Raw genomic sequence first — 178,788 nt, forward strand, 5'->3', positions numbered from 1 at the left:
GGAATAGCTCAGTTGGTAGAGCACAACCTTGCCAAGGTTGGGGTCGCGAGTTCGAGTCTCGTTTCCCGCTCCAATCTTTCTTAGACAGTTATGAGTAGTGTTATGCGACGCGGGAATAGCTCAGTTGGTAGAGCACAACCTTGCCAAGGTTGGGGTCGCGAGTTCGAGTCTCGTTTCCCGCTCCAAGTTTTTTCTCTTCTGCTTTATCAAATCTCATTTTTTAATCCTCATAAAGAAAATTTTAAGTTTTTTCTCTCGCTTTTTTAAATATCGACTACACTGTTTTAGGGTGCAAGTTAAGGGATTTTACTTAATACACGCAAAGAGAGTGTGTGGGATTTTTGCTCAAAAAAGAAAATGTCATTACTGCATGTAAGATCAAGCTATTTTTTTGTGATCTATCTTTGATCTTTGCTTGCATTTCTATTTTGACAGCACTAGAATGTGCGCCTTTCCTCATTTAGAGGGGAAACGAGAGGCAAGATCATTTTTTAGGTTTTAGGCCTTTATTCTGTTAAACATGCATTGAATAGTATTTTAGAAAAAGAAAAGGGTTTTTCAGGCTTTTCTTTAAAAAAACGTGATATATATTCTACTATTCTTAAAATCTTCCCAAATCGATTTATCCACAGTGAGATGCTAATAACCACCGCATCTAAGCACTATTTATTTTTTTACTGCACAGAGTTATCCACAAGCACGTATCATTAAGTGATAAGGATATTATTCTCTTCAATAAATTGATTGGATTTTATATCTAATTGATAACTAAGTTTATTTTAATTTTTTTAAATTTTGGGTCTTAGTTCGCTTGAATTTTTTGTTCATGTTGATAGGCAAGGGATTTTTATTTTATTCACAGAGGAAATTAATGGTTACTCGTAATGCGTTTATTCTGTTAAAAATTAAGCGTCGCGAGGTAAGCCTTTAGTTATCGCCCTTACTAAGCGTTTTTGTTGTGAAGTCTGTATTTTTACTTCTTTTTCATTTCTCTTCGCTGTCTGTTGTGCAATCGCCCAGTTTAAATGTTCATCTAAAACATCACTCAATCCAAAGCGTTCTTGCAAGGCAAGTATAATTTTATCTTGATAAGGTGCATTTCCTAACGCCACGCTAATATTTCTAAGCCAACGTAAATAGCCAATACGACGGATCGGTGATCCCTCTGTAATACGCAGAAATTTATCTTCATTCCATTGAAAAAGATCGAGTAATTCTGGGGTATGAAGTGCTCTTCTCGGAGAGAAATCTTCTTCGTCAGTCAGTGATGAAAAACGATTCCAAGGGCAGATAAGCTGGCAATCATCACAGCCATAAATGCGATTACCCATTAGAGGGCGAAATTCTTCAGGAATAGCACCATCGAGCTCGATAGTGAGATAAGAAATGCAGCGACGGGCATCAATAGTATAAGGTTCAACAATGGCACCTGTCGGGCAGGTTGTCATACAGGCGACACATTTACCACATTGCTCTTCAACTGGGCTATCCGTAGGTAATGGCAAATCAATCAGAAGTTCACCAAGGAAAAACCAAGAGCCAGCTTGATTATTAATAACAAGTGAGTGTTTACCAACCCAACCAAGTCCTGCCTTAACGGCTAATGGTCTCTCCATAATAGGTGCTGAATCAACGAAAGGACGAAAGTTGACTACCCCTTGATATTCGAATTGCTGACAATATTGTGAAATTCTTTCGCCGAGTTTTTTAAGACGTTGTCTTAATACTTTGTGATAATCCCGACCAAGCGCATAACGGCTGATATAGCCTTGCTCTGGATTATTTAAAGTTCGTGCAAAAGCTGCATCCGTAGGGAGATAATTCATTCTCACACTGATAACACGTAATGTACCCGGAACCAGTTCATGAGGTCTGGCTCGTGTCATTCCATACTTTTCCATCCATGCCATTTCACCGTGATATTGCTTATCTAGCCACGCTTGCAGGCGAGGTTCTTCAAGTGATAAGTCAGTATCACATATTCCTGTTTGTTGAAAACCTAGCTCAGAACCCCATAATTTAATGTTTTGAGCGAGAAGATTAAGATCGAGTGATGACATGAATAAACCGAATCAATAGGTAAGAGGTGAGTCCTAAGAGCGCGCAGTGTATCATAGTGAGGCAGTAGGAAAAATCCTCGCAATAAATAGATTTATGGTATGGTTATTTGATAGTGATTTCGATAACTATTTGCCTTAAGAAAACATATAAAGCTTAGTATTGGATGTTCTCCGACGATCTCTCTTTATTAAGCCGTTATAACTTAACAATAGATTATATTAAATATGAAAGAATGGGTTGTTACATTAGAAGATGAAGCGGCGACAGTTAAACTCGGGCGTACTGTTGCAATGGCGACTAATCATAGCGGATTGATCATTTATTTATATGGCGATCTTGGTGCTGGAAAAACAACCTTTAGCCGAGGCTTTTTGCAAGCGCTTGGTCATCAAGGGCATGTCAAAAGCCCAACATATACATTAGTTGAGCCCTATATGCTTTCGCCAAATCCTGTTTATCATTTTGATCTTTATCGTTTAGCTTCTGCTGAAGAGCTAGAATTTATGGGAATACGCGACTATTTTGAGCAAGACGCGTTATGCCTTATTGAATGGCCATCGCAAGGCGAAGGTTTTTTACCTAACGCGGATTTAGAACTTCATTTAAGCTACGAAGATGAAGGTCGAAAAGCGCGTTTTGTTGCCCTTTCACAAAGAGGGAATACTGTTTTATCCCGTATTCAGTCTGCATAAAGGAATATTGATTATGTCGAGTCTCATCACTATTGTGAGTCAAAGTCAGCGCTATGTTGTTGCCTTTCTGTTGGTTGTTTTGTCTTTATTTTTTGTGCAAATAGCACAAGCCGCTACTGTGACAGAAGTAAAAGCAGAAAACGGTATTTCAGCAACAACTCTCACATTCACTTTTAGTGATGGGAAGCCAAGTTATCGATATTACTCATTAAAAAGTCCTGATCGTTTAGTGATGGATTTTAAACAGAGCACAAAAATCACGGGATTACCGGCAACATTAGGCAATGGGCAGTTAGTTCATAAAATTCGCTCAACACAATCAAAAGATAGCCAATACCAAAGTATGGTTGTTGAGCTTGCTCAGCCTGTTGTGGTAACTGAAAGTTTGATGAATGTGAGTGGTGGCTATAAGTTAGTGCTTACTATCAAAGCTATGAATAGCCGACAAAATAGTAATGCTCAATCGACAGTAAGTGTCGTTGCGTTATCACCAGCAGCAACCACGACTACATCAACTGCAAATACAAATTCAAACACAAATAGGGAAATGGCACCTTTAATTACCAAGCCGACACCTGAGGTTGCGCCCGTTATTCCTATTGTAAAACCACGCACCACACCTTCAAAACCACAAGCGGGTTCTCGCCAAATTATAATTGCGATAGACGCGGGTCATGGTGGACAAGATCCGGGCGCGATTGGTCAGAAAGGTAATCGTGAAAAAGACGTAACGCTAAGTGTGGCAAGGAAGTTGGAAGCACGCTTACGTAATGATCCTATGTTTAAACCTGTTCTAACACGTAGTGGCGATTATTTTATCTCAGTTGCTGGGCGCTCTGAAGTTGCCCGTAAGCAAAGTGCGAATATGTTAGTGTCTATTCATGCAGACTCAGCACCAAATCGTAGTGCTAGAGGCGCATCTGTGTGGGTGCTTTCTAATCGTCGTGCAAACAGTGAATTAGGTAAGTGGCTTGAACAAAGCGAGAAGCAATCTGAATTACTTGGTGGTGCAGGTGATGCTTTATCTGATGGCGCTGATCCTTATTTAAGTCAAACAGTACTTGATTTGCAGTTTGGCAACTCACAGCGAGTAGGTTATGACGTTGCTGTTGCCGTATTGTCTGAACTAAGAAAAGTGGGCTCACTACATAAGAAAACACCAGAGCATGCGAGTTTAGGTGTTTTACGTTCACCTGATATCCCTTCAATTTTAGTTGAAACAGGCTTTATCAGCCACGCGTCAGAAGAGCAATTACTGATTTCTGATGCTTATCAAGAGAAACTTGCGGCGTCAATTCACGCGGGTTTAAGAAATTATTTTCTGGCTCATCCTTTACAAAACGCGCCTAATTGATTGAGTAAAATGGAATAAAGGTAATGGCGATAAATTTATTACCTCCTCAGCTTGCAAACCAAATTGCCGCAGGGGAAGTTGTTGAAAGACCAGCCTCTGTCGTTAAAGAGTTGCTGGAAAATAGTTTAGACGCAGGCGCGACCTCAATTGATATTGATATCGATAAAGGTGGTGCCAAGCTTATTCGCATTCGTGATAATGGGTGTGGTATTAATCGTGATGATTTGAAGTTAGCACTTGCTCGCCATGCAACTAGCAAAATATCAAGTCTTGACGATCTCGAAGCCATAATGAGTATGGGGTTTCGTGGTGAAGCCTTAGCGAGTATTAGCTCAGTTTCCCGTTTAACACTGACATCGCGTACTCAAGATCAAGAAGAAGCATGGCAAGCTTACGCTGAAGGTAGAGATATGGCAGTGACTGTTAAACCTGCCGCTCATCCTGTCGGAAGTACAGTTGAAGTACTCGATCTCTTTTATAACACGCCAGCAAGACGTAAATTCTTACGTACTGAAAAAACAGAATTTGCACATATTGATGAAGTGGTACGTCGCATTGCGTTATCACGTTTTGATATCTCTATAAATCTTACCCATAACGGTAAACGAGTTCGACAATATCGTGCTGTGAAAGATGAAAGTCAGCAAAATCGCCGTTTGAGTGCGATTTGTGGTAATAATTTTGTCAATCAATCAATGCATTTATCGTGGGAACATGGTGATTTAGCAATAAAAGGTTGGGTAGAACATCCTTTATCACCAGTGCAAAGTAGTGAACTTCAGTATTGCTATGTGAATGGACGAATGATGCGTGATAGGTTGATTAATCATGCTATTCGCCAAGCTTATGAAGGATATTTGCAAGGAGAGCAGCAACCTTCTTATATCTTGTATTTAAGCGTTGATCCTCACCAAGTCGATGTAAACGTGCATCCTGCGAAACATGAAGTTCGTTTTCATGAATCTCGTTTGGTTCACGATTTTATTTATCAAGGCGTGTTGAGTGTTTTACGACAAGCAACGCAAGAGCCTTTATCATTGACTTCAGATGACGAAGAAGAACACGAAATAGCGTTAAATTTTCCTGAAAATCGTCAAGTTGCAGGTGAAAACGTATTTTCTCAGCCTTATCAAGCACCAGCGGCTCAAACCCCGCAAAATACATCATCACACCACTCTAATGAACGAGAGCACAATAATAACTCTCATCAAAAACAGGCCTCTCAATTTGGAGGTAGTCGCCAGTTTGGTGAAAGTTATCAACGGACACAAGGTGCGCTTTATCAAAAAATGATGGAAGAAAGTGTATCTACATCAAAAGATAAAGAAAAAATACCCCTATTTCCTGACCGTGCCCCATTGAATTTAGGTGAAATCGTTCATACAACTAATAATATCGAAGAAGATGTTATTTCGGTGATGCCTCGTTCCGTCAATGCGAAAGATGGGCAAACTGATTATACTTTTGGGCGAGTATTGGCAATTTATCAGCAGAAATATGCGTTAATAGAATCTTCACAAGGTCTTGGGCTGTTATCATTGGAAGAAGCTGATTTTCTGTTAAAATGTGCGCAATTACTGCCTAAAGATGAAACATTGAAGCCACAACCTTTGTTAGTGCCTTTAAAATTGGCATTGAGCAAAGAAGAAATTAGTGTATTTAATCAGTTTCAAACGCTAATCAGTCATTTCGGGATCGTTATCGAAATTTCTCACGGTAAAGCAACAATACATGCGGTGTCGTTACCTTTGCGTCAGCAAAATTTACCTGTGTTACTGACCGCATTATTAGCCTATTTGTCAGCAGAACAATCTTGTACCGAGCAACAACTTGGACAATGGCTTGCAAGACAATTAGGGGCAGAGCCGGCGCAATGGTCGCAAGCTCAAGCAGTAGGATTATTGGCTGATATTGAAAGACTTTGCCCTCAATATGTCAGACAGCCAGCAAAAAACTTATTACAATTAATTGATTTACAACCGGTGGTAGTGGCATTAAATAATGAGCGATGTGAACACGCAAATAAAACCTAAAGCAATTTTTCTAATGGGACCTACAGCGTCAGGTAAAACAGCATTAGCAATTGCACTGAGACAAAAACTGCCTGTAGATATTATTAGCGTGGATTCAGCTCTTATCTATCGTGGTATGGATATCGGTACAGCGAAGCCGGATGCGAATGAGCAATCGCTTGCTCCACATCGATTAATTGATATTCTAGATCCCGCATTTCCCTATTCCGCTGCGGATTTTCGACGTGATGCATTAAATGCAATGGAAGAAATTACTGCGGCTGGGCGAATTCCACTATTAGTGGGTGGGACTATGCTATATTTTAAAGCGTTACTTGAAGGTCTATCGCCTTTACCCAGTGCCAATTCGGATGTTCGTGCTGAAATAGAAAAAAAAGCAGCAGAGCAAGGGTGGGAGGCAATACATAAAGAGTTAGCATTGGTTGATCCCGTTGCCGCACAACGGATCCACCCTAATGATCCTCAACGACTTTCTCGTGCGCTAGAAGTTTACCTGATTTCAGGTAAGACAATGACGGAATTGACAAAAATATCAGGCGAGTCTTTGCCCTATGATGTTTATCAGTTTGCGATTGCTCCGAAAGATAGAAATGTTCTTCACCAACGCATTGAAGCCCGTTTTAAACAGATGTTAACGTGTGGATTTGAAGATGAAGTAAAATCATTATATGAACGGGGCGATCTGCATGAAGATTTACCTTCTGTACGTTGTGTCGGTTATCGCCAGATGTGGTCATATTTATCAGGCGAAATAGATTATGATGAGATGGTTTATCGAGGGATCTGCGCTACCCGGCAATTAGCGAAGCGACAAATCACCTGGTTAAGAGGTTGGAATGACATTCACTGGCTTGATAGTGAAGATCCAAAACAATCTCTTGACACTGTTTTGCAGGTAGTTAGTGCATAGATGGTAGGTTTGTGTAAAATTGATAGTTGCCAAAGCGCAATTTTTGAGTAGTTCATTTTTCGAACCAATTGGGTTCTAATATAAAACAACAAAATAAGGAAAACATAGAATGGCTAAGGGGCAATCTTTGCAAGATCCTTTCCTGAACGCATTACGTCGTGAAAGGGTTCCCGTTTCTATCTATTTGGTAAACGGCATTAAATTGCAGGGTCAGATCGAATCTTTTGACCAATTTGTTATTTTGCTGAAAAACACAGTAAGTCAGATGGTATACAAACATGCTATCTCTACCGTGGTACCTTCGCGTCCTGTTTCTCATCATAGCAACACAGGCACGAACCAAACTGGTACAGGCTACAATGGTGGCGCTGCTCAGCAGGATGATGTTGCAGAATAATAATCCAATATTATTCTTGATATAAGAAAAACATAGGTAGGGAGACTTTACCTATGTTTTTTCCTGTTTTTATAAAGTCCAAGAGGTTTCGCCTTTGTTTGATCGTTATGAAGGTGGCGAATTAGCCGTTTTAGTGCACGTCTTCTTTTCTCAAGAAAAGGACGTTGATGATTTGCAAGAATTTGAATCTTTGGTGACATCTGCGGGTGTTAAACCAGTTCAGATTATTACAGGAAATCGTAAAGCGCCTCATCCTAAATATTATGTGGGTGAAGGTAAGGCAGAAGAAATTGCCGAAGCTGTAAAAGCAAGTGGTGCAGATGTTGTTTTATTTAATCATGCACTGACACCTGCACAAGAACGAAATCTGGAAAGACTTTGTGAATGCCGTGTGGTTGATCGCACGGGAGTTATCCTTGATATTTTTGCTCAAAGAGCAAGAACCCATGAAGGAAAGCTACAGGTAGAACTCGCCCAGTTACGTCACTTATCAACTCGTTTAGTCAGAGGGTGGACTCACCTTGAAAGACAAAAAGGGGGGATCGGGTTACGAGGACCAGGTGAAACTCAGCTAGAAACAGACCGCCGCTTACTCCGAGGTAAAATTAGTCAAATTCTAATGCGATTGGGTAGGGTTGAGCGTCAGCGTGAACAAGGACGGCAAGCGCGGAGTAAAGCTGATATTCCAACATTATCCCTTGTTGGTTACACAAATGCAGGGAAATCGAGTTTATTTAATCATATTACCTGTTCTGATGTGTATGCAGCAGATCAGCTCTTTGCAACATTAGATCCGACATTAAGACGTATTCAAGTCGATGATGTGGGAACCGTTGTATTAGCCGATACTGTTGGATTTATTCGACATTTACCTCATGATCTTGTTGCTGCTTTTAAAGCCACTTTGCAAGAAACACGAGAAGCTACCTTACTTCTTCATGTGATTGATGCAGCAGATAGCCGTTTTGAGGAAAATATTCATGCAGTTGAAAGCGTATTAGAAGAGATTGATGCTCAAGAAATACCAACACTGCATGTCATGAACAAAATTGATCTTCTTGAAGACTTCACTCCAAGAATTGATCGAAATGAAGAAAACTTACCCGTTAGGGTTTGGGTTTCTGCACAAACAGGCGAAGGTATTCCTCTGTTGTATCAGGCGTTGACAGAACGTCTTTCAGGTGAGATCGCACACTTTGAATTACGTTTACCGCCAGAGAATACAGGGCGCTTACGTAGTCGTTTTTATCAATTACAGTCAATAGAACGTGAATGGATTGAAAAAGACGGTAAAGTTGGGCTAATCATACGTATGCCTATGGTAGACTGGCGTCGCCTTTGCAAGCAGGAACCAAATTTATTGGATTACGTGGTCTGATATTCGGCCATAATAATGAACATTAACTGAGAGCTGGCGACGAAATCGGCTCTTAAGCCTGATAAATCTAATCATAATAATGGAGCTAGAACATGGCGTGGAATCAGCCCGGTAACAACGGACAAGACCGCGACCCGTGGGGTAACCGAAACAGCGGCAATAATAATGGCGATGGCAACGGTAACTCCAACGGTAATCAAGGAGGTCGGAATCGTGGAGCATCAGATCTCGATGATATGTTCCGTAAACTGAGTGAAAAACTTGGTGGTTTCGGCGGTAAAAAAGGTGGAAACTCCTCTTCTGGGCAAAATGGCGGTCCTCGTAGTAATGCTGGAAATCTTTTGATTTCTCTTGCATTAGGTGCGGTTGTCGTAGTTTGGGCTGCAAGTGGTTTTTATACCATCAAAGAGGCAGAACAAGGCGTTGTGACTCGTTTTGGTAAATTTTACCAAATCGTTGAACCTGGTCTGAACTGGAAACCGACTTTCATTGATGAAGTTCAGCCTGTTAACGTAAAAACTATCCGTGATTTAACTACGGGTGGCATGATGTTAACGTCAGATGAAAATATGGTTCAAGTCGAGATAAACGTGCAGTATGTTGTCTCTGATCCAGAAACATTCCTATTTAACCTGACAACACCAATTAACAGCTTAGGTCAGGCAACTGACAGTGCAGTGCGTGGCGTTATTGGTCGTTCAGAAATGGAAAAAATTCTGACTTCTAACCGTTCAGAAATTCGTGACCAAACACGTCAAGAATTAGAAGAGACTATCCGTCCTTATAACATGGGTATCTCGATTGTGGACGTCAACTTCCAAGTGGCTCGCCCACCAGAAGCGGTAAAAGCGGCATTCGATGACGTAATTGCTGCACGTGAAGAAGAACAAAAAACAATCCGTCAAGCTGAAGCTTATAAAAACGAAGTGCTACCGTTAGCAAAAGGTAACGCACAACGTATGATTGAAGAAGCAACTGCTTATAAAACCAGTGTGGTGATGAAAGCAGAAGGTGAGGTAGCAAGCTTTGCTAAAATCTTACCTGAATATCGTGCTGCTCCTGAAATTACTCGCGAGCGTCTTTATATTGAAACGATGGAAAAAGTGCTATCAAAAACACGTAAAATCATCGCTAATGATAAAGGTAATAGCATGTTAGTGCTGCCTTTAGAGCAAATGTTACGTCAGCAATCTCAATCTGCACCATCAAATACATTTGAGGCACCTGCTCGTATCAACACACCCGCTCCAACTGTAAATCCAGCACCGGCACAAAAACCAGCAACAACGACTTATGGTAATGGTGGATATGGTAGTAATAATGGCGGTTATGGTCAGCCTTACGGCAATAATCAAGGAGGACAATAATCATGCGTAAAGTTATCGCTGTTGTTGCAGTTATTATTTTAGCGTTGTTGTACTCTTCTGTGTTTGTCGTTCAACAATATGAGCGTGGCATTATTTTACGCTTTGCGAAAGTTGTACGTGATGCTGAAAATAAGCCCGTTGTTTATGAACCAGGTCTTCACTTTAAAATTCCATTTATTGAGAATGTGAAAAAACTGGATGCACGTATTCAAACTATGAATATCCAGCAAGACCGTTTCTTATCAGGTGAGAATAAAGACTTATTAGTCGATTCTTATCTGAAATGGCGTATCAGTGATTTCAGCACCTACTATCTGGCAACAGGTGGTGGTAACACAACGCAAGCTGAAACTTTACTGCGTCGTAAGTTCAGTGACCGTTTACGTTCTGAGATTGGTCGTATGAGCGTTAACCAAATTATTACGGATTCTCGTGGTCGTTTAACCATTGATGTTCGTAATGCACTGAATGAAGGTACTCCTTCTCGTGATTCAAGCGCTGCTGATGATGCAATTGCTATTGCAGCTAAAAAAGTGGCTGAAGAAACTAAAGGCCAAGCTCCAGCTATCAACATGAACAGTATGGCGGCTTTAGGTATTGAAGTGATTGACGTTCGAATCAAACAAATCAACTTACCTATGGAAGTTTCTGAAGCGATTTACCAGCGTATGCGTGCAGAGCGTGAAGCCGTTGCTCGTCGTCACCGTTCACAAGGTCAAGAGCAAGCGGTGAAAATTCGTGCTGCTGCTGATAAGACTGTAACAGAGACACTGGCTGAATCTGAGCGTGAATCATTACGTCTTCGCGGTGAAGGTGATGCACAAGCAACTAAACTGTTTGCTGATGCATTCAACCAAGATCCAGACTTCTATGCGTTCATTCGTAGCTTACGTGCTTATGAGAAGAGCTTTAACCAAGACGGCAATGACGTCATGGTGTTAAGCCCAGATAGCGATTTCTTACGCTATATGAAAGCACCGACAAAAGCGCGAGCGATTGAAGAGTAATTTCTAAACGCGTTAAACCGTTTGAGTAAATAATAAAATCCTTCACCTTAAAAAGTGGGGGATTTTTTTTGATATCAATAAGATAAAGCGAGTGATCAAGTTAAGAAATAAATAATTGTGCATAAAAAGATGAAAATTTACGCTTAATGGTTTCCAAAATGGTTTTAGCTGGGATAGTATAAAGTGAAAATTGCATTTCAAGATAAACCTTCGGCAATTCCGAAGCGTCTTCTTCGCCGTTTTCACTTTTATGTCACTCTGCTTCCTGTTTTTGCGATCAAAGCTGTTGATAAAAGTCACAATACGTTTGTGATGCGGATTTTTCGGGCAAAAATATTGACAATGGCAAGATAATCTATTGCTTAAAAGCGGGGATGACATAATTAGATAAAATCTACTGTAACTCTTGAATTGAGATGGTAGAATCCTTTTTTAAGCAACCGAGTGTATTTTGAAATGAGTAATAACGTTGTCGTATTGGGCACCCAGTGGGGTGACGAAGGCAAAGGCAAGATAGTCGATTTGCTGACAGAACGCGCTAAATATGTTGTTCGCTACCAAGGTGGCCATAACGCGGGTCACACTCTAGTCATCGACGGTGAAAAAACCGTTCTTCATTTAATCCCATCAGGCATTCTCCGTGAAAATGTTGTTAGCATCATAGCAAACGGTGTCGTTTTATCACCGGAAGCGCTGATGAAGGAAATGACCCAACTTGAAGATCGTGGTATTCCTGTTCGTTCTCGCTTACTTCTGTCTGAAGCTTGCCCATTAATCCTTCCTTATCACATCGCATTAGACAATGCGCGTGAGAAAGCTCGTGGCGAAAAAGCTATCGGTACAACAGGCCGTGGTATCGGTCCTGCTTACGAAGATAAAGTTGCTCGTCGCGGTTTACGTGTTGGCGATCTGTTTGATAAAAAAGCGTTTGCACAAAAACTCAAAGAAATCATCGAATACCATAACTTCCAACTGGTGAACTACTACAAAGTTGAACCTGTTGATTACCAAAAAACCTTAGACGATATCATGGCAATCGCTGATATTCTGACTGGTATGGTTGTTGATGTTTCTGACTTACTGTACAAAGCAACACAAAACGGTGAGTTAGTGATGTTTGAAGGTGCACAAGGTACTTTATTAGACATCGACCACGGTACTTATCCGTATGTAACCTCTTCAAACACAACCGCTGGTGGTGTGGCAACAGGCTCAGGTTTAGGCCCTCGCTATGTTGGTTACGTATTAGGGATCATCAAAGCTTACTCTACTCGTGTAGGTGCAGGTCCATTCCCAACTGAATTGTTTGATGAAGTGGGTGACTTCTTACGTGAGAAAGGCCAAGAATTTGGTGCAACTACAGGCCGTAGTCGTCGTACTGGCTGGTTAGATATCATCGCTATTCGTCGCGCTGTTCAAATCAACTCACTGTCTGGTTTCTGCATGACTAAACTGGATGTGTTAGATGGTCTGAAAGAAGTGAAACTGTGTGTAGGCTATCGTTTACCAAACGGTGAAGTGATTGATACAACACCTTTAGCTGCTGATGATTGGGAAGGTATCGAGCCTATCTATGAATCAATGCCAGGCTGGAACGAAACGACGTTTGGTGTGAAAGATCACGCTCAACTGCCACAAGCAGCACTGAACTACATCAAGCGCGTAGAAGAGTTAACAGGCGTTCCTGTTGATATCGTTTCTACTGGCCCAGACCGTTCAGAAACCATCATTCTCCGTCATCCATTTGATGCATAATCTGCATTAAATTGGTTTGATGTGAAAATCGTCCCTGAAAATGACAGGGGCGATTTTTTCGTATCTGTTTGTTGGTTAAGTTGAGATGGAAATACGCGTTACACACATAAGATAAGACAGCTTTACACTCGGTTTTGCTTCTGTTTTATCAGTAACGCGTAAAAAATAATAAGACAATGTTATTGTTGTAGAGTCAGAAATAAAGAAAGCGATCTGTTGAAAATCGACAGTATCGCTTTTTCTTTGCCTGTGATGTCGCTATTATTTTGTTAATAGTCAAGTGAGAGACGGAAATAACTCACTTTTGAGCATATCTTTGCTAAATGTCCAAAAATTAAACATAATATTGCTTAATAAAATGATATTCTCATTAATAATTACTTATCCCTTAACGGCTTTAGTAGGGAAAACCACTTTTCAGAGGTCATTGTGCAATTAACCAGTTTTACAGATTATGGATTGCGGGCATTGATATATATGGCTTCATTGCCAGAAGGCAAAATGACAAGTATCACTGAAGTGACACAAGTCTATGGCGTTTCGCGTAACCATATGGTGAAAATTATTAATCAACTTAGCCATTTAGGTTTTGTTGAGGCTATTCGCGGTAAAAATGGAGGGATCCGTTTAGGCAAGCCTGCAACAAATATCATTGTGGGTGAGGTTGTTCGTGCTTTAGAGCCACTTTCATTAGTAAACTGTAGTGCTGAGTTTTGCCACATTACCCCAGCTTGTCGACTGAAACTGGTGTTGAATCAGGCAATTGAGCAGTTTTTGAAAGAGTTAGACCGTCACACACTCGCAGAGCTAGTTGAAAATAATAGCTCCTTATATAAATTGTTATTAGAAGATGTTTGAGTCTACTATTTCATCAAATCTGATAGCTTGGAGGTCATAATGTCAAAAGATCCTTTTCAGGATAGAGAAGCAGAAAAATACGCCTCTCCAATTGCTAGTCGCGAATATATTTTAGAAGAAATGAAAAGGCGCACGGCACCAATGAGCCGTGAAGATTTAGCACAGGCGTTAAAAATTTCAGGTGAAGAAGACTTAGAAGCGTTACGTCGCCGTTTAAGAGCGATGGAGCGTGATGGTCAATTAGTTTTTACCCGTCGCCAATGCTACGCATTACCTGAGCGCCTTGATTTATGGAAAGGCAAGGTAATCGGTCACCGCGATGGATATGGTTTTTTACGTGCAGAAGGTCAAAAAGATGACCTCTATCTTTCACAAGATGAAATGAAAAAAACCATGCATGGCGATGTTATCCTTGCCCAACCTTTAGGTATGGATAGAAAAGGTCGTCGTGAAGGTCGTGTTGTTCGTGTTGTTGAACCAAGAAATAACCAAATTGTAGGTCGCTATTTTATTGAGTCAGGTATGGGATTTGTTGTACCTGATGATAGCCGTTTAAGCTTTGATATTCTTATTCCTAAAGAAGATATCATGGGCGCGCGTATGGGAAATGTGGTGGTGGTTGAGATCACGACAAGACCAACCCGACGCACGCAAGCAGTAGGTCGTATTGTTGAGATCTTAGGTGAAACAATGGGAACAGGTATTGCGGTAGAAATCGCATTACGTACTCATGAAATCCCTTATACATGGCCTGCAAAAGTGACAAAAGAAGTCGCTGATTTAAAAGAGGAAGTGCCTGAGTCCGCTAAAGAAGGACGAGTTGATTTACGTGACTTACCTTTAATTACTATTGACGGTGAAGATGCGCGAGACTTTGATGACGCTGTTTATTGTCAACGTAAAAAAGGTGGCGGCTGGCGTTTATGGGTTGCGATTGCTGATGTTAGCTATTATGTACGCCCACAAACAGCGCTAGATACAGAAGCACGTAGCCGAGGAAACTCTGTTTATTTCCCTTCCCAAGTCGTGCCGATGTTACCAGAAGTCCTATCTAATGGATTGTGTTCATTAAACCCACAAGTTGACCGTTTATGCATGGTCTGTGAGATGACCGTTTCTGAGCAAGGGCGTCTTTCTTCTTATCGATTCTATGAAGCGGTGATGAGTTCTCATGCTCGAATGACCTACACCAAAGTGTGGAAAATCATTCAAGGTGATGAAGAACTGCGTGAGCACTATAAGCTTATCGTTAAAGATATTGAGCATCTGTATGAGTTATACCAAGCATTAGATAAAGCGCGCGAACAGCGCGGTGCAATTGGTTTTGAATCAGAAGAAGCGAAGTTTATCTTTAATGCCGAGCGTCGTATTGAGCGTATCGAGCCAGTTGTTCGTAATGATGCACACAAATTGATTGAAGAGTGCATGATCCTTGCTAATATCGCAGCCGCTCGCTTTGTTGAGAAAAACGAAGAACCTGCACTTTACCGTATTCATGATAAACCAAAAGAAGACAGCGTCCTGAATTTACGCTCTGTCTTTAATGAATTAGGTTTAACGTTGCCAGGAGGCTTAACACCTGAGCCAGCAGATTATGCGCGTGTCATGAAAGAGGTTGAAGACAGACCTGATCGCGAAATGCTACAAACCATGATTTTGCGCTCTATGAAACAGGCAATTTACGATCCTGAAAATCGTGGGCACTTTGGTTTAGCATTAAAATCTTACGCACACTTTACCTCACCAATTCGTCGTTATCCTGATTTAGCCTTGCATCGTGCAATTAAATATCAGATTGCGAAGGAAGAAGGTCACGGTTCTCAACGTTGGACACCAACAGGTGGTTACCATAGTGATATGGACACCATGTTGCAATTAGGTGAGCACTGCTCTTTAACCGAGCGCCGCGCTGATGAAGCAACACGAGATGTTGCCGATTGGCTGAAATGTGACTTTATGTTGGATCAAATTGGTCAACAGTTTACCGGTATTATCACCAGCGTAACGGGCTTTGGTTTCTTTGTTCGCTTAAATGATCTGTTTATTGATGGTCTGGTGCATGTTTCTACATTAAATAATGATTACTATCAGTATGATAATGTAGGGCAACGCTTAATTGGTGAGTCTTCAGGACAAGTCTATCGCCTTGGTGACGAAGTAGAAGTAAAAGTTGAAGCAGTTAGTATGGATGAACGTACTATCGACTTCTCTTTAATTTCAACAACACGCACCGCGCGTAATCCGGGTAAAACAGCCCGTGTTCGTGGTTTAAAAGGTGAAAAAGACAAGAAAAACGCAAGTTCTAGTAAGTCTCGTCGTCGTGATTCAAGCAAAGATAAAAACTTTGAGCCAGATAGTGCCTTCAAAAAAGGTAAATCATCAGGTCGAAGTAATGCAAGCAAAGATAAAGCTGTAAAAGACCAAGTTGCGAAAGATAAAGCAAGTAGCAAACGTAAGAAAGCATCATCACAAACCAAAAAGATAGAAGCAAAACTTAAAGCTAAACGTGCAGCCAAACGCGATAACGCATAATCTTTTGTTCTTCTAGTTCTTTTTTAAAAGGCGGAGACCCCGCCTTTTATCTGTTTTGTGCCTTTTATTTTTTAATGAGTAAGCACCGCTATGAGCGAAGAAATTATTTATGGTATTCACGCAGTAACCGCATTACTTGAGCGTGATCCTGCACGTTTTAAAGAAGTTTATGTATTAAAAGGGCGTGAAGATCGCCGTTTAACACCTGTTATTCATGAATTAGAAGCACAAGGCATTCTGGTTCAGGTCGCTAATCGTCAATGGTTAGATAGTCAAACTGAAGGTGCTGTTCACCAAGGTATTATTGCTAAAGTAAAACCAGGTCGTCAGTATCAAGAACAAGATTTACCAGACTTGTTAGCTAAAGTCGGTACACCTTTCTTATTAGTGCTAGATGGCGTGACTGATCCCCACAATTTAGGGGCTTGTTTACGTAGCGCAGATGCTGCCGGTGTACATGCTGTTATCGTTCCGAAAGATCGCTCTGCACAATTAAATGCAACAGCCAAAAAAGTGGCTTGTGGTGCAGCAGAAAGTGTTCCTTTAATTAAAGTGACTAACCTTGCTCGTACACTGCGTTTCTTGCAAGAAGAGAACGTTTGGATTGTTGGCACAGCAGGTGAAGCAGACCACACTTTATATCAAAGTAAACTCACAGGCCCAATGGCATTAGTGATGGGCGCTGAAGGTGAAGGTATGCGTCGTTTAACACGTGAGCATTGTGATGAACTGATTAGTATCCCAATGGCGGGTACAGTCTCATCACTTAACGTCTCTGTGGCAACGGGTGTTTGCTTATTTGAAGCGATGCGCCAGCGTATTAATGTAAAATAATCGCTTAGTTTATTTTATTCTCTATACTCCCTTGAGTTTTATTGACCGCGGGGGTATAGTTACGCGTCAATTTTTTCAGTCACAACTTAAACAAGTTCCTTGCCTCCATGGGTGGTGACTGACCCTGACAGGAGGCTGATAAATCCGTAAGGAGCAATATCAAATGCGTCATTACGAAATCGTTTTTATGGTTCATCCTGACCAGAGCGAACAAGTTCCGGGCATGATCGAGCGTTATAAAACCGCTATCACTAATGCAAATGGTCAGATCCACCGTCTAGAAGACTGGGGTCGTCGTCAATTAGCTTATCCAATCAACAAACTGCACAAAGCACACTACGTTCTGATGAACGTTGAAGCTCCGCAGGAAGTGATTGATGAACTGGAAACTACTTTCCGTTTCAACGATGCCGTTCTCCGCAACATGATTATGCGTACTAAACACGCAGTAACTGAAGCTTCTCCAATGGTTAAAGCAAAAGACGAACGCCGTCGTGATATCGCTGATGACCTAGATGATGAAGATGAAGTTGATGATGTAGCAGAGGATTCTGAAGAGTAATTAGTGCTGTGACGGCTAATAATCATTTGGTGCTAACTGGCACAGTGTGCAAAGCATTAATTCGAAAAGTTAGCCCCGCTGGGATCCCGCACTGTCAATTTGTTATTGAACATCGTTCAATACAAGAAGAGGCGGGATTAAAAAGACAATCATGGTGCCGAATGCCCATTATTGCTAGCGGGAAAGCGTTACAAGCAGTTACTCACAGTATAACGGTCGGCAGCCAAATCACCGTTTCTGGATTCATTAGTAGCCATCAGGCGCGAAATGGATTGTTTAAATTGGTGCTTCATGCCGAGCAGATTGAATTGATAGATTCTGGAGACTAGCCATATGGCACGTTATTTCCGTCGTCGTAAGTTCTGCCGTTTCACAGCAGAAGGCGTACAAGAGATCGATTATAAAGATATCGCTACGCTGAAAAACTATATCACTGAAAGTGGTAAAATTGTACCAAGTCGTATCACCGGTACTCGTGCAAAATACCAGCGTCAGCTGGCTCGTGCTATCAAGCGCGCACGCTACCTGTCTTTATTACCTTATACTGATCGTCATCAGTAATAGGTATATAGTCCATTAATGACTTGTAGAGGATAAGGTAATGCAAATTATTCTGCTTGATAAAGTAGCGAATCTGGGTAGCCTGGGTGATCAGGTTAACGTAAAATCGGGCTATGCTCGTAACTATTTAATCCCACAGGGTAAAGCTGTTTCTGCGACTAAGAAAAACATTGAGTTTTTCGAAGCGCGTCGTGCTGAGTTAGAAGCTAAATTAGCTGAAACTTTAGCAGCAGCTGAAGCTCGTGCAGCGAAGATCAATGCACTGGGTTCTGTCACTATCAGCTCTAAAGCGGGTGACGAAGGTAAACTGTTTGGTTCAATCGGTACTCGTGACATCGCTGATGCAGTAACTGCAGCTGGCGTTGAAATGTGTAAGAGCGAAGTTCGCCTGCCAAATGGCGTTCTGCGTACTACTGGTGACCACGAAGTTCACTTCCAAGTTCACAGTGACGTATTCGCTGAACTGAATGTTATCATCGTTGCTGAATAATCTCTGATTAAACAGTTAATGTTGATAAAGAAAAACGCCAGCTTAGCTGGCGTTTTTTTTGGATAAATTAAATTGCTTCTTACTATGGTGTGCGGTAATAACTTCCATCACTCAAACGCGTGTAAGTGATAACCGTACCTGCGCTATTTGTTACTTCCAGCATACTGATATCACCTTGTGGATTACGCTGTAAACGAATAGCTTGCCCTGAGCGTAATTGACTTAATGATTTCTGTTGATCTTCTGATTTCGCCATAGAGAATGCATCATTGACAGGAAGTTGATTGTCTCTAAACAGTTGCGCTAAGGTTTGCCCCTCTTTAATGGTATAAGTTTGCCATGTTTGCGCTGGTGTTGATTGAGTGTCTTGTTGTGGTGTTGTTTGAGTCATATTTCCCGCAGGATCATTTGCCGTTGGAGCCTCTATTGATGGAGAAGCTGCGGGATCTGCATTTAAGCTATCTTGCGCTTGAGGGATCGAGGTTTGATAAGTCGGATCATTAGTTGATACTGATGGTGAAATAGGCACAGGAAGATCATGTGTCGATGATGACGGTTGAGGTGGCTCACCATTATTTTCACTTGTTGGCCAAAAAAATACGACCAATAAAACAACAGCAATAACTAGTATTGCCCGACGATGTAAGCCAGGGAATTTGCCCATATTCACCTCATTATTGATCTGTGAATCAGTATTATGAATTGCTGTAACATCTTTTTTATTCCTTGTAGCCATACTAGCACGAACCATGATCCTAACCTGCTCCCTGAATTCTTTTCAGAATTATCTATTCGCTCTAACCGTTAATGTTCTTTATTTCCTTGATGGTTAACTAAAAATAGTTTCATGCGTTGATACACATTTTTATCCGTTTCTATGGTTAAAGCCTGTGTTAATTCACCATAAAGATCATGAGGCAATAATGTGTCAGACCATGTTGAAAGAACATTCAGCGCCATATTTCTATCACGCAATGTCGGACTACGTAATTGCCTTTTGATAAGTGACCAACCGATACCGGGAAAACCACCAAGATCTTGCATAATATATTCAACGGCATGATGGGGCTGATATTCAGAGTAGGTAGTTATTAATGGATCATCTGTGCTATCTAATGCTGTTAATTCAATTTGTTGTTCTGCAAGTTTAACTACTCTTTCTATTTTGTGAGAAGCATCAGTTTGCATTAATTGGTGCCACCAATCCGCATTGGGATTATCTTTTTGTAGTGAAAAGAGTAATTCCCAGATATCAAGGCGAAGAGATTTAGCGACAAGGCTTGCTTGGTAATTTTTTGAGCGAGATGGATTTTGTAATGCTTCAATAATGAGAGTTGACCATTCAGGTTTTTGGATAATATTTTGTGAAGCAGAGATAATTTGTTGTTGGCAATGATCGTTCCAGCCGAGAGACTCAAGTAATAACCAGTCTTCACCACTGTTTTGCACAAAGTCTGCGATTTCACAGACACAATAAAGGAGCTTTAATTCTTTTGGAGGCAAAGTATCGACTTGTGAAATAAAAGCGTTGCATGCTTGGGCACCTTCCACATAATCGTAAATATCTTTTGCGGGACCGCCATTAAGCAGTGCACGTAAAAGATCACTAGAACCAAGCAATAGCTCGTTATCTAAAGGATGCGTATTTAGCATCTCTAATAGTGCCCCTTTTGTGACACAGTCATAGGCGACATACTCTGTCATTACATTGTTTTTATACCCTTCAGTCAGCAGCCAATAGCGATTATTAACAGATAATGTTGAAGGTAGATGTTCGATAAACTGGATACGTCCCCAGCCCTTAGTTCGTTGACCTAGAGAGTGTAAAAAAGGCTCAAATTCTTCACAAGAAAGGCGCTGTTTTAGTGAACGAATAGCATAAAGTGTAAATTCAGGGTGTAGGGAAAACAATAAAAGTAAACGCTGAGAGGCGCTATCATTAAACGATCCTAATAGTCCTAAAGCTATTTTGATAGGATTCTTGTCAGGACTTAACTTTAAGATCCACAAGATCAATTGAAAATAGATCTCATGATTAATCAGTGCTTCATCTTGTTCTATTTTGTCTATCAGATGCGAAAGATAGGTAATAGGGGCGAGTTTATCTTGGCAGGCAATTGAATAAAAAGAAGCAACATGCTCTTTATCAGGTAAAAGAACGACATGCTTTATTGCATGATAAAGTGACAGCGAAAATTCTTCACATGCCTTTTGAGAAGGCTGTTGTTCAATTGCTCGGCCTATTCGTTGATGCAAAATAATACCTTCCCGAGCGCCGGCTGACCAACTAAAAGGTATCGAATCATCATCAGGTTTTGTTTTTAAGTGAGCGTCTGACAATAGATTTAATTCATCAAGCAAAGGTGTATCACCTATTTCATAAGGTGCTAACAGCGAAAGAATTGAAGGAACAGAAGAAGGATAAACGTTAGGAAAGTCTATTGTGAGGTCGATAGACAGAGGTGACTTACTGAAAAGCTTATCGCGCCAATTAGTCATAATAAATCCTATTTGTTTTGCCGTCTTAGTATAACTTTAGCGGAAAATAGGAAGGCTGGACAAAAAAAGCCAGAAAATCCACCTATATCACTTAAAAGAGACTTACCTCAAACACACTTCCTTTCTTGAGATAGAAAAACAAATCAAAAAAAACTGGTCAATAAAATTAAAAAGCGGTACATTAGCGTAATTCAATATTGTTATATTATAACATCACAAACAAGGTGGGGTTTATTATGAAACTGGGTATTCATCCTCAATATCGAACAGTGATTTTCCATGACACTAGTGCAGATGCTTATTTTAAAGTGGGTTCGACCATCCAAACGGAAAAAACAATAGAGTATGAAGGGCAAACATATCCTTATGTAACACTAGATGTTTCCTCTCAATCACACCCATTTTATACCGGTAAACAAAAGACGCATTCTCAAGAAGGTAATGTGGCACGCTTTAATAAACGTTTTGGTCAATTTATTAAGTAAGGAAGAAAAAATGCAGGTATTAAGTTCGTTGAAAAGCGCTAAACAACGCCATCCAGATTGCAAAGTGGTGCGTCGCCGTGGTCGTCTTTATGTAATTTGTAAGTCAAATCCACGTTTTAAAGCCGTTCAGGGGTAAGATTATGCAAAAACCAGTCCTTTCTTGTGTTTTAATTATGGGGCTATTGGGTAGTGCAATGTCAGTTTTAGCACATGGGCACCATCATGAAAAAGTACAAACACAAGCTCAACGAGATGCCGCTAATGGAATTTTTGAAGGTAAGGATGTTCTTGATCGCCAACTCAGTGATTGGGATGGTGTATGGCAATCTGTAGAGCCTTATCTTCTCAGCGGTGAATTAGATGAGGTGTTGCAAAAGAAAGCGGAAACAAAAAAAGATAAAACGGTTGAAGAGTACCGAGCTTACTATACACAAGGCTATAAAACTGATGTGGATATGATTGGTATTGAAAACAATATCATTGAGTTCCACCGTGGAGAGAAAGTCGATAGCTGTGAATATCACTATGATGGTTATCGTATTCTGTATTATGAGTCGGGTAAAAAAGGGGTACGTTATCTTTTCCGCTGTGATGATGCCAAAAGCCAAGCGCCCAAATTTATTCAATTTAGCGACCACATTATTGCACCAGAGAAAGCAGGGCACTTCCATTTATATATGGGCAATACATCGCAAGATGAATTACTTAAAGAATTAAGTAATTGGCCAACATATTACCCTTATTCGATGAAAGCAGATGATATTGTTCACGAAATGCTTTATCACTGATTTAAGTGGAATAAATAGAAAATAAAGTAATAAAAATCTTTAGCAAAGGAGTGCTAGATTTTTTTTAATTAATTATTTGATATAAAAAGAACAATAAAATAATTCATGTGAAAGCCATTTGATTAGTAACTATACTTATGCTTATTTGGTGATAAAATAAATTATATCAAATTAAGTTTCTTCATTTTTATTATCTAATATATGTAATTAATTATTGATTAATTTTTTTAAAAGGAATTTTTATGGCATATCCTATTTATCTAACTTTAAAAGGAAAAGTCCAAGGGTTAATTTCTGTAGGTTGTTCATCTCTTGATTCGATAGGAAACCGTTACCAACTTAATCATGAGGATGAAATTCAAGTTATTAGTTTAAATAATAGTTCTGTTCGTGCACAAAATGCGTCTTATCAACCAGTTATATTTACTAAGCCTATAGATAAATCATCACCATTACTTTCAACAGCTTTAGATAATAACGAAGTCTTAGAAGCAATATTCACTTTTTATAGAACAAGCCAACATGGGCAACTTGAAAAATATTATGAAATTAAATTGACTGAAGTTTCTCTAATTGAGGTTTCTGATATTTTTCCTGATTCAATAAATGATAATGAATCAATGCCATATCAACGTATTCAAATGAAATACACCTCAATATCCAGGGTTCATTTGGTTGCTAATACATCAAGTTATAGTATTAACAGTGATATGATTAAATAAGCTTTGGTACATTATTAAAAGATATGTGCTATTTACACATATCTTTTGATATAACATATTCACTTGGTGCAAAAATTGATTGTTTATAACAAATATAATACCCCTTAGAGACTAAATCATATCTGACATAAAATGAAAAAAAGAAACTGAAAATAATACCTGCTATTGCCATAATTGCGAGGTAACCAGCTATTTTATTATTCATTTTTTGTATATTTTTCTTATATGCACAAAGAAAACCATAATAGGAAAAATAAAAAGTTAAAGGAACTCCAAAGCAGAGTAATCCAGTTTGAAACGAGAATATTATTTTGTCTTTCATTAAGAAGTAATCTATGTAATAAATTATTGAGTAATAAAATCCAAAAATTGATAGAAGTAAGATACAGATAGAAGATAGTATTAAATTAACCGGTTTTATCTCTATTTTTTTTATTTTATCCACGGCTAAGTCTTCCCCATTGTGTGAAAAATTGATCAGGGTGATAAGGTGTTTCAGGTTTATTTTCTCGATAAGATTTTAGATTTTTAATTATGGTTTCACTGATCTTAAATTCATCATCTAATTTATATAGGGCAACTGCTATCACTAACCCCACAACAAATACACCTAAAGCAACGACTATAACACTTGTTCCTGCCGTTAATGCCGCTGTTACGATACTACCAGTTAGTAAAGTTGTCATTTGCATACTAATAGCCAATTTTGCCATATCCATAGTGATATTTACGAAAAAATTAGTGAGATCATATTCATCTCTAAATATGAGTTCTACAATTCTATAAGCTGCTGAAAATACAATTGCAAAACGTACACCTCCTGCTGAAACGGAATTCATTCCTTGGGTTCCTACTCCCATATATATAATACGAGGATTATTTGCTAGGTATCGAGTTGCATTTAAATAAGCTCTAACGCCTGCATGACCTGAAATTCTTATATAAACATTTCCATTTTTACCTACATACTCAGTCGCTGTGATATTGATATTTCTAAACTCATTAACAATTCTTTCGACTCTATATGATTCATAGATATTTCCAGAATATGATGAAGCGATATCACCAATACTAAATAAAGTATCTTTCGATGATTTGTAAGGTGTTGGGGTGGATAAGTTTTTTAGAACATAATCAGCTTCTTCAAGGGTGATCAGTGCCGCAACATTTTCATCATCTTCGGTATCATTAAGGATCCGCTCAATTCTTTTCTTATTGTTGTATTGTTCTTCTCTGTCCCAATCAATAACGGTGGTATCGTATATATAGCCCATATAAAAAGATCCTTTTTTTATAAATTTAAATTAGATTAATAAAATTTATGATTTTATGCAATTAAATATATCTGCTGTTAGATTAATTAATTAAAAGTTAGCTTAACAACAAGTGTGCTTTTATTTTTTATTATGTAAAATTCTATTTTGATTGTTTTTATTATTTCTTTTAAGTGGATAGTATCCTTCACTATAAAAGAAGTTATTTTTATATTTTTTATATAAGTAATAAATAAACTGAGGGGATATATAAATCTAATTTTATATCTTTATGTTAAAAATATAATTTTTAATATTTTTTGATAATAGGAGAAAATAGTAAGGGAAAAAGCAGTAGCATCCATGCTGACTTACTTTTATAAGTTGGGTTAAAGGTTATTTATAATCCTTGGCAGAGATATTTCATCTCCATATAATCTTCAATACCGTGTTCAGAGCCCTCACGACCTAAACCTGATTGTTTAATACCACCAAATGGTGCAACTTCATTGGAAATTAAACCGGTGTTAATACCCACCATGCCGTATTCTAAATTTTCAGCAACACGCCAAATACGTTGTGGATTTTCACTATAAAAATAAGCGGCTAAGCCATAAATGGTATTATTAGCTAAATGCACCACTTCATCTTCATTTTCAAAAATAACTAAAGGTGCAACAGGGCCAAATATTTCTTCTTCAAGGATATGGCTATCAGCAGGAACATTGCCAACAACGGTAGGTTGGAAGAAGTTCTCACCCGCTTTGTCATTATCTCCGCCACAAAGCAGTGTTGCACCGCGTTTTAATGTATCAGCAAGCAATGATTGTGATTTTTCAACAGCTTTACGGTTAATGAGAGGCCCAATAGTGACACCTTCTTCAAAACCATTCCCCACTTTGAGTTTTTTAACGGCGGCAACAAAGCGTTCGCTAAATTGTTGATAAACATCTTTATGAATATAAAAACGGTTAGCACAAACACAGGTTTGTCCTGCATTACGGAATTTTGCTCCCATAGCACCTTCAACCGCTTTATCAATATCGGCATCGTTAAACACGATAAATGGTGCATTGCCACCTAATTCCAAAGAGACTTTTTTTACACTATCTGAACACTGGCGCATTAATAAACGTCCAACACCCGTAGAGCCAGTGAAACTTAATTTGCGAACACGGTTATCAGAGGTAAAGACTTCGCCAATTTTAATGGCATCTCCGGTTACAATATTAATAACACCAGCGGGAATGCCTGCTTGAGCCGCTAATTCTGCTAAAGCCAGTGCAGTATAAGGTGTTTCATTGGCAGGTTTAATTACCATAGTACAACCCGCTGCTAATGCAGGAGCCGCTTTGCGGGTGATCATAGCAGCCGGGAAGTTCCAAGGTGTAATAGCAGCACAGACACCAATACCTTGTTTGATCACCATTAAGCGTTTATCAGCAGAAGGGGAGGGAATAATTTCACCGTTGGTTCTCTTACCTTGCTCTGCAAACCACTCAATAAAAGAAGCTGCATAAGTAATTTCACCTTCAGCTTCAGCAACGGGTTTACCTTGCTCAAATGTCATTAACTCAGCAAGTTTTCTTTTATTTTCAGTAATTAATCTAAACCAATTTTGCAATAATGCTCCACGCTGATGTGCTGTGAGTGCACGCCATTTTGGTAAGGCTTTTTGTGCTGCATCAACAGCCATTATTGCTTCTTGTGTTGCCATATTGGGGACTGTACCCAGTAAAGTACCCGTTGCAGGATCGACAACATCAACAGTTTCGTTATTTTTAGCATTACACCAAAGACCATCAATATAGCCTTGTTCGCGGAAATAGGGATTTGTCGTTATCTTCACTTAATACCTCTCTGAACACATATATATTGATATTTATAAGGCTAGGCAGTTTTGTGCCTGTTTATAATTATATGCCTGTGTTGCGATGTTGTGAAAATAAGTATGACAAATACCAATAAAAAAACGTCAAAAACACGATGAATAGCGTCAATTACTCCTGTTTTTAATGAATAATTCCCATTACTCAAGACAGAAGGTTTACGCTGTACCTTACCACTGTTATTCTTGGATCTAACTTTCATAAAAAACAGGTATTTTTCATGTCAAAACCATCATTTGATTCTATCGAATCACAGGCAAGTTACGGTATTGGTCTGCAAGTCGGTCAACAACTGACTGAATCAGGTCTTCAAGGATTAGAGCCCGCAGCACTGTTAGCTGGCCTGACCGATGCATTAGAAGGTAATGCACCTTCTGTACCTGTTGAAACATTACACAATGCCTTACGTACTATGCACGAGCGTGCTGAAGCTGTTCGTCAAGAACGCCAAGCAGAGTTAGCTGATGCTGGTAAAATTTTCTTAGAAGAAAATGTGAAAAATGAAGGCGTTCAAGTTACAGAATCAGGCTTACAGTACAAAGTACTGACTGCGGGTGAAGGTGCAATTCCAGCGCGTACTGATCATGTTCGTGTTCACTACACTGGTCGTTTAATTGATGGCACTGTGTTTGATAGCTCAGTTCAACGTGGTCAACCTGCTGAATTCCCAGTAAATGGCGTTATCGCAGGCTGGATTGAAGCATTAACATTAATGCCAGTAGGTTCAAAATGGGAATTATATATTCCTTACCAATTAGCTTATGGCGAACGTGGAGCAGGTGCGGCTATTCCTCCATTCGCTACATTAGTATTTGAAGTAGAATTATTAGAAATTTTATAATTTCTTATTCTGCGGTAAATCAGAGTAAAAAATAGCCGGTTTTTGCCGGCTATTTTTGTCTCTGAACTAAAATAAAGAGACAGTAGGGTAATTAATTTTTATAAGAGAAGTTATCTGCTTATAGAAATAAGAGAGGTGCATTATGTTAGAACAAGTCAGCAAATTAGCTCGCCAAGCAGGTATGGCGATAATGCAAATCTATCAGCAATCAGAGCCTATCCAAGTACAGGAAAAAAGTGATAATTCACCTGTCACAGAAGCTGATTTGGCCGCTCACCAAGTTATCAAACAAGGACTTGCTTCTATTGCTCCAGATATACCTCAATTATCTGAAGAAGATCCCCCTGAATGGGAAGTACGTCGTCATTGGGATCGTTATTGGCTGATTGACCCTCTAGATGGAACTAAAGAATTTATCAGTAAGAATGGTGAGTTTACGGTAAATATTGCCTTAATTGAAAAGGGTATTCCTGTTTTGGGGGTTGTCTATGCCCCGGTTCAAAATGTGTTATATGCAGCGGCAAATAAACAGGCATGGAAAGAAGTGTGTGGACAGCGATTACCTATCCATGCAAGTCGTGCAGAGCCGCCAGTAATTGTGATTAGCCGTTCTCATCAAGATGATGAATTAAAAGAATACCTCTCACAACTTGGCGCACATCAAACCGTTGCTGTTGGTTCATCTTTGAAGTTTTGTTTAGTTGCTGAAGGTAAAGCACAGCTTTATCCTCGCTTTGGACCTACACATACTTGGGATACCGCGGCAGGTCATGCTGTTGCGATTGCTGCGGGCGCACACGTCACAGATTGGAAAGGGGTAACGCTAGATTATTCCCCAAAAGAGTCGCTGATAAATCCAGGATTTAGAGTTTCTATCTTTTAGTGACACTTTATGAAATCGGAGCCCTTTATTTAATAAGGGCTCTGACACAGAAATTATTCTTTAATTAAATCGTTGATAAGATTGATTGCAGTTGTGATTTCTGCACCACTTAATACACCTTCTTTGACGAAACGGACTTTGCCTTGTTTATCTAAAATAACAATAGCTGAACTCTCTTTTTCTAATCCCCAGCCTTTTAATGCTACACCATCAGCATCAACAATAAACTGTGACCAAGGAAACTCTTTTTTACTGTCTTCAACACTGCCGCGAACAAATGGGCCTGTACCAAACACAGCATCATCAGTATTAATAATTGTTGTAGTCTGATAACTGTTATGTGGGAATTTAGCCAGTTTTACGGCATCGATAAACGGTGCATTCATCTCCTTAGCTTTGCTACGTCCTGCTATATGCTGAACAGTACGTACTTTTCCACTAAGCAGACCACTATTCCAATTTTGGTAGCTAAACTTATCTTTGGTTGTGTCATAAAGTAGCTCACCTTTGTCATTGACTGTGACAGCGGGAAGTACTGTATTTTCAGTGATGTTATGTGCAAATGCCCATGTGGATGTGCTGAGTAAAAGCGCAGCTAAGGTTATTTTGTGCATAGCCATGATCCTATTATTGAAATCGACGTTAGATTCTATCTAAGCATAGAAGCTAGTGGAGAATAATACCTCATCGCTGATACATTTATTTAACATTGAGTGGGTAAAATAACGCACACGCTATCTTTATTTATATTCTTTACTGTCAATAAATGTAAAAACAGATAAGAAAATCAAATAAGTTGAACCTAGTACTTATAATTAGGTCTTTAAATTTGATATATAAAGATAAGTCTTTATGACTTATTAAACTCAACAACGAGCATGGGAGACTAACTGAAAGATGAAAATCTTCAATCGCTATAACCCTGAAAAAATTGCTCTCTACGTTAAGACATTATTTCGTGGACGGTTTTACATCAAAGGAATGGGTGCATTTGAATTCGATTACGGTAAAATTTTATTACCTAAAATAAGAGATAAGCTACATTTTAATGTCATGAGTGAAGTGAACCAGCAGGTCATTTTACTGAAAGCAGAAATGGGCTAACTTTTATCTGATAGATAACTGAGTCTTTCTCATGAATATCTTCGATAAGACTCAGTTATTAATTTCGGCTTGTTACTTGTTAGCTTACCGTTTTATTTTCATCTGTCTTGATATCGACTTCTGTTGTTGTCTGTATAACAGGAACATGTTCTTGTAAAATCGGCTTCACAGGTGGAATATCATCAACCTTTGTCACAAGTAATTGATCTATTTTGTAATTATCAATATCGACAACTTCAAATTTGTATCCTGAAAACTTCACATAATCAGTGCGTTTTGGAATTTTACGTAAGCGATACATCATAAAACCTGCGATGGTTTCATAGTTACTTGAATCTGGGAAATCGTCGATATCAAGTACACGCATTACATCATCAATTGGCGTACCGCCTTCAACTAACCATGAGTGCTCATCACGACTCACAATTTGCTCTTCTTGCCCCGGTCCAATTAAATCGCCCATTAAGGTTGTCATCACATCATTTAGTGTAATAACACCCATCACCATCGCGTATTCATTAAGGATAATAGCAAAGTCTTCACCGGACGTTTTAAAGCTTTCCAACATATCTGAAAGCGTTAATGTATCAGGAATAATCAGAGCCTTACGGATATGAACACCATCATTGAGATTTAAGCTTTGCCCGTTAATAACGCGATTAAGCAGCTCTTTAGAATCAACATAACCAATAATATGGTCGATATCACCTTCACAAACGAGGAACTTAGAGTGAGGTTGAGTGGCAATTTTTTCTTTGATATCGCCTTCAGTTTCTTCACGATCAAAATAGACCACATCTTCTCGAGGTGTCATTGCCGACGGTACGGTACGTGACTCTAATTCAAAAACATTTTCTATCAGCTCATGCTCTTGTTTACGTAAAACCCCAGCAACAGCACCAGCTTCTACAATGGCAAAAATATCATCAGAAGTAATATCTTCATTTCTTACCATTGGGATTTTAAATAATTTGAAGATGAGATCTGCCATGCCATTAAATAACCAAACCAGAGGGCGGAAAAAGGCAAGGCAGAAACGCATTGGGTTCACAATTCTTAATGCGATAGCTTCTGGTTTTATCATACCAATGCGTTTTGGCGTTAAGTCAGCCAATAAAATAAACATGGATGTGACAATAATAAAGGAACAAATAGATCCAAGCTGTTGCGCTAATGGCTCTTCAAAAAATTGTAGGTAAAAGCTTTTTAACGAAGGGGAGAAAGCAGATTCGCCAACAATACCTGCTAGGATAGCGACGGCATTTAATCCAATTTGCACAACGGTAAAAAACATGCCTGGCATTTCTTGCATTTTTAATACACGCGCGGCGTTAATATTGCCCTCATCAACAAGTTGTTTGAGTTTAATTCGACGAGAAGCAGCAAGAGAGATTTCAGACAGCGAAAAAAAGGCGCTGATAGCACAAAGCAAAAGCACAATGAGTAAACTATTAAGCATATAAGGCTCACACCACCCCAAGTATTTAATCCAAAGGGTAATACTAGAGTGTTAAAAATAGAAGATAAATCAATATATTGTGATGAATTTATTCACAAAGATAGATAAGAGGGCGTAATTATATCATCGCCCTGCTATTTTCTGCTAGTTTTACTTTTCAGGGGGATAGCAGATGCCTATTCCACCTAATCCACAATAACCTTGTGGGTTTTTATGTAAATATTGCTGGTGGTAATCTTCAGCAAAATAGAAAGGGCCCACAGGCTGAATTTCAGTGGTGATTGCATCAGTAGTGCCTTGAGTATTCATTGCTTGTTGATAACGTTTTTTTGACTCAATAGCTTGAGCATATTGCTCTTCATTAACAGTGTAAATGGCAGAACGATATTGGCTGCCAATATCATTACCTTGGCGCATACCTTGTGATGGATTGTGATTTTCCCAAAAAAGAGCCAAAAGTTGTGAATAGCTAATTACTGAGGGATCAAAAACAACTCTCACCACTTCACTATGACCTGTTAAACCTTGGCAAACTTGTTGGTAAGTTGGATTTTCTGTTACACCACCGCTATAGCCCGCACTTGTTGAGTAAACGCCCTGTTGTTGCCAAAATAGACGTTCAACACCCCAAAAACAGCCCATTGCAAAATAAGCAATGTTCATATTGGCTGGAATATCGTTAATAGAATGCCCATTTACAGCATGATTAGCAGATATTTCTAATGGTGTCGAAGTACCCCTTAAGGCATTCTCTGGTTGGTAAGCTTTATGTTGCAAGGTAGACTCCAATTTTTATATTTGTAAACGCTTTACTATGGTAAAGGCTTAATATTGTTATAAACTAAATCTACAATAAAGCTTAAAACAGTTTGTCGTCAATTCATCACATGGATTAAATAATATTGAGGAGAAAACGTGCCGAGATACTCCGTTATCTACGTTCTCTGTCTGTCTTTTATCGCGCCTGTTGCCTATGGGGCAAATTTGCGTTTAAAAGTAGAAGGTTTAGAAGGGCAGCTCGAAAAAAATGCGCGAGTCCAGCTATCAAACATTACAACAGAAGAAGTTGCACCTGACGGGCGTTTTCGTGCGCGTGTTGAAAAGGCAATTCAAGAAGGACTTCGCCCTTTAGGTTACTATCAGCCCAAAGTGACATTTTCTTATGAAGAAAATACACCACCTGCGCGATCCGTATTAACCGCTAAAGTTGAACCGGGTATTCCGATTTTACTGAAAGGCGTTGATGTGGTTCTTGAAGGTGGCGCTAAAACAGATAGCCAATATGCAAAAGTCATTAAAGAAAATACACCTCCTCTTGATAGTGTTTTAAACCATGCAGATTATGAGAAACTCAAAGGTTCGTTAACTGGGCTTGCCATTCGCCGTGGCTATTTTGATGCGGAAATGCAAAAAAGCCAGTTAGGCGTCTCTTTAGATAATCATGCCTCATATTGGGATTTTGTTTTCGATAGTGGAGAACGCTATCGTTTTGGAAAAGTGAATTATACGGGCTCCCAAATCCGTGAAGACTATCTACAAAATATTGTCCCTTTTAAAGAGGGAGAATATTACGCCTCAGAAGATCTGGCTGAATTTAATCGCCGTTTAGCGGCAACAGGCTGGTTTAACTCTGCGGTTGTGACGCCTGATATTGCTAAAGCACGCGCTGATAACTCTCACCTGTTACCGATGAGTGCAGTTGTAACACCTCGCTCTCGTAACTATGTTGAGCTTGGTGGTGGTTATGCTACCGATGTAGGTCCTCGCCTTAATATGCAGTGGGATAAGCCTTGGATGAACTCACGAGGTCATAGTTTAACCTCTAATATCAGTGTTTCTCAGCCTGAACAGTCTATTGGTGCCAATTATAAAATTCCACTTAAGGTCAATCCATTAGAACAATACTATGGTGTTCAGGGTGGTTTTAAACGTACCGATTTAAATGACACCCGCTCTGATACTACAACGCTAAACGTGTCTCGTAACTGGGATATGTCGACAGGCTGGCAATACAGTGTGAATACACGTTGGAGCCTCAGCCACTTTACCCAAGGTGAAGTTACAAATACCACTATGCTGCTTTATCCGGGCGTTACCGCAAGTCGTGTACGTCAACGGGGCGGTATGATGCCTTCTTGGGGGGATAGCCAACGTTATACATTAGACTACTCCAATAAAATATGGGGCTCTGATGTCGAATTTGCTGCATTCCAAGCGCAACACGTTTGGATACGTACTCCATGGGATGGACATCGCTTTGTGGTAAGAGGCAACTTTGGTTGGATTGAAACCAACGCGTTTGAGCAAGTACCGCCTGAATTACGTTTCTTTGCTGGTGGTGATAGAAGTGTTCGTGGTTTTAAATATCAAAGTATCTCACCTGAAGATGGAAAAGGTAATTTAACGGGGGCATCAAGAATGCTCGTGGGATCGTTAGAATATCAATATAACATTACGGGTAACTGGTGGAGTGCTGTCTTTATTGATAGCGGTGAAGCGGTTAATGATTTTACTCGTAGTGATTTTAAAACAGGTGCGGGTGCAGGCGTTCGTTGGGCATCACCAGTTGGTCCAATTAAATTTGATTTAGCTTTACCTGTGAGTGACGTTGATAAACGTAGACTCCAGTTCTACATCGGGTTAGGGGCAGAGTTATGATGAAAAAGTGGTTGAAATGGATTGCACTAACACTCCTTATCATTATTTTGCTTACATTCGGTGCTGTTGCTTGGATTTTGGGAACGCAATCGGGTTTGCATTTCGCTATTAATAGCGCAGCTCGTTGGGTTCCTGGCTTAGTTATCAAAGATGTTAATGGTGGTTGGCAAGATCTGCGTTTAACAGGTGTTGAATATCAAATGCCTGGGGTTGATGTGAACATGGGGGAGTTATCTCTAGGATTACGTTTAGCGTGCCTGATGGATAAACAAGTTTGTGTCGATACATTAGGCACACGAGATGTTGTTGTAAATGTTGATACTAGCGCTTTCCCTCCTTCCGAAGAAACACCTCCATCAGAGCCTCTAACAGAGCTTAATGCGCCATTACCTATCTATTTAAATTCACTCTCATTAGAAAATACGCATGTGAAGATTGACGATATGGCAATCTCGCTAGGCGAATTTAAAACGGGTGCGCAGTGGGAAGGCCGTCAAGTTACATTAAATCCAACACTCATTAATGATTTGCTGGTGGCATTACCAAAGACACCGGAAGAAGGGAGTGTTGAAGCAACAGCTCAAGATGTAAAAGAAATCGCAACTGCAAAACCTCAAACTGAGCCTACAACACAAGAAGAAAAAGAGCAGGCTTTAGCGGAGACAATTAAAGCGATTTTTGCGAAGCCATTATTAGCCGAATTACCTGAAATTATTATTCCTGTTGATATCAATATCGAAGGAATTGAAGGTAAGCAATTACAGATTAGTGGTGATGCGCCTATTACGATTAATCAATTATCGTTTGAAGCCAAGACGCAAGGTAAGCAGGTTAATCTCACTAAATTAAATATTGATGCCCCAGAAGGTGAAGTAAGTTTAAATGGGGGAATTACCCTAGATAAACAGTGGCCTGTTAATTTAGATGTGAATGCGACTATTCGTGATATTGCTGGGCTTGAAGATTTTAAAGATCAAAAAGCGACACTTTCTTTACAAGGCGCATTACTTGAAGAGCTTAAATTAGGACTCTCTTTAACAGGAGCAGTGACAGCAACTTTAGATGCTCAAGCTGAGCTGGCAAAACCACACCTTCCATTAAAACTGACGCTTGAAAGCCAGAAAGTTCGCTGGCCATTAACGGGCGATGTGCAGTATCAACTTAACGGTACTCGATTACGCTTAAATGGTCAGACAGATAACTATGATCTCTCATTACGCTCTGATATTGAAGGTCAAGAGATCCCTCCAGCCAAATTAATGCTGGATGCAAAAGGGAATGAAGAGAAAATAGAGCTGACGCGTTTACGTTTAGCCGCTTTGCAGGGTCATGCTGATATCACAGGTGTCGCTGATTGGAGTAAAGCAATTAGCTGGAATGCATTGCTCACGATTTCAGGAATTAATACGGCAAAACAGTACCCTGATATGCCAGCAAAATTAGATGGGCGCATTGCAACAACAGGTAGTCTATATGGCGGAAGTTGGCAATTACGTGTGCCTGAAATCACCTTAGATGGCAATATCAAAAATAATCTTATCAAGGCGAGAGGTAATGCTTACGGTAATGATTCAGGGCAATGGAATATTCCTCAGTTAAAACTGATCCTAGGTAAAAATAACCTCGATATTGAAGGGCATTTAGGTGATAAATGGGCATTAGATGCCAATATTAATGCTCCGGGATTAAATGGTTTAGTACCTGGATTAGCGGGTGTTATTAAAGGCAAAGTTAATATTCGTGGCGATATTAATACACCTAAGATTATTGCTGATATCAACGCTCATGGTATTAAATGGCAAGATCAAGTCAGTGTTGAATCCATCACTATTAAAGGTGATGTTCAAGCGGATAAAGAAATTGGTGGCAAACTTGCGATTACTGCTCGTCAGTTAAAACAAGCCGATTTAGTTATTCGCAATTTAACGTTGGATGCTGCTGGTACAGAAAAACAGCATAAACTGACGCTAAAAATGGATGGTGAACCTGTTTCTGGTGGACTGACATTAGCTGGTTCATTCGATAAAGAGAAACAGCAATGGAAAGGAACGCTAAATAATACGGCATTTGATACCCCTGTGGGCGAATGGCGTTTAAATAAAGCCATGGCGTTGAATTTGTTGGCAGAGAAACAAGAAGTCACCATTGGCTCTCATTGTTGGGTAAACCCAAATGCACAAGTTTGTGTTCCTAAAGCGATAACTGTGGGTGAAAGCGGATCTGCGGCAATTACATTGACGCGTTTTGATCTCGCTATGATCAAACCTTTCTTACCGCCAGAGACTTCCGTTCAAGGTGTATTTACTGGCGATGCCACCGCAACATGGAACTCAAAAGGTGGATTACCTAAAGCATCGGTAAATCTAAAAGGGCAAGGTGTTGCAGTAAAACAGAATATTGAAGGCACTATTTTACCGATTGATTTTGATGCTATTACCTTAAATGCGGGCGTTAACAACGGCAAAGCGACATTACAATGGCTGATTAGTATTGCAGGAAATGGTGATATTAAAGGTAATGTGCATGTTGCTGATCTTGAGAAGAAACGCCAGCTATCAGGTACGGTGGATATTGATAATCTGACATTAGATTTAATCAAACCATTCTTAGGTAAAGGTGAAATAGCTGAAGGTCGTGTTGGTGCGCAATTACGTTTAGGCGGAAATGCTCAATCGCCACTGCTATTTGGTCAATTTGGTATTAATCAATTAAAAGTGGTTGGGCATTGGATCCCGTTTGATATTACGAAAGGGAATGTTGATGTTCAATTCAATGGTGCGACGTCTGATTTAAGCGGTCGAATCGAAACCCCAGAAGGTTACTTAAATCTTACTGGTAACGCTGATTGGCGTAAATTAGACGCATGGCACGCAGTAATAGCCGCAAATGGCAATAAGCTACGTGTTGCATTGCCTCCGATGGTACGTATTGATGTTAATCCTGATTTAGTGTTTGAGGCTCGCCCTCATTTACTGAAACTAGATGGACGCATTGATATTCCTTGGGCACGCATCGTTGTTCAAGACTTACCAGAGTCAGCGGTATCCGCTTCTTCTGATGAAGTGATGCTGGATAAAAACTTACAGCCAATTGCACCAAAAGAGACATCGATTCCAATTCAAAGTAATTTAGCTATTAATATTGGCGATGATGTGACACTGGACGCATTTGGGCTTAAAGCTAGATTGACGGGAGCGCTTAAAGTCAATCAGAATAAACAAGGACTGGGTTTAAACGGTCAGATAGATATTCCAAAAGGCGAATTCAAAGCTTATGGGCAAGACCTGCAAGTTCGTAAGGGACAAATCTTGTTCTCAGGGCCAGTTGATCAACCTTACTTAAATATTGAAGCTATTCGTAATCCTGAGAATACGGCAAATAATGTGATTGCTGGTGTTAGGGTGACAGGGCTTGCAGATAAACCGAAAGTTGAAATTTTCTCTGAACCCGCTTTTACACAGCAAGAAGCGTTATCCTACTTGCTAAGAGGTGAAGGGTTAGATAAAAGTGGTGATGCGGATTCATCACAAATGACGGCAATGCTGATAGGATTAGGCGTTGGTCAAAGTGGTCAGCTTGTAGGGCGCATTGGTGAAACCTTTGGTGTTTCTGATTTAGCGCTTGATACACAGGGTGTGGGGGATAACTCACAAGTTGTGGTCAGTGGTAAGATCACAAACGATCTACAAGTGAAGTATGGAGTGGGTATATTTGATTCGCTAGCGACGTTAACCTTACGTTATCGCTTGATGCCCAGGTTGTATTTACAAGCAGTGTCTGGTATGAATCAGGCAATAGATCTGCTTTATCAATTTGAGTTTTAAATTATATGCGAATTATTGTTTATGGTAGTTTACGGCAAAACCAAGGTAACCATCACTGGATGACCTATGCGCAACTTTTAGGTGAGCATAAATTAGTGGGATATAAACTCTATGATTTAGGGTTTTATCCTGCGGTTATTGAAGGTGAAGGGGAAATAGAATGCGAAGTCTATCGGATAACGCCTTCTATCTTGACAGAGCTTGATGAATTGAAAAAGAACGATCAGGATTACAAGCGCCAACTGATTTCAACGCCTTATGGCAGTGCTTGGATCTACCTTTATCAAAAGCCTGTTGATGGTTTACGTGAAATCAAATGCGGTGACTGGCTAAAACGTCACGAAGAAGAGTAATCAGTAGCATCCTACTTTTGCTCCATGTTATATAAAAATGGCTCGATAGAAATATTGGGCCGTTTTTATTGCTATTAGAATAACCTTGATAAGTGGCATCTTGCTTGTCATGTGTTTGAGGAGAAGAGCCGTACCATCATAAAAAAAGCCCTTCAATAAAATGAAGAGCTTATTTATCAGTAAATTATTAAATAATAACTTACCTAGCTATTCTGAGAGCGTCAGAATTATTTTTTAGCGCGTTCGAAAGAAGACAGAATTTCAGCTTTAGCTGATTCTACGCCTTCCCAACCGTCAACTTTAACCCATTTGCCAGCTTCTAAATCTTTGTAGTGTTCAAAGAAATGTTTGATCTGTGCTTTTAACAGTTCTGGTAGATCGTTCACATCTTTGATGTGATCGTATTCTTTGCTCAGTTTAGTGTGTGGAACTGCAACCAGTTTCGCATCTTCACCTGATTCGTCGGTCATTTTCAATACGCCAACAGGACGGCAACGAATAACAGAACCTGGTTGTAATGGGTATGGAGTTGGAACCAGAACGTCTACTGGGTCACCATCTAAAGATAACGTGTTGTTGATGTAACCGTAGTTGCATGGGTAGAACATTGCTGTTGACATAAAACGGTCAACGAACAGTGCGCCACTTTCTTTATCAACTTCGTATTTGATAGGATCAGCATTTGCTGGGATTTCAATAACAACATAGATATCTTCTGGTAGTTCTTTACCAGCAGGAACATGATTCAGGCTCATAAAAAATTTCCTATAAAAAAATTAATTTTACGTGGCCTGTAGTATAGCGAAAAGTTTTTAACAATACCCGTTTTTTGCCGAACATGTTGCGTTCTGACGTAAAAATAAGCAGCAAATAAAAGAAAGTACTATTTTCAAAGATGAAAAAACCGGACGAATAAGAAGTCCGGTTTATCTATGTTAGTGCTAAACGAATGGATTATTCTTCGTCTGGATATTGCGCCATAAAGCTTTCAGCTTGTTCAACCATCGATTTAGTCCCTACGAAGAAAGGCATACGTTGGTGAAGTTCTTTTGGTTCGATATCGAGAATACGCTCTTTACCGTTACTTGCTTTACCGCCAGCTTGTTCGGCTAAGAACGCCATTGGATTGCATTCATAGAGTAAACGTAATTTACCAGTAGGGTGACTTGCAGTACTTGGATAAATATAAATACCACCTTTCAGTAAGTTACGGTGGAAATCAGCAACTAAAGAACCAATATAACGTGTGGTATAAGGGCGATTTGTTGCTGCGTCTTGTTCTTGGCAATACTTAATGTATTTTTTTACACCTAATGGGAATTTGATGTAGTTACCTTCGTTGATTGAGTACATATTTCCTGTTGGTGGGAAATGTACGCTTTCATGAGATAAACAGAATACGCCTAAAGATGGATCGTAAGTAAAGGCATGAACACCACAACCTGTTGTGTAAACTAACATAGTTGATGAACCATAAACGACATAGCCTGCTGCGACTTGACGATGACCTGGTTGTAAGAAGTCATCTAAAGTGACAGATTGACCAATTGGCGTAATACGGTGGTAAATAGAGAAAATTGTCCCGACGGAAACGTTTACATCAATATTCGACGAACCGTCTAAAGGGTCCATTAGTACAACATACTTAGCATTTTCAGCACGATCACCTTCAAAGATAACAATATCATCTTCTTCTTCTGATCCGATACCCGCAACTTCACCACGCGCTTTTAATGCAGCTTTTAGTTTCTCATTCGCGTAAAGATCCAGTTTCATCTGGGCTTCACCTTGAACATTAGAAACACCGTTAGTACCCAGAATATCGACTAACCCTGCTTTATTAATATCACGGTGGATAATTTTAGCCCCAAGCTTAATTGCTGAAAGTAATGCAGTAAGTTCACCAGTTGCATGGGGAAAATCTTGTTGTTTCTCGACGATAAATTCGCCTAATGTTTTCATGACGCAGGTCCTGAATGTGAGTGGGTAAAGTAAAAAAGGAGGAAAATCTCCTTGGTGGTGGCAAGTTTAGCCAAAGAATCGAATGATTCAAAGGTTAATCCGTTCCTTATCTGCTTTTTGATCGTTAGAATAGTGACCAACTTCATGCTATTGGACAGAAATTCATGCACATTCATATTCTTGGTATTTGTGGCACCTTTATGGGAAGTCTTGCCATTCTCGCTAGAGCAAAGGGACATAAAGTCACAGGCTCGGACGCTAATGTCTATCCACCCATGAGTACTTTATTAGAAAATCAGGGAATTGAACTGATTGAGGGATATGACCCAAAACAATTAGAACCTGCCCCTGACATGGTGATTATTGGTAATGCGATGACACGAGGAAATCCTTGTGTTGAAGCAGTACTTGAAAAAGGTTTGCCTTATACCTCAGGCCCTCAGTGGCTACATGATTATATTTTACCTGAACGTTGGGTGTTAGCCGTTGCTGGAACTCATGGTAAAACAACAACAGCGGGTATGCTGGCTTGGGTTTTAGAAGACTGTGGTTATAAACCGGGATTTTTAATTGGCGGTGTACCGGGTAACTTCCAAGTATCCGCACAGTTAGGCGAAAGCCCTTTCTTTGTGATTGAAGCAGATGAATATGACAGTGCTTTCTTTGATAAGCGCTCTAAATTTGTTCATTACTCTCCACGCACACTGATTTTAAATAACCTTGAATTCGATCATGCCGATATTTTTGATGATTTAGCGGCAATTCAAAAACAATTCCATCATTTAGTTCGTATCGTCCCAGGCACCGGAAAAATCATCATGCCTGATAACGATATGAATTTAAAACAGACCATTGGAATGGGATGTTGGAGTGAACAAGAATTCACAGGTGAAACTGGAGATTGGCAAGCCAAAAAACTCAGTAATGACAGTAGCCATTTTGAGGTATTCCACAAAGGTGAGCGAGTCGGAGAGGTGTGTTGGGGACTTTCTGGTGAACACAACATGCAAAATGGCCTAATGGCGATTGTTGCAGCGCACCACGTTGGTGTTTTACCAGCGGATGCTTGTGAAGCATTAGATAAGTTTATTAATGCTCGTCGTCGCTTAGAGTTACGTGGTGAGGTTAATCAAGTCAGTGTTTATGATGACTTTGCACATCATCCCACAGCGATTTTAGCAACGCTTGAAGCGTTACGCAGTAAAGTCGGTGGAACGGCTCGTATTATTGCTGTGCTAGAGCCTCGTTCAAATACCATGAAAATGGGAATCAGTAAGGATGATATCGCGCCTGCATTGGGTCGTGCTGATGAAGTCTTTTTATTCCAGCCACCTAATATTCAATGGTTAGTGAGTGATATTGCAGAGCATTGTGTACAACCTGCTCGTTGGAGTACAGATCTCGATACATTAGTCGATATGATTGCGAAAGAAGCTCAAGCGGGCGATCATATTTTGATTATGAGTAATGGCGGTTTTGGTGGTATTCATGAAAAACTACTCGCAAAATTAGCGCAACCTAAAGATCCTGATAGCCAATATTAAAAATAAATAAGCCACTGAAAACTCAGTGGCTTATTTTTTGAAGCTGTAGAAAGGCTAATTATAATTCTTGATCAAAAAGATTCAGAATAGCGTCTCGTAATTCTTCTGTAGAAAATCCCGGAGCCGGTGTTGAAAAAATAGTGTCATCACCCGCAATACTGCCAAGGATACCTTCTGCTTTGCCTAATGAGTCTAATAAACGTGCAATAAGTTGTGCCGCACCCGGACTTGTTCTTATCACCACAACAGAATGGTTATGATCGATATCGAGTACCAGATTTTTTAATGGGCTGCTTGCTGTTGGTACGCCAAGCTCAGTAGGAAGGCAATAGACCATTTCCATTTTGGCGTTACGGGTTCTTACCGCACCAAATTTTGTTAGCATACGAGAGATTTTGGACTGATTAATATTATCAAATCCAGCCTCTTGTAATGCAGTCACAATCTCGCCTTGTGAACTGAATTTTTCTTCTTTCAGCAGGGCTTTAAACGCTTTAACCAAGTCTTCTTGCTTAGAAGGAACGCGCATAGTTCACCTTTAGTGAGTTATCAATAACCCGTGTATTATGCAGAGAAGTGAATTTTTATGCAACATAAGACGAAGAAAGGCGAGTGATAGCCTCCTCAAAATTGTAAAGTAGAATGTACTGCAAAAAAAATTTATTTACAGCGTGCGAATGTGATAATTTAAAGAAAGTAAAATATTTGTTAAATAAATGATAAGCTTAAATGATTATCATAAGGATGATGGTGTACTTAACACTTTGCCATATTTATTGAAATTATTTATCAAAAGGGTGTCCACTATCTCATTAACAGATAAGCAATTTGTTTAGAATAACCAAAGTATTATTTTTCACTGAAAATGCCTTATTATGCAATATTGCTGTTAAATAATTGTTTTTTAAAAGGTGAATTGCGTAATAGTGAGTATCTCGAAGGCGTTCCACTATCTCGTAAACTAAGGAGTATCAGAATGAAAGTAGCAGTTCTCGGTGCAGCAGGTGGTATTGGTCAGGCACTGGCACTTCTTCTTAAAAATCAGCTTCCAGCTGGTAGTGAACTCTCTTTATATGATATCGCTCCCGTCACACCGGGTGTCGCAGCTGACTTAAGCCATATCCCGACTCAAGTTACTGTAAAAGGTTTTGCGGGTGAAGATCCTTCTCCTGCGCTAAAAGGCGCTGATGTTGTTCTGATTTCTGCGGGCGTTGCTCGTAAACCAGGCATGGATCGTTCAGATCTTTTCAATGTTAACGCAGGTATCGTGCGTAACTTAATTGAAAAGGTTGCACAAAATTGCCCGAAAGCACTTATCGGTATCATTACTAACCCAGTGAATACAACTGTTGCTATTGCAGCAGAAGTGCTTAAGAAAGCAGGCGTTTACGATAAAAAACGTCTTTTCGGTATCACCACTCTCGATATTATTCGCGCGAATACCTTTGTTGCAGAACTAAAAGGTAAAGATCCACAAAAAACCAATGTTCCGGTGATTGGTGGACATTCTGGTGTGACTATTCTTCCTCTATTATCTCAAGTTGATGGCGTTTCATTTACTGATGACGAAGTTGCAGCATTGACTAAACGTATTCAAAACGCAGGTACTGAGGTTGTTGAAGCAAAAGCAGGTGGTGGATCAGCGACATTATCTATGGGTCAAGCAGCCGCTCGTTTTGGTCTTTCATTAATTCGCGCTCTAAATGGCGAGAAAAATGTTATTGAATGCACTTATACTGAAGGCGACGGAGAATATGCCCGTTTCTTTGCACAACCTATTCTTTTAGGTAAAAACGGTGTAGAGGAATATTTATCTATCGGTAAATTAAGTGATTTTGAAAAGCAATCTCTTAATGGCATGTTAGATGTATTGAAAAAAGATATAATTCTTGGTGAAGAATTTATTAATAAATAAAGAAATACTTTTTTTGCTATAAAAATAATGCAAATTTAAATAAAAACCGCTGATACTATATCAGCGGTTTTTTTTATTAATTATAATGTCTGTAATTATTAGTTAATTATTAGTTTTGGTACGAATCTTTCGTTCAAGTAATTCTCCTGTTTCAGGATGAAAATAACGGCTAGGCCAAATTTCACTAGGAGCTACACCAAGATAATCAGCAATGATTTTCTCTCCTTTAGGCCAAGGGCGAGACAGCGCATTAGCGAGTGTTGAAGAGCTTAACCCTGCTTGGCGAGAGATGGCAGCAAGTGTTGTTCCTCGTTTTCTAAGTGCGGCAATAATATCGGCAGGATGCCAATCAGATTTCCTTGAAATCATTTTTAATCCTTTTTCTATAAAATTGATTGCTGTGTTAGTGGTATAAATAACAGTTTATTAGAAATGTCCTAAAGCATTTAAACTGATTATTTAGAAAATAAAATAACATTATTTTTCTAAAAAGATTTCTGATTTTTTTCTTAATAATTTCTTTTTTGAAGTTGATAACAATTTTAGAGAAACATAATGAAAAAAGAGTGGTATACGGCAAAGGAATTGACGGGTATAGGTGGATTACCTAAATCACCACAAGGTGTAAATTCAAAAGCGAGACGCGAGTCTTGGCAAAAACAGAATGTAAAAAATAAGCAAGGTAATGGTGTTGAATATCATTATTCTTGTTTACCAGAAAAAACTTTAATTGCTCTAGAACTTTATGAGCCATTAGCACATTACAAATTAAATAAAAAAGAGGAGCCACTCGTTATCTGGGTGAAAGCATTCCAACAACTAAATGATGGTGAACAAAAAACATTAACAGAGCTGATATTGCGGGATGGTATTAGAAGTTTTTTAGAAAAAGTCGTCAATGATTAAGCGATTTTAAAGAATCTATTATTGCGTTATCCGCAACAGATATCTATCTGACTAACCTCTTAGTTGAATGTGAGATGAGATCATGAAAAAAGAATGGTATACAGCGAAAGAATTAGTGGGGCTTGCGGGGTTACCTAACTCACCGCAGGGAGTTAACTTGATGGCGCGTCGTGAAGGATGGGAAAACCGTCGTAAACGTGGCGTGCAGGGAAAAGCTGTCGAGTATTCCATAAAAAGTCTACCTGATGAGGTGATTGGTGTGCTCGCTGCACATGAACCTCCGGCTGAGTATTTATCAAAACGTCAGGATGCCTTTTTAATTTGGGTTGAAGCTTATTATCAACTGACCAAATCAGAACGAGAAAAGATTGTGAAATTCGTGCTTCGCGAAGGGCTGGCAAAGCTCATTAGCTATATTGATGCGGATAATCAAGATGCTATTGAACGAGAAAACGAAGAAGTGCTCAATAAATTAAAAAGCCCACCAGAATCGACGTAGTCGCTCTGGCGGGCTTCTTTACATAACTAAGAGGATTTATACATCAAAGTTATGATTGACGTTGTACAGCGACGTGAGCAAGCCCAATAAGCGCATCTTTATACGGTGAGTCAGGTATAATTGATAAAGCTTCAATCGCTTTGTCTGCTTCTTCTTCTGCTTTTTGGCGGGTATATTCCAAAGAGCCACACTGTTTCATAGTATTTAAAACAGTATCCAATAAATGGCGACCATTACCTTGTTCAATGGCTTGGCGAATTAATTGGGATTCTTCTTCATTGCCATTATGCATAGCATGAAGTAATGGCAACGTTGGTTTACCTTCATCAAGATCATCACCAGTGTTTTTACCCAACTGGTTGTTATCTGCATCATAATCAAGCAAATCGTCAATGAGCTGGAAAGCAGTCCCAAGATAACGACCATAATCTTGGAATGCTTTTTCTTGCTCAGGCGTCGCACCAGAAAGAATGGCTGACGCATGAGAAGCCGCTTCAAACAGACGAGCTGTTTTGCTGTAGATAACTTGCATATAGTCATCTTCAGAAATGTCAGGATCGTTACAATTCATTAATTGTAAAACTTCACCTTCAGCGATCACATTGGTGGCGCTAGACATTAATTTTAATACACGCATCGAATCAAGATCCGTCATCATCTGAAAGGATCGTGTATAAATAAAGTCGCCAACAAGTACACTGGCAGCATTTCCAAAGACAGCATTTGCCGTTTGTTTTCCTCTGCGCATATCAGATTCATCAACAACATCATCATGTAACAACGTTGCAGTATGAATAAATTCGATAAGCGCTGCGACCGAGATATGTTTGTCACCTTGATAGTCCAATGCTCGTCCAGTGAGCACTGCGATCATTGGTCGGATCCTTTTACCACCACCACTAATGATGTAGTAACCAAGTTGGTTTATCAAAGAAACATCTGAATTAAGCTGGTAAAGGATTGCCTCATTTACCGCAGTCATATCAGCGGATGTTAGTTTTATAATAGATTCTAAATTCATGTTTTTTCGACTTTGGCTCGCCAATGAGCGCGTTATTATTAATAAAAAATGATCATGCCATAGATTTTACTCTCTTATAATTTAGATTGTACTTTAAAAATGGCTGAAATAAATATCGTGTAAAAAACTCTTTTTTTTAACGCTAGTTTGCGATCTGTACTTGTCATCGGCACTAAATTTGCGTAGAATTCGCGCCCTATGTGAATATTTTAATTGTGCACTCAAATTATACATATTGGGAGTGTGCGGAAAGCGGAGTTTATATGTACGCGGTTTTCCAAAGTGGTGGTAAACAACACCGAGTCAGCGAAGGTCAAACTATTCGTTTAGAGAAGCTGGAAGTAGCTACTGGCGAAACAATCGAGTTTGATACTGTAATGATGGTCGCTAATGGCGATGACATTCAAATTGGCGCTCCAATCCTTGCGGGCGTTAAAGTTAAAGCGGAAGTGGTTGCTCACGGTCGCGGCGATAAAGTTAAGATTGTTAAGTTCCGTCGTCGTAAACACAGCCGTAAACAACAGGGCCACCGTCAGTGGTTTACTGATGTTAAAATCACTGGTATCGCTTAAGGTTTAGGAGAGTAGTTCAATGGCACATAAAAAGGCTGGCGGCTCGACTCGTAACGGTCGTGATTCCGAAGCAAAACGTCTGGGTGTTAAACGTTTCGGTGGTGAAGCTGTATTAGCAGGTAGCATCATCGTTCGTCAACGTGGTACTAAGTTCCATGCAGGTACTAACGTTGGTTGTGGTCGTGACCACACCCTGTTTGCATTAGCTGACGGAAAAATTAAGTTCGAAGTTAAAGGTCCAAACAACCGTAAATTTATCAGCATCGAAGCTGAATAATTACTGGTCCTTTAAGCACCGAGTCAAAAGCCCTGCAAATATGTTGCGGGGCTTTTTATATTTAAAAAAGGCCATCTCTGGGTAATTTCGGCCATCCAGCACGTTAATGGCTACTATACGGAGTAAAATCATGAAATTTGTTGATGAGGCCAAGATCCTAATCGTCGCGGGCGATGGTGGTAACGGCTGTGTAAGCTTTCGTCGCGAAAAATATATCCCTAACGGGGGACCAGACGGTGGTGATGGTGGTGATGGTGGTGATGTCTACATGATTGCAGACGAAAACCTTAACACCTTAATTGATTACCGTTTTACAAAATCTTATCGCGCAGAACGTGGTGAAAATGGCCACAGCCGTGACTGTACTGGCAAGCGTGGTCAAGATATTACTATTAGTGTTCCTGTCGGAACACGTGTCCGTGATTTAGCAACAAATGAAGTCATTGCTGACTTAACTGCTCACGGCCAAAAGCAAATGGTTGCTAAAGGTGGCTTCCACGGTTTAGGTAATACTCGCTTTAAATCATCGGTTAACCGTGCTCCACGTCAACGTACAATGGGAACGCCGGGTGAATCTCGCGAAGTCCTATTAGAGCTAATGTTATTAGCTGATGTGGGTATGCTTGGTATGCCAAATGCGGGTAAATCCACATTTATTCGTGCAGTATCAGCAGCAAAACCTAAAGTTGCTGATTATCCATTTACAACGTTAGTACCAAGCTTAGGCGTGGTGCGTATGGATAATCACCAAAGCTTTGTGGTTGCAGATATTCCCGGATTAATCGAAGGCGCTGCTGATGGTGCAGGTCTTGGGATCCAATTCTTAAAACACTTAGAACGCTGCCGTGTGTTATTACACTTGATCGATATTGATCCTATTGATGGATCGGACCCAGTGGAAAATGCAAAAATCATTATCTCTGAACTAGAGAAATACAGCGAAAAATTAGCACAAAAACCACGTTGGTTAGTGTTCAATAAAGTTGATCTTCTCGATGCTGAAGAAGCAAAAGAGAAGGCAAAAGCAATTGTTGAAGCGCTGGGTTGGGATGAAGACTATTACATGATAGCGGCCATCAACCAAGAAGGTGTGAAAAAACTTTGTTGGAATATCATGGAATTCCTGAATGTTACTCCGCGTGAGCAAGATATTGTTGCAACAAAAGCAGAGCCAGGAAAAGTTGACTTTATGTGGGATGATTACCACAAAGAGCAGCTTGAAAACCCTGATTTCGAAGAAGATGACGATGATGATTGGGATGAAGAAGATGATGATGGGATAGAATTTATCTACCAACGTTAATTATCATTCTTATCATAAAAAAATAAAAAACGCCTGATTAATCAGGCGTTTTTCATATCTATTACTTGTAATTATCTAGTGTAAATCTAGCGGTTGTTATACATATCTTTATACAGATTTGTTTCAAAACGCACTAAATAAGCGCGTCCAGCATTGCGATTCTGTGTAGGGGGTGAATATGCGGAAACGTACTGTACAAATGCCACTTTTTGTCCGTTTGCCGTAGTCATAAAGCCCGCAAGATTATAAACCCCTTTTAATGAACCGGTTTTGGCAGAAACTTTGCCATCAACACCTGCTTCATGAAAACCGCCTCGATACTGCAATGTACCGTCATGTCCTGCAAGAGGAAGCATGGTAATAAAGTTTAATTCACTTTCATGTTGTCCAATATATTGAAGGATTTGCATCATGGTTGCAGGTGAAATGAGGTTATGACGAGAAAGACCTGAGCCATCAACCATAACGGTATTTCCTAAATCAATGCCGGCTTTTTGTTTTAAAATAGCACGGGTTGCTTCTGCGCCAGAGCGCCAAGTCCCTGCAACACCATAATACTCACGACCAATAGTTCTAAATACGGTGTCTGCAATCATATTGTCTGACTCTTTTAGCATGGTAGTCAGTAAGTTATGCAACGGTTTTGATTGTGTCTGTGCCAGTACAGTCACTGGCGTTTTTAGTTGAGAGCGGCGTTTGATATATCCATCAAGCTCAATATTCGCGCGTTGTAACTCTTCTTTTAAAATGGTACCCGCCCAATGAGCACCATCTTGAATAGAGAACATTAAAGGGACTGCATCGTCACGTTTAGGAATACAACCTGTTATTACGTAGGTATTTAAGTCACGAACAGTGACATCTAATTCACAAAAACGGGTACGAGTTGATCCTTTTTCATAAGTTTCAACTTCACTTAAAACGGTTACAGGATAGAAAGAAGCTTTACGTATTGTGGCAATATCACCTTCTTTGTTGCCACTTTGCAGTAAAACAGAAAAACAGTTCTTATCAACAATTGCGGCACTAGGAGGGGCGCTAAAGCATTGAGTTAGATCATTCCAAACCCAACCGGGTGCTTTGTCATGGCTTGAAAAAGCCGAAGTATCAATAAGCAAATCGCCGTGCACTTTTGTAACACCTGATTGTTTTAATACGGCAACCATTGCTCTTAATTGTTGGCGGGTTAATGTAGGATCGCCTGTAAAACGAAAGATCAAATCACCCATAAGCTGATTGTCTTTTATCTTACCTTCTGTTTCCATTGTTGTGGTGAATTGATAGTTTCCACCTAATTGAAGTAATGCCGCGAGTGCAGTCACCACTTTTTGAGTACTTGCTGGAAGTGCTAATTGATCGGCATGATAATTAAGATTAGGAGAAGCAGCGCCAACGGGTTGAGTTATTAAACCTACTTGAGTTCCTTCGGGAAGAAGGGATGTGTAGTTTTCAACAGGTATCGCTTGAGTTGAAAAACTGATGATACTTAATGTGTAGAGTATCCGTCGAAATGTTGATAGTAAGCGCATAATTTCTCTATCCGTGACTATAGCGTGTAACGTTACAGTATTGATTGCCAGAGGCTAATACTAAAGGGCAATGAGGGCAAAAGTAAACGGTAACAAGCAGGATTAGCTTATTATCGGAAAAAGTCTGTTTATCTCTTTATAAAGAGAGATAAGGCGTGAAGCAATGCGTCTGTTGTGTTAGATTTAGTTTTAAGTCTGGAAGGGTTAGTTTTCGTCCCAACAGCATGAGTTGGGAATATAATAGTGTCCCCTCATTCACCGAATATCCGTAGAGACAGGCCCAATTTAAGGCTGCCTGTGTCTTTTTTTGTCTTGAGAAGAGTAAATAGATCCTTTTCTCTGTGTTGTTAGTATAAAAAATCAGGATGATACCTATTTTTTATTAGGAATAGTATTGAGGTATTAACACATGAATCAGATCCCTATGACAGTTCTAGGTGCAGAAAAATTACGCGAAGAGCTGGAATATTTAAAAGGTGTTCGTCGTCCCGAGATTATTGCCGCTATCGCTGAAGCTCGTGAACACGGAGACTTAAAAGAAAACGCGGAATATCATGCTGCAAGAGAGCAACAAGGTTTCTGTGAAGGTCGTATACAAGAAATTGAAGCAAAGTTATCAAATGCTCAAGTCATTGATATTACAAAGATGAATAACAATGGCCGTATTATTTTTGGTTCAACAGTGACATTGTTAAATGTTGAAACTGAAGAAGAGCAAACTTACCGCATTGTTGGTGATGATGAAGCGAACATTAAAGAAAACTTAATTTCGGTTAACTCACCGATTGCGCGTGGATTGATTGGTAAAGAGTTAGATGATGTCGTTGTTATCACAACACCGGGCGGACAAGTCGAGTACGAAGTTTTAAACGTAGAATATATTTAATTTATAATTTTACGTTTCTATAGAAAACTAGACTGCTATCCTGTGGTAATATAAAAAAGGCCTTAAAAGGCCTTTTTTGCCATAGAGTTAGTTATGGCATTTTTATATAAAGATACAAGTTTTATTTCGGTAAAATAATCTTACGTGCTTCTGAAGGACGATAAAGAACAAGAATTTTTCCGATAACTTGTACATTCTGTGCACCGCTTTCGCGTACAATCGCTGCCACGATCAAGTTTTTAACATCTCGATCTTCGCCTGCGATTTTGACTTTGATAAGCTCATGGTGCGCCAGAGCGAGTTCAATTTCTGCAAGAACGCCTTCAGTCAACCCGTTGTTACCAATCATAACGACTGGATTCAGGTGATGAGCGAGCCCTTTCAGGTGTTGAATTTGTTTTTTGTTAAGAGTCATCATTAATTTTTGCTTTGTTGGGATTGAAAACGATCTATTCTAACGCCATCTCTCACTTATCACCATAAAATGTCGTTAATACGGGGTTAAATGAGTGAAAGAGTAAAAATTTTGATAGCTAAGTGTATGATAGTTGGAAAACGCAATGGCCAATAAGAAACGTTCGGCAAGCTCTAGCCGCTGGTTACAAGAACATTTTAGTGATAAATATGTTCAGCAAGCACAGAAAAAAGGGTTTCGCTCTCGTGCTTGGTTTAAACTGGAAGAAATTCAGCAAAGTGACAATATCTTTAAACCAGGTATGACCGTTGTCGATTTAGGAGCAGCCCCTGGTGGGTGGTCTCAATACGTTGTACAGCAGTTAGGAAGTAAAGGTCGAATCATCGCATGTGACCTTTTACCTATGGATCCTATAGTCGGAGTCGATTTCCTTCAAGGCGATTTTCGTGATGAACTTGTGTTGAAGGCATTGCTTGATAGAGTAGGTGAAAACAAAGTCCAGGTTGTCATGTCTGACATGGCTCCAAACATGAGCGGTACACCCGCGGTCGATATCCCTCGATCCATGTATTTAGTAGAGTTAGCGCTTGATATGTGTCGTGATGTACTGGCTCCCGGGGGAAGTTTTATTGTCAAAGTGTTTCAGGGAGAAGGCTTTGATGAATACCTGGGGCAAATACGCTCCCTGTTTACGAAAGTGAAAGTTCGTAAACCAGACGCTTCGCGGTCTCGTTCTCGTGAGGTATATATTGTAGCCACAGGGCGTAAACTTTAGTACCCTAAAGCTATTTGTTAACACAGTTGTAATATGAGGTTAATCCCTTGAGTGACATGGCGAAAAACCTGATCCTCTGGCTAGTTATTGCAGTCGTTTTGATGTCATTATTCCAGAGCTTCGGACCCAGCGATTCGAATAGTCGTAAGGTGGATTACTCTACCTTTATCAATGAGTTAACTAATAACCAATTACGCGAGGTCAGCATAAGTGGTTATGATATTAATGTAACTAAAACAGATAACTCAAAGTACAGCACGTATATGCCTATGCGTGATGACAACCTGCTGACCACTTTAATGAACCGTAATGTAAAAGTAACGGGCGAACCACTTGAAGGCCAAAGTCTTCTGACTCAAATTTTTGTGTCTTGGTTCCCAATGCTATTACTGATTGGTCTTTGGATTTTCTTTATGCGCCAAATGCAAGGTGGTGGCGGTAAAGGTGCGATGTCTTTCGGTAAAAGCAAGGCACGCATGTTGACAGAAGACCAAATCAAAACAACCTTCGCTGATGTCGCGGGTTGTGATGAAGCGAAAGAAGAAGTAAGCGAATTAGTTGAGTATTTACGTGATCCAGGTCGTTTCCAGAAATTAGGGGGTAAAATCCCTAAAGGTATTCTGATGGTAGGACCTCCAGGTACAGGTAAAACATTATTAGCAAAAGCCATCGCGGGTGAAGCTAAAGTTCCATTCTTTACCATTTCAGGTTCTGATTTCGTTGAAATGTTCGTGGGTGTGGGTGCTTCTCGTGTTCGTGATATGTTTGAACAAGCTAAAAAAGCAGCACCTTGTATCATCTTTATCGATGAAATCGATGCGGTCGGTCGTCAACGTGGTGCAGGTTTAGGTGGTGGTCATGATGAACGTGAACAAACACTGAACCAAATGCTAGTTGAGATGGATGGTTTCGAAGGTAATGAAGGTATTATCGTTATCGCGGCGACTAACCGCCCTGACGTATTAGACCCAGCATTACTTCGCCCAGGTCGTTTTGACCGTCAAGTTGTTGTTGGTTTACCTGATGTACGTGGACGTGAGCAAATTCTTAAAGTCCATATGCGTCGTGTACCTTTATCACCAGATGTTGATCCCGCGATTTTAGCGCGTGGTACACCAGGTTTCTCTGGTGCTGACTTAGCTAACTTAGTTAACGAAGCGGCTTTATTCGCTGCACGCGGTAATAAACGTGTTGTCTCAATGGTCGAATTTGAGAAAGCGAAAGATAAGATAATGATGGGCGCAGAGCGCCGTTCAATGGTGATGACTGAAGAACAAAAAGCATCAACCGCTTATCATGAAGCTGGTCACGCAATTATTGGTCGTTTAGTACCTGAACATGATCCTGTGCATAAAGTGACGATTATTCCTCGTGGACGTGCATTAGGTGTGACTTTCTTCTTACCTGAAGGCGACCAAATCAGTGCAAGCCGTCAGAAATTAGAGAGCCAGATTTCAACACTTTACGGTGGTCGTTTAGCTGAAGAAATTATCTATGGTGTAGAGCATGTTTCTACAGGTGCTTCTAATGACATCAAAGTTGCAACCAATATTGCACGTAACATGGTGACACAGTGGGGCTTCTCTGAAAAATTAGGGCCATTACTGTACGCAGAAGAAGAAGGTGAAGTGTTCTTAGGTCGTTCTGTTGCTAAAGCGCAGCATATGTCTGATGAAACAGCTCGTACAATTGACGAAGAAATTAAAGCTATCGTTGATCGTAACTATGTTCGTGCTCGTCAGATCTTAATGGACAACCTTGATATTCTGCACTCAATGAAAGATGCACTGATGACTTATGAAACTATCGATGCGCCTCAAATTGATGATTTAATGAATCGTCGTGATGTTCGTCCACCTGCGGGTTGGGAAGGCAATAATGGCAATAGTGGTACAACGACTACTGCCCAGCCAGCACAAACGCATGTAGCGAGTGAGCCAAAAGATAAGCCTGAGTCAGAAAGTGATACACCTTCTGATAAAAATACTCACTAATCCTTATCGGGTTATGCATATTGAGTAAGCTATAAATATAAACCCCAGGCTTCTGGGGTTTTTTTATGAAGGTATCAATGAAATGAAATTAATGGCTAGAGGAACAGAACTTAATTTATCAACACCCCAAGTTATGGGGATTTTGAATGTCACTCCAGACTCTTTCTCAGATGGTGGCACTCATAATTCACTTAACGATGCGGTTAACCACGCAGCAAAATTAATCGCTGAAGGGGCTTCTATCATCGATATTGGTGGAGAGTCTACCAGACCCGGCGCAAGTGATGTCTCTATTGATGAAGAGTTGCAGCGTGTTGTTCCTGTTGTTGAGGCTATTCGTCAGCGTTTTGATGTTTGGATCTCTGTTGATACGTCCAAAGCTCAAGTCATTACTGAATCTGCAAATGCAGGTGCTTCAATTATCAATGATATTCGCTCTTTACAAGAGCCGGGAGCACTTGAAGCAGCGGCTAAAACAGGTTTGCCAGTGTGTATTATGCATATGCAAGGCGACCCTAAAACTATGCAACAATCACCACATTATGAGAATGTGTTGATGGATGTTGATCGTTTTTTACAAGAAAATATTCAACGTTGTGTTGATGCCGGGATCGAAAAAAATCAAATTATTCTTGATCCAGGATTCGGCTTTGGTAAAAATTTAGCGCATAATTACCAATTATTAGCACACTTAAGTGAACTTCATCACTTTGGTCTACCCATACTTGCCGGAATGTCACGCAAATCAATGGTTGGACAACTATTGAATGTCCCACCGCAAGAGCGTGTTGCTGGTAGCGTGGCATGTGCTGTCATTGCAGCGATGCAAGGCGCACAAATTATTCGTGTACACGATGTTAAAGAGACTGTTGATGCGATGAAAGTCGTACAAGCGACTCTTTCTGCAAAGGAAAATAATGAATGAGCGAACGTAAATACTTTGGAACAGATGGTATCCGTGGAAAAGTAGGTGATAGTCCAATTACACCTGATTTTGTATTAAAACTAGGTTGGGCTGCGGGCAAAGTATTAGCACGTCATGGCTCTCGTAAAATCATTATTGGTAAAGATACACGTATTTCAGGCTATATGCTGGAATCTGCATTAGAAGCTGGTTTAGCTGCGGCTGGTTTATCTGCTTCATTTACAGGACCAATGCCAACACCTGCTGTTGCTTATTTAACGCGTACATTCCGCGCTGAAGCCGGGATTGTGATTTCAGCTTCTCATAACCCTTATTACGATAACGGGATCAAATTCTTCTCTATTGATGGCACAAAATTACCAGACGAAGTAGAAGAAGCGATTGAAGCTGAAATGGAAAAACCAATTACCTGTGTTGAATCAGCAGAGCTTGGTCGTGCAAATCGTATCGTGGATGCTGCGGGTCGTTACATTGAATTCTGTAAAGGGACTTTCCCAAATGAAAACAATCTTAACGGTCTAAAAGTCGTTGTCGATTGTGCTCATGGCGCAACATATCATATTGCACCAAATGTATTTCGTGAATTAGGTGCTGAAGTGATCACTATTGGTTGTGATCCTACTGGTATCAATATCAACGAAGAGTGTGGCGCAACAGATGTTCGTATGTTGCAAAAACGCGTATTAGAAGAAGGCGCTGATGTTGGTCTAGCTTTTGATGGTGACGGTGACCGTATCATCATGGTTGACCATCAAGGTCTAAAGGTTGATGGCGACCAAATTCTCTACATTATTGCGAGAGAAGCATTACGCCAAGGCCAATTACGCGGCGGTGCAGTGGGTACTCTAATGAGTAATATGGGATTAGAGATAGCACTGAAACAACTGGGTATTCCTTTTGTAAGAGCAAAAGTGGGTGACCGCTATGTACTTGAAAAATTACAAGAGAAAGGCTGGCGCTTAGGTGCTGAAAACTCAGGTCACATTATTTTATTAGATAAAACGACTACAGGTGACGGTATTGTTGCGGGCTTACAAGTTTTAAGTGCAATGGTACGTAACCACATGAGTCTGCATGATTTATGCAGTGGCATGAAACTATTACCACAAATTTTAGTGAATGTTCGTTTTACAGGTAGCCACGATCCGCTACAAACACCTGAAGTTCAGAAAGTCGCTAAAGCGGTTGAAGAAGAACTGGCTGGTAAAGGTCGTGTATTACTGCGTAAATCAGGAACAGAACCCTTAATTCGTGTCATGGTTGAAGGTGAAAATGAAGAGCAAGTCACTGCGATGGCAAATCGTATTGCCGACGCTGTGAAGCACGTTGGTTAATTGATGCTTTTTTCTTCAATCAATCACTTTGTAGAAAAATAACCTTGCTTGTCAGTTCAGCTTTGGTTAGTATTCACACCCGCTTAGTAAGGTCTTGAACTAAAGCGGGTGAAGCAATCGAAGGTTATCGTTAAGACGATAAGTTCCATAGAAAAGGTAACGCAAATGTATACGGCACTCATTGTTATTCTTATCATTGTAGCAACAGGGCTAGTTGGTCTGATCCTGTTACAGCAGGGTAAAGGTGCTGATATGGGCGCTTCTTTTGGTGCAGGTGCTTCCGGTACAGTATTTGGTTCAAGCGGTTCAGCTAACTTTATGACCCGTATGACCGCTGTTTTAGCGACAGCTTTTATTGTACTTGCCCTTATTTTAGGTAATCTAAGTGCCAATAAAACTGTGCGTGAAGACAGCAAATGGATGTCTATCGAGCAGACTACAGAAGAAGCTAAAAAAGCTGAGCAATTAGCAGCGCCTGTAGCGCCAGCAAATACAGATATTCCGCAGTAAACTAAGTAAAGATTTAAATGAGATTGTTAATTTTTACGCAGTAACAGTCTCATTAAGTGCCGAGGTGGTGAAATTGGTATACACGCTACCTTGAGGTGGTAGTGCCTATAAAACGGGCGTACGGGTTCAAGTCCCGTTCTCGGCACCATTATTCCAGATAGCTTGCGTTTTGCTTGTTATCAGCGTAAAATTTGCCACGTTTTTCGAACGCGGGGTGGAGCAGCTTGGTAGCTCGTCGGGCTCATAACCCGAAGGTCGTCGGTTCAAATCCGGCCCCCGCAACCACTTCTAACAATACAGCACTTTTCTCATTAATCATCTTGTTGAACCGATTATGATCCTGAGTGGAATGTGCCGTAAGAAGAGGTTATTCTCGAATGGCAAGTTACAGGGTCCAGTTGCATAAAGCCCCGAATTTCGGGGTTTTTTGTTATCAGAGAATAGAATACTGGGCTATAGGCCCTTTTTTTATGCCTTGGGGGTGGGTTTGTCCACATTAGAGCAAAAATTAACAGCGATGGTTTCAGCACCAGTAGAAGCATTAGGCTTTGAATTTGTCGGTCTTGAGTTTATTCGTGGCCGAGAATCAACATTGCGCATCTATATTGATAGTGAAGACGGTATCACTGTTGATGATTGTGCTGATGTTAGCCACCAGGTCAGTGCTGTGCTGGATGTTGAAGATCCAATTCAAACAGTTTATAACCTTGAGATCTCTTCTCCTGGTTTAGAACGACCTTTATTCACTGCAACGCATTATGAGCAATTTATCGGCGAAGAAGCCGCTATCGTATTACGAATTGCAATGCAAAACCGCCGTAAATGGCAGGGCATTATTAAGTCTGTCGCTGGCGAAATGATCACGGTTACTGTGGATGGTAAAGACGAAGTGTTCGCACTGAGCAACATCCAGAAAGCTAACCTGGTACCCCACTTTTAAGTTTTGAAGAGGCAACTAGGATGAACAAAGAGATTCTGGCTGTTGTGGAAGCGGTCTCTAACGAAAAATCTCTTCCTCGTGAAAAGATTTTTGAAGCACTGGAAACCGCACTAGCGACAGCAACTAAGAAAAAATACGAGCAAGAAATTGACGTTCGTGTATGTATCGACCGTAAAACCGGTGACTTTGATACATTCCGTCGTTGGGTTGCCGTTGATGAAGTGACTCAACCAACTCGTGAAATCACACTTGAAGCTGCTCAATATGAAGATCCTAGTATCGAACTAGGTGGTTATATTGAAGATCAGATTGAATCTGTTACTTTCGACCGTATTACAACACAAACCGCTAAACAAGTTATCGTACAAAAAGTACGTGAAGCTGAAAGAGCAATGGTTGTTGATCAATTCCGCGAACAATTAGGCGAAATTATCACGGGTGTTGTGAAGAAAGTGAACCGTGAGAATATCACTTTAGATTTAGGCAATAACGCTGAAGCGGTTATTTTACGCGAAGATATGTTACCGCGTGAAAACTTCCGCCCAGGTGACCGTTTACGTGGTGTTTTATACGACGTACGTACAGAAACTCGTGGTGCACAACTTTTCGTGACGCGCTCTCGCCCTGAAATGCTGGTTGAACTTTTCCGTATTGAAGTACCAGAAATTGGCGAAGAAATCATTGAAATTAAAGCTGCAGCGCGTGATCCAGGTTCTCGTGCCAAAATCGCAGTAAAAACTAACGACAAGCGTATTGACCCAGTGGGTGCTTGTGTTGGTATGCGTGGTGCGCGTGTACAAGCCGTTTCCAGTGAATTGGGCGGCGAGCGAATTGATATTGTTCTGTGGGATGATAATCCTGCACAATTCGTCATTAATGCAATGGCTCCGGCAGATGTTGCTTCTATTGTTGTCGATGAAGACAAATGTACAATGGATGTTGCAGTTGAAAGCAGTAACCTTGCACAGGCGATCGGCCGTAATGGTCAAAACGTTCGTCTGGCAGCACAGTTACTGAAAAAACATCGTGGTGATGACAAGTGGGAATTAAACGTCATGACTGCTGATGAACTGAATGCAAAACATCAGGCAGAAGCAAACGCAGCCATTGAAATATTTACTAAGCATCTCGACATTGATGAAGACTTCGCAACTGTTTTAGTTGAAGAAGGTTTCTCTACCCTTGAAGAGTTAGTTTATGTGCCAATCAGTGAATTGCTGGCTATTGACGGACTAGATGAAGATACCGTTGAAGCTCTACGTGAAAGAGCTAAAGCTGCATTAACAACGATTGAATTGGCTCAAAAAGAAAGCCTAGGCGATAACCAACCAGCCGAGGACTTATTAGCTCTCGAAGGATTGGAGCGCTCTTTAGCATTTGATCTAGCTGCCCGTGGTATCTGCACACTGGAAGATCTTGCCGAACAGGGTATCGACGACCTAACTGATATTGAAGGTTTAAATAGTGAGCGCGCAGGCGAACTCATTATGGCCGCACGTAATATCTGCTGGTTTGGGAATGATGCGTAACAACTGAGCAGGAAGGAACAGAATGACAGATGAAACAGTAAAATCACTGGCAGAAGAGATTCAGACACCGGTTGAACGTTTGGTACAGCAATTTGCTGATGCCGGTATTAAGAAGACCGTCTCTGATTCTGTCTCCCAAAAAGAGAAAGAAACCTTACTGGCTTGGTTGAACCGTGATAAAGACGTATCAACCAACCAACCAGAAAAATTAACGTTGCAACGCAAAGTGCGTAGTACGTTAAGTGTTCCTGGTACAGGTGGCAAAAGTAAATCAGTAGCCATCGAAGTCCGCAAAAAACGCACTTATGTGAACCGTGACGCCGTTGAAAAAGCGCAAGCGGATGAGCAAGCTCAGCGTGAAGCGGAAGAAAAGGCGCATCGCGAAGCCGAAGAAAAAGCCCAGCGCGAAGCACAAGAGAAAGCACAGCGCGAAGCTGAAGAAAAAGCAAAACGTGAAGCTGAAAAGGCAAAGAAAGACGCCGAAGAAAAAGTGAAACGTGAAGCTGAAGAAGCAAAACGTGAAGCAGCGGAATTAGCTAAGCGCGAAGCAGCGGAAAAAGATAAAGTGAAACAAAACGATAAACCAAAAGCTGATAAAGCAGCAGATCAGGAAAAAGCACGTCGCAATGCTGAACAGGCTGAACTGAAGCGTAAAACGGAAGAAGCACAGCGCCGTAAAGCAGAAGATGAAGCAAAAGTTGCAGCAGAAAAAGCACGTCGCTTAGCTGAAGAAAATGCTGAAAAATGGACTGCTGAACCTAAAGCGCCAGAAACTGAAGGCTCAGACTATCATGTAACCACATCACGTTATGCTCGTGATGCAGAAGATGAAAGTGATGCTGAAGTTGAAGGTGGCCGCGGTCGTGGTCGCAACGCTAAGGCTCCTCGTCCTAAGAAAAACAACCGCCATTCTGAAAAAGCAGATCGTGAAGAAGCACGTGCTGCTGGTCGTACTAACAAGAAAGGTAAACGTAAAGGTAGCTCATTACAGCAAGGCTTCAATAAGCCAGCGGTTGTTGTAAACCGTGATGTTATTATCGGTGAGACTATTTCTGTTGCTGAACTTGCTAACAAAATGGCAGTAAAAGGGTCTGAAGTTATCAAAACTATGATGAAGATGGGTGCTATGGCGACCATTAATCAGGTTTTAGACCAAGAAACTGCACAGCTTGTTGCTGAAGAAATGGGTCACAAAGTTATCTTACGTCGTGAAAACGAGTTAGAAGAACAAGTCATGAGCGATCGTGATACTGGCGAAGAAAGCGCAGTATCTCGTGCACCAGTTGTAACTATCATGGGTCACGTTGACCACGGTAAAACATCATTACTGGACTACATTCGTTCAACGAAAGTAGCATCAGGTGAAGCGGGTGGTATCACCCAGCATATCGGTGCTTACCACGTTAAAACTGACAAAGGTGAAATCACCTTCCTGGATACTCCAGGTCACGCCGCGTTTACTTCAATGCGTGCTCGTGGTGCTCAGGTAACGGATATCGTTGTTCTGGTTGTTGCGGCAGATGATGGTGTAATGCCACAAACTATCGAAGCAATCCAACACGCAAAAGCAGCAAACGTACCTGTTGTTGTTGCAGTGAACAAAATTGATAAACACGAAGCTGATCCAGATCGCGTTAAAACTGAACTGTCTCAATATGGCATCCTGCCAGAAGAGTGGGGCGGTGAAACTCAGTTTATGCACGTATCTGCAAAACAAGGTTTAGGTATTGACGAACTGCTGGATGCTATTCTTTTACAAGCCGAAGTTCTTGAACTGAAAGCAGTTAAAGAAGGCATGGCAAGTGGTGTTGTTATCGAATCTTACCTTGATAAAGGTCGTGGTCCAGTTGCAACTATTCTTGTCCGTGAAGGTACACTGAATAAAGGTGACATCGTTCTGTGTGGTTTCGAATACGGTCGTATTCGTGCAATGCGTAACGAATTAGGTCAAGACGTTCAATCTGCTGGCCCATCAATGCCTGTTGAGATTTTAGGTCTGTCTAACGTTCCTTCTGCAGGTGATGAAGCAACAGTTGTTCGTGACGAGAAGAAAGCGCGTGAAGTTGCATTATACCGTCAAGGTAAATTCCGCGATGTTAAACTGGCTCGTCAGCAGAAGTCTAAACTGGAAAACATGTTTGCTAACATGGAAGAAGGTAAAACTTCTGAACTGAACATCGTTCTGAAAACAGACGTTCAAGGTACTTGTGAAGCGATTACTGATGCATTAGTTAAACTGTCTACTGATGAAGTTAAACTGAAAATCATCGGTTCTGGCGTAGGTGGTATCACCGAAACTGACGCAACATTAGCCGCGGCTTCTAACGCAATCATTCTTGGTTTCAACGTTCGTGCTGATGCATCTGCTCGCCGTATCATTGAACAAGAAAGCGTTGATTTACGTTACTACTCCGTTATCTATAGCCTAATTGATGAAATCAAGCTGGCAATGAGCGGTATGTTGGCACCTGAATATAAACAAGAAATCATGGGTCTTGCAGAAGTCCGTGATGTGTTTAAATCACCTAAATTCGGCGCAATTGCGGGCTGTATGGTGGTTGAAGGTAACATCAAACGTAATAACCCAATTCGTGTTCTGCGTGATAACGTGGTTATCTATGAAGGCGAACTTGAGTCACTGCGTCGCTTTAAAGATGACGTCAACGAAGTGCGTAACGGCATGGAATGTGGTATCGGTGTGAAAAACTACAACGATGTCCGTGTTGGCGACATGATTGAAGTCTTCCAAGTTATCGAAATCAAACGTTCTATTGATTAATTTAGTCCGTCTTGTTTTAAAAGGGAGCTCAAGGGCTCCCTTCTTATTCCTTTCTTTGCTGTATTCCCCTTTTATTTCCTCTCCATTTTTCAACATAACCGAAATAGATTGCCTTTCAGTAATTTATGAAAGTGAAATAACAGGGTAAAATAGCACCAAAGAAACATTTTATTTCTAAAGAAAGAAATCAGAGAAAGCGGTTGTTAAATACCACTTCATGTATACTCTTTAGATATCATTGATTTTAGATTTTAATTAACAATGACAATTAGGGCGATACCCTATTGTCAGGGAGAGATAAAATGGCAAGAGATTTTAGCCGCAGTCAGCGTGTTTCTCAGGAAATGCAAAAAGAAATCGCCATCATTTTACAACGTGAAGTCAAAGATCCACGTATTGGAATGGCGACGGTATCTGGCGTTGAGATTTCTCGTGATTTGGCTTATGCCAAAGTATTTGTCACCTTTTTGAACTTATCAGGTGGTGAAAAAAGCGAAGAAGAGATGGTTGCAGAGGGTTTAACTGCACTTAATGAAGCCGCTGGTTTTATTCGTTCTTTATTAGGCAAAGCGATGCGCTTACGTATTGTGCCTGAACTGACATTTGCTTATGACAACTCATTAGTTGAAGGTATGCGTATGTCTAATTTAGTTTCTAACGTCGTTAAAAGCGATGAAGAGCGTCGTCATAAAGAGGACAAATAATGGGGCGTCGTCGTAAGGGGCGTGAGATTAACGGCGTATTGCTACTCGATAAACCCCAAGATATTTCCTCTAACGATGCACTCCAAAAAGTCCGCCGTATGTTTAATGCCAGCAAGGCAGGGCATACAGGGGCGTTGGATCCTTTAGCAACAGGTATGCTCCCTATTTGTTTAGGTGAAGCAACGAAATTTTCACAGTTTCTATTGGATTCAGATAAGCGTTATCGCGTTATTGCACGTTTAGGGCAACGAACAGATACCTCTGATGCACATGGTGAGGTTATTCAAGAGCGCCCAGTACAATTTACACAGCAAGCTTTAGATGATGCCTTGGATAGCTTTCGCGGTGAAACATTGCAAGTCCCTTCAATGTACTCCGCTTTAAAACATCAAGGTAAACCGCTTTACGAATATGCTCGACAAGGTATTGAAGTAGAGCGTGAAGCAAGACCTATCACCGTTTATGAACTCCAGTTTATTCGCTGGGAAGGTGATGAGTTAGAGCTGGAAATTCATTGTTCTAAAGGCACTTACATTCGAACAATTATTGATGATCTTGGTGAGAAATTACAATGTGGTGCTCACGTTATTTTCTTACGTCGATTAGAAGTCGCAGATTATCCTAAAGAGCGAATGGTAACGTTAGAGCAATTAAGAGCGATGATAGAAAATGCACAAACTGCGCAAGAAGATCCTTTCTTGGCACTTGATGCACTGTTATTGCCTATGGATACCGCTGTTGCACATTTTCCGGTTGTGAATTTAACCACGATTATTGCGGGTTATCTCAAGCTGGGACAGCCTGTTCGGGTTAATCATGACATTAATGAAGGCGAATGGGTGAGAGTAACTGAAGGCGATGAAAAAAAATTCATCGGCCTTGCTATCATTAAAGATGGCCTCGTTGCTCCGAAAAGAGTTGTTGTAGACTATAGCGCACAAGATAACACTTAATAGCAATCTTGCGCTAAAAGTGTTTGAAGCGTAGAATAATGCGGCTATCTGTTTGGGTGGCTGAGTTGGATAGCTGAATTAGAGATTGGCTATCTGAAAATTTTACTTAATTTGGAGTTTATTATGTCTCTAAGTACTGAAGCGAAAGCACAAATCGTTGCTGAATTTGGTCGTTGCGCTAACGATACTGGCTCAAGCGAAGTTCAGATTGCACTGCTGACTGCAGAAATCAACCACCTGCAAGGTCACTTTTCAGAGCACAAAAAAGATCACCACAGCCGTCGTGGTCTGCTGCGTAAAGTTTCCAGCCGTCGTAATCTGCTGGACTACCTGAAGCGTAAAGATGTTGCTCGTTACTCTGCACTGATTGAACGCTTAGGTCTGCGTCGCTAATCAAACGAGTTTCAGTGGAAAGGGGCCTGTTGGCCCCTTTTCTACTAGAAAGTGCTATTTTTAATACTAGTCGTTATGTTTTAATGTGGTGATTGTTATTTAGTCTCTCTAGTTACGACAATTCGCGCGGCTAATGAAAGTATTTATCGCCAAATGGTTAATATTTTCATTAGTCGCGAGGGGACGTAGCGGAGAAAAGATCATTCATCGTCGCTAAACATCTGGCGACAATAAGATAAAGGATATTATTTTGCTGAATCCTACAGTTCGTAAATTTCAATACGGTCAACATACTGTTTCATTAGAAACTGGTATGATGGCTCGTCAAGCAACAGCCGCTGTTATGGTTGACATGGACGGCACCGCTGTTTTTGTTACCGTTGTTGCAAAGAAAAAAGTTAAAGCTGGACAAGATTTCTTCCCATTAACTGTTAACTACCAAGAGCGTTCATACGCTGCTGGTCGTATCCCTGGTAGCTTCTTCCGTCGTGAAGGCCGCCCTGGTGAAGGCGAAACGTTAATTGCACGTTTAATTGACCGCCCTTTACGTCCATTATTCCCAGAAGGTTTCTTAAACGAAATTCAAATCGTTGCTACCGTTGTTTCTGTTAACCCACAAGTTAACCCAGATATCGTTGCAATGATTGGTGCTTCTGCGGTATTAGCGCTGTCAGGTGTTCCATTCAATGGCCCTATCGGTGGTGCTCGTGTTGGTTTTATCGATGGACAATATGTTCTAAACCCAACAGTTGATGAGCTGAAAGTTAGTAAATTAGACTTAGTGGTTGCAGGTACTGCAGGCGCGGTACTGATGGTAGAATCAGAAGCTGATTTATTATCAGAAGAAGAAATGTTAGGTGCAGTTGTATTTGGTCATGATCAACAACAAGTTGTGATCGAAAACATCAATGCATTAGTGGCAGAAGTTGGTAAAGAGAAATGGGATTGGGCGCCAGAAGCTATCAACCAAACTTTACACGACCGTATTGCACAATTAGCGCAAGCTCGTATTGGTGATGCTTACCGTATCACTGAAAAACAAGAGCGTTATGAACAAATTGAAGCTATCCGCGATGAAGTTATCGCGACATTAGTTGCTGAAGATGAAACTTTAGATGAAGCTGAAATCAGCGAAATCTTCTCAGGTCTTGAGAAAAATATCGTTCGTGCTCGCGTATTAGCTGGCGAACCACGTATCGATGGCCGTGAAAAAGACATGGTACGTGCATTAGATATTCGCACTGGCTTATTACCACGTACTCACGGTTCAGCACTGTTTACTCGTGGTGAAACTCAGGCACTGGTTACTGCAACATTAGGTACTGCACGTGATGCTCAAACTATTGATGACATCATGGGTGAGCACACTGATACTTTCTTACTGCACTATAACTTCCCTCCATACTCTGTTGGTGAAACAGGTATGATGGGTTCACCAAAACGTCGCGAAATCGGTCATGGCCGTTTAGCAAAACGTGGTGTGTTAGCAGTAATGCCAACAATTGAAGAATTCCCATATACCGTTCGTGTGGTTTCTGAAATCACTGAATCAAATGGTTCATCTTCAATGGCGTCTGTTTGTGGTGCTTCTTTAGCACTGATGGATGCTGGTGTACCAATTAAAGAATCTGTTGCAGGTATTGCAATGGGTCTAGTGAAAGAAGGCGACAACTTTGTTGTTCTTTCCGATATTCTGGGTGATGAAGACCATTTAGGCGATATGGACTTTAAAGTTGCGGGTAGCCGTAACGGTGTCAGCGCATTACAAATGGATATCAAAATCGAAGGTATCACTCGCGAAATCATGCAAGTTGCATTAAACCAAGCGAAAAGCGCACGTCTACATATTTTAGGCGTAATGGAAGATGCAATTAGCCAACCTCGTGCTGATATTTCTGAATTCGCACCGCGCATTCATACTATCAAAATTAATCCAGACAAGATCAAAGACGTTATCGGTAAAGGTGGCTCAGTTATCCGTGCATTAACGGAAGAAACAGGCACAACTATCGAAATCGAAGATGATGGTACAGTGAAGATTGCTGCAACAAGTGGCGACCAAGCAAAACAAGCTATCGCTCGTATCGAAGAAATCACGGCTGAAGTTGAAGTGGGTCGTATCTACAACGGTAAAGTAACTCGTATTGTAGATTTCGGTGCATTCGTTGCTATCGGTGGCGGCAAAGAAGGTCTGGTTCATATTTCTCAAATCGCAGACAAACGCGTTGAGAAAGTGAGTGACTACTTGGAAATGGGTCAAGAAGTTCCAGTTAAAGTACTGGAAATTGACCGTCAAGGCCGTATTCGCTTAAGCATGAAAGAAGCTCAAGCTAATCAGCAGGAAGCAACAGAAACTTCTTCTGAAGATTCTGCGAATTAATGATATTCTACTACCGATATCTAGACATAGGTATCGGTAGAGACTTATTATGATTGACAAGTAGGACGTCTAGAACGCTTTTTGTTGAAAGGTCTGACTTTGGGAGTGAGAAATGAAAACATTTCTGCGCAGTTGTTCTATTGCTGTTTTCATCTTTATTTCCGGATGCAGCACTAGTCCAGAATGGCGTCAGAATGCGATTTTTGCCACACCATTGCAGCCTTCTTTACAACAAGAAGTGATATTGGCTCGTATAGAACAAATCCTAGCGAGCCGCTCATTAACCGAAGATGAATACGCACAGCTTTTATATGAGCGTGGTGTGCTGTATGATAGCCTCGGTTTACGAGCTTTAGCGCGTAATGATTTTTCAATGGCGCTATCAATACGACCAGATATGCTAGAAATTTTTAATTTTCTAGGTATCTATTTTACGCAGGCAGCAAATTACGATGCTGCTTATGAAGCGTTTGATTCTGTTTTAGAGCTTGATCCAACTTACAATAATGCGCGTTTTAATCGTGGTATCGCTTCGTACTACGGTGGCCGATTGAAATTGGCGCAGGATGATCTGCAGGCGTTTTATCAGGTCGATCCAAATGATCCCATTCGTTCGCTTTGGTTATATCTTGTAGAAAAAGAGATAAACACTGATTTGGCTAAACAACAGCTAAAACAGCGATACCAGCAGGCGGATAAAACGGGGCAATGGGGATGGAATATAGTTGAGTTTTATTTAGGCAACATTAATGAGAAAACATTAATGTTGAAATTAAATGAGGCTTCAACCGATAACACTTCGCTCGCTGAGCATCTTAGTGAAACTAACTTCTATTTAGGTAAGTATTACCTAAGTCTGGGGGACATGGATAGCGCAGAAGCGTTATTCAAGCTGACGGTTGCCAACAACGCACATAACTTTGTTGAGCACCGCTACGCATTGTTGGAATTAGCACTGTTAGGCCAACAAGAAGACCTAGCGGAATCGGACCAGCAATAGCTGACGAACATTTCTCTGATCAGTTTGAAAGCCATCATCTACATAGGATGAGGGCTTGTTTGTTCGTTTAATAATATAATTTGAGCCAGTTCACATTTTAGATGATAAAGACCGACAAACCATGCGGTATGTTATGTCAACTGGCTGCCATAATGAATGAGGCACAGTGACATGACTACTGAAACCGATATGACTTTTGCTGATCTAGGTTTATCAGCACCTATTTTGACTGCACTGAATGACTTAGGCTACGAGAAGCCTTCTCCAATTCAGCAACAATGTATTCCTTTCCTTTTAAACGGCAATGATGTTTTAGGTATGGCACAGACAGGTAGTGGTAAAACTGCCGCATTTAGCCTGCCATTATTACACAATCTTGATGAATCATTAAAAGCACCACAAATTTTAGTTTTAGCACCGACTCGTGAACTTGCGGTTCAGGTTGCTGAAGCAATTGAAGATTTCTCTAAGCATTTACCAAAAGTAAATGTTGTTGCACTGTATGGTGGTCAGCGTTACGACGTTCAATTACGTGCGTTACGCCAAGGACCACAAGTTGTTGTGGGTACACCGGGTCGTTTATTAGACCATTTAAACCGTGGCACATTAGATTTATCTAAACTGAAAGGTTTAGTATTAGATGAAGCTGATGAAATGTTACGTATGGGCTTTATTGAAGATGTTGAAAACATTTTAAGTAAGATCCCAGCAGAACACCAAACTGCACTGTTCTCTGCAACAATGCCAGAAGCTATTCGTCGTATTACTCGTCGTTTCATGAATGATCCGAAAGAAGTACGCATTCAAAGTAGCGTAACAACACGTCCAGACATTAGCCAAAGCTATTGGATGACATTCGGCGCACGTAAAAACGAAGCATTAATTCGTTTCTTAGAAGCTGAAGATTTTGATGCTGCGATTATTTTCGTTCGTACTAAAAACGCAACATTAGAAGTTGCTGAAGCTTTAGAGCGTAATGGTTATAACAGTGCGGCGTTAAATGGTGATATGAACCAATCACTGCGTGAGCAAACACTAGAGCGTCTGAAAAATGGTCGTTTAGACATTTTAATCGCGACTGACGTTGCTGCTCGTGGTCTTGACGTTGACCGCATCAGCCTTGTTGTGAACTATGATATCCCAATGGATTCAGAGTCTTATGTTCACCGTATTGGTCGTACAGGTCGTGCGGGTCGTGCGGGTCGTGCAATTTTATTCGTTGATAACCGTGAGCGTCGTTTACTGCGCAATATCGAACGTACAATGAAGATGACTATTCCTGAAGTAGAACTGCCAAATGCAGAACTTATCAGCCAACGTCGTCAGGAAAAATTTGCACAGCAAATCGCGCAACAATTAGAAACTAGCAACCTTGATCAGTATCGTGCTCTGTTACCTAAATTAGCTCCACAAGGTGAAGAAGCACTAGATATGGAAACACTGGCTGCGGTATTACTGAAAATGGCTCAAGGTGAGCGTGCGCTTATCCTGCCACCAGATCCAGTTCGTCGTCCTCGTCGTGAATTTAACGATCGTGACGATCGTCGTGGTGATGATCGCCGTCGAGGTGATAATGATCGTGAGCGTTCTCCTCGTCGTGAACGTCGTGATGCTGGCGAAATGGATTTATACCGTATCGAAGTGGGTCGTGATGATGGTGTTGAAGTTCGTCATATCGTTGGTGCGATTGCTAACGAAGGCGATATCAGCAGCCGTTACATTGGTAATATCAAACTGTATGGTTCTCACTCAACCATCGAATTACCAAAAGGTATGCCAACAGACTTATTAAGCCATTTCACACGTACACGTATTATGAACAAACCACTGAATATGCAATTAGTGGGTGATGCTCAATCTCAGCCTTTCCGTGAGCGTCGTAATAACAGCCGTCGTGATGGTCAGCCACAAGGTGGTCGTCGTTTTAACAATGGTGATCAACCACAACGTCGTGGTAATAATGACCGCGGTGGTGAGCGTAGTAACGATCGTGGTGGCGAGCGCGGTAACTTCCGTAGCCGTAACAACGAAGGTACTCCTCGTCGTCGTAGCAGCTCTCATAACCAATAAGAGCTTGCATTCACTCAATATTAAATTGAGTTGATGATAAAAAATTGAAACCAGTCAACGAAAGTTGGCTGGTTTTTTTTATGCTTATTTTAATGATATAAAATCTATCACGACTCATTTCTATCAATAATAGGAAAGCTTATGCAAGCCAATCAATTAGCATTACGTTGTATTCAGCAAGATATTGATACGCAACGTACAGACTTTAATTTTTATATTGATGGTAAAGCATTGGATGAGTGGTTAGGATTTGATAAACAAACGGATTTACGCTTTTCAGATTTTGACTTAGATCTCTTTGCTGTTGATAAAGCTCGCTTCCCTAATTACGATCGTCATAAAATTATTCATAGTAAAATAGAACAATATTTAGGAAATAAACCTGTTTATACTCAATTAGATAATAATCGATTGGTACTGTATCGCTGTCATTGTGGTTGTGATTATTGCTCTGTGATCTCTTGTGATTTAGAAATTACAGAAAATCAGGTGAAGTGGAATAATATTGCTTATGAAGATGGGTTAGATAAAGAAGACGCACTAGAGCTTGATGAACATGGTATTACACTTATTGAACAGCTTATTTTTGATCGTAAGCAGTATCAGCAAGTTTTTAATGAGTATTTAGAACAATATTTATAAAAAGCTATATATTTTCAATATAGGATATTAGAGAACTGTATACACAATTTATATCATTAACTAAAACCACTTCATTTAAACTATGCATAAATGAAGTTGGGTAAGAAAAAATAATATATGGTATATTTTTATTTCTAATATCATTGCTGATAATATCTATTTCAGTACCTGTTTTATTATTAACAAGGCTTAGTTGATATGAAATTTCTTCTTTATTTAATTCATTTATAAATCTCTGACTTTTAGATAGGGAATAGTTTGGAGAAAAGCTTATTACTGAACCTCTGCCACTATTACAGTCATCTTCTATTGTTGAAAATGCATCAATACATATTAAGTTTTTACTATCAAATAAGAAATCAGGGTATTTACAGTTTCTGATTTCTTCTTGAGTTGTAAATAATAAAGTAATATTTAAATTACTTTTTATTATTGTTGGCAATATTTCTAATGCTAGATATATACCGACTTTATTATCTAATCCTTTACCTATTACTACTTCATCGTTTACATTAAATTGATTTTTAAAATATAATGGTTTTTTATTTAATTCTTTTGATTTACAAGATGTTTTAAAATATAAATTTAAAGGGACAAGGTCATTTCCATATAAATCAACTTCTGATTTCATTGAAACCAAACCTACAATATCTTCAACTACAGCTATAGCACCTAAGTAGGTTATATTGACAGGGGAGCCAATAGGATTTAGTAGATATTGATGATCTTTTTCTTCAATTAATTGAAATCCAACTTCATCAACATGAATGACAAAAATAATATCTTTAGAATTATTAGTACTATTACTAATCTCTAACCACTCATTTTCTCTTTTTATTTTTAATTTTTCATTAATTTTTAGAGCATAATCTTGAATGTAAGATAACATAATAAACTCATATCCAGAGTATGAATTTATTGATAATAGTTCTGATAATAGTTTTATGTTCATTTTAATAATTCAATATAGTCTTTAAGATTGAATGAATTATCAGTAAATGATTCAGTTATCTTTCTTTTGTATTTTAATAATTCTAAAATTTTCTCCTCAATAGAGTCTTCATATATAGGTATATATACATTAACAGTTTTATTTTGCCCCATACGATGAACTCTAGAGATAGCTTGATTTTCTATGGCAGGGTTCCACCAAGAATTATATATAATGACTGTATTAGCCTCAACCAAATTTAAACCAACCCCACCAACATGTAAAGAACTAAGTAATATTTTGCATTCTTTTCTTTTTGTGAATCTCTCAATTTCATCTTTTCTTTTTAGTGTTGATACATTTCCATCAATTCTTGCAATATTTATTCCTTTTTTTTCTAATCTTTTTTCAAACTCATCTAAGACACCAACGAATACGCTAAATAAGACAATTTTATTATTAGTATTTATTGAGTCATAAATAATTTTCTCAACTTTATCAGCTTTAGGTGAATATGTACTAATGTTTAAATCTGGAAAATTATCAATAATTAATTGCGGAAGAGAACAAAGTTGTCTTAATCTTAATAGTGCATCTAAAGCCATAAAACTGTGTGCACCTTTATTTTTTGAAAGATTATATATGAATTGTTTTCTGATAATATCATAGGTATATCTCATATTATCATCCATTTTTATTTTTATATATTCTACATTACAATCCGGTAGATTAATAACTTCTTCTTTTTTTCTTACTAATATATAATTTTCAAAAAATGATTTTATAATTAAAACTTTATTTTCACTAATTTCTGATTTATATGTATCATTATTCTGAATAGAGTTCCATGTAGCTAATTCACTATGCATAGATATAATTTCAATTATATTTAATAGATCATTTTCTGAATTTTCAACAGGACTTCCTGTTAATAATATTTTGAACGGTATATCCAATTCATTAATTCGTTCCCATAATTTAGTATGATTATTTTTTATTCTTTGTGCTTCATCAAATATTAATAAATTATAACACTTATCTAATATATCATTTTTTATTTTTGATAATTCACAAGATATTATATTTATTCCCGTGGTTAATTCGGAATCCTTATTTTCAATAAGGTGTGTTTTTTTTAATAATGAAGGGTAAAATTTTTTAATCTCATTAAGCCAATTATACTTTAATGATGATGGACATATAATAATACAATTAAAATTGTCATCATTTAAATAGGCTAAAACAGATAGAGATTGAATTGTTTTACCTAATCCCATTTCATCAGCTAATAAAACTCCTTTTTGTTTTTTTTGATATTTATCTAAAATCCATTGTATTCCATATTTTTGATGATCTTTTAAATCGCCAGAGAATCCTAAATTTTTTAATTCTATTTCTAAATCGTAACTATTTTTTGGTAATAAAATATCTTTAAAAGCTGAGTGAGTGTTTTTATTTACTCTTGAAATTATTTGATCTTTATTTTTTTTATTATTTTCAGTTTCATTATTATTAAAATCGGTAAATGATGAGTATTGTTTATTACTAATATAGTTGGTAATAATTCTATCATTAATTATTTCATCTGTATTTATAGATGTTGAATCTAACCAATCTATATTATAATCATTATTTGATTTAAATGAGTTCTTTCCACTTTTTGATGCACTGCTTTTTATTAATAAGATCAATTTGTTATTTCTTATATATTTTGTTGATAATTGATTGAATATATCAAAATCAATAATATTCATTATCCATATATACTCATTAATATATTTTGATATATATTCACTTAAATCTGGATATTTATTTATAACATTGTCTTTTAATTCTTTATATATCGGTATAACTTGACTTTCATCAACTCTAATGAAAGGGTTTAATATAATGAAATCTTTTTTAAATTCTATATAAAATACTAAACTTGTAATTTCAATATAATTGTTAAGTTTTTCTTTATATTTTTTTATTATTTTATACTCTGTTCTCTTTAATGATTTTCCTCTAGTAAATTCATATTTTTTAATTCCTTTTCTTTCTGCTTCTTTGTATATCCTTATATAATTATTCTCTTTTTTTTCAATGGTTATTGGAAATTCTAAAAATATAGAGAAGAATTTTAATTCTAATAATATATCATTGTATTTCTTTGAAAATATAGAATTGGCACTATCTTGAAGAATTGTTTTTTTTCTAATGAATGGCCCTATAGTATTGTTATTCCTATTTTTTTGGAGTTCAAAACGTAGGTTATCATTATCTTCTATTAGTATTATTTCAATATCTTCAATCATTATTTCTCCTTATTTATAAATCATAGATATATTTGCTAGCGTTTATCATATTTTTATAAATATTGTTTAATTTTTGCTCGCTACATAAGCGTTTTGGAGTAGGAGATATTTCAATGAAATCATCAATTCTGCATCCACCATTGCATAGATACCGAACAGCACAATATTTACAGGGTTCAATGCTATCTACTGAAGTTATTTCTCTATTTTTTTGCCCTTGTTCTACTAAATAAGACATATCATCAGTCATTGCATTCCCTATTTTTATAGCTGCATCTAATCGATTACATGTATACACATCACCTGTTGATGAAATGGCCAAATTCCCCCATCCACAGTTATTCTCTTTTGGTGTATCACTAAAATAATGTGAAACCCATCTTTTTAATTTTCCATTAGGATATATTTTATCTTCCATATTACTTATAAATTCGAAGTATTCTTTTTCTTCATTCTCTGTTAATAAAATACTATTGTTATCAATGATTTTATGTGTCAAGCGAATAGTCATTTTTTCACTTAGCTTAATAATAAATTTATCTAATTTTTCTTTTTCTTCTTCTGATTTTAAAAATATTGGTGATGGTGTGATAGCTATACTTAAATTTAGATCTAATGAAAGTAACCAGTTTAAGTTACTTCTTGTTATTTCAAAGTTATTATTTCCTCTCATTATTTGGTTGCTAGATTCATCATATCCATCTATGCTTAATTGAATTTCATCAATATTTTTAATTACATTAATACAATCATCTTTATTTTTATATTTTTGCCAAAGAGTTCCATTTGATAATACTGTCAAAGAAAGATGTAATGATTTTATGTATCTACATAATTCAATAAAATCTTTATATAATAGCGGTTCGCCTCCAGATATTGTAACTTCTTTTCCCCCGCAAGATTTAAAATTATCTAAAATTTTTATCCAATTTTCTAATGATAAAGTTTCTTTGCTAAGTTCAGTGGAGTTTCTATAACAATGAGGACAAGATAAGTTGCAAAGGTCAGTTAGATATATAAAAAGGCTATCGTTTACAGTGGGTAGTTCTAATTTACTTCCTGCTATATTAAATAAATCAGTATTCATTATTGCCATAATAACATACTGAAGATTCATGTTTTCTTCCGTATATTTTTTAGTTAGCTCTAATATTGAATAACTATTTTCTATTAGGTTAAATATATTTTCTTGCTCATTGTTAAATAGAGTTATATAAACTGATCTACTTGAATCAATAACAATGGTTTTATTATCGAAATGAATTTTTTTTATATTACTCGGTATAGTGAAGACATAGTCAGGAGGTAATTCTATTATTTCTTCAACTGTATTATCTTCAAATGCAGTAGACATTTTCTTTCCTATAAATAATAAAGCCGATCTTGGATCGGCTTTATTATTAAGTTATTAGTTTTGATTTGCTTGGCAACTTTTAAAACAATACATTGCACCACATCTTTTACCAATGTTAACTTTTTTTACTGTCCATTTTATTTTCATATTCTACCTATTAAACTAATTAAATTAATATGATTTATCATGGTATATAAAATAATCTAATTTGCAATGTATTATTGTCTATAATAATAGGTTTGAATTTGATTTAAATCATTAAATTCTTATATCATAGTATTTAAATATTTCTAGTAAGTTAATTTCAATGATAAACAATATACAATGTAAACAATTATATTAATGGTTTTTACTTAATATTTTACGTTTTTAATCCTAATGAGATAATCTTATTTAGTTGCTTTGTTGAAATTTTATTTTTTTAATTATAATTCGAGATTTTAATATAGTAGGTTACTTTTAAATGATTTTAATTTCCTCTGGAACCATAGGTGGTGTCTGCTTTACACTAATTACTATTTTCTTATGTTTACGATTAAATCCGCTTATCATCGCTTGATTAAATAAACGAACTTCGGCTCTTGATAATCTACCTTCTATTTTTCTAAAAGATGAATAACCACATTTCTTTTTTACAAAAAAAGTGAGGGATTAATATCATGCTTGCCAAGCGCGATATAAATAGCTTCAATAGTGGGATAAAAATCATCAATTAACATACTACTATGAAAAAATCACGCTGTATGGGAGACTCTTTTTGAGTGTGAAGAGCACGAACTTCAACACCGTTTTTATAAACCTTAATATAAATAGGTTCCATTCGACTCTTATCCTTATTAACTTAAGCCAATCGCTTCTTTTAACGGTTTAAGATAGCGGCGGCTAACAGGAATTTGGCTGTTATTATGTAATATCAATTCGGCTTGCCCATTATCACCAAAAATAATCTCATTAACATAATCCATATTCACTAAATATTGACGATGGCAACGTACTAATTGTGTTCGTGTTTCTAACGTCCGTAACGTCAATTCTGTAAAGCCTTCTTGGCCTTGATTATTTGTCACATAGACACCACTGAGCCTTGATGTTGCAAATACAGCCTCATCAATTGGCATTAACCAAATACGGCTATGCCCTGTACATGGAATACACTTTAAACGCTCTTCAGGAGGTGTTAAGAGATCGATATTTTGCTTATTACCTTGGCGTAGACGATTTAATGTTTTTGTTAAACGCTCTTGCTCTAATGGCTTAAGTAAATAATCAAAAGCATGTTCTTCAAAAGCTTGGATCGCATACTCTTCAAATGCGGTTAAAAAGACGATATAAGGGCGATGTTCAGGATCAAGCATTGTGACCATTTCAAGGCCAGTAATGCGAGGCATCTGAATATCAAGAAATACAACATCAGGCTTTTTGCGATGTATTTCCCCTATTGCTTCAATCGCATTACTACATTCACCAACAATATGAATATCCTTTTCAACTTCAAGTAAACAACGTAAGTTTTCACGAGCCAGTGGCTCATCATCAACGATTAATATATTCATTGTTATGTAACGTTATCCATACTTTTTTCTAGAGGTAAGCAAATCTTCACCTTTGTATATTCATCGGCTTGGCATTCAACTAAAACACCATAAAGCTCGCCATAGCGTAATTTTAATCGCTTATCCACCAGCCTCATGCCTAAACCTAATTGATGCGACGGGCACTGAGGTTGGTAAAGTCCGGCATTATCACAAATTTCGATAATGATTAAATGATGCTCTTGATGTGCTCTAATTGTAATCTTTCCTGTGTCTAATAACTGTGACGTTCCATGTTTAATTGCATTCTCGACCATCGGTTGAAGAGAAAAAGCCGGTAAGCGTGCATTCGCTAAGCTTTCAGGAATTTGAATATCAATCTGCAAGCGTTCCTGAAAACGCGCTTTCTCGATTTGTAGATAGGCGTTTACATGTTCGATTTCGTCACTTAATGTCACCACCGCTTCTGGTCTTTTTAAATTCTTACGAAAGAAAGCAGAAAGAAATTGCACGAGTTGCTTTGCTTGCTCGCTATCACGTCGAATAACTGCTTGCAGTGTATTTAGTGCATTAAAAAGAAAGTGAGGATTAACCTGAGCATGTAAGAGTTTAATCTCTGATTCTAAAAGCGATTGCTTATTTCGTTCATATTGCCCAGCTAGAATTTGTGCAGATAATAGACTTGCGATACCTTCACCTAAGGTACGATTAATCGAACTAAATAGGCGATTTTTAGCCTCATAAAGTTTTATTGTTCCAATAACTTGATTATTTTCACCTCTTAACGGAATAACTAAGGTTGAACCTAGTTTGCAGTGAGGGGAAAGCGTGCAACGATAGGGCGTTTCATTACCATCAGCATAGACAACTTCATTATTATTAATGGCTTGTTTAGATTGATCTGATGAAATAGGTGTACCCGGTAAATGGTGATCCGCGCCAATGCCAATAAAGGCGAGTAGCTTTTCTCTATCTGTAATGGCTACCGCACTGACTCTTAATTCCTGATAAATCACTTTTGCTACACGGGTGCTATTATCTTGGTTAAATCCTTTACGTAAAATACCTTCAGTACAGACAGCGATTTTTAATGCTTGTGTCGAGAATGCACTGGTATATTTTTCAAATATAGCGCGTCTATCTTGTAATATTCGAATAAACATCGCAGCACCAACAGTATTTGCTACGATCATAGGAGCGGCAATATCTTTAACTAAAGCAAGTGCTTCATTAAACGGACGTGCCAATAATAAGATGATGCTCATCTGTATTATTTCAGCAAAGAAAGTCACCGCAGCGGCTGTCCATGGGTTAAATATTCGATGCATCTGCCCATGTTTTACGTAATAACGGTGAACTAATCCACCAATTAGTCCCTCTGCGATAGTGGAAACCATACAACTTAGTGCTGTCATGCCTCCGAGAGAATAACGATGTAATCCCCCTGTAAAGCCAACAAGAAAGCCGACATAAGGGCCTCCTAACAATCCGCCTAAAACAGAGCCAATGGCACGTGTATTGGCAATAGAATCATTAATATGTAGCCCAAAATAGGTGCCCATAATGCAGAAAATAGAGAATATGACGTAGCACATCAACTTATGTGGTAGTTTTATCGTGACCTGTAAAAGTGGCGTAAATAGCGGTGTTTTGCTTAAAAACCAAGCAATAATTAAATAAACGCACATTTGCTGTAATAACAGCAAAATAAGATCAAATTCATACATAAGTATTGAGTACCGTTCTCTTTTCTATCTGATAAACATAAAAAGTTCAGATAAAACGGGGATATTAATTAGGCGATAAAGTTTGATATAAGAATAACTTAATCGCACTATCAAAGAAAATATTCCTTTGCATCAGTGATCTGGCGCACAAAATTCTTAAAGAAATTCTGAGTTATTGTGTAATATAACTCTGTCAGTGAGTGTTCTACTTCACTATTAAGGTCTAATCGTTATATGAAAAAAAGAGCCATTTATCTTATTTTATTAATGCTAATACTAATTGCATTAGCCGTACTTTTCCGCGCGCATAATCAATATTTATTATTGCAAGGAGAAGTCGATGCTCCAGAAGTCATTGTCGCCTCTAAAGCCAAAGGCCGTGTTATTGAACGCCATATAGAGCGAGGTGATGATGTCAAAAAAGGGCAATTAATGATCACATTAGAAAGCCCTGAACTCAATGCGCAAGTTGCTGCACTTGAGGCAGCCAAAGCACAAGCTCAAGCTCAATTAGATTTGTCATTACATGGCACAAGAGAAGAGAGCATTCGTAATCTAGAAGCGGTGTTATCTCAAGCTAAAGTAGAAGCTGCAAATGCGGCAAGAGATTATCAGCGTATCAGCGCGGTAGCTAATCAAGGCTATGTATCAGCAACAGAGTTGGATAATGCGCGCCGTAGTCGTGATGTTGCGTCACAACGTGTCAGAGGCGCTCAAGCAGAATTGGATGAAGCCAAAAATGGCGATCGCATTGAATTACGTCATAAATACACCGCAGCGGTGCAACAGGCAGAACAACAACTTATTGAGTTGAAGATCCAACAAAACGACTTACAAGTTAAAGCACCAGTAGATGGAGAAGTGGGACCTATTCCTGCGGAGATAGGTGAGCTCTTTAATGCCAATAGTCCACTTGCTACCCTTATTCGTATTCCTGATGCTTATTTTGTTTATAACCTTCGTGAAGACATCTTAGCGGATATTCGCAAAGGTGATCGTATTACTATCATGGTTCCTGCATTAGGTAATAAAGAGGTAGAAGCTGAAATTCGCTATATCGCTCCAATGGGTGACTACGCAACAAAAAGAGCGACAAGAGCAACGGGTGATTTCGATTTAAAAACGTTTGAGATCCGATTGTATCCTGTGACGCCAATTGAAGGGCTTCGCCCCGGTATGAGTGCATTATGGCGTTGGGATAAATAAGGACAAACAATGAGAGTAAAGGCAGCTTGGCGTGGCTTTAGTAGCGCATTCTCACGAGAAACTCATATGGCAGTTCGTAGCCCCGTTTTTCACTGGCTAAGCTGGCTATTTCCATTGATGTTGTTCACGTTAATTAGTGCTAACTTTTCTGAAGGTACACTGCTGAATTTGCCAGTTTCGGTGATTAATAACGATAATAGCCCATTATCGAGAACACTGATCAGAGACTTAAATGCAGGCTCTCATGCGCAATTAAATACGCTAGATGGTAATCCTCGTACAGCAATGGAACGGCTTGGTAGCGCAAAAGATTACGCGATACTCACCATTCCTCGACACTTTGAAAGTAAGGTCTTAGCGGGAAAACAACCCACTACACGTATGTATTACAACGGGTTGTATTATGCGGCTGGGAGCTACGCAATACAGGATTTTAGTGGATTAATTGCAGAGCTTAATGCGCAATACCGTACTGTTTTAGCTCAAGAGATGAATAAACCAGTTCCTCCATTGGCAAAAGTGACGCTCTCTTATGACAGCTTATTTAATGCCAGTGGCAGTTATATCTATTATCAGCAATTTGCAGCTACTATTCATATGCTCCAACTCTTTGTCGTGACTTGTACGATTTATTCGTTATCACGCGGTAATATGCTATTGAATATTAAGCCTTTCACATTTGCCCTTATTGGTAAACTCACGCCTTATACACTGTTTTTCTTAACCTTGTTAATTGTTGAATTGGCGGCATTAGTGCATTTTTCGGGAGCGAAGGTAAACGGTAATCCGCTATATATGGTGCTCGTGGGATTCTTCTATATTATTGCGGCTCAAAGTGTGGGGTTGCTGCTCTTTGCGTTTACCAATAGTGCGATAACGGCATACAGTATGATAGGTATGTTGGTGAGTATTGCATTGGCATTTTCAGGTATGGCTGTACCTGAGCTTTCGATGATCTTACCTGCACAGATTATTTCTAATTTAGAGCCATTAACTCACGCCTTAAATGCCATGTTTGATATCTTCTTAAGAGAAGTATCACTACAAGGTATTTTATATGTTTGTTCGCTCTTGCTGATTTATCCTTTTGCTATCGCCTTCTTAGTTCGCAAACGTATTTTTAAACGATTGGAATTACAGGTAGGTGTTGCATGATGCAGATGTATTTCCAAACTTTTAAGCGCGTTCTACTGGGTATGTTAGAAAAACCGATGTGGATGCTACTTATTGTTTCCCTATGTATTATGAGTTTGGTATATGCCAAACCTGTATTATGGGATTTACCTGTGGCAGTGATTAATCAAGATCATAGCCCCGCAAGCTATTCACTTATTCGGGCATTAAACTCGACACCTAAATTAAGTATTAATAATTACGATAATTTAGATGAAGCTCGTCACGATATGATTATGCGTGAGCTCTTTGCCATCATTATTATTCCAACTGATTTTGAGAAGAAATTACTGAATGGTAAAGATGTCACTGTTCCGGTTTTTGGTGATGCTACAAACCGTCTTGCCAGTGGACAAATTCAGCAAGAATTGATGTTGGCTTATCAACAGTTATTAGATTCTTATAATGGGCGTATTTTACAAAATGCGGGCTTTAGTGTTGAGCAATCGAGAATTCTATTAAAGCCTATTCAAGGTGAAACTATAGCGATGTATAACCCAGGAGTAAGCTTTGCTGCAATTATTTTCCCTGGCTTGTTAGTCATGTTATTACAACACTCGCTCTTAATTGCTTGTGTCCGTGTCAGTATTGCAGTGAGAAGTACACCAAAAGGAAAGCCACCGTTAGCGGTTTATTTAGGGGCATTATCTGCACTTATTCCTATTTGGTTATTTTTATCTACCGTATTCTTTGCATTGTGGCCTTGGGTATTAGGTTATCGCCAAGAAGCTCCTCTTTACCAAGTATGGATGCTCACTTTCCCATTCCTATTGGCTGTATTAGGTCTTGGCAAGCTTATTACAGAGTGCTTACGTAGTGTTGAGATGATTTATCTGACATTGGCGTTTGTAACAACACCCGTATTCTATATTTCCGGCACGATTTGGCCATTACAAGCGATGCCTGACTGGGTATTTGCAATCTCATCCGCACTACCTTCTACATGGGCAGTAAACGCCATGGCTGGTATTAACCAAATGGGATTATCATTCCAAAGCATATTGGGTGATATTGTGATGATGCTGGTTTTAGGCGTGATTTACACTGTGTTAGGTGTGCTGGTGGGTATGTTACGTAATGGCGAGTTAAGGCATATTACGCACCAATTTAAGCATTGGTTACATCATCGCGGTTCTAAATAGTGATTAGAGCACTGAAATGCAAATCCCTTTAGGAAGAATAAATCCACTCTACGATTAGATTGAAATAGAGTGGATAACGAAACTTATTCTACCAACTCCAAGCCTGCCAACTTACGCCAATAGCCATTACAGTCATGGTGATGAATTGTTGTCAGTGGTTGTTGACCTTGTTCATTTTGGCGAAATTGTCGCAAGGTATCAAAAATAGCATCAGATTCGGGAGATAAACGGATAATATCCACTAAGCCTGTCATTGATGTTTGATCGTTACCCAAGTTATAACAATAGCCGCTTTGTGTTTGGATACCATTAAGAACAAATACTTGCTGATTTTCTTGTGAGCGTACTTCACGACCTTGAGGGTATTTTTGACAGCAGGTTTCACAATCATCTTTAGAGCGATTTTCAGAACGAGCAGTAAAACAGCGCGCTGAATAAGCCAAAGGAAGGTGCCCATAAGCCAGTACTTCAACCTCAAACTTATCTCTAATACCTAATGTTTCACATTGGGTTAGAAGGTTACTCAACCATTCGCGAGAAAGCTCAACAGGCATACACCAACGCATCATTCCTTGTTTATGTAACAAACGTAACGCATAAGCGTTGTAGCAATTAAGCCCGTGACCAGCCACAAAAGGAAGATGTCGTTCGTAAAGCATATTGATCACACCAAAATCATGCGCTTCAACTAAAAACTCACCGTTATCAACTAACTTAGCAATTTCTTTTAATTCCGAAGGTGCTTGTAATAATGCTAAGGTAGAAAGCACCACTTGCTTACCGCTTTTAGCGATTTCTTTGGCGAGATTTATCCAATCTTGAGGCTTGGTTTCTCGGCGTTTACTACAAACCGTTTCACCTAAATAAATAATATCAGCATCACTATGTTTTGCTTTTTCATAGAAGGCTTCAAGTGCTTCTTTTTGCCAATAATAAAGTACAGAGCCTAATGCATATTTCATTTTCTTATCCTTATTATTGCCATTTTCGGTGATAAGCACCCAATGTCGTTTGTGTTCCTTCTGAAATTTTTCCTAATGCGTTCATCCAACGAGGGTTAGTACTAAAGCCTTGAGGATCTTTTTTGCATTGATCGATAGCTGCACGCCAAACTCTTGCGACTTCAGTAACATAAGCAGGACTACGTTGACGACCTTCAATTTTGACGGATGCGATATTCATCGCCATTAACTCTGGTAATAGTGAAAGCGTATTGAGGCTCGTAGGCTCTTCTAATGCGTGATAACAGTGATCATCAACAAAATAACGCCCTTTGCATAATGTTGGATAACCAGCATTCTCGTCGGGTGAATAGCGGTCGATAAGTACGTCATTAAGGCGAGATTCCATTCCTTGTGGTGTCTGTTGCCAACGTACAAAACGAGCCGGAGAGCAAGCACCTACGGTATTAGGGGATTCACCAGTTAAATAAGAAGAGAGATAGCATCGACCTTCAGCCATAATACATAAGCTACCAAAGGCAAAAACTTCTAAAGGTACTGGGCTAGTTTGTGCTAACTGTTTTACTTGATGAATAGATAGAACTCGAGGAAGAACAATACGAGCCACATCGAAGTTACGCTGATAAAATTCAATCGCCTGTGTATTGGTTGCTGAAGCTTGCACTGAAACATGGCGCTCAATATGAGGATAACGCTCTGCGGCGTACTCTAACATGGCAATATCCGCCAAAATAAGCGCATCAGCACCTAAAGATGCTGCCATATCAACCGCTTTTTGCCAGCGTTCAAATCCATCAGGGTGAGCAAAGGTATTTATTGCAATATGCAATTTTCGCTGGTGGCGATGAACATAATTAACCGCTTCTTGTAACTTTTTTTCTGTGAAATTTAAACCCGCAAAATGTCTTGCATTCGTATCATCTTTTAAACCGATATAAACGGCATCCGCACCATTATCTATGGCCGCTTTTAAGGCAGGTAAATTACCTGCAGGGCACAGCAATTCCATCTTCACTTCCCTTTAGAAATTAAGAATGATCAGAAATTGTAATGAGCAAGATAAAAAAAGGTTTTGATTTAGGGCAGAGAACTCTGTTTTTTGCTTAAGTAAAATCAAAGAACTCAAAATGTGAACAACGGATTAACCGAATATTGATATAGGATCGCAGAATATCTGTCTATATCTGGCACAATAGCCCGTAATTTTATTTATAGGAGTCCGAACGTGTTTAACAAAATTCGTACCCATTTGGTTAAAGAGGGTCCTCGTTTTTTACGTTACCCTTTACAGGTTACCCCATTTGCTCTGCAACGCGATATCTTAGAACAGTTTTTAAGTTGGCAGTTTCGTGAGTCGTTAGCTGAAGGTGATTTACACTTTTTAGAAGATAAGTGGCTAAAAGTTGAGATAAGAGACTTACATTTACAGTGGTTTATCAGTGTTCGTGATGATAAATTAGTGGTCAGTCGCTTAGAAAAAGAAGATGTCAGCTTTAGCGGAAATGCTAATGATCTTATTTTAATTGCTGCTCGCAAAGAAGATCCTGACACCTTATTTTTCCAACGTCGTCTACAAATTGAGGGTGATACAGAACTCGGGTTATATGTTAAGAACCTGATGGATGCAATTGAATTAGACTCAATGCCATCTGTGTTGCGTTTTGGTTTATTACAACTGGCTGAGTTTGTAAAAAGTGGGCTTCAAGAAGAAAAAGAAGACACTCTGCACAGCCATGAACTGAGCTCAACTTCATGCTAATACGTGTTGAAATTCCCGTTGATATTCCTGCAATTGATAACCTTTTACGCCAAGCGTTTCCGACAGGTAGTGAAGCTGATTTAGTCGGGCATTTACGAGAAGAAGGGTTATTAACATTAGGCATGGTGGCAATTAACGATGAAGGCCAATTAATTGGCTATATCGGTTTTACACCTGTTGATATTGATGGAAAAGATTGCCAGTGGGTAGGACTTGCACCACTTGCTGTTGCGCCTGATTTCCAAAACCAAGGTATTGGACGTCAACTGATTAATGAAGGGCTAGATAGCCTAAATGAATTTGGTTACGGTGCAGTTGTGGTGTTGGGGGAGCCTGAGTACTATCAAAAATCAGGTTTTATTCCAGCTAAGTCACAAGGCTTACATTGCAAATGGCCTGATACAGAAGAGGCTTTTCAGCTTTATGCGTTAGAAAATGGTAATGTTGATGATATCCATGGTTTAGTCAACTATTCACCATTGTTCGATCAATTTAGCTAAGTTTATGTATCCTGTATTAAATACAATGCAATGTCTGAAGGCTGGTCAATGATCAGCTTTTCTTTTTGCGTCTTTTTCAACTGTTTTAATTGGTATTCAAGTTGAGAAGCACGCTGTCTATCGCCAACCTGACAATGAAACTCAAGTAATAAAGGGCCTTTACCTTTCAGCGCCTTAGCACCAGTTCCATTTTGATGTTGTTGAAAACGCCTCTCAACATTTGTCGTGATCCCTGTATAAAGAGAACCAAGACGATTTCTAACAATATAGAGTGACCACATTGTCTCCGTCATCATTTTTTCCTTTTCGTGCTACTTTCTCTTTTGATAAATAATACTTCTTAATTTTTTAAGTGAGTAATTTATCGTTTTATCAAAATGAAATCTATTAGATATATCAATATGTTGTGAAATATTTGTGACAGTAAGTTCCATCATTTAAAAAATAACATTCAATTTTTTTGAAAATGAACAGCAATTATTGCTAATTTTAAAGTTAAACTAAAGCGCATAATATGATCCACATCACAGAGAGACACTCCGCGATACCTAACAAAATTAGAATTTATTTGGAGTTTATTATGAAAAAATCTACATTAATCGCTGCTACATTAGCTTTAAGTGCTATTTCATTCGGTTCAATCGCATCAGATAGCGTATCAAAAAGTCCTTCAGTGAATGGTGAGTATATCACAATCACAGGTAGCGATACTTTAGATGGTTTAACAACTAAAATCGCCCAAATCGCAAAAGATGAAGGTGCAAAAGGCTTTAAAGTTGTAGGCGCAACAGGTGATGATTACCTCACTGTAAATGCTGAAATTTATCGTTAATTTTAACTATTCCCGATAAATAACCTGTAATAAGAGACACGCGGTAAGACGCTCGTTTTGGTGATATAATTATCAACTAAACAGCGTCTCTTTTTGTATCTATACAGGTATATTATGTCTTCTCTAGACTCGATCAAAATAATTAAACAATATATTCGTGATAACCATGTGTTTACCTTATGTACAACACGTTCATTGGGGGATATTTGGTGTGCTAATTGTTTTTATTGGTTTGATGAAAGTCAGATGAGGCTTGTTTTTCTTTCTGAAAAGAAAACACGCCATGCTCAAATGATGCAGGAAAACTTATTAGTTGCTGGAAGTATCTGCACACAAGAAATTGCTGTCTCAGGTTTACAGGGAATTCAATTCACGGGGGCTGTTTCTTTACTAACTGGTAAGGACGACATCAACGCAAGAAAACATTATTGTTTACGCTTTCCTGTCGCATTAGCCGCCATCCATGTGCCTTTATGGGAGCTACAATTGCAAGAAATTAAGATGGTGAATAATCAATTAGGTTTTGGTACTAAGCTCTATTGGCAACGTGATTAAACTTCTTTCTTAACTTTCTGTTATTCCCAAAAATAATGATTTTTTTGTTCCCATCCTTTTAAAGACATACAAGAGGTATAGAAGGTTTTTCTGTCTTCTTGGTTAATGTCTTCAACATAGCTTTCTGTCATTGGTACACGTTCAGTGTAGGTTTTTTTATCACCGCAGTGATCTTTGTCATCTTTACGACACGTCTTTTGCACATCACGATAAACAGTACGTTGTAGCACTTCTTTGCGAATAGGGTAACGAGTATTGGCATCAAATTCACAAAGCATTTTAGCTTCTTGTAATGTGTAATCTGATGAGCCTTTTGGCTCCCAAGTACTGCTACAACCAGAAAGTAAGATTATTGAAAATAAAGAAAAAAGTGCTAATTTCATATCGAATATCATCATAAAAAGAATAGTTAAGAGTGTTAATAATAAAACAAAACTAATCACTTTGACTATCATTTTTGAAAATGATTCGCATTTGATAACGGAGGTGATTAAATGAGAATGATGAAATAAAAAAGCCCACTATAAAAATGGGCTTCTAGATATTATCTCAATTTATGTATTACCTGATTACTGCTACCACGCCACAGTAATGCGGGATCATAAAGTTCTTGTACAAACTTTCCATCAATTAACACGTTAATATAGCTAGCAACTTCTTGTTGCTCTGGGGTCAAGTCTGCCAGTAAATAGCCTGTCCAAACCCAAATATCTTTTTCAGGGCATTCGGTTTTGACTCGTTTTACCAAGTGCAAAATTGTAGATAAATTTTGCGGATGTAAAGGATCACCCCCTGAAAGCGATAATCCTTGTCGTTTAATTCGACTGTCTTGAAGATCCGCAATAATCTGATCTTCCATCTCTTGTGTAAATGGCTTGCCTGACGTTAATGACCACGTTGATTTGTTATAACAGCCTCGGCATTGGTGTATGCACCCTGCAACAAACAGGGTGCAACGAGTGCCAGGACCATTGACAACATCAACAGGGTAATATTGATGGTAATTCACACTCTTAACCTAATTGACCATTTGCCAGATGTTTCACACGACGCTTAACTTCTTCTTGCTTACCCGCATTAAATGGGCGTGAATCTGGGCTACCTAAATATCCACATACACGGCGGATCACTGAAACTCTTGCAGGGTTGTGATTACCACAACGTGGGCAAGTAAAGCCTTTGCTAGTGCAAGAGAACTCACCGGTATAACCACAGTCATAACATTCATCAATCGGAGTATTCGTTCCGTAATAAGGAACGCGGGTATAGCTGTAATCCCACACATCCTCTAATGCTTTAAGGTTATGCTGTAAGTTTGGATATTCGCCGTAACAAATGAAACCGCCATTTGCTAATGGAGGATAAGGCGCTTCAAAATCCAGTTTGTCGTATGGATTTACTTTTTTCTCAACATCTAAGTGGAAGCTATTGGTGTAATAACCTTTATCTGTCACACCCGGTAAAATACCGAATTCAGCTGCATCTAAGCGGCAGAAGCGATCACATAAGTTTTCACTTGGTGTGCTGTAAAGGCTAAAGCCATAACCTGTTTCTGCTTTCCACTGATCTGTTGCTTCACGCAGACGATTAATAATCGCCACTGCTTTTTCTCTTAAGGTTTCATCATCAAAAACGTGTTTTTCAGTACCAAACAGTGCATTAATGGTTTCATGAACACCGATATAACCTAATGAGATTGATGCTCTGCCATTTTTAAAGATTTCAGAGACATTATCATCTGCTTTTAAGCGAACACCACAAGCACCTTCCATATAAAGGATAGGGGCAACACGCGCTTTGACGTTTTCTAAACGAGCAATACGAGTCATCAGTGCTTTTTTCGCTAGTTCGAGGCGATCATCAAGTAGTGACCAGAACGTTGCTTCATCACCTTGAGCTTCAATCGCAATACGCGGTAAGTTCAGGCTGATAACACCGAGGTTATTACGGCCTTCATGGATCATCTCGCCATTTTCTTCGTAAACACCTAAGAAGCTACGGCAACCCATTGGCGTTTTAAATGAACCTGTTACTTTAACGACTTGATCGTAATTTAAGATATCGGGATACATGCGTTTACTTGCACATTCGAGAGCAAGTTGTTTGATATCGTAATTAGGATCACCAAATTTATGGTTTAAGCCATCTTTAATGGCAAAAACAAGTTTAGGGAAAACAGCTGTTTTACGGTTTTTGCCTAAACCAGCCATACGATTTTCAAGAATAGATCGTTGAATTAAACGCGCTTCTTTCGACGTACCAAGGCCAAAACCAAAAGTGACAAATGGGGTTTGTCCATTAGCAGTATGTAGTGTATTAACTTCATACTCTAAAGATTGGAATGCGTCGTAACACTCTTTTTCAGTACGCGCATTAGCATAAGCTTCTTTATCAGCAATCTGCCACTCTTGCGCTACTTTATAGTGTTTGTCATAGCTTGATTTTACAAACGGCGCTAATACTTCATCGATACGATTTATCGTTGTACCACCATAAATATGGCTTGCTACTTGTGCGATAATTTGTGCAGTTACGGCTGTTGCTGTTGAAATAGATTTAGGGGGTTCTATTTCCGCATTTCCCATTTTAAAACCGTTGTTTAACATGCCTTTAAGGTCAATTAGCATACAGTTAAACATTGGGAAAAACGGTGAGTAATCGAGATCATGATAATGAATTTCACCACGCTCATGAGCGAGTACCACATCTCTTGGCAGGATATGCAATTTTGCGTAATGTTTAGCCACAATACCCGCAAGTAAATCACGCTGGGTAGGGATAACCTTACTGTCTTTATTCGCATTTTCATGAAGAATAGAGACATCACTTTGTTCGATAAGACCTCGGATTTCCTGAGTTAGTCTTCCACGTTGCTCACGAGCAACATCTCGGTCATGACGGTATTCAATATAGGCTCTGGCAACATCTTTATGTTCGCCAGCCATCAGCTGATTTTCTACGGCGTCTTGGATCTCACGGATATCGACATTCGAACGTCCTGCGAGAGATTGTGAAACGGATTGCGCGACAGAATCGCAATAATCATCATCAGTGATCTCACAAGCTACGGCGGCTCTTTTGATAGCATCGCTGATGCGGGTTTGGTCAAAAGAGACTTTACATCCGTCTCGTTTTATCACAATGGTTTTCACAATCTTGCTCCTTAACTATTTATCCACAGGCTCAAATCCCATAAAAACAGGTGATGGCACAGCATTCAGGCTTATTGTGGATAAGATGTGTATAATTACTATATGTTGTAGGTCGGTATGTATTAAAGCACAATATATAGTAATTGAAAGAGAAATAATCTTCATTAAAACTGATCTGCATCAAGGTATTTTTGCTACATCAGGCATCAAGAGGGATTGGCAGAATTGTAAATATGTGCCAAAAACAGAAGTGATAAATTATTCATCGAAAAGTGAGAACATAAAAAAAGCAAAGTGCTCATAAAGAGACCTTTGCTTTTTTATGGCTTGCTGTTGAGACGAAATTAACGGATAGCGATAACTTCGATTTCTACTTTTGCATCTTTTGGTAAACGTGCAACTTCAACACAAGAGCGAGCAGGGAATGCAGCGTTATGCTCTTTGAAGAATGCTTCATAAGCAGCATTGATCGTACCGAAATCATTTAAATCTTTTACGAAAACAGTTGTTTTGATGATATTAGCAACAGTTAAACCCGCTTTTTCAATGATTGCTTTTACGTTTTCTAAAGATTGACGAGCTTGTTCTGCTGCATTATCAGAAACAAATTCACCGGTTGCAGGATCAACAGGTAATTGACCTGAAGTGATCACTAAATTACCTAAATCAACGCCTTGTACATAAGGGCCAATCGCAGCTGGGGCTTTATCGGTATTAATTTCGTAAGACATGTAGAACTCCTGTTTTTATAAGATTAACGCTAACATTCGATTAGTGCGACGCTATTATAGCCAGCGCTTCAGGTTAGCAATATGACAGATGTCAGGCTTTATCATAAAGTCTGCAATTATAAAAAGAAAATGAACTCATGTAATTACTTCATTTTGATGTGTATTTTTCCCTGAATAAAGGGGCCTTTTATAGAAAAATTTTTTATAAAAATAATTTTTTATATAAGTTTATTTTTCAAAAATATCCCATTTATGCTTTTAGAGTGGAATTATTCTATAATGAAGAAACATCGTGCTTTTTATAACAACTTTTATCGAAGTATTGTTTGATGCAAGATTTAGAATAATAGTAGGTGGCTATGACGCAATTCAATTCACTTTCTGGTATCACCGCTTTTGTTGCAACGGCTCAAACAGGTAGCTTTACTGAAGCTGCATCTCGTTTAGGAATAACTAAATCAGCCGTTGGGAAAAGTGTGACTCGGTTAGAAGAGCATTTAGGTATTAATCTACTATTAAGAACAACACGACGTTTAACGTTGACCTCTGAAGGTGCGTATTATTTACAGCAGTGCCAAATAGCACTTTCTATTCTTGAACAAGCTAATAATCAAGTTCAAGAAAACCAGTCGGTATTAACAGGAAAAATTCGTCTGGATTTACCGTCTGCTTTTGGTCGTAAATGTATTATGCCTGTTTTAATGACATTAATGGATAAGCAGCCCCAGCTTAAAATGAGTGTTTCATTTAGTGAGCGCTATATTGATATGCATGAGGAGAGCGTAGATTTAGTCGTTCGTATCGGGCATTTACCTGATAGTAGCAATGTTGTTGCACGACAATTGACAACACAAAAACTGGTTCTCTGTGCTTCACCGATTTATTTGCAAAAATATGGCATACCTAAAGAAATCGAAGCGTTATCAGACCATCGTTGTATTGTGGGATTTCGGCAAAATGCCCCTTTTTATTGGATGCTAAAAGAGGAAGGAACCTTCCACCAATATATTCCAACTCCTTTCTATGAACTTGCTGATGGTGATGCAATGCTTGACGCAGTGATCCATGGTTATGGTATTGCTCAACTTCCGTTATGGATGATTGGGGATAAGCTTAAAGAAGGGCAATTACAGCGCATCTTGATCAAAACAGAAGGATATCAATCTCCTATCAATATGATGTGGCATAAAGGGCGAAAAATACCACCTAAAACACGTTATATAGCAGATGCATTGCTTCAGGTGGCAAAAGAAGGCGGATTTGATGAGTAAATATTTATTGCTGGTAAGCCATTTCACAATTTGGTGATTGCAATCGTACTCGTAACCAAATGGTACCCAATGCGAGTAGTGAAAAAATTATACCTACCCAAATTATCATTTGTAATTCAATGTGTTGAATAACCCACGCGCCAACCATAGAACCCACCGTTATCCCTAAATTAGAAAAAGCGATATAAAGGCTATTTGCAAATTCAGGTGCTGCTTTTGCATCTCTCATTAACCATGTTTGAGAAATAATTAATCCTGATGTGTGTAACATGCCCCAAAGAATGATCAGTGGGATCATGGCAAGCGTCTGAGAACCGCTTAACCAGATAAATAAGTAGATAAAACAAAACAATATTGGATAAGTTATTGTTGTTTTAACGACATTTCGCTGTAAATAGTGACTAAAAATAAAATTACCAAAATAACCACTCACACCAAATACAATCAGTAATGTGCTGGTCATATTGTTTGAAAACCCTGTGATATTCACTAAAAAATCAGCAATATAGCTAAATCCAGCAAACATGGCTGAAAAGATAAGTGTCACGGTAGCAATACTTAACCAAACTGTTGGTTTTGTTAATACTTTTAATTGATCACTAATTTTAAGCGGTGCAGTGACTTTAATTGAAGGCACAAAAAACACAATGCCAATAAAAGCGATAACACTGGTGATAGCGCCAAACCAAAATGCCATACTTAATGACCAAGTTTCAGCAATAAAAGCACTAAGTGGCATACCTAAAACCATTCCCACCGCAACACCAGAAAAAACAATAGCAACGCCATGAGTGGATTTTTCTACTGGTACTGAATTTGCTGCCACCATTAGCGCTATTGCGAAAAATAGCGCATGGGTAAATGCTGGTAGAATACGAAATAGTAAAATAACGTGATATTGATGTGTTAATGCATAAACAGTATTGGAAATAATAAATAGGGCCATTATGACCAACAGTACCGTTTTGCGATTAAATCGCCCAAATAAAAGTGTAATAGTTGGACCTGTTATTGCGACAACAATAGCGTAGATACTGACCAAAAAGCCCACTTGTGGCGCAGTGATATTCATTTGTTCGACAAGTTGTGGTAGCAATCCAATCACCGCAACTTCGGTTGTGATCACACCAAAAACAGCCAGTGACAGTGTTAAAAGTAATAAGCGAGTTTTTGTTTGCATAAGTCTATCCGCAGAAGGCGAAAATTCGTCTCTGTTAAAGTAATTAAGTAAGTGATTTAGCGGATATATCCAGACTTTATGATGACAAAAAGTGAGAGAAAACAGAAGATCTACTTTGGTGATTCTAAGTAGAGAAAATATCTACAATGAAGAGTATTGTTGCTTTAATAGATAGTTATGACAAAAAAACTATCTGCCCTTGCGAGCAGATAGTTAAAAGAATTAACGAATAACCGCGTGGCGTTCGAACTCTTTTTCACAGTACTTGCAGGTTAATACAACATCTGAGGCCAGTTTTTTGACACGGAAACTGCTTTGTACTGGCTCGTTATGGCTAATACAGTTGCTATTAGGACAAGGCACCACATCTTCAAGCAATTCTGGCAAGCTTAATGCCATTTTATTAACGACTTGATAATCATCGATGATATTTACAGTTGCTTGAGGCGCATACATCGCTAAACGGTTTGCTTGCTCAGAGGTTAAAAAGACATTTTCGATTTTAATTAAGTCTTTTTTACCTAAATTTTCTGAAGGTAAATTAAAACCTACTGTTATTCTTTCATCCGTTTCTGTTAAGCGAAATAGTGACAGAATTTTAAAGCCCACCTGCGCTGGAATATGATCAATAACAGTCCCACGTTTGATAGCTTCAACTTTTAGTTTGTGATCATGTGTCATGGTGTGCTCCTTATTAAAGAACTAAGTTTTTATTCAGAACTAAGGCAAGTAATGCCTGACGTGCGTAGATACCGTTGCCTGCTTGTTGGAAATAATAAGCGTAAGGTGTTTTATCTACATCTGTCGTGATTTCATCGATACGTGGCAGGGGGTGTAGGATCTTAAGGTTATCTTTCACATTCACAAGATCTGCACTGGTTAAGATAAATTGTGCTTTAACATTCGCGTATTCAGATGGGTCTAAACGCTCTTTTTGTACGCGAGTCATATACAGAATATCTAGCTCTGGCATCACTTCATCTACTGTTTCATGTTGGCTGTATTCAACACCATTTTCTTCCAGCAAGTGAAGAATATGCTCTGGCATGGCGAGTACTTTAGGGGCGATAAAATAGAGATGATTACCTTTAAATTTCGCCAATGCTTGTGCCAGTGAATGTACTGTTCTGCCATATTTTAAGTCACCGACCATCGCGATATTGAGGTTATCTAAACGGCCTTGCGTTTCTTGGATGGTAAACAAATCCAGCAAAGTCTGTGTTGGATGCTGATTTGCACCATCACCTGCATTGAGTACTGGAATATCGCCCGCAAACTCAGAGGCTAAACGTGCTGCACCTTCTTGAGGATGGCGAATAACAATGGCGTCAGCATAAGTGCGAAGAACCGAAATGGTATCCGCTAATGTTTCACCTTTTTTACCCAGTGAAGTGTTGCTTCCATCAGAAAAACCGACAACTGATGCACCTAGGCGGTGGATAGCTGTCTCAAATGATAAGCGAGTACGTGTTGATGCTTCAAAAAAGCAGCTCGCAATCACTTTGTCTTTCAACAATTCGTTATTAGGTTGCTGTTTGAGTTTATTAGCAACGTGAAGAACAGACTCCAAATCTTCCCTGTCCAGATCATTGATGGAGATAATATGCTTTTGGTAGAGCGGATTAGTCATTAGAGTTCTCCTTTGGCGATGAATTGTGCGATAGATGGTTTTTTATAGGCCAAAAAAAACCCCTCAATAAGAGGGGCTTTAAAAAATTGGGCTATTGGAAAAAAGAGAATGCGCTTGCGACCAGTTAAGGTGCTTGTTTTTGTTACGAATTGGAATAGGCGCTGTTTCATCTTTCCTCCTGACAAATTGTGGCGCATTATACGCATCTTAGAGTTGCACGCAAGCGTTTGCTTTTATTTTTTGCAAAAAAATTTTTTTAATTTAAAAATCAATAAGCTTGAGATAAAACAAAGAAAACACCTATTTTTTCATAAATAAAAAATAGGTGTTTTGCATGATTATGTATTTTAGAAAGGATTTGCAAGGGTAGCGACCATCACTGCTTTTATGGTGTGAAGACGGTTCTCTGCTTCATCAAACACAATGCTGTGTTTTGATTCAAAAACCTCATCAGTAACTTCAAAGCCACCATAGAGATTAAATTCTTCAGCTAATGCTTTACCCATCGTTGTTTCTTCGTCATGAAAAGCGGGTAAACAGTGAAGGAATTTGACGTCTGGATTTCCGGTTAATTTTATAACATCCATATTGACCTGATAAGGCTTCAGTAACGCAATACGCTCTTTCCAAACCTCTTTTGGTTCGCCCATAGAAACCCACACATCAGTGTAAAGAAAATCAGCGTTTTTAACACCTTCAGCTACATTTTCAGTTAGCGTGATATTTCCGCCATTTTTCTTGGCAATTTCTTGGCATTGAGCAACTAAACTCGCTTCAGGCCAACATGCTTTAGGCGCAACTAAACGTAAATCCATACCTGTTAATGCAGCCGCTTCCAGCATAGTATTACCCATGTTGTTACGAGCATCACCAAGGTAAGCAAATACCGTTTCTGATAATGGTTTAGCTTGATGTTCAGTGATAGTCAGTAAATCGGCTAATAACTGTGTTGGGTGGAATTCATTGGTTAAACCATTCCAAACAGGTACACCTGAATATTGTGCAAGTGCACCTACTGTTTTTTGTCCGTAACCCCGGTACTGAATTCCATCATACATACGGCCTAATACACGAGCAGTATCTTTTATCGATTCTTTATGTCCAATTTGGCTTCCTCCCCCCAGATAAGTCACTCTTGCACCTTGATCAAATGCAGCGACTTCAAACGCACAACGGGTACGTGTTGAATCTTTTTCAAAAATCAGTGCGATATTTTTTCCAGTAAGATACTGAGTTTCTTGACCGGATTTTTTGGCTTTTTTCAGTTGTGCTGACAATGTAAGCAGTTGTTGAATTTCAGCAGGTGAAAAATCAAGTAAACGTAAGAATGATTTCTGATAAAAAGGGTTCATAGAGTGATATCCTGTCATTGAATTTATATTCAATTTATATCAATAAATATTCATCATCAACCCCTAAAGGAAAACTTTTAATTTAAACAGTATGCGATAAGGAGATCATATTAAGTATGGAGTGTTGATCCTGCCTGTGGGACAATGAACGAGATACCTTTTCAGACTATTGCGGAGCATGATTATGGCGGACAGCAAAGAGTTAGCAGAACAACGTGAAGAAACACGTCTTATTATTGAAGAATTACTGGAAGATGGCAGTGATCCAGATGCACTGTATGCCATTGAGCACCATATTTCTTGTGAAAATTTTGAAACACTAGAAAAAGCAGCCGTTGAAGTTTTTAAATTAGGTTACGAAGTGACTGAGCCTGAAGAAATTGAAGTCGAATCAGGTGAGATTTTAGTTTGCTTTGATGCAGTCAGTGAAAGTGGTTTGAATGCTGAACTTATTGATGCTCAAGTTGAGCAATTAATGAATTTAGCTGAAAAAATGGGTGTCTATTACGATGGTTGGGGGACTTATTTTGAAGATCCTGACGCAGAGTATGATGATGAAGAGGGTGAAGACGAAGACGACGAAGAAGAAGAGTCTGATAAGTCATCACGTTTACATTAATTTTTGCTAAATGTTGTCCTTTTGTACCTGATTTTTCAGTGCAATATAGCACCAGCCACAAAATTGTTGCTTTGTGACTGGTGTTATTGTTTTTAAGCTAATGTCATTAATCCATTACGCCAAATTTACCATTGTCATAATCATCAAAAGCTTGTTGTAGCTCTTCTTGCGTGTTCATCACAAAAGGTCCTTGCCCTGCAATAGGCTCATTAATTGGCTCACCGGTTAAAATTAAAACAATGGTGTCACCCATTGATTCTAATGTGAGCGTATCGCCATGATTATCTAACATCACCATATCGTGTTGACGTGCAATTTCACTATCATTGATATGTACGGCGCCTTTTACTACAAACAGCATTGCATTATGACCTTCAGGAATACTGTAATGTGAAACACCTGCGCGATTTAAACGTAGATCCCACACATTCAGCGGCGAGTAGGTCATTGCCACACCTTGTGTGTTGGCATAATTACCTGCAATCACTCTGACATAACCTTGGTTATTTGATAATTCAACATGAGGGATATCCTCTGCTTTCAGCGCCTGATAACGAGGCTGTGTCATTTTGTACGCTGTTGGCAGATTCACCCAAAGTTGCACCATTTCCAATACACCGCCTTCTTTGGTCATTTTTTCAGAGTGATACTCTTTATGCAAAATACCAGAAGCCGCGGTCATCCATTGCACATCACCTGCGGTAATCGTTCCTGCGTGACCTTTAGAGTCATGATGAGAAACTTCACCTTGATAGGCGATTGTTACGGTTTCAAATCCACGATGAGGATGCGCTCCTACACCACGGGCATTAGTAACAGGTTTAAACAGTGTTGGCTCAGCATAATCCATCAGCAGAAACGGGCTATGTTTCTCACCATTTTCCTGATAGGAAAATAAGGTGCTGACTGGAAAGCCATTACCTACCCAGTGTGAATTTGGCGCCGAATAAATATGATTAATCTGTCTGATAGTCATGATTGTTCTCCGAGTTAAGGAAAGAAACCGCAATAACCAAGACACAGAAGGAGGTAATACAGATTATTGCGATTTCTTAATGAGGCTGATCATAAAGTGTTCTCATGATGAACAAAATAGGGGGAATTTGTTGATGGTGTTCAAAAAAAATGAATGAATTTGAACAGTGAAAATGAAAGAACAAGAATGTAATAAAGAGAGTAGGAATAATAAAAGGGTTATATTTAAATAATTAATTAAATAGTTTTTGGTGTAATGGTTTTTATTTGATTCTATTTTTAAAAATGAAAACAAAAAACTACATCCTTTCTTAGCAACAATAAGTCAGAATGTAGTTTATTAATATATTTATTTCTTAAATCTTATTTGCTTGTGTCGCCACAACCGCCAATGATTTTAGAAATAGAAACTGCTGGGTGCAGTAAGTAGTCGTAGTTACAGTCTTTTTCTTTATTGTATACGCTACCAGTACAACCGGTCATTACGGTAATTACAGAAGCAATAAGTGCAATTTTAACAAAGTTTTTCATGAAAAAATTCCTTTTAAATTTTAGAGTTATAAAAGCCAATGCATGACTTTATCTGCATAAAGATATTAAATTAGCTATAAATAGCAATATAAAAAAATCTCTTTTTTAAAATATAAAATAAGATAAATAATATTTTATTTAAGAGGGATAATGTGATTATCTAGAGTGGAATGAAAAATAATTTAAACTTGTGGGTTTTAATAAAATTTGAGATAAGAATTTCATTAATAATATTTTGATAATAATTAATTAAGAAATTAATCATGAAAATAAGCACATAAACATACTGTATTTATATCATTTTGATAAATTGGATTTGTGTTAATAGATGCTATTTATTGCTAATAAAAACCCGCATAAGAAATGCGGGTCAAGTAGAGCTTATTTTATTTATTGTATTACGTAGGGAACAGCAAGAACGCTTAAAGTGGCTTCACCATACGGATCTCACAATCACTATGTCCAGTGTTGCCTAAAGCTTCATCAATAAATTCGAATCCTAGTTTTTCGTATAAACCGACAGCCGCTTTTAAGATATCTGTGGTTTCTAAATAGCAACGGCTAAAGCCTTGCTCTTTACCAAACTCAAGAGATTGCAGAACGATTTTTTTCGCAATACCTTTGCCACGCAGTTTGGATGAAAGGTACATTTTTTGTAGTTCACATGTATTGCCATCACCACCAGCTAGTGGTGCGACACCACCCCCACCAACAACTTCTCCATCCATTTCAACAACCCAGTAAGCACTGCGTGGCTGATGATAAACTTCATAGAGGGTATCTAAAATTGGATCGGCAACCGCAAAGCCTTTATCGGCAGTTAAACCGTGCTCTGCTGAGACTTCACGAATAACGCGTGCAATACCTGCGTTGTCTTTTTCTTCAATGGCTCGAATAACAATATTTGAGGTTATAGCTTGGGTTGCAGTCATAGTTGCACTCATCGTTTTCACTTATTAGTAGAATATTTTTTGATTATTTATTGAGAGAGCACCGGAAAGGAACTTCTTCATTGAAAGTAGCACTGATGGCTACAAAAACTATCTTAATTGATTAAGCGTGTTTGTAAACCGTTAACCCTTTCTCTTTGCTTAACTTCTCCATTTATTTCTAGCGTTATATTTTAGTGAGTGATTAAATTTAAGTGAAAATAGAGGATGAAACGACGTATTGACGAGAATAGAACCGTGAATAATAAGAAATGAAGTGAAAAATGGTTTTATTTTTTGGCTGAAAGAGACTAAGTAAAAACCCGCGATAAACGCGGGTTTTCATTATCAATCTCGGCGTCTTTAAAGCGATAGTGCTTATAAAGAGGCGATAGAGACTTTCTGTGCAATTAGCTTCTCTTTTGCACTTAAGCATGTCGCTAAGCGTTCACGCTCTTTAGCAACAACCGCTTCTGGCGCACGGCTAACAAAGCCATCGTTAGATAATTTGCTGTCTAAAGTTGTGATATCTTTTTCTACTTTTTCAAGCTCTTTATCTAAACGTGCAAGCTCTGCATCTTTATCGATAAAGCCTGCCATTGGGATCAGCAATTCTGCACCGTTAACCAGTTTGTTTACTGATAATGGCGCTTCTTCACCTTCTGCTAATGGACGGATATCGGCTAAACGACCCATTGCTTTTAAGAAACCAATATTGTCACTAACGCGACGTTTCGCATTGTCATCGGCACCACGTAAGATAACTTCAAGTGGTTTACCCGGAGCAATATTCATTTCAGCACGGATATTACGAACCGCAACGATAACTTCTTTGATCCACTCCAGATCGTTCAGTGCTTGTTCATCCACCAGTGAAGCATCGAATTCAGGGAAAGCTTGTAGCATGATGGTTTCACCTTCAATGCCTTTAACTTCCTTCACACGTTGCCAGATTGTCTCTGTGATAAATGGAATAATTGGATGAGCAAGACGCAGTAAGCCTTCTAACACTTCAATCAGTGTATGACGTGCTGCGCGTTTTTGTGCATCATTACCTTTGTGTACCGCAGGTTTTGATAGCTCAAGATACCAGTCACAGAATTGGTTCCAAGTGAACTCATATAAAATACCGGCAGCGATATCGAAACGATAGTTATCTAACGCTTCACGATAGGCTTTAACGGTATTGTTAAATTCAGCTAAGATCCAGCGGTCAGCCAGTGAGAATGTCATCTCACCACCTTGGTAGCCACAATCTTGATCTTCAGTATTCATCAGAACAAAGCGGCTTGCGTTCCACAGCTTGTTACAAAAGTTACGGTAACCAGACAGGCGTTTCATATCCCAGTTAATATCGCGACCTGTTGAAGCTAATGCCGCTAAGGTAAAGCGCAGAGCATCTGTACCGTGTGCTTCAATACCTTCTGGGAACTCTTTGCTAGTACGTTTAGCAATTTTTTCAGCCATTTGTGGCTGCATCATATTACCAGTACGTTTTTCTAACAGGTTCTCTAATGAAATACCGTCAATCATATCCAGAGGATCAAGTACGTTACCTTTGGATTTTGACATTTTCTGGCCTTCTTCATCACGAATAAGACCTGTCATATAAACCGTATTAAATGGAACTTGCGGTTTACCGTCTTCATCTTTGATGAAGTGCATGGTCATCATGATCATGCGAGCGATCCAGAAGAAAATGATATCGAATCCACTGACTAATACATTCGTTGGATGGAATGTTTTTAGTGCTTCAGTGTTTTCAGGCCAGCCTAATGTTGAGAATGTCCACAGTGCAGATGAGAACCACGTATCCAGTACGTCATCATCTTGGCGTAATGCGACATCAGCGGCGATATTGTTTTCACGACGAACTTCTTCTTCATCACGACCAACATAAACGTTGCCTTGGTTGTCATACCAAGCAGGGATACGGTGACCCCACCACAGTTGACGAGAAATACACCAATCTTGGATATCATTCATCCATGAGAAGTACATGTTTTCGTACTGTTTTGGTACAAATTGGATCTCACCATTTTTAACAGCTTCAACGGCTGGTTTCGCTAAAGGTGCTGCACGAACATACCATTGGTCTGTTAATAAAGGTTCGATAACCACGCCACCACGGTCGCCATAAGGTACGGTTAAATCGTGAGGCTTGATCTCTTCTAATAAACCTAGACGTTCGAATTCAGCGACCATTGCTTTACGAGCAGCAAAGCGTTCCATACCTTGGTAGGCTTCTGGAATTTCAGTGCTGTAAACGTCAGATTCAACACCATTGGTGTCTAATACTTCTGCGCTAACACGGATATTGCCATCAAAATCCATGATATTAATCATTGGTAATTGATGACGACGTCCAACTTCATAGTCATTAAAGTCGTGAGCAGGGGTGATTTTTACGCAACCCGTCCCTTTTTCCATATCTGCGTGTTCGTCCGCTAAAATAGGAATACGACGGTTAACGATTGGTAGAATAATTTCTTTACCAATTAAATCTTTATAGCGAGGATCTTCAGGGTTAACAGCAACACCAGTATCACCTAACATGGTTTCAGGACGTGTTGTTGCAACAATCAGGTAATCTTTACCTTCTGCTGTTTTTGCCCCATCCGCTAAAGGATAACGCAGATGCCACATAGATCCTTTAACTTCACGGTTTTCAACTTCAAGATCAGAAATCGCCGTGTGTAATTTAGGGTCCCAGTTAACAAGGCGTTTACCGCGGTAGATGAGATCTTCTTTATGTAAGCGAACAAAAGCTTCTTTAACGGCTTTAGATAAACCCTCGTCCATGGTGAAACGTTCACGTTCCCAATCAACAGAGTTACCTAAACGACGCATTTGGTTAGAAATGTTACCGCCTGATTCCGCTTTCCATTCCCAAATTTTGTCGATAAACGCATCACGACCATAGTCATGACGGTTTTTACCTTCTTCAGCAGCAATTTTACGCTCAACGACCATTTGAGTCGCGATGCCCGCATGGTCAGTCCCTGACTGCCATAAGGTGTTTTTACCTTGCATGCGCTGGTAACGGATCATGGTATCCATAATGGTCTGCTGGAAAGCATGGCCCATATGTAGGCTACCTGTGACGTTTGGTGGTGGGATCACGATACAGAAGCTTTCTTTCGTTGTATCGCCATTGGCTTTAAAGTAGCCGTTTTTTTCCCAATGCTGATACAGAGGTTGTTCAATCTCTGCTGGATTATATGTTGTGTCGAGCGATGGCTCTTTCGGTGCGGATTTATTTTCCATATTCTTTACGTATTCAATAGGTTGGCGGCGTAGCCATTGTCAAAGTAAAGCCGACGCTACGATAAATTTTATATCGTTCACGCGCCAACTGTTTCAATTGTTCATCAATAGGTACAAAGTCTATCACTTCATGGAAAGCTGTGGCAAAGTCTACGAATTGCGATTGCAAATTAATCAAGAGATCACGAGGTGCATTACCACGTTTTCCAGGCCAACATAATTCAACAGGAGAGCCATAACGAGGGCCTTCACCTGCTAGATTATGAGGAACAAACTGATGAGGTTCTCTTGCCCATAATGCCTCATCAAGCAATTCAGCTTGAGCCTGAGACTCACAAACCAACAAAATGCGTTTGCCTAATCGCCAATGTTCAGCGGTAAGTTGACAGGCAAGCCACTCATGAGCCTGTAAATCATCGTGTATTGATGGGTGTTCCATTAAATAAAACGTGGCGTTTTTCATGATATCCCGATAACAGAAGGGTATTGCGTTGCAATACCCTTCTTGGAGTCTGCTCTATTTACCATAATAATAGGGTAATACCTTAACCCTGATAATTATGCGGTATTAATCGTCGCTATTCAAACCCGCGCGATTAAGTAAGAACTGAGACAATAAAGAAACAGGACGGCCTGTTGCGCCTTTTGCTTTGCCAGAACGCCATGCGGTACCTGCAATATCCAAGTGAGCCCAGTTATATTTAGTCGCAAAACGCGCTAAGAAACAACCGGCAGTAATTGCGCCACCTAAACGGCCACCTGTATTTGCTAAGTCAGCAAAATTAGATTCGATTTGTTCATAGAACTCATCGCCTAATGGTAAACGCCAAGCGCGATCACCTGCTTGCTCTGATGCATTCATTAATTCATGTGCTAACGGGTTATGATTAGACATTAATCCGCTGTAGTGATGCCCTAAAGCCACCATACAAGCACCTGTTAATGTGGCGATATCGACAACTAATTCAGGCTCAAAGCGCTCAACATAAGTTAACGTATCACACAGCACTAAACGACCTTCAGCATCAGTATTTAATACTTCAACAGTTTGGCCTGACATGGTTGTTAAAATATCACCAGGGCGATACGCTTTTCCACCCGGCATGTTTTCACAACCTGCAAGTACGCCAATAACGTTGATTGGCAACTGGAGTTCAGCCACAACACGCATCACACCATAAACGGTTGCTGCACCACACATGTCGTATTTCATCTCATCCATGCCATCAGCAGGTTTGATAGAAATACCGCCCGAGTCAAATGTCAGCCCTTTACCCACTAATACGATTGGGCGAGCTTCAGGATCTTTATTGCCTTTATATTCGATAATCGACATTAACGATTCATTTTGAGAGCCCTGACCTACCGCAAGGTAAGCATTCATATTGAGCTCTTTCATTTGCTCTTCGCCAATAACACGCGTAGAAACATTTGAAGATGAGTCAGCCAATTGACGAGCTTGAGACGCCAAATAAGCAGCATTACAGATATTTGGTGGCATGTTAGCTAAATCTTTACATGCTTTAATACCTGATGCGATAGCTAAGCCGTGTGCAATTGCGCGCTCACCACTTGGTAGTTCACGACGAGTAGGTACATTAAAGACCATCTTACGTAATGGACGACGTAATTCTGTCTTATTGCTTTTCAGTTGATCAAAGGTATAGAGGCAGTCTTTTGCAGTCTCAACCGCTTGACGCACTTTCCAGTAATTATTACGACCTTTAACATGTAACTCAGTCAGAAAGCAGACGGCTTCCATCGAGCCAGTTTCGTTGAGTGTGTTAATGGTTTTTTGAATGATCTGTTTATACTGGCGTTCATCCAATTCACGCTCTTTACCGCAACCAATCAGTAAAACGCGCTCAGAGAGAACATTTGGTACATGATGTAACAGCAATGATTGTCCGACTTTGCCTTCCAGTTCACCTCTGCGTAACAGGGCGCTGATATAGCCATCACTGATTTTATCAAGTTGCTCCGCGATCGGAGATAAACGACGAGGCTCAAACACCCCCACGATAATACAAGCGCTGCGTTGTTTCTCTGGGCTGCCGCTTTTTACATTAAACTCCATGCGTTCTCCTGAATATTAAAGACAAAAACGGAAAGTATCGTTTAGAATAGTGATCCGCATTAATCTACCCCATAGAAAGTTTACTTTTTATGTTAAGCTAAATGCATTAATTGAACACAACTAATTTAGCTAACTTATAAGCTTGTTCTTATTGGGAACCTGTTTATAGCATGTTTTGATATCATTTGGGCTGCAAGAATGTCTAACTGAGATGCACAAATGATAGATATACAACGAAGTTAGCGATTTTCCTGCAAAAAGACAAGTTTTCACAGGCATAACTAGCGTGATTATAATTCGATATTTAGCTCGGGAAACCCTTAAAAGTCAGATAGCCATCTTATTTATTCTGATGCTTATCTTCTTTAGCCAGAAACTGGTTGAAATTTTAGGGGCTGCTGTTGAAGGTAACATTCCTACAAACCTCGTGATTTCTCTGCTGTGGCTGGGAATTCCTGAGATGGCACAGCTTATTCTTCCATTAAGCCTTTTTCTTGGGCTTCTGATGACTTACAGCAAACTTTATGTTGAAAGTGAGATAACCGTCATGAATGCGTGCGGAATAGGTAAGAAAGCATTAGTGCAAGCTGCACTGTTGCTCTCATTACTGACCAGCGCATTAGCCGCAGGAAATGTCATTTGGCTTATTCCTTGGTCTTCGGTGCATCAAGAGCAAGTCCTTGAGGATGCTAAAGCAAATCCAAGTTTAGCGGCATTGATGGAAGGGCAATTTAAAATGTCCAGTGACCGCAATATGGTGCTCTATCTTGGTAGTGTAAAAGGAAACCAATTCCAAGATGTGTTCCTTGCACAGTTGCGTCCAACACAAGATCAGCGTCCTTCTGTCGTGGTGGCAGATAAAGGTTATACCAAAGAATTACCTAACGGGAATCAAATAGTCGTATTAAGTGAGGGAACTCGCTATGAAGGTACGGCGGTATTGCGTGATTTTCGTATTACTGATTTTAATGACTACCAAGCCGTTATTGGGCACCGTGAATCTACCATTAGCAGTAATCGTGTAGAGCAAAAAACGATGACTGAGCTTTGGCATTCTAATGAAACAGAATCTATCGCTGAATTCCATTGGCGCTTAACCTTGATTTTTTCTGTCGTCATTATGGCTGTGATGGTCGTACCTTTAAGTGAGGTAAACCCACGCCAAGGTCGCGTATTAAGTATGCTGCCTGCCATGCTGCTTTATCTGGTGTTCTTCTTATTACAAAGTTCATTGCACTCTAATGGTGAAAAAGGAAAATTGGACCCTCTCATTGCAATGTGGAGTGTTAATGGTGTTTATCTTGCCTTGGCTATCTTATTGAATGTTTGGGATACCTTGCCTATGCGTAAATTCCGTGCTCGCTTTAAGAAAGGAGTTGCCTGATGTTTGGTGTATTAGATAGATATATCGGGCGTACTATTTTACAGTCAATTTTGATGACACTATTTTTGCTGGTTTCACTATCCGGCATTATCAAATTTGTCGATCAACTCCGTAAAGTAGGGCAAGGGGATTTCACCACACTGGATGCGGGTATTTATGCCATTTTAAATATCCTTAAAGATGTGCAGATTTTCTTCCCTATGGCGGCATTATTGGGGGCGTTATTAGGATTAGGCGCATTAGCAACACGCAGTGAGCTGGTGGTGATGCAAGCGTCAGGATTCACCCGTTTGCAAATTGCAGGCTCAGTGATGAAAACCGCTATTCCATTAGTATTGTTAACAGTACTCATTGGTGAATGGGGCGCACCACAAGGTGAGCAATACGCACGTAACTATCGCGCTGAAAAAATCATGGGTAACTCTTTAGTTTCTACTAACCGTGGTATGTGGGCTAAAGATGGCAACCAATTTATTCATATCAACCGAATAAAGAGCCAAAATGAGATGCAAGGCATCACACTCTATGATTTTAATAATGATAGAAAACTAGAAACGGTACGCTATGCATCAAGTGCAACCTACGATGTGAATAAAAAAACGTGGATGTTAAAGCAAGTTGAGCAGTCAGATTTAACTAATCCACAAAAAATCACAGGTAAAAAACAGGTATCACTGGAGTGGCCAACACGACTAACGCCAGAAAAACTAAGTGTTGTGGCGTTAGATCCGGATGCATTATCAATCAGTGGACTCTATCAATACGTTAAATATCTAAAACAGAGTGGGCAAGAATCAGCCAACTATGAGCTGAATTTCTGGAAAAAAATCTTTGCTCCAATCTCTGTTGCAGTAATGATGTTGATGGCGTTGTCATTTATTTTTGGCCCATTACGTACAGTACCAATGGGATTAAGAGTCTTAACGGGTATCTCTTTTGGCTTCTTATTCTATATCGTCAATGAGGTTTCAGGACGATTAAGCTTGGTTTATGGCATACCCGCAGTGATTGCAGCATTAGTGCCGGGAATACTCTTCCTAACATTAAGTTTATGGTTATTGATGAAGCGTAATCGCTAAGTAATATCAGCCAAGAAAAACAAAAGCGCCTTACAAGGCGCTTTTTTATCGCTATTGGATATGCCATCACTGATAAAAATCTTTTGCTAAAGCACGAACAAGCGCATTAGTACCCTGAGTCACTTCACTAAATTTAGTGCCGTTAGGTTTACGGGTGATCACCACAAATACACCGATATTTAATTCAGGAATGGTTGCCATATAAGTATTAAAGCCACCACCGCCCCCAGTTTTTTGGTAAATCGCTGGAATACCATTAGCGGGAGCCATATAAACCCATCCTAAACCTACGCCATCAGCACGACCTGCAACGTCCATTCCTTCTATTGAAGAGAGTCGATTACGAGGAAAGTAGACAGATTGCTCTTTACTTGCGGTTGCTTTTCGCATGGCATTATGAGAAGTCAAAAAGCCTTGCATCCAGCGTTGCATATCTGCTGGTGTTGAGTACACACCGCCACTTCCAGCTGCTGCAATAGTGTCAGAGCATGGACTTGGTTTATATCCTACTAATAGCCGCTGGCATTGTTCTGGGGTCGGCGTCAATGTGGTATTAGTCATACCCGCAGGTCGAGTAACATATTGTTGTAAAAGTTGAGGATAACTTTTACCCGATGCTTTCACTAAGGCATCCGCTAATAGATCGTAAGCTAGATTTGAATAAGCGGCTTGATCCCCTGCGGTTGATGTCAGGGTTGCTTTTTTCAACCAGTTCCAACGGTCGCCATGTGTTGGCCATATAAAAACAGGTCTTCCCCATTTTCCGCCGGGTTGTTCTCGTGGAAAGCCACTAGTATGGCTTGCTAAATGATAAAGACGGATAGGGGATTGAGAGCTGACTAATGGGATATTTACGCCATAGTAACTGTATTTTTGCAGTGGATCGGTGACTAATAATTTTCCATCATCTTGTAACTTTAACATTACTTCACTGGTCATCAGCTTTGTGATAGAAGCGATACGGATCAGTGAGTTCATTGATGGTGCATTGCGACTTTCAGGTGTTGTCGTCCCAAAAGAACGATTTAAGGTTTGAGAGTTATTGATCATGACAATAACCATACCTTGAGGATTACTCTTTTGATAAATCTGTGAAGCGTATTTATCAAACAACGCACTTGCATTGCTTACATTGGGGCTTAATGCCGTAGGCCATTGCGTCAGTTCAGGCACATTGTTCTGTTGATTTAACATAGACGGTTGTGTCGCTGGTGGTAATGACGAACGTTGGCTACACGCATTCAATGTCAGTAAAGCGACGGGGATCATAAGATACTTTAGAAAATGTTTTTTCATTTTTACTTTCAACAGAAGTCAGTGAAGTGAAAGGAGTGCGATCAACATAAAATTGTTTATGTTTTAATTTGGTGCCTTTCTTATCGCGCTATTTTTTCTTTATCATTTTTAATACGGCACCTAAGATAATACCAACAAATATGCCCGTTATAATCCAGCCAACAATGCCCATAACACCGCCTTCTAATCAGTTTTAAACCAAATTTTGATTATATTATCAGAAATAAGAATGTCTATCAGTGCAAGAGCCAGTTATCAAAAAGTTGGCATTAAATGTGTCAAATTGTCTCTAAGAAAAAGATAGTGAAGAAAAACTGCATCATAAAAAGACATTTCTCTCATATTTCTCCTCTAAAAATGAGGTAAGTATTACCGTTAAGTTACAATCTCCCTCGGTTTATCTTAGTTTTTAACCCTATTATTAGCTTTTCTTTATTATTAAGTTAGGATATGTATATCAAGAAAATGTTAATGAATAGTATTATATCTTTCATAAATTAACATTATCAGTGTTTTAATTTAATAGGTGCCGCTTTTGGATGGTGCATTTAGTGTTTTATAAAGATAATATAAGAGTGTGTCATATTTTGTAATAATTTAGTGATTGTGGGATTGTGAAATTAAATTTATTATAGCTTCATCAAGTCGAGAGACTGAGAATATAAGCGTTACAGAGCAAAGATAACACAGCAATAATAGAGTGAAGTAATAAGAAGGCATATTATAAAATAGCCTCTTTAATAATAAATAAGTTATATATTAGTAGTAATATTTCAACACCATTATATTAAATAGTAGTACCTTCGTTAAAGCAGTAAATAAATACCTTTATATTAGATAGCAGTACCTTCGTTAAAGCAGTAAATAAGTACCTTTATATTAGATAGCAGTACCTTCGTTAAAGTAGTAAATAAGTACCTTTATATTAGATAGTTGTTCCTTTGTTAAAATAGTAAATAAGTACCTTTGTGTTAAATAGTAATTTCCTATGTAGTAGTAAGAAGTACCTTGTTAAAGTAGTAAATCCTTATATCAATAATATGTAGTATAGATAAAGAAGTACATTATATTAATAAAACATAACTACCTTCTTCCTCACACCAGGGAAGAAAAGGGCAGTGACACTACAAAAATAACTTATAGTCATTAAAATAAAATTAAGCCCTCTATTAGCAGTACTGTCGGATCAAAACACTAACCCAAGTTTTGATCCTTTTTTTATTTATCGTTATGTAATTTAAAATATATCGGTTGGTTAAATTAGTTTTAATAAATTTATATAATGACGATGTAATATTTAAAAGAAAAAATAAGAGGTAAGAAAGTATAAATAAAATAATGGCTAAACTTAGATACAAGAACGACGAGATAATTGATTTATCGATACAATATGATTAAAGCATTAACGATAGATACCTTGATGTCACCTATAAATCGTGTTTTATGATAGTAACAAACCTTAAATGCACTTTTTTTCGCCAATCAAACTGAAAACTAACAATAATTGTTGCGAGGGCTGTTCACGCAAGTATAATGGGCAGGTTTTCCAGACACACTTCAGTGCCGGAGTGGCGAAATTGGTAGACGCAGTTGATTCAAAATCAACCGCCTTCGGGTGTGCCGGTTCGAGTCCGGCCTTCGGCACCAAAAATCAGACGCTAAAAGCGTCTTTTTTTATGCCTAAAATTTATGGTTTGTGGGGTGTTACCCTTCCACTTAGTCTTCCTCGCTATACTAAAACCAATTCACATCAAGTATCTGCTGTTGCATGTTGTGGGTATAAGCGTTTTGGTATTTCTCGATTCGATAATAGTTTGTACCAACGGCTCAAAATGTTGGCGCTGGGTGTTTACCCTGATATTTCACTTGCAGATGCCGGTGGAGCTTCAACCCGACCTTTTGTTTATTGGGCGGTAAACCAGTGTTCGGTTGGCTAAATCCAGTTTAAAATGACTGACCAAGTCAGTGAGATTAAACTATGTAGCGAGAATTGATTGGGGATTTTTCCGGCTTTTTCATGGTGATATAGCTTCTATACCAACTACTGTTTTAATACCATTGGATTAAAAACGACTGTTTTTTATCCTTAGTAACACCACATGGCATAAAACCTTTTTTAAATATGGAGAATATTTCTTCTAATTTAGAATTCTCATTAAAAGAAAATAAATATCGATAAATACTAACCATATTTAGCATATGATGACACTCATCACTAATTTTTTCTAAAAATAAATCATATTCGACATTATCAACTAATCCTTTTTTCTTTCTCATGAGATATAATTTTCTTTTCCTAATATTTTCCTTTACATAATCTTCAGTTGACAGCTTTGTTCTTTTAAGAATATTTTTATCTGCCTTTTTATAGTCTTTATGAAGGTAAAATTCAGATATAAGATCAGAAAAAAAATCGCTCCAAATTGCATATGGATTTGGAACATCCTGATCAAAAAGAAGTTTTATAGTATTTTCTTTATCTTCTATAATTTCATATCCTTCTAATTTATCAGAAGACCCAGAAAGAAAATTAGAGCTTTTAAAAAAAAGTATTGGCTCCATATAAAAATCTATTGTTTCATGCATTGATATCACCCTAATATTTCACTCCAACGATCAAACACTCTTTATTTTCCTATTTGGCTAATATCCTTACCAAATATTTTTGTGTTATACATATCTTTAGATCTAACTATATTCTCATCCATCATGCTTTTTTAGCTATATCTTTTATGTTAGCTACTTGTCTCGATACAATTTATTTAGATTAATTAAGATCTATTTGATCGGTCCTAAATAAGGTTGACACTTTTTCAATCTCAAATTGGAGTATTTACTGATAAAACCGAGTAATCAGGAACAAGCAAGAAAATTAATAGAAGAATCAATCTAGCTCTATAATGAAAAACGACCGCACTAATCATTAAATTATCAAATGCCCAATGAAGTTCACCGAGTGTTTTATGCCTGAAAAGTTGTCGACTTGTATTAGGGCTAATCAAACTGAAAACTCAGCATCAAATTATACCAGTACAACCTCATTAGTTTAGGTCATAATTTAGGGTATTTGATAGGTTATTGAATGAGTTAAAAAGGTTCATTAGTTTTTTGACAAATGAGAGATCTTTAATCTACACGTACTTGTTGAGTAGAAAATGCTTCAGCATAGAGATGGATATCAGCTTAATTGGATAATAATTCAGGTATAAATTAAGTGGTATAAGCACACCGAGAGGATAGCTGGTGTGCTGTCAATCTTCGGAAAGTATATATTTGTCACCATCAATTAATGTCTAGTCTGTTAAAGACATTCAGCTTATGCAAGTGATGGTGAAATAATACCTGAACGTCTCTACAAAAAGCTAATTGCTATTTGGTAAATCAAAAATATGTTCTCTAAGATTATCGACAACAGTATTAGGTAAGCAATTTATCGTAGTGATTAATTTATCTTTTTGGTACACATCTACTTGTGCTTCGTGTTTTGAATCAAAATAAAAAGAGGAAATGGTGTAAGTATAATTACCATTTTGAAAATCCATCTCATAGATTTCAGCAGCACCATTATCTCCTTTCGGAGTTAAATAGCGGCCCTCTAATTGCTCAGGTTTTTTCGTGAGGGTTATGTCAGGCCCTTGATTGAGCTTACCAAACTGATAGACATATTCTCCATTTACAAGACTAATATTAACTTTTTTTTGGCTTTTATTGACACATTGAAAAACTGTCACAGTATAGTTATCGGCGAGAGCAATGGGAGAAAGTAATCCCGTAGAGAAAAGGAAAAGCAACGTATTACGAAAAGTTAGCATGATAACCTCTTAATATCGTATTGTAACCAACCTATAATTTATTGTGGTACAGTTTATTTCAATTATCATATTGACACACTTGGTATTTTTACTGAAGCATAATGACCTTTCTGTTTGTGATTACCGTATCAGTTTACTCACATTAATATCGCTGATCTTATATTTATCGTCTTTTTAAGACTACAATCTTAATTGAATTTAAAACTTGAAATATGAATGATAGAATATCTACATAATTAATATTTATTGTTTAAAGACTTGTTCTTGATGCCAATTGATAAATATATCATTGGGATATTCTAAGGGGTTTTTAGGCAAGTATATTAGTTTATTTGCAAACTGCCAAAATAGTTGTTCTACCATTTGGCTGCCATTAACTCCATTAGAAACGAGTAATTTCATACTATCATCAATACTGATAGCTCCCATATCAAATGCAGAATGGTGTAATGCACACAATGCAATTCCATTATCCGTAGTACATGGCCCTCCAAACTGTTTCCATTTAATATGAGCTGCTTCTAAGCCAACGACAGCACTATCATAACGTAGATTATAGCCACATATAGCGCATTGATAATTGTAGGCTCGAAGAATATTTTTTCTAAAGGCTGGGTCACGGTTTTTGCGAATTTCTTGTAGAGGAAAATCGAGGCGATTAGCTATGATATCTTGAACATTTTCAGGAAAGTGCTCACTTAAAATTTGTTGTGCCAATTTATCGATTAGACTTGGTTTATGCAGAAGGAGTTGATAGCTTTCTTGATTAAATCCACCTAACACATTTTGCTTGATGAGCTCATTTTTTGATGGCTGTTTATTATTTTTTTGTAAGGACCATTCTTCATGCGACTCTAAATCCCAAAATCCATCACGTGCTAATCGCCAAAAAGGCATATTAGGGTAATGTTCTCGGCGAGATGGGCCAAAGCTAACAAGTAGTTCTAATAGCTGTTGATGAATCTCATTACCATAATTAAATAGTCGATCATGTCCTTTTCGGTACTCAGAAAGTGTTAAGAGGAGTAATAATGGTTTGTGAGGAGCTCTTTGATCGCCTTTACGCCATATTGAGATATTAGAAACTTTATGTTGTAGTGTTTTTTGAGTACACATAGTGATTATTACTTATCCCATTATTCACTTAATATAACTATTGCCTATAGTAAATCATAAATTATTAATACATTATTCATTGATTATTACTAGTTTAAATGCAAAAGGCCATTAAATAGTTTTAGGAACCAATAGTTACTTATAACCAATCTCCATTCTTTCTATGAAACTATTTTTAACGGTTGGAAACTCTGTAGTAAACGTAATCAAAGCATATCCAGCTGAACGTGAAGTGATAAAAGGAGTTTAAATACTCTCATCGTGGATCAAAAATACGTGATCTTCATTTAGAGCCTTTAAGCTGACGATCTATTGAGATTTTAAAACAGATTTATCAATTCAGCGGTAACCATGAGCTGATTTTTATTGGCGATCATAATTTTAGAAAATCGATGAATAAGAATACCGTGAAAAATACTTTACATATGATGAATGACGACACTAAGTTGGAAGTGTATCCTAGTGTTTTATAAGGTCACACTCACCTTTACGCCCGTTTATGAGATAATGCACTTCACAACTTATCCTATACTCAGAAAAAAACTTGACAAGAGCGGTATGTAACTCACGTGCCCATGATAAGCGTTCTAATTCTTTTATAATCACGAGTTATAGTGTCAGTATTACCTGCGGTAGAAGATCTCGGGCGTTCACAATTACGAAGGAAAAGGCCTGAATTATTGGGTGAGATAAAACCAATATTTCTGTGCACACCACCAATAACTGGTCCTCCTAATATAGTAATCTTTTGAGAATAAGGTACTCCAACCATAGCGTCATTTAATATCTCATTATCAGGAAAATAAGTTATTTTATTGCCTGAAAAACTGCATGAAGTTAGTAAAAAAAAATTAATATAAAAAATAATCGTCTAATAATCATAGTAATAAAGAAAAATGAGTAAGTTATTGATTAGTTTATCGTGACTTTATAAACATTGTCGATTTTTTACCTAAATACATAGTCTCTAAGGATGAGTGAAATACAGAGATTGTAATGACACCTTTTTTATAGGGGGTGCCATAAATTGTAATATTATGAAAATCTTTATCTTTTTTAACTTTACTTCCTCATTTTTGATAAGGAACTTTAGGTTTCCACTCTAAACCGGAGTTTTTGGGGGGCATTATAATTTCTACGCTTTTTCTATTTAATGCATCACCAGATATCTGAATTAACTCAGAATAAGGATGGTCCACAACTGTGTTAGGTAATTTATTAGGTGTCACTTTAGGTGTTGGATTGCCATAACCAATTAATAAAAGGAATAAAATGTAAATAATAAATCTCATATTAGATTATCTTCTTAAAAAGAAGTGCACCAATATTATGTTCTAAGATATATTTAATGTTTTTCCTTTTTTACGTGCCATCTAACCTCCTCCCAAGAAAACGATTTAAAATTAGCTATTGTATTAAGACTATTATCTAAATTTATATTTTTACCATTTTCATCAGAAATAGGACCAGCCCAAAAAACAATGATTCTTCCATGAAGTCTCACCTTAAGCTCTTTCAAACACTCCAGAAATTGGCGGGTCTTAAGTATTATGAATATTTAAGATGAATTGAAACTCTACTTATATCATGAAAAAGTTAAATTATTCATTCAACATTTATTTCATAAAGTTTATTAAATTCTTTTCCAGCATACATTGTTCCATAGGTAAATCCTTCGATATTAATTTTAATTTTTCCTTTTTGAATTGGTGTGCCATGAATTGATATTTGGTGAAAATTTTCACTTTTTTCAATATCATTACCCCATCTGTAGTAAGTGATTTTTGGTGTCCATGTTAAACCTGAGTTGCCAGGTGTTATGACTATATCTATTGTTTTACGATCTATTACTCCATTCGAAATATAAACTAACTCAGAATAAGGATGATCCACAACTGCATTAGGTAATTTATCAGGCGTCACTTTAGGTGTTGGATTGCCACAACCAATTAATAAAAGAGCCAAAATAAAAATTATATTTTTCATTTAAATTATTCTCTTAAATATTAAGGCGCCATAAGTGTGTTGTAAAAAGTACGCTAACGTTTTATATGGTAATACTTGTTTTTGTACCTCTCCCCAAGAAAACATATCTAAATTAACAAAAACATTAAGATCTGTATCTAATGTTACATCTTGTGTTCCTGTATCACGGAGTACATCATTCCAAACAATCCAATGATTCTTCCATGAAGTATCACCATCTGCCCTGTCAAGCATTCCAGCAGAAATTAAAGATACAATTGTATACCCATCTTTGAAATAGTTATTTAATTCTATAATATCTTCAAGATTGGAATGTGAGAGGGTGGTTTTATTATCTATTTTGGTATATCCAGCTTTTTCGAACCAATCAAATAATGTGGCAGGAAATGTGATACCAGCAGCTCGATCACTAACTTCGCTATAACTCATAATGCTATTTTCAGAATCTCGTAAACTAGCTAATGTAACCCAGTCCAACCCTTTGATGCCATTAATTTTTTTCCCTGAATGAAATCGACCTCTTGGCTTTTTACATCCTTTACTTGGTATTATTTTTAAGTTGCCAATCTTAGTTGTACCATATTGCCATAGCTCTTTTGCTGCTTGTTCATAGATATCAGGTCTATCTCTTAGCAGACAATAAAAAAATGCAGCAGGCCCACACAAGCTTGTTCCTCCTTGATTGGGATAATCAAAATGATCCATTCGCTGAAGTAATTCAAATTCAAATAGGCTTTTTTCAAACGGATCTTTAGTACTTCCTATGGGATATTCTTTTGCAATAAATTGCCTTTCAGGCACAGTAAGTTGCAATTTAATGGTGTTATCACCTTCATTAGCTGGTTTTGTTTGCCCACTTGATTCGAAATAACAAGCATTTTCTCTTTTTTTCTCTGAACAAGCTTTGCCTGATGCTAAATCGTCTAAGGTATATAACCGTCTAAAAGGTTCTTTAAGGGCTTGCTGAGTTAGAAGCATATTTTTTCTATATAGCATTATCTCAACGATATAAGTAGTAATAAGGGGATCGTCAGTATCCACTGTTTGATGTTTTAATGTCTCATAATTGGATTGCAGAGATTGTTGTGAAACGAGGGGAAGTAAATAAAATTTCTTTTTATTTTCATCCATTCGATAAATAGACAAATCATAAAGTAAATTATCGGCAGGAACATTTGATTCGATTTTTGTATATATAGAATATACGGCCATATTTAATCCTTTAATATGTGTATAAAGACATTATTGGCAGATTTTGTTTGATGCCATGAGGTATAACCTTCAGAGTCAGTGATACCTGTAACAGCCTGATTGTCATCAAGGTAGAGGTGATACTCATAATTTGCTAATGGAAGATTGTTATCATCAGTACAGAGATACCGGATATGATGTGGCTGTTCTGTTGTCGTGTTAGCTTCATTGGTCAGACTGTTTTCTGTACGAGTGCTAGGTTTTCTTGATGATTCGGTTATATAACAATCTTGAATAGAATTAATGAGTTTTGCTTTGCAAGGGCAGGAACTAAAGCTGTCTATGGTTCCCGCAATACGGCGATTATTTCCCAAAACATAACTAATACCACCCAGTATTTGGTAAGTTCCAGAATGTTTACCACAGGTGACTAGATCGCCTTCGCGTGCTGCGGAGGCACCATAAAACCTAAAAGTATCATCACCTGTTATTATTTGACCACCACAGGTTGTTTTATCACCTACCCGTAAAAAATATCCAGTAGCCATGTAAATTCCTTTTTCTGACTTAAATGAAATTTCATTATTGGCTGGATAAAGATAATTAACAAGTTATTTTTAACTATTTGGTTAAATAACACTCCATTTGAGTGAGTGGTTATTTCTAAATAATATAAATGATAGTGTTTAACATACAGTTAAAAATAAAATACCAACATAATTACTAATAAAAAAACGCCATTAAATCTAATTTAATGGCGTTATTAATCTGTGCGTTTAATTTTTAACTTGCTTGCTTATCGTGTATTTAATTAATCAAACTCCAACACAAAGTTTGCGGAAGCACTGAGTTTGCCGGGTTTTACCTCATCGCCATAGCGATAATATTCAGCTTTTAAGGGAACATTATTAATACCACTAGTTAAATCAGCAAGTTTTACAAACTGATTATTAATTAAGACGGTATCGCCACTGGAAGGAGATGAAACCACAAAACCGACACCTTTGGCATTATCACTATTACCTTCATTATCGGGTTTGATAATTGTTTTTTGCCCCTCATAACTTGTGGTGTTGTGAGCCATTAATTTTATTTTAGCGGAGGCATCACCTGTGCAATTTATTCTGAGATGATCTTCAGCATATTGATTATCGTGTGGAAAACCGATATCAGAAAATGCAGTAATAGGCATCTTAGGTAAGTTCATCTCAAGATCTGTATTTTCAGCACTGCAAGATGTTGGCGCACTAATAATATTTACAGATAAACGATAACTAAAACCAACTGCCGTTGTTCCACCACCAGAATTAAAGCGATTAATTAATATCGAGCCAATATATTGAGTCGTAAAACGCTGTGATTTAGGGTTATCTTTAGTCGCATAAACAATTACCGTAGCATCTCTTGTATTAAGTTTGGGCGCATTAACAGGGACTTCTTGTCCTGGTTGGCTTCTAAATGAAAGACCAGATTCATTCTCAATAAGAACATAAGCATAATCATCTAAACCGGTATTAGGTTTGCGTACAACATAATATGCAGGTCTGCCGTCAATATCCATATAGTAACTTGGTATAACCCCGCTAGCTTCGCTATATGTTGCATAAGCGTAGAACTCAGCACCATCTGGGCAATCTGCGACTGCAACATCAGAGCCATCACGCTTAAATGTAAAACGAGCTACTTCTTGATTCTTTTTAATCATCCCTTTTAGTTCAATGGTGCCACCTCTGGCATCCATCGTGCCATGTTTAATCCCCCCATTATTGACACAATCAGGAGCCGCATGGCTGTAAAAAGAGAGAGAAGATAAACTAAGAGTAAAAATTAGAAATAGTAATTTATTCATCTTATTTTTTAAGTTGGTCATTTTATTTCCTTATTTACACTCAGTATCTAAAATATATAAGCCATTAGCGGGAGTTTTATTATCAATATCATAGGTTGCATGGCAGCTTTTTTGCTCGCCATTAATTGTCCATGAAACTTGAATATTGCCCTGCGGTTTATTGGCAACAAAATAGAGTTGATGGAAGCTTGCGACTAATTGCGTATCATCGTTATCAATTTCGGCTTTAGCTCCCATTGGGATGGTACTCTTATCCGGAGTTTGTAATGTCAGTAGGAATTTAAATCCTTTTTTAGCATCGAAATCTGCTAACACTAATGCCCCTTTAGTCGGAATAATATTACTAATAATATTGTTCGAGATTTCAGTATTACTTGGGATTGAATTAGTGTTAACGCTAATGCTATTTTTTTGGTAAGGAGACATACCAGAAATAACAGCTAATCCACTATTATTAGTTTTAATAGATTGACCATTAATCACTTCTACACCTGAAGTATCTTTGGTTAAAATTAAAGCATTCGTCTGTTGTAATGACGGTGCAAACACCGCGCCATATTGTGTTGCAACTAATGCACCACTAATACCATAGTTGATATTTTGCTTATCTTGCGTATATGAGTAACCGGCATTAACAACAGCACTTTGGGCTTTATAAGAGCCATTTAAACCACCACTATAATTAACACCTTTATTGCCATACCCTTGATAAACATCCCAATTTGCTTGGTTTTTATCACCATAGGTGCCACTTAAACGCGCGGTTTGTAATACTTGGTTATCATTATTGGTCGATATACCGTAATTTGCCCAAATGTAGTTCTCATGCAATGAAAAAGGAATGCTAATATTCATGCTTAAATCGTGGCTATTTTTATTATTATCGTTATAGCGACTGCCATCATAATAAGTGTAATAAACACTATAGTTAATTTTATTAATCGCGCTGTTAAAGCCTGCATTATAAGAATGAACAGTTTTGCCACTCACATACTTATAAATAATAGAATTTAAATTAATTGAAGCATTATTAGAAAATAAAGGCTGGTTAATAGAGAGTGTATACTCATTTTTCAATCCATCGCGTGGATTGTATTTTGTATCCTTGTGCTCCATCGCTTGCGCAAAGTTAAGAAAGTTAGCATCAAAATGACGATAACCAACTAACGAAAGCGTTGTATCGGTTATTGATATATTTTTAGAATAATTTACTCTAAATGCGTTGCCATGCAATGAATCATTGCCATTGTTAGTGGAAGATTTGGCGTAGAGTAAATCGGTAGTGATCGCGCCATAGCTCCCTAAATTTACCCCTGTACCAACACCAACAGATTGATATTTTTCGCCGAGAAGTACACCACCATAAAGAGTGACGTAATCAGTTAAACCATAGAAAGCTTCGGTTTGAACAACATAAGCCCCATCACCACTGTTATTGCCGTCATATTTACCAGTTGAAAAGCTATATTTTATTTCACCTTTTCTTTCAAGATTGGCAATAGAAGAAAAAGGCACAATGAAATTCTTTTCAGAGCCATCGGCTTCAGTCACGCTGACATATAAATCACCGCCACTGTTCATTGGGTAATAATCGGTGATATTAAAAGGACCAGCAGGTACGCTACGCTTATAAATCACTTGGCCATTTTGGGTGATAGTGACAACGGACTCTGTATTGGCAATGCCAGAAACACTAGGTGCATAGGTTCTGTTTTGTGTTGGTGTCATCAATCTATCAGTGACGAGTTTAATACCTCTAAATTTTACTGAATCAAATAGCTGTGAAGAGGAATAGAGATCACCAATCATTAACTCACTATTAATGCTGGTAATTGCTCTAGAAAGAACATTACTTAATGTATTCCATTTTTTATCGCCATTTTCATTTTTCGTCCATGTTGAATAATTATTAAAACGCCAAGGACCTAAATTAACTTGGGTTTGAATATTGCCATAATAACTGTCTGTTGTATTACCATGACTACGGCTATTGAATGAAGATAAGGCATAGTTAACTAATAATGCAGGTATACCTGAATCCCAATTTTTTATTTCATTCTCTTTTAATCTATCTTCGTTAACATATAACTGTGGCAGTGTTAAAACATACTGTTTTCTATTTAAATCTAAATAACCACTTGCATTGTTGATATCGTTGAGATTAATAAAATCACTATTTTTGTTTTTATTAATCACATCATGAGGAAGATCTATGCCTGCTTTATACCACTCTTCAGCTGAAAGACGAGGGGCTAATATTTTATTATTATCCTCATCTTCCATGAGAATAAAATTAAATTCACGGGTTGATATACGATTGTTATTGACAAAAAGTGTTACTGTATAGAGCCCTGGAGCGATGCTATTCTCTCTAAAGACATTGAGATCTTCATTAGTGACTTGTTGTGTGCTTCCTTCAATATTTAATAGGTTGGCTGGATAATAATCGTTTGCTGATATGTTAAAAGAAGCTAATAAAGTACCAACAACAAATAAATGAAGTGATGATTTTTTAAAATAATTATCCATTGTCTTTTTCATATTGAATAATATCTCTTATTATAATGAGAATTCCATTGTCAGGCTTTTTCCAAAATCATCGATATAAAATAATTTTATTTTTTCTTTACCAGAAAGTGTTTTATTTACGCTAATGGCTGTTTCTGATTTTGGTGATAGAAAGCTAGGTATTTTTTCAATCTCTTTTCCATCAATAATAAGTTTTCCAATATTGATAAAATAAGGTGAGTTGTTTGATACCACAAGGCTATTATTTTTCGCGTTCCATTTTAACTCTTTAATTTCTTTTTCAATATTTACATCTTTAAGGGATTGAGGTCTGTAAATTAGCTTGATCCTATTGGTTAGGGAATAGCGAAGAACATTCTCTAAATTTTCATTACTTGGTGCGACAAATTTAACATTGATCCAATACATAGATTCAATATCATTAGGCAAAGTGGTATTTTTAGTCACTTGTAATGTATTTTTTTGCTGTGCCATTAATTTAATTAATGGTGGAGTAATAACAAAATCTTGAGTGAGTTTACCATTAAGATCTTCGACCCAAGACTGTAATAAATAATTAGTATTTTTATCGCCATTAAAGGCGACAAAACCTTCATTATTATTTGTTTCATTATAAACAACACGTGTTGTTTCTAATCCAAATCCAGCAAAACAAGATGTGATTGAGCTAATTATTAGACCTAATCCTAAAAGTGTTTTTTTAAATAGCATCGATAAATACCTCTTTAATAGATGCAGGTTAATATAGTAATTAACCTGCATTTATTTATTATTGATAAGTCAGGGTGTAATTTAATGTTGCATCAGCACGACCTGCTTCAACGTCATCATCAGTACTAACATATTTGGCAATAAAAGAGAGAGTTTTGGATTTAAGATCACCAGTATCTTTAATCTCATACTCTTCAGTGAAATTGATATAGTAAGGATTAGCCAAATCGTCATAATCATAAAGATGGATACCGACATTTTTAGCAGTATTAGGATCATTTGGATTATCTAATGCTAAAATTTGATCGGAGCTACTGTCAGCTTTACCTGATAATTTTAATTTAACTTTACCTTGTGGTGGGCAATTAATTAAAGAGATATCTAATTTCCCATTACCCGCTGTTCCACCAACTTCGCTACCTGCATCGCCAAATTCGCTGGTAGCATAACGACCCATATTAACGTTACCATCAGAACCTGTGCCATTAATATCAATAGTACAAGTCGATGAATAAATTAAGCCAGTAAAAGAAATCTGACCAGTTTGTTCTTCAGCAGAAACTGTAGCACTTGCCGTTATTGCAGAAATAACGAAAGCCATTGGAAGTAATTTTTTTGTTAAAATAGGCATGTTAACCCCTAGTGATTGATATAAATAGTATTTAATAAATCATATTAAGTGCTATTTATTCTAAGATTAGTTTATTGTTACAGTATATAAATCCACTAAAGTCACCAGGTAATGCAATCACTTTAAATAGATAAAACTAATAAAAATATAATCTTAAATAAAATAGCTTTTAGTATTAATCATAAAATTCACAGTCAATTTTTATTACTTTGTTTTTTATAATTAATACTAATTCTGGATATATAAAATGACTTCAATTTTGTGTACAAGCGAATTCTATGGTGTTTATTTGGCTATGTCTCATGCACAGTGTTACAAAATTCTCTTATGTAATAGGTGAAATTCATTAACAAGATAATAAAAGATAATTTTTTTCTTGTTATTTTTCATTTGATTATGTTTTTGAGGGGAATTAAGGATAAGAGGGGATAGTTTAAATTTACTTTAAGGAAAATATATTTTGTTACAAATAGAATTAAAATTAAATTGTATTAATGACAATACTTTATAAAAACCAATCATTAAAAGAAGAGTTCCTAATAATAATGAAAACAGTATTAGTGGGAATAATTATTATTAATAATTTCCTTTGTCCGTTTTTTTATTTAACCCCATATTCGGTGTCTTAAATATGAAAACACCCATATTAAATGCAATTTTATTGAGCTTTCATTTTTCTATATAAAGTCGCAATGCTTATTCCTAAAATTTCAGCAGCTTTTTTCTTTCCTTCTAATGTTATTCCTGTTTTATCTAACACGCTCATAATGGTTTGATATTCTGATGTCAGGCTTTGAGTTTTGAGAAGCTCTTGTGTGTTTAATGGCTGAGTTTTATTTCTATTGTCTGTTTTAGTTTCAGTATAGATACCACTGGTTTTTTCTTTTTCTAAAGGATCAAAATGAGGAGTTTCTAACAAATAAGGTGGAAGGTGACTGAGATTTAAATCAACGGTATCGCCTTGCATAACATACATATATTCAATCACATTGCGTAGCTCTCTAATATTGCCGGGCCAATCATAGGAATATAAGTAGTTAATAATAGAGTTAGGGATCTTCGCCGCAGGCCGCTGGTAAGTTAATGCTAAATCGTCGGCAAAAAATTGCGCAAGCTCTGCAATGTCTTCCCGATGATCACGTAATGCGGGAGTATGGATCGGAACAACATTAAGACGATAAAACAGATCTTCACGAAATTGCCCTTTATTTACCATTTCACGCAGATCTTTATTGGTGGCGGCAATGATCCTCACATCTATATTGATCATATTATTAGAGCCAACGCGAGTGATACTTTTTTCTTGGAGTACACGTAAAAGCTTAGCTTGTAGGTGCAAAGGCATATCCCCAATTTCATCTAGGAATAGGCTTCCACCATGTGCTAATTCAAATTTACCAATACGCCCCTTAGGATCAGCGCCACTAAATGCACCACGTACATAACCAAAGAGCTCACTTTCTAGTAGTTGTTCTGGAATAGCTGCACAGTTAATGGTAATAAAAGGCTGTTTTGTGCGTAGGCTTTGTTGGTGAATAGTGTAAGCAACCACTTCTTTACCTGAACCGCTTTCTCCGGTGATAAGTACGCTGGCGTGACTAACGGCGACTTTGCTTAACATGCTTTTTAATTGAAGCATATTTTGTGAGTTACCAATTAAAGGGGAGTGGGGATTTTCATCAACAGAGAGGGTATTTATTTGTGTCATATAATCACGAGCATCATGAAAAATAACCATGCTGAGTTGGTCATTATCAACCGATGAAAACGTAATTTTTTTACACAGAACATGATAGCGTTGTTGGTTTAATATCAGCCATGCTTCTTCATCGCCATAAAGAATATCGCCTGTCATCTGAATATCGAGAGATTGACCAATCAATTCACAATCAAAAAAGCGCAAAGCAGAAAGATTGGCGTGCCAAATTTTGCCTTGGCTATCGATCGCAATAACACCTCTATCCATTACATCAATCAAGTTACGGAAAGTGCCAAATCGTTCTTGCTCTCTAAGCCTTTCAAGGCATTCAAAAACGCGACTTGAGATCATCTCTGAAAATTGTTCAATAAAGGTAATAAAAGCCTGTTTTTGTTTCATCAGAAATTTTTTTTGTTCCCGATTAGAGCAGATAATGCCAATAACACCAATAACTTGATTATTAAGGAAAATTGGCGCATTTAGATCAAGCTCTTCGGTACAAGTTAGGCGATTTTGACATAGTTGGCAGAGATCGTTCTCTTTTGGATCTTCAATTAGAATGGTTTTTTGAACTTGCAGTACATGGCGATAAATATACCCATTACTGGAGACATCTTGATTGAGCATATAGCGATAACGACCTGTACCAGCAATACGCATTAAGTTGTTATCAATAATTTCAACATCGGTACCAGTGATACCCGCAATGGCATCGGTGTATTTGCTAATTTCATCTTGTAGGGTACTGAGTAACGAGTGCATCACATTCTCACCTTAAATTATCAATATTGATAATAAATTATCATCACCTGTTTTGGGTGTTTAATTTAATTGTTATTTATTAATTAGTTATTTGGTTTTTGTATAAAGCTCACACAGTTTATTATTATTGATAATTTATCACTTAAATAAAACCGCCTAGATCACAGCTTTTCTGCATGATTAATTTCATCTCTTAATCGTTAAAACAATAAAAATATTTAAAATCAAATTGTTATGTTTTTATTCAATGCTTTTTGAGTGAGTTGGCATACATATTGCGATATAGGGGATAACCCTATGTATTCCGATTAATCGCGATATTGGGTTATCGCGAATTTTAAAGTGTGATTAAGAGGTAATTCCATGCAGGAGCAATTGCAGTACCTGATTAACCAAAGTTCATTTACGCGAAAACCAACCGCTGAGCTTGCCCCTTTTCATTATGAAGAGTTAGCCAAAGCGTTGGATTTTCACAGAACTATTCCAGGATACGCACCTACACCGTTATTTCATTTACCCCAGTTAGCCAAAACTTTAGGGGTTGGTGAGTTATATCTCAAAGACGAATCTTTCCGTTTTGGTTTAAAAGCGTTTAAAGCGCTAGGCGGTGCTTATGCGATGGCACGCCATATTGCTGATTTCCTCGAAATGGACATAAGTGAATTACCTTATGAGGTAATGATCAGTGATGAGATCAGGAAAAAGTTAAATGGCGTAACTTTTGCGACAACCACTGACGGGAATCATGGACGCGGTGTTGCTTGGATGGCAAGACAGTTAAAGCAAAAAGCTGTGGTCTATATGCCAAAAGGATCGTCACAAGAACGTTTGGACGCCATTTTGCGTGAAGGTGCCGTCGCTGAAATCGTTGATATGAACTATGACGATGCAGTGAGAATGACGGCTGAAATGGCTGAAAAATACGGCTGGATAGTGGTTCAAGATACTGCATGGGATGGTTATGAAGAGATCCCACTTTGGATCATGCAAGGCTACGGCACTTTAATGCTGGAATCTCTCGCACAATTACATGAAGTACCTCCGACGCATATTTTTGTGCAAGCCGGTGTGGGCTCTTTTGCGGGTATGGTGCAAGGCATGGTAACTGCGGCTTATGGCAAACAAGCACCGAAAGTGATTGTGGCTGAAGCGCGTATTGCCGACTGTTTATATCAATCTGCAGTATTAGGAAAAGCGGATGCTATTCCTGTTGGTGGAGATCTACAAACAGTGATGGCAGGGCTTGCTTGTGGTGAAGCGAATAGTATTGGTTGGAATTTATTACGCGATTATTCAGCGGCATTTTTCTCTTGCCCTGATGCCGTCGCGACTAGGGGAATGCGGATTTTAGGGAACCCTTTACCTGGTGATCCGCACATCATTTCTGGTGAATCTGGCGCAGTGACAACAGGCTTGCTCTCTATTTTGATGCAATCACCTGTTTATCAGAGTGCGAAAGAAGAGCTGGGATTAGATGAGAATGCAAGAGTGCTTGTGATAAGCACTGAAGGTGACACCGATCCTGAGCGTTATCGCGATATCGTGTGGGATGGCGAGTTGCCTAGCTTCAAACAATTTTAAAAAACAAATAAGTCTTTTGGAGTGAACAGTATGTTATCAGCAAACCGATTTGATGAAGTTATTAAGAATTGCCAATTATTAATCCAACAAAAAAGCTATTCAGGTGAAGAAGGTAACGTTGTTAAGGTCATAGAAGAGATGATGAAAAACTATGATTTTGATGACATTCATATTGATAAATACGGCAATATTATTGGCGGAATAATAGGTCAACACCCAGGGAAAACCCTTGTTTTTGATGGTCATATCGACACTGTACCGGTTAGTGAACGTGATTGGAAAGAAAAGCCTTATGGTGCAGAAATAAAAGACGGCAAGATTTATGGCCGTGGCACCAGTGATATGAAAGGTGCTGTCGCAGCCATGATTTCGGCGATAGGTTTTTACGGTCAAGATAATCAGCGTAACTTTGCTGGCCGCATTTATGTCTCTTGTATTGTGCATGAAGAGTGTTTTGAAGGTGTTGCCGCAAGACTCGTTTCTGAGCGCTATAAACCAGACTATGTGGTGATTGGTGAAGCCTCCGAATTAAACCTCAAAATTGGGCAACGTGGTCGTGCTGAAATTGTAGTTGAAACCTTTGGTAAACCTGCTCACTCCGCTAATCCAGATGCAGGGATCAACTCTGTTTATAAAATGGCAAAACTGATCGAGAAGATCAGAACCTTAACGCCATCAGTTCATCCTGTATTAGGAAAAGGGATCTTAGAACTAACGGACATTAAATCATCACCTTATCCGGGTGCTTCGGTTGTACCTGAGTATTGCCGTGCCACTTACGATCGCCGTTTATTAGTGGGTGAAACTAAAGAACAAGTGCTTGCACCATTACAAAAAGCGATTGATGAGCTTGCTTCTCAAGATGCTGATTTTAAAGCTAAAGTCTCTTATGCCTATGGTACTGAAAAATGTTACACCGGGGCCACTATTGAAGGTGAACGTTTCTTCCCTGGTTGGGTATTAGAAGAGAGCGATCCTTATGTACAAAGCGTTTTAAAAGGGCTGAATGAATCAGGCTTTAACCCTACTGTCACACAATATTCTTTCTGTACTAACGGTAGCCACTATGCAGGTGAAGCGGGTATTAAAACCATTGGTTTTGGTCCATCCCGCGAAAACTTGGCGCACACCATTGATGAATATATCGAAATTGAACAGCTAACAGGTGCTGCGAGTGGTTATTACAGCATTATGAACAGCCTTTATCACCTTTAATTCTTACGAAATAAATCCTTACTAGAAGAGTATCTGACAAAATCGTCAGATGCTCTTTGGAGAAATAACAGAATGAAAACAATATTTAAAAACGCCACTGTTATTGATGGAACAGGGGCAAGTGCATTTCAAGCTGATGTTATGGTTAATGAAGGAAAAATAATAAAAATCGGTCAGTTTGATGCAAAAACAAATGATCAGATCATTGATGCAACAGGGAAAATAGTCTGTCCCGGTTTTATTGATACTCATACTCACTCTGATCTGTCTGCTCTGCTTAATCCTGCTTTATCCGCCAAAATCCGCCAAGGGATCACGACTGAATTGTTAGGGCAAGATGGTGTCGCGTTAGCACCATTACCAGAACAATATATTTCAGCGTGGCGCAAGAATATTGCGGGTTTAGATGGTGATTCTGACAGCATTGATTGGCATTTTAAAAATACCGAAGGTTACTTGGGGATGTTGGAAGCCAGAGGCTCTGCAACGAATCTTGCTTACCTTGTTCCTCATGGCAACATTCGAATGGAAGCGATGGGATTAGAAGGTAATCCTTCTACTCGCGAAGATGTCGCCAAAATGTGTGAGATCTTAGAGCGTGAATTAAAAGCAGGGGCATTTGGTTTATCAACAGGATTGATTTATATGCCTTGTGCCTTTGGTGATACTGCTGAAATGATCGAACTTTGTAAGGTGACAGCAAAACACAATGGTATTTTTGTCGTTCACCAGCGCAGTGAAGCTGACGATATTATTCAATCGACTCAAGAGCTTATTGATATCGCCAAAGCATCGGGTGTTTGGTTGCATATTTCCCATATGAAGGTTTGCGGTAAGAAAAACTGGGGATTAATTGACGAAATGCTCGGCATGTTAGAGCAAGCACAAAAAGAGGGTATCCGTATCTCTTTTGACCAATACCCATATGTAGCAGGCAGTACCATGCTTGGGGTAATTTTACCGCCTTGGGTTCACGCAGGAGGTACAGAGAAACTATTAGAACGCTTAGCTTCTCCTGAACTGCGTAAAAAGATGATTGAAGATATCGAAAAAGGCATTCCGGGTTGGGATAACTTTATTGATTTCGCAGGGTTAGAAAATATTTATGTCACTAGTTCTAAAACAGAAAAAAACCAAGATGCCGTTGGTCTTAGTCTTGTAGAGCTAGGCAAATTGAGAGGAAAAGATCCGTATAACGCAACTTTCGATCTGCTATATGAAGAAGAAAATGCGGTAGGAATGGTGGATTTTTACGGTACAGAAGAACACGTTATCAAATTCTTATGTCGTCCTGAACAAAACGTATGTACTGATGGGCTAATGGGCGCAGGTAAGCCTCATCCCCGTGTATTCGGTGCCTTCCCTCGTGTTTTAGGGAAATACGTCAGAGAAGAAAAATGTCTCACTTGGGAACAAGCTATCCGCAAAATGACAGGTAAACCTGCCGAAGTCCTTCGATTAACCGACAGAGGCTTAATTAAAGAGGGATATGCCGCAGATATTGTGATGTTTGATCCTGAAACCATTATTGATAAAGGCACGTTTGTTGAACCAAACCAATATCCAGAAGGGATCGACTTGGTGATGGTCAATGGCCGTATCGCATTAATTAATGGGGTCGAAAGTTACGCTTGTAGCGGTCATGTTTTAAGAGCATAGCCGCACAATAGCGCTCTTAAACGTTAAACCTTATCTCTGTTTATCACGGTTGTTCTTCAACCGTGATGGTTTCCCCTTACCTGAGGAACAGGAAAATGAGTTCAAATATTATTCCAGACCTTCATCAGAAGAAAACATGGAAAGCTCGTTATACCGTTTTATCCTTAATTTGGTTAGCATGGTTACTCTCATTCTTAGATAGAATGGTAATGAGTGTTTCATTACCCTTTATTGGACGTGATCTTAATCTTGATACCACCCAACAAGGCTTAATAATCAGTGCGTTTTTTGTCGGTTATGCGGCATTCCAAATCCCCGGCGGTTTCTTAGCTGACCGCTTTGGTGCGCGTAAAATCATGGCGATCGGTATTGCATGGTGGTCAGTCTTCACCAGCTTAACAGGTATGGTGTTTACATTACCGTTAATGCTTGCTGTGCGATTCTTATTTGGTATTGGTGAAGGCTGTTTTCCATCCGCCTCTTGGAAAATGATCTCAACGTATTTCCCATCTAAAGAGCGTGGTCGCGCAACGGCAATTCAATCAACAGTAAATACCTTAGGACCAGCATTAGCTGTCATTGTTGCAGCGAGTATTATCGGTGCTTTTGGCTGGCATATGGTGTTTATTGTTTTAGGTATTCCGGGTTTATTAATTGCAGCCGGTATTTATTTCTTCACTCGTGATAATCCAAAAGATCACCCAAGTATTACTCAGCAAGATCTCGATGAGTTAGCGGCGGATGGTACATTAACGGATAAACCTGTTGAAGCGGTACCTTTTAAAGACGTTTTAAAGATGCCAGTATTGTGGCAAATGGCAGCGATTTGGTTTCTATTTGATATTACCTTCTGGGGATTCTCAACATGGTTACCAAGTTATTTAATTACTGTTCGTGAATTCTCTTTGGCTAAAACTGGGGTAATGGCGGCTATTCCATTCTTATTTGGTGCTGGTGGTACATTATTAGGTGGTTATGTTTCTGATAAATGTAAATCACAGCGTAAATGGTTATATATGGTTACCGCAGTGATTGCAGCAGGCTTCTTATATATGACATATACCGTTGAAAGTGCTGATATGGCTGTTGTATATCAGTGTATTTCAGCATTATTTATGTTCTTCGCTATGGCAATGTTCTGGGGTATTTTAATGGATACTATCCCGAATAAAATCATGGGTCGTGCTTCAGGGATTGTTAACTTCGGTGGTCAAATGGCGGGTGTTGTTTCTGCACCTGTTATGGGCTTCTTAATTAAAGCCAGTGGCGGTAGTTATGACAGTGCATTTATGTTTATGATAATTGCATTGGTTGCCTCTGCTGTTGTGACGTTCACTGTTAAAATGCGAAATACACCCGCAGAAATTTAATTAATCAGTATTCATAATATTTATATTTAAATAAGTGTGATGTTATTAAAAAAAATAAGATTAATTAAATAAAATAAATGTATTAACTGTAAGATTTATTTATTAAAACTCACTATATGCTTTATTGATTTTTTAATTTAAAAAATCTTATTGCAGGATACTTTTGTCTTAAAAAAAGCCACGATTAAAAATCGTGGCTTTGCTTTTGTTAGATTAATAACATTATTTGCTTATCAGAACAAAGTCATTACCACTAAAACAGAGTGTGGCATCGCCACGAATAACTCGGTGATGGGCAATATGGCGTTGGCTATTTAATGAGGCATGTTGCTTCATCATATAAGCCTCTAAATGCCATGCAATAAGTTGCTTAGCGAGCTTTTTATTGGCGTGCTGACTACGCTCTGATTGCACTTTTACACTAATGCCAGTGGCAATATGTGTTGCTCTGACCGCAGACTCTGTTTTGTTAACATGCTGACCACCGGGGCCATTGGAACGCATAGTTTCAAAGACAATTTCTTTGTCATTAATTTCATCAGGTTGTTCAAAACAAGCAACACCAATAAACCAGTTTTTACGTTTATGTCGTGGTCGCAATGTGCTTGCACACTGCCATTGCACTGATCCCGCCCACTGTTGTGCGATAGCTTGTGCATCACTACCTTCAAGAGATATTAATGCAGATTTTAAGCCATGACGTGAAGGTTCTTTTTCAAGAACAGTAACATTCACTTGCTGTTTTATCGTTGATTTCAAAAAGTAATTTAAGGCTTTTTCAACGGCTAAACAGCACTCTTCAGGGCCTTGTGCGGAGGTGAATTGTAATAACATTACGCCATCTCCCCACTTGTTTTATAGGTGATCACAGGTTTTAAACGTGCAATAACTTCGATTAATCCAATACTCACCATACTTTCAATCACAGTTTCAATTGATTTATAAGATTGTGGTGCTTCTTCATAAATCAGTTGTTTATTGGCACAAATAATACGGCTACCTAATGCAGTTCGTGAAAGTTGTAAGGGGGTAAAACGGTGTGATAAACGGCCTTTACACTCGGTACGCATCCATTTTCTGCCTGCACCATGCGGTAATGAATGAAGGCTTAATTCAGACACAATGGGCTTAACAATATAACTGTAGTCACCGCGTGAACCCGGAATAACGACCATATCGTGATGTGCCGGTGTTGCACCTTTACGATGTAACCAACCTTGTTGACCATGTAATTCGCAAGGCTCTACAAGATTATGATTTACATCAGAAATAACTTCGCCTTGAGTGCGAATTTGGCGCATCATTCTTTCACCAATAAGGCGACGATTAATCTTTGCATAATCAAGTGCATTATTGTGAGCTTGCAAATATTCATTTGCATTTTCGGTGTTAGCAATCAGTCCTTTATGACCAAACTGTTCTGTATGGGCACGTAAGATAGATTGTCCTAAACCTCTCGATCCGCTGTGAACGAGTAGCAATAACTGTTTTTTATTGATACCACTTTCAGCAAAAAGCGTTTCATTGATCACTTGGTCAATTTGTTGGAATTCAGCAAAGTGATTACCGCCACCAATAGAGCCTAAAGAGCCAGCAAAAGGATGGTTTTGCATTTCAGTCGGTAGATGTGCTTCTAGCCATTCTGAAGGTGCGATATCACTCATTTCACTCAACTGTTTTTCTGCTTTATCTAAGTTAAGTTTGCTGTTTTTAAATTCAGTTTGAAAGAGTGTCATACCACAGCCAATATCATTTCCGACTAAAGCAGGGTAAAAACGATTAACAGAAAAAAAGGCTGCACCAATAGGATAACCGCGACCTGGGTGTAGGTCTGGCATACCTGCCACATAAGCCATATCAGGAAGTTGAGCCGTTGTTTCTAGTTGTTGGATTGCTTTGCTTTCAATCCAAGTATTATCCGATGCGATATAACAAACGCTATCAGATAAATAATGAACACACTTGTCCATATACCAATCCATATAATGTAAAGGATAAAAAGATAAATTGATTGGCGGACAGCAAAAAGAAGGAAAAAAGGATTACTTCTGAGATTGTCCGCAAAGAGTATTCATATTTGTAGTTGTCATGGGATACCTCCTTGCGTTAATTAAAATGGGTGAGAAATAATAAATCGCGGGCATAGTAACCACTTTTTTTTGCCTTGGCAATCAAAAAGTGGCGTGAATTTTCTTTATTTTTATAAAAGAGAATAAATATAATTTATTTAATTTAAGGCTAACTTTTCTTTATTATCTATTTTAGTTAGCACTCTATTTTTAATTAATAAATCACTTTTACTGAGCTTTTTCGGCAATAATCTTCGTAATCATCCGTTAATTTTCTATCTGTGATAACAACATCAAACTGAGCTAAATCGCCCATATTGCCTGTCGCTGTTTCATCAAAATAGTGATATTTGGTGAGTAAGATTTTACGAATAGATTTATCCATCGCTTTTTTCTTCATATAAAGATCGTCGATGTTATAACAGGTAACGCCAAAGTCGAGATGAACACCTTCAGCTGAAATAAAGGCTTTCTTAGGATTAATGCTATCAAGATAAGAAGGTTGGGTAGGATTGTAGAATGAATCACTTTTAGAGCGATATTCACCTCCGCAGAGTAATACGGTGGCATTTTTCTTCTGACTTAATGCCAAAAATACGCGGTGAGAATAACAAATTCCGGTGAAATGTAGGTTATCGGGAATAAGCTCAATCAGTGTAGGAATAAATTGCCCATTATCGAAAAAAAGAACATCGCCGTCAGAGACCATACCTGCGGCAAGATTAGGAATATGAAGTTCTTCGGTTTGATCCGGTGTAATAATATCAGAGGATGTTGAGATTAACCCTGAATGAGGCTGGGCTAATGCAACAATGTAACCACCTAATAATGACATCGGAAAAGGGTTTTCGGCGTTAGAACTAAGGTCGCGCCTAATTGTCATTTCAGAAACTTCAAGGATCCTCGCGGCGTCTTTAAGATGTATGCGACCTGAGCGTTTAATACATTCACTGAGGCGGCGCAAACGTTCGTGCTGTTTGGTCTCTATCACCGAAGGATCCTTGTGTTATCGAATAGCGTACTCCAAGAAAATATACGCTAAATAATTAGTAGTTTGATTCAGGTGCATCTGAATCTGTTGCGATAGCGACACTTGCGCTAGCACCGATACGTGTTGCACCTGCTTTGATCATGTTTAATGCTGTTTGACGATCGCGAACACCACCTGATGCTTTCACGCCAACTTCATCACCCACTGTTTTGCGCATTAAAGCAACATGATGTTCGGTTGCGCCCATTGTACTGTATCCTGTTGATGTTTTCACAAAATCAACGCGGATCTCACGACACATTTCACAAACTAAACGTACTTCGTCGTCAGTTAATAAGCAAGTTTCTAAAATAACTTTCAGAGTTGTATTACCACAAGCTGCTTTTACTGCTTCAATATCTTGTTTTACGAAGTCTAAACGACCGCTTTTTAACATCCCGATATTGATAACCATATCGACTTCTTGTGCACCTTGACGAATAGCTTCAGCCGCTTCGAATGCTTTTGTTGCTGTTAAACCAGCACCAAATGGGAAGTCGATAACACAACATACTTTTACATCGCTTCCTTTAAGGCAAGTTCTTGCTAAAGGGATGTAAGAAGTGTTAATACAAACAGAGAAGAAACCGTGTTCAGCTGCTTCAGCACACAATTTCTTGATTTGTGCTTCAGTTGTATCTGCAGCAAGAAGGGTATGATCGATATAATTAGCTAATGGACGCATAGTATATTCCTTAATAAGAAGATTGTTATTTATCACTCATGTTAGTTTGGCAACATATTAGTGCTGTTTTAACGAGATAACAATCACAAATGATATTTAAATAACATGATACTGTTATACATCTATCAAAATGTCACTATTTTAACATTTATAAATTTTACATAAGAGTAAGAGGCGCTATGGATATCGCAGTGATTGGTTCAAATATGGTGGATTTGATCACCTATATAGATAGGATGCCAAAAGAGGGGGAAACCCTTGAGGCGCCGGCATTTAAGATTGGTTGCGGTGGTAAAGGGGCTAACCAAGCGGTTGCTGCGGCTAAATTAAATTCAAAAGTGATGATGTTAACAAAAGTCGGTGATGATATTTTCGCGGATAACACCATCATGAATTTAGAGTCTTACGGTATTAACACTCGCTATGTTGAAAAAGTGCCTGGGACAACAAGCGGTGTTGCACCTATTTTTGTGACTTCTCAATCATCAAATAGCATTTTAATTGTGAAAGGTGCTAATCAGCATTTGTCGCCAGAAGATATTGATAGAGCGACAGATAGCCTGAAAAAATGCAAAATAATTGTACTGCAATTAGAAATCCCGCTTGAAACGGTCTATCACGCTATTGAGTTCGGTAACAAACACCATATTCCTGTGTTATTTAACCCTGCGCCCGCTTCAAAAGCATTAGATCTTAATATTGCTGCTCGTTGTGACTTTTTTGTTCCTAATGAAACAGAACTGGAAATTTTGACGGGTATGCCAATCACCACAATGGATGAAATTCGTGAAGCCGCTTGTTCTTTACTACAAAAAGGCTTTAAGAATGTCATCGTTACATTAGGTGAAAAAGGTGCATTATGGATGAATGGCGAAATTGAGAAGTACATTCCTGCCATCGAAGTTGATGCAATAGATACCAGCGGAGCGGGTGATGCCTTTATTGGTTGTTTCTCTCATTATTATGTTCACACCAATAATATTGAAGAAGCATTAAATAAAGCCGTGATGTTTTCAGGCTTAAGTGTTGCCGGAAAAGGCACACAATCTTCTTATCCAAGCATTGAAGAATTTGGGCAGTTTTTAGCGCAAGCAAAGTAGTACACCTCCGCACTATCATATCTTTATATTCCACTTGCTATCTTGTTTAGATAGAAAGTGGAATTGATTTAAAATCAATTGATTACCTTATTTTTATAATCATTGTTGAATTTCTTATAAAGAAAAAAGCTGAGCTTAATGTGACTGATTTCACAAAGTGATGACAAGTAAGATTGAAATATTATTTCATAAGATGTAATTTTGCTTGAAATTTGGTTTCATTAAGGTTGTTGTGATGAAAGAAGATGCATTGAGCGAATGTCTTAGAAATGAAAGCAATCAAGAAACAGCACAGTTTTCTGAATTAAGCGCTTTAGAGTTGGTTACGCTTATCAATAATGCAGATATGACTGTTGCCAATGCCGTTAAAAAAGAATTGCCCGCTATTGCTAAAGCAGTAGAAAAAATTACTGAACGTTTGCAAAAAGGTGGGCGTATTTTTTATGTCGGTGCAGGAACAAGTGGCCGATTGGCGGTATTAGACAGTGCGGAATGTCCTCCTACTTTTGGTGTATCTCCTGCATTAGTGCAGGCGATTATTGCAGGCGGTCATGATGCAATGCTAAAAGCGGTCGAAAATATTGAGGATAGCCAAGAAGCGGCAATCGAAGAACTTCAACGTCGTCATGTCAGTCATAAAGATGTCGTTATTGGTATTGCTGCAAGCGGTCGCACACCTTTTACTGTCGCGGCTTTGCAATATGGTAAAAAGCTAAAGGCGTTGACTGTCTCTATTACTACACGTGGCAAAAGTATGATGAGTGAAATTGCTGACTTATCTATTGCGCCAGATGTGGGCGCAGAGGTGTTAACAGGCTCTACAAGAATGAAAAGCGGCACGGCTCAAAAAATGATTTTGGGTATGTTAAGCACCAGCGTAATGACTAAGCTTGGAAAAGTGCATAAAAATCTTATGGTGGATGTGATCGCGAGTAATGAGAAATTACAACGTCGTGCTGAAGGTATTGTCAGCGAAGTGTGTGGAATTTCCAATGAAAGAGCCAGAACGCTGTTACAAATGGTTAATTATCATCCTAGAAAAGCCATTTTAATGTATGAACTTCACTTGAGTGTGGAGAAAGTTGATCAAATTACACAGCAATATCCTTATCGTTCGCTACAACAGCAACTTGCCCTATTTAATTAATAACAATATGAGTAAACACTCTGAACTTTAGCAGGCGCACATATGGCTAATAAAATAGAACATCTCGACACGTTAGCAATAGAAATAGAAAAACACGCTGGTGGGTTTCAAAATGTGGCAACCCTAACACATTGTATGACTCGTATTCGATTGATTTTAAAAGATAGTTCGCTATTTGATGCAGACGCTTTAAAACAAGTCGAAGGCGTTAAAGGTGTTGTATTTAATGGCGAACAGCATCAAGTGATTGTAGGAATGGGAACTGCGGCAAAAGTTTATTCCATCATGAATAAGCGTATGCAAAACAGCTCTACAAGTAGTGAAGATGAGCCTGCGTCAACACCAGTGAAAAAAGGCTTCTCCATTCGCCGCATGTTAAATACATTAGCGGCTATTTTTGTTCCAACAATTCCCGCTTTAATTGGCTGCGGTTTGATTATGGGGCTAATTAATATTATCCGTTTAGTCGCACCGGGCTTAGTTGAGCAATTCCCCGAGCTATTTAAATTATTCAAATTAATTGGTAGTACGGTATTTGCCTATCTTTCTATTATGATTGGGATAAATACAGCTAAAGAGTTGGGAGCGTCAACTTCGATTGGTGCGGTAATGGCGGGGTTATTAGCCATGCCGGGGCTTGCTGATATCACTTTATTTGGCGAGAAATTACAGCCAAATAGTGGCGGTATTTTTGCGGTATTAATGGTGGTGGTGTTCTCTTCAAAATTAGAATTATGGTTTCGTAGTATCGTTAAAGAGAGTCTCGATCTTATCTTAACGCCGTTTGTGACTATTTTAGTCTCTTCACTTGTGGCGATTATGATATTCCAACCAATCGGTCATTATCTTAATCAGTTATTAGCACAGGGCGTTTCACTATCACTTTTAAATCAAGGTGGTGGCGCAGTTGTAACGGGTGCAGCGTTAGGGGGAAGTTTCTTATTTTTACTCTTAACGGGATTACACCAAGGGTTAATTCCTATTCATACCGAAATCTTAAATACTTTTGGTTTAAATTACCTATTCCCTATTTTAGCTATGGGTGGAATGGGGCAAGTAGGCTCTTGTTTTTGGGTTTATTTACGTACTAAAAATCAGCGTTTAAAGAAAACATTAATGGGAGCATTACCTGTTGGTATTTTTGGTGTTGGTGAGCCTTTATTATTTGGTGTTTCTCTTCCATTAGGAAAACCGTTTGTCGCAGGATGCATTGGTGGCGCTGCTGGTGGTGCATTAATGGCATATTTCCAAGTTGGGATCATTATTCCATTTGGTACAGCTGGGTTATCATTAATTCCGTTAGTCGGTGATGGTCAAATTATTAAGTTCTTGATTGCAGTATTAGGTGCATGGATTGTCGGTTTTATTGCCAGTATGCTAATGGGATTTACTGATCCAGAGAAATAAGTCAGAAATAAAAAGGATAACAGAATGTCGACACTGACCAAAAAGCTTGAAAGTTTGCTAACACAAGGCAAAGGCACAGAACAACGTATTGCTCATTATTTATTGGAGAATAGTGAGAATATTGCCAGTATGAATGCCGCTGATCTGGCACTTAAAGCAGGTGTAAGTAGTGCTTCTGTTATCCGTTTCTCTCGTCAAATGGGATATCGCGGTTATCCTGAATTTAAAATTGATTACCTTTCAGAAGAAAAGCAACAAAAAAGCAGTGGCGATATTCTTTATGGTAATCTCGCAAAAACAGACTCGACAGAATTAATTATTTCCAAAACAGGGCATCTGTTTACCAGTGCTATTTTAGATTCATTAGCTTTGTTAGATCCCAGTACCATTGATGTGTTAGCTGAAAAAATGGTATCAGCAAAACGTATTGTATTGTTTGGTATTGGCGCATCGTCGGTTGTGGCGAGTGATATTTTTCATAAATTAATTCGTGTAAATAAAAACACATTATTTAGTCCAGATCTTCATGCTCAACTGGCTTATTCCGCTAATTTATCTTCTGATGATATTGCTATTGCTGTCACGGCTAGAGGAAATACGGCGGATATTAATCGGATGCTGAAATCAGCAAAAGATGAGGGTTGTTTAACGGTGGCATTAACGCGTTTTGGACAAGATGAAGCAACTCGATTATCCGATTATACATTGCCCTATTTTTATGACGAACAGCATTCTCAATTAGGGGTGATCACGCCACAAGTTTTACAAATGGTCGCCTTTGATGTGCTGTTTTTTAAATATATGACATTAGCCAGTGAGTCAGCAGAAAAAGCATTATTAAAAGGGCGGGAAGCTGTTATGCAAGGAAATCAATAATGTTACTTATCACCACATTAGCGGTGGGTGCGGCTATTGGTTTAATTATAAGTACGACGGGTGTGGGTGGCGGGGTTATTGTTTTACCTGTATTGACCTATTTCTTTGGCATGAATGCATTAATGGCAGTCGCAACGGCTAATTTATTATCCATGTTGATGAAAGTCACTTCGTCTTATATGCATTTTCGCCTTGGAAATATTCCCTTTAAAAGGGCGATGATTGTATTAGGAATAATGCTACCAAGTACCTTTTTAGCCAGTGTTTTGGTTAATTACTTAGGTTCACTAGAGCAGTATCAGCAACAAGTTGAATGGGGAATTAATGCGCTTGTTGTTAGTGCTATTGTTTTTTCTCTATTTCTCTTTGTACAGAGAATGTTTTTCTCATTACCTCCGGTTGTCGTTGAAAATACAGCGTTAGCGCCTTTAAATATAAAAGCACTATTACTTCCTGCAATTGCAGCCGGTGTTGTTTTAGGTGCGACAGGGGTGGGTGGTGGCGTAGTTGTATTACCGTTATTGCTGCGTTATGCAAACCTCTCGATTAAGCAAGCCATTGGTACTTCTATATTTACCACGACATTATTATCGGGATCTTCAGCACTCGCCTATATGCAAGATGGGCATACAGATATTCATTTGGCTCTGGTGTTATTTTTAGGTTCGTTGATCTCTATTCCGCTGTCTAAGTGGCTGTTAATCAGAATGCCTGACAGGGTGTTTCAGTATGCGACTTTGATCTTAATTATTTGTAGTGCCGTGATGATGTTAGCTAAATTATTCTAGTATTAAAATGTATCATTAATGTTAACTATAAACGCATAATTTAAATAATAGCCAAATAAAAATAATTTTTCATTGGCTATTATTCTATTATCTCATTAATTTAATTGAGGTCATTATTAATATAAAAATGATCAACCACTTTTTTATTGTGTGTTAATGGAATGTATTTTTGATAATTTATTTTTACTGATATATGGTTTTTATCGTAAATAGATAATTGAGATGATAGTCACATTAATGTTAATTCCTATATGTTTCACTGTAACCCTCATTTAATACCTATAAGTGAAGGTACTAGTATTATGGAAAATAATAATAGGAAAACACCTCATATTAGACGTATTGCCCACATTATGATGTATAAACAACGTCAGTGCTTCCATTTCTCTGTTTTTAACGGATAAGTCCTCTTTCTATGCTCTAAAAATATAAAGCATACTTCTTAATAACCTAGGTTATTGAGGAAGATCCTCTATTATTATTTAAATAACAAACTATTTTTTAACTCTATTATTATCAGAATAATTAGGAGATAGGATTATTATGTCTATTAATATTAAAGGTAGAAGTTTTTTAAAATTACTCGACTTTTCATCAGCTGAAATTCAATATTTATTAAAGCTTTCTAAACATTTTAAATCATTAAAAATGGCGGGTATTCCTCATCGCTCTTTAGAAGGTAAAAATATCGTTTTATTATTTGAAAAAACCTCAACACGTACACGTTGTGCCTTTGAAGTTGCAGGTTATGATTTAGGAATGGGGGTCACTTATCTTGATCCAGGCTCATCACAAATGGGGAAAAAAGAGTCTATTGAAGATACTGCGCGTGTGTTAGGGCGTTTCTATGATGGTATTGAATATCGTGGTTTTGATCAGTCATTAGTTGAAGAATTGGCAGCGAAATCAGGAGTACCTGTATGGAATGGTCTTACCGATAAATTCCATCCAACTCAAATGTTGGCGGATATGCTGACAGTTGAAGAAAACTTTGGTCATTTAAAAGGGCTTAAACTGACTTTCTTTGGTGATGCCCGCAATAACGTTGCTAACTCTTTAATGGTGGTTTGCGCGAAATTAGGCTTACATTTTACCGCATGTGGCCCAGCATCTTTAATGCCAGAAGAGCAGCTTGTGAAGGAATGTCGTGCAATCGCAGCTGAAAACGAAGGCTCTATTACATTGACAGAAGATATCGAGAAAGGGGCAAAAGACGCTGATGTTCTCTATACCGATATTTGGGTTTCAATGGGTGAGCCAGACAGTGTTTGGGACGAGCGTATTCGTTTATTAAAATCCTATCAAGTTAATGAATCTATGATGAAAATGGCAAATCCACACGCTATTTTCTTACACTGTTTACCTTCATTCCATGACCGTTTAACAACTATTGGTGAAGATATTTATCAAAAATTTGGCTTGAGTGAAATGGAAGTGGCAGACGGTGTTTTTGAGTCTCGCCAATCAAAAGTTTTCGACCAAGCTGAAAACCGTATGCATACCATTAAAGCCGTTATGTTTGCGACTTTAAGCTAAAGCAAGGAGTTAACAATGCCTAAGAAGGTATTTATTGCTTTAGGGGGAAATGCACTGGGCAGTACGCCACTAGAGCAAAAACAGATAGTACGGAAAACCGCAAAACCGATTGTAGATTTGGTTGAGAAAGGTTACCAAGTCATTATTGGTCATGGAAATGGTCCACAAGTTGGGATGATCAATTTAGCTATGGATTATGCGTCGCAACAGAACATAGGCACCCCTTATATGCCATTTGCTGAGTGCGGTGCAATGAGCCAAGGTTATATCGGTTATCATCTACAACAGGCGATTAATGATGAATTATGTACGAGAAATCTGAATAAAAATCATGGCTGTGCAACCATTGTGACGCAAGTGGTTGTTGATAAAAATGATCCTGCTTTTTTATCACCCACAAAACCAATTGGCGCGTTTTATACTCAACAGCAAGCTGAGGCTATTGAAAAAGAGCATGGCTTCCACTTTATGGAAGATGCAGGGCGTGGATATCGTCGAGTTATTCCATCACCCAAACCGTTAGAAATTGTGGAATCACCAATTATTAAACAGTTAGTTGAACACAATATTGTGGTGATCACGGTTGGTGGTGGTGGTATTCCTGTTATTCGAAAAGGGGAGTTATTAGAAGGCATTGATGCTGTTATTGATAAAGATAACTCTAGCGCTAAATTAGCTGTCGAATTAAAAGCAGATACTTTATTAATATTAACGGCTGTTGATAAAGTCGCTATTAATTTTAATAAACCAGAGCAAATGAATTTAGATAAATTAACATTTTCTCAGGCTCAAGAATATATTTCTCAAGGGCAATTTGCTAAAGGAAGTATGTTACCTAAAGTCGAAGCTTGTCTTAATTTTCTAAAAGAGAGTGATAAAGGTGTACAAGCAATTATTACTTCTTTAGATAATGCATTATCTGCTTTAGAAGGAAAAACAGGTACAACAATTATTTCCGATTAATATCATACTTATCATCATTCTAAATTTAATTCTAAAAATAAACACTGCCAGTTAGATATTATTTCTACTGGCAGAGTTACCTCTTATTTAAGTCGAGGGCGCTTATGAAACTTAAAAAGTTTGCGTTTCCGACCGCATTTACTATTTTATTTGCAATTACAGTAATTGTGGTTGGCTTAACGTGGATTATTCCGGCTGGCGAATATCAACGATTAAGTTATAACTCAACAGAGCCATCATTAGTGGTTGCGAAAATAGATGGTTCTCATGAAGTGTTACCTGCAACTCAAGCCACATTAAATGATTTAAATGTCTCTATTGAGATTGATAAATTCACGGATGGGACAATTAAAAAACCGATAGCGATACCCGGAACCTATGAACGTGTAGCACAGCAACCTAAAGGGATAATGGATATTACCGAAAGTATGGTGAAAGGGACGATAGAGGGAGCTGATGTTATTGTTTTTATTCTTGTACTGGGGGGACTTATCGGGGTTGTTAATAAAACTGGCGCATTCAATGCAGGTTTAACAGCACTGGCAAATCGAACCAAAGGCAAAGAGTTTTTAGTGGTATTTGGTGTCACGATTATATTATCCATAGGCGGGACAAGTTGTGGGATTGAAGAAGAAGCCGTCGCCTTCTATCCCATATTAGTCCCTATATTCTTAATATTGGGCTATGACGCTATTGTGTGTGTCGGGGCTATTTTTCTTGCCTCTTCAATGGGGGCAGGTTTCTCAACTGTCAATCCTTTCTCCGTTGTTATTGCATCAAATGCTTCGGGGATCAGTTTTATTGAAGGGATCGGCTTTCGTACTATTGGGTTAGTGATTGGTACGATTGGTGTTTTGGTTTATTTATATTGGTATTGCAAGAAGATCAAAAAAGATCCGGCTTTCTCTTATAACTATGAAAATGCCGAAAGTTTTAAACAGCGCTTTTTAAGTAATTACGATCCTAATGAGATATTAGAATTTTCATGGCGTCGTAAAGTGATCCTCTGCTTATTTGTTGCTGCTTTTCCTATCATGGTTTGGGGCGTTATGGATATGGGCTGGTGGTTCCCACAAATGGCGGCTCTGTTCCTTGCTATCGCTATCATCATAATTTTCCTTTCTGGATTAAAAGAAAAAACAGCCATTGATGGATTTATTCATGGGGCTTCTGAACTCGTTGGCGTTTCATTAATAATTGGTTTAGCTCGTGGTGTTAACCTTGTGATGGAACAAGGTAAAATTGCCGATACTATCCTTGAGTTTATGTCTCATATGGTTGCAGGAATGCCACCAAGCCTATTCTTATTAGCACAGCTCGTTGTTTTTATCTGTCTAGGTTTTATTGTTCCTTCCTCTTCAGGTCTTGCGGTTTTAGCGATGCCAATTATGGCGCCATTAGCTGACGCAGTTGGTGTTCCTCGTTATATGGTGGTATCAGCATATAACTGGGGGCAATATATTATGTTGTTCTTAGCACCTACCGGACTGGTGTTAGCGACATTGCAAATGCTAGATATCTCCTATAACAAATGGCTTAAATTTATTATGCCGATGGTGATATTTATGTTTGTACTTTCAGCAACACTGTTATTGGTTCAAGTCGCTTTTCTATAAAATTAAATTGATGTGTTTACGTTATTAAATGGATTTTTGGTTATTCTGTAATGTGAAATTAATCTAGTTTTTTATGCTGCAATCGGAGTTATTTTTTGATTTTCACTAGAAGTGATCTAGCTCTCGTTTTTAGCGGTGATAAAAAATAAACCGAAAAAAAAGGTTGTTAATTTGTAGAAGTTATGTTTTTTTAAATATAGATAACACGTAAACACATCACTAAATTAATTGATAGGTAACCCATGATCATCACTAATCTACTACAAAGCCTACGACTAACAGCGCACATCGCGGCTGTGGTTGTCGTGCGTGTGGTGGTGGTCGTCGGCAAAGCGCCGTAACGGGTCCGAATCAACACAATTTCGAAACCCCGCCGGCGCACTAACCGGGCGGGGTTTTTCTTTTCTACCTGCCCATCAAGTCCGGCTTAAAACAAAGGACAGATAAAAATGGGTGATCAACAAGAAAACGCCACAACAAGTAGAACGTTTACTGGTGCGCAATTAATCGTTTATTTACTGGAACGGCAAGGCATTACGACAGTTGCAGGGATCCCTGGTGGTGCAGCACTTCCGTTGTATGATGCATTGAGCCAAAGTAAATCTATTCGACATATCTTAACTCGCCATGAACAAGGTGCTGGTTTTATTGCACAAGGTATTGCCCGTGCAAATGGTAAACCTGCTGTTTGTATTGCTTCGAGTGGACCGGGTGCGACAAATTTAGTCACAGCAATTGCCGATGCTAAGCTTGATTCTATTCCTTTAGTTTGTATTACAGGTCAGGTATCTTCAGCGATGATTGGAACTGATGCTTTCCAAGAAGTTGATACTTACGGCATGTCTATCCCAATTACTAAACATAACTATTTAGTTCGTGATATTGCTGAGTTACCTGAAATTATTTGTGATGCGTTTCGTTTAGCGATGTCAGGAAGACCAGGTCCTGTTTGGGTTGACGTACCAAAAGATATTCAGCAAGCCAAAATTACATTAGAAGTGTTACCGCCTATTCAACAAAAAGATCCTGTTCCCGCATTTAATACTGATTTAGTGATACAAGCGGCGCAGATGATTAATCAGGCTAAAAACCCTGTTTTATATTTAGGTGGGGGGATCATTAGCTCTGAAGCATGTAAAGAAGCAATTGAATTAGCAGAGAAAAACAACCTGCCAACAACAATGACTTTAATGGGGTTAGGATTAATGCCACCTTCGCATCCTCTGTATTTGGGGATGTTGGGTATGCACGCGACTCGTAGCACCAATTTTATTTTAGAAGAAGCCGATCTGTTGATTGTATTAGGGGCTCGATTTGACGATCGCGCCATTGGTAAAGCCGAGAAGTTTTGCCCTAATGCTAAAATTATTCATGTTGATATCGATCGCGCTGAAATTAGTAAGATCAAACGCCCTGATATTGCGATCCACGCCGATGCAAAATCAGTGTTATCACTGTTACTACCATTGATTAATACAAACAAGCGTAATGAATGGATAGAGCGTGTTACGACACTGAAACAAGAATATCCATTAGAGATGAAAAACTCTGAAAATATCTTAAGTGGTTATGGCATCGTATTAGCGGCTGCAAATTGCGTAGATGATGATGCCATTATTACAACAGATGTTGGGCAACATCAGATGTGGGTAGCACAAGCCTATCCGTTAAATCGACCTCGACAATGGTTAACGTCTGGCGGTTTAGGTACGATGGGATTTGGTTTACCAGCAGCAATTGGTGCCGCATTAGCTGAGCCAGATAAGAAAATCCTCTGCTTCTCAGGGGATGGCAGCATTATGATGAATATTCAAGAATTTGCTACGGCAGCTGAGCATCAATTAGATATCAAAATTATTTTGATAAATAATCAGGCGTTAGGATTGGTTCACCAACAACAAACACTGTTTTTTGAAGAGCGCATTTATGCTGCGGCTTACCCTTATCAAACAGATTTTATTCGTATTGCACAAGGTTTTGGTTTAGATACCTGTGATTTAAATCAGGAAGCAGATCCTGCGAGTGCGCTAAAAGCAGCGATTGAAAAACCAGGTCCATGTTTAATTCATGTAATGATTGATATTCATGAAAAAGTATTTCCAATGGTACCGCCAGGGGCGGCAAATATTGAGATGATAGGAGCTTAATTTATGTCACAACAATCACAACCTATCGCGCTGGAATTGATTGTTCGCAATCACCCCGGTGTTATGACCCATATTTGTGGGCTATTTGCTCGCCGTGCATTTAACGTCGATGGTATTTTGTGTTTACCGATGAAAAATAGCGATAAAAGCCGAATTTGGCTATTAGTGCAAAAAGATGATCGCTTAATGCAGATGGTGAGTCAGGTAGAAAAGCTTGAAGATGTAAAAGAAGTCAGATTTAGCGATGATTTGCGAGTTTTTGAGCAAATGGAAAGTTATTTAAATTAATGTAGATTGGCTCTCTCTTTATCATTAAGAGCGAGCCAATAAATATTGTGCTTAAGGACGATGGTGGTAATGCTGTTGATTTGGGCTAGACATAATCACAGAGGCGCGCAAATGGCCTTCTACACAAATATAAGAGTGGGGCGCATTACCATGAAAAGCATAAAAATCACCGGTTTCTAATAAAACCGTTTCGTCGTTATCAAAACGCATCATTAATTTACCAGAATAGACCATGATGTGTTCTTGAGTACCATCTGCGTGAGCAGGGCTATTAATAATCGCACCATGCTTCATTTCGATATGCCAAATCTCAGTAATATTGCCGATACCAATACGGAATTTAAACTCTTGAGCATAATCCCCAACGATAGGTTTATGTCGTTCTAAACGGGGATATTCTTCACGCGTGAAACTAAATAAATCTCCCAAAGGAAAGCCAAGCGCTATCGCGATAGCCTCTAAGGTATCGATTCTAGGATTAGAATCACCGGATTCTAACTTTGACAATGCAGCCTTGGATATTCCCGATTTTCTTGATAACTCATTAAGTGACAAGTTTCGAGATTGTCTTAACTGTTTGACTTTATTACCAAGGTATTCATTCGTTTTTTTAGGAGGTTGTGGGTTCATTGCCAATTCAAAATATCGTTAGTTTAAAAGTGTCATTCCGATTAGATAATAACACTAATTAACCGTATTCGGAAAAATGAGATCCTGTTTCTGCTGTATTTTGTGAATAGTTTTACGATCACTGTTCGATTTTTAATAATTACGCTAATATCCTTCATTAAATGATAATTATTCAAGGTTTATTATGATGGACTTACTTAGTTGGTCTGATCTTTTTATTTGCTTACTTACCTTATTTTTTGCTTATGTTATTTTCGGTATGGCTGGGTTTGGCTCGGCGTTAATTGCAGGCCCAGTATTAGCGCTTTATTTGCCTCTTTCAATGATAGTGCCTTTATTGGCATTAATCGATTTAAGTGCTGCCGTAGTGAATGTTTTAAGAGACGGTAAACAGGCTGATTTTAAAGAGATACGCTATCTTATTCCGCTTATTATTATTGGTAGTCTTGTTGGTGCGACGATTTTATTAACTACACGACCTGATTTGCTTTCTCTTCTTTTAGGTATCTTTGCTGCTTGTTATGCAATCTATGCGCTATTTTGGAAAAAACAAGAAAGCCAATTTTCTCAACGCTTGGTTTATCCTTTTGGGTTAATTGGTGGGGTATTTAGTGCATTGTTTGGTAGTGGCGGTTTTGTATATGCGATTTATTTATCAGGCAGAATTGCAGACAAAAATAAGTTTCGCATTACACAAACCACATTGATTGGTTTTAGTACACTAACGCGAGTGGTGATTTTTTTATTTGCGGGTATCTATTGGCAATTGGACATTCTTAAGTTAGCCGTTATTTTCTTACCTGCCATGTTTGCTGGTGTATGGTTAGGGCGAAATTTAACATTACGGATGTCAAAAGCACGATTTATGAGTGTGATTTATACCATTGTATTGGCATCAGGTACTGTGCTTATCTACCGTTACTTTTCTTAAGCGTTGTAGGATAAATGACGGTGAAGTGAGAATATTGTGAAAGGCAAAGATCTTCGTGAGTTAAATGGAGATCTTTCTCTGATTAACGTTACTTTTTAAGCATGTTTATCTATTTCTTATCTCCTATAATACAACAATATTTTATTTAACCACCTTCCTTTTATTACAGAGGTTTCTGTTATTCACAGAAACAAAATAACATGTCACATCAAAATTATCGCCAATCCGAAGTTTTTGCGATAACAACTATCACGGTAAGTATTGGCGTTATCGGGATTGTTATCGGATTAACTATTCCTATGGTTGCACTGCGCCTCAATTTAGCGGGTATTAGTGAATCTATCATTGGGCTTATTTCCGCAGCGCCAGCTATTGGGATGTTAATTATTTCACCTTTTGCTCGGCGTATTGTGCAATGGATTGGTAAACGCTTTGCGATGCTTTTAGCAACCATTATTTCTGCAATCAGTTTATTACCTTTAATGGGAAGCTTACCTCTAGAGTTGTTATTTCCTTTACGACTTATCACTGGTATTGCCAGTGGTGTGATGATTTGTTTAGGAGAGACGTGGATTAATGAGCTTTCACCTGATAATAAACGTGGGCGAATTTTAGCGGTATATACCACGGTATTTACTATCAGCCAGTTATTAGGACCTTCAATTATTGCGCTTTATGGCGTCGCAGATAAAACACCTATTTTAATTAGTGTCTTTATTCATATTATCTCTATTGTCCTGTTTTTAATGATGGATCAGAAAACAGGAGATAAATTACCAAAAGATACACAAGAGCCTAATTTTTCTATTATTCGCTTTGTTAAAGTTGCACCCGCAATCTGCGGCGGTATTGTTTTCTTTGCTTTTTTTGATGGCACCGTACTTTCAATGTTTCCTATTTATGGCCTAAGTATGGGACATACTGAAGCTATTGCAGCAATGATGATAAGCGCGATTTTAGCGGGTGATGCCATTATGCAAATGCCATTTGGCTGGCTTGCTGATCATATGAACAGAACACGGTTATACCGAATTTGTGGTGTGGTGACTTTACTTGCAAGTTTATTATTACCGATCACGATGTCTCATACATTTTTGATTTGGCCTTTATTACTGGTGTTGGGTGCAACAGCCGGTGCGATATACACCATTGCGTTAGTACAAATAGGGCAATATTTCTCAGGTAATGATCTGATGGTTGCAAACGCGTCTGCGGCGATGTTATGGGGAATAGGTAATTTATCCGGGCCTTTGCTGGCTGGCGCATTGTCAGAAATTTCTTCATCTTCACTGCCATTCTTATTGGTTGCCATGACAGGCTTGTTCTTAGTATCAACGATGGAACGTTGGAATCTAGGCGTTGAAGCACTCAATAGTAGCTCATCTTAATATCATTTCTTCTCTATCGTATTTCATTTAGGGGGTTAGGAATACGATAGAGGAAATCCCTCTTTTCTTTATTTCTAAATGTTTAATTTTATCTTATTGTTTTTTATAAATGATTATAATTATCTTTCGTAATTGTACTTATTTTAAAATTTATTAAGAATAATCTAGAAATGCCTATGTTGAACAGAAAGTCGTTTGCTAAAACAACGTTTATTCATCTAACGTTAGAAGTAGAAGATGACATTATCTTCAGATAAAAATAACGAATACTGCAAATCACTAATCGCCACACATAGGGAACGGGAGGTATTATTTATCTAGGCAACTTATTAAGGTTACTAATAATAGATAAATATACCTAGTTATTATCTTATTTAAAATAAGTTCAATAAAAACAATTAATTATTTTGTTTTTCTACTGTGAGATAAGCATGATATTGGATGATTGTATAAAAGTAGAATGATGAGGAAAGTAGATAGTTGCTTTCCTCTTTTTCTTTTTTTCTGACTTTAAATTATCTTTTTATGACATTTTTATTAAAAATGCATTTTTTCGCTTGATTCTTACCCTAAAAGCACCAGATAATCGTTTGCGTCAAATTCTCTCACTCAATCCACACGAAAAACCAAACGTTTGCTTTTGACTCCCTCTTAAGATTTTTATCGGTAAGAGGTAATTTTAATTGATACGTAATCGTTTTCGTTTTTTGGAGAGTGAACCGTTTTTATGTCAGAGGAATGTAATGTCTGCTAATCAATCAGCAACCACAGGTAAACTGGATAGCTATTTTAAACTTACAGCTCGCGGCACAACTGTTCGCAAAGAAATGATCGCCGGTTTGACGACATTTTTGGCAATGGTGTATTCCGTGATTGTTGTTCCTAGCATGTTAGGGCAAGCCGGTTTTCCACATACAGCGGTTTTTATCGCAACCTGTTTAGTCGCGGGATTGGGCTCTCTTCTAATGGGATTGTGGGCAAATCTTCCTATGGCAATTGGTTGTGCTATTTCATTAACAGCATTTACCGCTTTTAGCTTGGTCTTAGGACAAAACATCTCTGTGCCTGTTGCTTTAGGTGCTGTGTTTTTAATGGGGTGTTTATTCACCGTATTCTCATTAACCGGCATTCGTACTTGGATCTTAAAAAATATTCCAATCGGTATCGCACATGGTGCGGGAATAGGGATAGGGCTATTTTTACTTTTGATCGCAGCAAACAGTGTTGGATTAGTGGTGAAAAACCCATTTGATGGTTTACCTGTTGCAATGGGGAAATTTACATCATTCTCTGTTCTTATGTCACTTGCTGGATTAGCCGCTATTTTCGGATTAGAAAAACGTAAAGTGCCGGGTGGCGTACTATTAGTGATTGTGGCTATTTCGATTATTGGTCTTATTTTTGATCCTAATGTGAAATATCAAGGCATCTTTAAAATGCCTCAATTAGGTGAAGAAGGGCTTTCTTTATTGTTTGCGATGGATATTAAAGGTGCTTTACAACCTTTAGTTTTACCAAGTGTTCTTGCGTTAGTAATGACAGCGATTTTTGATGCAACAGGGACTATCCGTGCCGTTGCTGGTCAAGCAAACTTATTAGATAAACGTGGACAAATTATTAATGGCGGAAAAGCACTAACTTCTGACTCTGTCAGTAGTATTTTTGCAGGTGTGATTGGTGCCGCTCCTGCTGCGGTTTATGTTGAATCAGCCGCAGGAACAGCCGCTGGTGGTAAAACAGGATTAACTGCAACTGTGGTTGGTATTTTATTCTTACTGATCCTTTTCTTATCGCCTCTCTCTTATTTAGTTCCAGCTTATGCAACGGCACCTGCATTAATGTATGTAGGTTTATTGATGCTAGGCAATGTCACTAAGCTAGATTTCAGTGATTTTGTTGACGCAATGTCAGGCATGGTGTGTGCTGTATTTATTGTTTTAACGTGCAATATCGTCACAGGCATTATGTTAGGTTTCGGCTGTTTGGTGATTGGTCGTGTATTTGCCGGAGAATGGCGTAAACTCAATATTGGTACAGTATTAATTACTATTGCTCTAGTGGCATTTTATGCGGGTGAGTGGGCAATTTAATTAAAATAATCGGTTTTAAAGACAAAAGGCGGAATATATTTTTATTCCGCCTTTTTGCTATTTATTTATCTACTTTTATTCGCTATTGTCGAAATTAAACCTAGTTATTAAATAGTTGGTAGAATATATGCAAGAAATAAAAATACGCCACGGTGAACCTGACGACGCATCAGCAATTCAACAGTTATATACACATCCTGATTTATATATTTGTACTTGCCAATTTCCTTATCCTTCAGTCACGATGTGGAAAAAAAGATTACTTGAATTTTCAGAGCAAAATATCCCTAATTTTGTTGCAACCATCGATGGTCAAGTTGCGGGACATTTAGCACTGATAATCGATAATCACCCTCGTCGTCGCCACATTGTCAGTTTTGGTATCGGTGTTGGCGCTGAATATTCAGGGAAAGGTGTCGGTAAGTTACTCATCAATACAGCAATTGATTATGCTTTCAATTGGTTAGCCGCCACACGATTAGAATTAGAAGTGTATTCAGACAACGAAAGAGGTTTGCATCTCTATAAGAAGTTAGGCTTTGAAGTTGAAGGTATACGTCGTAAAGCCGCCTTTAGAGAGGGTAAATATTGTGATGTTGTTATGATGTCGATGTTAAGATCAATTGAATAATCATTAGTGTTACGAGTTAGCTCTCAAATTTAATCGCTATTGTCATTTATCTATTATTTTTTATTTAATTACTTAACGTTTTACGTTTTTATACGGTCTATTACATTGCTTAGACTGAAAAAGAGAAATAAAAACGTATGCTTTCTATAATTAATGCCGTTAATAAATAGAGAGCAATAATTTGCATACAATGTGCGGTGTTAGATACGATTAATCTTAATTTTTAAATATTCTCACAGCGTCTGTGTGGGATCTGTTTAAAATAAGCGTGGATGCATAGATAGAGATAAAGAAAGATATGATGCACAAATTTTACATAATGTGTTTCTTTATCATTCGGTAGGTTTTCCTTATGACAAGGAAAAGATGCTAGGTTTTCAGGATAAAAATAGGCATGTAAGGGTAACATGGAAATTTTCTTTACTATTTTGATTTTAATACTGGTGGTTTCAGTTTCGGGAGTTATCACAAAATTAATTCCCTTTCGTGTTCCGTTACCATTAATACAGATTGTGATAGGGGCTTTATTGGCATGGCCTCAGTTTGGTTTACATGTCACTTTTGATCCTGAATTGTTCCTCGTTCTATTGATCCCACCTTTGCTTTTTGTTGATGGTTGGAAAACACCGACACGAGAATTTATCCAAAATGGGCGTGAGATTTTTATTCTTGTGCTTGTTTTAGTCATGGTGACGGTTGTTGGTATCGGTTATCTGATTTATTGGATGATGCCAAGTATTCCTCTTATTTCTGCATTTGCATTGGCGGCAGTACTTTCGCCAACAGATGCGGTCGCACTCTCGTCCATTGTCGGCAAAGGGCGAATACCTAAGCGAATAATGGGCATTTTAGAGGGTGAAGCATTAATGAATGATGCTTCAGGTCTGGTTGCCTTGAAATTTGCGGTTGCTGTGGCAATGGGCACAATGGTGTTTACTGTTGGTGGTGCAACCCTTGAATTCTTCAAAGTCGCTGTTGGGGGATTACTGGCAGGTATCGGTGTCACCTTGCTTTACAGTAAATCTCTACGATTAATGAGCCGTTGGAGTGGAGACGATCCTGCTACACAAATCGTCTTTATGTTGCTGCTGCCTTTTGCCTCTTATCTTATTGCAGAACATATTGGTTTTTCAGGTATTTTAGCTGCTGTTGCTGCCGGTATGACTATCAGTAAATCAGGCGTTATTCGTAATGCACCGCTTGCGATGCGTTTACGTGCTGATAGCGTGTGGTCAATGCTTGAATTTGTCTTTAACGGACTTGTTTTTATCATGCTTGGCTTACAACTTCCTATTATCTGGACAAGCTCTGTTATTCAAGCAGATCTTGACCCTGAAGTTGAAGTCTGGATGTTGTTTGCAGCCGTCTTCGTTATCTACTTTGCACTGCTGATCCTGCGATTTACATGGTTATGGCTAATGAAGAAAATTAGCCGTATCTTTATGAAAAAGCATCCACTTGATTTTGCTAATTATACAACGCGTGAGTTGTGGTTATCGTCATTTGCTGGTGTTCGTGGTGCTATTACGCTTGCGGGTGCGCTCTCTATTCCACTATTTTTAACCGATGGCAGTACATTCCCAGGGCGTTATCAAATTATCTTTATTGCTGCTGGCGTTATTTTACTGTCGATTTTAGTGGGTATTATTTCTCTTCCTTTCCTATTAAAAGGCGTGAAAGCAACCGACAAAGAAGCTGACAAAAATGAAGTGCGCTATGCACGTAAAGTGATGGCAGAAGTAGCAATTGTCAGCCTGAATAAAATGGAAGAGCGTTTAGCAGCAAGCACTGAAGAGCAGTTAGATGCTGAAGAAATTAATGAAGTGGCTTCTCGTGTAACGGGGTATTTAAGACGGCGCACAGCAAATCAAGATGAAATGGTTCATAACGCGTTAGAAGAAGATCTCGAAAGGCGTTTTCGCTTAACGGCATTACGCGCTGAACGTGGTGAGCTTTACCATCTAAGAGCGACGCGAAAAATCAGTAATGAAACGCTCCAATTATTGCTACATGAATTGGATTTAATGGAAGCATTGTTAGTAGAGAAAGACAGTTAATTATGTGGTTGCTCGTTATTACAACACTGTTATGGGCAGCCTCTTTTAGCCTGATCGGCGAGTATCTCGCGGGTCAGGTTGATAGCTGGCTTTCTGTTCTGATCCGCGTTTCTTTGGCGGCTTTGGTCTTCTTACCTTTCTTACGTTGGAAGGGAATTCGTTTTAAGGTGATTTTGCTTTATATGCTCGTGGGAGCTTGCCAACTCGGTATTATGTATCTGTTTGTCTTCCACGCTTATAACTATTTGACTGTCGCAGAATTTTTACTTTTTACTGTATTAACACCGCTTTATGTCACGTTAATTTATGATTTATTAGAGCGTCAGAAATTACGTTGGGGTTATGCATTTAGCTCATTATTAGCGGTATTAGGTGCGGCAATTATTCGCTATGACCATTTAAGTGATGATTTTTGGTATGGATTATTATTAGTGCAATTGGCTAATATTTTCTTTGCTATCGGTCAGGTGGGTTATAAACGGTTAATGGAAGTACATCCTATTCCTCAACATCATGCATTTTCTTGGTTTTATCTTGGTGCAGTTGCGGTTTCATTGGTTGGTGCATTGTTTTTTGCTGATTGGCAGAAAATGCCAACAACATCGCTACAATGGGGTGTTTTGCTCTGGTTAGGAATTGGCGCTTCTGGAATAGGGTATTTCATGTGGAACTATGGTGCCACACAAGTTGATGCTGGAACCTTAGCTATTATGAATAACATGATGGTTCCAGCAGGGTTATTAGTGAACTTCTCTATTTGGCAACAACATCCAAATTGGCCAAGTTTCATCATAGGCGCGAGCCTGATTGTTGCATCACTTTGGATCCATCGACGCTGGATACGCCGACCTGCTTTACAAAAGGAAGATTGTTAACAGCGTGCTGACCTGATAAGCGAATAAATTCTCGAATTGCCGGTTGATGTTGCTCTCCACTACGGTTAGCGGCATATAACCGGCTCCATAATCCCTCTCCTAATGTTTTTGTAACAACTAATCCCTGTTTTTCAAAATTCTCAACAGCCCAATGAGGTAATGCAGCAATACCCATACCGGCTGCAACCATTTGAATTAATAACAACGTATTATCGACGTGTTTAAAATGTGGAGTGATCCCTGCGGGCTGCAAGAAATGACGCCATACATCAAAGCGCTCTCTTTGTACGGGATAAATAAATAGCGTTTCTGCAATTAAATCTTGTGGCTGAATATGTAAGCGATTAGCCAAAGGGTGGTCTGGCGATAAAACTAATTTCACTTCATAGTCAAATAACGGTGTGTAATGTAAACGAGGATCATCCAAGATATCGGAGGTTAGCACTACATCTAATTCACGCTGTAATAATGCGGGTTGTGGATCGAATGTCACTCCGGAATGAAAATCAACAGTCACTTCAGGCCATGTTTGACGATATTGCTGTAATGCAGGGGTTAACCATTGAATGCAACTATGGCATTCGATAGCAATATTCAAATTCACACTACCCGGCTCATTACACGCTTCAATCGCCCTACGAACGATAGGCAATACTTCTTCTGCTAATTTAACGAGCACTTCCCCTTGTGAAGTAAAGCGCAGTGGTTGGCTTTTACGTACAAAAATTCGATAGCCAAGGCGATGTTCTAATTCACTAAACTGATGTGAAAGAGCCGATTGTGTTTGATGCAGTTGATTTGCTGCGTTAGCAAGAGAGCCTGTGTGCTTCAAGGCTAAGATCGTTTTTAAATGTTTTATTTCTATCATGAGAAACCTTCAGGTTGTTGATGAAAAATTTGCGCTTGTGATTTATACACTACCTGTAGATTATGGATGTGTAAACATCTAGACGGCTAAAAATAGGATTTTAATTATGACAATTCGCAATCACACACTCGGTTTCCCTCGTATTGGCTTAGATAGAGAGCTAAAAAAGGCGCAAGAAAATTATTGGGCAGGCAAGATTTCACAGGAAGAATTGATTGCAGTGGGTAAAGCACTTCGCGCTCGCCATTGGCAACAGCAGGCAGATGCAGGTGTTGAATTATTACCTGTCGGTGATTTTGCTTGGTATGACCAAGTATTAGGTACAAGCCTGCTGCTAGGTAATGTGCCACCTCGTCATCGTAATGAAGATGGCTCACTCGATCTTGATACTCTATTTAGAGTCGCTCGTGGTAGAGCACCAACAGGTAAACCTGCTGCTGCATCTGAAATGACGAAATGGTTTAATACTAACTATCACTATATCGTACCGGAATTTCAGCAAGGTCAGTCATTTACCTTTGCATGGAAAGAGTTGCTAGAAGAAGTCGATGAAGCATTAGCACTGGGTCATAAAGTAAAACCTGTTTTACTCGGTCCTGTGACTTACTTGTGGTTAGGTAAAGTGAAAGGCCCTGAATTTGATAGATTAACGCTGTTAAAAGATATTTTACCTATCTATCAACAAGTCCTTACTGCATTAAAAGAGAAAGGCATTGAATGGGTGCAAATTGATGAGCCTGCATTGGTACTCGATTTACCTGTTGAATGGCAAAATGCGTATCAAACAGCTTATCAAGCATTAACGGGACAAACTCAATTACTGCTGACAACCTATTTTGATGGCATTTCTCATCATCTTGATATTATTAAAAATTTACCTGTTAATGGGCTTCATGTTGACATTTCAGCTGGGCAAGATGATTTGCAACATTTACACCAAGCGTTACCTAAAGACTGGGTACTGTCATTAGGTGCCATTAATGGTCGAAATGTTTGGAAAGCAGATTTAAGCGCACGTTATCAGCAAGTGATTGCGCTAAAAGATAAGCGTCCTTTGTGGATCGGAACATCATGTTCATTACTGCATAGCCCAATTGATTTAAATGCAGAGACGAAACTTGATGATGAAGTAAAAAGCTGGTTTGCTTTTGCTGTTCAGAAATGTGAAGAAGTGGCTTTGTTAGCCAAGGCATTGAATGCACCAGAAGGTGAGTATGATGAACAATTGGCACAGTACAGTGCGCCAATTCGTCAACGTCAGCACTCGACTCGTGTGCATAATGCAACAGTTGAGGCTCGTTTACAGGCAATTGAAGCACAAGATAGTGAAAGAAATTCACCTTATACTCAACGTGCAGAAGTACAACGAGCTCGATTTAATCTGCCATTATGGCCTACGACCACGATTGGCTCATTCCCGCAAACAACAGAAATTCGTACTGTTCGTTTAGATTTTAAGAAAGGGCGTATAGATACGGCAGCTTATCGCACAAATATCAGCGAACATATTAAGCAAGCAATATCAGAACAAGAAAACCTTGGTCTTGATGTATTAGTTCATGGCGAAGCTGAACGTAATGACATGGTGGAATATTTTGGTGAACATTTTGATGGTTATGTGTTTACGCAAAATGGCTGGGTACAAAGTTATGGTTCACGCTGTGTAAAACCACCAGTGATTATCGGTGATATTAGTCGCCCAGCACCGATTACTGTAGATTGGGCAACGTACGCGCAGTCATTAACGGAAAAGCCAGTTAAAGGCATGCTTACAGGTCCTGTGACAATTTTATGTTGGTCGTTCCCTCGTGAAGACGTGACGCGTGAAACAATTGCAAAACAGATTGCGTTAGCACTGCGTGATGAAGTGGATGATTTACAAAAAGCGGGTATTGGTATTATTCAAATTGATGAACCTGCATTGCGTGAAGGATTACCGCTACGTCGTAATGAGTGGCAGGCTTACCTTGATTGGGCTGTCGATGCCTTTAAATTAAGTGCTGCCATTGCTGATGATGAAACACAAATCCACACTCATATGTGTTATTGCGAGTTTAATGACATCATGGATTCTATTGCAGCACTGGATGCAGATGTTATTACTATTGAGACCTCACGTTCAGATATGGAGCTGTTAGAAGCTTTTGAGCACTTTGATTATCCAAATGAAATTGGACCGGGTGTTTATGATATTCACTCACCTAATGTGCCAAATGTGGAATGGATTGTTGGTTTATTAAGAAAGGCGCAATCTCGAATTCCCGCAGAGCGTTTATGGGTGAACCCAGATTGTGGATTGAAAACACGAGGCTGGCCTGAAACACGCGCAGCATTAGCGAATATGGTTGAGGCAGCTAAGTATTTGCGTCAGAGCGTGTAATAAAATAATTAATCATTTATTAGCCTGCTATTTTTGACCTGTTACTTTAGATAAGTCGCGCAGTCAAAATAGCAGGTTAAATTTATATAAAATAAAAAAGAAAGGTATTCATTAAAACTTAGAGTAAATCTTATTATTGATATTCATGATAGTTGCTATACTGCGAAAACTCTCTAATTTTATGGATATAATTATTGTGCAAACTAGCATTAAACTTTCGGATAAAGTATTAGATGCTTTTCCAACTCGACCTTTGAAATTAGTTCCACTAAGAGGAGACGGTGGATTATTTCGCACCTTATTCTTAGTTATTTTCATGCTAGCAATGACGGTATTTAGTGCTTATCAAATTCCCAATATTCTTTATGATTATAAAATCAGTGAGAATGCAGTACCTGTTGACGCTACGGTGAAAGGCTCTTGTCGCTCGCAACTCTTTGTTCTTACTAACTGTAGTGTTGATTTGCGTTATAAAGGCAATGAAGTTTCGCGTAATTTTACTTTTTTAGATTTAGGTCCCAAAGATGTGTTAGTTGAACCCGTCGCTGATGCAAATGATCTAAGTAAAATGACCGTTGATGTGGCGATAGATAATATTTGGCTTCGTTTAATTAGCACTATTATTTTTATCGGCTTATTTGGTTTTAGCGTGATCTTTTTTATTTATCGTCAAATACTGACGAGTAAAGTAAGAAAAGCATTATTATCAGTGGGAACTCAGCCTTTAAAATTAATCGCTATTCCTGCAAAAATGGTTGTGAGTAATAAGCAATTTATTGCCACTTATCATCTTAATTTAGATGGTAAAGATATCCGTATCGCTTATTCAGGAAATAAGAAAACACCTCCTATTGTAATTGAGCAAAATGGAAATACCTACGTATTAGCCGTTTATTCACCACAACAGAATATTCCTTATGCTTTAGATGTCCCTTTAGAGCGTATTCAGGCAACACCTGAAGAGAAACAACGTTTTCATGAAGCGTTGATTGAAGAAGGTTTGCTGTAATCAATTTTGATTATTAAGAACGTGATGCGTTTTCTCTTATGGGATGTAAGGGAAAACGCATTAAAACAGTCTGTTTATTTAGCCGCCAAAAATCTTCGCTTTTAAAATATCCATACCAGCACTGACTAAATCTAAATCTTGAGGTATAACGCCATCCGGCGTGACTTTATCAATTAATTTAGGTAAGTATTGTGCTGCCATTTCAGAAGCTTCTGTCGCATTTAAATTAATTTTTGACGCAAGTTCATTAATAACAGGCGATGAAAAAACCGCTACGATTTGTTCAGCACTGATAGGTAAATTTGTATTGGTACTTATCCAAGATTGAATAAGCTCACTTAAACCCGCTGTATCAAATTGCTTTACTAAGCCTTCAATGCCGCCTTGAGATCCAATCCAGTCAAGGACAGTTTTATATTGATTGATTTTTTCGCCACCAAGTAGGCTCGCAATTTGGTTAAATAAGCTCATGTTTACTCCAGTGACGGTGTGTTTGTCACATTAGGTGTTTATTTTAAGGGCGGGTAGTGTACGCGTTATGTTCGTTATACTTCAAGCTACTCGTCATACTTCAAGCCGTAGCGTTGTTGACTTCTAGCTACATCTTGAATTATTTAGAGTATATGTGCATCAAGGTATTTGTGTCGTCTATACTGATAAATGAAATGTTTATTTTAGTGAATGATTGAAGTAAGCGAATATGGGTGATGTATTCGCTGAAAATGTATTTCGAATGCTGTTTTTCGTGATTATGGTCACAATTTTATGAAATTGTTGCTTTGTTTGGTGCCTTGTAAGTGATGTTTGTCACTAAAAAGGTCTGGAAAACTGATACAGTAACTTTTAATTTAATGATCATTGGTTTTGTCCCATTGAGGAGTCCGATATGTCTGATGTATTTCACTTAGGTTTAACCAAAAATGACCTACAGGGTGCCACTTTAGCAATTGTTCCAGGTGATCCTAAGCGAGTTGAAAAAATTGCAAAATTAATGGATAACCCAGTTCATCTGGCTTCTTTACGTGAATACACGTCATGGCGTGGCGAAATTGATGGCAAGGCTGTCATTGTTTGCTCAACAGGTATCGGTGGTCCATCTACTTCTATCGCTGTTGAAGAATTAGCACAGTTAGGTATCCGTACTTTCTTACGTATTGGTACAACAGGTGCGATTCAAGAGCATATCAATGTAGGTGATATTCTTGTCACCACTGCTGCGGTTCGTTTAGATGGCGCAAGCTTACATTTCGCACCAATGGAATTCCCAGCTGTTTCTGATTTTGAATGTATGAACGCACTGTACAAAGCCGCTAAAGACAATGGCTCAACTGTACACGTAGGGGTTACTGCATCTTCAGATACATTCTATCCAGGACAAGAACGTTACGACACCTATACAGGTCGTGTTGTTCGCCGTTTCAAAGGCTCTATGAAAGAGTGGCAAGAAATGGGCGTAATGAACTATGAAATGGAATCTGCAACATTATTAACAATGTGTGCAAGCCAAGGTTTACGTGCAGGTATGGTTGCGGGTGTTATCGTAAACCGTACTCAACAAGAAATTCCAGATGCGGAATTACTGAAGAAAACTGAAAATAATGCACTAGGTATCGTTATCGAAGCCGCTCGCATTTTAATGAAATAAGTTTTTTTTCATCAAATATGAAAGCCCTTAATACATAAGTATTAAGGGCTTTTTTTGTATGGTAATTCATCAAGTTAATGTGTTAACAGACGCTGATTTCTGTTAAGGTCTTTGAGGTCTTAACAATACAACAATGAGAAGAGGCATTATGACTGATATATTACAAACACATCCTTCGGTGTTGCCTTTAGTCGGCGGAATTAACTTTCGTGATTTAGGCGGTAAAAAATTGAGTAACGGTGGTGTTATTAAACCCGGAATGCTCTTTCGCTCAGGCTCGCTGGATAGATTAACCAATACAGACCAATCTCTTCTCATTGATAAAAATCTTTTTCAAATCATTGATTATCGCGATACTGGCGAAATCGTTGATAAACCAGACCGAGTCTGGGACGGTGCGCAATATTATCATGCACCTGCCAATCCGTTATCCAAAGAAGTCTCTGCCAATCTTGAAAAGCTGACACCTGAAATACTTGAGCAGTTTGATGCTAAAGCCTTTATGTTTCAGTTATATAAATTGTTACCTATTAATAACCCTGCCTATAAACAATTAGCTACGTTATTAAAGCAACCCGAAAAAGGGGGCGTAGTGCAACACTGTGCAGTAGGTAAAGACAGAACAGGTGTTGGCTCAGCTTTAGTATTATTCGCACTCGGTGCATCTTTAGATGTGGTAATGGAAGATTACTTGCTAACCAATGAAACATTAGCGCCTTATCGCGCTTATCTTTTAGAAGAACATGCCAAAACAATGAGTGATAACATTGTTGATAAATTTGCCTATGTTTATTCAGTACAAGAAGAGTTTTTGCAAACGGCATTAGCTAGTATTAATCAGCATTACGGTAATGTGGATACTTGGCTAGAAAAAGATATCGGTTTAGATGCTTCTAGCCGAGATGCCTTACAAAATTATTTTCTAGAGTAATGAAGTGATTTATATTCGGTTAATCAGAATGTTTTATTTCACTTAGGTTAACCGAATTTAAGGTCTCTATTTTGACAGTACAAGACATTATTCATACCATCACCCTCTTTGTAAAAGAGCACGAGATCTGGGCTATTCCGATCGTGTTCTTTCTTGCTTTTGGTGAATCACTCGCGTTTATTTCTTTGCTTATTCCCGCCACGGTTATTTTATTGGGATTAGGTGCCTTAATTGGTGAAAGTGGTCTTTTTTTCTGGCCGATTTGGCTTGCGGCTGCATTAGGTGCTTTCTTTGGTGATTGGATATCGTACTGGGTAGGATTTCACTATAAAGACGGTGTGAAAAATTTGTGGCCAATTTCACGTTCACCACAAACATTGGTTAGAGGCCATCAGTTCTTTAATCGCTGGGGAATTTGGGGCGTGTTTATTGGTCGATTTTTTGGGCCTTTTCGTGCCATTGTCCCGTTAGTTGCGGGTATTTGTGCGATGCCACAACGTTATTTTCAAATTGCTAATTTAACCTCAGCCATGATTTGGGCTTTTGGCATTTTGGCGCCCGGTGCTTTTGGTTTGCAATGGCTTGCGAAATGGATGGGATAACTGCGTCCTTTATCGCAAATCAAGTCATGATGTAAATTGTTGCTAGACAATATTACCTATGCGTTTTAACGTAGCCCGCTGGAAAGTAAAAAGGTCACTTTAGTGGATATTCAGTTGTTATATGGGATCATTGGTTTATTAGGTGGTGTACTTGTTGGAGGCGCGCTGGTTTGGTGGTCTATCCAACAACGTTTATCCGATAAAGAAGCCATGCTACGTGAAAATCACACACAGCTTGCTATCGCTCAAGAAAAAGCGGTAATTATCCCTTCTTTACAACAACATATAGAACAACTAGAGCAAGAATTACGTGCTCAGCGAGAAATTATTACCTCTCAAGAAGCTGAATTAAGAGAAGTGACAACTCGCTGGGAAGAAAGCCGAATATCCGCAGAAGAAAAACAACGATTATTAATAAATAGTGAGCAACGGCTTGCAACGCAGTTTGAGAACTTAGCTAATCGTATTTTCGAACAAAGTGGACGTAAAGCTGAAGAGTTGAATCGCCAAGGATTGACACACTTACTTTCCCCCTTTCGTGAACAGCTCGAAAGCTTTCGGCGACAAGTTCAAGATGGTTTTGGGCAAGAAGCCAGAGAGCGACATACCTTGGTTCATGAAATTCGCCAGCTTCAACAATTGAATGTAAAAATGGCACAAGAAGCCGTTAACTTAACTAATGCCTTGAAAGGGGATAATAAAGTTCAAGGTAACTGGGGCGAGACAGTATTAGCACGTATATTAGAGTCTTCAGGATTACGTGAAGGTCATGAATTTGAAACACAGGTGAGTATTCGACATGAAAATGGTAGTCGCTATCAACCTGATGTAATTGTGCATCTACCTCATGGTAGAGATGTTATTATCGACGCTAAAATGTCGCTGGTGGCATATGAAAAGTATTTTAGTAGTGATAATGATAATGAACGCAAACAAGCGCTTTATGCGCATGTGAACTCAATTAAAGCGCATATTAAAGGATTGAGTGTAAAAGATTATCATAAACTACCGGGTGTAACGTCTTTAGACTATGTTTTAATGTTTATACCTATTGAGCCCGCTTATCTTGTTGCAATTGGTCATTCTCCAGACTTGCTAGAAGAAGCATTGAAAAACAATATTATGTTAGTTGGGCCATCTACTTTACTTGTTGCTTTGCGTACAATAGCCGCATTATGGCGTTATGAATATCAAAGCCAAAATGCGCAAGAAATTGCAGACAGAGCGGCTAAAATGTATGACAAATTAAGACTTTTCGTTGATGATATGCAAGGGCTAGGAAACAGTATTCAAAAAGCGCAGTCTGGCTATCTATTAGCGATGAAAAAACTCTCTGAAGGTCGTGGAAATCTAATCAGTCAAGCGGAAGGCTTTAAATCCTTAGGGGTTGAGATAAAAAAAACGATTGATAATGATCTCATTGAAAAATCAGCATCTGATTGATTTGATAAAATAAAGAGATAACGATTTCTGAGAACGACCAGTACTGAATTTACTAAATTTTGATTAATTAGCGGGCAAATAATATGACTCAACAAACTAAGGAAACAACTGATTTTGGTTTCCAAACCGTTGACAAAGATGATAAACAAACCATGGTTGCAAGGGTTTTTCACTCTGTCGCGTCTAAGTATGATTTAATGAATGACTTGATGTCTTTCGGTGTTCACCGCATTTGGAAACGTTATACCATTGAAGCAAGTGGTGTTAGACGTAACCAACGTGTTCTTGACCTTGCTGGTGGTACTGGTGATTTAACGGCTAAATTCTCTCGTCTTGTGGGTGAAAATGGGGAAGTTGTTTTAGCTGATATCAATGACTCAATGCTGAAAATGGGACGTGAAAAGCTACGCGATCACGGTATTGTGGGTAATGTTAACTATGTACAGGCAAATGCTGAAGAGTTACCGTTCCCAGATAACCATTTTGACTGCATCACTATCTCCTTTGGCTTACGTAATGTGACAGATAAAGCAAAAGCGTTACGTTCTATGTTCCGTGTATTAAAGCCAGGTGGACGTCTGCTGGTGCTAGAATTCTCTAAACCTGTTCTTGATCCTTTAAGCAAGATTTATGATGCTTACTCTTTCCATATCCTACCAAAAATTGGTCAAGTGATTGTTAATGATGCTGAAAGCTACCGTTATTTAACGGAGTCAATTCGTATGCATCCAGACCAAGAAACACTAAAAGGTATGATGGAAGAAGCTGGATTTGATCAAGTTACCTATACCAATATGACTGGAGGTATAGTTGCATTACACAAAGGATTTAAATTCTGAGATGGAAAAAGCCACTTTTTCTCATGATATTGCTTCTCAAGTACTGTATCCGCTGCTAACAGCATCAATGGAGACAGCACTTAATCACGTTTTATATCAGGAAAATGTGCTTAAACCTGCCCGCAATCGCCTTGCGGGCAAAGTGTTGGCGCTTTCTATCAATGAGTTTCCTCGTTCCATCTACTTAGTCTTTAGTGAACAACAAGTTGATGTATTAAGTCAGTGGGATGATGAAACTGATTGTTTGATAAAAACAAAATTATTAACTCTAATTAAGCTTCGTGACCGTCAAAAAATGTCAGAACTAATTAACTGTGGCGATATCACTATCGATGGTGATATGCAGGTTGTTCAAAATTGGTCTGCATTATTAGATATGGCGCAGTGGGAGCCCGCGCAATATTTAGCACCTTATATCGGTGATATTGCAGCGCAAAGCCTGACTGTTGTTGCAGGAAAGGGTGTTCAGTTATTTTCTTCACTCTTAAGTCACCAAAAAGATTATTTACGTGACGCATTAATTGAAGAGTGGAAAACTGCACCTAGTGCATTAGAAACAGTCCATTTTTATGATGAAATAGAAGAACTTGCACAGCAAACAGCCGAGCTGGAAAAACGGTTAGGCACATTGGAGAAAAAATAATGCTCCTTAGTGAGTTAAAGCGCCTCTATCATATTATTCAGGTATTTTTATCTTATGGGCTTGATGAGTTAATTCCTAAACACCGAATTACTTTACCTGCAAGATTAGGATGCCGAGCACTATTTTGGATCAAAAATAAACATCCAGAAAAACCATTAGGTGAACGCTTACGACTCGCATTGCAAACATTAGGCCCTGTTTGGATTAAATTAGGTCAAATGTTATCAACTCGACGTGATCTTTTCCCTCCTCAAATCGCTGACCAGCTTGCTTTATTGCAAGACAAAGTCGCTCCTTTTGATGGTAAGAAAGCACGACAATATATCGAAAACTCATTTGGTGGCCCTATTGACCAATGGTTTGATGATTTTGATGAAACCCCACTAGCTTCCGCTTCTATTGCACAGGTTCACACTGCAAAATTAAAAGAAAACGGCAAAGAAGTGGTACTAAAGGTTATTCGTCCTGATATTCAGCCTGTTATCAAAGCGGATATCCGTTTGATGTATCGCTTGGCAAATTTATTACCGTTTTTACCTGATGGTCGTCGTTTACGACCAAAAGAGGTGATCCGCGAATATGAAAAAACATTACTCGATGAGCTAAATTTACTGCGTGAAGCGGCTAATGCTATTCAATTACGTCGTAATTTTGAAAATAGCTCTATGTTGTATATTCCTGAAGTGTATTCAGATTATTGTCATGAAAACGTGATGGTAATGGAGCGTATTTATGGTATTCCCGTTTCTGATATTGAAGCGTTGAATGCACAAAAGACGAATATGAAGCTTCTTGCAGAGCGTGGCGTAAAAGTCTTTTTCACTCAGGTGTTTAGAGACAGTTTTTTCCATGCTGATATGCATCCTGGTAATGTGTTTATTAGCTATGATCACCCTGAAAATCCATATTATATCGGTATTGATTGCGGGATCGTTGGGTCATTAAATAAAGAAGATAAACGCTATTTAGCTGAAAACTTCTTAGCCTTCTTTAACCGTGATTACCGAAAAGTTGCAGAATTACATGTTGATTCAGGCTGGGTGCCAGCGGATACCAATGTAGAAGATTTTGAATTTGCGATCCGTACTGTGTGTGAACCGATTTTTGAAAAGCCACTTTCCGAGATCTCATTTGGACATGTGTTACTTAATCTTTTCAATACAGCACGCCGCTTCAATATGGAAGTACAACCGCAGTTAGTTTTACTTCAAAAAACATTGCTTTATGTTGAAGGGCTTGGTCGCCAGCTATATCCACAATTGGATTTATGGAAAACGGCAAAACCTTTCTTAGAAGATTGGTTACATAGCCAGATTGGTATCACGGCACTAGTGAATGGTATAAAAAGCAAAGCGCCTTACTGGATTGAAAAAATGCCAGAGATACCAGAGTTGGTTTATGATAGTCTGAAGCAACATAAAAATATGAAGTTAACGCTAGACAAATTGACGGAACAAATAAGTTCGCAAAGAGTCAAACAGAGACAGTCTCTATTTTTATTGGGTATAGGTACAACACTGTTTTTATGCGGTAGCCTGTTTTTTGTTTCTGGTTTTAAAACATTATTCAGTGTTTTTATCAGTTTAGGCCTTCTTGCATGGATTTTGGGTTGGTTTAGATCTGGTAATGCACAATAAAAACACATCAAAGTTTGTCTTTGAGCAAGTTAAAAGATGAATTCGAGATTCCCGAAAATTGAATTCGTTGTATATAATGGGCACTGTTATTAAGTATAACCCCGAAAATAGTTGAGGAACATAAAATGGGCGGTATTAGCATTTGGCAATTACTCATCATCGCTGTCATCGTTGTCTTATTATTTGGTACAAATAAACTGCGCACATTGGGCTCAGATTTAGGTGCATCAGTAAAAGGCTTTAAAAAAGCGATTGGTGACGAAGCTGCAGATAAAGACACCAACAACGCTGAAAAAACAAATAACGACGCAGATTTTGATACTAAAAATTTAGCGCAGAAGACTTCAACAGAAGAGAAGTCTACAACTGAGAGCAAAAACAAAGAGCAGGTGTAAACCGTGTTTGACATTGGTTTTAGTCAGCTGCTATTGGTCATGGTGATTGGTCTTGTTTTTCTGGGGCCAGAACGTTTGCCCGTAGCAGTAAAAACAATTGCTGGCTGGGTAAGGGCGTTACGCTCTTTGGCTGCGAATGTGCAAAATGAACTGACTCAAGAACTAAAACTTCAAGAACTCCAAGAGAGCTTGAAAAAAGTTGAAGAGAAAGCAAATTTGCAAACGCTATCGCCAGAGCTGAAAGCGTCTATGGATGAGTTAAAAGAGGCTGCACAGTCTTTAAAACAAACTTATCAAGCACCTACAACGCCAGACTCCACGAAAGAGCAGTCTGTAAAAACCGACTCTACGGAACCTTCACCTTCTGATTTAGCCGCACTTGCTGAAGCTGATGAAGTTAATGATGATGCTAATCGCCATAAACCTGTGGCAGAAAGTGTTACAAAAACAGAAGTTCCTGTTACTCAACCAGTAACAATAGAGAAAAAAACAACTGATCAGGTCAATGGTGAGCATTAAAACATGGCAGTAAATGATACCCAACCGCTGATCAGCCATTTAATAGAACTACGCAAGCGTTTGATGTATAGCTTAGTGTCAGTTCTGGTGGTTTTTTTAGCGCTGGTTTATTTTTCTAACGATATCTATCAATTAGTCTCGGCTCCATTACTCGAAAAGTTGCCAAAAGGGTCAAATATGAGTGCGACGGATGTTGCCTCTACATTTTTGACACCGATTAAATTGACAATCATGGTATCCGTTTTTGCTTCTGTGCCTGTTATTCTTTATCAGGTATGGGCTTTTATCGCACCAGCATTGTATAAACACGAACGCCGCTTAATGCTACCATTACTTGTTTCAAGTACAGTATTATTCTATCTCGGTATGGCGTTTGCTTATTTTGTTGTGTTCCCTCTCGCGTTTGGCTTCTTTGTTAATACAACCCCTGAAGGGGTTAACTTTATTCCAGATATCAGTAAATATCTAAGTTTTGTAATGACGCTATTTATGGCGTTTGGTGCAGCTTTTGAAGTACCTATTGCGATTATTTTACTGTGCTGGAGTGGTGTAACAACACCTGATGCCTTAAAGAAAAAACGTCCTTATATTCTTGTGGGTGCCTTTGTCGTTGGTATGGTATTAACCCCACCAGATGTTTTCTCTCAAACCTTACTAGCAATACCTATGTACTTACTGTTTGAAATCGGTGTCATGGTATCGCGCTTTTATGTAGGCAAGGGAAGAAGAGCATCTGAAGAAGAACCTGAGGAAGCAGAGGCGGAAGCTGAAGCAGAACAGCAAAAATAATTTTAGAAACGATTTTCTAAAATAATATGATATTAGCCCAGCAATTGCTGGGTTAACTTTTTCTAGAGTGACTCTTTTTTAAACTCTTTATTTCCTACTGATTTTTTCACTTCACTATTTAATATATTCAAAAGCAAAATTGAACGGGTCTCTCCATCAGGCTCTTGATATATGGCTTTGATCCCTTGAAAAATACCCTCTGTAATTAACACACTGTCGCCACTATGAGGCACATTTTCTTCACTATAAGTTAGCGAAGAAAGCTGCGGTATTTGCAGTGTGTCAATTACATCTTGAGGAACGGTGACAGGATATTGCCCAAAGCGAACAAACGAATTTACGCCACGGGTTGAGTTAATGGTCGTGGTATGGATCACTTCAGGATCAAACTCAATGAAAAGGTAATTAGGGAAAAGCGGTTCTGTTACGGTAGTGCGCTTTCCTCTTAATACTTTCTCTATGGTTACCATAGGTGTAAAACAGCCCACTTGCTGACGTTCTAAGTGTTCGATAGCACGAGGAATTTGCCCTCGTTTACAATACAGCAAGTGCCAATTTTTCATAATAGAGACAATAAGTTAGTTAAATTTAATTTAAGCGATGATAGCAAATTTATAATTAAGGTAACAGTATCTATCAGGGATTAAATAAAAAATAGAGTAACGTGGTTTTATACTGAAAAAAGAACAAAAAAGCCGTGTTTATACGCAATAAAAAGGCTTGTTTTTGTGACTTTCAGTTGGATCTCGGATAGAGGTAACAAGTTGACAAAAAAGTGATGGTAAAAACAAGAAAAAGCTTTCAAGATAATTATCTTAGAATTTTGTTCATAATTATAAAGAGGTTCTGTAATGGAAGTTTTTTTATTAAGTAACGGAAAAATTGCCGGGGATCCACGTTGGTTAAGTTATGCAAAAGATAATATCGATAGCATGATTAAAAAACGCGGTATTCGTTCTGCTGTATTAATTGCTTATGCCGTTATTCGTTCCGATCATGATCAACGTGCTCGTGATTTATCAGAAGTGTTAGGTATTGAAGTTACTTGTATTGAACATTTTGATTCAGAAGTTGATGCAATCAACAATGCAGAATGTATTTTAGTCAGTGGTGGTAATACTTGGTTATTAAACCAAATGCTGCATGAAAAAGGATTGGTTGTTCCTATTCAACGTGCAGTACGTGAGCGCAATATTCCTTATATTGGTTGGAGTGCAGGTTGTAACGTTGCAACACCAACAATTCGTACCACTAATGATATGCCAGTACGCTCTTCTGTTATTATGCCTTCATTAGGTTTATTCCCTGTTCAAATTAACCCACATTACATTGATGCTTCTATCAGTGGTCATATGGGTGAAACTCGCGATGAGCGTATTGCAGAGTTTTGTGCGATTAACCCTGAAGAAATTGTTGTGGCTATCCGTGAAGGTAGTTACTTATATATTCAAGGCGAAGAATTACATTATTACAGCGCTAAAAATGAAGGTTTTAAAATCTTCCAACATGGAAAAACATTCCCTGAACAGTTTGATACTAAATTACTTTCAGAGTGGGTTCCATTCCGCTGTTTATAAGCATAGTGAACGCTACTAAATAAAAAGCATTGCATTTTAGTGAGTTATGCGTTTAGCTTATAGCGTCTCAAAGAGGGCATTGGCCCTCTTTTCTTTCACTCACTGGCTCGTAAGATTATGATGAAATACCGCGATTTAAGAGATTTTCTTTCATTATTAGAAGAAAAAGGTGAATTAAAACGTATCACCTATGAAATAGATCCCTACCTTGAAATGACCGAAATAGCGGACAGAACTTTACGTGCCGGTGGGCCAGCGCTGTTGTTTGAAAACCCTAAAGGGTTTGATATGCCAGTGCTTTGTAACTTATTTGGTACACCAGAGCGTGTAGCAATGGGAATGGGGCAAGATGATGTTAAAGCCCTACACGAAGTTGGAAAATTATTAGCATTTCTAAAAGAGCCTGATCCTCCGAAAGGTTTTCGTGATCTCTTTGATAAGTTACCTAAATTTAAGCAAGTTTTAAATATGCCAACAAAACGCTTGAGTAAAGCCCCTTGTCAGGAGGTGGTTTTAACCGGTGACGATGTTGATTTAACAAAGATCCCTGTTATGCATTGTTGGCCTGAAGATGCGGCACCTTTGATTACTTGGGGATTAACGGTGACTCGTGGTCCATTGAAAGAGCGTCAAAACCTAGGTATTTATCGCCAGCAAGTGCTGGGTAAAAATAAAGTGATTATGCGCTGGTTATCGCATCGTGGTGGTGCTTTAGATTTTCAAGAGTGGTGTCAAAAACATCCCGGCGAACGCTTTCCAGTTTCCGTCGCATTAGGGGCAGATCCTGCCACTATTTTAGGTGCAGTAACACCTGTACCAGATACCTTATCTGAATATGCATTCGCGGGTTTACTGCGTGGTAATAAATCAGAAGTTGTGAAATGTCTTTCAAATGATCTTGAAGTACCTGCAAGTGCTGAAATTATTCTTGAAGGTTACATTGAACCCGGAGAATTAGCCCCAGAAGGACCATATGGTGACCATACAGGATATTATAATGAGATTGACTCTTTCCCTGTGTTTACCATTACGCATTTAACGCGCCGTAAAGATGCAATTTATCATTCAACATATACGGGACGTCCGCCTGATGAACCCGCAGTATTAGGCGTTGCGTTAAATGAAGTACTTGTTCCAATTTTACAAAAACAGTTTCCTGAAATTGTAGATTTTTATCTACCTCCTGAAGGATGTTCTTACCGTTTAGCGGTTGTGACAATGAAGAAGCAGTATGCAGGTCATGCTAAACGCGTAATGATGGGAGTTTGGTCTTACTTACGGCAATTTATGTACACCAAATTTGTGATTGTTTGCGATGATGATGTCAATGCAAGAGATTGGAAAGATGTGATTTGGGCAATCACGACCAGAATGGACCCTGCGAGAGATACCATTATGATGGAAAATACGCCTATTGATTATCTCGACTTCGCTTCACCTGTTTCTGGATTAGGATCAAAAATGGGTCTTGATGCAACTAACAAATGGCCGGGTGAAACAGATAGAGAGTGGGGTAGACCTATTGTGATGTCTGATGAAGTTAAGCAACGAGTCGATACTATTTGGGAACAGCTCGATATTCTTAAATAATAACAGAGGAACAACATGGCAATACTGAATTGTAAAGTCTCACTTGTTGAGCCGATGACAGATACGGTTTATCGGGTAAGGCTATTACCTGATGGCGAATTTGATTTTCAGGCTGGGCAATATCTTTTAGCGGTTATGGATGAACGTGATAAACGTCCTTTTTCTATTGCATCTATACCTGAAAACAAAGACTTTATTGAACTTCATATTGGTGCGTCTGAACTCAATCTTTATGCGATGGCAGTGCTTGATGTGATATTAGAAAAACAGCAGCTTACCATTGATATCCCTCATGGGAATGCGTGGTTTAAAAAAGGGAGTCAACGCCCTCTATTATTAATTGCTGGCGGTACAGGATTTTCTTATACCCACTCAATTTTATTGGCTGCATTAGCTGAAAATCCACAGCGACCTATTACGATTTATTGGGGCGGAAGAGAAAGCGTTCATCTTTATGATCTCAATGAATTACAAGAATTATCAGAATTACATCCGTCTTTGTCTGTGGTTCCTGTGGTTGAGCAACCAGATGAAGCATGGCGAGGCAGAAAAGGTACGGTATTAACGGCAATAAGCGAAGATTTTGGTGATTTATCAGAATATGATATTTACATCGCAGGACGTTTTGAAATGGCAAAAATAGCCAGAGATCGTTTTTGTAATGAGCGTAATGCAGATAAAACACGCCTATTTAGCGATGCTTTTGAATTTATCTGATAAAACGAGAGTACCCTCTGCTATTTGTGATTATTTTCGTTTTTAAAACCATAAAAAAACCCGCCCCTGACGGCGGGAAAATGGTTTCTAACCATGCAATCGAAAAGAATACTTTCCTAACGATAAGAACGTGAATATACAGAATACTGTGTTAAACACGTTCTATAATCGTTGCAATACCTTGCCCTAATCCAATACACATTGTGGCTAAGCCAAATTGTGCATCTTTACGCTCCATAATATTTAATAATGAAGTGGTTATTCGAGAGCCTGAACAACCTAAAGGATGTCCTAAGGCTATCGCTCCGCCATTTAAATTAATTTTGTCATCGATACTATCGAGCAAATTCATTTTCTTCATGCAAGCTAATGACTGTGCAGCAAAAGCTTCATTTAGCTCAAAAATATCAATATCGCTCAATGTTAACCCTGCTTTTTTCAACGCAATTTCTGTCGCAGGAACAGGGCCATAACCCATAATTGCGGGATCACATCCTGTCACAGACATTGCACGAATAACGGCGCGAGGTTTTAAGTTGTGCTCTTTAGCGTAACGTTCACTGGTGATAAACATCGCGGATGCGCCATCAGAAACTGCAGATGAATTACCTGCTGTTACCGAGCCTGTGGCGGGATCAAATACAGGTTTAAGTTGCGCTAATTCCTCAAGACTTGGGTTATAACGAATAACTTCATCATTTTTTACATTGATAAAATTACCCGTTGCATCATGGCCATTGATAGCCACTATCTCATTATCAAAATAACCTTGCTGTGTGGCTATCGCCGCTAAATGATGCGAGCGATAAGCAAATTTATCTTGCTCTTCGCGTGAAATTTGGAATGATTTTGCTAGCATTTCTGCTGTTAATCCCATTGAAAATGAGGCCTTAGCAACAGAAAGATTAAGTGATGGATTAAAATCCGCATTATAAGTCATTGGCACATGACCCATATGCTCAACACCACCGATTAATGCTACTTGGCTATCACCCAACATAATTTGGCGTGCACCATCATGTAATGCTTGCATTGATGAGCCACATAACCGGTTAACTGTAACTGCAGGAACCTTGTGTGGAAGTTCAGCCAATAACGCCGCATTACGAGCAATATTAAAACCTTGCTCTAAAGTTTGTTGTACGCAACCCCAAATTACATCGCCAATATCATTAGGATTAATATTAGGATTACGTTTTAGTAGTGCTTGCATCAGGTGAGCAGAGAGATTTTCCGCTCTGACATGGCGAAATGCACCACCTTTTGAGCGTCCCATTGGAGTACGAATACCATCAATTATGACAACCTTTTCCATTTCATATCTCCTTAAGCGAGTTCTCTGATGTTAACATCTACTTTTGCGGGTTTTGGATAATAGGTTTCATTGCGCTGTGCTTTTTGTTTTAAGCTTTCAGGGATTTGATAAAGCGGCCCTAATGATGCGTATTGCTGTGCATCTGCAACAAATTGCGCTAATCCGATAGTATCAAGATAACGGAATACACCACCGCGGAAAGGAGGGAAGCCTAAACCATAAACTAATGCAATATCAGCTTCTGCTGGTGAAGCAATAATACCTTCATCTAAGCAACGGATAACTTCATTGATCATTGGGATCATCATACGAGCGATAATTGCATCTTGGCTAAACTCTTGCGTTTTGCCTGCATTTTGTTGAATAAGCGTTTGAATTTGACCATCAACTGATTTCTGTTTTTTACCTCGTTTATCAACAGAGTAATTATAGAAACCATGATTATTTTTCTGGCCATATCGCTGTTGCTCATATAAAAGAGCAATCGCATCTCGCTCAACTGTCCCCATTCTGTCAGGGAAACCTTGAGCCATTACTGCTTGAGCGTGATTTGCTGTATCAATACCAACAACATCAAGTAGGTATGCAGGTCCCATAGGCCAACCAAATACCTTTTCCATCACTTTATCAACGGCAATAAAATCAGCACCATCTCTTAATAATAGAGAGAATCCTGCAAAATAAGGAAATAGGACTCGGTTTACAAAGAAGCCGGGGCAATCATTAACAATAATCGGTGTTTTTCCCATTTTACTGGCGTAACTGACTATACGGTTAATGGTTTCTTCACTGGTTTTTTCGCCTTTAATGATTTCGACCAGTGGCATTCGATGAACTGGGTTAAAGAAGTGCATCCCACAGAAATTCTCAGGGCGTTTTAAGGATTTTGCGAGTAATGAAATAGGAATAGTTGAAGTATTGGAAGCAAGGATCGCGTTATCAGCTAATAGTGCTTCTGTTTCTGCAAGCACAGTTGCCTTTACTTTTGGATTTTCAACAACTGCTTCGACAACAACATCCGCATCGCTGACAGAGGCATAATTTAGTGTTGGTTGAATAGAGGCGAGAGTTTTCGCCATATCTACGGCACTCATTCGACCTTTTTCTTGGCGTTTTTGCAATAGGCTTAACGCTTCATTCATACCCAGCTCAAGGGATTTTTGGTTAATATCCTTCATTACAACAGGAATGCCTTTTAGGGCAGATTGATAGGATATTCCACCTCCCATGATCCCTGCACCTAATACGGCAGCCTGTTTAGGTAATTCGGCATGACGTTTTTTCGTGATATTTTTCACGTACTGATCATTAAGGAAAATACCGACTAAGGCTTTTGCAACATCAGTGCGTGTGAGCTTAACAAAGTTTTCAGTTTCGAGAGCTAGTGCTTCGTCTCTATTTAGAAAAGCTGCTTTTTCAATAGTTTTTACTGCGGTGATGGGCGCTGGATAATGAGGACCTGCTACTTTCATCACCATACCTTTTGCGACACTAAAAGACATTTTATGTTCAAGCTCTGTCAGTCTTAATGGTGCTGTTTTTGGATGACGTGCCGCTTTCCAATCAATTTTGCCTTCAATTGCTTGTTCGATTAACGAAATAGCACTCTCTTTTAAATTTTCTAGAGGAACAATTGCTTGGATTAATCCATTTTGAAGGGCTGTTTGAGCATCAACATCTTTACCCGCAGTAATAATTTCTAATGCGTTATCGACGCCAATTAAACGAGGAAGACGTACAGAACCACCAAAGCCAGGCATGATCCCAAGTTTCGTTTCTGGTAAACCGATACGCAAATCAGGAGAAGCAATACGAAAATCAGTAGCAAGTACGCACTCGCAGCCACCGCCAAGTGCATAGCCATTAATTGCGGAAACGGTAGGAACAGGTAAGTCTTCAAGTCGACTAAAAATCTGATTAGAGAAATGTAGCCACTGAGATAATTCTTCTTCAGGGGCATCAAAAAGGGATAAAAACTCAGTAATATCAGCACCGACAATAAACGCCGGTTTTTCTGAACGCAAGATAACGCCTTTTAGGTTCGGTGTTGCTTCTAATACCGTTAAAGCTTCACTTAGCATTGCAACCGTTTTGGTATCTAATTTATTAATAGAACCTTTGGCGTTGAAAATGAGTTCAACAATACCTTGTTTCACCCAATCGGCTTGAATATTTTCGCTTTGATAGAGCATTTGTATTCTCCCTAAATATATAGACTGGTATGACCAGATATTAAGAGTGTGAATACTATGTTAAATAAATGCAAATATTTGATTAAAAAACTGCAAGGGTGATCACAGTGAAATTATTCAACTTATTGAATTCTATGTTGTTGCTCAGTTTGCTAAAAAGAGGAGCGATAAATCGGCAATAATCTATTTTTGTTATGGGGTTAGCCACTAAAAGAGTTGGCGTGTTAAGCTGAATCATTAACAATGAATAAGATAAGGTAATTAATAATGGAAAAATTGCTCTCTCTGTACCAAGAACATATCAAAACTCTACAAAATCGTACTCGTGATGCTTTATCCAGACACCATCTTGATTCTGTATTAATTCATTCTGGTGAACCTATTCGAGTTTTCCTTGATGACAGTGATTATCCTTTTAAAGTGAATGCTCATTTTAAAGCATGGGTGCCTGTGACAGATGTACCACATTGCTGGCTATTAGCGGATGGTGTTAATAAACCTAAATTATGGTTCTATTCCCCAGTTGACTATTGGCACAGTGTTGAAGCTTTACCAAGTAGCTATTGGACGCATGAAATTGAATTAATTCATCTTAAAAATGTTGATGATATTCAAAAAGAGCTCGCACCTTATATTAATAAAAATACTGCTTATATTGGTCCAAATACACAGCGAGCAGAATCACTAGGTGTGAGTATTGATAATATCAACAATCAATCTCTTCTTAATTATTATCATTACTATCGTGCTTACAAAACTGGTTATGAATTAGCCTGTATGCGTGAAGCACAAAAAATGGCTGTTAACGGACACATTGCTGCTCGTGAAGCATTCCAAGCTGGATTAAGTGAGTTTGATATTAATATGGCGTATTTAATGGCAACAGGTCATCGTGATACCGATGTACCTTATGGCAATATTGTCGCCTTAAATGAACACGCCGCTGTTTTGCATTACACAAAGCTAGATCATGAATCCCCAGATGAATATCGTAGTTTCCTTATTGATGCAGGTGCAGAGTATAATGGTTACGCAGCCGATATCACTCGTACTTATAGCGCAAAAGAAAACCATGAATTTACTTCGTTAGTTAAAGATATGAATGATGCGCAACAAGCGCTGATTGCAACGATGAAAGCAGGTGTGCGTTATACTGAATACCATGTTCAAATGCATCAACGTATTGCTGGATTACTTAATAAGTACGGCATTGTTAAAGGTGTTAGTGAAGAAGAGATGGTGAGCGCTGGATTAACTACACCATTTTTACCTCATGGTTTAGGGCACGCTTTAGGTCTGCAAGTTCATGATGCGGCTGGTTTTATGCAAGATGATAAAGGTACCCATTTAGCGGCTCCTGCAATGTATCCATTCTTACGTTGCACACGTATTGTTGAACCGGGCATGGTATTAACAATTGAACCTGGATTTTACTTTATCGACTCTCTGCTAGAGCCTTGGAAAGAAGGGAAATACAGTACTCATTTCAATTGGAAGCTGATTGAACATTTCAAACCATTTGGTGGTATTCGTATTGAAGATAATATTATTATCCACGATAACAAAATTGAAAATATGACCAGAGACTTACACTTAGCCTGATGAAAGCATATTTGATCCCCGCTGAAACCGTAGAATTCAGTGAAGAAATAAAGAAGAGTCGTTTTATTACATTTATTGCTCACACTGAAGGTATTGATGCAGCAAAAGCTTATATTCAGTCTATCAAAGAGCAATTTCCTGATGCCCGACACCACTGTTGGGCTTTTGTTGCAGGAAGACCCGATGACTCACAACAGTTAGGTTTTTCTGATGATGGTGAGCCAACAGGTACTGCGGGAAAACCTATTCTTGCACCTCTTTTAGGGAGTGGAATGGGCGAAGTTACCGCGGTGGTTGTTCGGTATTTCGGTGGGATCAAATTAGGAACCGGTGGATTAGTTAGGGCTTATGGTAGTGGCGTTCAACAAGCATTAAAGCTTTTGCCAACAAAAACAAAAGTGCCACAATTGCGTTTTAGTGTAGCGTGTGAATATTCACTTGTTTCATTACTTGAACAAGTCGTTGAACAATATCATGGGCAAGTACTTTCAAGTGAATATACTGATAAAGTGACTTTTATACTTTCATTGCCAGCCGTAGATAGCGGTGAAGTCGAAGTTAAACTTCGTGATATAAGTCGTGGCAGTATGCAATTAATCCCGTTAGATAAAAATGAATAATCTTTGCTACCAAGGAAATCGCTAAATGCATTTTCGTTCAATAACCCGTATTGTCGGACTGCTTGTCATCTTATTTTCTGTCACGATGATCATTCCCGGTATTGTCGCATTAATATATCGAGATGGAGCAGGGCGTGCATTTAGCCAAACATTTATTGTTGCATTGATCATTGGGTTAATGCTGTGGATACCCAATCGACATAAAAAAAGTGAGCTTAAGCCTAAAGAAGGCTTTCTTATTGTTGTCTTATTTTGGACGGTACTGGGTAGTGTAGGGGCATTGCCGTTTATTTTTTCTGAACAACCTCACCTTTCTATTACTGATGCCTTTTTTGAATCTTTCTCTGGACTGACTACGACTGGAGCCACAACGCTTGTGGGGCTAGATTCATTACCTAAAGCTATTTTGTTTTATCGTCAAATGCTCCAATGGTTAGGCGGGATGGGGATCATTGTATTAGCTGTCGCGATTCTTCCACTTTTAGGTGTTGGGGGAATGCAGTTATATCGTGCAGAAATGCCGGGGCCATTGAAAGATAATAAAATGCGTCCCCGAATTGCAGAAACAGCGAAAGCACTTTGGCTTATCTATGTCTTATTAACCATCATTTGTGCCCTAGCATTATGGATTGCAGGCATGGATGTGTTTGATGCTATTTCTCATAGCTTTTCAACGATTGCAATTGGTGGGTTTTCTACTCACGATGCCAGTATCGGTTATTTTAACAGCCCAACCATTAACATCATTATTGGTGTATTCCTTTTGATCTCTGGTTGTAACTTTGGTTTACACTTTGCTGTATTAACGGGAAGAAGCTTAAATATCTATTGGCGTGATCCTGAATTTCGTATGTTTATCTCAATTCAATTAGGATTAGTCATTATCTGTAGCGGTATTCTGTGGCTTTATTCTGTATATGACACAGGATGGATAACTATAAATCAGGCTTTTTTCCAAGTTGTCTCTATGGCGACAACGGCAGGTTTTGCCACGGATAGCTTTGCGCAATGGCCTGCATTTTTACCTCTTCTATTATTATGCTCGGCATTTATTGGTGGCTGTGCGGGTTCAACAGGTGGGGGATTAAAAGTCATTCGTATTTTGCTTTTATTCCTACAAGGGAATCGTGAATTAAAACGTCTTGTTCACCCCAATGCTGTTTATACCATCAAACTTGGTCATCGAGCATTACCTGAACGCATTATTGAAGCAGTGTGGGGATTCTTCTCTGCTTATGCGTTGGTATTTATTATTAGCTTAATGTTGTTGATAGCGACAGGCGTTGATGAATTTTCTGCATTTTCTGCTATTGCAACCACATTAAATAATCTTGGTCCTGGATTAGGTATTGTCGCTGACAACTTTACGACAATGAATCCAGCTGCAAAATGGATACTTGTCGTGACAATGCTATTTGGACGACTCGAAGTTTTCACACTCTTGGTTTTATTTACCCCAACGTTTTGGCGTGATTAACCTAATACAAGGAGTAATGTATGAGCGCACTATTGCTGTATTGTAGTACTGATGGTCAAACTAAAAAGATAATGACGCAAATTGCGAATGAATTAAGACAACATGGTCATGATTGTGATGTGAGAGATTTAACCTCTGTTCAGCAGAGTTTAAATTTGTCTTCTTATAGTAAAGTCTTAGTCGGTGCTTCTATCCGCTATGGTTATTTTAATAAAGCTCTCGATAAATTTATTACTCGCCATCTTACACAGTTAAATAATATGCCATCCGCATTCTTTGGCGTTAATCTTACGGCAAGAAAAGCTGAGAAGAATACACCAGAGACTAATTCCTATATACGCAAGTTCCTAGAGAAGACACCTTGGAAGCCAACTTTAACTGGTGTATTTGCTGGTGCTCTTTATTATCCTCGTTATAAATGGATTGATAGAGTCATGATCCAGTTAATTATGAAGATGACTAAAGGCGAAACTGATCCAACAAAAGAAATTGAATATACGGATTGGAATAAAGTAAGCGAATTTGCGACGTATTTTGCCAAAATTGAGTGATATTTAATCTTTGTTGTGGGGTTTTTATACGTCTTGTTGGAGTTTTGAACGAACAGAAAATTATTTAAAAAAAACACTTGCGCTAATCCGGGAACTCCCTATAATGCGCATCCACTGACCGACGATGAGCTGACAACAGCCGCGAAGGACAGCGAAGAGAAAAGAAAAAAGTTTGAAAAAACTCTTGACTCTTCAGGGGAATAACGTAATATACGCCTCCTCTGCAACAACGCAGAAGACCGGAAACGGCAGCGACTGTTGCACTGCTCTTTAACAAATTATCAGACAATCTGTGTGGGCACTCGCAGAGACGATATCTTCTAAAATATTAGA

165 protein-coding genes, 4 tRNA genes and 1 pseudogene are annotated in these 178,788 nt (G+C 38.5%); 107 read left to right on the plus strand and 63 right to left on the minus strand.

The annotated features are described in order from the left end of the window. Nucleotides 1-109 precede the first annotated feature (109 nt). Nucleotides 110-185 (plus strand) — tRNA-Gly (locus ABN236_RS15935). Between the two features lie 720 nt (nt 186-905). Here ABN236_RS15935 and queG read toward each other — a convergent pair. Next, entirely contained in the window at nt 906-2,060 is a 1,155-nt protein-coding gene (queG, locus tag ABN236_RS15940) for a tRNA epoxyqueuosine(34) reductase QueG (protein ID WP_109394723.1), read from the minus strand. A gap of 225 nt (nt 2,061-2,285) precedes the next feature. Between queG and tsaE the strand changes: the two genes are divergently transcribed. The 17 genes from tsaE to rplI all read left to right on the plus strand — a co-directional run bounded on the left by tsaE (nt 2,286) and on the right by rplI (nt 18,791). Next, nucleotides 2,286-2,753, plus strand: coding sequence for a tRNA (adenosine(37)-N6)-threonylcarbamoyltransferase complex ATPase subunit type 1 TsaE (gene tsaE / locus ABN236_RS15945; protein ID WP_088494008.1), 468 nt, complete (start codon nt 2,286-2,288; stop codon nt 2,751-2,753). A gap of 13 nt (nt 2,754-2,766) precedes the next feature. Then, the gene (locus tag ABN236_RS15950; RefSeq protein ID WP_349474400.1) at nt 2,767-4,107 is read left to right on the plus strand and encodes an N-acetylmuramoyl-L-alanine amidase; all 1,341 of its coding nucleotides are present in this window, start codon (nt 2,767-2,769) and stop codon (nt 4,105-4,107) included. 23 nt (nt 4,108-4,130) lie between these two features. Next, a complete protein-coding gene (gene mutL / locus ABN236_RS15955) occupies nt 4,131-6,140 on the plus strand; it encodes a DNA mismatch repair endonuclease MutL (protein ID WP_349474401.1) in 2,010 nt (669 codons plus the stop codon). Then, nucleotides 6,109-7,050, plus strand: a complete 942-nt coding sequence (gene miaA, locus ABN236_RS15960) for a tRNA (adenosine(37)-N6)-dimethylallyltransferase MiaA (protein ID WP_069369879.1) — start codon at nt 6,109-6,111, stop codon at nt 7,048-7,050. The genes mutL and miaA overlap by 32 nt, the downstream gene beginning before the upstream one ends. A gap of 109 nt (nt 7,051-7,159) precedes the next feature. Then, the gene (gene hfq, locus ABN236_RS15965) at nt 7,160-7,447 is read left to right on the plus strand and encodes an RNA chaperone Hfq (RefSeq protein WP_075672788.1); all 288 of its coding nucleotides are present in this window, start codon (nt 7,160-7,162) and stop codon (nt 7,445-7,447) included. Between the two features lie 94 nt (nt 7,448-7,541). Next, a complete protein-coding gene (gene hflX / locus ABN236_RS15970; protein WP_109394715.1) occupies nt 7,542-8,825 on the plus strand; it encodes a ribosome rescue GTPase HflX in 1,284 nt (427 codons plus the stop codon). 92 nt (nt 8,826-8,917) lie between these two features. Then, on the plus strand, nt 8,918-10,192 hold the full coding sequence (gene hflK, locus ABN236_RS15975) for an FtsH protease activity modulator HflK (protein ID WP_088494004.1): 1,275 nt from the start codon (nt 8,918-8,920) through the stop codon (nt 10,190-10,192). Nucleotides 10,193-10,194: 2 nt separating this feature from the next. Further along, nucleotides 10,195-11,199, plus strand: coding sequence for a protease modulator HflC (hflC, locus tag ABN236_RS15980; RefSeq protein WP_075672791.1), 1,005 nt, complete (start codon nt 10,195-10,197; stop codon nt 11,197-11,199). 183 nt (nt 11,200-11,382) lie between these two features. After that, nucleotides 11,383-11,553, plus strand: coding sequence for a hypothetical protein (locus ABN236_RS15985; RefSeq protein WP_349474402.1), 171 nt, complete (start codon nt 11,383-11,385; stop codon nt 11,551-11,553). A 102-nt stretch (nt 11,554-11,655) separates the two neighbouring features. Beyond that, nucleotides 11,656-12,954: an adenylosuccinate synthase gene (locus ABN236_RS15990; RefSeq protein WP_072069601.1), complete on the plus strand. Its 1,299-nt coding sequence runs from the start codon at nt 11,656-11,658 to the stop codon at nt 12,952-12,954. 429 nt (nt 12,955-13,383) lie between these two features. Beyond that, nucleotides 13,384-13,812, plus strand: coding sequence for a nitric oxide-sensing transcriptional repressor NsrR (nsrR, locus tag ABN236_RS15995; protein ID WP_109372704.1), 429 nt, complete (start codon nt 13,384-13,386; stop codon nt 13,810-13,812). A 39-nt stretch (nt 13,813-13,851) separates the two neighbouring features. Next, a complete protein-coding gene (gene rnr / locus ABN236_RS16000; RefSeq protein WP_349474403.1) occupies nt 13,852-16,344 on the plus strand; it encodes a ribonuclease R in 2,493 nt (830 codons plus the stop codon). 102 nt (nt 16,345-16,446) lie between these two features. Further along, nucleotides 16,447-17,178, plus strand: coding sequence for a 23S rRNA (guanosine(2251)-2'-O)-methyltransferase RlmB (gene rlmB / locus ABN236_RS16005; protein ID WP_165126424.1), 732 nt, complete (start codon nt 16,447-16,449; stop codon nt 17,176-17,178). A gap of 163 nt (nt 17,179-17,341) precedes the next feature. After that, complete coding sequence (gene rpsF / locus ABN236_RS16010) at nt 17,342-17,740, plus strand: 30S ribosomal protein S6 (protein ID WP_023583607.1); 399 nt, start codon at nt 17,342-17,344, stop codon at nt 17,738-17,740. An 8-nt stretch (nt 17,741-17,748) separates the two neighbouring features. Beyond that, nucleotides 17,749-18,069 (plus strand): primosomal replication protein N, encoded by a 321-nt coding sequence (priB, locus tag ABN236_RS16015; protein ID WP_006535746.1) that lies wholly within the window; start codon nt 17,749-17,751, stop codon nt 18,067-18,069. A 4-nt stretch (nt 18,070-18,073) separates the two neighbouring features. Further along, a complete protein-coding gene (rpsR, locus tag ABN236_RS16020; RefSeq protein ID WP_000135199.1) occupies nt 18,074-18,301 on the plus strand; it encodes a 30S ribosomal protein S18 in 228 nt (75 codons plus the stop codon). Nucleotides 18,302-18,341: 40 nt separating this feature from the next. Next, a complete protein-coding gene (gene rplI / locus ABN236_RS16025) occupies nt 18,342-18,791 on the plus strand; it encodes a 50S ribosomal protein L9 (RefSeq protein ID WP_023583606.1) in 450 nt (149 codons plus the stop codon). A gap of 82 nt (nt 18,792-18,873) precedes the next feature. On the opposite strand, the gene ABN236_RS16030 is transcribed toward rplI, so the two are convergent. Together ABN236_RS16030 and ABN236_RS16035 are read right to left on the minus strand one after the other, a co-directional pair. After that, on the minus strand, nt 18,874-19,527 hold the full coding sequence (locus tag ABN236_RS16030) for a LysM-like peptidoglycan-binding domain-containing protein (RefSeq protein ID WP_349474404.1): 654 nt from the start codon (nt 19,525-19,527) through the stop codon (nt 18,874-18,876). 68 nt (nt 19,528-19,595) lie between these two features. Next, a complete protein-coding gene (locus ABN236_RS16035) occupies nt 19,596-21,290 on the minus strand; it encodes a hypothetical protein (RefSeq protein ID WP_349474405.1) in 1,695 nt (564 codons plus the stop codon). A 236-nt stretch (nt 21,291-21,526) separates the two neighbouring features. On the opposite strand from ABN236_RS16035, the gene ABN236_RS16040 reads away from it, so the two are divergent. The 4 genes from ABN236_RS16040 to ABN236_RS16055 all read left to right on the plus strand — a co-directional run bounded on the left by ABN236_RS16040 (nt 21,527) and on the right by ABN236_RS16055 (nt 23,285). Next, complete coding sequence (locus ABN236_RS16040; RefSeq protein ID WP_023583603.1) at nt 21,527-21,775, plus strand: type B 50S ribosomal protein L31; 249 nt, start codon at nt 21,527-21,529, stop codon at nt 21,773-21,775. A 10-nt stretch (nt 21,776-21,785) separates the two neighbouring features. Further along, nucleotides 21,786-21,911, plus strand: a complete 126-nt coding sequence (ykgO, locus tag ABN236_RS16045) for a type B 50S ribosomal protein L36 (RefSeq protein WP_006535739.1) — start codon at nt 21,786-21,788, stop codon at nt 21,909-21,911. 4 nt (nt 21,912-21,915) lie between these two features. Beyond that, nucleotides 21,916-22,563 (plus strand): metal-binding protein ZinT, encoded by a 648-nt coding sequence (gene zinT, locus ABN236_RS16050; RefSeq protein WP_088493998.1) that lies wholly within the window; start codon nt 21,916-21,918, stop codon nt 22,561-22,563. A 242-nt stretch (nt 22,564-22,805) separates the two neighbouring features. Continuing rightward, nucleotides 22,806-23,285 carry an Hcp family type VI secretion system effector gene (locus ABN236_RS16055; RefSeq protein WP_088493997.1) on the plus strand — a complete coding sequence of 160 codons (480 nt, stop codon included), beginning with the start codon at nt 22,806-22,808 and terminating at the stop codon, nt 23,283-23,285. A gap of 28 nt (nt 23,286-23,313) precedes the next feature. Here ABN236_RS16055 and ABN236_RS16060 read toward each other — a convergent pair whose 3' ends face one another. The 3 genes from ABN236_RS16060 to ABN236_RS16070 form a co-directional block, all read right to left on the minus strand. Beyond that, the gene (locus ABN236_RS16060) at nt 23,314-23,607 is read right to left on the minus strand and encodes a DUF1240 domain-containing protein (RefSeq protein WP_165126421.1); all 294 of its coding nucleotides are present in this window, start codon (nt 23,605-23,607) and stop codon (nt 23,314-23,316) included. Between the two features lie 115 nt (nt 23,608-23,722). Next, on the minus strand, nt 23,723-24,559 hold the full coding sequence (locus tag ABN236_RS16065) for a hypothetical protein (protein ID WP_194951648.1): 837 nt from the start codon (nt 24,557-24,559) through the stop codon (nt 23,723-23,725). Between the two features lie 379 nt (nt 24,560-24,938). Next, nucleotides 24,939-26,387, minus strand: coding sequence for an NAD-dependent succinate-semialdehyde dehydrogenase (locus ABN236_RS16070; RefSeq protein WP_088493994.1), 1,449 nt, complete (start codon nt 26,385-26,387; stop codon nt 24,939-24,941). 260 nt (nt 26,388-26,647) lie between these two features. Between ABN236_RS16070 and bamJ the strand changes: the two genes are divergently transcribed. Further along, nucleotides 26,648-27,268, plus strand: coding sequence for a BamJ family beta-barrel-assembly machinery protein (bamJ, locus tag ABN236_RS16075; RefSeq protein ID WP_036939421.1), 621 nt, complete (start codon nt 26,648-26,650; stop codon nt 27,266-27,268). 142 nt (nt 27,269-27,410) lie between these two features. Beyond that, nucleotides 27,411-28,151, plus strand: a complete 741-nt coding sequence (gene cysQ, locus ABN236_RS16080; protein ID WP_088493993.1) for a 3'(2'),5'-bisphosphate nucleotidase CysQ — start codon at nt 27,411-27,413, stop codon at nt 28,149-28,151. A gap of 53 nt (nt 28,152-28,204) precedes the next feature. Here the strand turns inward: cysQ and ABN236_RS16085 are convergent, their stop codons facing one another. Beyond that, the gene (locus ABN236_RS16085; protein ID WP_349474406.1) at nt 28,205-28,765 is read right to left on the minus strand and encodes a YtfJ family protein; all 561 of its coding nucleotides are present in this window, start codon (nt 28,763-28,765) and stop codon (nt 28,205-28,207) included. 283 nt (nt 28,766-29,048) lie between these two features. Here ABN236_RS16085 and ABN236_RS16090 point away from each other — a divergent pair, with 283 nt between their 5' ends. Then, entirely contained in the window at nt 29,049-29,255 is a 207-nt protein-coding gene (locus tag ABN236_RS16090; RefSeq protein WP_069369866.1) for a DUF1107 domain-containing protein, read from the plus strand. 79 nt (nt 29,256-29,334) lie between these two features. On the opposite strand, the gene paeA is transcribed toward ABN236_RS16090, so the two are convergent. Both paeA and msrA read right to left on the minus strand, forming a co-directional pair. Next, nucleotides 29,335-30,714 (minus strand): polyamine export protein PaeA, encoded by a 1,380-nt coding sequence (gene paeA / locus ABN236_RS16095; protein WP_102949425.1) that lies wholly within the window; start codon nt 30,712-30,714, stop codon nt 29,335-29,337. A gap of 150 nt (nt 30,715-30,864) precedes the next feature. Beyond that, on the minus strand, nt 30,865-31,491 hold the full coding sequence (msrA, locus tag ABN236_RS16100; RefSeq protein WP_193775136.1) for a peptide-methionine (S)-S-oxide reductase MsrA: 627 nt from the start codon (nt 31,489-31,491) through the stop codon (nt 30,865-30,867). A gap of 138 nt (nt 31,492-31,629) precedes the next feature. Here msrA and tamA point away from each other — a divergent pair, with 138 nt between their 5' ends. From tamA to ABN236_RS16115, 3 genes are read left to right on the plus strand one after another with little or no spacing between them, the layout of a single operon-like run. Then, on the plus strand, nt 31,630-33,372 hold the full coding sequence (gene tamA, locus ABN236_RS16105; RefSeq protein ID WP_318620716.1) for an autotransporter assembly complex protein TamA: 1,743 nt from the start codon (nt 31,630-31,632) through the stop codon (nt 33,370-33,372). After that, the gene (gene tamB / locus ABN236_RS16110) at nt 33,372-37,196 is read left to right on the plus strand and encodes an autotransporter assembly complex protein TamB (RefSeq protein WP_349474445.1); all 3,825 of its coding nucleotides are present in this window, start codon (nt 33,372-33,374) and stop codon (nt 37,194-37,196) included. Before tamA ends, tamB begins: the two co-directional genes overlap by 1 nt. Before the next feature lie 5 nt (nt 37,197-37,201). Continuing rightward, a complete protein-coding gene (locus tag ABN236_RS16115) occupies nt 37,202-37,549 on the plus strand; it encodes a gamma-glutamylcyclotransferase family protein (protein WP_023583593.1) in 348 nt (115 codons plus the stop codon). A gap of 227 nt (nt 37,550-37,776) precedes the next feature. On the opposite strand, the gene ppa is transcribed toward ABN236_RS16115, so the two are convergent. Together ppa and fbp are read right to left on the minus strand one after the other, a co-directional pair. Continuing rightward, on the minus strand, nt 37,777-38,304 hold the full coding sequence (ppa, locus tag ABN236_RS16120) for an inorganic diphosphatase (RefSeq protein ID WP_088493990.1): 528 nt from the start codon (nt 38,302-38,304) through the stop codon (nt 37,777-37,779). Nucleotides 38,305-38,503: 199 nt separating this feature from the next. Next, a complete protein-coding gene (fbp, locus tag ABN236_RS16125; protein ID WP_023583589.1) occupies nt 38,504-39,511 on the minus strand; it encodes a class 1 fructose-bisphosphatase in 1,008 nt (335 codons plus the stop codon). Nucleotides 39,512-39,675: 164 nt separating this feature from the next. Here fbp and mpl point away from each other — a divergent pair, with 164 nt between their 5' ends. Further along, nucleotides 39,676-41,055, plus strand: coding sequence for a UDP-N-acetylmuramate:L-alanyl-gamma-D-glutamyl-meso-diaminopimelate ligase (mpl, locus tag ABN236_RS16130; RefSeq protein WP_088493989.1), 1,380 nt, complete (start codon nt 39,676-39,678; stop codon nt 41,053-41,055). A gap of 58 nt (nt 41,056-41,113) precedes the next feature. Here the strand turns inward: mpl and argR are convergent, their stop codons facing one another. After that, complete coding sequence (gene argR, locus ABN236_RS16135) at nt 41,114-41,584, minus strand: transcriptional regulator ArgR (RefSeq protein ID WP_006535714.1); 471 nt, start codon at nt 41,582-41,584, stop codon at nt 41,114-41,116. A gap of 447 nt (nt 41,585-42,031) precedes the next feature. On the opposite strand from argR, the gene mdh reads away from it, so the two are divergent. After that, nucleotides 42,032-42,970, plus strand: a complete 939-nt coding sequence (gene mdh / locus ABN236_RS16140; RefSeq protein ID WP_088493988.1) for a malate dehydrogenase — start codon at nt 42,032-42,034, stop codon at nt 42,968-42,970. Nucleotides 42,971-43,072: 102 nt separating this feature from the next. Here mdh and ABN236_RS16145 read toward each other — a convergent pair whose 3' ends face one another. Next, on the minus strand, nt 43,073-43,339 hold the full coding sequence (locus tag ABN236_RS16145; protein ID WP_075672811.1) for a helix-turn-helix domain-containing protein: 267 nt from the start codon (nt 43,337-43,339) through the stop codon (nt 43,073-43,075). A 186-nt stretch (nt 43,340-43,525) separates the two neighbouring features. Between ABN236_RS16145 and ABN236_RS16150 the strand changes: the two genes are divergently transcribed. Beyond that, on the plus strand, nt 43,526-43,876 hold the full coding sequence (locus ABN236_RS16150; protein ID WP_075672812.1) for a DNA-binding protein: 351 nt from the start codon (nt 43,526-43,528) through the stop codon (nt 43,874-43,876). Between the two features lie 82 nt (nt 43,877-43,958). After that, nucleotides 43,959-44,375 carry a DNA-binding protein gene (locus ABN236_RS16155; protein ID WP_088493987.1) on the plus strand — a complete coding sequence of 139 codons (417 nt, stop codon included), beginning with the start codon at nt 43,959-43,961 and terminating at the stop codon, nt 44,373-44,375. Nucleotides 44,376-44,424: 49 nt separating this feature from the next. Here ABN236_RS16155 and ispB read toward each other — a convergent pair whose 3' ends face one another. After that, nucleotides 44,425-45,396, minus strand: coding sequence for an octaprenyl diphosphate synthase (ispB, locus tag ABN236_RS16160; RefSeq protein ID WP_088493986.1), 972 nt, complete (start codon nt 45,394-45,396; stop codon nt 44,425-44,427). Between the two features lie 263 nt (nt 45,397-45,659). Between ispB and rplU the strand changes: the two genes are divergently transcribed. The 3 genes from rplU (at nt 45,660) to cgtA (ending at nt 47,548) form a co-directional block, all read left to right on the plus strand. Continuing rightward, nucleotides 45,660-45,968 carry a 50S ribosomal protein L21 gene (gene rplU / locus ABN236_RS16165; protein WP_006535707.1) on the plus strand — a complete coding sequence of 103 codons (309 nt, stop codon included), beginning with the start codon at nt 45,660-45,662 and terminating at the stop codon, nt 45,966-45,968. 19 nt (nt 45,969-45,987) lie between these two features. After that, on the plus strand, nt 45,988-46,245 hold the full coding sequence (gene rpmA / locus ABN236_RS16170) for a 50S ribosomal protein L27 (protein ID WP_006535706.1): 258 nt from the start codon (nt 45,988-45,990) through the stop codon (nt 46,243-46,245). Between the two features lie 130 nt (nt 46,246-46,375). After that, nucleotides 46,376-47,548: an Obg family GTPase CgtA gene (gene cgtA / locus ABN236_RS16175; RefSeq protein ID WP_270756158.1), complete on the plus strand. Its 1,173-nt coding sequence runs from the start codon at nt 46,376-46,378 to the stop codon at nt 47,546-47,548. An 86-nt stretch (nt 47,549-47,634) separates the two neighbouring features. Here the strand turns inward: cgtA and dacB are convergent, their stop codons facing one another. Beyond that, nucleotides 47,635-49,077 carry a serine-type D-Ala-D-Ala carboxypeptidase gene (dacB, locus tag ABN236_RS16180; RefSeq protein WP_349474407.1) on the minus strand — a complete coding sequence of 481 codons (1,443 nt, stop codon included), beginning with the start codon at nt 49,075-49,077 and terminating at the stop codon, nt 47,635-47,637. Between the two features lie 409 nt (nt 49,078-49,486). Between dacB and greA the strand changes: the two genes are divergently transcribed. Then, nucleotides 49,487-49,963: a transcription elongation factor GreA gene (gene greA / locus ABN236_RS16185; RefSeq protein WP_088493984.1), complete on the plus strand. Its 477-nt coding sequence runs from the start codon at nt 49,487-49,489 to the stop codon at nt 49,961-49,963. Between the two features lie 121 nt (nt 49,964-50,084). On the opposite strand, the gene yhbY is transcribed toward greA, so the two are convergent. Beyond that, entirely contained in the window at nt 50,085-50,378 is a 294-nt protein-coding gene (gene yhbY, locus ABN236_RS16190) for a ribosome assembly RNA-binding protein YhbY (RefSeq protein ID WP_036914752.1), read from the minus strand. 145 nt (nt 50,379-50,523) lie between these two features. Here yhbY and rlmE point away from each other — a divergent pair, with 145 nt between their 5' ends. The 17 genes from rlmE to ABN236_RS16275 all read left to right on the plus strand — a co-directional run bounded on the left by rlmE (nt 50,524) and on the right by ABN236_RS16275 (nt 69,306). Then, on the plus strand, nt 50,524-51,153 hold the full coding sequence (gene rlmE / locus ABN236_RS16195) for a 23S rRNA (uridine(2552)-2'-O)-methyltransferase RlmE (protein ID WP_023583577.1): 630 nt from the start codon (nt 50,524-50,526) through the stop codon (nt 51,151-51,153). A 47-nt stretch (nt 51,154-51,200) separates the two neighbouring features. After that, nucleotides 51,201-53,147, plus strand: a complete 1,947-nt coding sequence (ftsH, locus tag ABN236_RS16200; RefSeq protein WP_075673624.1) for an ATP-dependent zinc metalloprotease FtsH — start codon at nt 51,201-51,203, stop codon at nt 53,145-53,147. Between the two features lie 82 nt (nt 53,148-53,229). Beyond that, on the plus strand, nt 53,230-54,072 hold the full coding sequence (folP, locus tag ABN236_RS16205; RefSeq protein ID WP_088493983.1) for a dihydropteroate synthase: 843 nt from the start codon (nt 53,230-53,232) through the stop codon (nt 54,070-54,072). Beyond that, entirely contained in the window at nt 54,069-55,406 is a 1,338-nt protein-coding gene (glmM, locus tag ABN236_RS16210; protein ID WP_088493982.1) for a phosphoglucosamine mutase, read from the plus strand. Before folP ends, glmM begins: the two co-directional genes overlap by 4 nt. Before the next feature lie 165 nt (nt 55,407-55,571). Then, on the plus strand, nt 55,572-55,916 hold the full coding sequence (gene secG / locus ABN236_RS16215; RefSeq protein ID WP_036914692.1) for a preprotein translocase subunit SecG: 345 nt from the start codon (nt 55,572-55,574) through the stop codon (nt 55,914-55,916). 58 nt (nt 55,917-55,974) lie between these two features. Continuing rightward, nucleotides 55,975-56,064, plus strand: a tRNA-Leu gene (locus tag ABN236_RS16220). A 60-nt stretch (nt 56,065-56,124) separates the two neighbouring features. Then, a tRNA-Met gene (locus tag ABN236_RS16225) sits at nt 56,125-56,201 on the plus strand. Between the two features lie 202 nt (nt 56,202-56,403). Next, complete coding sequence (gene rimP, locus ABN236_RS16230; RefSeq protein WP_036914691.1) at nt 56,404-56,856, plus strand: ribosome maturation factor RimP; 453 nt, start codon at nt 56,404-56,406, stop codon at nt 56,854-56,856. A 20-nt stretch (nt 56,857-56,876) separates the two neighbouring features. Beyond that, nucleotides 56,877-58,385, plus strand: coding sequence for a transcription termination factor NusA (nusA, locus tag ABN236_RS16235; RefSeq protein ID WP_006535691.1), 1,509 nt, complete (start codon nt 56,877-56,879; stop codon nt 58,383-58,385). A 22-nt stretch (nt 58,386-58,407) separates the two neighbouring features. Next, on the plus strand, nt 58,408-61,164 hold the full coding sequence (gene infB, locus ABN236_RS16240; RefSeq protein WP_194951657.1) for a translation initiation factor IF-2: 2,757 nt from the start codon (nt 58,408-58,410) through the stop codon (nt 61,162-61,164). Between the two features lie 302 nt (nt 61,165-61,466). Further along, nucleotides 61,467-61,868 (plus strand): 30S ribosome-binding factor RbfA, encoded by a 402-nt coding sequence (rbfA, locus tag ABN236_RS16245; RefSeq protein ID WP_006535687.1) that lies wholly within the window; start codon nt 61,467-61,469, stop codon nt 61,866-61,868. Then, nucleotides 61,868-62,821, plus strand: a complete 954-nt coding sequence (gene truB, locus ABN236_RS16250; protein ID WP_270756175.1) for a tRNA pseudouridine(55) synthase TruB — start codon at nt 61,868-61,870, stop codon at nt 62,819-62,821. Before rbfA ends, truB begins: the two co-directional genes overlap by 1 nt. A 123-nt stretch (nt 62,822-62,944) precedes the next feature. After that, nucleotides 62,945-63,214, plus strand: coding sequence for a 30S ribosomal protein S15 (rpsO, locus tag ABN236_RS16255; RefSeq protein WP_088493979.1), 270 nt, complete (start codon nt 62,945-62,947; stop codon nt 63,212-63,214). Nucleotides 63,215-63,464: 250 nt separating this feature from the next. Then, nucleotides 63,465-65,594 (plus strand): polyribonucleotide nucleotidyltransferase, encoded by a 2,130-nt coding sequence (pnp, locus tag ABN236_RS16260; protein WP_098941351.1) that lies wholly within the window; start codon nt 63,465-63,467, stop codon nt 65,592-65,594. Nucleotides 65,595-65,706: 112 nt separating this feature from the next. After that, nucleotides 65,707-66,594 (plus strand): lipoprotein NlpI, encoded by an 888-nt coding sequence (nlpI, locus tag ABN236_RS16265; RefSeq protein ID WP_165121825.1) that lies wholly within the window; start codon nt 65,707-65,709, stop codon nt 66,592-66,594. Between the two features lie 171 nt (nt 66,595-66,765). Beyond that, nucleotides 66,766-68,664 (plus strand): DEAD/DEAH family ATP-dependent RNA helicase, encoded by a 1,899-nt coding sequence (locus ABN236_RS16270; RefSeq protein WP_160229903.1) that lies wholly within the window; start codon nt 66,766-66,768, stop codon nt 68,662-68,664. Between the two features lie 141 nt (nt 68,665-68,805). Then, a complete protein-coding gene (locus ABN236_RS16275) occupies nt 68,806-69,306 on the plus strand; it encodes a hypothetical protein (RefSeq protein ID WP_349474408.1) in 501 nt (166 codons plus the stop codon). Between the two features lie 4 nt (nt 69,307-69,310). Here the strand turns inward: ABN236_RS16275 and ABN236_RS16280 are convergent, their stop codons facing one another. From ABN236_RS16280 to ABN236_RS16300, 5 genes are all read right to left on the minus strand, one after another. Beyond that, nucleotides 69,311-70,195, minus strand: coding sequence for a zinc-binding metallopeptidase family protein (locus ABN236_RS16280; RefSeq protein WP_349474409.1), 885 nt, complete (start codon nt 70,193-70,195; stop codon nt 69,311-69,313). A gap of 59 nt (nt 70,196-70,254) precedes the next feature. Next, complete coding sequence (locus ABN236_RS16285; protein ID WP_349474410.1) at nt 70,255-72,534, minus strand: DEAD/DEAH box helicase; 2,280 nt, start codon at nt 72,532-72,534, stop codon at nt 70,255-70,257. Nucleotides 72,535-72,547: 13 nt separating this feature from the next. Beyond that, nucleotides 72,548-73,888 carry a radical SAM/SPASM domain-containing protein gene (locus ABN236_RS16290; protein WP_349474411.1) on the minus strand — a complete coding sequence of 447 codons (1,341 nt, stop codon included), beginning with the start codon at nt 73,886-73,888 and terminating at the stop codon, nt 72,548-72,550. Between the two features lie 836 nt (nt 73,889-74,724). Continuing rightward, nucleotides 74,725-75,441, minus strand: a complete 717-nt coding sequence (gene btsR, locus ABN236_RS16295; protein ID WP_023583566.1) for a two-component system response regulator BtsR — start codon at nt 75,439-75,441, stop codon at nt 74,725-74,727. Between the two features lie 2 nt (nt 75,442-75,443). Continuing rightward, on the minus strand, nt 75,444-77,147 hold the full coding sequence (locus ABN236_RS16300; protein ID WP_349474412.1) for a LytS/YhcK type 5TM receptor domain-containing protein: 1,704 nt from the start codon (nt 77,145-77,147) through the stop codon (nt 75,444-75,446). Between the two features lie 234 nt (nt 77,148-77,381). Between ABN236_RS16300 and ABN236_RS16305 the strand changes: the two genes are divergently transcribed. From ABN236_RS16305 to ABN236_RS16315, 3 genes are read left to right on the plus strand one after another with little or no spacing between them, the layout of a single operon-like run. Then, on the plus strand, nt 77,382-78,353 hold the full coding sequence (locus ABN236_RS16305; protein ID WP_349474413.1) for an HlyD family secretion protein: 972 nt from the start codon (nt 77,382-77,384) through the stop codon (nt 78,351-78,353). 9 nt (nt 78,354-78,362) lie between these two features. Continuing rightward, nucleotides 78,363-79,508, plus strand: a complete 1,146-nt coding sequence (locus ABN236_RS16310; protein ID WP_088493973.1) for an ABC transporter permease — start codon at nt 78,363-78,365, stop codon at nt 79,506-79,508. Continuing rightward, nucleotides 79,508-80,668 carry an ABC transporter permease gene (locus ABN236_RS16315; protein ID WP_349474446.1) on the plus strand — a complete coding sequence of 387 codons (1,161 nt, stop codon included), beginning with the start codon at nt 79,508-79,510 and terminating at the stop codon, nt 80,666-80,668. The genes ABN236_RS16310 and ABN236_RS16315 overlap by 1 nt, the downstream gene beginning before the upstream one ends. An 83-nt stretch (nt 80,669-80,751) precedes the next feature. Here the strand turns inward: ABN236_RS16315 and ABN236_RS16320 are convergent, their stop codons facing one another. Then, nucleotides 80,752-81,630, minus strand: coding sequence for a U32 family peptidase (locus tag ABN236_RS16320; protein WP_349474414.1), 879 nt, complete (start codon nt 81,628-81,630; stop codon nt 80,752-80,754). A gap of 13 nt (nt 81,631-81,643) precedes the next feature. Further along, nucleotides 81,644-82,639 carry a ubiquinone anaerobic biosynthesis protein UbiU gene (gene ubiU / locus ABN236_RS16325; protein ID WP_088493968.1) on the minus strand — a complete coding sequence of 332 codons (996 nt, stop codon included), beginning with the start codon at nt 82,637-82,639 and terminating at the stop codon, nt 81,644-81,646. A 216-nt stretch (nt 82,640-82,855) separates the two neighbouring features. Here ubiU and ubiT point away from each other — a divergent pair, with 216 nt between their 5' ends. Together ubiT and ABN236_RS16335 are read left to right on the plus strand one after the other, a co-directional pair. Then, nucleotides 82,856-83,389: a ubiquinone anaerobic biosynthesis accessory factor UbiT gene (gene ubiT / locus ABN236_RS16330; protein ID WP_006535669.1), complete on the plus strand. Its 534-nt coding sequence runs from the start codon at nt 82,856-82,858 to the stop codon at nt 83,387-83,389. Then, on the plus strand, nt 83,383-83,889 hold the full coding sequence (locus tag ABN236_RS16335) for a GNAT family N-acetyltransferase (RefSeq protein WP_088493967.1): 507 nt from the start codon (nt 83,383-83,385) through the stop codon (nt 83,887-83,889). The genes ubiT and ABN236_RS16335 overlap by 7 nt, the downstream gene beginning before the upstream one ends. A gap of 2 nt (nt 83,890-83,891) precedes the next feature. Here ABN236_RS16335 and ABN236_RS16340 read toward each other — a convergent pair whose 3' ends face one another. After that, the gene (locus ABN236_RS16340) at nt 83,892-84,182 is read right to left on the minus strand and encodes a GIY-YIG nuclease family protein (protein ID WP_318620673.1); all 291 of its coding nucleotides are present in this window, start codon (nt 84,180-84,182) and stop codon (nt 83,892-83,894) included. Between the two features lie 287 nt (nt 84,183-84,469). Here ABN236_RS16340 and ABN236_RS16345 point away from each other — a divergent pair, with 287 nt between their 5' ends. Together ABN236_RS16345 and ABN236_RS16350 are read left to right on the plus strand one after the other, a co-directional pair. Continuing rightward, nucleotides 84,470-84,721: a YdgH/BhsA/McbA-like domain containing protein gene (locus tag ABN236_RS16345; RefSeq protein WP_075673608.1), complete on the plus strand. Its 252-nt coding sequence runs from the start codon at nt 84,470-84,472 to the stop codon at nt 84,719-84,721. Between the two features lie 114 nt (nt 84,722-84,835). After that, nucleotides 84,836-85,276, plus strand: coding sequence for a YhbP family protein (locus ABN236_RS16350; protein ID WP_349474415.1), 441 nt, complete (start codon nt 84,836-84,838; stop codon nt 85,274-85,276). A gap of 20 nt (nt 85,277-85,296) precedes the next feature. Here the strand turns inward: ABN236_RS16350 and ABN236_RS16355 are convergent, their stop codons facing one another. The 4 genes from ABN236_RS16355 to ABN236_RS16370 form a co-directional block, all read right to left on the minus strand. Then, the gene (locus tag ABN236_RS16355; RefSeq protein WP_349474416.1) at nt 85,297-85,659 is read right to left on the minus strand and encodes a hypothetical protein; all 363 of its coding nucleotides are present in this window, start codon (nt 85,657-85,659) and stop codon (nt 85,297-85,299) included. A gap of 161 nt (nt 85,660-85,820) precedes the next feature. Further along, nucleotides 85,821-86,285 (minus strand): anaerobic ribonucleoside-triphosphate reductase-activating protein, encoded by a 465-nt coding sequence (gene nrdG / locus ABN236_RS16360; protein ID WP_349474417.1) that lies wholly within the window; start codon nt 86,283-86,285, stop codon nt 85,821-85,823. 4 nt (nt 86,286-86,289) lie between these two features. Beyond that, a complete protein-coding gene (gene nrdD, locus ABN236_RS16365; RefSeq protein WP_088493962.1) occupies nt 86,290-88,428 on the minus strand; it encodes an anaerobic ribonucleoside-triphosphate reductase in 2,139 nt (712 codons plus the stop codon). Nucleotides 88,429-88,772: 344 nt separating this feature from the next. Next, complete coding sequence (locus ABN236_RS16370; RefSeq protein WP_006535650.1) at nt 88,773-89,159, minus strand: RidA family protein; 387 nt, start codon at nt 89,157-89,159, stop codon at nt 88,773-88,775. Between the two features lie 359 nt (nt 89,160-89,518). Here ABN236_RS16370 and ABN236_RS16375 point away from each other — a divergent pair, with 359 nt between their 5' ends. Then, nucleotides 89,519-90,430 carry a LysR substrate-binding domain-containing protein gene (locus tag ABN236_RS16375; protein ID WP_349474418.1) on the plus strand — a complete coding sequence of 304 codons (912 nt, stop codon included), beginning with the start codon at nt 89,519-89,521 and terminating at the stop codon, nt 90,428-90,430. Between the two features lie 4 nt (nt 90,431-90,434). Here the strand turns inward: ABN236_RS16375 and ABN236_RS16380 are convergent, their stop codons facing one another. From ABN236_RS16380 to argF (ABN236_RS16400), 5 genes are all read right to left on the minus strand, one after another. Next, the gene (locus tag ABN236_RS16380; RefSeq protein WP_349474419.1) at nt 90,435-91,610 is read right to left on the minus strand and encodes an MFS transporter; all 1,176 of its coding nucleotides are present in this window, start codon (nt 91,608-91,610) and stop codon (nt 90,435-90,437) included. A gap of 222 nt (nt 91,611-91,832) precedes the next feature. Continuing rightward, nucleotides 91,833-92,291 carry an aspartate carbamoyltransferase regulatory subunit gene (gene pyrI / locus ABN236_RS16385; RefSeq protein WP_006535648.1) on the minus strand — a complete coding sequence of 153 codons (459 nt, stop codon included), beginning with the start codon at nt 92,289-92,291 and terminating at the stop codon, nt 91,833-91,835. 13 nt (nt 92,292-92,304) lie between these two features. Then, a complete protein-coding gene (gene pyrB, locus ABN236_RS16390) occupies nt 92,305-93,240 on the minus strand; it encodes an aspartate carbamoyltransferase (protein WP_088493958.1) in 936 nt (311 codons plus the stop codon). Then, nucleotides 93,240-93,410, minus strand: coding sequence for a hypothetical protein (locus ABN236_RS16395; protein WP_164996119.1), 171 nt, complete (start codon nt 93,408-93,410; stop codon nt 93,240-93,242). Before ABN236_RS16395 ends, pyrB begins: the two co-directional genes overlap by 1 nt. Nucleotides 93,411-93,587: 177 nt before the next feature. Beyond that, nucleotides 93,588-94,592 (minus strand): ornithine carbamoyltransferase, encoded by a 1,005-nt coding sequence (gene argF, locus ABN236_RS16400; protein ID WP_349474420.1) that lies wholly within the window; start codon nt 94,590-94,592, stop codon nt 93,588-93,590. Nucleotides 94,593-94,776: 184 nt separating this feature from the next. Here argF (ABN236_RS16400) and rraB point away from each other — a divergent pair, with 184 nt between their 5' ends. Next, entirely contained in the window at nt 94,777-95,211 is a 435-nt protein-coding gene (gene rraB / locus ABN236_RS16405; RefSeq protein ID WP_088493956.1) for a ribonuclease E inhibitor RraB, read from the plus strand. Between the two features lie 106 nt (nt 95,212-95,317). Here the strand turns inward: rraB and ABN236_RS16410 are convergent, their stop codons facing one another. The 6 genes from ABN236_RS16410 to pepA form a co-directional block, all read right to left on the minus strand. Beyond that, on the minus strand, nt 95,318-96,187 hold the full coding sequence (locus ABN236_RS16410; protein ID WP_088493955.1) for a pirin family protein: 870 nt from the start codon (nt 96,185-96,187) through the stop codon (nt 95,318-95,320). 362 nt (nt 96,188-96,549) lie between these two features. Continuing rightward, the gene (locus ABN236_RS16415) at nt 96,550-96,717 is read right to left on the minus strand and encodes a YhfL family protein (RefSeq protein WP_036914671.1); all 168 of its coding nucleotides are present in this window, start codon (nt 96,715-96,717) and stop codon (nt 96,550-96,552) included. Nucleotides 96,718-97,139: 422 nt separating this feature from the next. After that, complete coding sequence (locus ABN236_RS16420; RefSeq protein ID WP_109394761.1) at nt 97,140-97,649, minus strand: GNAT family N-acetyltransferase; 510 nt, start codon at nt 97,647-97,649, stop codon at nt 97,140-97,142. 375 nt (nt 97,650-98,024) lie between these two features. Beyond that, a complete protein-coding gene (locus ABN236_RS16425) occupies nt 98,025-100,913 on the minus strand; it encodes a valine--tRNA ligase (protein ID WP_088493954.1) in 2,889 nt (962 codons plus the stop codon). Between the two features lie 13 nt (nt 100,914-100,926). Then, entirely contained in the window at nt 100,927-101,376 is a 450-nt protein-coding gene (locus ABN236_RS16430) for a DNA polymerase III subunit chi (RefSeq protein WP_023583544.1), read from the minus strand. 105 nt (nt 101,377-101,481) lie between these two features. Then, complete coding sequence (gene pepA, locus ABN236_RS16435) at nt 101,482-102,990, minus strand: leucyl aminopeptidase (protein WP_088493953.1); 1,509 nt, start codon at nt 102,988-102,990, stop codon at nt 101,482-101,484. A 286-nt stretch (nt 102,991-103,276) separates the two neighbouring features. On the opposite strand from pepA, the gene lptF reads away from it, so the two are divergent. Together lptF and lptG are read left to right on the plus strand one after the other, a co-directional pair. Beyond that, the gene (lptF, locus tag ABN236_RS16440) at nt 103,277-104,374 is read left to right on the plus strand and encodes an LPS export ABC transporter permease LptF (RefSeq protein WP_088493952.1); all 1,098 of its coding nucleotides are present in this window, start codon (nt 103,277-103,279) and stop codon (nt 104,372-104,374) included. Then, nucleotides 104,374-105,453 (plus strand): LPS export ABC transporter permease LptG, encoded by a 1,080-nt coding sequence (gene lptG / locus ABN236_RS16445; protein ID WP_194951673.1) that lies wholly within the window; start codon nt 104,374-104,376, stop codon nt 105,451-105,453. The genes lptF and lptG overlap by 1 nt, the downstream gene beginning before the upstream one ends. Nucleotides 105,454-105,519: 66 nt before the next feature. Here the strand turns inward: lptG and ampH are convergent, their stop codons facing one another. Beyond that, complete coding sequence (gene ampH, locus ABN236_RS16450; protein WP_088493950.1) at nt 105,520-106,749, minus strand: D-alanyl-D-alanine-carboxypeptidase/endopeptidase AmpH; 1,230 nt, start codon at nt 106,747-106,749, stop codon at nt 105,520-105,522. A gap of 1,562 nt (nt 106,750-108,311) precedes the next feature. Between ampH and ABN236_RS16455 the strand changes: the two genes are divergently transcribed. Continuing rightward, a tRNA-Leu gene (locus ABN236_RS16455) sits at nt 108,312-108,396 on the plus strand. A 29-nt stretch (nt 108,397-108,425) separates the two neighbouring features. Beyond that, the gene (locus ABN236_RS16460) at nt 108,426-108,686 is read left to right on the plus strand and encodes a hypothetical protein (RefSeq protein ID WP_349474421.1); all 261 of its coding nucleotides are present in this window, start codon (nt 108,426-108,428) and stop codon (nt 108,684-108,686) included. A 112-nt stretch (nt 108,687-108,798) separates the two neighbouring features. Here the strand turns inward: ABN236_RS16460 and ABN236_RS16465 are convergent, their stop codons facing one another. From ABN236_RS16465 to ABN236_RS16475, 3 genes are all read right to left on the minus strand, one after another. Further along, nucleotides 108,799-109,335: a hypothetical protein gene (locus ABN236_RS16465; RefSeq protein ID WP_349474422.1), complete on the minus strand. Its 537-nt coding sequence runs from the start codon at nt 109,333-109,335 to the stop codon at nt 108,799-108,801. 776 nt (nt 109,336-110,111) lie between these two features. After that, on the minus strand, nt 110,112-110,561 hold the full coding sequence (locus ABN236_RS16470; RefSeq protein WP_349474423.1) for a hypothetical protein: 450 nt from the start codon (nt 110,559-110,561) through the stop codon (nt 110,112-110,114). Between the two features lie 243 nt (nt 110,562-110,804). After that, on the minus strand, nt 110,805-111,677 hold the full coding sequence (locus ABN236_RS16475) for a phosphorothioated DNA-binding restriction endonuclease (RefSeq protein WP_349474424.1): 873 nt from the start codon (nt 111,675-111,677) through the stop codon (nt 110,805-110,807). Between the two features lie 214 nt (nt 111,678-111,891). Here ABN236_RS16475 and ABN236_RS16480 point away from each other — a divergent pair. Continuing rightward, nucleotides 111,892-112,132 (plus strand): annotated as a pseudogene (locus ABN236_RS16480) (integrase); the annotation flags it as partial. A gap of 615 nt (nt 112,133-112,747) precedes the next feature. Here ABN236_RS16480 and ABN236_RS16485 read toward each other — a convergent pair. The 9 genes from ABN236_RS16485 to ABN236_RS16525 all read right to left on the minus strand — a co-directional run bounded on the left by ABN236_RS16485 (nt 112,748) and on the right by ABN236_RS16525 (nt 123,035). Continuing rightward, complete coding sequence (locus tag ABN236_RS16485; RefSeq protein WP_088493937.1) at nt 112,748-112,969, minus strand: hypothetical protein; 222 nt, start codon at nt 112,967-112,969, stop codon at nt 112,748-112,750. A gap of 313 nt (nt 112,970-113,282) precedes the next feature. Next, complete coding sequence (locus ABN236_RS16490; protein ID WP_088493936.1) at nt 113,283-113,663, minus strand: hypothetical protein; 381 nt, start codon at nt 113,661-113,663, stop codon at nt 113,283-113,285. Continuing rightward, on the minus strand, nt 113,664-114,875 hold the full coding sequence (locus tag ABN236_RS16495) for a hypothetical protein (RefSeq protein ID WP_088493935.1): 1,212 nt from the start codon (nt 114,873-114,875) through the stop codon (nt 113,664-113,666). 2 nt (nt 114,876-114,877) lie between these two features. Further along, nucleotides 114,878-115,402: a PAAR domain-containing protein gene (locus ABN236_RS16500; protein ID WP_349474425.1), complete on the minus strand. Its 525-nt coding sequence runs from the start codon at nt 115,400-115,402 to the stop codon at nt 114,878-114,880. Nucleotides 115,403-115,665: 263 nt separating this feature from the next. Further along, nucleotides 115,666-116,724 carry a fimbrial protein gene (locus ABN236_RS16505; protein WP_349474426.1) on the minus strand — a complete coding sequence of 353 codons (1,059 nt, stop codon included), beginning with the start codon at nt 116,722-116,724 and terminating at the stop codon, nt 115,666-115,668. A gap of 9 nt (nt 116,725-116,733) precedes the next feature. Further along, on the minus strand, nt 116,734-119,244 hold the full coding sequence (locus tag ABN236_RS16510) for a fimbria/pilus outer membrane usher protein (protein ID WP_349474427.1): 2,511 nt from the start codon (nt 119,242-119,244) through the stop codon (nt 116,734-116,736). An 18-nt stretch (nt 119,245-119,262) separates the two neighbouring features. Then, a complete protein-coding gene (locus ABN236_RS16515) occupies nt 119,263-119,943 on the minus strand; it encodes a fimbrial biogenesis chaperone (protein ID WP_349474428.1) in 681 nt (226 codons plus the stop codon). A 58-nt stretch (nt 119,944-120,001) separates the two neighbouring features. Continuing rightward, the gene (locus tag ABN236_RS16520) at nt 120,002-120,574 is read right to left on the minus strand and encodes a fimbrial protein (RefSeq protein ID WP_088493932.1); all 573 of its coding nucleotides are present in this window, start codon (nt 120,572-120,574) and stop codon (nt 120,002-120,004) included. A 658-nt stretch (nt 120,575-121,232) separates the two neighbouring features. Further along, nucleotides 121,233-123,035 (minus strand): sigma-54 interaction domain-containing protein, encoded by a 1,803-nt coding sequence (locus tag ABN236_RS16525; RefSeq protein WP_349474429.1) that lies wholly within the window; start codon nt 123,033-123,035, stop codon nt 121,233-121,235. A gap of 363 nt (nt 123,036-123,398) precedes the next feature. Here ABN236_RS16525 and dpaL point away from each other — a divergent pair, with 363 nt between their 5' ends. The 4 genes from dpaL to ABN236_RS16545 all read left to right on the plus strand — a co-directional run bounded on the left by dpaL (nt 123,399) and on the right by ABN236_RS16545 (nt 128,860). Then, nucleotides 123,399-124,616 (plus strand): diaminopropionate ammonia-lyase, encoded by a 1,218-nt coding sequence (dpaL, locus tag ABN236_RS16530; protein ID WP_349474430.1) that lies wholly within the window; start codon nt 123,399-123,401, stop codon nt 124,614-124,616. A 30-nt stretch (nt 124,617-124,646) separates the two neighbouring features. Next, a complete protein-coding gene (locus tag ABN236_RS16535; protein ID WP_349474431.1) occupies nt 124,647-125,831 on the plus strand; it encodes a YgeY family selenium metabolism-linked hydrolase in 1,185 nt (394 codons plus the stop codon). A 72-nt stretch (nt 125,832-125,903) separates the two neighbouring features. Beyond that, on the plus strand, nt 125,904-127,490 hold the full coding sequence (locus ABN236_RS16540) for an N-acyl-D-amino-acid deacylase family protein (protein WP_349474432.1): 1,587 nt from the start codon (nt 125,904-125,906) through the stop codon (nt 127,488-127,490). A gap of 95 nt (nt 127,491-127,585) precedes the next feature. Beyond that, nucleotides 127,586-128,860 carry an MFS transporter gene (locus tag ABN236_RS16545; RefSeq protein WP_088493928.1) on the plus strand — a complete coding sequence of 425 codons (1,275 nt, stop codon included), beginning with the start codon at nt 127,586-127,588 and terminating at the stop codon, nt 128,858-128,860. Nucleotides 128,861-129,082: 222 nt separating this feature from the next. Here ABN236_RS16545 and prfH read toward each other — a convergent pair whose 3' ends face one another. The 4 genes from prfH to deoC form a co-directional block, all read right to left on the minus strand. After that, the gene (gene prfH, locus ABN236_RS16550) at nt 129,083-129,694 is read right to left on the minus strand and encodes a peptide chain release factor H (RefSeq protein WP_349474433.1); all 612 of its coding nucleotides are present in this window, start codon (nt 129,692-129,694) and stop codon (nt 129,083-129,085) included. After that, on the minus strand, nt 129,694-130,830 hold the full coding sequence (locus tag ABN236_RS16555; RefSeq protein WP_349474434.1) for an RNA ligase RtcB family protein: 1,137 nt from the start codon (nt 130,828-130,830) through the stop codon (nt 129,694-129,696). The genes prfH and ABN236_RS16555 overlap by 1 nt, the downstream gene beginning before the upstream one ends. A gap of 313 nt (nt 130,831-131,143) precedes the next feature. Beyond that, nucleotides 131,144-131,920, minus strand: coding sequence for a DeoR family transcriptional regulator (locus ABN236_RS16560; RefSeq protein WP_349474435.1), 777 nt, complete (start codon nt 131,918-131,920; stop codon nt 131,144-131,146). Between the two features lie 55 nt (nt 131,921-131,975). Next, nucleotides 131,976-132,644, minus strand: coding sequence for a deoxyribose-phosphate aldolase (gene deoC, locus ABN236_RS16565; RefSeq protein ID WP_075672244.1), 669 nt, complete (start codon nt 132,642-132,644; stop codon nt 131,976-131,978). 179 nt (nt 132,645-132,823) lie between these two features. Between deoC and rbsK the strand changes: the two genes are divergently transcribed. The 9 genes from rbsK to ABN236_RS16610 all read left to right on the plus strand — a co-directional run bounded on the left by rbsK (nt 132,824) and on the right by ABN236_RS16610 (nt 142,077). Next, the gene (gene rbsK, locus ABN236_RS16570; RefSeq protein WP_349474436.1) at nt 132,824-133,744 is read left to right on the plus strand and encodes a ribokinase; all 921 of its coding nucleotides are present in this window, start codon (nt 132,824-132,826) and stop codon (nt 133,742-133,744) included. Between the two features lie 235 nt (nt 133,745-133,979). Next, nucleotides 133,980-134,891 carry an N-acetylmuramic acid 6-phosphate etherase gene (gene murQ / locus ABN236_RS16575; RefSeq protein ID WP_349474437.1) on the plus strand — a complete coding sequence of 304 codons (912 nt, stop codon included), beginning with the start codon at nt 133,980-133,982 and terminating at the stop codon, nt 134,889-134,891. 42 nt (nt 134,892-134,933) lie between these two features. Continuing rightward, complete coding sequence (locus ABN236_RS16580) at nt 134,934-136,298, plus strand: PTS transporter subunit EIIC (protein ID WP_311755595.1); 1,365 nt, start codon at nt 134,934-134,936, stop codon at nt 136,296-136,298. A gap of 24 nt (nt 136,299-136,322) precedes the next feature. Next, nucleotides 136,323-137,174 carry a MurR/RpiR family transcriptional regulator gene (locus tag ABN236_RS16585; RefSeq protein WP_088493922.1) on the plus strand — a complete coding sequence of 284 codons (852 nt, stop codon included), beginning with the start codon at nt 136,323-136,325 and terminating at the stop codon, nt 137,172-137,174. After that, complete coding sequence (locus tag ABN236_RS16590) at nt 137,174-137,962, plus strand: sulfite exporter TauE/SafE family protein (RefSeq protein ID WP_088493921.1); 789 nt, start codon at nt 137,174-137,176, stop codon at nt 137,960-137,962. The genes ABN236_RS16585 and ABN236_RS16590 overlap by 1 nt, the downstream gene beginning before the upstream one ends. Before the next feature lie 302 nt (nt 137,963-138,264). After that, on the plus strand, nt 138,265-138,366 hold the full coding sequence (speFL, locus tag ABN236_RS16595; RefSeq protein WP_109372621.1) for a leader peptide SpeFL: 102 nt from the start codon (nt 138,265-138,267) through the stop codon (nt 138,364-138,366). A gap of 139 nt (nt 138,367-138,505) precedes the next feature. Continuing rightward, nucleotides 138,506-139,498, plus strand: coding sequence for an ornithine carbamoyltransferase (argF, locus tag ABN236_RS16600; protein WP_088493920.1), 993 nt, complete (start codon nt 138,506-138,508; stop codon nt 139,496-139,498). Nucleotides 139,499-139,513: 15 nt separating this feature from the next. Then, nucleotides 139,514-140,461, plus strand: coding sequence for a carbamate kinase (gene arcC / locus ABN236_RS16605; protein WP_349474438.1), 948 nt, complete (start codon nt 139,514-139,516; stop codon nt 140,459-140,461). Nucleotides 140,462-140,565: 104 nt separating this feature from the next. Then, a complete protein-coding gene (locus ABN236_RS16610) occupies nt 140,566-142,077 on the plus strand; it encodes a YfcC family protein (RefSeq protein WP_075672261.1) in 1,512 nt (503 codons plus the stop codon). A 190-nt stretch (nt 142,078-142,267) separates the two neighbouring features. Here ABN236_RS16610 and ABN236_RS19365 read toward each other — a convergent pair whose 3' ends face one another. Then, complete coding sequence (locus tag ABN236_RS19365) at nt 142,268-142,435, minus strand: hypothetical protein (RefSeq protein WP_265331822.1); 168 nt, start codon at nt 142,433-142,435, stop codon at nt 142,268-142,270. 91 nt (nt 142,436-142,526) lie between these two features. Between ABN236_RS19365 and ilvB the strand changes: the two genes are divergently transcribed. Then, a complete protein-coding gene (ilvB, locus tag ABN236_RS16620; protein WP_349474439.1) occupies nt 142,527-144,224 on the plus strand; it encodes an acetolactate synthase large subunit in 1,698 nt (565 codons plus the stop codon). A gap of 3 nt (nt 144,225-144,227) precedes the next feature. Continuing rightward, nucleotides 144,228-144,512 carry an acetolactate synthase small subunit gene (gene ilvN / locus ABN236_RS16625; protein ID WP_069368073.1) on the plus strand — a complete coding sequence of 95 codons (285 nt, stop codon included), beginning with the start codon at nt 144,228-144,230 and terminating at the stop codon, nt 144,510-144,512. Nucleotides 144,513-144,563: 51 nt separating this feature from the next. On the opposite strand, the gene ABN236_RS16630 is transcribed toward ilvN, so the two are convergent. Further along, nucleotides 144,564-145,142 carry a helix-turn-helix domain-containing protein gene (locus ABN236_RS16630; RefSeq protein WP_069368071.1) on the minus strand — a complete coding sequence of 193 codons (579 nt, stop codon included), beginning with the start codon at nt 145,140-145,142 and terminating at the stop codon, nt 144,564-144,566. Nucleotides 145,143-145,326: 184 nt separating this feature from the next. Here ABN236_RS16630 and ABN236_RS16635 point away from each other — a divergent pair, with 184 nt between their 5' ends. The 6 genes from ABN236_RS16635 to ABN236_RS16660 all read left to right on the plus strand — a co-directional run bounded on the left by ABN236_RS16635 (nt 145,327) and on the right by ABN236_RS16660 (nt 153,114). Beyond that, a complete protein-coding gene (locus tag ABN236_RS16635; protein WP_349474440.1) occupies nt 145,327-146,073 on the plus strand; it encodes a sulfite exporter TauE/SafE family protein in 747 nt (248 codons plus the stop codon). A gap of 200 nt (nt 146,074-146,273) precedes the next feature. After that, on the plus strand, nt 146,274-147,461 hold the full coding sequence (locus ABN236_RS16640) for an MFS transporter (RefSeq protein ID WP_349474441.1): 1,188 nt from the start codon (nt 146,274-146,276) through the stop codon (nt 147,459-147,461). 743 nt (nt 147,462-148,204) lie between these two features. Beyond that, nucleotides 148,205-149,551: an NCS2 family permease gene (locus ABN236_RS16645; protein WP_088493913.1), complete on the plus strand. Its 1,347-nt coding sequence runs from the start codon at nt 148,205-148,207 to the stop codon at nt 149,549-149,551. A 127-nt stretch (nt 149,552-149,678) separates the two neighbouring features. After that, the gene (locus tag ABN236_RS16650; protein WP_088493912.1) at nt 149,679-150,182 is read left to right on the plus strand and encodes a GNAT family N-acetyltransferase; all 504 of its coding nucleotides are present in this window, start codon (nt 149,679-149,681) and stop codon (nt 150,180-150,182) included. 407 nt (nt 150,183-150,589) lie between these two features. Then, complete coding sequence (locus ABN236_RS16655) at nt 150,590-152,239, plus strand: Na+/H+ antiporter (RefSeq protein WP_088493911.1); 1,650 nt, start codon at nt 150,590-150,592, stop codon at nt 152,237-152,239. 2 nt (nt 152,240-152,241) lie between these two features. Further along, nucleotides 152,242-153,114 carry a carboxylate/amino acid/amine transporter gene (locus ABN236_RS16660; protein ID WP_088493910.1) on the plus strand — a complete coding sequence of 291 codons (873 nt, stop codon included), beginning with the start codon at nt 152,242-152,244 and terminating at the stop codon, nt 153,112-153,114. Here the strand turns inward: ABN236_RS16660 and metR are convergent. Continuing rightward, complete coding sequence (gene metR / locus ABN236_RS16665) at nt 153,029-153,982, minus strand: HTH-type transcriptional regulator MetR (protein ID WP_075672279.1); 954 nt, start codon at nt 153,980-153,982, stop codon at nt 153,029-153,031. The two genes, ABN236_RS16660 and metR, sit on opposite strands and share 86 nt — an antisense overlap. A gap of 106 nt (nt 153,983-154,088) precedes the next feature. Here metR and metE point away from each other — a divergent pair, with 106 nt between their 5' ends. Beyond that, on the plus strand, nt 154,089-156,362 hold the full coding sequence (gene metE / locus ABN236_RS16670) for a 5-methyltetrahydropteroyltriglutamate--homocysteine S-methyltransferase (protein ID WP_349474442.1): 2,274 nt from the start codon (nt 154,089-154,091) through the stop codon (nt 156,360-156,362). Nucleotides 156,363-156,543: 181 nt separating this feature from the next. Beyond that, a complete protein-coding gene (locus tag ABN236_RS16675) occupies nt 156,544-157,371 on the plus strand; it encodes a hypothetical protein (protein WP_088493907.1) in 828 nt (275 codons plus the stop codon). Between the two features lie 78 nt (nt 157,372-157,449). On the opposite strand, the gene ABN236_RS16680 is transcribed toward ABN236_RS16675, so the two are convergent. Beyond that, entirely contained in the window at nt 157,450-157,842 is a 393-nt protein-coding gene (locus ABN236_RS16680) for a YidB family protein (RefSeq protein WP_088493906.1), read from the minus strand. A 415-nt stretch (nt 157,843-158,257) separates the two neighbouring features. Here ABN236_RS16680 and udp point away from each other — a divergent pair, with 415 nt between their 5' ends. The 10 genes from udp (at nt 158,258) to tatC (ending at nt 166,814) form a co-directional block, all read left to right on the plus strand. Continuing rightward, nucleotides 158,258-159,016 carry a uridine phosphorylase gene (gene udp, locus ABN236_RS16685; RefSeq protein ID WP_023583501.1) on the plus strand — a complete coding sequence of 253 codons (759 nt, stop codon included), beginning with the start codon at nt 158,258-158,260 and terminating at the stop codon, nt 159,014-159,016. Nucleotides 159,017-159,164: 148 nt separating this feature from the next. After that, entirely contained in the window at nt 159,165-159,947 is a 783-nt protein-coding gene (locus ABN236_RS16690) for a tyrosine-protein phosphatase (protein WP_194951714.1), read from the plus strand. A 71-nt stretch (nt 159,948-160,018) separates the two neighbouring features. Next, nucleotides 160,019-160,549: a DedA family protein gene (locus ABN236_RS16695; RefSeq protein WP_088493904.1), complete on the plus strand. Its 531-nt coding sequence runs from the start codon at nt 160,019-160,021 to the stop codon at nt 160,547-160,549. A gap of 102 nt (nt 160,550-160,651) precedes the next feature. Further along, nucleotides 160,652-161,992 carry a DNA recombination protein RmuC gene (gene rmuC, locus ABN236_RS16700; protein ID WP_102949417.1) on the plus strand — a complete coding sequence of 447 codons (1,341 nt, stop codon included), beginning with the start codon at nt 160,652-160,654 and terminating at the stop codon, nt 161,990-161,992. Nucleotides 161,993-162,075: 83 nt separating this feature from the next. Then, entirely contained in the window at nt 162,076-162,831 is a 756-nt protein-coding gene (gene ubiE, locus ABN236_RS16705; RefSeq protein WP_075672293.1) for a bifunctional demethylmenaquinone methyltransferase/2-methoxy-6-polyprenyl-1,4-benzoquinol methylase UbiE, read from the plus strand. 1 nt (nt 162,832) lies between these two features. Continuing rightward, nucleotides 162,833-163,474, plus strand: a complete 642-nt coding sequence (locus ABN236_RS16710) for a ubiquinone biosynthesis accessory factor UbiJ (RefSeq protein ID WP_349474443.1) — start codon at nt 162,833-162,835, stop codon at nt 163,472-163,474. Continuing rightward, nucleotides 163,474-165,111 (plus strand): ubiquinone biosynthesis regulatory protein kinase UbiB, encoded by a 1,638-nt coding sequence (ubiB, locus tag ABN236_RS16715; protein WP_023583497.1) that lies wholly within the window; start codon nt 163,474-163,476, stop codon nt 165,109-165,111. The genes ABN236_RS16710 and ubiB overlap by 1 nt, the downstream gene beginning before the upstream one ends. 125 nt (nt 165,112-165,236) lie before the next feature. Then, nucleotides 165,237-165,506, plus strand: coding sequence for a twin-arginine translocase TatA/TatE family subunit (gene tatA, locus ABN236_RS16720; protein WP_006535549.1), 270 nt, complete (start codon nt 165,237-165,239; stop codon nt 165,504-165,506). 3 nt (nt 165,507-165,509) lie between these two features. Further along, nucleotides 165,510-166,025 (plus strand): Sec-independent protein translocase protein TatB, encoded by a 516-nt coding sequence (tatB, locus tag ABN236_RS16725; RefSeq protein WP_088493902.1) that lies wholly within the window; start codon nt 165,510-165,512, stop codon nt 166,023-166,025. Between the two features lie 3 nt (nt 166,026-166,028). After that, the gene (tatC, locus tag ABN236_RS16730) at nt 166,029-166,814 is read left to right on the plus strand and encodes a Sec-independent protein translocase subunit TatC (RefSeq protein ID WP_165121748.1); all 786 of its coding nucleotides are present in this window, start codon (nt 166,029-166,031) and stop codon (nt 166,812-166,814) included. A 62-nt stretch (nt 166,815-166,876) separates the two neighbouring features. On the opposite strand, the gene rfaH is transcribed toward tatC, so the two are convergent. After that, nucleotides 166,877-167,377 carry a transcription/translation regulatory transformer protein RfaH gene (rfaH, locus tag ABN236_RS16735; protein ID WP_088493900.1) on the minus strand — a complete coding sequence of 167 codons (501 nt, stop codon included), beginning with the start codon at nt 167,375-167,377 and terminating at the stop codon, nt 166,877-166,879. Between the two features lie 288 nt (nt 167,378-167,665). On the opposite strand from rfaH, the gene pepE reads away from it, so the two are divergent. From pepE to fre, 3 genes are all read left to right on the plus strand, one after another. Next, a complete protein-coding gene (gene pepE, locus ABN236_RS16740; protein ID WP_023583493.1) occupies nt 167,666-168,391 on the plus strand; it encodes a dipeptidase PepE in 726 nt (241 codons plus the stop codon). 120 nt (nt 168,392-168,511) lie between these two features. Beyond that, on the plus strand, nt 168,512-169,981 hold the full coding sequence (ubiD, locus tag ABN236_RS16745) for a 4-hydroxy-3-polyprenylbenzoate decarboxylase (protein ID WP_088493899.1): 1,470 nt from the start codon (nt 168,512-168,514) through the stop codon (nt 169,979-169,981). Nucleotides 169,982-169,996: 15 nt separating this feature from the next. Then, entirely contained in the window at nt 169,997-170,698 is a 702-nt protein-coding gene (fre, locus tag ABN236_RS16750) for an NAD(P)H-flavin reductase (protein WP_088493898.1), read from the plus strand. Between the two features lie 151 nt (nt 170,699-170,849). On the opposite strand, the gene fadA is transcribed toward fre, so the two are convergent. Next, on the minus strand, nt 170,850-172,013 hold the full coding sequence (gene fadA, locus ABN236_RS16755; RefSeq protein ID WP_088493897.1) for an acetyl-CoA C-acyltransferase FadA: 1,164 nt from the start codon (nt 172,011-172,013) through the stop codon (nt 170,850-170,852). A gap of 11 nt (nt 172,014-172,024) precedes the next feature. Next, a complete protein-coding gene (fadB, locus tag ABN236_RS16760) occupies nt 172,025-174,205 on the minus strand; it encodes a fatty acid oxidation complex subunit alpha FadB (RefSeq protein ID WP_349474444.1) in 2,181 nt (726 codons plus the stop codon). A gap of 267 nt (nt 174,206-174,472) precedes the next feature. Between fadB and pepQ the strand changes: the two genes are divergently transcribed. From pepQ to hemG, 4 genes are read left to right on the plus strand one after another with little or no spacing between them, the layout of a single operon-like run. Further along, the gene (pepQ, locus tag ABN236_RS16765) at nt 174,473-175,807 is read left to right on the plus strand and encodes a Xaa-Pro dipeptidase (protein WP_088493895.1); all 1,335 of its coding nucleotides are present in this window, start codon (nt 174,473-174,475) and stop codon (nt 175,805-175,807) included. Beyond that, nucleotides 175,807-176,427, plus strand: a complete 621-nt coding sequence (locus tag ABN236_RS16770) for an IMPACT family protein (RefSeq protein WP_194951719.1) — start codon at nt 175,807-175,809, stop codon at nt 176,425-176,427. The genes pepQ and ABN236_RS16770 overlap by 1 nt, the downstream gene beginning before the upstream one ends. Before the next feature lie 25 nt (nt 176,428-176,452). After that, the gene (gene trkH / locus ABN236_RS16775) at nt 176,453-177,904 is read left to right on the plus strand and encodes a Trk system potassium transporter TrkH (protein WP_036914641.1); all 1,452 of its coding nucleotides are present in this window, start codon (nt 176,453-176,455) and stop codon (nt 177,902-177,904) included. 20 nt (nt 177,905-177,924) lie between these two features. Beyond that, nucleotides 177,925-178,455 carry a menaquinone-dependent protoporphyrinogen IX dehydrogenase gene (hemG, locus tag ABN236_RS16780; protein WP_088493893.1) on the plus strand — a complete coding sequence of 177 codons (531 nt, stop codon included), beginning with the start codon at nt 177,925-177,927 and terminating at the stop codon, nt 178,453-178,455. The last annotated feature ends 333 nt before the right edge of the window (nt 178,456-178,788 follow it).

It is taken from the genome of Proteus sp. fly-1013, assembly GCF_040140245.1.
Lineage (GTDB): Bacteria > Pseudomonadota > Gammaproteobacteria > Enterobacterales > Enterobacteriaceae > Proteus > Proteus mirabilis_B.

Bases quoted from the DNA above. Each gene is read 5' to 3' on its own strand.
- queG (WP_109394723.1), bottom strand. From the start codon at position 2,060: ATGTCATCACTCGATCTTAATCTTCTCGCTCAAAACATTAAATTATGG.
- tsaE (WP_088494008.1), top strand. From the start codon at position 2,286: ATGAAAGAATGGGTTGTTACATTAGAAGATGAAGCGGCGACAGTTAAA.
- ABN236_RS15950 (WP_349474400.1), top strand. From the start codon at position 2,767: ATGTCGAGTCTCATCACTATTGTGAGTCAAAGTCAGCGCTATGTTGTT.
- mutL (WP_349474401.1), top strand. From the start codon at position 4,131: ATGGCGATAAATTTATTACCTCCTCAGCTTGCAAACCAAATTGCCGCA.
- miaA (WP_069369879.1), top strand. From the start codon at position 6,109: ATGAGCGATGTGAACACGCAAATAAAACCTAAAGCAATTTTTCTAATG.
- hfq (WP_075672788.1), top strand. From the start codon at position 7,160: ATGGCTAAGGGGCAATCTTTGCAAGATCCTTTCCTGAACGCATTACGT.
- hflK (WP_088494004.1), top strand. From the start codon at position 8,918: ATGGCGTGGAATCAGCCCGGTAACAACGGACAAGACCGCGACCCGTGG.
- hflC (WP_075672791.1), top strand. From the start codon at position 10,195: ATGCGTAAAGTTATCGCTGTTGTTGCAGTTATTATTTTAGCGTTGTTG.
- ABN236_RS15990 (WP_072069601.1), top strand. From the start codon at position 11,656: ATGAGTAATAACGTTGTCGTATTGGGCACCCAGTGGGGTGACGAAGGC.
- rnr (WP_349474403.1), top strand. From the start codon at position 13,852: ATGTCAAAAGATCCTTTTCAGGATAGAGAAGCAGAAAAATACGCCTCT.
- rpsF (WP_023583607.1), top strand. From the start codon at position 17,342: ATGCGTCATTACGAAATCGTTTTTATGGTTCATCCTGACCAGAGCGAA.
- rpsR (WP_000135199.1), top strand. From the start codon at position 18,074: ATGGCACGTTATTTCCGTCGTCGTAAGTTCTGCCGTTTCACAGCAGAA.
- rplI (WP_023583606.1), top strand. From the start codon at position 18,342: ATGCAAATTATTCTGCTTGATAAAGTAGCGAATCTGGGTAGCCTGGGT.
- ABN236_RS16030 (WP_349474404.1), bottom strand. From the start codon at position 19,527: ATGGCTACAAGGAATAAAAAAGATGTTACAGCAATTCATAATACTGAT.
- ABN236_RS16035 (WP_349474405.1), bottom strand. From the start codon at position 21,290: ATGACTAATTGGCGCGATAAGCTTTTCAGTAAGTCACCTCTGTCTATC.
- ABN236_RS16040 (WP_023583603.1), top strand. From the start codon at position 21,527: ATGAAACTGGGTATTCATCCTCAATATCGAACAGTGATTTTCCATGAC.
- ykgO (WP_006535739.1), top strand. From the start codon at position 21,786: ATGCAGGTATTAAGTTCGTTGAAAAGCGCTAAACAACGCCATCCAGAT.
- zinT (WP_088493998.1), top strand. From the start codon at position 21,916: ATGCAAAAACCAGTCCTTTCTTGTGTTTTAATTATGGGGCTATTGGGT.
- ABN236_RS16055 (WP_088493997.1), top strand. From the start codon at position 22,806: ATGGCATATCCTATTTATCTAACTTTAAAAGGAAAAGTCCAAGGGTTA.
- ABN236_RS16060 (WP_165126421.1), bottom strand. From the start codon at position 23,607: ATGAAAGACAAAATAATATTCTCGTTTCAAACTGGATTACTCTGCTTT.
- ABN236_RS16065 (WP_194951648.1), bottom strand. From the start codon at position 24,559: ATGGGCTATATATACGATACCACCGTTATTGATTGGGACAGAGAAGAA.
- bamJ (WP_036939421.1), top strand. From the start codon at position 26,648: ATGTCAAAACCATCATTTGATTCTATCGAATCACAGGCAAGTTACGGT.
- cysQ (WP_088493993.1), top strand. From the start codon at position 27,411: ATGTTAGAACAAGTCAGCAAATTAGCTCGCCAAGCAGGTATGGCGATA.
- ABN236_RS16085 (WP_349474406.1), bottom strand. From the start codon at position 28,765: ATGCACAAAATAACCTTAGCTGCGCTTTTACTCAGCACATCCACATGG.
- ABN236_RS16090 (WP_069369866.1), top strand. From the start codon at position 29,049: ATGAAAATCTTCAATCGCTATAACCCTGAAAAAATTGCTCTCTACGTT.
- paeA (WP_102949425.1), bottom strand. From the start codon at position 30,714: ATGCTTAATAGTTTACTCATTGTGCTTTTGCTTTGTGCTATCAGCGCC.
- tamB (WP_349474445.1), top strand. From the start codon at position 33,372: ATGAAAAAGTGGTTGAAATGGATTGCACTAACACTCCTTATCATTATT.
- ABN236_RS16115 (WP_023583593.1), top strand. From the start codon at position 37,202: ATGCGAATTATTGTTTATGGTAGTTTACGGCAAAACCAAGGTAACCAT.
- ppa (WP_088493990.1), bottom strand. From the start codon at position 38,304: ATGAGCCTGAATCATGTTCCTGCTGGTAAAGAACTACCAGAAGATATC.
- fbp (WP_023583589.1), bottom strand. From the start codon at position 39,511: ATGAAAACATTAGGCGAATTTATCGTCGAGAAACAACAAGATTTTCCC.
- mpl (WP_088493989.1), top strand. From the start codon at position 39,676: ATGCACATTCATATTCTTGGTATTTGTGGCACCTTTATGGGAAGTCTT.
- argR (WP_006535714.1), bottom strand. From the start codon at position 41,584: ATGCGCGTTCCTTCTAAGCAAGAAGACTTGGTTAAAGCGTTTAAAGCC.
- mdh (WP_088493988.1), top strand. From the start codon at position 42,032: ATGAAAGTAGCAGTTCTCGGTGCAGCAGGTGGTATTGGTCAGGCACTG.
- ABN236_RS16145 (WP_075672811.1), bottom strand. From the start codon at position 43,339: ATGATTTCAAGGAAATCTGATTGGCATCCTGCCGATATTATTGCCGCA.
- ABN236_RS16150 (WP_075672812.1), top strand. From the start codon at position 43,526: ATGAAAAAAGAGTGGTATACGGCAAAGGAATTGACGGGTATAGGTGGA.
- ABN236_RS16155 (WP_088493987.1), top strand. From the start codon at position 43,959: ATGAAAAAAGAATGGTATACAGCGAAAGAATTAGTGGGGCTTGCGGGG.
- ispB (WP_088493986.1), bottom strand. From the start codon at position 45,396: ATGAATTTAGAATCTATTATAAAACTAACATCCGCTGATATGACTGCG.
- rplU (WP_006535707.1), top strand. From the start codon at position 45,660: ATGTACGCGGTTTTCCAAAGTGGTGGTAAACAACACCGAGTCAGCGAA.
- rpmA (WP_006535706.1), top strand. From the start codon at position 45,988: ATGGCACATAAAAAGGCTGGCGGCTCGACTCGTAACGGTCGTGATTCC.
- cgtA (WP_270756158.1), top strand. From the start codon at position 46,376: ATGAAATTTGTTGATGAGGCCAAGATCCTAATCGTCGCGGGCGATGGT.
- dacB (WP_349474407.1), bottom strand. From the start codon at position 49,077: ATGCGCTTACTATCAACATTTCGACGGATACTCTACACATTAAGTATC.
- greA (WP_088493984.1), top strand. From the start codon at position 49,487: ATGAATCAGATCCCTATGACAGTTCTAGGTGCAGAAAAATTACGCGAA.
- yhbY (WP_036914752.1), bottom strand. From the start codon at position 50,378: ATGACTCTTAACAAAAAACAAATTCAACACCTGAAAGGGCTCGCTCAT.
- rlmE (WP_023583577.1), top strand. From the start codon at position 50,524: ATGGCCAATAAGAAACGTTCGGCAAGCTCTAGCCGCTGGTTACAAGAA.
- folP (WP_088493983.1), top strand. From the start codon at position 53,230: ATGAAATTAATGGCTAGAGGAACAGAACTTAATTTATCAACACCCCAA.
- glmM (WP_088493982.1), top strand. From the start codon at position 54,069: ATGAGCGAACGTAAATACTTTGGAACAGATGGTATCCGTGGAAAAGTA.
- secG (WP_036914692.1), top strand. From the start codon at position 55,572: ATGTATACGGCACTCATTGTTATTCTTATCATTGTAGCAACAGGGCTA.
- nusA (WP_006535691.1), top strand. From the start codon at position 56,877: ATGAACAAAGAGATTCTGGCTGTTGTGGAAGCGGTCTCTAACGAAAAA.
- infB (WP_194951657.1), top strand. From the start codon at position 58,408: ATGACAGATGAAACAGTAAAATCACTGGCAGAAGAGATTCAGACACCG.
- rbfA (WP_006535687.1), top strand. From the start codon at position 61,467: ATGGCAAGAGATTTTAGCCGCAGTCAGCGTGTTTCTCAGGAAATGCAA.
- truB (WP_270756175.1), top strand. From the start codon at position 61,868: ATGGGGCGTCGTCGTAAGGGGCGTGAGATTAACGGCGTATTGCTACTC.
- rpsO (WP_088493979.1), top strand. From the start codon at position 62,945: ATGTCTCTAAGTACTGAAGCGAAAGCACAAATCGTTGCTGAATTTGGT.
- nlpI (WP_165121825.1), top strand. From the start codon at position 65,707: ATGAAAACATTTCTGCGCAGTTGTTCTATTGCTGTTTTCATCTTTATT.
- ABN236_RS16270 (WP_160229903.1), top strand. From the start codon at position 66,766: ATGACTACTGAAACCGATATGACTTTTGCTGATCTAGGTTTATCAGCA.
- ABN236_RS16275 (WP_349474408.1), top strand. From the start codon at position 68,806: ATGCAAGCCAATCAATTAGCATTACGTTGTATTCAGCAAGATATTGAT.
- ABN236_RS16280 (WP_349474409.1), bottom strand. From the start codon at position 70,195: ATGTTATCTTACATTCAAGATTATGCTCTAAAAATTAATGAAAAATTA.
- ABN236_RS16285 (WP_349474410.1), bottom strand. From the start codon at position 72,534: ATGATTGAAGATATTGAAATAATACTAATAGAAGATAATGATAACCTA.
- ABN236_RS16290 (WP_349474411.1), bottom strand. From the start codon at position 73,888: ATGTCTACTGCATTTGAAGATAATACAGTTGAAGAAATAATAGAATTA.
- btsR (WP_023583566.1), bottom strand. From the start codon at position 75,441: ATGAATATATTAATCGTTGATGATGAGCCACTGGCTCGTGAAAACTTA.
- ABN236_RS16300 (WP_349474412.1), bottom strand. From the start codon at position 77,147: ATGTATGAATTTGATCTTATTTTGCTGTTATTACAGCAAATGTGCGTT.
- ABN236_RS16305 (WP_349474413.1), top strand. From the start codon at position 77,382: ATGAAAAAAAGAGCCATTTATCTTATTTTATTAATGCTAATACTAATT.
- ABN236_RS16310 (WP_088493973.1), top strand. From the start codon at position 78,363: ATGAGAGTAAAGGCAGCTTGGCGTGGCTTTAGTAGCGCATTCTCACGA.
- ABN236_RS16315 (WP_349474446.1), top strand. From the start codon at position 79,508: ATGCAGATGTATTTCCAAACTTTTAAGCGCGTTCTACTGGGTATGTTA.
- ABN236_RS16320 (WP_349474414.1), bottom strand. From the start codon at position 81,630: ATGAAATATGCATTAGGCTCTGTACTTTATTATTGGCAAAAAGAAGCA.
- ubiU (WP_088493968.1), bottom strand. From the start codon at position 82,639: ATGGAATTGCTGTGCCCTGCAGGTAATTTACCTGCCTTAAAAGCGGCC.
- ABN236_RS16335 (WP_088493967.1), top strand. From the start codon at position 83,383: ATGCTAATACGTGTTGAAATTCCCGTTGATATTCCTGCAATTGATAAC.
- ABN236_RS16340 (WP_318620673.1), bottom strand. From the start codon at position 84,182: ATGACGGAGACAATGTGGTCACTCTATATTGTTAGAAATCGTCTTGGT.
- ABN236_RS16345 (WP_075673608.1), top strand. From the start codon at position 84,470: ATGAAAAAATCTACATTAATCGCTGCTACATTAGCTTTAAGTGCTATT.
- ABN236_RS16350 (WP_349474415.1), top strand. From the start codon at position 84,836: ATGTCTTCTCTAGACTCGATCAAAATAATTAAACAATATATTCGTGAT.
- ABN236_RS16355 (WP_349474416.1), bottom strand. From the start codon at position 85,659: ATGAAATTAGCACTTTTTTCTTTATTTTCAATAATCTTACTTTCTGGT.
- ABN236_RS16370 (WP_006535650.1), bottom strand. From the start codon at position 89,159: ATGTCTTACGAAATTAATACCGATAAAGCCCCAGCTGCGATTGGCCCT.
- ABN236_RS16375 (WP_349474418.1), top strand. From the start codon at position 89,519: ATGACGCAATTCAATTCACTTTCTGGTATCACCGCTTTTGTTGCAACG.
- ABN236_RS16380 (WP_349474419.1), bottom strand. From the start codon at position 91,610: ATGCAAACAAAAACTCGCTTATTACTTTTAACACTGTCACTGGCTGTT.
- pyrI (WP_006535648.1), bottom strand. From the start codon at position 92,291: ATGACACATGATCACAAACTAAAAGTTGAAGCTATCAAACGTGGGACT.
- pyrB (WP_088493958.1), bottom strand. From the start codon at position 93,240: ATGACTAATCCGCTCTACCAAAAGCATATTATCTCCATCAATGATCTG.
- ABN236_RS16395 (WP_164996119.1), bottom strand. From the start codon at position 93,410: ATGAAACAGCGCCTATTCCAATTCGTAACAAAAACAAGCACCTTAACT.
- argF (WP_349474420.1), bottom strand. From the start codon at position 94,592: ATGAACCCTTTTTATCAGAAATCATTCTTACGTTTACTTGATTTTTCA.
- rraB (WP_088493956.1), top strand. From the start codon at position 94,777: ATGGCGGACAGCAAAGAGTTAGCAGAACAACGTGAAGAAACACGTCTT.
- ABN236_RS16410 (WP_088493955.1), bottom strand. From the start codon at position 96,187: ATGACTATCAGACAGATTAATCATATTTATTCGGCGCCAAATTCACAC.
- ABN236_RS16415 (WP_036914671.1), bottom strand. From the start codon at position 96,717: ATGAAAAACTTTGTTAAAATTGCACTTATTGCTTCTGTAATTACCGTA.
- ABN236_RS16420 (WP_109394761.1), bottom strand. From the start codon at position 97,649: ATGACTGCAACCCAAGCTATAACCTCAAATATTGTTATTCGAGCCATT.
- ABN236_RS16425 (WP_088493954.1), bottom strand. From the start codon at position 100,913: ATGGAAAATAAATCCGCACCGAAAGAGCCATCGCTCGACACAACATAT.
- ABN236_RS16430 (WP_023583544.1), bottom strand. From the start codon at position 101,376: ATGAAAAACGCCACGTTTTATTTAATGGAACACCCATCAATACACGAT.
- pepA (WP_088493953.1), bottom strand. From the start codon at position 102,990: ATGGAGTTTAATGTAAAAAGCGGCAGCCCAGAGAAACAACGCAGCGCT.
- lptG (WP_194951673.1), top strand. From the start codon at position 104,374: ATGTTTGGTGTATTAGATAGATATATCGGGCGTACTATTTTACAGTCA.
- ampH (WP_088493950.1), bottom strand. From the start codon at position 106,749: ATGAAAAAACATTTTCTAAAGTATCTTATGATCCCCGTCGCTTTACTG.
- ABN236_RS16460 (WP_349474421.1), top strand. From the start codon at position 108,426: ATGCCTAAAATTTATGGTTTGTGGGGTGTTACCCTTCCACTTAGTCTT.
- ABN236_RS16465 (WP_349474422.1), bottom strand. From the start codon at position 109,335: ATGCATGAAACAATAGATTTTTATATGGAGCCAATACTTTTTTTTAAA.
- ABN236_RS16470 (WP_349474423.1), bottom strand. From the start codon at position 110,561: ATGCTAACTTTTCGTAATACGTTGCTTTTCCTTTTCTCTACGGGATTA.
- ABN236_RS16475 (WP_349474424.1), bottom strand. From the start codon at position 111,677: ATGTGTACTCAAAAAACACTACAACATAAAGTTTCTAATATCTCAATA.
- ABN236_RS16485 (WP_088493937.1), bottom strand. From the start codon at position 112,969: ATGAGATTTATTATTTACATTTTATTCCTTTTATTAATTGGTTATGGC.
- ABN236_RS16490 (WP_088493936.1), bottom strand. From the start codon at position 113,663: ATGAAAAATATAATTTTTATTTTGGCTCTTTTATTAATTGGTTGTGGC.
- ABN236_RS16495 (WP_088493935.1), bottom strand. From the start codon at position 114,875: ATGGCCGTATATTCTATATATACAAAAATCGAATCAAATGTTCCTGCC.
- ABN236_RS16500 (WP_349474425.1), bottom strand. From the start codon at position 115,402: ATGGCTACTGGATATTTTTTACGGGTAGGTGATAAAACAACCTGTGGT.
- ABN236_RS16505 (WP_349474426.1), bottom strand. From the start codon at position 116,724: ATGACCAACTTAAAAAATAAGATGAATAAATTACTATTTCTAATTTTT.
- ABN236_RS16510 (WP_349474427.1), bottom strand. From the start codon at position 119,244: ATGAAAAAGACAATGGATAATTATTTTAAAAAATCATCACTTCATTTA.
- ABN236_RS16515 (WP_349474428.1), bottom strand. From the start codon at position 119,943: ATGCTATTTAAAAAAACACTTTTAGGATTAGGTCTAATAATTAGCTCA.
- ABN236_RS16520 (WP_088493932.1), bottom strand. From the start codon at position 120,574: ATGCCTATTTTAACAAAAAAATTACTTCCAATGGCTTTCGTTATTTCT.
- ABN236_RS16525 (WP_349474429.1), bottom strand. From the start codon at position 123,035: ATGCACTCGTTACTCAGTACCCTACAAGATGAAATTAGCAAATACACC.
- dpaL (WP_349474430.1), top strand. From the start codon at position 123,399: ATGCAGGAGCAATTGCAGTACCTGATTAACCAAAGTTCATTTACGCGA.
- ABN236_RS16535 (WP_349474431.1), top strand. From the start codon at position 124,647: ATGTTATCAGCAAACCGATTTGATGAAGTTATTAAGAATTGCCAATTA.
- ABN236_RS16540 (WP_349474432.1), top strand. From the start codon at position 125,904: ATGAAAACAATATTTAAAAACGCCACTGTTATTGATGGAACAGGGGCA.
- ABN236_RS16545 (WP_088493928.1), top strand. From the start codon at position 127,586: ATGAGTTCAAATATTATTCCAGACCTTCATCAGAAGAAAACATGGAAA.
- prfH (WP_349474433.1), bottom strand. From the start codon at position 129,694: ATGTTATTACAATTCACCTCCGCACAAGGCCCTGAAGAGTGCTGTTTA.
- ABN236_RS16555 (WP_349474434.1), bottom strand. From the start codon at position 130,830: ATGGACAAGTGTGTTCATTATTTATCTGATAGCGTTTGTTATATCGCA.
- deoC (WP_075672244.1), bottom strand. From the start codon at position 132,644: ATGCGTCCATTAGCTAATTATATCGATCATACCCTTCTTGCTGCAGAT.
- rbsK (WP_349474436.1), top strand. From the start codon at position 132,824: ATGGATATCGCAGTGATTGGTTCAAATATGGTGGATTTGATCACCTAT.
- murQ (WP_349474437.1), top strand. From the start codon at position 133,980: ATGAAAGAAGATGCATTGAGCGAATGTCTTAGAAATGAAAGCAATCAA.
- ABN236_RS16580 (WP_311755595.1), top strand. From the start codon at position 134,934: ATGGCTAATAAAATAGAACATCTCGACACGTTAGCAATAGAAATAGAA.
- ABN236_RS16585 (WP_088493922.1), top strand. From the start codon at position 136,323: ATGTCGACACTGACCAAAAAGCTTGAAAGTTTGCTAACACAAGGCAAA.
- ABN236_RS16590 (WP_088493921.1), top strand. From the start codon at position 137,174: ATGTTACTTATCACCACATTAGCGGTGGGTGCGGCTATTGGTTTAATT.
- speFL (WP_109372621.1), top strand. From the start codon at position 138,265: ATGGAAAATAATAATAGGAAAACACCTCATATTAGACGTATTGCCCAC.
- argF (WP_088493920.1), top strand. From the start codon at position 138,506: ATGTCTATTAATATTAAAGGTAGAAGTTTTTTAAAATTACTCGACTTT.
- arcC (WP_349474438.1), top strand. From the start codon at position 139,514: ATGCCTAAGAAGGTATTTATTGCTTTAGGGGGAAATGCACTGGGCAGT.
- ABN236_RS16610 (WP_075672261.1), top strand. From the start codon at position 140,566: ATGAAACTTAAAAAGTTTGCGTTTCCGACCGCATTTACTATTTTATTT.
- ilvB (WP_349474439.1), top strand. From the start codon at position 142,527: ATGGGTGATCAACAAGAAAACGCCACAACAAGTAGAACGTTTACTGGT.
- ilvN (WP_069368073.1), top strand. From the start codon at position 144,228: ATGTCACAACAATCACAACCTATCGCGCTGGAATTGATTGTTCGCAAT.
- ABN236_RS16630 (WP_069368071.1), bottom strand. From the start codon at position 145,142: ATGAACCCACAACCTCCTAAAAAAACGAATGAATACCTTGGTAATAAA.
- ABN236_RS16635 (WP_349474440.1), top strand. From the start codon at position 145,327: ATGATGGACTTACTTAGTTGGTCTGATCTTTTTATTTGCTTACTTACC.
- ABN236_RS16640 (WP_349474441.1), top strand. From the start codon at position 146,274: ATGTCACATCAAAATTATCGCCAATCCGAAGTTTTTGCGATAACAACT.
- ABN236_RS16645 (WP_088493913.1), top strand. From the start codon at position 148,205: ATGTCTGCTAATCAATCAGCAACCACAGGTAAACTGGATAGCTATTTT.
- ABN236_RS16650 (WP_088493912.1), top strand. From the start codon at position 149,679: ATGCAAGAAATAAAAATACGCCACGGTGAACCTGACGACGCATCAGCA.
- ABN236_RS16655 (WP_088493911.1), top strand. From the start codon at position 150,590: ATGGAAATTTTCTTTACTATTTTGATTTTAATACTGGTGGTTTCAGTT.
- ABN236_RS16660 (WP_088493910.1), top strand. From the start codon at position 152,242: ATGTGGTTGCTCGTTATTACAACACTGTTATGGGCAGCCTCTTTTAGC.
- metR (WP_075672279.1), bottom strand. From the start codon at position 153,982: ATGATAGAAATAAAACATTTAAAAACGATCTTAGCCTTGAAGCACACA.
- metE (WP_349474442.1), top strand. From the start codon at position 154,089: ATGACAATTCGCAATCACACACTCGGTTTCCCTCGTATTGGCTTAGAT.
- ABN236_RS16675 (WP_088493907.1), top strand. From the start codon at position 156,544: ATGGATATAATTATTGTGCAAACTAGCATTAAACTTTCGGATAAAGTA.
- ABN236_RS16680 (WP_088493906.1), bottom strand. From the start codon at position 157,842: ATGAGCTTATTTAACCAAATTGCGAGCCTACTTGGTGGCGAAAAAATC.
- udp (WP_023583501.1), top strand. From the start codon at position 158,258: ATGTCTGATGTATTTCACTTAGGTTTAACCAAAAATGACCTACAGGGT.
- ABN236_RS16690 (WP_194951714.1), top strand. From the start codon at position 159,165: ATGACTGATATATTACAAACACATCCTTCGGTGTTGCCTTTAGTCGGC.
- ubiE (WP_075672293.1), top strand. From the start codon at position 162,076: ATGACTCAACAAACTAAGGAAACAACTGATTTTGGTTTCCAAACCGTT.
- ABN236_RS16710 (WP_349474443.1), top strand. From the start codon at position 162,833: ATGGAAAAAGCCACTTTTTCTCATGATATTGCTTCTCAAGTACTGTAT.
- ubiB (WP_023583497.1), top strand. From the start codon at position 163,474: ATGCTCCTTAGTGAGTTAAAGCGCCTCTATCATATTATTCAGGTATTT.
- tatA (WP_006535549.1), top strand. From the start codon at position 165,237: ATGGGCGGTATTAGCATTTGGCAATTACTCATCATCGCTGTCATCGTT.
- tatC (WP_165121748.1), top strand. From the start codon at position 166,029: ATGGCAGTAAATGATACCCAACCGCTGATCAGCCATTTAATAGAACTA.
- rfaH (WP_088493900.1), bottom strand. From the start codon at position 167,377: ATGAAAAATTGGCACTTGCTGTATTGTAAACGAGGGCAAATTCCTCGT.
- pepE (WP_023583493.1), top strand. From the start codon at position 167,666: ATGGAAGTTTTTTTATTAAGTAACGGAAAAATTGCCGGGGATCCACGT.
- ubiD (WP_088493899.1), top strand. From the start codon at position 168,512: ATGAAATACCGCGATTTAAGAGATTTTCTTTCATTATTAGAAGAAAAA.
- fre (WP_088493898.1), top strand. From the start codon at position 169,997: ATGGCAATACTGAATTGTAAAGTCTCACTTGTTGAGCCGATGACAGAT.
- fadA (WP_088493897.1), bottom strand. From the start codon at position 172,013: ATGGAAAAGGTTGTCATAATTGATGGTATTCGTACTCCAATGGGACGC.
- fadB (WP_349474444.1), bottom strand. From the start codon at position 174,205: ATGCTCTATCAAAGCGAAAATATTCAAGCCGATTGGGTGAAACAAGGT.
- pepQ (WP_088493895.1), top strand. From the start codon at position 174,473: ATGGAAAAATTGCTCTCTCTGTACCAAGAACATATCAAAACTCTACAA.
- ABN236_RS16770 (WP_194951719.1), top strand. From the start codon at position 175,807: ATGAAAGCATATTTGATCCCCGCTGAAACCGTAGAATTCAGTGAAGAA.
- trkH (WP_036914641.1), top strand. From the start codon at position 176,453: ATGCATTTTCGTTCAATAACCCGTATTGTCGGACTGCTTGTCATCTTA.
- hemG (WP_088493893.1), top strand. From the start codon at position 177,925: ATGAGCGCACTATTGCTGTATTGTAGTACTGATGGTCAAACTAAAAAG.